This is a genomic window from Geminicoccaceae bacterium (assembly GCA_020638465.1).
GTDB lineage: Bacteria > Pseudomonadota > Alphaproteobacteria > Geminicoccales > Geminicoccaceae > JAGREO01.
Genome location: JACKIM010000001.1, coordinates 1,682,501 through 1,913,186 on the forward strand (window position 1 = coordinate 1,682,501; position 230,686 = coordinate 1,913,186).

A 230,686-nucleotide genomic window follows, 5' to 3' on the forward strand; every position below is an offset into this window, starting at 1 on the left:
AAATACCACCCTTGCGGCACTTGGTATCTAACCGCGGCCCGTTATCCGGGTCCGGGACCCTGTATGGTGGGTAGTTTGACTGGGGCGGTCGCCTCCCAAAGAGTAACGGAGGCGCGCGAAGGTTGGCTCAGACTGGTCGGAAACCAGTCGTCGCGTGCAAGAGCAAAAGCCAGCCTGACTGCGAGGCCGACGGGCCGAGCAGAGACGAAAGTCGGCTCTAGTGATCCGGTGGTCCCGCGTGGAAGGGCCATCGCTCAACGGATAAAAGGTACGCCGGGGATAACAGGCTGATACTACCCAAGAGTCCCCATCGACGGTAGTGTTTGGCACCTCGATGTCGGCTCATCACATCCTGGGGCTGAAGCAGGTCCCAAGGGTTCGGCTGTTCGCCGATTAAAGTGGTACGTGAGCTGGGTTTAGAACGTCGTGAGACAGTTCGGTCCCTATCTGCCGTGGGTGTTCGAGACTTGCGAGGATCTGCCCTTAGTACGAGAGGACCGGGGTGGACGTACCTCTGGTGGACCAGTTGTCGTGCCAACGGCACAGCTGGGTAGCTATGTACGGAAGGGATAACCGCTGAAAGCATCTAAGCGGGAAACCCACCTCAAAACCAGGTCTCGCTATCAGGGCCGTGGAAGACCACCACGTCGATAGGTCGGGTGTGGAAGTGCAGCAATGCATGGAGCTTACCGATCCTAATAGCCCGAGCGAACTCACCCCCCTCCAGCAGACATGCTGGACGTCCCAGCCTTCATACCTGTGTCCAGTAACCAGACAATTTGCGTGATCCGCTTGGAGGGCCTGGTGGCCATAGCGAGAGTGAACCACCCGAACCCATTCCGAACTCGGACGTGAAACCTCTCAGCGCCCATGGTACTGCGTCTCAAGGCGTGGGAGAGTCGGTCGCCGCCAGGCCCTCCAAACGGATCACCAGCAAACATGCCTCCTCACGAAATCCACCACCAACGCGGGGTGGAGCAGCCCGGTAGCTCGTCAGGCTCATAACCTGAAGGTCGTAGGTTCAAATCCTGCCCCCGCAACCAACGATAATTGCGAAACCTCCGTAGGCCCCGCCGCGGAGGTTTTTGCTTTTCCTGGCCCATGAACTAGGGTGAGGTGATCTCTTTGTAGAGTCGTGGCAGGGCGTTGGGCAGCTGACCGATATGGCTGACCATCGCATAGCCACCGCGACCGAAAATGTAGGGGACGTAGCTCTCTGCCCGGCGATCGACCGTTACCGCGAAGCTCCGGATTCCGGCGAGGCGAGCTTCGATCACGGCCTTGCGGGTGTCTTCGATCGCGTAGCGACCTTCGTAGTGATCGCTGTCATTGGGCTTGCCGTCGCTCACCAGCAGAATGAGGCGGTGGCTCTCACCGCGATCCTTGAGGATGGCTGTCTGATGCCGGAGGGCGGCTCCCATGCGGGTGTAGTTACCAGGGCTGAGCGCGACGATCCGTTGACGGACTTTGGTCGTGAAACCCTCTTCGAATGCTTTGATGAGCCCGATGCGCACATCGTGGCGGCGTCGCGAGGTAAAGCTGTGGATGGCAAAATGGTCGCCGCAGGCATCGATGCCGAAAGCCAGTGCCATCAGAGCTTCCTTTTCGACATCAAGCACACGACGATTTTCGATATAAGAATCCGTTGAAAGGGAGGCGTCCATAAGCACGGCCACGGCGAGGTCGCGAGCGACGGCGTGAGATGCCGTATAGATGCGATCGCTGCCGTTCGTTCCCGACGCGAGATCGGTGTTGCGGCGGACTAGGGCATCAATGTCGAGCTCGTTGCCGTCGATCTGCTGGCGCAGCGTCAGACGTTTTGGGCGCAATACCTCGAACTGTCGCCGGACGAGGCGAATGCGCCGTCGAGCGGCTTCATCAGGGCACCAATCGTCGCCGGACGGCTGCACCGGTTCGACCATGATCCGGCAGTAATCCGGCATATAGCGGCGTTTTCGATCGTTCCATTCGGGATAGCGGAAGGTACCGCTTCGGGCCGCATGTGTTTGCATTTCGCGGTGGCCGGTCTCCAGCGCAAGCGAAATGCGGCTTGAGGTCGAGCGGCTGCGTCGTCCGAGCTGGATAGTTTCGAAATCGTCGGCGGCCTTTTTGGCAAAATCCGGATCACTGTCGTCATCCGGTCGGTTGATATCGCCCATCTGGTCGGCGAGCAGCATCCATTCGCCCTTGACGATCATGGTCAGGGGATCAGGCCGTTCGCTATTGTCGAAATCCCGCTGTTCCACGAAATGTTTTTTTTCAGCAGCCTGTCGGCGTTGCGGATCAGGGCCGTTCAGGGCGTCTGAAGAATCCTCATCGTCTGTAGCATACCATGCAGCCTCGCTGCGGCCCCAGATCGGACTTGGCAGAAAGGGGCGGTAGGATGGCTTGGGCGCCTGCCGGCTCAACGCCTGCAATAGACCAGCGACGTTCTGCCTTCGATGGAGATGATCGATGACCATCTCGATGGCGGCTTCCTGCGCGTTGAGTGAACGCCTTGGGCGCGCCAGCCAGCTTGCTTGTGCAAGACGGTCAAAGCGTTCGCACAAGCCCGGAAAGCGGTCCAGTGTGCGCTCCTGCGCCTGCTGGATGCGCGCAAGGCGCCGGATATCGCCCAAAAAGCCGGGTTCGGGCTCAGGGTCCCGGAGCTGGGCCATGAACGCCGCAAGCCACCAGTAGAGATCGCGGTTGAGTGCCGGGTCGGAAAAGAGATCCATGCGCTCGGGGAGGAGGAGGCTGTTGCCGGTGAACGTCGCGCAGGCGAGGCGTTCCTCGCTCATGACGATACGTTGCAATCGCGTCAGACGATGGCTCGAAGAGCGTTCGAGCACGGCATCGATTTCTGCCGCAGCATCGCCGCCCATGGCTCGAAAGAAGGTGGCCAGCGGTGCCTTTATGGCAGCGAGTTCCACGGCCGCTTGCGGGTAATGCCGATAGCTTGGCTGATGGCCGACCAGCCGGTGCCAGAGCTTGCCAAACTGTTCTTCATATTCAATCCATGCGAGGCTCATGCCTTCAGCCGCCAAAACTGGCTCTCACGACCTCGCGCAGCCCCGCCTTGACATCGCTGTCATCAGAAAGGGGTTCGATCAGCGCGGCCTCGATCGCTTCCGGCGGTGACAATCCCTCGCGGATCAAGCTGGCCGCATAGACCAGAAGGCGGGTCGAGCAGGCTTCCTCGAGATCGACACCCTTGAGGTCACGCAAGCGTGTCGCGAGGTTGATGAGCGGGCGCACACTCTCCGGCGCCAATCCGGATTCGTTTGCCACGATGTCCAGTTCCCGCGCCGGCTCGGGAAAGTCGAACTCGATCGCGAGAAAACGCTGGCGCGTGCTCGGCTTGAGGGACTTGAGTATGTTCTGGTAGCCCGGATTGTAGGATACCACGAGCATGAAGTCGGGTGATGCCGCCAGTTCCTCGCCGGTGCGCTCCAGCGGCAGGATGCGGCGATCGTCGGTCAGCGGATGGAGGACAACGGTGACGTCCTTTCTGGCCTCGACGATCTCGTCGAGATAGCAGATGCCGCCCTCGCGCACCGCACGGGTCAGCGGACCATCGGTCCAGACGGTTTCACCGCCCTTGAGCAGGTGACGGCCGGTGAGATCGGCGGCCGTGAGATCATCGTGACAGCTGACCGTGAACAGCTTTCGACCCAGCTTTGATGCCATATGGGCGACAAAGCGTGTCTTGCCGCAGCCGGTGGGCCCCTTGACGAGAAGCGGCAGGCCGAGCCTCGCGGCAGTTTCGAACACGCGCTCCTCATTGCCCTGCGGCCGATAAAAGGGCGGGTGTCCCGTTTCGGCCGCAGGGGAGCGGATATGCGCCATGGCTTCCAATGGCTTCACTCCGCCGGCTGCAGGGCGATGTCGCTTTCGGTCAGCTGTTCTTTGACCGGTCCAAAGACGGCGTAGATATAGAGCAGTGCGCCGATCACGAAGACAATGCCGGAGCCGAGCCGCATCCAGTAGAACAGCGACAGCTGATCTTGAATGGTCATGAAGTCGAGCTCACCCTGTACGCGCTGAAGATGGGTCTGGACGACGCCCGCGAATGTGAGGGTGAAGGTCATGAACGCCATGGCCCCGGTCATCAGCCAGAAGCTCCACATGTTCATGACCTGATTGTAGGGCTGCAAACCGCGCAGGGATGGCATCGCATAGGTAATGATGCCAAGATTGAGCATGACATAGGCGCCGTAGAAGGCGAGATGGCCATGGGCGGCGGTCACCTGCGTGCCGTGGGTGTAGTAGTTCATCGGTGCCAGTGTGTGCATGAAGCCCCACACACCGCCACCGAAGAATGCCACCAGCGGGCAGCCGAGCGCCCAGAGCAGCGCCGCCTTGTTGGGATGGTTCCGCCCGCCCTTGTAGACCATGGTGAATGCCCAAACGACCATGGCGAAGAAGGGGGCGACTTCCAGCGTCGAGAAGATGGAGCCGACCCATTGCCAGTATCCCGGCGTGCCGATCCAGTAATAGTGATGGCCGGTGCCAAGCAGTCCGGAGAACAGCGCCAGACCGACGACAATGTAGAGCCATTTCTCGACCACCTCGCGATCGACACCCGTCACCTTGATGAGCAGATAGGCGAGGATGGCCGCCATGATGAGTTCCCAGACACCTTCGACCCAGATATGGACGACCCACCACCAGTAAAGCTTGTCGAGCACGAGGTTGCCTGGATTGTAGAAGGCGAAGAAGAAAAACAAACCCGCACCCCAGAGACCAAGTAAAAGAACTGAGGATACGGAAGTCTTTCGGCCCTTGAGTACAGTGAGACTGATATTGACCAGAAAGAGGACCACACCGATGGCAAGTGCGATTTTCACATAGATCGGTTGTTCAAGAAATTCCCGGCCCTCATGAATACCGAAGAGGTAACCGACCACGGCAACAGCGGCGGCAAGAAAGATGATCCAGAATTGCAGATGGGCGATCAGCGGCGATACGATCTCGCGTTCGGCCTCTTCCGGCAGCAGATAGTAAGTAGCACCAAAGAAGCCAAGCAGCAGCCACACGATCAGCGCATTGATGTGAATCATGCGGATGATGTTGAACGGCAGGATCTCGGAAAACAGATTCGGCATCACATAGATCAGGCCGGCGAGGACGCCGACCAGGACCTGGGCGGCGAACAAAAAGATCGCGCCGGCGAAATAGGGGTAGGCGAGCTTTTGCGTTTCGTAGCGCATGATGGCGTTTCCCTTGATCAACCGTTGTCGAACGGCGGCCAGTTCTGGGTATTGATCTTGCTGACCCACTCAAGAAAATGGGCGAGATCGTCCAGTTGCTGGTCGTTCAGGTTGAATTGCGGCATCTGCCGGCGTCCCTCGATGCCGCTTGGTTGTGCCTGCATCCAGGCCTTGATCATGTCGCGCGCACCCTCGGGATCGTCGCGGCCACCCCAGCGCACGAAGACGTTTCCGACCTCCGGCGCGAAATAGGCACCTTCACCGAGAATCGTGTGACAGTCGATGCAGGCATTCTCTTCCCAGACCCGCTTGCCGGCGACCACCTGATCGGTGAAGCCCTCGACATCGATGGCCTCGTTCATCGCATAGAAGTGGCTGTGTGCCACCAGTCCAGCAAAGACGAGAAAGAAGAACAACGAACCCGCATAAAAGATGTTGCGCGCGGCAGCCTTGGTCAGACCGTCACCCATGGCCGGGCGTCCCCTGTTATATGGCACCAACGTTGATTGAAATATGGTCTACGTCCGGGGTGAGCCTTGATCGCGGTCAAGGATCTCCCGCGCTCTCGTCGCAAAATGGCGACGATCGCTCGAATCAGGCAGGACGGCTGTCATGAATGCGCAGTTTACCGAGTTCGTCCGGGCCGTTGCGCGCGGCAGAAGGTTGGGGCGGAGCCTCGATATCGGGGAAGCCGAGCGGGCGATGGGTATGATCATGGACGGGGAGGCCACACCGGAACAGGTTGGCGCGTTCCTCATGGTCCTGCGCTACCGCGTCGAGACGTCAAAGGAAATCGCCGGTTTCGTGCGCGCTGCCCGCAAGCGGATGGCTATCCAGACGTTGCTCGATGTCGACCTCGACTGGCCCTCCTATGCCGATCATCACCGCCAGCTTCCCTGGTTTGTGCTCGCGGCGCGGCTGCTGGCTGAAAACGGCGTGCGCATCGTCATGCACGGTATCGAGGGTGCGGGCACGGCCACGACCCGTGCGGCCCTGCGCGCCATGGATGTTCCGGTCGCCAGGGATGGGGAGGTTCTTCGAAAGGCGCTCGATCGCGGGCTCGTCTATGTGCCACTGGAGGATCTTTGTCCGCTGATGCAGCGGTTATTCGACCTGAAGCGGCTGTTCGGCCTGCGCTCCTGCGTCCACACGATGGCCCGCGAACTCAATCCCTTCGGGGCCCCGGCGCAGATTCAGGGTGTGTTTCATCCCGATTATCTCGAACTGCATCGCGGTATCCAGAGATGGCTCGACCAGCCGGCCGCGATCACGTTCAAGGGCGGGGGCGGCGAGGGGCAGCGCAACCCCTGCAAGCCTTGCGACGTTCGCGTCCTCCGGCATGGCGAGAGCTTTGACGAGAGCTGGAGCAGCCTTACGGAAGGCGAGGGATACCCTTGGCGGGAGGAGCCGCTCGATGTGCGGCGGCTGCGTGCATTGTGGCAGGGGGAGTGGTCGGCTGAAGCACCGCGCCGGGCAGTCACCGGTACGGCCGCCATGTGCCTGTGGCTCACACGGCGGGTGGCAACGCCGGCGGCAGCGGAAAGCATGGCGGAGGCAATGTGGCTGAAGCGGGCGCCGCTTGCCGTCGCAGCCTGATCCCCCGAATTCCGGTTTTCACGATGCCGCGGAAATGCCGCCTGCAACAGGTTCTGCAAGGCTCTCGACCAGTTCCGCCAGCAAGGGAACCATCTGTCTGCTCATGCCGATCGGCCCGCTGTAGCGCATATCGGCGCCAAGATTGGCCAGACCGGCTATGACGTCGTCGATGCCATGCGGACCCGGATCGATGAAATAGCCGATGGCGACGGTGGGGCGTCTTGTGAGCCTCGCTGTGACATCCGCGAGAAAGGGCGGCGCATCGAGGAAGGCCATTGCGACCTGCGCAAATGACCACGTCCGTGCGATTCCCGCATGCTCCAGCACGATCCTGTCGGCTCCTTGATGTCTGGTCGTGCCGTGCCCGATCAGGAGCAGGTTGCTCTGCGTCTGGGAGCCGGCCAGCGTCAACGCCCGGTCGCGGACGATCTGTGGCAGACGCGGATGTTCGCCAAGAGGTCGCGTCATGTGCGTCTGCAGCGCTGGTGGCAGTCGCGAGCGGATGGCGTCGTGAATATAGCCGCGCGCCATGAGGACCGGGACGACGACATCATGTTCATCGAACCCGCAAGTTGCCTCCTCGATGCCGGGTGTGCCGCGCAGACAGCCAACGCGAATCTCACGGTCCGGAAATTCGCCGCGCAACGCCTCGGCGTGCTGGCCCGCGACCCCCGGCCCGCCATGGACGCCATGACTGAGAAGGGCGATGCGGTTAATGGCTCGTGCCCTCCTCGTTGGAGATCTTGTTCCCGACATTGTATTTGCCAACAGGTTTGTTCGCCGGGATGCGGCGGACTTCTGTGAGGCTTTCGGCGTCATAGACTACGACGGCACCGTCCTCTTCCCAGATGCTCAACAAGGCATAGCGGCCGTCGCGGGTGAATTCGACATGGGCGGCGGTCTTGCCCGGTGCGGGGACCAGCGTTTCCACAATCTCCAGCGTGCGCTTGTCGATCACGTGCACCTGATCCCGGTTGGGTCCGAAAAAGACATCGGCCCAGGCGTAAGGGGTGTTGGCGTGACTGCGCATGAAAAAGCCTGGCCCGCCGGTCTCGATCTTTTTGATCAGCTTCCAGTCGCTCATGTCGATGATGCTGATGGCGGCCTCTTTGAGGTGCGGGCTCGCCATGACGCGGTGGCCTTCATGATCGAAGGTGATGCCCGAGCCCAGATGCGGCATACCGGCGATGGGCAGATCGGCGATCTCGGCGCGGACGTCGAGATTGACAACCTTGCCGCCCTGGCCGTCACGCGAGGTGCCCATGACGTGGCGATAGGACTGGTCGAAGAAAAAATCGTCGAGGGGTTCGCTCAAGGGTGTGACGCGCACCGGCAGGTATTCAGGGAGGGCCTCGACCATGCCCTTTTCATGGCTGTGCACAAAGGCGCCGCCGAAGCCGGGTGGTGGCGTGTCGCTGTAATTGATCTCCCACAATTCGGGAATGTCCTTCATGGCCACGATGAAGCTCGACCGCAGGGCCGCCTGATAGACGGCGGACACCCGGCTTTGAGTGTCGAAGATTCGAACGGGCTGGAGGCTCGTGGCGTCGAGGATGACCAGATTGTGCGGAAGATAGTTGGCAACGGCGAGGTAGCGTCCGTCATGGCTGATGGCAATGTTGCGGGTGTTGATGCCGGCGCGCACTTCGGCCACCGGCTGCAGTGACCAGAGATCGTAGACCATCACCCAGCCATCACGCGAGGCGAGGTAGGTATAGCGACCATCGGGCGAGAATTTGGCACCACCATGCAGGGCATAATGCGAGGGAAATCGCGCCAGTCGCTCGAATGTGTCACCGTCGAGGATCGAGACGTGATGATCGCCTGCCTCGACCAGTACGAACAGATTAAGCGGATCGGCGTCGAAGACGGGTTGATCGGCGAAATTCTTGCCGAGCGGATTGATCGAAGCGCGGATGGAGGTCTCGTCCCATGTCGGCATTACCTCAAGCGGCTGGTAGATCAGGTCGACAAGCGTCTGGATGTTTGCATCGCCTAGAGTGTCACCGAAAGCGGGCATTTGGGTGGCCGGACGACCGTTGCGGATTACTTCTGCTGCTTTTTCCGGGCGCAGGCGGGAGAGACTTTCTGGGAGAAGTGCGGGGCCCATTCCGCCGAGCCGGTCGCTGCCATGACAGCTTGCACAGTTCTCCATATAGAGCGCTTCGGCGAGGGCTGGCTGGCTGGAAGCGAGCAGGGCGAACGCGAATGCCACACTGTCAGGCCGCAACATGCGCCACATCGCCAATCTCCTCGTCGGTCAGGTAACAGGCGGGATCCTCGGCGAACGCATCTCCGAACACGCGAAGAGCGCGAACGCGGGTATTGCCGTTGCAGATCGCGAACTGTCGGCAACGTCCGCAGCGACCGGTGATCTCGCGCGGATGCTTTTTCAACCCGGCCATGACCGGATCAGAGGTATCCTGCCAAATCTTTGAAAACGGCCGGTCGCGGACATTGCCAAGATTGTGGTGCCACCAGAAGGTGTCGGGATGCACGTGGCCGAGATTGTCGATGTTGGCAACGTTGCGGCCCGAAGCGTTTCCGCCCCAGGCTTCGAGTTTTGCGCGGATGTGATCTGCCCGGTCGGGAAAATGGCGCTGGACCCATTGAAGAAAATAGACCCCGTCAGCATCATTGTTGCCGGTGACATATTCAACCCGGTCACCCGCCGAGATCCGCGCCCATGCCCGTTTGAACAGAAGATCCATTGCCGCGCGCGTGGTGCGATGGACCGCATCATCGCCGCGATGACGGTTGCCGCGGCCGGAATAGACCAGATGGCTCAGATAGAACTTGTCGATGCCCTCGGCGTCCATCAGATCGAGCATGTCGGGCAGGCTCACGACGTTGCGCTCGGTGATGGTAAACCGCATGCCGACCTTGATCCCGCGCGCCATCAGGTGGTGCATTCCGGCGATGGACTTGTCGAAGCAGCCTTGCTGCCGGCGGAAGGCGTCGTGCACCGCACCGATGCCATCGAGGCTCACACCGACATAGTCATAGCCGATTGCAGCGATCTGATCGGCAGTCGCCGCATCGATGAGCGCTCCGTTGGAGGAGAGGCCGACATAAAAGCCCATGGCCTTTGCTCGCGCGCTGATCTTGAAGATGTCCGGGCGCAGGAGCGGCTCACCGCCCGAGAGGATCAGGACGGGCACCCGGAAGGCTCTGAGATCGTCCATAACCGCGAAGATTTCGTCGGTTGAGAGCTCGCCCTTGAAATCGACATCGGCCGAGAGCGAGTAGCAATGAATGCAGTTGAGATTGCAGCGGCGGATCAGGTTCCAGATCACGACTGGTCCCGGTGGCTCACGCCGCCGGACGGGGGTCGGGGTGATGAGTTCCTGCATGTATTGGCCGAGCCGGAACATGGAGTGCCTTCCCGTAGGTTTCAGGTGGTGGGCCGGCGGGATGCCGGTCTGCTAGCATCCGGATCGGATGGGCTCGACCGGGGATCGCGTCCGCTCAGGCGAAGCCCGGTCTTTTTGAGAATTCTGCGACTGAAGAGGACGTCATGAGCGTACGCAAACGGCCCGAGAACATCGGCGATCCGGGCAACGCCGCGAGCGACTTCGTCTTTGGTCCGCCCATGTACCATGGCGAACAGGTTGAAGCGCCAGCGGCCCTCGATCCGCGGCCGGCGATAACAATGGCTGACACAGTCGAGAGCGCCGATCTTGGGGCCAAGGTCGCCGATCCGCTCATCATCGACGTCCCAGACGCTCATGCCGTTGGCGCTGTAGCCGAGCTTGTAGTGATTGGGCACAGCGCCGATGCGGCGGATGACGCCGCGTTCCTGCATCGCCTGCAAGCGTGCCATGACCTCTTCGATCGTCAATTCGAGCCGCAGGGCGATGGCGTGATAGGGCTGCGGGGTCAAAGGCAGTCCGCACTGGGTCGCCTCGATGATAGCGCGATCGGTCGAATCGATGCTCATGCGACGAGCCGCAATTCGAGGAAATATTCATCGAGCTTGGGCAGATCGAGCACTTGCAAGCCTGTATCCGCCTCGATTGCTTCGATCGTCTGCGGTATCTGTTCGGGCGTTTCGGTCGCGAGCACAAACCACATGTTGAGCTCATGGTCGCGCTCGTAATTGTGGGCGACCTCATCCCGTGCATTGACGAGCTCGGTCACCTCGTCGAAGCGTTCACAGGGCACGCTCATGGCACAAAGCGTGAACGCGCCGCCCAGAGCCTTGGCGTCGTACATGGGTCCGAAGCGGCTGAGGACGCCGCTGGCGCGCAAGGCGGCGATCCGGCGGATCAGATTGGCTTCGGCCATTCCAAATTCCGCGGCGACCTCCAGGAACGGTGATTCGACAAGCGGAAAACCGCCCTGCAGGCGATTGATGATGCAGCGGTCCGTTTCATCCATCATGCAAACCTCGCACCCTGCTGTTTGAATCGCTTCTTGGAAAAGAGCACGGCACGCGGCAGATTTTCGAGACCAGCGGCCAGGGTGGCCGTCTCGATCTGTCGTTCGACCTCGTTTCGGTCGGTTCCGTGAATCATGGCAAAGAGATTGTAGGGCCAGATGGGCAATCGCCGAGGTCGCCGGTAACACAGGGTTACAAACGGCAGGGTACTGAGCTGTTCGCCAGCGGTTCGGGCTTGGGCGTCCGGCACGTCCCAGACGGTCATCGCATTGGCGCGATAGCCGAATTCGTGATGGCGCAGAACGAGGCCCATACGCTTGATGATGCCGCGGCCCTGCATCGCTTCCAGCCGTGCGATGACCTCGGCCGCACTCAGGCCGAGCGGTTCTCCAATGGCAGCAAAGGGTTCCGCAACCAGCGGCAGGCCGTCCTGCATGGCGGCGAGAATGCGACGGTCGATCAGTTCCATCGGATCGCGAAACCCGTATCGAGATGATAGGCTTCCTCCAGCGGCAGACGGATGACGGTTCGCCCGGTAGCGGTCTTGATGCGTTCGATCGCTGCATCGAGCTGTGTCGCATCGGCGGCGGTCACGACGAACCACAGGTTCAATTCATGCTCGCGTTCGTAATTGTGGTTGACCTCGGGCACCGCACTAATGCGCGCGGCGACATCCTCCAGCTCGTCCTCGTCCACGGCCATCGCCGCAAGCGTGCTCGCACCTGCGGTATGCGGTTCGACGATGGCACCGACGCGGCTGAGCTTGCCCGCATGCCGGAGATCATCCAGCGCGGCGATGATTTGCTCCTCCTCGACGTCGAGCACTTCGGCCATGGCCGCGAATGGCCGGGGTACAAGCGGCAGTCCGCGCTGGTAGCGGTCGATCAGCCGGCGCTGGAGTTCGGTGATCAAAGCCCGATCCTCCCGGCGCGTGCGGCAAGGAAGATGCCGGAGGGTTTGTCCACGTTGAGTTCGCCGAGCGGCTGGAGCGTGGCGGTATTGTAGACGACGACCTTGTCGTCATCGCGTACCGATAGCCACAATTGCTCGCCGCGCGGGGTGAATTCCATGTGCAGCGCCGCCTTTCCGGGCTCCAGTGTTTCGATGATCGTGAGGCTCGGCACGTCGATGATCTGGATGCGGTCATTGTCGGGCGTGGCGAAATTCACCCAGACCTGACGTCCATCAGGGCGGGCCACAGCGAAGACCGGTTGTCCCGCCACCTCGATCCGTCCGACTTCCGCGAACGAGCGGCGATCGACGACGAGGACCTCATGACGGCCGACGGCGGGCAGGAAAAACAGATCGCCCGCCGCGGCCCAGCCTTCAAGATGCGGCATCTTGTAGACCGGAAGCGGTTCCTCACCACGGCCATAGCCCTCGAGAATACGGGTCACACCTTTTTCAGGATACCACAGATCGAGCATGGAAAGACCGTCCTCGCCGAAAAGTCCGGCGATGTAGTAGCGGCCGTCGGGGGTGATGAGTGCATCGTAGGGCTGGTGACCAATACCCGTAAATCGCGTGATCTCGGCCGTCTCGCCGTTCATCTCCACCATCCAGATCTCGTCCTTGTCCCAGAGTGAGAAGATGAAGCGCTGTCCAGGCGCATCGACAAGGCCGACGGTCTTTGATCCGGTGGGGATGTCGGCGACCGGTTCCAGCGTGTCCGCATCGAATATTCGCACGCCACCCGGCTCGTAGTTGGAAACGGCGACAAGTCTGCCGTCCTGCGAGATTGCTCCACCAATACTGTTGCCGGCCTGCAGGACACGCTTGGCAATGTTTCCTTGAAGAAGATCGACCTTGGTCAATCCACCGTCGCGACCGAACACATAGGCAAAGCGTTCGTCGCGGCTGTAGACCGCCGATGCGTGGCTCAGATCGCCAAGGCCGTCAATGCGGGCGAGGGCACTCATGCCCGTGGTTTCGATGACCTGCACCGCACCCTGCGCCCGTTCAACCACGATGCCGAGATCGCCGGTGCCACGCAACTCGCCGGCTGCTGCCGGGGTGGCAAGCGCGATCAGGAGGGCCAGTGCCAAATGTCTCAAAATCCGCCCTCCTGCAGGGTCTTCACGATCCAGGTTGCTTCGGCTTTGTTGAGCCACGGACGCCAGGGCGGCATGGGTGTGCTTGTGATGCCGTCGAGGACGATGTCGACAAGGGTACTGCGATCCTTGCCGGCAAGCGCTTCCGGGCGAAGAGGCGGGCCGAGGCCGCCCTTGAGAGTCATGCCGTGGCAGGCGCCGCAATCATGCAGGACGAGATGACGAAGCTCGGCTTCGCGCACCGGACCGGCCAAGGCCGGGACAGCCATGAGGAGCACGGCTGTCATGGCTGCAAAGCTACGCATGGCCGGCAATCGGATGCATCAGCGCCGCAAGCTCGTTCGGCAGGGCGGGGCGGAAGTCGGCGATGGCGTCGACGATCGGACCGATGATGAACAGCGTCGGCGAGGGGAGGGCGTGAATTCGCGAATCGGCTCCCACAGTTAGAAGGCGGCTGCGTATCAGTTCCTGTTTGGTCGTCGTGCCCTTGCTGATGGCGGCAACGGCGGTCAGCGGCGGGAGCCCGTGCAGCACGAGCTGACGGGCAATTTCGCCGATCCGGGCAAGCCCCATATAGAAGACCAGCGTCGTTTGCGGGTCGGCGAGGCTCACCCAGTCGAAATCCAGAGGCAGATCGGCACGGCAGTGACCGGTGACGAAGCGAACCGATGTCGCAACGCCTCTGTGGGTCAGTGGCAAACCGAGCGCAGCCGCGCAGCCGGAAGCAGCGGTGATGCCCGGAATGATCTGCACATCGATCCCGCGTTTGAGAAGGAAAGCCGCTTCCTCGCCGCCGCGGCCGAAGATCAGGGGATCGCCGCCCTTGAGCCGGACGACGATCCGATCGGGGCGCGCGAGGGAGGCCAAAAGTTCATTGATGCCGTCTTGTGTGATCCTGTGCCTGCCGGGGGTCTTGCCGACATCGTGCATCGCGCAGCGTTCCTGCGCGAGCGATAGGACGCCGTCGCCGACGAGGCGGTCATGAACGATCACATCAGCAAGCTGGATGAGCCTTGCGGCCTTGAGCGTCAGGAGTTCGGGGTCGCCCGGGCCGGCGCCGACGAGGTGAATCCTTGGAGTTTGCATGTCCGCTCCCCCGCAAAGTGGCGGCCCGGATGCTGTTCGGGCAGGTCCAGGCCGCACGGGCGATCAGTAGACGTCGTTTCGGGTGTTGAAGACGTTGAACTTGCCGGTGGGGGTGATCAGGCGGGGGTCCTTGATGACATGCTTGAGCTGGCGGGTCTTGTCGTCGACGATGACGATCGCACTGGGCTGATCCTGTGCGTTCCAGACCGAAAACCAGACTTCCGTTCCCTGCTTGTTGAACTCGCCTTGAACAACGCGTCGCTGGCCTTCATCGATCCCGGACCATTCGCCGATCGGCAGAACCTCGTAAGGCGCATCGAGATTGTCGAGATCGAAGACCGCCACCGAGGCCGCAAGCTCGGGCTCGGGGTTGAGCGTGGTGTCGACATAGAGGTTGCGGCTCTCGGGATGGGTCTTGATGAACAGGGAACCACCCCCCTGGCCCTCAAGAGTCTTCACGACCTTCCAGGCCTGATCGGGGTGGCCATCCGGGTCGGTGCCGACAAGCGAGATGATCTCGTCACCCAGATGCGAGGTCGCCCAGACGGGGCCGTATTCCGGATGCACGAAATTGGCGCCTCGTCCGGGGTGAGGCTTGATGCCCTCGGTATCGAACACGCCGACGAGCTTGTCCTCTTTCGTATCGACGACCGCCAGTCTGTCGCGTGCATTGGCGGCGATGAGAAAATAGCGCCCGGTGGAATCGAAGCCTCCATCGTGGAGGAAGCGCTCGGCTTCGATGTCGGTGATCTTGAGGTTCTTCAGATCGGTGTAATCGACCAGCTGGATGTGCCCGGTTTCCTTGATGTTGACAACGAATTCGGGCCGGTAGTGAGAGGCGACAATCGCAGCAACGCGCGGCTCGGGGTGATATTCCTGACTGTCATAGGTCATGCCGCGGGTGGAGACGATCTTCAGCGGTTCGAGTGTGGCACCGTCCATGATGACATATTGCGGCGGCCAGTAGGAACCGGCGATGGCGTATTTGTCCTCCCAGCCCTCGAACTTGGAGGTTTCCACCGAGCGTGCCTCGATGCCGATATCCAGGGTTGCGACGGTCTGCGGCGGATCCATGTAGAGATCGACGAGATTGATGCGTGCGTCGCGGCCGATGGTGAAAAGATAGCGCCCCGAGGCCGACATGCGCGAAATGTGGACGGCGTAGCCGCTCTCCAGAATTTCCTTGATTTCGTAAGTGTTACCGTCGATCAGCGCCACTTGGCCCGAATCACGCAGCGTGACCGAGAACAGATTGTCGATGTCCCAGTCATTCATCTTTTCTTTCGGGCGATCCTCGACCGGAACGATCACCTTCCAGGTCTCGCGCATGGCCTCCATCGGAAATTCCGGCGGAGCCACCGGATCCTGCAGCACATAGCGGGTCATCAGATCGATATCTTCGGGTGGCAGGTCGCCGGATGTGCCCCAGTTCGGCATGCCGCCGGGCGAGCCGTATTGGATGAAGGCATTGATGTAATCGTAGCCGAGCTCACGGGTGATATCCGGCGTCAGTGCCTTGCCGGTCGCACCCTTGCGCAAGGTGCCATGACAGCCGGCGCAGCGCTCGAAATAGATGGTCGAGGCGCGGTCGAATTCCGCCTGTGTCATCGACGGAACACCCTCTTTCGAGCCAGGCATTTCAAGCGAGGTTTCGCCCATGACATCCAGTGACGGCTCGTATTGTCCGCCGGGTGAGGTATCGTGTTTCTTGAGGTCACTCTCGCTTTGAGCCAACGCGAGGGTGGGCAGGGCTGCGAGCATCAGGATCGCACTTGACGTCTTGAGCAGGTGCTGAAGTCGCGGAAGACCTTGATGCATGACTGTTCCTCGGATCGTTTCATTATTCCTGCAAAATGAAAGAACCGTCTGTCCGATGGAACCTTGACCATGGTCAAGGGAAGTTGGCGACAGGACCGGAAAAACTTGAGCAACCCTGATGAGGAGGGCTGATGCACCGGGTAATAATCGTTCTTGCGGCTCTGGTACTCGTCTGGCCGGGGAAAGCGGTGTATGCTGGTGATCCTTGGCTTCGGGTCCTGCCCGGCGCCGACCGGCTTGCCGAACCTTCGGGCGTGCCGCCGGTGCGCGAGGCATTCAGGGGCGATATGTCTCTGGGTTTTGTCTTCTCAAGTGCACAGGTCGCCTCCACCACCGGCTATGGTGGCAAGCCACTTGACATTCTCATCGGCATTGACCGCGAGATGCGGATTACCGGTGTCGAGATTCTTGAAGAGAATGAGCCTATTCTCTCCACCGGCCGCACACGCGAGGATCTCGATGCGTTCGTCGGGCAATTTGCCGGTCGTGACGTGCGTGCTGGCATCGACCTTGTCAGCGAAGATGGCGAGGCTGTGCAGCCGGGCTTGGACGCGATCAGCGGCGCAACCATCACCTCATTGATCCTTGCTGACGCCATCCTGTCGACAAGCCGCGAGGTCGCGCGCAGCGTCGGTCTCATGAGCAGTGAAGGTATTGATCTCGACAGTTTCGAGGCGCTGGGCTGGAGTGACCTTCTGGATCGGGGGCTGGTCGTCTGGCGGCAGATCGATGTGGGCGAGGTGCAAAAGGCTCTGGAGCTGGAGGGCGGGCGGCTGTTTCCACCAGCCATGGGCGAAATCGACCCGACATCGCGGCTGATCGATCTGTTTGCGGCATTGGCCACACCGGCCATGACCGGTCGTAACCTTCTCGGCAGCGAGCGTCATGACCGTTGGCGTGCCGCGCATTCGGCCGGAGCACAGGCGATATGGATCGGCGGTGCAGGGCGCTATTCCTTCAAGGGTACATCATGGCGCCGCGACGGTGTTTTCAATCGCCTGAAGATCGTTCAGGACGGCCGGATGTTCCCGCTCAACGCCTCAATGCATGAAGCACTTGCCGACACCGAGGCTCCCGACCTGCGTGAGCAGGCATTGTTTACGCTTCCGGCCAAAAGCGGCTTCCGGCCGGATCGGCCCTTTGCCGTCGAGCTTGTCGTTGCCGATATCTCAGATCCCAAGATCGAAGTGAGCTTCACCCTGCCCGTGGCCTTGCCCGAAGACTTCATTCTTGGCGAGCTAACCAGCATGCCGGTCTGGCTACGCGTCTGGTCCGAGCGCTGGCTGGATATCGCTGTCCTTGTTACGGCCCTGCTGCTGCTCACGACCATGCTGGTGTTCGAGGATGTGATCGCGCGCCGACCAGGGATCTGGCGGGGCGTGCGCGCGTGCTTTCTGATCTTCACGCTCGTCTGGCTTGGCGGTTATGCGGCTGCGCAGCTCTCGATCGTGCATGTCCTCACATTCGCCAACGCGCTGCGCGGTAATTTTTTCTGGGAACAATTCCTGATCGAACCGCTGATCTTCATTCTTTGGTCGTTCGTCGCGGTTGCCCTCGTTCTTTGGGGGCGCGGTGTCTTTTGCGGATGGCTCTGCCCTTTCGGAGCCTTGCAGGAACTGCTTTGGGCCGTGGCGCGCAAGCTCCGGTTGCCGAGTGTCACCATACCCTTTGCCATCCACGAACGCCTGCGGGCGATCAAGTTTCTCGTCTTTTTGGGATTGCTTGCAGTCTCGCTTGGTTCGATGACGCAAGCCTACGAACTCGCGGAAGTCGAGCCGTTCAAGACCGTTATCGTGCTCCGCTTCGATCACGCCACGATGTTTGTGGTCTACGCGCTTTTGATCCTGACCGTCTCGCTTTTCATCCAGCGCGTCTTCTGCCGCTATCTCTGTCCGCTTGGTGCATCGCTCGCCCTTCCTGCAAGGCTCAAGCAATTCGACTGGCTCAAACGCCGCTGGCAGTGTGGTCAGCGCTGCCATACCTGTGCCGTCACCTGTCCCGTTCAGGCGATCCAGACCTCCGGCGAGATTCACCCAGGCGAGTGCATCTACTGCCTGCGTTGCCAGATCAATTATTTCGACGACGGGGTCTGTCCTCCTCTCATCGAACGCCGCCGCCGCGCTGAAGCCCGCGAGGCCGCTGCTGACCGGGCAAGGGGGAATATCCCGGCACACTGAGGTTCAGCGGTGGGTTCTTCCTTCCAGGCCGGTGATTCAGGTATTCGCCAGCGCTGTCTCCACGCATTCAAGCTGCAGGCGGGCCGTCAGTTTGGCGCGTGACGCTGGATCGAGTATGGCGCAGGCCGTGGAGACCGCATCGGCGAGGGTGGCGTTGCCGGCAATGATGCTGATCTGGGTGTTTTGCCGTGCGGGATGCCCGGTTTGCGGATCGATGAGGTGGTGACGGCCCGGGATGGCAGCGAACAGGGTGCCATCGGGAGAGGAGGTGGCAATCGCTGCGTTCCGCAAATTGCAAACGGTCTCCGTTCGGTCGATTCCAACCTTCCACGGCCGGCCATCGGCCCTGAGCCCGTGAGCGCGGATCTCGCCCATATTGACAAGAATGTCGTTGAGGCCGTGCACCATCAGCCGGTCGCTGATCTGATCGGTGATGTAACCCTGGGCGATGCCGTTGAGGGTGACAGCCATGCCGGGCCTTGCGAACCGGATCTCCCGGCTGGAGATGTCGACATTGCGGTAATTGACGAGAGCACGCGCACGGTCGAGCGCGCGCTCGTCGGGTTGCGCTGCTAGATGTCGTGCATGCAGCTGCCAGAGCGGCTGGATCGTGCAGTCGAAGGTGCCGGCGGTGGTCTCGCTGATGCCGCTGGCGCGATCCAAAAGTTCGATCAACTCCATGGGCGGGTTTTCGAGGCGTCCGGCACGATTGAGGCGGGAGAGGGCCGAATGTGTGCGATAGAGGCTGAATATATCCTCAAGGCGGTCGATCTCGCGTGCGAGGTCGAAAAGGATGCGCCGCGCATTGGCCTCGTTGTCATGCGCGATCTGCATGGACGCCTCGGCACCCAGCGCCGAACCACGCCAGCGCCAGATACGCCGTCCGCTGGCATTATATCGCCTTGCTGGAGAATCCGGCCACGGCATGCCGGACATGGCTGCGGCCGTAGCGACGATTGCCAAAAATCTCCGGCGTTTCATCCTGTTTCTCCAAAGATCCAGTCCTGACCGATCTCCTCCATGTGAAGGATGCGGCCGCCATGACGTGCCCTGAACGCCTCGGCATCGTCTCGCTCGGCGAACGGTACGGCCTCGCTCGCGTTCATGCCGCCCGTGAGATCGGAATCGACGACATAGAGTGCCTTGTCGGCGGCGATCCAGCGCGTCGGATCGATTGTTTCAAAGCTCGGCGCGGCGGCGGTATCGCTGACATAAAGCGCAATGATGTCGCCGCTTTCACCGGGCAATATGCGGAAGGTGAGCAGATCGCGGACCGATGGAAACCAGACGGGGCCGCTTTGGCCGGCGATGAACGCCTGACCCTTGGGGCCGGGATGCTCGGCGATGTTCATCATGCAAAAATACCCAGTCGCGGTCTCATCAAGGACAGCGGGCTCGGGAGGTGGCTTGCCGTTCTCGCTGTCACAGGCACCAAGCAGCAACAGTATGACCGGCAGAACCAGGCGTATGGTCCCTGCGATGCGAGGCTTGTCAGGCGTCGGATAAATCGTTTGGATCATGCCTGCCGCCTTTGCAGAATCGTGCCGGCGAGCGCGCCGCCGGCGAGGAACCAGCCTGTTAGTACCGCCCACAAGCCGGATGCCGGAAGCGGCAGATCCGGAAGTGCTGCTGCCAGTCCGCTTGCGATCTCCACTGACGGGATGCCACCAAGATTGATGAGCCTGAAGGCATCGCACGGGTTGATTACAAGCATCCACGGGAAGGTGGCATCGAGCCAGCCAAGGCCGAGCAGGACGAGCAGCAGGAGATCATAGAGCACGACGGTGACCAGCCATAGCGAGAAGGCCATCGCCATGGCTGCACCGCGATCGCGCGCGATGCCGCTGACAACATAGCCCAGCACAAGATAGATGGCCGCGAACAGGACGGTACTGAGTGCCAACCTGATAAGAAGATGCCAGTCCTCCGCGGATGGCGTGCCGTGGGTCAGCAGGACGAGTGTGGCCGTGGCGAGCCCGATCCCGAGTGCTGTCATGAGGATGAGCAGATGCCCGACAAACTTGCCCGCCAGCAGACCCGCGCGGGGCAGGGGATAGGTCAGCAGCAGGATCAGCGTGCCACGCTCGCTTTCCCCCGCGATGGCGTCTTGAGCCAGAAGCAGCGCGAGCAGCGGGATGAGGTAGACAAAGAGCGTGGTCAGGCTGACCGTGGCGACGGCCACCGGACTGGCTTTGACCGAGCCCGCCGGTGCCGAGCCGAGCAAAGTGAGAATAAGCGCGAAGAGTGCGAGTGCGATGCCGGAAATCAACACCCAGCGGCTGCGCCGCCCGACGCGCCATTCACTCACCGCCAGCGTCAGGATTGCGCTCATGCGGTAGCCCCCTCGCCGGGCTTGTCGAAATGGGCATAGAGGTCGTCGAGCCCGGGTTGGCCCCATTCGAGATCGTCGATATCGACGGGAAGCTCGGTCAGGCGCCGCAGAAAGGCGATGCGATCCTCGTGGTGGCATGTGAGTTCGATGGCGTGACCATTGAGTCGGCGACCGCCAAATTCACCGTGTATGCGATCGATGGCGGAGGATCGCAGCCGCACGCGAATGGGCAGGGCGGCGGCCCGGCGCAGTTCGGCCAGCTCGCCCTCGGCCACCAGCCGCCCCGCCCGCAGAATGGCGACCCGGTCGGTATGGGCTTCGAGTTCGGTAAGTATATGGCTGGAGAGCAGCACCGCCGCTCCGTCGCTCTTCAACTCGTCGATGATGGCGAAAAAAGCGCGTCTGAGTGTCGGGTCGAGGCCGGTCGTGGGCTCGTCGAGAATGAGCAGTTGCGGCTTGCCGATAAGCGCCTGGGCGAGACCGAGACGCTGACGCATGCCTTTGGAATAGCTGCCGACATGGCGGTCGGCTGAATCCTCCAGCCCGACCCGTGCGAGAAGCCGACGGGCGGCGCCGGCCGCACCCTTGCCGGCGCGCTTGAGACCGAGGCAGGTCATCAGCGTCTCGCGCCCGGTGAGCAACGGCTGAAAGGCTATGTTTTCCGGCAGGAAACCGATTGCCCGTCGTACTTCGTTCCGCCCGGGTGCGCCACCGAGGACCTCGATCTTGCCATGATCGGCGGCGATCAGTCCGAGCACCAGTTTCATCAGCGTCGTCTTGCCGGCGCCATTGTGGCCAAGCAGGGCGAGGCATTGCCCGCTTTCAAGCTCGAGGTCGATCCCTTCCAGAGCCGGACGGCCGGCAAAGCTCTTGCCGACACCGCGAAGTGTCATCATGCGGGACCTCCCGCCGCAGCGGCGTTCATCAGCGGATGCCGGTCGATGACGCCGCCCGGCATCAGTCCCGGAAAGCGCGATTGCGCCCAGCGCAGCAATTGGACCGCCGGGCTGTTGAGCAGCAGGGCTGCGAGTGGCTGCCGCCAGACGAGATGATCGACCAGATCGTTGGGGCGATAGGGCTGGTCGGCGCGGCCGTCACCGTCGAGGTCGATACCGGCATTATCGCTCCAGTAGTTGCCCGTACCGTCCTTCGACCAGTCGAGCCAGCGCGAGCCCACATATTTCACCTGATGCGCATTGCCGATGAAGGCATTGGCCCAGATCTCGTTGCGCTCGGAACCGGCGGTGAAATGCACACCGATGTCGCAGCCCGCGAAGCGATTGTGGCTGAAGCTGTTCTTGTTGGAATTGTATATGAAGACGCACTTTTCGGGGCCGTCCGCGGTGCTGCTGCCCTCGACGATGTTGCCAAGAATGGTCGAACTGTTGGTGTAGTTGAGCATGATGCCATGGTCTCGATCGCCGATGGAGCGATTGTTCAAGACCTCGACGAATTTTGAATACATGAGCGCGAAGCCGATGTGATTGCCGATGGAGACATTGCCGGCGACCGTGCTTTTGTTGGTGTACATGTAGTGGACGGCAAAACGCAGATTCTCGAAGCGGTTGCCGCGAAAAATGTTCTTGCGCGAGGTATTGGCGAAAATGCCGTCGCGGCCGTGGCGAATGGTGTTACCGGCGACGACTGAACCCGGCGTATTCCAGACATAGACGCCATTGCCGCGCTCGTTCATGCGCAGATCGCGTCGACCCTCGATCAGATTGTTCTCAACGAGCGCGTCGTTCGGTCCTTCGAGGTGGACGCCGATCAGATTGTTGAGGATGCGACTGTCGCGGATCACGCCACGGTCACCGTCTGCAGTGATGCGCACACCGGCATCCATGCTCTCCAGCGACAGGCCGGACCCGGTGATCTCCAGATTTTCGAGAATGACATCGGTTGCGGCGATCGTGACCACGGAGCCGGTTCCGTCGCCCTCGATGCGGCCATTGCGCAGGGTCAGCGGCCGGTCGATGATGATCGGGCCGGCGAGGGAACGGCCATCGAGATCGATGACCGCGCCCGCCGGCGCGTCGGTGATCCGCGCCATGAGTTCGGCCGCCTCCGCTTCGATGCCGGAGATCAAAAGCATCAGGGTCAGGATACGGCCGAACATCATGCGATTACGCGGCTCTCGGTTCGACCAGCATGCGCCCGCGCATCTCCATATGCAGGGCATGACAGAACCACTGGCAATAGAACCAGTGAACGCCCGGTCGGTCGGCGGTGAAGGTCACCGACGCTGTGGCCTGCGGGCCGACCTCGAACGCGATACCGTAATTGGCGAGTGTGAAACCGTGGGTCAGGTCGTCGATGTCATCCATGTTGGTGATATAGATCGTTACCTCGTCACCCTGCTTGACCGTGAACTTCTCAAGACTGAAGGTCGGCGCCACCGAGTGCATGTAGACCCGGACCTTGTTGCCGTCGCGGATCACATCCTCACCCCAGTCGAGATCGACACCATCGGCCTCGGCCTGCGCGCGCGCATCTTCCCACATGACGTCATCGCGCTTGTAGATGCTCTCGGGATTGACGATGTCGGCGCGGACGATGATGCAGTCGTGTGGTTCGGCGAAGGTCGGGCCGTCATGCACCACCACCGGCCGGTCCTGAGTAATGTCGATGAGCTGCTCGTTTTCCGGCTTCAGGGGGCCGACATTGATGTAGCGGTCCTTGGAAAACTTGTTCAGTGACACCAGCCACCGGCCGTCGGCTTCCTTGGTTTCACCCATGGAAGTGTGGTTGTGTCCGGGCTGGTACTGGACATCGGTTTTGGCCAGGATCGGGTTGACGTCCTCGCCATTGTACTGGCGGATGGCCGTTTCCAGGTTCCATTTCGCCATCTGGCTGTCGAGGAAGAGGGTCGTATAGCCATTGCCCTTGCCGTCGAATGCTGTGTGCAGCGGGCCGAGGCCGAGTTCCGGTTCGGCGACCACGCAGGAGCGGGGATCGGCGCCATCCTCGAAAAGGGCGTCGATCTTGGTCACATCAAGCACCGTGACTGTCGGCGACAGCTTGCCGTTGATGACCACATGCTTGCCGTCCGGCGCCGTATTGCAGCCATGCGGGCTGTTGGAGACAGGGACATAGGCGGTGAGCGGCGAGCCCTTGCGGCCATCGAGAACGCGAACGCCATTGAGCATCTCGCCTTTGCCATCGGCGACGGCTTCCTCGATCCGCTTGATGTTGAAGATCACCGCCCAGTCCTGTTCGGAGGCGGTCATCTCGGCGAGCGTGACGCCGCCCTCGGAATTGTAACATGTGGAAAAGGCATACTTGCCTTGATAATCGGCATCACAATTGTCGAGATTGCCGTCGACGATGACCTGCCAGGCGACTTTCATTGAATCGCCGTCGATGGCGGTGAAGATGGCGCGGTACTTGTCCGGTTCGTCGAGAATGTCGCCATTGTTGGGGATCGGCACGCGATGTTCGCCATTGGCGAAGACATAGCCGGTGCGTGGAAACTTCTGCGGGCGCAGGCCGTGAATGTCGGAGGCATTGGGGATCTCGATGATCCTGTCGCATTTCATGATGTCGCAGCGGATACGGGCGACCCTTGTGTTGGCCTTGTCGTTCATGAACAGATAGCGGCCGTCATAGGTGCCGTCGGTGAACGACATGTGCGGATGATGCAGATCACCATTGGTGTAGACACCACCGCGGCTTGCGAGAAACGCCTTCGTCTCGTCGGTCAGGCCTTCGGTGAGGATCTTGCGGCTTTCATTGGTGCAGCCCCAGCCCGTTGCACTGCAGCGGTTGAAGACCGGAATACGCATCAGTTCGCGCATCGACGGTACGCCGAGGATCCGGAGTTCGCCGGCCTGGCCCGATGACCAGAAACCGTAATAATCGTCGAGTTCGCCCGGGGCAAGGGCGGCACCGCCTTCGGCTTTCGATGACGACGGGGTGAAGCCGATGGCACCTGCCGCCACACCGGTTCCGGCGAGCATGGCCGCTCTGGCCGAGCCACCCATGAGATCACGACGATTGAGTTTTGCCATGGTCGGGATTTCCCTCACTTGATCTGGTGCCCGAAGAGGGCACGGGATTGGAGCCGGCCGCCGCTCGGGCATCAAGGCGCGCGCGTCGCAGGCGGGCTTTTACGCAAACGGGGCATTTGTGATCGTCGACATAGACGACCTGACAATGCAGACAGTAGAGGCACTCGTTGGGATTGATGTGGCCTTCGGGATGGATGGCCTGGACCATGCATTCATTGGCGCATACATGGCAGGGATTGCCGCAGTCGCGATAACGTTTGAGCCACTCGAACATGCGTAGCCGACCGGGGATCGCGAGTGCTGCACCAAGCGGGCAAAGGTAGCGACAATAGAAGCGCTCGACGAAGAGACCAACGACAAGAAGGCCGGCAGCGAAGACAACAAACGGCCAGTCGCGCACGAATTTGAGAATGATCGCGGTCTTGAACGGTTCGATCTCGGCAAGTTTTTCGGCTGTATCGAGAGAGTACAGCGAGACGCCGAAGAGAACTAAAAAGATCATGTATTTGAGCGGCCAGAGCCGTTCATGGAGACCCCACGGCAGTTGCCATTGCGGGATGCGCAGGAACTTCGCGAAGCGATTGGTGAGTTCCTGCAGGGCGCCGAACGGACACAGCCAGCCGCAATAGGCACCGCGTCCCCAGAAGATCAGCGAAGCGGCGACCGCAAACCAGAGCATGAAGATCAGCGGATCCATCAGGAAATAATCCCAGGAGAAACCGCTCAGCAGCGAACCGGTGAAGGCCATGACATTGACCACCGAAAGCTGCGCATTCGCCCACCAGCCGAGCCAGCCGAGCGTGAACGTCAAAAACGCGATCCGCCCCCAGAAAACCAGCCGCGGGTAGCGGGCGATCTGCATCTGGAAGAAGAATCCGCCGGTGAGAATGACGAGTGCTGCGGCGAGAATGGCAATGTCGACCCGGCGGTTCTGCCAGATGCTCTTCCACAAGGGATTATGCCCTTTCTCGCCCAAGGTCGCCTCGCTGGCTGCGGGCGGGTTTTCGGCTTCGACCGGCAATGGCTCGACGGTTTCGAGATATTTTGCCGGCGGCACGAAATCGAGATCGAAGGTGAGAAATGCCTTGGTCGTCGGTCCAGTCATCCGGTTCACCAGAAGCTGGATGCGCCAGGGACGGCTGGGATCAAAGCCGCTTTCAGCCGGAATCACGAAGAGATCGAATTCATCGAACGCGGGTGCCCCATCCGCCTGGACCTGCCCGAGCCGTTTGTGCTGGCGGTCGCGAAAGCGGATCGAAATATCGCCCTGAATGAGGTGGATGCGGTCGAAGATACCACCGCGGACATAGCCCGAACCCTTGAACGAATAGCGTCCCCGCGCCGCCAGCAGGATTGCGTTGTCACCCTTGGCGAGACGCTTTTCCATGTTGGCATACTCATTCGGGCCCATGACGTTGCGCCCGATTGTCGGGATCGTCGCCAATCCGACATACAGGTCGATGAAGGTGTCGCTATCGGCCCCCGGCTCGGGGAACTCGGTTGCACGGGCGTCGCCATGTTCGGCAAAGGCGCGGTTGATCGTGCCGATATCGAGGCTCAGCCAGCGAAGCGAACCGTCGCCAACCAGTTCCGACCACGAACGATCCTCGTCAATGGTCTTGTCGATGCGCTTTAATGGCCCCTGCTTTTGAGACTTGCCGGCGATGAGACCGACCGTTTGTGCGACCTTGATCGCCGAACGGATGATACTGTCGTCGATCACCATGATGGTCACGGTTGCACCGGAAACGATGTCGAGTTCGTGGCCGCTGCCGCTCTCAAGCTCTTCGGCTACATCAATGCCGCGATAATGGTCGATCACCGCATCGATGGCGCTTTCAGGAATACCGACGAGAACGATCGGCTCGTAGTGCTTGACCAGCTTTGCACCGCTGATTCGACCTTCACGGTCGAGGCCGACCATGATGTGAATGGGTTTGCCTGAATAACCGACGGCTGTAGCAAAATCGGAATTCAAGAAGGCCCAGCCGACCGGTTCGTCGCCGTGCAGCAATTCGATGATGGAAGCGTCGGCTGTCATCTCGCCGAAGCGGTCGGCCTGCGGGTGCAATTCCTCCGGCGCGATATCGTCCAGAAAACGCGACAGCGACGGCTCAGCTGCCAGTGCCGGCGAAAAAGCGATCAAGGCCAAGAAAACGAGCAGAATTCTGTGCATGCGACCGATGCTCGGCCTGTTGACGATTCCTGGCCTTGACCACGGTCAAAGTGTCGATCCCGGCGGAAAAAAACGGGCCAAGCGCCGGCGTGAAAGTGGGCCAGCATTCCAATCAATCGAAAAACGCTTGCGTCTGGACGGGCATGACGCCAGAGGCAAGGCGTCCAGACAAAACCCATTATTTCACTGTAGAATAGACTCGCGCAAAGGCGTCAGGGGATGCCGGAGAGCGATTTTCCGAACACGGGGTGGGGTTTGCACACCGGCAGCGGCCGCCTCGCTGGCACGGGCGGCACGGGCGGTGGCGGCAGGTCGGGGAAATCGCCGGGCGGGAGCGCGCGGATGAGGCGCAGCTCGTCGGGCGCGAAGATGGCAAACGCACCCGCCTGCGGGGTCGTCATCATCGCGTCGAGGATATGCTCGTGGAGACTTTTGAGCAGGCGGGACCGTCCCCTTGCGCGGAGCCTTTCCTCCTCGCTGCGGGATTTCCTCGTTCTTGCGGGTTTCGCCGCCCCGGGAGTGTCCTCCGTGAGCGACCATGGCACCGGGCAGACATCCGGCACATCGATCCCTCTGGCCACCGACTTCAGCAGCGAGGTGATGACATTCCCCATTCCCCTGCGTCCGGCACGATCCAGCCATGCCCTTTCGGCACCATCCGCCGAGGCGACGGATTGCGCCAGGGAGTTGTCCTGCAACTGGCGGAACCAGTCGCGGGAGTGGAACAGCAGCAGGCGGTGGAGGATCGCCCGGAGGCCATGACCGCCATGTGGGGACAGTCCCGCCCGCATCGCCGACAGGACACCCGCCACATGCGGCAGATGTTCCAGCCCGTCGACCTCCGCCATATCAAGCCGGACCTGCGGCCCGGCCAGCACCCCGCGCCGCCCGGTCACCACCAGCCAGCACACCTTCAGGAAACGAGGCGCGCCCCAGCGAAAGACCCGGCCGGCGAGTTTGCGCGGCAATATGGGGGGTGTGGGAGAAGTGTGGGACATGGGGGGAGGTTATGATACGGGAGAGGGATGAGAGTCAAGGAATATTTTCCGATTCGTCACAACAGACTGTCATCCCACCATGAGTTCCCATATCCCTTCTTCGGACGCCTTTCAGTAGACAATATCCCCGTGCAGTGACATGGTATGTCAGAAGCCTCGTCAGGCAGGAAAGAATCATGCACCGCAGAATCACACCATATCGACCGCGCGAGCTTGCCGGGTTTTCGTCAGTGGAGCATGTTTCATGAGTAATGCACCATGACTGTAACAAGTAGACATCCAATAGAATTAAAGAATTATTGACTGTATATCACAAATGAAGATTTAGTGTTCGATTAATTATAGTGGATCCTCTTGTATGGGGAATGATATTTATGAGAATTATAAAGTATGTCCCGAGTTGAAGCCGGGGCAAATTTGTGTCGTTGTCGAGAAATATGAACCAAATCCAAAATCAGTGGATTTGTTTGTGCGAAAATTTCACTACCACATCCCAGCTCACCGTATCAGTGTTGACGACCAAATATCGCTTCTTCGATCTTTAATCTGCCATTTTGAACAATGTGGTCCAGAAAAGATTGTTGGATATCACTTGAACAACAGGAAAGGGGGAGAGTCAAAAATACCCCTGAAATCTTATGTAAGTTATCCAGAAAAAGGCGTAATACGACGATATTTTGGTGCCAACACTAAAGCATGGACGGATAGCGTAATTAGAGAATCTGATTTTCGTGTGCGTTAACGGATATTATCGCAAGTTTGCGATGTGCACCGGATTCTTCCTCCAGTCCCGGTCGGTTCCGTTGTCGTCGACCGGGACGCGTGCGAAGGGTGGCCAGTTGCAATCGCCCTTCGCCATTTTTCCGTTCCGTTGATGATCCGGTCCGTCAGGTGGCGGCCTTGGCCTCGGCGCGGCGGCGGTGGAGGACGGGTTCGGTGTAGCCGTTGGGCTGGGCCGCACCCTCGAAGACGAGGTCGCAGGCGGCACGGAAGGCGATGCTGCCTTCGAAATCGCCCGCCATCGGGCGATAGGCCGGATCGCCCGCATTCTGGGCGTCGACGACGCGGGCCATGCGCTTCATGGTCTCCTCGACCTGTTCGGCGGTGCAGATGCCGTGGCGCAACCAGTTGGCGATATGCTGGCTGGAGATGCGCAGGGTGGCGCGGTCCTCCATCAGTCCGACATCGTTGATGTCGGGAACCTTCGAGCAGCCCACGCCCTGGTCGACCCAGCGGACCACGTAGCCCAGGATGCCCTGCGCGTTGTTGTCGAGCTCGGCCTGGATCTGCTCCGGCGTCCAGTTCGGCCGTTCGGCCAGCGGGATCGAGAGAATGTCGTCGAGGCTGGCGCGTCCGCGGCCCTTCAGCTCCTGCTGGCGGGCGGCGACGTCGACATTGTGATAGTGCAGCGCGTGCAGGACGGCCGCGGTGGGCGAGGGGACCCAGGCGGTATTCGCGCCTGCCCGGGGATGAGCGATCTTCTGCTCCAGCATGGCGGCCATCAGGTCGGGCATGGCCCACATGCCCTTGCCGATCTGCGCATGGCCCGGCAGCCCGCATTCGATGCCGACATCGACGTTCCAGTCCTCGTAGGCCCGGATCCAGGCGGCATCCTTCATGTCCGCCTTGCGGATCATGGGGCCGGCCTCCATGGCGGTGTGGATCTCGTCGCCGGTGCGGTCGAGAAAGCCGGTATTGATGAAGCAGACGCGCTCGCGGGCCGCGCGGATGCATTCCTTGAGGTTGACCGTGGTCCGGCGCTCCTCGTCCATGATGCCCATCTTCATCGTGTTGCGCGGCAGGCCCAGCGCGTCCTCGGTGCGCGCGAACAGCTCGTCGGCGAAGGCCACCTCCTCCGGCCCGTGCATCTTCGGCTTGACGATGTAGATCGAGCCGGTGACGGAGTTGGCATGGCGGCCATCCGGCATGAAATCGTGCATGCCGATGAGCGTCGTCACCAGCGCGTCGAGGATGCCCTCGGGCACTTCGTTGCCTTCACGATCGAGGATGGCGGGCGTGGTCATCAGGTGCCCGACATTGCGCACCAGCATCAAGGACCGCCCCTTGAGCGTCAGCGTGCCGCCATCCGGTGCGGTGTAGTGGCGGTCCCCGTTCAGCCTGCGGGTCAGGATGCGGCCGCCCTTGGTGAACGAGGCTTCGAGCGTGCCCTGCATGAGACCCAGCCAGTTGCGGTAGGCCAGCACCTTGTCCTCGGCGTCGACGGCGGCGATCGAGTCCTCGAGGTCCATGATCGCGGTCACCGCCGCCTCGACCACGACATCGGCCATGTGGGCCCTGTCGGTCCGGCCAATGGGGTGATCGGCATCGATGACGATCTCCAGGTGCAGGCCGTGACGCCTGAGCAGGATCGAGGAAGGGGTGGCGGCATCGCCGCGATAGCCCGCGAACTGCGAGGGATCGAGCAACCCGGTGCTGTCGCCCGCGGTGGCCACCAGCAGCTGCCCGTTCTCAACGCGATAGGAGCGGGCTTCGAGATGGGAGGCGCCATCGAGGGGCGCGGCTTCGTCGAGGGCTTCCCGGGCAAGGGCGATGACCTTTTCGCCGCGCAGGGGGTTGTAGTGGTCGCCGCGGGTAGCACCGCCGCGGTCGCTGATCGCATCCGTTCCGTAGAGGGCGTCGTAGAGGCTCCCGAAGCGGGCATTGGCGGCATTCAGCGCGTAGCGGGCATTGGTGACGGGGACGACGAGCTGGGGCCCGGCGATCAGGGCGATCTCGGGATCGACATGGGCGGTCGTGACGGAAAAGTCCCCACCCTCGGGAACGAGATAGCCGATCTCGCCGAGGAAGGCCCTGTAGGCGGACACGTCGAACCCGTTCTCGCGGTGCCACCGGTCGATGGAAGCCTGCATCGTATCGCGCCTGTCCAGCAATTCGCGGTTGCGCGGAGCGAGGTCGTGGATGATGGCGCTGGTCTGCTCCCAGAAGCGTGCCGCGTCGATCCCCGTACCGGGGAGAGCCTCCTGTTCGATGAACTGCTGCAACCCGGCTGCAACCTGAAGACCATATCGCTCGACACGCTCGACCATCCTCGCAGGCTCCCTCATATTGTTCGAATGGGCACGGTAGTCCTTGTCCAACGCGATGTAGGCCGCGCGGTGCAGGGGTTGAAGCCGTCAGATCCAATCTTTCTGCCATATGGAATGCGCTCTCATGGCGGCGCGGACCAGCATGATGTCAACAGGCCGGTACCGCACCGGAATGTGATTGGATGGCGGTCGGATCGCAGGGTATGCCAAGGGTAGCGGGCCTTGCATGGCCAAGCCACGGAGGGGAAACATGAAACGGATGAAGGCAAGCGACTTTTCGCAAGAACTGCTGGACCTGTATGACGGTTATGCGCACGGCAGGGTGACCAAGCGCGAATTCCTCGATCGGGCATCGCGATATGCCGTGGGCGGGCTCACCGCGGCGGCCATTCTCGACCAGTTGCGCCCGAACTATGCGCTGGCCAGCCAGGTGGCGCCCGATGATCCCGACATTTCCACAGACCATGTCATGTATGATTCTCCCGAAGGGCATGGCTCGATCAGGGCCTACATGGTCCGGCCGGCCGCAGCCGAGGGACCGCTTCCGGCAGTGCTGGTGGTGCACGAGAACCGCGGGCTCAATCCCTATATCGAGGATGTCACGAGACGGGTGGCGAAGGCGGGGTTCATCGGTTTCGCACCCGACGGACTGACTCCGCTCGGGGGCTATCCCGGCAATGACGACGAGGGCCGCGAGATGCAGAGGCAGCTCGACGGGGCAAAGCTGATGGAGGACTTCTTCGCCGGATACGAGCATTTGCGCGGCCGGGACGACGTGGGCGGCAAGGTGGGGGCCGTCGGCTTCTGCTATGGCGGCGGCGTGTGCAATGCCCTTGCGGTTGCCTATGCGGACCTTTCCGCTTCGGTACCATTCTACGGTCGCCAGGCCGATGCGGCCGATGTCCCGAAGATTCAGGCACCGCTGATGCTGCACTATGCGGGGCTGGACGAGCGCATCAATGCGGGTTGGCCGGCATATGAGGCGGCATTGAAGGAGAACGGCAAGTCCTACACCGCCTACATCTATCCCGACGTCAATCACGGTTTCCACAACGATACCACTCCGCGTTACGACGAGGCTGCGGCAAGGCTCGCCTGGGAGCGGACCATCGCCTTTTTCAACGAAAATCTCGCCTGACGCCCATCGATGGCCCGTGTGGTGCATGCATCGGAAGGGGATGGGCGAGACGCCGATCCCTTTCCCATGCGATATTGCGTGGAATAATTAACCGGCCCTTCAGTGTTTTATCCTATCGATATTCCGGAATTATCGAATGACGCCGAAGCGCGACAATCGTTAATCCTGGAGTTTTTATGAAACTACCCTTCTTTTTCAAGGCCATGGCCAGGAATCCAGGCGGTGCGGGCGAAGCACATGCCGTTGCCGGCCAGCACCATGGCAACAGCGGCATCGAACTGATCGAACGGGATCTGTCACGCAGCATCGCGTCGCTGGCGGAAGGGACCGGTGCGGGGCGCGATGCCGTCGAAGCGACCTCCGGCGAACTCGACAGGGCAGCCCGTCTGGCCCGTGAAATTGCCGATGACGCCAATGGCGGACACAGGGCCGCCATGGAGATTGCCGCGGCCATCGGGAAAATGGCGAAGACCTCTGCGGGGATAGGCGAACAGGCGGTTTCCACCTGCCGCGGCGTCGAACGGCTTTGCAGCACGGCCGTGGCGGCACGCAGCGATGCGACGCTGCTGACTGAAGAGATCATGCGCATCACCATGATTTCCGAGGCCATCGAACAGATTGCCGATCGCATCAACATGCTTGCCCTGAATGCCACGATCGAGGCCGCACGTGCCGGCGATGCCGGTCGAGGTTTCAGCGTCGTCGCCACCGAGGTCAAGGCCCTCGCCCGCCAGACCCACAAGCTCACCGGTGACATCGCTACCCAGATCGGTGCGGTCACGGGAGCGGCGACCCGCACCGAAGAGGCGGTTGCCATGATCGAGGCGCAGGCCGCCGACCTGAACGGGATCGCACGTTCCTCGGCACGGGCCGCCGAAGAGCAGGCAGATACCAGTCAGGCCATCGACCGCTCCGCCACTCGCCTCACGGAACTCACCCGGGCCATCGACGAGCGGGGGCAGAAGATCGCCGACGCCTCGCAGCGGGCGCGGCAGACAGGCGATGTCGCCCTCGAACGGGCCCATGCCTGTTCCGGGCATGTTATCGATCTCGGCCGGATGATCCGCGTCGCCCTGCGGACCACCGCGAGCGGCGACCGTCGTACCGACGACCGGCTGCCCAAGGAACTGGCCGTGACGATTCCGGCCGGGGGGCATACCCGGACGATCGATATCAGTGCCGGCGGCACCCTGATCGCATCCTGTCCGGCGATGGATCGCATGGCCGTCGGCAGCGACTTCCGTGTCAGGATCGACCGTATCGGCGAGGTCGGGGTCAAGGTTGTCACCCGCAGCGATCTGGGGCTGCATTGTACATGGACCGACATGGACAACGAGGTTCGTGAACGGCTGGACGGTGTATTGGCCGATATCCGCGCGGAGGATGCGCAGTTTGCCGAACAGGCAAGAACCATCGCAGACAGGGTGGAGGAGGCGCTTCACGACCTCGTCGAAACGGGACGTCTGTCGCTGGATGATCTTTTCGACGACGAGTACATTTCCATACCCGGCACCAATCCCCGGCAGCACCGTACCCGGTATCTCGAGTCGCTGGAGAAGGTGCTGCCGCCGATCCTTGAGGAGCCCCTGTCCCGAAGCCGGGATGTGGTCTTCTGCGCAGCGGTCGATCGCAACGGCTACCTGCCTGTCCACAATCGCAGATATTCGCACGAACCCGGAAATGATCCGGCCTGGAATGCTGCCCATTGTCGTAACAGGCGGATCTTCAACGACCGGGCGGGTTTCGCTGCCGCCCGCAATACACGTCCGCAACTCGTGCAGGCCTATGCCCGCGACATGGGGAACGGCAACACGGTCATGCTCAAGGAGATCGATGTACCCCTGACCATTGCCGAACGCCACTGGGGTGCCCTACGCTTCTGCTTCAGGCTTTGAAGGTCCCCTTTTGGCACCTTGTTGATTCTTGCGAAACACCGCCGGGTCGGGGAGGGTGACCCGACGGTGATCGTTCGCTCAGCGAATGGCGCGACCGGAGTCGTCGAACCGGTAGATCTTGTCGGGCTGGGGTGTAAGATGGACCTGATCGCCATGGGTCACGCCGAATTCCCCATCGGCACGGGCGACGATCTGGCCGACGTCATCGACATCGACGTAGAGGAACGTATCCGATCCCAGGTGTTCGGAGACCTTCACCTTGCCGTGCCATTCGCCATCCGTGGTCGACAAATCGAAATGCTCGGGACGAACGCCAATGGTCGCGGCACCATGCTTGCGTGCGACGGCACCCTCCAGAAGATTCATCTTCGGTGAGCCGATGAAGCCGGCAACGAACAGGTTGTCCGGTCGGGAATAGAGTTCCAGCGGCGATCCGACCTGGGCGACGTTGCCGGCATTCAGCACGACGATCTTGTCGGCCATGGTCATGGCCTCGACCTGATCGTGGGTGACATAGATCATCGTGGTCTTGAGCGTGTTGTGGAGCTCGCTGATCTCGATCCGCATGTTGACGCGCAGGGCGGCGTCGAGATTCGACAGCGGCTCGTCGAACAGGAAGGCCGATGGTTCGCGCACGATGGCCCGGCCGATGGCGACGCGCTGGCGCTGGCCGCCTGAAAGCTGGCCGGGGCGCCGGTCGAGATAGTCGGTGAGGTTGAGCACCTGAGCTGCTGCCTGCACCTTCTTGTCGATGGTCGCCTTGTCCTGCTCCGCCATTTTCAGCGGGAAGGCGATGTTGTTGTACACCGTCATGTGCGGATAAAGGGCGTAGGACTGGAACACCATCGCCAGGCCACGTCTGGCGGGTGGCATGTCGGTGGCATCATTGCCGTCGATGAGGATCCTGCCGCCTGTCGTATCTTCCAGACCGGCAATGAGACGCAGAAGGGTCGATTTTCCACAACCGGACGGTCCCACGAAGACAACGAACTCGCCGTCCTGAATATCAAGGTCGACGCCTGGAATGACGTTGACATTGCCAAAGGACTTTTTGACCTTTTCCAACCGGATGCTACCCACGGGCGTTCTCCATGATATTATTTTCTGGCCGCATGCTGGCGGTCATTTGACCGCGCCAAAGGTGAGGCCACGGACCAGTTGCTTCTGGCTGAACCAGCCGATGATCAGGATCGGTGCAATGGCCATGGTCGAAGCGGCCGAGAGTTTGGCGTAAAACAGGCCTTCCGGGCTCGAAAAGCTGGCGATGAAGGCCGTGAGCGGGGCGGCGTTCGCTGCCGTGAGGTTGAGTGTCCAGAATGCCTCGTTCCAGCTGAGGATCACGTTGAGCAGCAATGTCGAGGCGATCCCGGGCACGGCCATCGGCGTGAGCACATGGATGATCTCGTTCTTCAGGCTGGCGCCGTCCATTCTCGCCGCTTCGAGAATTTCACCCGGGATTTCCCGGAAATAAGTGAACAGCATCCAGATGATGATCGGCAGATTGATCAGGGTGAGGATAATCACCAGTCCGGTTCTGGTGTCGAGCAATCCCGTATCCCGGAAGATGAGATAGATCGGAACCAGCACGCCGACCGGCGGCATCATCTTGGTGGACAGCATCCACATCAGCACGTCCTTGGTCCGCCTGCCCGGGACGAATGCCATGGCCCATGCGGCGGGGATCGCGATCAGCAGGCCCAGAAGGGTCGAGCCGAGCGAGATCGTCACCGAATTCCAGAAATGCCTGAAATAGTCCGACCGTTCGTTGACGGCCTCGTAGGCCAGCAGGTTCCAGTCGAAGAACAGGAATTTCGGTGGCGATGCGATGGCCTCGGCTTCCGTCTTGAAGCTCGTCAGGAACGTCCAGAGGATCGGAAAGAAGATCGCCAGGCCGATGGTCCATGCCAGGGCGGTGTTGAAGGTCTTGCGACGTGATGAAACTGCGCGGGCCATGGCTCATGCATCCAGATTCTTGCCGATCATCCTCATCAGGAAGATCGCAACGATATTGGCGAGAATGATCGCGACCACGCCACCGGCCGAACCGGCGCCGACATCGAACTGCAGCAGCGACTGCACGTAGACCAGATAGGTGAGGTTGGTGGTTGCCGTGCCCGGACCGCCATTGGTGGTCACGAGGATCTCGGCGAACACCGAAAGCAGGAAGATGGTCTGGATCAGGATCACCACCGTGATCGCGCGGGCAAGATGGGGCAGGACGATGTGGAAGAACCGGCTCATGGGCGGAGCGCCGTCCATCTCGGCGGCTTCGAGCTGGTCGCTGTCCAGTGACTGTAGTGCCGTCAAAAGGATAAGGGTGGCGAAGGGCAACCATTGCCAACTAACGATCAAGACGATCGAGAACATCGGCGCATGGGCAAGGAAGTCGAGGGGAGGAAGTCCCAGGGCGTGGGCAATGAAGGCGAAAAGACCGTTCACGGGGTTCATGAACATGTTCTTCCACACCAGCGCGGAGACTGTCGGCATGACGAAGAAGGGCGCGATCACGAGGATGCGCACGATTCCCTGTCCCCACATCGGCTGGTCGAGCAGCAGTGCCAGCAACACACCGCCGACGATGGTAATGCAGAGGACTCCCAGAACCAGAACGAGCGTGTTGCGGATGGCATCCCAGAAACTCGGATCGGTGACGAAATAATAATAGTTCGACCACCCGGTCCAGCTTTCCATGCCCGGCATCAGCAGATTGTATCGCAGGAATGAAAAGTAGAGAGTGAGGCTGAGTGGGATAATCATCCAGCCGAGCAGCAAAAGGACCGCTGGCGAAATCATCAGCCTGGCTGCCGCGCGTGAATGCTGCGTGGCCATGGCTCCTCCCCCAATGATTGATGTTCGTTATTCGACAAATCAAAGGCAAGTGAACCGGAGGCGGACGGACAGGGCCCGCCTCCGGGTTCAAGATGTCGTCCGGCCTACTTGATGTAGCCGGCCTTGGTCATCTCCCGCTCGGCAAAGGCCTGGGAATTCTCAAGCGCCTGCTGGACGGTCTGCGAACCCGCCAGGGCCGCGGAGATCTGCTGGCCGACAAAGGTCCCGATACCCTGGAATTCGGGGATCGCGACATACTGGATGCCCGTGTAGGGAACCGGCTCAAGCGTTGCGTCCGCCGGATTGGCCGCGAGGATCGATTCTTCCACCGTCTTCGCGAAAGGAGCGGCGGCGATGTAGTCCTGGTTGGCATAGGTGGACTTGCGCGTGCCCGGAGGTGCGGAGACCCAGCCCTCGGTCTCGCCGACGAGGGTGATGTAGTCCTTCGATGTCGACCACTTCAGGAAGTCCTTGGCAATGTCAGCCTTCTGGGAGCTGCTCGGAATGGCCAGCGCCCATGCCCAGAACCAGCCGGCTCCCTTGTCTGTGACCTCCATGGGAGCGGCGCTGAAGGCGGTCTTGTCCGCCACCGTGGACTCGTTGGGGTTGTAGATGAAGCCCGCTGCCGAGGTGGCATCGACCCAGGTGGCGCACTTGCCGTCGGCAAACAGCGCGCGGTTTTCGTTGTGGCCGTTGGCGGAGGCGCCCGGCGGTCCGTACTTGGTCATCAGGTCGACATAATAGGTGACGGCCTTGACCCACGGCTCGCTCGTGAGCTGGGGCTTCCAGTCCATGTCGAACCAGCGTCCGCCGAAGGTGTTCACCATCGGACCGACGAAAGCCATGTTCTCGCCCCAGCCGGCCTTGCCGCGCTGGCAGGTGCCGTAGACGCCGTTGTCGGGGTCGTTCAGCTTGGCGGCGAATTCGGCCAGCTGGTCGTAGGTCATCTGCTCGGGCATCTCGATGCCGGCAGCGTCGAACAGGTCCTTGCGATAGAAGGTGAACGAGCTTTCGGCGTAGAACGGTACCGCGAACAGCTTGCCGTCGTTCGACAGGCCATTGCGTACCGAATCGAAGATATCGTCGTAGTCGTAATCGTCACCGAGGTCGTCGAGCGTGTTGAGCCAGCCCTGGGCACCCCAGATCGGGGCCTCGTAGGAGCCGATGGTCACCACATCGAACTGGCCGCCATTGGTGGCGATGTCGGTGGTCACGCGCTGTCTCAGCACGTTCTCTTCCAGAACCACCCAGTTCAGCTTGTTGCCGGTCGCCTCTTCCCACTTGGAAGAAAGCTTCTGCATGTTGATCATGTCGGAGTTGTTGACGGTTGCGATCGTCAGTTCCTCGGCCTGCGTGAGGCTGGTCGAGGCCAACAGCGCAATGCCGGCGAGGGCGAGATGCCTCGAAAGTGACATTGAAGGTCTCCCTGCTTGTTTAGATGATGCACTGCTCGCATGGGGGCAGCCAGCTGTCAAGCAAACATCGCGCTGGCGGGCAAATGTTCGGTGCATCATGGAACAGATGTCGTTCCGGGGAGGGCATCGTTGTGCGGAGCAAGGGTGTCTGTGACCCGGATCCAGCCGATGCAGCGCTTGCCAGGTTCACCCGGAACACATTCGAGCGACACCGTGCCGACTGTCGCCTTTGACAGCAATTGCCATTGGAAATACTAATTGCTCAGTCTCAGCGAGAGGACATGACATGACGGGGCCGGATGCTTTGTCCCATCCGAAAGGTGCGATCGACCGTCGCCGTGATGATGCGGCAAGGGCGGCCTGGCTCTATTTCGTGGCCGGACGGACCCAGGACGACATTGCGCGCCAGCTCAACGTATCCCGGCAGGCTGCCCAGCGGCTGGTCGCCCAGGCGGTCTCCGAACGCCTGGTCAATTTCCGCATCGACCATCCGATTGCATGGTGCGCCGAACTTGCCGAGCGTCTGGTCGAACGCTACAGCCTCGAATTCTGCGACGTCGTGCCGACCGACCTTGCCGAGCCGTCTTCGATCCGGACGATTGCCGTGGCGACCGCCGGAAGGCTCAACCGGATCATCGCGTCGAAGGCGCCGGTCATCCTGTGTGTCGGCACCGGCCGCACGCTTCGCGCGTCGGTCGACCATCTCGAGGAGATGGACCGGCCGCAACACAAGGTCCTTTCGCTGGTCGGCAACATGGCCAATGACGGTCGTGCCAGCCCCTACGAGGTGGCGATGCGCATCGCGGACCGCATCGGTGCGCAGCGTTATCCCCTGGCGGCTCCGGTGATTGCGGCATCGGCCGAGGAATGTGCGATCCTGCAGGGACTTCCCACCTATCAGGCTGTCAGCAGGCTCTACACGGAGGCCAATGTCAGCTTCCTCGGCGTGAGCGAGGTCGCCTGGCAGTCGCCGCTCCATCGTGACGGTTTCGCCAGCGATCTCGACATCGCCGACCTGCTCAATCACGGGGCCGTCGGCGAACTGGTCGGCCGGTCGTTCGACGTCGCGGGCAAGATCGTCGACTGCCCGACCAACCGCAAGGTCGCAAGCCTGCCGCTGCCCGTTCCGCCAAGGCATCTCACGGTCATTTCCGGCGGTGGCCCGAAGAAGTCCCTGCCCATCCGTGCGGCGCTCGAAGGGCGGTTTGCCAACGCGCTCATCACCGATGAACAGACGGCGGCGATGATCCTGGATGCTGTCCAGCCGGAGCTGTTGAGTGCGGAATGACGGTCCGGGAACTGTATTTCGATCATGACACCAAACGACAGGCGGCATGCGGAGATACCGGGTCGCCTCCGGGGAAGGGGCAACATGGCGGACAGGTACGATTATATCATCATTGGTGGAGGATCGGCCGGCTGCGTGGCTGCGGCCCGGCTGGTGCGGGACAAGGGTGCGCGTGTCCTGATCCTCGAACGCGGTCCGGCCGGTCCGGCCGGTCTCGGCCGGTTCATGCAGTGGATGCCCGCAGCGTGGATGAAGGGCATCGGCGGCAGCCCGACGGTGGAAATGCACGAGCCCGTGCCGCAAAGGCATCTTGACGGCCGCGCGCCGGCGGTCGGGCAGGCCAATGTGCTCGGCGGCGGCTCGCTGGTGAATGCCATGGTCTATACCCGCGGGCAGCATGCCGACTATGACCGCTGGGACGAATTTCTCGGAGGCGGGAAGGGCTGGAGCTTCGCCGACATGCTTCCGCACTTTCGCGGCATGGAGTACAACCATGCGTTCAATGACGAATGGCATGGCGTCGAAGGTCCGCTGCATGTCTCCAATGTCGGCAATATCTGCCAGATCACGGAAGACTACATCCTGGCAGCGCAGGGGCTGGGTATTCCCTTCAATCCCGATTTCAACGGTGCGCGACAGCATGGTGTCGGCACCATGCAGTATACCACCCGGAACAACCGCCGGTGCGATGCGGTCCAGGCATTTCTCCAACCGTTGGAAGGTGACGATCGGTTGCATGTCCGCACGGACGTGACCGTATCGAGGATACTCGTCGAAAAGGGACATGCGACAGGTGTCGCCATTGGCTGGCATGGACGTGAAGAACTCGTTCACACCGATGGCGAAGTTCTCGTTGCGGCAGGTGCCTACAACACGCCGAAGCTGCTGATGCTCTCAGGCATTGGCCCTTCGGAGCATCTCGCCGAACATGGAATAGCAACAATCGTGGATCTTCCCGGCGTGGGCGAAAACCTGCAGGATCACCACGAGGTCCCGGTCGTCTGTTCCACACCGGACCACCTGGGCTATTTCGGCGAGGACCGCGGCTTCCGCGCACTCCGCAACGGCCTGCAATACCTGCTGTTCCGCAGCGGCCCGGTGGCCAGCGTCGGCGTCGAGGCCTGCGCCTATGTCGATCCGGAGCACCCCGCCGATCCGGGCCAGAGCCCCATCATCAAGATGTACTGCATTCCCACGGTCTATCTCGACAAGGACATCCGCAATATCCAGCCTCAGGATGGCGTCACGCTGAACGCCTGCCTGCTGCGCCCGGCTTCGCGCGGCACGGTGCGCCTGCGTTCTGCCAATGTCGGCGATCGTCCCGTGGTCGACAACAACTACCTGGCCGAGCCGGAGGATCTGCGCCTCGAAATCGCGGGCCTGCGGCTCGCGCGCGAGATCCTCAAGTCGCAGCCGCTGGCCGGCAGGGTCGATGCCGAGCTCCTGCCGGGCGCCTCCATCACCGATGACGGCGCGCTGGCGGAGCATTGCCGGCGCACGGTCAAGACCAACTGGCATCCCGTCGGCACCTGCCGCATGGGCCCGGCGGGCGACCCGCTCGCCGTTCTCGACGACCGGTTGCGTGTCAGGGGTGTCGAGGGACTCCGTGTCATCGACGCATCGGCCATGCCCTTCGTGCCCTCCGGCAATACCAACGCGCCGACCATGGCCCTGGCCGACCGGGCCGTCGCCCTCATGGACCAGCCCTGAAGACGACCGCTTGCGGCACCATTGGGGCGGTAAAGGCCACCGGTTCGGACTGTCGGGATATCAGGCCGATCTGAGATAGACCTCGATGGTGGCCTCCGTCCCGTCCCGCCAGATGGCCTGCAGCCAGGTCGAGAACGGTTCGGCAAAGCGCGGATCGCGGCCGACTTCACCGTAGATGTCGGCCATCGCCAGCCAGACCTGCGGGCTCTCCTTCGCCGCCCGGGCCTGTTCGTTCAGCCGCGGCCAGATCGGATCGTTGGCCTCGATCGGCCTGCCGCTTTCGCTTGCCCCGGCACAATGCCGGCACCACAAGGCCGATTCCAGAGCCAGGCCCGTCACCGAACGGCCGGCGGCGAGCTGGTCGCGTATGGGCGGCAGGATGAATTTCGGCTGGCGGCTGGAGCCGTCGAAGGCCAGCCGGACATTGGTGTCGCCGATCTTCGGATTGGCGAAGCGCCGCTGGATCAGCCTGAAATAATCCGGAATCTCCACGTTTGGCACCGGTAATACCGTGGGGATGATCTCGTCATGCTCGACTTTGGCCAGGAAGGCACCGATCAGCGGATGCTCCATGGCTTCATGCACGAAATGCACATCCAGCAGGCGGGCAGGGTAGGCAATCGTGGCGTGGCCGCCGTTGAGGATGCGGATCTTCATGAACTCGAACGGGGTGACGTCGTCGACGAACTGCACGCCTGCCTCTTCCAGCGCAGGCCGGCCCTGAACGAATTCACCGGAGATGACCCACTGGATGTAGTCCTCGCAGAACACCGGCCAGTTGTCGCCGATGCCGAAATCTTCGGCGAGCATCCGTCGCTCCCGGTCGGTGGTGGCCGGGACGATGCGGTCGACCATGGCATTGGGAAAGGTGGCGTTGTCTTCGATCCAGCGTGCCAGATCGCCATCATGCAGTCGTGCCAGGCCCGCCACCGCATTGCGCGCGACCACGCCATTATGCGGAATGTTGTCGCAGGACATCACCGTGAAGGCCGGCATCCTGGCGGCGCGACGTCGGGAAAGGGCGAGGCCGATCAATCCGAAGGCCGTCGATGGCGCCCGGGGATTGGCGGCGTCGCGCAGGATCTCCGGATCATCGGGGTTGAACTCGCCGGTGCCGGGATTGATGAAATATCCCCCTTCGGTGACGGTCATCGAAACGATGCGGATAGCGGGGTCCATCATCCACGCCAGCAGCGCCGCGCGGTCGTCCGGCGGGACGAAATCGATCATCGAGCCCGTCACCCTGGCATGGCTCGATCCCGCCTCCTGTTCGACAACGGTGGTGAGCCAGTCCTGCGTCCGCAGGGCTTCGCGCATGGTGCCGTCGGCCGCCCGCACGCCGGCACCGACAATGGCCCAGTCACGATCGTGTCCGGCATTGAACAGGCGGTCCATGTAGATGGCCTGATGGCCGCGATGGAAATTTCCGGTTCCGATATGGAGGATGCCGCCCGTCAGCGCGTCGCGGCTGTAACGGGGGCGGTCGACGGCCCTAGGCAGGTCATCGAGCGACGCAAGCGAGAGTTTTACCGGCATGATCCGACCTTCCCTGACGGTGAGACGAGAGACCGTTTGCGAAGCAGGTTTCCAGTCTTCCCGCCCCTTCCACACGCTGATATCGCGAAATGCCCGGTTGCGCGACAGATGACAGCAGGTGCGGGCAGTCCCGATTGGGGGGGGCATCAACGAATGGGCATCATTCTAGACCGAACGGGTCAGGGATCCGTCGACGCGGATGTTCTGACCCGTGATGTAGCCCGCACCATCGCCGACCAGGAATGCCACCGTCTCGGCAATTTCCTCGGGTGTGCCATACCGTCCCATGGGAATGGTCGCCGTGCGTTCGGCCTTCTCCGGAAGGCTGGAGATGAACCCCGGCATGACATTGTTGATGCGGATGCCGGATTTCGCATAGCGGTCGGCGTAAAGCTTGGTGAAGGCGGCCAGACCGGCGCGGGCGACGCCCGATGTCGGAAAGACGGGGTCGGGCTCGAAGGTGGCAAAGGTGGTGATGTTGACGATGGAACCGTGCTGCTGCCGCTCCATGATCGGCGTGACGAGACGGGCCATGCGGATCATCGGCATGAGGTAGACATCGAATCCCTGGTACCAATCGTCATCGCTGAGTGAGAGAAGGTCGCCCTTGGGGCCATGTCCCGCACTGTTGACCAGTGCGTCGATGCGGCCAAAGCGATCCATGGTCGTCTCGACCAGTCGTTGCAGGTCGTCGGCATTCCGGTTGCTGCCGGTGATCCCGATACCGCCCAGTTCCCCGGCGAGCTTTTCGCCCTTGCCGGAGGAGGAGAGGATCGCCACCCGATATCCGCGCCCTGCCAGCAGGCGGGCACAGGCCGCCCCCATACCCGATCCTGCTGCCGTCAGGATTGCCGTTCTGCCCGTCTCCGTCATGATGCGTCCTCCTTGCTGTGACCGTTTGCCGGAGGGAAGACGAGCCGCTGCCGGGGGTCAAGCTCTCGATGATGACGAGGCAACGCGCGAGGGCTTGACGGATGGCAGGCCCTGTGGCCCATGAAGCGCGCTTTACCATCCATCGCTCAACAATTGGCAAGACTCCCATGAACGGCCGTATCTTTTCGGGCATCCAGCCCACCCATGGCATCCAGCTCGGCAACTATCTGGGAGCAATCCGCAATTGGGTAAAGTTGCAGGATGATTATGAGTGCATCTATTGCATCGTCGACCTGCATGCGCTCATCACTGTCCAGGATGCCGACGCCATGGTCGCCAATACGCGCGAAATGGCGGCAGCGCTGCTGGCGTGCGGCATAGACCCGAAGCAGTCGACCCTTTTCGTGCAGAGCCATGTCGACGCCCATGCCAAGCTCGCCTGGGTGCTCAACTGCGTGACCCCCTTGGGATGGCTCAACCGCATGACCCAGTTCAAGGAAAAGGCGGGCAAGAATCGTGAAAAGGCGCCGGCCGGCCTTTATGTCTACCCGGTCCTGCAGGCGGCGGACATTCTGGTATACAAGGCCACGCATGTGCCGGTGGGCGAGGATCAGAAGCAGCACCTGGAGTTGAGCCGGGATATCGCCGGATCCTTCAACAACCGGTTTGCGGAGGATTTCTTCCCGTTGCCCGAGCCCATGATCCTCGGCGAGGCCACCCGGGTCATGTCGCTGCGCGACGGTACGAAGAAGATGAGCAAGTCCGATCCTTCGGACATGAGCCGCATCAACCTCACCGATGACGCCGACACCATCGCCAACAAGGTGAAGAAGGCGAAGTCGGACCCGCAGATCGGGCTGACCTATGATCCGGAGGAGCGGCCGGAGGCCTCGAACCTGCTGACCATCTTCGCCGCCCTGTCCGACCGCACGCGAGCCGACGTCGCAGCGGAGTATGCCCAGGCATCGTTTGCTGCGTTCAAGTCCGACCTCGCCGACCTGATGGTCGAGAAACTGGCGCCGATCACCAGCGAGATGCGCCGGCTCATGAAGGACATCGCCTATATCGACAGCGTCCTTGCCGAAGGAGCCGGGAAGGCCGACGCCATCGCATCGAAGGTGGTCGAGGATGCCTATCGGGCCGTCGGCTTCCGTCCCTGATCCGCGCCCGTTCCCGGAGGCCGGAGATTCTCAGAACTCCCGGGTGACGCCCAGAACGAATCGCGCCCTCTGGTAGTCGTACAGGTCGATGTTGGACAGGCGTTTTTCCAGGTCGATGCCGATCAGGGGGGTGAAGCCGAAGAGATCGAGCTTGCGGTTGCGAAGATTGAGGGAAAGGCGGGGGGTCACGTCTTCACGGCGTTTGCCGAAGGCGGTCCCCTCCTTGTCGAAACGCCGCAGTTGCACGCCCGGCTCGGCGTAGACGCCGAAGCCGGCCGGCAGTTCGACATAGTAGCCGAGCGCGGCGAACAGGCCCCAATTGCTTTCCGTGGCAGCATCCGCGGTCTCGCGGTCGAGGGCCATCACCCCGCGCAGGTAGCTCTGCGGGGTCAGCGCCCAGATCGCCTGGCTGGAAAGCTGGTAACGCGGTCCGTCGAGATACCGGGCTTCATCGTGGTCGGCGTAGAGGTACTGCAGGCCGATCGCAGCCTCGACCCGCGGGTTGATCCGTTGCCTGACATCGACCCGTGTTCCCAGCGAGCGGCTGTAGCCGTGACTTTCGTACCATCGGCGGCCAAGCAGGATCGAGGTCTGCACTTCGCGACCCGGTTGGCGCCATAGCGGCCCCGCCTGCATGTAGAGGCTCGTATCGTCGTAATCCGCGCCTGAATATTCCAGTATGCGGAGGAAAGCCGCCTGACGGATCAGCAGGTTGTCCGTGACCGGGACGTCGAATCGACCCGATGTTTGCAATTCGAGGCCGATATCGCTCTTTTCCCGGGCCTTTTCGTCGAGCTGGAACGGCAGGCCCAGGATATCGACGGAGCGCGTGTTGGGTGCTGCGTTGACGTTGGTGTCGGGAGCGACGGCGATGTTCAGCGACAGTGCCCAAAGGCGGCGCGCCCGGATGCGGTCGAGAAAGGCCAGGACATTGTCCTTGACGGGCTCGGGCAGGTCGCCTGCCAGGGCATAGCGGAATTGCAATTCGGCCTTGGCATCGTCGTCCAGCAGGTAGTAGACGCGACCGAGTTCGAGCCGGACGCGCAGCGCATCGGGCCTGTCCACCAGAATCGCGCGATAGAGTTTCTCCGCTTCCTTCAGGTCGCCGCGGGTCTGTGCAAGGAAGGCGCGGGCGAAGCGGACCGAATCGACATCGGCACCATAGGATTCGGCCTTGTCGAGCAACAGTTCGGCCTCGTCGGGCAACCCTCGGGTCAAAAGCTCCGTGGCGGCATTGACCAACTGGTCGGGATTGGCCTTTGCCGCCTCCTCATTGTCGATGATGACCTCCTGCGCACGGACTGTCGCGGGCGGGAGCGGAGGAAGAAGGACGAGACCCAGCAGGAGAGCGAGCCTTGCACTGACATTGAACGCGGCCATCATGGAGATATGATCTACCGACGGTTGAATTCAACCGTAACGGTAAATGGCTATAGGTAGAATTTCAACCATGATATCGGGCTGCCCGGATGATCCGACCTGGCTTTCCATACCGGGAAATACCCGGCTGTTCAGGGTGCTGCCGGCGGTTCCTTGTCCGTGCGGATGCCGGCCAGATGGCGATAGAGGGCGACCGCCCGGTTGATATGCGATGCCTTGCCGGGCATCAGCCAGTCCGGAAACGTGAACTGCATGCTGGTAAGCGAAAGCAGGCGGATGCCGTTCCGGCCGTCCGGCTCGGCGGCCAGCACCGTCTTCAGGTCTCCCGTCGGAAGGACAGTCATGCCAAGAACCGTACCCGCGTTGACATTCTCGAAATGCATGAGGAGTCCGTCACCGCCGCGATGGTTCACATCGACACGTGTGACCAGTGCGCTCATCGGGTCTTCATCATCCTGGAGAACGTAGAATATGGCTCCGTCGACGAACTCGGCCGGTGTCGGGTCGGGGCGTGGCGTATCCGGGTCAGCGCTCCGGAGCGTCTGGACCTTGCTTGCGAGCGGGCGCCACTCCTTGCGGGTCGTCGACCAGTAGAGGATATCCTCGATGGTGGAGAATGCGGCGATGCGATCGATCAGCCGCTCCATCGTCATTTCCCCGATATGTCCGGCCAGCACGACAAGGTTCGTCGTATCGGCGCCCGCGGCGAAATCCAGGCAGCCGGGCACGACGAACGAAGCGATCGCCGAAGGTTCGTCCAGCACGGTCACCTCGGGCGGCGCACCCGCGGCGGGAAAGCTCGGCACGGCGATCTGGTCGAGGCAACCGGCCCAGGCCGGAACGGCAAGTCCTGTCGTCAGCAACAGGGTCGGGATGAACAGCCGGACTGGTCTCAATTCCGTTACTCCGCTGCGGCGGCCGGTGCCGCTCCTTGGCTCGTCCCGCGCGACGTTCCCGCATCGAGGTGCGAAGGCACAGGATGGGGTTGGGTGACCGGAGGTTTGCGCCAGGGCTCACGCTTGTACCAGCTGACGATATACGCCACGGCGATGACACTCGCCAGTCCGGCGATGTTGACCACCGCCCAGGTCCATTGCGTCCGGCCCCACTGGTCGAGGACCACTCCCATGACCCGGGCAAGCGCCATCGAGAACATGAAGGTCGCCAGCGCCTGCTGGCCCACCTTCTCGACCATGGTCAGCGGCCAGCGCTTGAGCCAGTGTTCACGCCCCTGGACCGCCCAGACGGCGACATAGGTGATCGCCATAAGATGCATCCAGCGCAGCGGATGCTCATCGGTCTTGAACACGCCACCGGGCTCGGCGCCCTTCATCCACAGCGTGTCGTGGATGGATTCGAGGACCGGGTAGTGGATGAAGATCTGCCATCGGCTGACCGGAATCATCGCCAGAATGAAGATGAGGCAGGGAATTCCGATCCGCCATGTGATCGGCGGCGGCCTGATCCAGCCGCGGCTGAGCATGAAGCCGGTAAAGAACAGGACCTGCCAGCCCAGCGGATTGAAGAACCACATCCGTTCCGACCACGGTTCCGCCGGAAAACCCAGACGAAAGAACCAGGTGGCAGCATAGAGGATGAGGCAGAAGGCGATGGCAACTCCCGTATGGATCCGTTGCAGGGCGACGACCAGCGGGACCATCAGCAGGATGACGAAATACATCGGAAGGATGTCGAAATAGTTCGGCACCCACGTGAATGTCAGCAACGCCACGAGCATCGTCTCGGTCTGCTCGAAGAACCACAGGATGTTCAGTTCGATCATGTAGTTCTTGATGTCCTCGCCGACATACCATGTCGACAGTACGGAGATCATCGCGATAACGAGAAAGAGGCCGATATGCGCCCAGTAGATCTGCCAGCAGCGGAACATGATGCGCCGTGTCCCCATCCACCATCCATGTCGGGCGAAGGTGCCGCCGAATGCGATGGCGGCGGCAAAACCCGAGCAGAACACGAACATCTCCGCCGCGTCCGAAGGACCGAACCGGGCAGGGATGTAGTTGGCCCAGATATTGGAAGGAATGTGGGCGACCATGATGATGAGCATGGCAAAGCCCCGCCAGACGTCGAGACGCGGATCGCGCGGTGTGCGGCCGGTCGCCACCGGGGGAATGTTGACTTGTGACATGATCCGATCTGGCATAGTTGATGGCGCCGGTGTCTTGGCAAGCATCGAGCGCCGGCGCAAGTCCTGCACGTCTTCCACCACCCGATAGTGAGACTCCGTGACCATGCAAATCTATCTGTTCCGCCATGGCGAGACCGTGTGGAACCGCCAGCGGCGCATGCAGGGCCGGCTCGATTCACCGCTTACCGGGCGCGGTGTCGACCAGGCGCGGGCGTATGGACGTACGCTTTCGGGCATTCTCGACGATCCCCATGCGTTCGACCTGCTGGCAAGCCCCCTCGGCCGGGCGTGGCAGTCGGCGGTGCTCCTGTGCGAGGGCGTGGGGCGCGATCCGGACAACATCGTTCACGATCCGCTGCTTGTCGAAATGACATGGGGGGACTGGGACGGCATGACGGCCGCCGAGATCGAGGCGCGCGACCCCGAGCTCTGGCAGGCCCGCATCGACGACCGTTTCAATGTCGCTCCGCCCGGCGGTGGCGAAACCCAGGCCGACATCCTTCGCCGGGCTGCCCGCTGGCTCGAATCGGTCAGGCATCGCCAGAGGCTTATCGCCGTCTGTCACGGTGCCCTCGGCCGCGCCATCCGCTGCGCCTATCTGGGCGAACCGCCCGAGCGCATGCTGGAAATGACCGAACCCCAGGACGCCTTCCACCTGCTGAGCGATGGCGCGATACGACAAATCGAATGTTCAGGCACCGCAACTGGCTGAATTCATTGAAGTTGTCGACTCCTGCTCCGATATGGTCCGCATCCTTCGTGCTTGGGTTGCCCTGTGACATTCGTCGGGGTGATTGCAGAACGGGATGCGCGTGTGAAACATTCCTTTCCGTCACCCGCTTTCGCCGGCCCCTACACTTCCAGATCGACCGTTACCGGGACGTGGTCCGATGGCTGCTCCCAGCCGCGGGCCTCGCGGGTGACCTGGGCGTGGCGGAGCCCCGGCGCGAGGGCAGGCGAGAGCCACACATGGTCGAGACGGCGCCCGCGATCGGAGGTTGACCAGTCGCGCGAACGGTAGCTCCACCAGCTGTAGACCTTTTCGCTCGTGGGGATGATCTCTCGTACGGCGTCCACAAAGCCATGACTTTGCTGGAATGCGGTCAGTTTCTCGACTTCGATCGGCGTGTGCGATACCACCTTCAGCAGCTGCCGGTGACTCCACACATCATTCTCGTGCGGGGCGATGTTGAGGTCGCCGAGCACGACGATCCGTCGATTGTCGTCGCGATGGCGCGCAAACCAGCCGGTCAGTTCGTCGAGCATTGCGAGCTTGTGCCTGAACTTCGGGTTCTGTTCTGCATCGGGAATGTCGCCGCCGGCTGGAATGTAGAGATTGTGCAGTTCCGCTCCGCCCGGCAGCCGGCATTCGAGATGCCGCGCCTCGTCGATACCGCACCATGTATGCGTCTGCATGCCGTCCAGAGCCATCTTCGACAGCACCGCCACACCATGGTAGCTCTTCTGTCCGTGGATCAGCATGTGCTGGTAGCCCAGCGCCTCGATCATTTCGCGCGGAAACTTCTCGGTCTCGACCTTGATTTCCTGCAGGCAGAGAATGTCCGGGTCGAGTTCGTCCCTGATGCGCTCCAGCATCGGCTGACGCAGGCGGACGGAGTTGGCGTTCCAGCTTGTGATGCGCAGGCTCAAGGCGTTCTCCCGGTCGAGGCTTGATGATGCGCTCCGTGATTGCCAGCATGGCGCCCGTATCGCAAGCGCACATGAGGAGAGTGCCGTGACCCGACGTTTGCTCATTCTGGCTCATGTTCCCTCGCCGAATACCCGGGGATTGCGAGATGCGGCGGCGCGCGGTGCGATGTCGCCGGATGTCGATGGCGTCGACGTGGATGTGCGCGGACCTTTCGAGACCGGGCCCGATGACGTGTTCGCAGCCGATGCGCTGCTGCTCGGGACGACGGAGAATCTGGGCTACATGGCTGGTGCAGTGAAGGACTTCTTCGATCGGTGTTATTATCCATGCATGGACAAGACCGAAGCGTTGCCTTTCTCCTATTACGTACGGGCCGGCATGGATGGCACCGGTACCCGCCGTGCCATCGAGAGCATCACCACCGGCCTGCGCTGGAAGCTCGTGCACGAACCCGTCACCTGCAAGGGGGCATGGAACGAGAAATTCCTTGCAGACATCGAGGAGCTGGGGCTTTTCATGGCAGCGGGGCTTGAGGCGGGAATTTTCTGAACCGCCTGCCTTGCAATTCTCGGGGAGGGACATGGCATGCTGAGCAAGAGCGACATCGAGTTTTATCGTGAGAATGGCTACCTGCTGGTCGAGGACGTCGTCGATCCCGCCCTGCTGGACGAGATGAACCGGGTCACCGCGGAGCTGATCGAGGCTTCGCGCGAGGTCGCCGAAAGCAACGACATCTACGATCTCGACGAGGGACACAGCCGGGAACGGCCGAAGCTCACCCGCATCAAGTTACCGACGAAGCAGCACCCCGTCTTTGCCCGGGCACTGAAGGAAAGCCGCATTCCGGACGTCCTGCGCGACCTCATGGGTCCCGATGTGGCCCTCCAGACCAGCAAGCTCAATACCAAGGCGCCGGGGGGTGGCGCTGCGGTGGAGTGGCATCAGGACTGGGCCTTTTATCCCTACACCAATGACAACCTTCTCGCCTGCGGGCTGATGCTCGAGGATGTCGGTCTGGAGAACGGCCCGCTCATGGTCATTCCCGGCAGTCACAGGGGACCGATCCTCAGCCATCACAACGGCGACGGCCTGTTCTGCGGCGCCATCGACCCGGACGATCCCGACTTCCACATGGACCGGGCGGTGACGCTGACCGGTCGTGCCGGTTCCATGACCGTCCATCATGTCCGCGCGCTGCATGGCTCCGCACCCAACATGAGCGACCGTGCGCGCAAGATCCTGTTCTACGAATGCCATGCCGCCGACGCCTGGCCTCTCATGGGTTCGGGCAGCTACATCCAGACCCAGGGGCAGGAGAAAATCTGGGCTGATTTCCTCGAACGCATGATCATCGGCAATCCCACCATCACTCCGCGCATCGAATCTGCACCCGTCCGCCTGCCGCTGCCACCCGCACCCGTGGGTGGCTCCATCTTCAAGACCCAGAAATCCGGAGGAGCCCGCAGTGCCTTCGCAGCCTGAAAGCGTCACATCTGACCGTTCCGGTCTCCTCGACCGCCCGGTCGAGGTCGTCAATATCGGCCTCGAACTCTTCGCCGACGAACTCAGGGCCGCCGGTATTCCCGTCACCCATGTCGAATGGACCCCGCCCGCCGGTGGCGATCCCCAACTCGCCGCATTGCTGGCCAGACTGGGCGTCTGAAGCGGAGGGGAGAGCAAGTGAGAAAGGCAAGGGAAATCACGTTTCCCTTGTCCTTCCGTCGGAAGGACGGCGATGTTCTCGCTGATGGAACGCTCTTTCCGTTCGGTCTTCAATGTGGAATGAATGCTCCCGGATGGATGGCAATGGTGGTGCACGGGTGCAGACGGGAGTTGGGCGCAGGCAGGGGCCGCCTGAACGGTTCGAGGAGCTGGAGGCGCTGATCGGTGCGCGTTACGCGCAGATGAGCAGGCGGTTGAGGGATATCGCCGAATTCGTGCTGGGACAGCCGAACACGGTGGCACTGGAAACGGTCGCGGTGGCGGCCGGGCAGGCGGGGGTTCCCCCGTCCGCATTGGTGCGGTTTGCGCAGGCGCTTGGCTTCGATGGCTACAGCGACATGCAGAAGCTGTTCCGCGTACGACTGACGGAGTCGGCGGAATCCTCTGCCGAGCGGTTGCGGGCAGTACATCCGTCGGGTTCCGCGCACGATCTGCTGGGCGAGGTCGGCGAAGAGACGATGCGCGCGCTGCAGGACATGGCGTCGCGGACAGATCCGGCGACTGTGGAGGAGGCGGCACGGCTGCTGCATGAGGCGAGATCGGTGCACGTGATCGGCCAGCGGCGGGCCTTCGCGGTGGCAGCCCATCTGCATTATGCACTGATGAGCCTGGGCAGGCCCGTGGATCTGCTCGACGGGATCGCCGGGATGAACGGGCAGCGCATTGATCTGGTCGCGCCGGGCGGACTGTTGATAGCGGTGAGCTACAAGCCCTATGCGATCGAAACGATCGAGGCGGTGAAACGTGCGCGCTCCCGGTCGCTCGACGTGCTGGCAGTGACGGATTCGCCGTTGAGCCCGCTGGCGCCGCTGGCAAGCTGCCTGTTGCAGGTGCGCGATCCGGAGGTCCGACAGGTGCGCTCGCTGGCGGCGAGCATGAGTCTGGCGATGTTGCTGGTGCTGGCTACCGGCAGGCGAATGGTGAGTGCGGGAAACGGTTGAAAGACACCGCGTTTTCGACCATCTAAAAATCAACTTCAGATAGAAAATTTGGTTGACATCGATCGTTTGCAAAAAGCATTCTGGCGGTCGGTCTGCACTTTCCCGGGAGTGAACGTGATGCGATCCGTTCCGTGCTGGATGTTGATTCTGGTCGTGTTCCTTGCGGCCCCCGCGGGCGTGGTGGTTGCGCAGGCGCCTGTCCTCGATCACAAGGGCGGGCTCAACAAGCTGGGCTGTCACGTCGACAGGAAAACGGGCCAGTGTCACTGCCACCGCGAAGTCGAGAAGCCCGCCTGCTGACCGAGAGCCCTGTCGGTGTGGGCAGGTTCCGATTGACTGGACGCGGTCAGCCCGTCCCCTGACCACTGTCCTGCTTCGACAACGAGCTTGGGGTTGTCCTTGTCCTTGCGGAAGGGCACGATACGCCGCCAAGGTGCGTTCAGCCGGACTGACGCCTGCGGACGGCCTCGCGGTAGAATACGAACAGGCCGCTGCCGACGATGATGATGCAGCCGATTATCATCCAGATATCGGGAATATCACCAAACAGGAAGTAGCCGAACAGCAGCGCCCATATGATCTGGGTGTAGGCGAAGGGCGACAGCACGACGGCACTGGCCATGCCGAGGGCACGGATCAGGATCAGATGACCGGCTATCGACAATGCGCCCATGCCGGTCAGGCCGATCCAGCCGACGAGCGGTATCGGCTGCCAGGTAAAGGCGACCAGAACCGATTGGGCGGCTGCCCCGACAACGGCGATGTGAAACAGCATCGACAGTGGCCGTTCCGTGGGCAGGCCGCTGATCATGCGGGTGAGCACCTGATACAGCGCAAAGCAGGCTGCCGTGATCATCGGCAGCAACAACAGCGGATCGAACCCGGAAAGGCCAGGACGGATGACCACCAGCACGCCGATGAAGCCGATGGCGATGGCACTCCAGCGCAGCCGGCCCACGCGTTCGCCGAGCAGCGGGATCGACAGGATGGTGACAAAGAACGGAGACGTGAAGTTGATGGCATAGGCATCCGCGAGCGGCACCGTGGCGAGGGCCATGAACAGGCAGAGCGTTCCCACCGCCAGCAGGAGACCGCGGGCAATCTGCGTTCCGGGCCGCGCGGTCGCAACCAGACCGCGCCAGCCGAGCCACGGGAACGCTAGCAGCAACAGCGCGAACTGGAAGAAATAGCGGCCCCAGACGACCTGTGTCACGGGGATATGCTGCGCCAGGACCTTGCCGAGCGTATCCATGCCGCAAAGGATGAACATGGCCAGGACCATCATGCCGATGGCGGCAAGGGTGCGGGTACCGTTTTCCTGCGGGTCGGTAATGATGGCGGTGGCAAGCGGCATGATCAGTCACGTACGCGATTAGAGAGACCGGCGGCCTTCTGCACCATGTCGAGCGGGCCGTCCCAGTCGAAATTGCGATAGACTGCGGCCAGATGGGCAAAGGGCGGGCTTTGGGCGAAAAGCTGGAAGGTCAGCCGATGTCCCGCATAGTCCGAATTGAGCAGGTCGCGGGCAAAGGCCAGCAATTTGCGACGATCGTCGGCGATCCAGCTGTCGTTGATCGTGTAGAACTTGTCCATCCAGGGTTTCGTTCCCGGGGCACGGAAGGCAGCGGCGTCGGGTGTGACGCAGATCTGGCCGCCGCAGAGCTCGCGGGCGATGTGCATAATCTCGTGCAGCTGCGAACAGGCCAGCACGCGGCCCGTGTAGAGCAGCGACTGGTTGGGCATGAGCAGCCCGGCGGGGCTCCTTTCCGCCATGGCGACGGCGGCGGTCAGGTGAGCGTTGATGCCCTCGCGATAGACGGCCAGTCGTGCAAGCTTCTCCTGAACCGCCTGTTGCTTGTCGAGGCCGGTCTGGCGGGCGTTGAAGAGGGCTGCGCCAATCATGAAGTCGGCGACCCGCAGGTTGCGCTGGACGAAGGCGAAGGCGGAATAGCGGTGCAGCGTCGCACGGATGAAGGTGGCTGCGCGCGTATGCCGGTAGAACAGCACATTCTCCCACGGGATCAGCACATCGTCGAAGATGACCAGTGTATCCACCTCGTCGAAGCGGTTGGACAGGGGATAGTCTTCAATGGGCGCGCGACCGGCAAAGCCCGTGCGGCAGATGAATTTCAGATTCGGCGAGCCGAGGTCGCAGATGAAGCCCACGGCATAGTCCGAAAGTGCGGCATTTCCCCAATTGGCGATGGTCGGTTTGGTGAATGCCTGATTGGCGTAGGCGGCCGCCGTTTCGTATTTCGCCCCGCGCACGACGATACCGGCATCGGTCTCCCTGGCCACATGCAGCAGCATGTCGGGGTCCTGCTCCTGCGGTGGCTTGGAGCGGTCGCCCTTGGGGTCGGTATTGGCCGAGACGTGAAACGGGTCCTGGTGCAGAACATCGAGGATGTGCCGTTCGATGTTCTTCGCAAACTGAGGATCAACCTCGTTGAGCACATCCTGTCCGTCGTGGAGCGACCACATCTCACCCACGGTCTCGTCGCCGACGCGGGTGACGACACCGCCCACATCGTCGAGGACGCAATCGGTCGCGCGGCGTTTGCGGTGCCAGTCATCCTGCGTGCGGGGCAGCGCATTGCCCACGGCGTTGACCTCGCCATCCTGTTCGACCGTCATGATCGCACGGGTCGCGGGATCATGCTGCATGTCGTAGATGCGCGCCCGGATGTCGACCAGTGGTCTGAACATCGGGTGCCGGGTGACGTCATCGACGCGTTCGCCGTTCATGTAGACTTCACGGCCGTCGCGGATCGAATCCCGGTATTGCGCGCCGTTGCGGATCATCCCCCGTTCTCCCCTTGAGGTCACGTCCGCATCAAAGACCCGGCCGCCGGCGAAGAAAAGAGATGTTTTGACGAAAGGCCGCGCTTCGATAGTCTCAATGAGACAATCCCCTGGAGAGGATGCGATGTCAGGTAAGCTGCTGATCCTGCTGGGTACCGCAAAAGGTGTCTTTGTCCTGCGTGGTGATCGTGCCCGTCGACACTTCGAGATCGAGGGGCCCTTTTGCGAGACGCTGCCGGTCAACCACGTCATCGGCGATCCCGTCAGCGGAGCCCTGTATGCCGGCGGTGGCAATGGTTGGCGCGGACCGTCCATCTGGCGTTCGGACGATGGCGGCCGCAACTGGATGATCATCGAGCAGTCGTTCGGGCCGGGGCTGGCGGAAGGTGGACCCAGGGCCATCTGGTCGCTGGCGATACAGGACGGACGGCTGCTGGCCGGCGGCGACCAGGCGATCCTCTTTGCCAGTGATGATGGCGGGAGAGGTTTCGCGCCGCTGGGAGGCTTGCGGGATCACCCCTCCCGCGAACATTGGCATGGGGGAGGGGCTGGCCTCATCCTGCATTCGATCGTGCCGCATCCCGGGGATCCACGGCAGTTCTGGGTGGCAATCTCGGCCGCCGGTGTTTTTCACACGATGGATGGCGGCCAGTCTTTCACACCCCGCAATCGTGGAACGCGTGCCGATTTCATGCCCGAAGACCAGCGTTATCCGGAATACGGTCAATGCGTGCACGGACTGGCGATGGCCGCGGGAAATCCTGGGCGGCTGTACCAACAAAACCACTGTGGAATGTATCGCAGCGACGATGGTGGCCAGAACTGGACCAGTATCGAAAAGGGACTGCCATCGAGTTTCGGCTTTCCTGTCGTGGCACATCCGCGCGATTCGGACACGCTCTTCCTCGTTCCGCTCAATGGCGACATGGCGGGCAGGTTCGTCCCCGATGCGGCGGCGGCCGTATGGTGCAGCCGGGATGCCGGCGAGAACTGGCAGGCGATGCGGCAGGGTCTTCCGCAAGCGCACTGTTATTTCTGCGTGTTGCGCCAGGCGATGGCCGTTGATCCGCTGGAGCCGGCAGGCCTTTATTTCGGTTCCAGCAGCGGCTCGCTCTATGCGAGCTTCGATGAAGGTGAAAGCTTTACGGCTCTGGCGACGCACCTGCCGGTCATTCAATCGGTCGAGACGTTTCTCGTCGATTGATGTCCGCCCATTATCAATCGACGATAGGCGGTGTCGTTCCCAGGTCATGGAACAATCCGGTCATGATACCGAGGGCCTCGCGTGTGGCGGAGGCCAGGATGTGCTCATCCGGACCATGCTGCTTGCAACCGCCATAGGAATGCGGGATCCAGATCACCGGCAGGTCCAGATTGCGGGCGAACACCTCGCTGGGAAGACTGCCGGATGAATTGGGCATCAGATTGGCCGGTCTGCCCAATGTGCGTTCCAGTGACTGCAGGCAGAAGTCGACCCATGGATCGTCGGGATCGGTCCGCCATGCCTTGAAGAAGTTGCGAGTGGCCGGGATGATCTCGACTTGTGGAAATCCGTGTCTGTCGAGATGTTCGCGCAATGCAGGCAGGAAACGGTCCGCATCGACATCGGCGGTATAGCGGATCTGGCAGTGCGCGCGGGCATCGGGCTGCACGCCGTTGACAGGCGCTTCCGGCCGGCCGGTGAGGAAGGCCAGCACGATGAAGCTGGTCCAGCCATAGACCTTTTCCGCCCGGTTCAGTCCGGGTTCGCCCCAGTCTTCGGGAATCGCCAGCGTCGGGTCGCCTGGATCGATGACGGCCTTCCTCAGCGATTCCGTGACACGGGCGGGCACCGATTTCGGCAGCCATTCCTCGACGAGAATCTTGCCGCGCGGCGTGGTGATGGTGGAGAGGGCATGGGCCAGCGTGATTCCCGGGTCTTCGAGCAGGCCGCCGTAATGCCCGGAGTGCAGGCTGCCCTTGCGCAGGTTGACCTGAAGATCGAAGGCGATGCCGCCGCGATTGCCCAGCTTGACATCGGCCGTGTCGGGTTTGATCCGCGGGCCGTCGCTGGCGATGAGCACGTCGGCCGCGAGCAGGTCGCGATGCTGGGCGCAGAACTCGTCCAGCCCGGGCGAACCGATCTCCTCGCTGGTCTCGATCAGGATCTTGACATTGAAGCCGAGCCGTTTGCGTTGTTCGATGAGCGTGGCGAGCGCCGCCATGATGATGGAATGCTGCCCCTTGTTGTCGGCCGTGCCGCGCCCGTACCAGCGGTTGCCCTCGATGGTAATCGTCCACGGATCAAGACCTTCGCGCCATTGCTTCCTGATCCCGCGTACCACGTCGCCGTGACCGTAGGTGAGCAGTGTCGGCAGTCCTTCGCCTTCGTGGCGCGTTCCGACCAGCAACGGGCCGCCGCGCTCGTCGGGGTTGTCGAAGATCCGGCTTTCGAATCCCATCGCCGTGAGTGACGGGGCGATCTCCTCGGCCAGATAACGGTACAGGTCGTCGCGGCGGGACGGATCCTGGCTTTCGGATGGAATGGCGACACGGCGGCGCAGGTCCGCAAGGAAACCGCCATTGTCAAAATGAGCCCGAACCCGCTCGATCGCCGCTTGGCGGCCTTCGTCAATCATTTCTCTTTCCTCCCCGTCGAAAATCGCGTGAACGATCCAATCCGCCGCCAGAGCTGTCAAGGAGAACCGGGAAGTAGCGCCTGGATGATGACGAGGGCTTCGGCCATCGGCGGTTCGTCGGTGAGTGTGAGTTCGATCCGTGCCTCCAGACCGGGCGGCGTGATTGCGTTCAGGCGGTCGAGGGCACCACCGGCAAGAGCGAGTGTCGGCTTGCCCGAAGGCAGGTTGATCACGCCGATATCGCGCCAGAACACGCTCTGACGGAAGCCCGTGCCGAGGGCCTTGGTGCAAGCCTCCTTCGCGGCATAGCGCTTGGCATAGGTATCCGCGCGGTTGTAGCGGCGGTCGGCTTTCGCCCGTTCGAGTTCGGTGAAACAGCGATGGGTGAAGCGGTCGCCGAAGCGTTCCAGCGTGCGCGCAATGCGGCGGATGTCGATGAGATCGCTGCCGATGCCGATGATCATGGACCGGAGACCTTCCCGCCTATCGGCCCGCGCGCGCTTCGTCCATCAGTCGCCGCATTTCCCGAATTGCTGGGATAAATCCGACGAAGATGGCCTCGCCAATGAGAAAATGACCGATGTTGAGTTCCATCATGTTGGGAATGGCTGCCACGGGCTTGACCGTCCTGTAGTCGAGACCGTGCCCCGCATGGCATTCGATGCCGAGTTGTTCGCAGGCGCGTGCCGCGTCGACGATGCGCCGCAGTTCCGATTCCCGTCCCGTTCCCCGGGCCTCGCAATAGGTGCCCGTGTGCAGTTCCACGACCGGCGCACCAATGCGCGCGGCGGCTTCCACCGATGCCGGCGACGGGTCGATGAAGAGCGACACCCGGCATCCGGCGTCGAGGAGTCGGGCCGTCTTGTCCTTGAGTTCGTCCTCCAGGCGGACAACATCCAGTCCGTGTTCCGTCGTACGCTCCTCGCGGCGCTCGGGAACGAGACAGGTCGCGTGCGGGCGCAACCTTGTCGCGATGGCGATCATCTCCTCGGTGGCAGCCATCTCGAAATTGAGCGGAAGTTCGCACTCCGCGCGGATCCGTTCGACGTCACGATCGGTGATGTGCCGGCGATCCTCGCGCAGATGGGCGGTGATGCCGTCACCTCCGGCCTCCGCGACCATCCTGGCAGCCCGGACCGGGCATGGATTATCGCCACCACGAGCATTCCGCACAGTGGCAACATGATCAACATTGATGCCCAATCTGAGCGCGTCCATGGCCGGTTCTCCGAATGGCTGGTCTTTCGTGCAATGTGGACATTGCCGGACGATTGACCAGTACCAATCCGCATCGACCCGCTCACGCCACCGGCCTTGCCCGCCGGTCGCAGTTCATGCCCGGGCAACCTTGTGGCGCAGGCTGACGGCTTCCGCGATGTGAACCCGCTTGATGGTATCGCAGCCGTCAAGGTCTGCCACCGTGCGGGCAACCTTGATGACCCGGTGATAGCCACGGGCCGACAGGCGGAGTTTCTCGATGGACCGGTCGAGGATGACGTGGGCGTCATGGTCGATCGGGCACAGCGCGTAGAGGATTTCGCCTTCCATCATTGCGTTGCAGCGCAGATCGGCCCGATTGCTGGCGGCAAATCGCTCGCGCTGGACCTTTCGGGCCGCCGCGACGCGTGCGGCCACGTTCTTGCTGTCCTCGCCGGGGACGGGCAGCGACAGGTCCCTCGGACTCACGGCCGGGACATCGACATGCAGGTCGATACGGTCAAACAATGGGCCGGAGATGCGTTTTTGGTAATCGCGACCGCATTGCGGGGCCTTCGAGCAGGCAAGTCCGGGGTCACCCATGTGACCGCAGCGGCACGGATTCATCGCCGCAACCAGCAGGACACGGGCAGGGTAGGTGACATGGCAACGGGCGCGCGACACGGTGACCACTCCCGTCTCCAGCGGTTGTCGCAGGGCTTCGAGTACCTGGCGACCGAATTCGGGCAGCTCGTCGAGGAACAGCACACCGTTGTGGGCCAGGGAAATCTCGCCGGGTCGGGCGTGACTGCCGCCACCGACCATGGCGGCCATCGAAGCAGCATGATGCGGGCTGCGATAGGGCGGCAGCCGGGACAGCCTGCGTTCGGCAAGCCGGCCGCCGACGCTGGCGATCAGGGCCACTTCGAGCATTTCGGTGCTGGTGAGACGTGGCAGCAGGCCGTTGATGCGGGCGGCCAGCATCGACTTGCCCGAACCCGGCGGCCCGCTCATGAGCAGGTTGTGACCGCCTGCGGCCGCAATTTCGAGTGCCCGCTTGGCCGATTCCTGTCCCTTGATGTCGCGCAGGTCGCGAAAGTCGGACTCGTCGCGGATTTCGTCGGCGACGGGTTGCGGCAGGACGATTTCGCCGCGCAGGTGCTGGATGAGGGTGAGCAGGTCGGCTGCGGCGATGATATTCAGATCGGTGCCGATCAGAGCCGCTTCGCTGGCGGAGCCCTGCGGGCAGATCAAGGACATGTTGCGACCCGAGGCGTCGATGGCGGCGGCCAGGATGCCGGGAACCGGGCGAATGGAGGCGTCGAGGCCGAGCTCGCCCATGACAATCGCGCCTTCACAGAGATCGGAAGGTACGATGCGCATCAGCGCCAGCAGGCCGAGCGCGATGGGCAGGTCGTAGTGACTGCCTTCCTTGAGCAGGTCGCCCGGTGCCAGGTTGACGGTAATGCGCTTCGACGGAAGGGCGAGCTGCAGGCTGGACAGTGCAGCGCGGACCCGTTCGCGGCTCTCGGCCACCGCCTTGTCCGGCAGGCCGACGATGGTGAAGGATGGCATGCCGGAACTGAGCTGCAATTCGACATCGACTGCGGCCGGCTCAAGCCCGATCAGCGCGATACTGCTTACCCTGGCGCTTATGGCAGTCGGCAACTCTTGCGACATGTGACGATCCAGCCCGAACAGGTGAAACCGTCATTCTATAATCAATTGTCCTGGACGAATTCAATCATAATAAAATGCAATGAATGATAAGATTGTCATTAGATATATCATTTCAATATAATCAAATGTTTTGTTGTGTCAGTCTTCTCAAGACTGAATACGTTCAACCCCGACGACGATTGCACTTGCCCGCAGGGCCGCCTGGGTACGCAGCAATTGTTCGAGGTCACTCACCTCGACATCGAGGATCATCTCGTAGAGATCCCGTGCCCGGCGGCCTACGCGAACATCCGTGATGTTGGCATCCTGCTTGCCAATGATGGTCGAGATCGTGCCGAGGGCTCCAGGCTTGTTGAGGACCATGACCGACAACCGCGACGGTGTCAGGGCATCCTGGTCGATTTCACCCCAGCCGACATCGATGAAGCGGCTTGTAGCCGGATCCATCCGGGCGACATTGCGGCATTCGGCAAGGTGGACACTCACTGGCCGGCCGGTGCGCACGACACCGACGATGGCATCGCCCGGCACCGGGCGACAGCATCCGGCCAGTTGGAAAGCGATGCCCGCGGGCAAGCCTTCCAATGATGAGTGGGCGTCCCGATCCTGGCCTCGCCCGTCGCCACGCGGGCGCTTGAGCGGCAGCGGCGAGCCCGGCTGCATCCGCGCGATCTCTTCATCGACGACCGGCGCGGATGTGCCCTGCTGCTTGAACTGCTCGATCACGAGCCGTGGCGAGAGATTGCCTTCGCCAATGGCCACCAGCATGTCGTCGGCCGATTTCTGCTGGAGGAACGAGGCGGCTTTCTCAAGCTGCCTTTCGGTGAGCTTGAGAACCCCGTCGCGCTGTGCCCGCTGGAGGGCCTCGCGACCGCGTTGCACCAGATCCTCGCGGCGTTTGGTCTTGAGGTAGCGGCGGATCCGGGCGCGGGCCTTGCCCGTGGCGACAAAGCGCTCCCATGCTGCCGACGGCCAGGCATTGCGACTGGTGATGATCTCGACCTGATCGCCATTCTCCAGTTCGGTACGAAGTTGCACCATCCGTCCGTCGACACGAGCGCCGACGCAATGATCGCCGACCTCGCTGTGGACGGCATAGGCAAAATCGACCGGCGTCGAACCGCGGGGCAGGGCGATCAGGTCGCCCCGCGGAGTGAAGCAGAACACCTGGTCCTGAAAAATCTCCAACTTGGTATGTTCGAGGAAATCCTCGGGGCTGGCGGCATGTTCGAGAATGTCGAGCAGTTCGCGGATCCAGCGATAGCGCTTGCCATCGGTGACGGCGTTGTCCTGCTGCTTGTAGGCCCAGTGGGCGGCAACTCCCAGTTCGGCGACCTCGTGCATCTGCCGGGTGCGGATCTGAACCTCGATCTTGCGCCGTTCCGGGCCGATGATGGTGGTGTGCAGCGATCGGTAGCCGTTGGGTTTCGGAGTGCTGATGAAGTCCTTGAAACGGCCCGGAAGCATGGAATATTCGGCGTGAATGCACCCCAATGCGGCATAGCATTCCCCGACGCTGTCGACGAGCACGCGAAAGGCCATGATATCGGCCAACTGTTCGAAGCTGATGTTCTTGCGCTGCATCTTGCGCCAGATCGAGACCGGCGACTTCTCGCGGCCGCTGATATCGGCCTCGATGCCGTCCCGGCTCAGCGTTTCCTGCACGCCCGCCACGATCCGGGCTATGAGCCCGGTATCGTCCCGGCGCAGTTGTTGCAAGCGGTGCTGGATGCTGTCGTAGGCATCCGGCCACTGCTCCTTGAAGGCGAGATCCTCAAGCTCGGCCTTGAGTTTCTCCATGCCGATACGTGCGGCAAGCGGCGCATAGATCTCGGCTGTTTCGGTTGCGATGCGTCGGCGCTTCTCGGGCTTGCCGATGAAATGCAGGGTGCGCATGTTGTGCAGGCGGTCCGCGAGCTTGACCAGCAACACCCGGATGTCCTCGGACATCGCCAGCAGGAGCTTGCGGAAATTTTCAGCCTGTGCGGCCTGTGCCGACTGCAGGTGGATCTTGTTGAGCTTGGTTACGCCATCGACGAGGCGGGCAACGGTGTCGCCGAACAGGCTGCGGATTTCGTCCAGCGTGACGCCCGTGTCCTCGACCGTATCGTGCAACAGGCCCGTCGCGATCGAAGCGCTGTCGAGCTTGTAGCCGGCAAGGATACCGGCCACTTCGACGGGATGGTGAAAGTACGGGTCCCCCGAAGCCCGCAACTGCGTCCCGTGCGCCTTCATGGCGAAGACATAGGCCCGATTGAGGAGGTTTTCGTCGGCGTTGGGATCGTAGGACTTGACGAGTTCGACAAGGTCATATTGACGCATGACCCGCTTGCGCGGTGCCTGAACAGCTTCACTCCCGCCATTCAAGGCCCGGGAACCGCTGCCATCCGTGACAAGCGGCCTCGCCGGTGCGGGCTGTCGAACGCTTTCCCCGCCGCCGACAACCTCCGGCGGGGCGCGCAATCTGTCTAGGCGGTCAGGCGGCGAGCGTTCCGTTTCAGTCCTCCTCCTCCACGTCCATGTCGCCGTAGCTCAGTCCCTCGGGCATCTCGTCGCCTTCGGCGCCAACCATCGGACGGCTGGGCATCAGCGCCTCGAGTTCCTGCGCCAGATCCTCCGGCTCTTCTTCGTCGCCTTCCACATGACGGCGCAGGCCATGGATCAATTCGTAACGAAGATGGTCGAGGTCGACGGTCTCGTCGGCGATCTCGCGCAGCGCCACGACCGGATTCTTGTCGTTATCGCGATCGATCGTGAGAGCGGCTCCGGCAGACACGTCGCGTGCACGCTGCGACGCAAGCATGACCAGCTCGAAACGGCTGGGAACGCGCTCGACGCAATCCTCGACAGTGATGCGCGCCATGGCGGAATGACTCCATTGTAAATCGGTTACAGCAAGCTGAGCATGCTCTTAGCCCAATGTCGGTGCCGACGCAAACCCACTGTGTAGCATGAAACGGCGCGTTCGGATAAGATGGATCTTTCACAAGAGGTGGATTATACACGGCAAGCGTGATTGGAGGAGCGTTGTCTCGCATATATTACGGTTTCCCGGAATGGAACGCATCGAAGCGTTGCCGGACCGACGGGCATGTTTCAATGCGCGGCCGGAAACTTCCGCGGCTGCGCTCTTGGTTACGCATAATGACAACGTGCCGAAAAAATGGAGATTAACATGGCACGGCTAACAGCCCTCAGACATATCCGCGAAGAAGACCGTGTGGCTCTCTTCATCGACGGCGCCAATCTGTTCCAGGCCGCACGTGCTCTCGACTTCGATATCGACTACAAGCGCCTGCTGGATGTTTTTGCCAGTCGCTCGAGGTTGATCCGAGCTTACTACTATACGGCCCTGCTTGATGAGCAGGAATACTCCCCGATCCGTCCGCTGGTCGACTGGCTCGACTACAACGGCTTTACCATGGTGACGAAGCCGCTCAAGGAATTCACGCAGTCCACCGGCCGCAGGAAATTCAAGGGAAACATGGATGTCGAAATCGCCGTGCAGGCGATGGAGATCGCCCCGTTTGTCGACCATGTCATCCTCATGTCCGGCGACGGCGACTTTCGCGTGCTTGTCGAGGCGTTGCAGCGGCGTGGTGTCAGGGTGACGGTTGTCAGCACGATTCGTCCGCAGCCGCCGATGATCGCCGACGAATTGCGCCGTCAGGCAGATTTTTTCGTGGATCTCGCCCAGTTCGAGGATCTCATCGCCCGGGAACATACGGGTGGCCGGGACGATCAGCGTCGCGATTTCGATGACCATGACGATGATCGCGGAGACCTCGAGGAGGACGACGAAGAGTTCTATGACGAGTGAGAATTCGATGGTGGCGTGGACCGTCCGGTCTGCGCCACCGCCCGACTGCCGCCGCTGTTCCCGACTTGCCGGTTTCCTCGATGAGCAGCGCCGTCGGCAGCCGGCCTGGCACAATCGGCCGGTGCCCGCCTTTGGCGCACGCGATGCCCAGCTCCTCATTGTCGGCCTGGCTCCGGGCCTGTCGGGAGCCAATCGGACGGGGCGGCCATTTACCGGTGATTTTGCCGGGGAAGTGCTGTATGCGGCGCTGGCCCGGCATGGATGGTCGAAGGGCGAGTTCGACGCACGGCCCGACGATGGGCTGCAATTGATCGATTGCAGGATTGTCAATGCCGTGCGTTGCGTGCCTCCGGCGAACAAGCCGACAACCGGAGAAATCAATAATTGTCGGGAATTTCTGCTGGACGAGATCAATCAGACACCGCGTCCTGGCATCCTGTTCGCTCTTGGCCGCATTGCCCATGGGACCCTCCTGCGGGCCCTTGAGATCAGGACCAGCGAAGTTCCCTTTCGTCATGGCCAGGTGACCAGGCTTGCCGATGGCCGTCATCTCGTGTCGAGTTATCACTGTTCGCGATATAACGTGAATACCGGACGACTTACCGTGGAAATGTTCGACAAAGTCATGACCGCCATCGATCGCCTGCGTAGCTGACGCCCCTGTCTGTCTACCCGCAGGGTGCGGACCTCGAATTACCAACCGTGTTTGCGGAGTGACCCGGTGCCGTCCGGGCCATAGGCTGCATGCGTTGGATGCAGTGTGCATTCGACGGCATGCGGGAGATGGCGGGTGTTTGATCGAAGTCTGGAAAACGGGAAGGAGCGGGAGGTGAACCGTGTCGGCGAGACGCTCGATGACCTGCGCTGGCGCATCATCCATGGCGGTGAGGCCGGCAGGAACATGGATCGCTCATTCTTCTATGCCGTGCGCACGACCGGAATTTACTGCCGCCCGGATTGCCGCTCGAAACGGCCGCGACGTGAGAACACGCTGTTCTTCGATGATCCCCGCGACGCTGAAATGGCCGGCTTTCGTCCGTGTCTGCGCTGCCGGCCCCGCGGTGACGATGAAGACAGTCGGAAGCTGATCCAGATTTGTGAGTTGATCGACGCCAGTGACGATGTACCCGTGCTGGCCGATCTTGCCGCGGCTGCCGGGATCGGTGGCGAGCGATTGCGCAAGATGTTCCGCCTTCGGCTTGGCATCACACCGCAGGTCTTTGCCCAGGCGAGGCGACGTCAGCGTCTGCGTGACTTGTTACCGGGGGCGGATAGCGTCACCGGTGCATTTTATGACGCGGGCTATGGCGGGAGCAGTCGTTTCTATGAAAAGGATGGTCAACGACTTGGCATGAAGCCCAAATGCTACCGCCGTGGCGGCGTTGGCGAACGCATCTCGTTCATGACGGCCGATTGCCCGCTTGGCCGCATGCTTGTCGCCCGTACGGCGGCGGGGATCTGTACCATCGAAATAGGCGATGACGATCAAGCGCTCGAAGCGGCCCTGCGCAAGCGCTTCGACAGGGCATGTCTGACACCGGAACCGAGTGATGGTGACTGGAAGCGGATTGTCATGACCGTCATTGACCTGATCGAGGAGCCGCAGCGGAGCCATGACCTGCCATTGGACATCCGCGGTACCGCCTTTCAGGAGCGGGTATGGCAAGGTCTGATGACGATTCCCTGTGGCGAGACATGGTCCTATGCGCAGGTGGCGCGGGCGATTGGTGCGCCGACGGCCGTTCGTGCCGTTGCGAGTGCCTGCGCCCGCAATCCGCTGCTGCTGGCCATCCCGTGTCACAGGGTCGTTCGTGAAGATGGATCGATTGGTGGATATCGGGCTGGAACGGACCGCAAGCGGCATATTCTCGAAAACGAGAGATCGAAGATCAAAAAAAACGATACCGCTTAACCGTTTCTTCACCACGAGGCATTCATTATCCGCTTGAATGGATGTTGCCGGAGATCCCTTGGATGTTTTCGTCGAAACTGCAGCTGTGTCGTACCGGATTGGTAGCAACCGCGCTGGTTCTGACCCTTGCCGGTTGCCAGATGGGTCCGGGCGATGCGCCCCGTACCCCCGGCGCACGTGCGGAACTGGGCGAACTGGGCCCCGCCGCCCAGGCGGAGCGATTGCTGCGCATGGCCAGGGATGCCCAGGGTTCGGGTGATCTGGCAACGGCGGCGGCGCTCTATGACCATGTCCTGGCGCGCGAGCCGAAAAACCTCGACGCCCTGCGGTCGTTGGGGGGTGTTCTCGACAAGCTGGGCCGCCCGCAGGAGGCCAGCGAGGCCTATTCCGCTGCACTGGCAGTCTCGACCGATGATATCGAATCCACACTCGGCTATGCCAGGTCCATGATCGCGCTGGGGCGTCCCGAAGCCGCTGCCGCGCATGTTGACCCCGTCCTCGAAAAACATCCCGATGATCTGCATATCATCAACATGGCGGCCGTGATCTACGACATGCAGGCAGAGCATGCCAGGGCCGCGGAACTCTACCGACGCGGACTGTACTATGATCCGTCGTCAATTTCGCTTCAGAACAATCTGGGTCTGTCGCTGGCTCTTTCCGGTGATACCGAAGGAGCGATCGGCGTTCTGAAGCCTTTGGCCGAGAGCGGTGATTCTACACCTCGCATTCGTCAGAATCTCGCACTCGCCTACGGTCTGAACGGCGACATTCTCGCGGCGAGGAGGATTGCAAGCCTCGATCTCGATGCTGCGGCCGTGGACAACAATCTTGCCTACTATTCCGGCCTGCAGGCCATGCAGCCCAGTCAGACGAGGGCGGCGGTGTTGCGCCCGGATATAACGGCGTTGCCGCTGGGCCAGTCCCGGGAACTCGGGACCAACGTGGTTGTCGGAATTGGGCTGGGCGGAGAAGATCTCTCGGTCGGGGGAGGGCCGGTCGAGAGCTGGTTCCTTGACCTTGGCGAATATGGCACGGCGGAGGCCGCGATTGCGCGCTGGTCCGTCTTGCAGACCCGCTTTGCAGACCTGACGCGCGGCCTGCAGCCCTTGGCCCAGGATGGAACAGGAAACGAACCGCTCCTCGTCGGCCCGGTGGCGACCGCGGCGGAGGCCACCCGCCTATGCCGCGTCCTGAGCGCACAATCAGCTTCGTGTACACCGGTTCAACTGTAAGGAACCCCTGACCCTTTCCCCGCTGGTCCGGATATCATCCGCAATGTAGGCCAGCATGCCTTCCTCAGCCCTGTCCACCAGTGTGAAGAGCTTCGGTAGCTTGGGGTGCATCTGGTCGGCATGGGCATCTGGTCGGCAACCTGACGCCACTGTGCCCTGGCAGCCGCATGGTCGGGTTGGGCGAACGCCGTGGCGATGAAGGCCGAGACAGCCTGGTGGCTGTTTTCCCGGCATGTACCAAGGCATTGTCTCACGGGCCGGCCTGCCATTTGCCCGGTCCTGATGAAAAGGGCTTGAGCGCCCGGATATTCGCCAGCACAAGAAGGTTCATTCCATCGCTTCAGGTGTCGAACACCGAGGCCATCGTCGGTACGGACCCATGACTCGCCTCAATGCCTATCTTCAATCGCTCGGTCGCCGCAGTCTTTCGACCTTCTGGGAAATGGCGCGGATCATGGTGCCCATCATGATCCTGATACGCATTGCCGAGCATTACGACGTGATCGCCCGCATCAGTCCCGTCTTCGTGCCGGCAATGGAGCTGGTGAACCTGCCGGGTGCGGCGGCCATTGTCGTCCTGACCTCGATACTGGCCAGTCCTTACGGTGCCATTGCGACGCTGCCGCTGCTTCTGGGCCTCGACATCACCGTTGCCCAGCTCACCGCCATTTGTGCCATGATGCTGTTTGCCCATGCCATTCCTGTCGAACAGGCGATTGTCGCCCGGGCGGGTGGATCGTTCTGGGGCACGACGGCCGTGCGCCTGCTGGCCGCTGTCATCGCTGCCTGGCTCATCGACATCGTCAGCCGGACGACCGGCTATCTGGCGCAGCCAGCCAATCTTTCCCACTTTGCCGGCCTGGCCCGTCCGGAATCCACGCTCGGCGAATGGGCATGGGCCAGTATTTCGGGCATGGGACTGCTGGCCGCGATACTCTTTGCCCTGCTGCTCCTGTTCGACATCTTCGATGCCACCGGTTTCACCCGCATCCTCAACGGCATGCTGGCGCCACTCATGCGACTGGCGGGCCTGGATTCCTCTGTTACCTCGATCACCACGGCCGGAGCCCTGCTCGGCCTCGCCTTCGGCGGCGGGCTCATCATCGCTCGCGGCAGGGACCCATCGATCAGCCGTCGTGCGCGTACCGATGCGCTCATCTGGCTGTCCCTCTGTCACGGGTTGATCGAGGACACCGCGGTCATGGTCGCCATCGGCGGCGACTTCTGGACACTGTTCGCAGGCCGTATCCTGCTGTCGCTGGTCATCATCCGCACATGGATCCTGTTCGACAGGCGAGGCAAGGGATGCGAAACTGCTGCGGCCTGAGATGCGACAGAATCAGGCCATGAGCAGCCGCACCGGAACGTTAAGGTCTCCCGTCGACGGTCATTCGCGTCCGTCACGTGTCGGGAATCGGCGGACGGCGATGCGGGCGGCTTCGAGGGCCGTTCTGACCGAACGGGCGATGTCCACCGCTTCTGGACTGTCCCCATGAACGCAGACGGTGTCGATACGGGTGGGGATGCGCTTGCCGGATGCGGCGATGATCGCACCCTCCTTCACCATTTCGACGATTCGTCCGGCGGCTTGTTGTGCATCGTGGATCACGGCACCGGGCAGGCTGCGATTGACGAGCGACGCGTCGTCATTATATGCGCGGTCTGCGAAGATTTCCGCTGCCCAGGCGCACCCCAGTTCACGGGCGGCCGCTTCCATCGGTGTGGCCGCCAGAACCAGAATGGTGATGTCGGGCGCGATGTCGAGGGCGGCCTCATAGCAGGCCCGGGCCATCGCCTTGTCGTTGGTGACCATGTTGGAGAGGGCGCCATGCAGCTTGAAGTGCCGGACTTGGCTGCCCGCCGCCCTGGCCATCGCCTGGGAGGCGCCGAGCTGGTAGCGGATCATGTTCTGCAGGTTTTCCCGGCCGGTGGGGATCGGACGGCGTCCGAAGCCGCGCAGGTCGTCCAGCCCCGGGTGGCAGCCGATGCCAACACCCTTTTCAGTGGCCAGCCGCATGGTCGTGGCCATGACATCGGGGTCGCCCGCGTGGAAACCGCAGGCAATATTCGCCGATGTGACAATATCGAGAATCTGCTCGTCATGGCCCATGACCCATGGGCCGAAGGACTCGCCGCAGTCGGCATTCAGGTCGATACGGTCCATGTGACAGTCTTTCCTTGGTAATGTTGACGGAAGGTTGCCGCTGCCTTCAGCGGCGGGTTGGCAGGTTCAGTTGATCGCGTAACTTTGAAAATCCCTCAATCCTGACTTTCTCCCGTTCAAGAATGGAAAGAAACTTTCGATCCACCGCAAGGCGATATTCGTCGGTCCGACAATGAGCGAGGTTGGGGCAGATCACCTCGATATCGCCCGGAGCGTTGGGGTGCAGGGAAAAGAAGGTCGTCTCGACCCGAAGGCTTTCAATCATCTGGCTGTATCTGGCGAAGGCGGCATCGCTTGCGACCCAGGGGGTCATGATGAAGCGGTCGACGAAGGTTGCCCCTTCGGCTTCCAACCCGGCATGACGCTCGCGATAGAAAGCCGGGTCCACGGGGCCGATATCGAGAACGTCAAGATAGCTCTCGATTGTCCGCGGGAACAGCAGCGGCAGGTGATAGTCCCGGGCAATGGCAATGGTGATGTCGATCAGCTCTGGAACCATCGCCGCACCCATATGAGTGTCGATATGGGTTGGCCTCATCCCGCGTCCGATGAAACGTTCAACTTGTGCGCGCATTTCGTCGTCTGCTGCGATTGGATCGAGGGTCGCGCGAAGTTCGGGAACCCGGTGGGGAAAGCAGCCCTCATTGTCGATCAGGCCCGATTTCTTTGACCGAGTGGAAATGGGTCCCCAGCGGTAATGTCGCCACTCGCTGGTCAATGTCAGGTGAACGCCAAGATCGGCATCATCCCGACCGCCAGCCCACTCCGCGATTTCACCGAACCACGGGCAGGGAACCATGACCGAACCCGTCGTCACGAAGCCCCGGCCGGCAATCTCCATGTATGCGCGGTTGGCGCCATGGCACATGCCGACATCATCGGCATGTGGAATGACGATCCGTTCACCGGCCACGGGACTTGCGATGTTGTCGCTCATGATGATGTCAACAGCATGACGGGTTCTTTCAATATCCGGTTCTGGTTGCGGAAATAGAGCCTGACCTCGACACGCTCGGACATGCCCACACCGGGCTTGTCCGCAACCAGCACCAGGGCATGGCGGTCGTGGGCAGCAAAGCGGAAGCGTCCATCCCCGCCGGTGAGCGTCTCGGCGATGGGCGACAGGCTCGTGATCGTGCGTTCATTGAGAACCACTCTGGCTCCCGCGACAGGTCTGCCATTCGCGTCGATCACCACGCCTTCGAGAATACCGTCATCATGGGCGGAGACATGGAGATTCCAGCCGATGATGATTGCGGCAAGCAGGGCGAACGTGATCACGACCCGATTGAACAGCCATTCGCGGGCAAACTTCATGGGGTCAGCCCTTCCGCGCGCCGGAGGTCAGACCGGCGATGAACTGCCTTTGTGCCAGCAGGAAGACCAGCAGGCCGGGCGCGAGGACCATCACGCAAAAGGCGTAAAGTGCGCCGGTCGTGTCCTCGAAATAGGCCAGGAATGTGGAAAGTCCCAAGGGCAGCGTCTGCATGTCGACATCGCGGACGATGATCAGGGGCCAGAGGAAGTCGTTCCAGGACCAGATGAACGACAGGATGATGTTGGTGGCGACCGCGGGCTTGGCCAGGGGCAGCATGATCTTGAGCAGGATCTGCCATTCCGGCACGCCGTCGATCTTGGCCGCCTGGATGAGCGACGGCGGGATCGCGTCGAAGCTCGCCTTGAAGAGGAAGATGCAGATGATGTGCGAGAAGGCCGGCAGCGCCAGGCCGAGATGGGTGTTCAAGAGGCCGAGCTGGGCCGTGATCAGGTAGGCCGGGATGATCGTCGCGTGGAACGGGATCATCATGCAGGCGAGCAGGAGGAGGATCATCCAGCGCTTGCCCGGGAAGCTCTTGGTCAGGGCGAAGCCGGCCGCCGCGTTGATGATCAGGTTGGCGACGATCGCCATGCCGGCGACGATCACGCTGTTGAGGAAGAAGCGCGGGAAGGGGATCGCGTACCAGGCATCGACGTAGAAGAAGGGCTGCGGATCGACCGGCCAGAGCGACGGCGGGTAATTGAAGATGTTCTCGCCGGTGATGCTCGTCTTGATGACCCAGTAGAAGGGCACGAGCATGACGAACGAGACGATCACCAGGATCAGGTGGATCGGCCAGCGGGGATAGCGATGCATCGACTTGCTCCCCTAGTCCGCGATGTCGACGCGGCCGGCATCGCCGCCGGCGAGCAGGTTGCCGATGAGCGCAATGCCGACGAAGAGCAGGAACATGACGATGGTCAACGCCCCGGCATAGTCGAACTGGGTCAGCGTGAAAGCCGTCTTGTAGACATAAGTGATAAGCAGCTCGGTGGCATGGCCGGGTCCGCCGCCGGTCATCACGTAGATCAGGTCGAAGCTGGTGAAGGACGCGATGATGCCGATCACGAAGCAGAGGAAAAGCGAGGGCCGGAGCAGCGGCAGGGTGATCCGCCAGAACTGGCTCCAGCGGCTGGCCCCGTCGATCGAGGCGGCCTCGTAGAGGTTCTGCGGGATGCTCTGCAGCCCGGTGAGCAGAATGATCATGAAGAAGCCGACGATCTGCCAGATGGCGGCGGCGATCACCGAGGGGAGCGCCGTGGCGAAGCTCTCGAGGAAGGCGATGGGCTCGTCGATCAGGCCGAACGAGCGCAGGCTGAAGTTGATCAGGCCGACCCGCTGGTCGAAGAGCCAGCGCCAGATGATGCCGACCGCCACGACCATGAGCGGGTAGCTGAGGAAGATAATGGTGCGGTAGATGCCGCGGCCCCTGATCCGGCTGTTGACGAGCAGCGCCAGCAGCAAGGCGAGGATGATCGCGATGGGCGCCGTCAGCATGTACTTGAAGGTGTTGACCAGCGCTTCCCAGAAGACGTCGTCGTAGAGGAACATCTCCTCGTAGTGATAGAGGCCGGCGAACTCCGCGGGCTTGGTCGGCGACCAGAACTGGAACGAGAGCACGCCGTTCCAGAGCAGCGGGATGATGCGGAACAGCATGAAGATGGCGAGCGCCGGCAGCAGCATCAGCCACACCAGCAGGTACTCGCGATGGCTCTTCCTGGCGAACACGCAGTCGTTCCCGAAGCGAGCGAGGGAGGCGCCGCCGGCGGCGACGCCTCCCGCTGGTCTCAGCCGCGCCGGAGCACGCGGTTGACCTTGTTCTCGGCGTCGGCGATCGCCTCGGCCGGGTCGCGCTGGCCGAGGAGAGCTGCCTGGATGTCGGGCCAGAAGGCGTCCTTGATCCGGGCGTCGAGGGGCGTCACCCAGTTGCCGGTCTGCTTGTCCATGTTGGCGAGCGAGAGCTCGAGCGTCGCCGCCTTGAGCGGGTCGTCGAGCCCGGCGATGAGCGCCTCGTCGACCGAGTTGTTCAGCGTCAGGATGGTGAAGTTGTCCGCCATGATCGTCTGCCACTTGTCGTTCAGGGCGATCTGGATGAAGTCGAAGGCCTCGTCCGGATGCTCGGTCGAGGCCGAGATGCCGAGGCCGTGCGCGTTCGGGACACCCCAGCCGCCCGGCCACTCCACCACGCCGAGCGTGTCGGCATTGGCCCAGTCGGCCTGGCCCATGATCCAGAAGAGTGCCGCGCCGTGGCCCTGGTACATGCCGATGTCGCCGGCGGCGAAGGCATTGTTGGGCTCGACCCAGCGGCCGGTCCAGGAGATCGGGTTGATCGCCCCGTCGGTCGTCGCCTTCGCGAGGCGGGTCACGACGTCGACCATCTCGGGGGTGTTGAACGCGGCTTCGGTCATATCGGCATTCAACAGTTCGATGCCGTTCATCGCCATGATCGACCAGTACAACCAGTCGAAATTCAGCGTGATGAAACCGGTGCGTCCATCACCGCTGTCCTTGATCCTGTAGGCGGCATCCAACAACTCGTCGAAGTTCGAAGGTGGAGTAGAAATTCCCGCTTCTTCGAAGAGCTTCTTGTTATAGACCATCAATGTCTTGGAATAGTAATAAGGCAGCATATACTGGTGATTGTTATAGTTCCACAGTTGCATGCCATCCTTGTTGTAGCGGGCTGCAACGTCGGGTTCCTTTTCGAGATAGGGATCTAGTGGCACCAGTCCATCGTTGGCGGCATACTCCGCCCAGAGCATTCCCTGCACGTCGATGATATCCGGCGCCGTCCCGGCGGCGAGCTGGGTCTGGTAGAAGGCACCGAACTCGGTTCCCTTCTTGTCCAGCCATTCGACCGTGAAATCGGGATGCAATTGCTGGAAGTCGGCAATCCACCCGCGGAACTTTTCCTCGTAGATGGGAAGGTTCCAGGTGAGCAGCGTGAGTTTCTTCTCTTGCGCCTGCGCCGCACCGCCGAAGGTTGCCGCCAGCGCGACGGATGCGGCGACCGTGGAATGAAACTGTCGTCTTTGCATGGTCTCATCCTTTCCAGAGGATCGGTGGCGACGGGAGTGTCACGCAATCCGATCCTTCCTCCCAATCAAGGATTTTCGATCCGAAACAAATGTTTCACAGATCGTTCATGTAAACTTCAGTGCGATCTCCCTTCGCTCGACCACCGAACGTTCGGCTTCGAGGCAGACGACGACGGCCTTGCGGCCTTCGCGTACATCAATGAGCGGTTGCCCGTGATCGAATTTCTCGACGGTGAGACGGATCTGTTCGGCGAGTTCGAATACTTCTCCGGATTTTCCCTCAAGATTGATTTTCTCGGGCGCTGTCATGCCAACAGGGCCGACGAAAAGATCGAAGACCGGTTCGGTGCTGGCCGCATCGTTTGCCGACCATGTTGCACGTATGGCGCCTTCGCTGCCGCTGACCTCGACGACAAGGTAGTGGCCGAAACCTGACAGCGTCTGGGCGACGCAGGCCAGTCCCCCGCCGGAAAACCGGATGGTGGAAGCAAGGTTGTCGATCATCTTGTCAGCCGCTTCGCTCAACGTTCCGTGGGCGTTGACGCTGAGCGGGTCGCCGAGGCTTTCGAGATACCACATGGCAAGGTCATAGAAATGGACCGGCTCTTCGAGGATCCATGAACCGACGGCGGAGGAATCGTGCCGCCATCCGCCCGCGCCCGACCGATAGGGGTGACGGAACAATGTCACGTTGACGAAACGCGGGCGACCGATACGGCCCTCATCAATGAGCGACTTGATTCGCCGCCATTGTACCGACAAGCGCAGTTCGAAGCCGACCGACAGCAGTTTCCCGGTCCGGTCGACGGTTTCAACCAGCCGGTCACAATCGGACAGCGTTGTTGCCAGCGGCTTTTCGACGAGCACGTGATGGCCATTTTCAAGGGCGGCGATGGCCATCTCCGCGTGCCGGGCGTTGGGAGAGACAACATCGACGACATCAAGGTCCGGCGTGGCGACCAGCCTGTGCCAGTCGGTCGTGATCTCCGCATGGGGATAAGCAGCTTTCGCCTCCATGGCAGACCGTTCACTGGCAACGGCGATGGTCGCCAGTTCGGCACCCGGCGCCCGCGCGATCGATTCCGCGTGCAGTTTGCCAAAGCGGCCGAAACCGATCAGGCCCCATTTCTGTGTCATGTGCCTCTCATCGCAATCCACGCATCATCGCAAGGTGGCTTCCGGCAATTGGGCAACCTCGTCGGTCACCAGCACCCGGCAATCGTTGTGCTCCTGCAACAATGACGCGGGTACGGCGGCAGTCTTCGGGCCATGCAGCAGACGGCGGGCGATCGCACTTTGCCAGGGACGGTTGAGATAGAGCCGCACCCGGCGTGCCTCGATGATTTCCTTCATGCCGACGGTTACGGCATGACGGGGAATGCGCTGGATGTTGCCTCGAACGGCAGTGACGCTGTTGATGACCCGGGTTTCGACGGAAAGCTCGACCACCCGGCTCGGCCATGCCGCAAAGGCATCATCGCTGATGGCATCATTCTCGTTCGGTGGATCGTTGAACGCCACGTGACCGGTGATGCCGACCCCGCCATAGCAGACATCGACCCCGCCGAATTTCTCGATGGCACGGGACACATTCGCCGGATCGGCCGGATCGGGAAAGATGCGCTGGTCTTCAGGTGGGGAAAGCGCCGGATCGAGGCGTTGCCAGAAATGGCGCTCCATGTGGCCGCGAAAGCTCAGCGGGTCGGCAATATCAATGAAGTTTCGACCATCTTCGGTCAGGTACTCATCCATGTTGATGACAACCAGATCGCGAAGACTGATGCCGTCGCGATTGCAGTCCTCGGCGACCAGATCAAGCGCGCCAACCGGGCCGACCGGAACGATGTACACGACCTTTTCACGTCCGGCCGCCCTGGCATCGCGGAAGTCGGAGAGCATGTCGTCGGCCATGCGCCGGATGAGTGCTGGCGCATCGGCTATCTTCTCGAACCGGAAACGGGTGTCGCGTCCGAGCGCTTCGGGCGAAATGGCCAGAGCCCTTGCGGTCAGCTCATCCATGCAATGGTACTCCCCGGGCTACAGCCTTGCCGGTTGCAGCATCGAACAGGTGAAGGTGTTCAGGTGAGAAACGTAGCCGCAGCGTTTTGTTCGACAGGTCGATCATGCGTGGCGGCAGCCGGGCAACGAGCTCCGTGCCGGCCAGCGAGAAGAATACCAGCGTATCGCTGCCCAGAGACTCGCTGACATCCGGAGTCACCTCAATGGAGGGGCCGGGGCCCGGATCGGCGTGAAATTCTTCAGGTCGCAACCCCACGAGAAGCCGTGTACTTTCGGCAAGCCCGCTCCAGGACTGCGGCATGGGGCCGATATCGACATGACGGCCATCGGCCAGCCGAAGCACTCCGGCGTCGCCGTTGCGGACGAACCCGGCCGGAAACAGGTTCATCGTCGGTGCGCCGATGAAGCCCGCGACATAGCTGGTGGCCGGATGATTATAGACCTCGTCGGGCGTGCCGACCTGTTCGATGATGCCGTCACGCATGATGACGATACGATCGGCGAGTGTCATTGCCTCGACCTGGTCATGCGTGACATAGACGACCGTCGTCGAAACCCTCAGATGCAGGCGCTTGATTTCCGTGCGCATCTGCACCCGCAGCTTGGCGTCGAGGTTGGACAGGGGCTCGTCGAACAGGAATACCTGCGGATCCCGGACGATCGCCCGGCCCATGGCGACGCGCTGGCGCTGACCGCCCGACAATTGCTTGGGCCGTCGATCGAGCAGCGGTTCGATTTCGAGGATCCTGCTGGCTTCCCGGACGCGGCGATGGATCTCGTCCTTCGAGTAGTTCCTGTAGCGCAGGCCGAATGCCATGTTTTCGAAAACGGACATGTGCGGATACAGGGCATAGTCCTGAAACACCATCGCGATGTCGCGCTCTTTCGGAGGCAGCTCATTGACGACCCGATCACCGATGCGGATCGTCCCCGAACTGATTTCCTCCAGACCGGATATCATGCGCAAGGTTGTACTCTTGCCGCATCCGGAAGGGCCTACAAGGACGATGAATTCCCGGTCGGCGACATCAAGACTGATCCGATCGACGGCCATGACATTGTCGTAGTGCTTGCTGACCTCGTCGATCCGGACGGTGGCCATCAGATGTCGCCCAACATCTTGCGTCTGGCACACCAGATCGACAGGCCGGAACCATCATGCATGGCCATTTCTCCCCAAAGGGAAGATTTCACAAGCGCATTTATAATTCAAGCCCGCAGGCTCGGCTCCGGTCGGCGATCATTGTCCTGATGATATCTGCGGGCAGGCTGGAACCATGAAATGCCCTCAAGTGAACCTTGTCAGGTAATTTTCGCCGAGTTCCGCGGAAATTCTGGCAAATTCGGGTGCCAGGGCCTGAGGTTCCGGCGCTTCCATGTGGCTGCCGATCCAGCCCAGGAGGGCGAGGCGGCGCAACATGACGAATGTCTCCATTTCACGTTCTTCGTTGATCGGCAGAGGTCTCAGGCGGCGATAGCCGTCGGCCCATGCCTGCCGGAGCGCGGGAACTTGCGGACTGTCCTCCATGAAACTGATCGCTGCCGCGAAATCGTACAGGAACCAACCAAAGCCACAGTCGTCGAAATCAATGAGATGGGTTGTTTCTCCGTCGATCAGGAGATTGGCCAGCCGCATGTCGGCATGAATCAGGCCGTAACGGTCGCTGCGTTCGCCGAAGCGGCGCAGGCGGCCGATGACTGTTTCCTCGACCCGTTCGAGAATGACACGGATCGTGCCTGTCACCCCGGGACCGTCACGCCAGTTCCCCCACGTGGGATATTCACCGAATATGGTGTCAAGGTTCCACTTCAGGCGTTCGAACAATTGCGGCCTGCGCCAACTCATGCTGTGGAGATGGGTGCGGGCTGCAATTTCGCCAAGCGAGTGGAATGCCGCCGCAAGTTCCTGGTCTTCACTTGGTTGCAGTCCGTCGACATGTTCGAACAGAACCATGAAGCGGGGGTGCGCCAGTCCGTCGATACCGGCCTGCTGGATGGCTTCGCCATCCTTTCCCGGAATGAAGGCCGGCGTGGCGACGGTTCCCTCGGTCCGCAGCGCGCCGGACCATGCCAGTTCGCATTCTATGGCTCTTTTCGTGTGATATCCCTCGCGGTGGACGCGCAGGACCCATCGCTGCGAACCAGCCTCGACCAGGAAGGTGACATTTTCAGAAACGTTGATGAGTCGCGTGGTCGACTCCGGTGGAAGGTCCCACAGCGACAGGGCATGGTTGGCCAGCATTTCAACATGGCCGAGAACGGAATCGAACGCCATGACATCCATCGATAGGCAGTTGTCGGGGACTAGTGCTCAGACGCATTCACTTCGTTCATTCACCCGAGTACCAGTTTCTTGTTTTTGCATCAATTTATCCAGTCAGATCAGTATGATCTGTCTGGATCGATGCACTAGAGAATTTCTTCAGGATGCTGGAAACCGCCAACTCTCGGAGCCGGAGGAGCGGATGCATGGTCGTCGAGCGCTTCGGTGAGATTGAGCATCATCGCCTGAGCCAGCAGGGGGGTCGCAGCCTCAAGGTGCACCGCATCGTCCAATTGCCAGGCGGCCCGTCCCGTCCAGCGCCGTTCCATCAACGGGAAGAGGTCCTTGACGGCAGCCTCATCGGAGACTGATGGCCAGGCTTCCAGCATCTGTGCCGCCTCGCTGCGGGCCTGCACCTCGGCATTGGCCGCAGCCTCCTCGATCATGAGTATGAAATGGGCAAGCCCGGCACCGCCCACATGCACGAAACCGCCATCGCCTGCGCAGCGTTCGAGGATGGGCCCGGCACGTTCGACAGCCCGGTCGTCTCCCGAGACCAGCAGTCTTGATCGACCATGTCGTTCAATCCAGGCAATATCGATGTAAAATATCGAACGGTGGCGCATCCTGCGGTAGCGGCGCATGGTATCGCACCAATAACTACCCGAAGGATCGAGCACAATATCACCTGGCTCCATGTGGACGTAGGTGCTGTCGATGCAGTTGTCGACGGCTTGTCCCAGTTCGATATCGAGGACATAGGAGCGCGGATGTTCAATGACCTCGAAATAATCGACCATGGCCGGGACCGTCGCCACTCCCGCCTTTTCGAACTGTCGGGTCTCCTGTTCGTCGCGGGCGAGAGCGATCACCTCGATCCCGGCCGCCCGCAGGCTCCGGTAGAGACCGGTTGCGCAGCCCAATACAGCCACTTTCATGCTTATCTCCCGACCGTTCTTCGCAAGGTTACGCCGAACGGTCGGGTACAGGAACGCGACCGACTAACTCAGATTGTCGACAAGATGCCGCCGGACACTTCAGGTGGGCCGGCATCGTCGCCACCATCATTTTCCCACCGGGCGAACGGGGTTTCGCGGGACGTTGTTTTCGGGGTAAGGATTGGCGCCGGTTGTGGGGAGGAGACGGGGCGGTGATGAACCAGCGTTTCATGATGGTCTATTGCGGCCTGCTCATGGCCATTTCGGCGTTCTCGACCGATATGATCCTGCCGGCCATGGGGTTGATGCGCGACGCATTCGCGACCTCCATGGAGACGGTGCAGATGGCGGTGCCGACCTACATGATCGGTGTGGGCGCGGGACAGCTCATGTTCGGGCCGGCCTCGGACCGGTTCGGGCGGCGCATGACGGTACTGGCGGCGCTGCTGCTGTATCTGGCAGGGACGGTGATGTGTCTCGGTGCGTCGTCGTCCGGGTGGTTGCTGGCCGGCCGGCTGGTCCAGGGACTCGGCGGCGGTGCGGTGCAGGTGATCGCCCGGGCCATCGTGCGTGACGGATCGGCTGGCAGCGAACTCGCGCAGAACATGGCGATGATTTCGGCGATCTTCGCCATCGGTCCCATCATCGCTCCCCTGGTGGGATATGTGGTGACGGCAAGCGGTCACTGGCAGGGAGCGTTCATTGCGCTGCTGGGGCTGGCGGTCATCCTGACCACCCTGGCGCTGATGTCGCGCGAGACATTGCAGATGCCGGTGCCCGATGCGTTGTCGCCGGCAGCCCTGATACGCAGGTCGGTGCGGGTGCTGCGGCATCCGCAGTCACGGCGGTTCGTGCTGTTCAGTGCGCTGGCGATGACCGCGCTGTTGTCCTACCTCACCAATTCCCAGCGGATGTTCGTGGAAACGCTGGGGACCACGCCGTTGGCTTTCGTGTTGCTGTTCGGTTTCTCGTCGACCGGCATCGTCGCCGGACAGTTCGCCAACCGGCAGCTCATACGGCGACTCGGGACGGTTGCGGCGTCGACCATCGGTGCATCGGTGCTGTGCGGCAGTTCGGCGATGATCGCATTGATCGATCTCGCCGGATATTCCACGCCGTGGAGCCTGTGCCTGTGCATGCTGGCGTTCAATACATCCTATCTGGTGGTGTTCGCCAATTCCATCAGCCTCGTTCTCGATCCACATGGCGACATTGCGGGTTTCACCGCCTCCTTCAGCGGCTTTTTCAGTGCGACGGTCGCCAGCCTGCTGGCAGCCGTCATCACGTGGCTTGCCGATGGCGCAATCCTGCTATGGGCATTTTGCATGTTGACCGTGGCGACCTTGTGCCTCGTGATGTTGCTCGACTGGCAGCGACGGACGCCGCCAATCTTGCGCTAGGCGGAGTTCGCGCCTATCAGCGCTGAAAATCCACCGACGGAGGAAGCCATGGACATTCGGATCAAGGGTATGGTCGCATTCGCCGCCCTGCTTGCCGGACCGGTCGCCGCCCATGCCACCGAGGATATCGTCTTCGGCACGAACTGGAAGGCGGAGGCGGAACATGGCGGCTTCTATCAGGCGGTGGCGGAGGGCATCTACGAACGCCACGGCCTCCACGTCACGATTCGCCAGGGTGGCCCGCAGGTGAACCATGCGGCTCTCGTCGCCGCGGGCAAACTCGATTTCTACATGGGCGGCAATCTGTTCGGACAGTTCAACTTCACGCAGGGCGGCGTACCGGTAACGACCGTCGCGGCCTTCTTCCAGAAGGAGCCGCAGGTTCTGCTGGTCCATCCGGATGCGGGGATCGACAGTTTCGAGGATCTCAAGGACAAGACGCTATTGATCGGCAATGACGGCAGGCTGACCTTCTTCTTGTGGATGCAACAGGAATTCGGCCTGTCGGAAGACCAGATCAAGCCCTACACCTTCAACCCTGCGCCGTTCATCGCCGATCCGGACAGCGCGCAGCAGGGCTACATTACCTCGGAGCCGTTCGCGGTGGAACAGCAGGCGGGCTGGAAGCCGGGGCTGCTGGTCATGGCCGACGCCGGCTATGACACCTATTCCACGACCATCGTCGCCCAGAACGCGCTCATCGATGGCGAGCCCGATGTCGTGCAGGCGTTCATCGATGCTTCCATCGAGGGGTGGATCTCGTACCTCTATGGCGACCCGTCGCCTGGCAACAAGCTCATCAAGGCCGACAATCCGGACATGACCGACGAGCAGATCGCCTATTCGATCGCGGCCATGAAGGAGCACGGTATCGTCGACAGCGGCGACAGCCTGGAGATGGGCATCGGAGCGATGACCGACGAGCGCTGGAAAAGCTTCTTCGACAAGGCCGTCAGCTGGGGGGTCTATCCCGCCGATCTCGACTACATGTCCGGCTATACCCTGAAGTTCGTCAACAAGGGGGTCGGTCTCGAACAGAAGAAGAAGCTCCTGGGGCATTGATCACCGGTCGCGGCAATTCCGTCGTCCGCCTGGAACAGGTTGCCAAGACGTTCTCCAACGGTACGACAGCACTGGCCGGCCTCGATCTCGCGGTCGGCCGCCACGAGTTTCTCTCCCTCCTGGGACCTTCGGGCTGCGGAAAGAGCACCGCACTCAGGCTTGTTGCGGGGCTTGGTGCTCCCAGTGGCGGCCGGATCGTGTGGCCAGACGATGGCAGTGCAGGTGACAGGGTCGGCTTCGTGTTCCAGGAGCCGACATTGATGCCGTGGGCGACCGTGCTCGACAATGTCTATCTCCCGCTGCGCATCCGGGGCCAAGGCCGCCGCAGCGTCGAACCGGAATTGCTCGAAGCGCTGGCGATGGTCGGCCTGTCGGGCTTTGAACGGGCCTTCCCGCGCGAGCTTTCGGGCGGCATGAAAATGCGCGTCTCCATTGCCCGTGCCCTGGTCACCAGGCCGAAGCTGCTGCTGATGGACGAACCTTTTGCGGCACTCGATGAAATTACCCGACTCAGGCTGAACAACGATCTTTTGAACCTGTGGCAACGGCAGAATCTGACCGTCGTATTCGTTACCCACTCGGTCTATGAATCTGTCTATCTCTCCTCGCGCGTTGCGGTGATGGCTGCACGTCCGGGCCGCATGACCGCCGAACTCGACATCGACGCACCTTATCCCCGTGACGAAGCCTTCAGGACATCGGAAACCTACAACCGCCACTGCCGGCTGGTATCGAAGGCCCTGCGCGAGGCAATGGGCGATTAGATTGGAGGGCACCGCAAAGCATGGGGGCAGTTGCTGTTGGTGGGGTTTGATGCGACGGTGGCGATATCGCGGGTGAAATGCCGGTAAACGGATCAAGAAGGAACTTCACAAGTTTACAGCAACTTGAACGGCGGGCGTCGGAGGTTGACCAGATTTAGAGTCCCCGATAGGGGATCCGAAAACTCCACGACTTTCACAGAGGTTGAGAAAAGTAATGATTTCACGTATCGGAAATGTTATATATTGGGCTTGCTTAGGTGCTTCTGGAATATTGTTAATATTATCTATAATGGCATTTTTATTTTCTATAATAGAATTTTGGCCTCATGTGTTATACTATACAGACGTTCACGATTATTCGAATGAGCATACCAAGAATATGAGCGTTTTTGATAGGGCTAGAGGCCATTCAAGGCAGCTTGCCCACCAAGATGCTTACTATAGCTTTGTTCGGATATTGAAAGGCGAAGTGGTACTGTTGGCAGTCATCGCGGCAATATTTTTCCTGATCGGAAGATCCGCCAGATACATACTATCCAATAAGTAATCCGACAGCATACCGGCGCTTCTCAGGATCAATGTCATTGTATTCCAAAATGGTCAGTATGAAAATGTTGTATGCACTTTCGCTCAAGTTCGCCATCGCAAGGCTTTAAAGGTTTTTCATGACGGCTCAGTTCCCATTAGTGCACTGACGCATTCTTAAGATTCATATTTTTAGGCTCAGTTCCCATTAGCTGTTGTTCATGCTATGTTCTCCATGAATTTGGGAGAACCGACTGATGCGCAATGAGGAATTCGAACTATTTCTTTCGATGGTTGCTCGCCTTGACGTTGAGCAGAAACAACGGCTCGAAGCGGCGCTTGCCGGTGGCGGGGACGAGGCGGTGGTGATCGAGCTTCTGGAAGCTCGCCTTGGCCCGGAGCCGGCCTGCCCGCATTGCCGGGCGGAAGGTTCGCGGCCGTGGGGCAGGAGTCACGGGTTGCGGCGTTTTCGGTGTGCGACCTGCGGCCGGACGTTCAACGCGCTGACCGGCACACCGCTGGCGCGCCTGCGCAGGAAGGCGCAATGGTTGAGCTTCACCGCCTGTCTTTCCCGAAGTGACACTGTTCGCAAGGCAGCGAAGATCTGCCGGGTGGCGGTGGCGACGAGCTTTCGCTGGCGGCATCGCTTTCTTCGGGCGGGCGTGGCCGATGCCGAGGCGCTTTCGGGTATCGTCGAAGCCGACGAGACCTTCTTCCGGCGTTCGTTCAAGGGGTCGCGGTGCTGGCGAAAGCAGGCTGATCCGCCGCCGCGACCGCCCAAAAGACGCGCCACACCGGCCCGCAAGCGCGGCTTGAGCGACGAGCAGGTACCTGTGCTGGTCGCCCGCGACCGCACCGGATCGACACGCACGGCGGTTCTGACTGACCACAGTGCGGATGCCATTGACGCCGTCGAGCTGTCTGAAGAACGGGGACCAACTCACAGCCAAATTGTTGCGCCCCTCTTTCACAGTTTGGTGCAACACTGGTGCAATGGATTTCAGGTGAATCAGCTAAATCATTGAAAATGATGGTGCCCAGGGGCGGATTCGAACCACCGACACGCGGATTTTCAGTCCGCTGCTCTACCAACTGAGCTACCTAGGCAAATAAAGTGAGAGCGATATATCGGGAGCTTGGCCTGGAGTCCAGACGCTTCAGACGCAAGGTGCTCATATTTGCGTGAAAGCGATATTCCGGTGGGCTGGTCCCGGTTCATCAGGTCCATCCAGGCAACCTCAAGAACCCCGGACATCCGCGCCAACGGCGCCAACGTCAAACTTGACCGGACGAGATGAACGCAGGACCTTCATGAATTATTCGGGCACACACGAATTGGTTGTTCTTGTTTTTTGGGCGGTAGACTCAGGCCCTCTCGCGCACTGCCGTGAACCTGATCTTCGGGAAATCGTCCTGGGCGCGGCCAAGATCCCAGTGATTTCTCGCCATGAAGACGGGGTTGCCATCGCGATCATCGGCGAGGCTGGCCTTCTTCTGTTGCTCGAATTTCGTCAGTTCGGAATGGTCGTCGGCGTCACACCATCTCGCCGTGACAAAAGGAGCGGATTCAAGGTCGATCGGCAGGTTGTATTCTGCCGCCAGCCGTGTCTTGAGCACATCAAGCTGAAGTTGCCCCACCACGCCGACGATCCAGTCGGCGCCGATGCGTGGTCGGAAAACCTGCGTGACGCCCTCTTCAGCCATGTCTTCCAGGGCCTTTTTCAGGTGCTTGGCCCGCATCGGATCGCCCAGCCGCACGCGCATGAGAATTTCCGGTGCGAAGCTGGGAATACCGGTAAAACGCAGATCCTCGCCACTTGTCAGAGCGTCGCCGACACGAAGTTGGCCGTGATTGGGGACACCGATGATGTCGCCCGGCCATGCTTCCTCGGCAAGCCCCCGGTCATGGGCGAAAAACATGATGGGGTTGGAGACCGAGATGGTCTTTCCATGACGGACCATCTTCAGCTTCATGCCACGCTCGAACCGGCCGGAGCACAGGCGCACGAAGGCGACCCGGTCCCGGTGCTTGGGGTCCATGTTGGCCTGGACCTTGAAGACGAAGCCGCTCACCTCATCTTCGTCGGGGTGGATCGTGCGTTCGATGCTCGGCTGCGGGCGAGGCGGTGGTGCATGGTCGACCAGCCCGTCGAGGAGGCTGCGCACCCCGAAGGTCTTGAGGGCGCTGCCAAAGAAGACCGGCGTGAGATGTCCCTCAAGGTAGGATTCGAGATCCATCCCGGGCAGGGCACCGCGCACGAGTTCGAGCTCTCCCTCGGTTTCACTCATCTGTTTTTGTGAAACCCGTGTCGCCAGATGATTGCTCGTGCGACTTACGATGTCTTCGGCAATGGCTCCCTTGCTCTCGTCGAGCAGGATCACCCGGTCGCTGCCCAACTCCATCACTCCACGAAAATTCTGCCCCATGCCGATCGGCCAGTTCGCGGGCGAGACATCCAGCGCAAGCTTGTCGGAAATCTCGTCAAGCACTTCGAGGGGATCGCGGGCTTCTCTGTCCATTTTGTTGACGAATGTCATGATGGGAATATCGCGAAGTCGACATACTTCGAACAGTTTGAGCGTCTGGGCCTCGATGCCCTTGGCCGCGTCAATCACCATCACGGCACTGTCGACAGCCGTCAGCGTTCGATAGGTATCCTCGGAAAAATCCTCATGGCCGGGCGTATCGAGCAGGTTGAAGGTACAACCGCGATAGTCGAAGGTCATGACCGAGGTCGAAACCGAAATGCCGCGTTTCTGTTCGATCTCCATCCAGTCGGATTGCGTGCGGCGACGCTCGCCGCGTGCCCGCACCTCACCGGCCAGATGGATGGCTCCGCCCATAAGCAGGAGTTTTTCAGTGAGCGTGGTCTTGCCGGCGTCAGGATGCGAAATGATCGCGAACGTACGGCGACGAGACGCCGCTTCGCCGGTGGTAAGCTGTTCGGCCACGGAATCGGATGCTCCAGTTTGGTTGCGCGAACCAGTTCAAGACGCAGGAGGGCGGTAGCGCCGCCGGCACGACTGGTCAACCATGCTTGCCCGATCCAATATCTTGGCCTGCCGGAGGAACTTCGCAAGACCTTGATACCGACAGCGGGCGGGGTCGTCCGCAATGATCTTTCTGCATCGATCGCGCTCGGGAGGGGCAGGCTTGAGGTTGTCGGTCGCCTTTGACGAACCGTGCAATGCGTCTCATTCCTTCCTTGACCCGTGAGCCACAGTCTGTTTCGACTGCGGCCGTCGCTCACTCCGGATCGCTCGTTGCGAGTGATTTCCGTACAACCCTTATGTGTGAGATCGCTCGATGCTGCGTACTCTCGCCTTTCTTGGAGCCCTGTTTTTCGCCATGACGAGTTCAGCCAACGCTGCCGATCCTGAAAATACACTTTACATCGACACCGACCACGGCCGGATCACGGTCATGATGATGCCGGATCTGGCGCCGAACCATGTTGCCCGCATCAAGGAACTGGCACGTGAGGGGTTCTATGACGGTGTGGTGTTCCACCGCGTGATCCCCGGATTCATGGCCCAGACCGGCGATCCCACCGGAACCGGAACCGGCGGTTCGGACAAGCCCGATCTGCGTGCCGAGTTCAGCCGGACGGCAAAGTTCGAGCGCGGTACAATCGGCATGGCGCGCACCCAGAATCCGAACAGCGCCAACAGCCAGTTCTTCATCATGTTTGCGCCTGCACCCCACCTCAATGGCCAGTACACCATCTGGGGACAGGTGATCGATGGCATGGATGCCGTCGACAAGATTGCAAAAGGGGAACCGCCAGCCCATCCCGACAAGATGAACAAGGTCAGCGTCGCCGCCGACGTCGACTAGAGAGACTCCCGTTCAGGCGGACTGGCCTGAACGGTCCCGAGCCGGAAAAAGGGCCCCGATCTGTCGTGACCGGGCCCTTGATCCCTTCTGGTCCGGAAAGCTTCAGGCGCTGCGCTGGTTGTGCTTGCGGGCCATGATCGACTTTGCGGTCTCGACGGCCACAGCCGCATCCCGGCAATAGGAATCGGCGCCGACCGCTTCCGCAAACTGCTCGTTGAGGGGAGCTCCGCCGACAAGTACGGTGTAGTCGTTGCGGATGCCCTGTTCGACCATCGTGTCGATCACGACTTTCATGTATGGCATGGTTGTCGTGAGCAGTGCCGACATGCCGAAAATGTCCGGCTTGTGTTCCTCAAGGGCAGCCAGGTACTTGTCGACGTCGCAATTGATCCCGAGGTCGATCACATCGAAGCCTGCGCCCTCCATCATCATCGACACGAGATTCTTGCCGATGTCATGGATATCGCCCTTGACGGTGCCGATGACCATTTTGCCCACCGGCGGGGCACCGGTCTCGGCCAGCAGCGGGCGAAGGATGGCCATGCCACCCTTCATCGCATTGGCAGCGAGCAGCACCTCGGGCACGAACAGGATGCCGTCACGGAAGTCGACGCCGACAATGGTCATGCCTCCGACGAGGGCTTCGGTCAGGACATTGTAGGGCTCCCAGCCACGCTCCAGGAGGATCTCCACGCCCTCGCAGACTTCGTCCTTGAGGCCGTCATAGAGGTCATCCTGGATCTGCTTGACCAGTTCGTCGTCATCAAGCTCGCGCAGGTCGAGATCACCTTCGTCATCGCTCATCTGTCAGCTCCCGAAAAACCCTTGCGTTCATCCTGAAGCGTTCTTCAGGCTTGTTCCATGCCCACGGTAGCAGTGCCAGCCGTCAGATCGAACCGCATTCTACCCGGCTTTCGATCTACTCTTCGGCAGGTTGCGCTGCTTTCGGCGTCACGACCTCACGGAACGCGAAAGCGACACGGGCAATTGGCACCTCATAATCATACAGGTTTATTTTCCTTGATCAATGAAAAATGGCAGCGCCTTCAATTCTTGTTAACGATCCCTATGCTAGACTGTTACGGTCGATAGAAAGGGAAAAGCCTTGTCGGTTGTCTCGGCACCTTCGGATGCCGTAGGGGTGCGCACGCGGGCCGTATGGCTCGCGTGCGCAGTTCTGTCGGTTAATATGCTCATCATCGCCTCATTCATTTTTCTTCGGTTGGCGATGATGGCTGGCTGGTGGGACCGGGCACGCGGGTTGAGCGTGTCGGTGCGAGATCTTGCACAGTGGGCTTTCGCGTTGGAGTTGGGGCTTGCGGGCCTTCTCTCCCTTTGTTGCCTGGGCCTGTGGCGATCCTTGCCGGCGGGTCTGATTGCCCTGTCAATGAGCGCCCTTGCCGTTATCGAACTGTCCGGTCTGCATTACGCTGTCGAGGCGGCGCTCAACGTCCATCTGATGCATGTGGGCCTGACCGGTGATCTCGTGCACAGACTGGGTAAACTCGGGGTGTATGTCATGATCGGCCTTCTCGCCGCGGCCCCGGCCATGCTCGCCATGCAGTTCTCCGGTGAGCGCAGCGAACTCGTTCTCGTGAAGCGTTTTTTATTGATCCTGCTGGCCTTGGCGGTCGGGTCCGGTTTGACCGATACATTGGGTGGCTTCGTCAAGCCGTTGATCAGTGGCGGGAGGGGTTCGCTGGTCCTGCTGGAGATGACCGGCGAACTGCTGTCGGCGGCGTTTGCCGTCTGGCTGCTGGCCGACCAGCTTGACAGTGGACGGCACGCGAGCGGGCTGTTGCCCGCCAGCGGGCTCGTCAATCCGTCAAAGTGGTTCCAGACGCTCGCGGCAGCGCACGTGCCAGCCATCGGAAAGTCTCGATGGAAATTCGCCTCCGGTTGTCATGATCGGCACCGGAATACTCCATGACGAGGCAGGAAACCCCGCGAGAAGGAAAATGCGGCAAAACATCGGCCTGGATGGAATTTCCGATGACAGTCGAACGTAAAATGCCTGATACATGATGTCATCGTGGAAGAGACAAAGCTGACCGCCGGGTGTCTGCAGGACAGATATGGGGTTGCCGGTGGTCGATGCGGGCTGGAGTTGTGGGTGGCGTGTCGGCGATCAGGGCCATATTGTTTGACAAGGACGGAACGCTCATCGATTTCCGTTCGACTTGGCTTGCCGCCTATCGCGGAGCTGCGGCCGAACTGGAGGAATTATCGGGTCGTGCCGGACTAGGCTGCCTGCTGCTGCTGCGCAGTGGCTATGACGAGGTGAGTGACCGGTTTACGCCGGAGAGCCCGTTATTGTGGGCGACCAATCGCGAGATCGCTGCGAGGTGGGCGGAAAGCCCGGAGCTTGCGGGCATCGATGATACGGCACAGCGGATCCAGCGTCACTTTTCCGACAGCGAACGATATCCGCCACAGGCAACCGGTGATCTTCCGGTATTGTTCAACCGGCTGGAAGCATCTGGACTGGTTCTCGGAATTGCAACCATGGACAGCGAGACGAAGGGGCGGTCCACGGCGGCAGCACTGGGTATCGACCGGCACGTTCGGTTCATTGCCGGTGCCGATAGCGGTTACGGCGAAAAGCCGGGTCCGGGTATGGCGCAGGCGTTCTGTTCGGCCGTCGGGGTCGACCCGGCACAGGTGATGGTCGTGGGCGACACCCATGCCGATCTGCACATGGCTCGAAATGCGGGTTGCGCGCTCGCAGTTGCGGTGCTCACGGGGGGCGCGGGGCGTGACGTGCTGGCTCCGCTTGCCGATCATGTCCTCGCCAGTGTCATGGAGGTCGAGACGCTATTGTGAGTATGACCCAACATGCGAAATCCTCGCCGATGCCCATGCTGAGGCTGGCCGGTTGGCTGTTCGCATTCATTGTTGCCGCCTGGATCGTTCTCATGATTCCCATACTCTCGGCGGCCAGACTGCCTCCCGGCGAGAGCGGCAAGATGCTCGTGGCCTTCTGGCCCGGTGCGGACCACGACGAAGTCTTCCGCAAGATTGTCGACGCTGGTGGTCTGCCGATCCGTCCCGTTGGCTCGACGAGCAGCCTGTGGGTCGTCGAGGCTAATAACCCGGGATTTGTCGCCGCCATTGAGGACAAGGGCGCCTTCGGAGCCTATCGCGATCTGCCCGCGAGTGTCGTGCTGGCAGGGTGCAGCGGCATCTCTGCCCCTCGCAGCATGCCGGCGGCGGTTGTCGATCCGTGAATGCGTCGGCTTCCGCCACTCAGACGGGTAGGCGGGCGGTGCTGGAAGTCGCGTTCACACGCGCTTCAATGGCATCCCAGATCATGGCTTCGAGTGAGGTGCCATCGAAGCGGCCGATCTCCTGCAGACCGGTCGGCGAGGTGACATTGATCTCGGTAAGGTAGTCGCCAATCACGTCGATGCCGACGAAGATCAGTCCTTTCTCGGACAGCGTCGGTCCCAGTGCCTCGCAGATTTCCATTTCACGCCGCGTGAGCGCGGTTTTTTCCGCGCGACCGCCGACATGAAGATTGGCGCGGGTCTCGGATGCCGCCGGCACGCGATTGACACCACCCGCCGCCTTGCCGTCCACGAGAATGATGCGCTTGTCGCCCTTGCGGATCTCGGGGATGTAGCGCTGGATCATCAAGGGTTCGTTGAGGAAGCCCCGGAACGTTTCCATCAGGCTGGCGAGATTGGGATCGTCGCGCTTCAGCAGAAAGATTCCTGCACCTCCGTTGCCGTAGAGCGGTTTGACGATGATATCGCCGTGTTCCTTGCGGAATGCGCGCACCTCATCGGTGTCATAAGTGATCAGTGTGGGGGGCATGAAGTCCGGGAACTGCGTGACGAACAGCTTTTCAGGTGCGTTGCGTACCGATGCCGGATCGTTGACGACGAGCGTCTGCGGATGAATGCGTTCGAGCAGGTGGGTAGCCGTGATATAGGCAAGGTTGAAGGGCGGATCCTGTCGCATCAGAACGACATCTATCGTCGCCAGGTCAATGGCTTCCGGCGTGCCGGCGGTGAAGTGACTGCCCTTTTCGCGACGAACCTCGAACGGGCGCGCCCTGGCGACGACCCCCCCCTCCCGGTAGCTCAGGTCCTGCGGCAGATAGTGATACAGTCCATGACCGCGCTGCTGTGCTTCCAGGGCCAGGACGAAGGTACTGTCGGCATCGATATTGATGCTTTCGAGCGGATCCATCTGAATGGCTACGGCAAGCGACATCGGGTGCTCCCTGCGGAAATCGACGAGCAGCATTTGACAGGCGACCGGCCGCTTGACAAGAGCAAGGCTGATTGACGTTCCCATTCATGGAGAGGCTCATGACCAGTCGTTCGGGCAATCTTCCCTCATATGATGACAGCAACATCTTTGCCCGCATCCTGCGTGGCGAGATCCCCTGCAAGAAGGTCTATGAGGACGAGTATGCGCTCGCCTTCCACGATATCCAGCCGCAGGCTCCCGTGCATGTGCTGGTCATCCCCAAGGCGCCCTACGTGTCGATGGCGGACTTTTCAGCCGGAGCGGACGACGCCCAGGTGGCCGGATTCTTCCGGGCAGTCGGCAAGGTGGCGTCCATGCTGGAGATCGAGGCGGATGGCTACCGGATGCTGGCCAACCATGGCCGCAACGCCAACCAGGAGGTGCCGCATTTCCACGTCCACCTGTTCGGTGGCCGCCCGCTGGGCGGCATGATCAGGCAGCCCGGATGAACGCTGCTTCCACCATCATGAAGCAGAGGACGGCCGATCAGTCCTTGTGTTTGTAGGTGCTGGCGAAGAACGGCTCCTTGACGTCGTTGCCTGCCGGCAGCTGCAGGCTGCAGGCGGAAAGGCCGAGAACGGAAACGGCTAGGACTATGGCCAGAATGCGCATGGGCACGAAACCTCGGTCTGCGTTGACGACGGTTCATCCTTAGGTGGCGATCCCGCCCACGGTCAATGTGCTTCGTGGGCGGAACGGACATTGTGAGGAGCAGTGTCGCTTTGCCGCCCGGCAATCCCGGCCGGTTATTCTTCCAGAATCCGGACAATTCCCTCTTCGGGCAGGAGTTCCAGCATGGTGTGATTGGCGATCAATGAGGTGATATCACCTTCGAACCTGTCCATCAGGACGATTCCGCCGAAAGCCGCGCCCTGGGCCATGACCGGATTCGCGTGATTGAGCAGCAGGGCGGCGGGAGCCATGCCGCGTGCCTGCATCTCGTGGAACATCCACGCGGTGGCGACACCGCCCTTGGCCTGGTCGAGAACGAGGATGCGGCCGACATAGTTCTCGCCGTAGAGCTTGTGGGTCGGTCGCGAGAAGGTCCCCTTGAGGCGATCGAGATCGTATCGGGCGGAAAAGCCGTCGCTGGCGACCAGGGCGCGGGCCTTCAACGGTGCACCCATGCCGGGATGGCAGCGGATCTCCGTCATGCGAGCCTCCCGGCAATCGCCGCCTCGATACAACGGGTCGTGGGTTGCAGCACCGGCTCGTAGCCATAGCCCTGGATGATGTTGGCGAGCTTCGCCGAATTGGTCAGAAGCCGTTTCCAGCCCATCATTTCGCCCATTTCACGAGCATACATCTGGTAAAAGCATACCCCTTCGAGGATCCGCGCACCTGCGGCCTCGATCACTGCCCGCAGCCCCATGCGTTCAGCCGCACGAACGACTTCGGGTGGCGCGGTGAGCAGGACGGCGACATGCTCTTTGACCTTGCGGCCCTCAAGCAGTCCGGCGACGAGTTGCATTTCGTAGAGCGAAAGTTGCGGGGCGGCGAATACCACCACATCAACATGATCGCCGTCCTTGCGAAAACTGTCATAGAAGGCGTCAAGGTCGGACCGGCGCAGATGTTCGGCCTCGACTGGCCGCCCGCCGGTCGCCTGATCGAGGGTCGCGGCATCGGGCGTGATGCCCTCGATATGGAACATCGGTGTCGATCCATAGCTGGCCAGCGCCGCACCGAAATGCTTGAGCGCATCGGATCCGGGGGTAGGGCCCGCGCCGGATATCAGCGGCACTTCGAAGTAGTTGCGCATCCTGCGGCCAATAAGACCGCCAAGCGCTCCCCAGTCAGCAAGGTCCTCCAGACGGAAACCTTCTTCCAGCCGGAAGTGTCGCGTGGCCAGCCGTCGTTGCGAAAGGTGCATCCCGTAGCGCGGCACCCGCCCGGTTAGCCCGGCCCAGAATGCCGCGACGCCGCCCTCGAAGTTAGAGCGCGCACCCAATACGCCGTTGCAGTAGATCGTCGAACCCGTATCCCCCATAGCGAGATGTTCGCCACGCGTCGGTGGAATCACGACCTGATAATTGATGCAGGTGTTGGTGAGCAGCACGCCCATGGCTTCGAACGCGCGGACGATACGGCCCTCCCGCTCGGGCGCGTGTTCCGGCTGGTCAAGCCAGCTGCACGCCGACGGATCGACACCGCGCGGATCGGTGATCGTCGGGATCATGACTTTGCGATGTCCGGGCGATGCCGCGGCGCAACGTTCCAGCATCTGAACGCCGGCTTCGCCCACCGCCTCGCCATCGGCCATGACATGGGCCTGGGTGACCGGCACGAAATCGCTGGCGTCGAAGAACCGGCCCACTGTCACCTGTTGTTCGAGTGCCAGTCGCCGGGGTTCCCCGAATTCGCCGTCGATCATGCGCTTTTCGAGATCATTCAGTTGCATACCCGTCCTCCCCCCTTCGGATACCCGCCCATTTCAGAGTGCTGGCGGTTGAAGTCAAGCCCGGGTAGCCGCTAAACCGGGTTCATCCCTTCGTTCCATCATTCAACAGCCATACGGATGCCGATTTGACCCATCGCGAACCCCTTGAGGTGCTCAGGGAAATTTTCGGCTATCCGTCTTTTCGCGGCCAGCAGGCGGAGATCATCGATCATGTGCTCGCGGGTGGTGACGCATTGGTATTGATGCCCACCGGCGGGGGCAAGTCATTGTGCTATCAGGTTCCGGCCCTCTGCCGTGACGGTACGGTGCTGGTCGTGACACCGCTCATCGCGCTGATGCAGGATCAGGTGATGGCGATGCAGCAGCTGGGCGTGCATGCCGAGGCGCTCAATTCGGTCATGCCGTTCGCGGAACAGCGGCGCGTCGAGCGCAGTCTCCTCGCTGGCGAACTGGATCTCGTCTATGTCGCCCCCGAACGTGTCACCGCTACGGGTTTCCTTGACCTTCTGGCCCGTGCGCCGATACGGCTGTTTGCCATCGACGAAGCCCACTGCGTCAGTCAGTGGGGACACAATTTCCGTCCCGACTATCTTGAGCTTGCACGCCTGCACCAGAGCCTGCCCGGCATCCCGCGCCTGGCACTGACGGCCACCGCTGACGTGCCGACCCGCAACGAGATCGTCGAGCGCCTCGATCTGGGTGATGGGCGCGTGTTCGTGTCCGGCTTCGACAGGCCCAATATCCGCTATCTCATCCGCATCAAGGACAATCCGCGGCGGCAGCTGCTTTCCTTCATCGAAGCCCGTCACAAGGGTGACGCCGGCATCGTCTACTGCCTCAGCCGGGCGAAGGTCGAGGAGACGGCGCGCTGGCTGAACGAACAGGGGGTCCGGGCGCTGCCGTATCACGCCGGACTGCCCCCCGAGGCGCGGGCGCACAACCAGCGGTGCTTCATTTCCGAGGAGGGGTTGGTCGTCGTGGCGACCATCGCCTTCGGCATGGGTATCGACAAGCCCAATGTCCGTTTCGTCGCCCACCTCGACCTGCCGAAAAGCATCGAGGCCTATTACCAGGAGACCGGGCGGGCCGGACGGGACGGTCTCCCGGCGACTGCCTGGCTGGCCTATGGCATGGAGGATATCGGCAAGCTCCAGTCCCTTCTGGCCCGCTCGCAGGGGGACGAACGGCAAAAACGCCTGGAACGGCAGAAACTCGATGCCATGCTCGGCTATGTCGAAACCACCCGTTGCCGGCGACAGGTGCTGCTGTCCTATTTCGGCGAAGACGGACACGAGCCCTGCGGCAATTGTGACAGCTGTCTTGAGCCGGCTGCGACCTTTGACGCCACCGAACCGGTCCAGCTTGCGCTTTCGGCCATCTACCGTACCGGCCAGCGCTTCGGCGCCGGCCATGTCATCGACGTGCTGCGCGGGGTCGACAACGACCGGGCCGTGCAGTTCGGCCATGACCGGCTGCAGTTGTTCGGCCGTGGCCGCCGGTTTTCGGCCCGGGAGTGGAAGGGAATCATGCGGCAACTGGCCGCGCTTGGACTCGTGGCCGTCGACATGGAAGGACACGGCGGGCTGATGCTCGCGGGCGACGTGCGACCGGTACTCAAGGGGGAGCGCAAGGTCATGCTTCGGCAGTTGCCCAAGACCTCGAAAACACGTGAGAAGGGGGGACGGGCATCGGGAGGGGCCGACTCGCTGACCGATCGCGCTGACCGCGCCCTGTTCGAACGCCTGCGCCATCGGCGGCTCGAACTGGCCCGCGAACAGGGAGTTCCTCCCTATGTCATCATGCACGACTCGACGCTTGTCGCCATTGCCGAGCGGCGTCCGGGGGATCTTGCCGCCCTGTCACTCATCCCCGGAATGGGGGCGAGAAAGATCGAGCGCTACGGAGCGGAAATGCTCGCCATCGTCGAAACCGCCGATGAGGCAGCCTGATCCGATTCGGTAAAATCTGTCACTGCAGAATTTCCGTAGTCGGACCTGTCCCGCCCATTGCCGCGTCTGACGCCATTCGGGTGTATTTTCGAACAGGTCGCCGGGTCCGTATCGTCGTGCCGGGAAATGCGGTGCTTCGAAATTTCATTGGGGGATACTCTCCTTCATCAATCGTTGGTAGATTGCCGTCGTGACGACGGATGAGCAACAGGAGGTTCGGGAGTTCGGGATGTTGGCGTTTGCGGATCAGCACCTGTCAGAACTGGCGCAGGGCTGGAGAACCTGGCTGTTCAAGGAGCGGCGTCTGGCATCGCGGACCCTTGCGGCCTACGAGCAGGATCTTGCTGCCTTCATCACCTTCCTTTCCGGCCACCATGGCGGGGAGGTGACGGTGCCCGTGCTTCTCGGCATGCGGCCTGCCGATTTCCGTGCCTGGCTCGCGTGGCGGCATGGCGAGGACTATGCGCGTAGTTCGACGGCGAGGGCGATGGCAGGTGTGCGCAGTTTCTTCGCCTTCATCGACCGGCGCCACGGGCTGCATAATCCGTCCCTGCGGGCGATGCGCACGCCGGGCTTTAACAAGACACTGCCGAGGCCGCTGTCGACAGGCCAGATCGATGTATTGCGCGCGGCGGCAATGAACCGCCATGGTGAGCCCTGGGTGGCCACGCGCGATCTGGCGGTGCTGCTGTTGCTCTATGGCGCTGGGCTGCGCATCGGTGAGGCGACGGGTCTCGCCCGCAGCGACCTGCATGAAGGTGCATCCGAACTCCGGGTGACGGGAAAGGGCGGCAAGGAGCGAGTGGTGCCGCTTCTGCGGATCGTGAGCGAAGCGCTGGAAGCCTATCTGAGGGCCTGTCCGTTCACGCTTGACGGACCGGGTCCACTCTTCGTCGGATTGCGTGGCAAACGCCTCCAGGCCTCGATCATCCAGGCACGGGTGCGGGAGTTGCGACAATTGTTCGGCCTGCCGGAAACGGCAACTCCGCATGCGCTTCGCCACAGTTTTGCCACCCATCTCTTGTCCAGCGGCGCTGACCTTCGCGCAATCCAGGAGTTGTTGGGGCATGCCAGCCTTTCCACGACGCAACGATATACGGCTGTTGACAGTACCCAGCTCATGGAAATCTACACGCGTGCCCATCCGCGGGCGTAGAATTTTGTCAACATGCCGAGGATAGTCGGGCGAGCCGAGGCCGGAGCAGGGACTTGCGCAAAATCATAGCCGCTTTTGGACTTCTGGCAGCTTTCGCTGCGGCGGTACTTGTGGCTCTTCCGATCCTGATCGATCAGGAGGCTGTTCAGCGCAAGTTGCGCGAGCAGGTAGCGGAGATCAGTGGCCAGCGGCTGACCATAAACGGACAGTTCGGCGTGAAGCTGTTGCCGAGCCCGTCGATCACGATCAGCAAGGCAACGATCAGGAACATCGATGTCGACGGTCTGGGACCGCAGGGGGATGTCGATCGTATCGACCTGCAGGTCGACCTGCCGGGCTTGCTCGCCGGCAAGCCCGTGATCCGCGAGATGCGATTGATTCGTCCCGCGATACGGGTCGTGGTCGACGGCAGGGACGTGGCAGGCTGGCTCAACCTGCCACTCAGGGAGTATGTCGACCCTGTGTTCGAGCGGCTGAGCGTGGTCAACGCTCGTGTCGATCTGGTGTCTGCGGATGGCCGGCAACAGCGCGTCGATGCGCTGGAAGGTCAATTCGCCATCGATGCGCAGAGCGGCCGCCGGAAGGTCGAACTCGCGGGCATGCTGGCGGGGCGATCGGTCGTTCTGGACATGGACATGAGCGAGCCCCACGCCGGACGCAGGTCGAGCATCGATATCGCGTTGCAGGCGGATGACAGCCAACTGATCCTGCGCGGCCAGGTACAGGCCGGAGAGAGATTGCCGCTTTTCGCCGGGGAATTCGAGGGAACGCCGCGACTTCTCGTCGATCTGGCGACATTCTTCACCACCAGACCTGCGTGGATGCCTCCGGTCGATCCCGCAACGACTTTTTCCGGACATCTCCAGGTTGCCACTGACTATCTCAAGGTTGAACGCGGGATCGTCCGGCACGGCAATCAGGAGGTCATGGTCGATCTGTCCGCGGCTCTGCGGGGACGTCCCGAGGTCCAGGCAGCGGTGACGATCGACGATCTGGAGCTTGGGTACGACATCGATCCCGTCTCGTTCGTACCCCTTCTGTTCAGCTCCAGACTGGCAGCCGCACTGCCCGTCGACCTGTCAGCAATGCTGAGAGTGGACATTGGCCGTCTGGGACTGGCCGGCGAAGATCTGCGGCGAATAGACGGGCAGATTTCACTCGACGGCGGGGGAGCAGGGCGGATCAACGCATTCAACGCGATCCTGCCGGGCAGTGGCGAGTTGTCACTGGAGGGCGATTTGCGAGTCGCTGCCCATGGCCTGGAGCTCGATGGCCATCTGCGGATGGCAAGCGAGGACGTGCCGGGGCTTCGCGACATGTTGGGGCTGGGGCTGGCCGGGCTGCGTCACGATGCGATCACCGGCATGAATCTCGATTCGAATATCGGTATGGGTCCGCACCGGTTCGAGCTTCGCGACATGAAGCTGCGGCTTGATGGCACGAAGGTCGAAGGAGGGCTGGCTCTGGTTGATGGGGCGCAACCGCAAGTTGCAGCGAAGCTGCGGGTCGATCGGCTGGATCTCGACATGCTGGCCGTATCGGGCGGAGATGGCAATCCACTTGAAAGCGATGATGAAGCGGGGTGGGGGGATCGCTTGTCCCACCTGAGGCAATGGCTTGCCGGTTTCGATCATGCGCTCGACCTGATCGTCGATCGCGCCAGTCTGGGCCCGTTGCGGCTGCAGGGGCTCAGCCTGAAAAGCCGGATGCGCGATGGCGAAATGGTGATCGAGGAACTGGCGATCGGCGATGCGCTCGATGCCACGGCGCGGTTCGCAGGGGTGATGGACCTCGATCTGTCCGTCATGGATCTTGAAGGTTCGGTTGACATATCGTCTCCGGCCCGCGTCCTTCGCGAACTGGGTTACGAGGCACCATTGGTCATGTCACTGCTGGGACCCGTGCGGGTCGAGACGGGGCTGGAGGGCGCGGCTAGTTCGTCCAGATTGACGGTGAAACTGGACGGAGGGGACCTTAAAGGTGACCTGAGTGCTGCAGGAACGCCGGACGCGTTTGATCTCCACGGTTCCCTGGCGGCTGACGGCAGCGGCGATCTGGTGCGCCGGCTGGCGGCACTGGTGCTCGATGCGCCGCTATCCGGCAGTGAAGCCCGTGTCGATATCGACTGGAACGGGCGCAAGGCAGATAGGCCGTCTGGCACGGCAAGGTTGAAATTTGGCCAGGTCCAGGTCGATGCGTCACTGGCGGTCGACGATTCCGACAGCGCGAGCGGGCAGGTCGTCGCGCGCAATGTCACTCCTTCCATGGGCTCACCGCTCTATGACGGGCTGTCGTTGTTGCTGGGGCTGGAACCGGGGCCGGTCGCCCGCTGGGTCGGTGCCTGGCCAAAACGGTCGTGGCACTGGACATGGCCGTTCAGCCGGCATGTGACTGTGGATCTCGAAGCGCTGGATGGCGATGGTGCGCCAATCGTTCAGGGCCGGATGACGATGGGGGCGGATGCCATCGGTTTCACGCCGATGAGAATGGAAATAGGCAATGGCTCCCTGACGCTCGATTCTCGATACAAGCAGACGGGACTCGATCTGAACGTTGAACTGGACGGGGTCGAAGTCGCGACCGTCCTGGACTGGCTGGGCATCGGCGACGGCCTCTCCGGCCGAATGGACATGGCGCTCGACATGCGGGCTGTGGGCGAAAATCTGTGGCGACTGCTGTCGACGCTGGCGGGAGAGGGGCATTTCGAGATTTCTGGCGGTAGCATGATGTTGCCGGGTGGGGTTGTCGAACGGCAGGCGTTCGACGCCATCGAGGGAGATCTTGGGGTCGAGCATGGCATCCTTGAGGTTCGCCACGGCCGCATCGTTCATGATGCGCCTGCTACGGGCGATCAGCCGGGGGTGGGCGGTCCTGGGCAAATACCGTTCGAGGCGCGGCTCGACCTGCCCGCGTGGATGCTGGATGCACTGCTGGCCGGCACTGCTCCGGTTCATGTCATCGGTCCACCGGGAAGGCTGGCCATTCGCCCTTGATCGGCGATAGATTGCAGCTATGGCGCCGACGAACGGGGGGTGCCCCGGACGTGAATGGCAGGAAGAGCGTTTTCGGTCGGCAGGCAGCATCAAGGGAATCGACAAGGTGGCCAATCACCTCTTTTCACCCATCCGGCTTCGGTCGCTGAAGCTGGAAAACAGGATCATGGTGGCGCCGATGTGCCAGTACAGCGCGCAGGATGGCGTGCCCAACGACTGGCATCTGGTGCATCTGGGTTCGCTGGCGCTGGGTGGATTCGGCCTCGTCATGGTTGAAGCTACGGCGGTTTCGCCCGTTGGCCGCATCACGCATAACTGCCTGGGGCTCTATACTGACGCGCAGGAGGAGGGTTTCGCCCGCATCCTGAGCTTCTGCCGTGAACACGGCACCGCAGCCATGGCCATCCAGCTCGGCCATGCGGGTCGCAAGGCGTCCACGCAGACACCTGCCAACGGGGGAGCGCCGCTGGGTCCATCGGAGCATCCCTGGGAAACGCTGGCTCCTTCGGCCCTGGCCTATGACACGGGCTGGCATACACCGCGCGCGATCGACGGGCCGGGACTCATGCGGATCAAGTCCGAGATGGTGGAAAGTGCCATTCGCGCCAACCGGTTGGGCTTCGAACTCATCGAGTTGCACATGGCGCATGGCTACCTGATGCACCAGTTTCTCTCGCCACTCTCGAATCATCGCACAGACGCCTATGGCGGTGACTTGCAGGGGCGGATGCGCTTTCCGCTGGAGTGCTTTGCCGCCGTACGCGCCGCATTGCCGGAGAGCAGGCCGCTTGGTGTGCGGATCTCGGCCACCGATTGGATTGAGGGTGGCTGGGATATCGAGCAGACGGTAGTGCTGGCGAGGGAGCTGGAAAGGCTGGGCTGCGATTTCATCGATGTCAGCTCCGCAGGTGTCGACCCCCGGCAGAAGATCAAACTCGAGCCCGGATATCAGGTGCCATTCGCGGAACGTGTCAAACGGGAAACCGGCATGACGGTGATCGCGGTGGGACTTATCACCGGTGCCCATCAGGCCGAAGCGATCGTTGCCGATGGCCGTGCCGACATGGTTGCCCTTGCGCGCGGGGCGATGGACGACCCGCACTGGGGCTGGCACGCGGCAATGGCACTGAATGAGGAAATTCGCTATCCCGAGATCTATGCCCGCGCCGCACCGAAGGCATGGCCGGGAGCGAAGGCGATGCGGCAGGCGTGATGCGGCAGGTGCGCTTCAACCTGTTTGGCATGCCGGCCGTGTTGTTCTGGATATTCTGCATGAACAACACGGAAATTCAGCGGCGGTAACGGGGCGTATCGGGAACCTCAATCGAGCGGTTGACGGCTTCTCGCCAGATCATGAAAAGCCCGGAGCCGGTGATCAGGGCAATGCCGGCAAGGCTCGTCATGTCGGGCCATTCGCCGAATACGGCAAAGCCCCAGAACACCGCCAGCGGCAGGGCGGCGTATTCGAAAGGGGCGACGAGAGCTGCTTCGGCGACACGATAGGCCTGACTGATGAAAAAGCCGCCAAATGCGGAGGTCAACCCCAGCGCGAACAGGATCAACCAGTCGCGTTGATCAGGCATGGTCCACTGCCGAAAGAAGAAATCCAGCGAGACATTGCCGGTTCCGGCATAGCGGCCATCTCCGACGGCAAGGCCGATTGTCGATGACAGGAGAATGAACGTTATCTGGATGTAAAAGGACATCGCAAGTGTACTTTCCGTGCGTCCGATGTGCCGGGTCAGCATGTGGAGCGACGCGTAGCCCACGGCTGCGACCATCGGCAGCAGTGCGGCGGGCTGGAACAGGCCCGTGCCGGGCCGCAGCATGACCAGTACACCGGCAAGGCCGATGACGATGGCCGCCCAGCGTCTCGGGCCGACTTTCTCCTTGAGGAAGATCATGGAAAACACGGTGATGACCAGTGGCGAGATGAAGAAGACGGCAACCCCTTCGGCAAGTGGCAGGGCCGCCAGTCCCAGAAAGAACGTCATGTTGGCGAAGACCACGCAAAGGCCGCGCAGCATATGCATGCCGAACCGGTGGGTTTGAAGGGCGGCCAGCCCACCGGAAAAGGGCAGCAACACGGTGAGGAGAATGGTTATGCCGATCAGTGCGCGGATGAAGACGACCTGATGCAGGGCATATCCGCCTGACAGGAATTTTATCGCCATATCGTTGATGGAGAAGCAGAATACGGCAATCAGGGCGGAAAGTGCCCCAAGTCGGTTCGAATGCTGCAATTATGATTTCTCCCCCCGGGCCATTCGGCTTGGCGGCATCATCCGTCAATCCAGCTCGATACTCAATTCGCAAAGGTCATCCGCAACCGCTCACCTGCGCGGCTTTGACGGATACTGGAGCGTTTGTCATCGCTTTGTTGAATAGATGATTTTCGAGCCGGATCCGATGTCAGGATCATGGCAAGACAAGCGTCCAATCAACCAAATGGTGTCAAATACAAAATCATTCATTTTATGGGATACCAATACGCAATATATTGCATGTGAAGATACGGAGAATTCCTTATCCATGTTTGACATGGGCATTCTCGCGGCTATTGTTCCTCCAGAAATCAATCACACCAACCAGTTGAGTCAGAGGCGCATAGGGGGCGGTGGTGTCTTCGAGGTGTTGTATCCTGGGCGTCGTTTCCTGTCTGGCGGGTATTCTTTCCGCGTGTTTCGATGCGGACACCTTCGTGGTGACTGCACGGGCTCAGAGCACGCCGGTGGAGACGGTGGCAGGGATCGATTTTGTCGCCATGCCGCAGGGTTGCTTCGAAATGGGTGGCATCGATGTGGGCGAAGTCGGTCGGGTCTGCCTGGATGCTTTCGAGATCGGACGCTACGAAGTCACCAACGGTCAGTACCGGCGCTATCGGCCCGACCATCATAGCGGTTCGCTCTACGGTGAAAGTCTGGATGGCGATGACCAGCCCGTCGTCGATGTGAGCTGGACCGATGCCGTGGCTTTCAGCAACTGGCTGAGCGACACCGCGGGCCGCCGGTTCCGGCTGCCGACGGAAGCCGAATGGGAATATGCGGCAAGAGCCGGGACCCGCACCGCGCGGTTCTGGGGGACATCCGACGAGCGAGCCTACCAGTATGCCAATCTCAAGGACCGCGTCGAGGACTACCGGCTGCCGGACGGTTACAAGGTGACGGCCCCGGTCGGTCATTTCAGCCCCAACCCCGCTGGATTGCACGACATGATCGGAAATGCGTCCGAATGGGTCATGGACGGTTTCGTCAAGGGGGAAGACCGGTATGGCGGGCGCCTGACCAATCCGCTTGTGCCACCGGAAGGGCCATTGCGTGTCCGTCGGGGAGGCAGCTTTGACGATCCGGTGCGCATTGTACGGGTCTGGTCCCGTGATTTCTATGCAGCGGATTTCTCCGTGCCGCAAACCGGTTTCCGTCTCGTTCTCGAGGAGTGACCTTCATGCTCAAGAGTGCTCGTGCGCTGCTCGCATCCCTTGGCGTATTCCTGGCGTTGGAGGGGGTGGCGCTGTCGGTTGCGGCCCAGGACGAAGGTTGGGTCGCATCCGACCGTAGCGAGCGGATTCCTCGCGGAGAGCTGATGAGGACGTACAGCGTGGCGGCGACGGCCCTCAATCTGCGGGGTGATCCGTCCGTGGCGAATTCTCCGGTCGGAACCCTGCGCGAAGGCCAGCCGGTGCTTGAAGTGGAGCGCAGCCTCAATACGGTGGAGAATCGTGAATGGAGCCGGGTCCGGACAAGCGATGGCGGCGAAGGCTGGGCGGCTTCGGCCTATCTTGAGCCGTTGTCAGGTCCGCTGGAAACGGTCGAACGGGCGCTGTCGATGCTGACGGCCCTTGGACAGACGATCGCCTTCGGCGATGCGAAGCCCAAGCAGCTGCCGCTGCGTCCTGCCGTCGGGACCATTCGCGCGGGCTTCATCTATCCGGCACCGGTCAGCGATGCCGGCTGGACCTATTCGCACGACCTCGGACGCAGGGCCATCGAGAAGCTGCCATTTGTCGAAAAGACGAGTTATATCGAAAGTATTCCTGACGATCCGGCATTGATCGCGAATGCTATCGACGAACTGGTGGCTGATGGCGCCAACCTGATCTTCACGACGAGTTTCGGCTTCATGGATCCGACCCTGGAGGCGGCCCGCCGCTATCCCCAGGTGACTTTCATGCACTGTTCGGGGTTCAAGACCTCCGACAATGTCGGAACGTATTTCGGCCGGATGTACGAGGCCCGCTACCTTGCTGGCATGGTCGCTGGCGGCTCCACGTCGTCGGGCATCATCGGCTATGTCGCCGCCATGCCGATTGCCGAGGTATTGCGCGGCATCAATGCCTTCACTCTCGGTGCGCAATCGGTCAATCCCGATGTCGAGGTCCGTGTCCTGTGGACAGGTACCTGGTACGGGCCGGGCATCGAACGCGAATCGGCCGACCGGTTGATCGACTACGGGGCGGACGTTCTCACCATGCATCAGGATTCAACAGCAACGGTGCAGGCGGCTGAGCAACGTGACCGGTATGCCATAGGCTATCACAGCGACATGAGCCTGTTCGCCCCCACGGCCAGCCTCACGGCCGCAGTCTGGAATTGGGAACCGGTCTATCTCGATATCGTGAACTCACTGCATGACGGCACGTGGAAGCCGGAACAGATGTGGTGGGGGCTCGAACAGGGAGCCGTGGCGCTGGCGCCGTTGAACAAGAACCTGCCTGACGGGTTGCAGCAGCGTGTGCTCAAGACCCGCGATGACATCGCTGCAGGCAAGCTGCGGATTTTCGAGGGAACGATCCGCGACCAGTCGGGCGTTGTGCGGGTGCCGTCGGGACGTGTATTGACCGACGCCGAGATGTTGTCGATGGATTACCTCGTATTGGGCGTCAAGGGCGATCTTCCGACGTCCGAACCCACGAGCGGACCCGATAACTGACCGTGGCCGCTGCAATCGGCAAGCGCCGAGCATTTTCTACAGTTGTTTCGGTGTTGTCGCCGCGTGCAGTCGGGGATTTGTCCCGGTAGCGGGCAATCATCGAGATCGGTTTTCGGCGGATGGGTGACACTTCACCATCAGCCTGATACTCCCACCAGCAACTCCATGGCACGAGGCATCAATGGTCATGTCGGGTATCGGTTGCGATTTATTCCAACTTTTAAGTGTCATAAATTAGCCGATTAGGTGATGCGAAGCGGCTATGAATACGCTATCCTGCGTATCTGAGCGTAGGGGGAGTTTCGTGAACCCGTATCCAGATCGGACCTGCAATTGAATAGAATCTCAGCAATGAACGGCGCCCGCCGGGCGTTCGCATGTCTCGTTTTCGTGCTCATTCCGTGGGCGGGCGTACAGGCGCAGGAGCGCTCGCCCTATGTGCCCGATGGATATGAGCTTGAGCTGTCGGATGAAATGAACGGCCGGGATCTCAACAAGCTCCTTTGGTCCACTCATTTCATGACCTGGAATGTTCGTCATCTCGAGGGCAACCGGGATCTCGGTTTCAAGGTTGCCGATGACGAGGTCTTCGGTCGCAAGAGGCGGACGGTACGGCAGTACCTGCGCGCGGCGACCGGGCTTCCCGGTCCCTTCATGCACGATGTCTCGAACGGCACCTTGAAGATGCGCACCTACAGGTTGCCGAAGAGACTGCGCAAGGTCTTCGACGGTTTCCCCTATCTGGCGTCGATGATCTCCATGGAACACAGCCATGCCCAGCGCTACGGCTATTGGGAAGTAAAGTTGCGCCTCAACCGGTTCGGCAAGGGGCACCACCTGGCATTCTGGATGCTGCCGAGCAACGGTAGCTGGCCCCCCGAGGTCGACATGCTGGAGGTGATTGGCGGTGACAACAACCTCTATACCAATCTCCACATGCCCGAGGGCGTCAATGTTCCACCTTTCAGTTACATTGACGGAAAGGGAACGATCAACGACTGGATGACCATCGGTTTCGAGTGGACTCCGGAAATCATGCGCTGGACCGTCAATGGCAAGGTGATGCGGGAGCATGCGGCGCCCGCAATCGACCAGCCCATGTACTTCCTCGCGAGCTGGGAAGTGGGGAGCAACTGGCCGGGCAGCCCCGACCGGACCACGCCCTGGCCTTGCGAGGTCGAGATCGACCACGTGCGGATCTACGGTCAGAAATCCATCCAGCAAGCTGGCCTTGCTCCGTGATGATCTTGACACGCCCGTTGCCGGGCGCCTAAACACCGGCGCTGCGACTGAAGTCGCCGATCGCCTTTTTCGAGGAATATCCGGGTCTCGGTCCGATTTTTCGCGGTCCGGGACCCTTTCGTCGTGATGTGAGATGTTCGAGAGTCTTACCAACCGTCTGAACGGAGTGCTCGACCGCCTGAAGCGGCGCGGAGCCTTGTCCGAGAGCGATGTCGCCGAGGCGATGCGGGAGATCCGTGTCGCCTTGCTGGAGGCTGATGTCGCGCTGCCGGTGGTCAAGAATTTCGTCACGCGGGTCAAGGAACGGGCGGTTGGCCAGGAGGTCGTCCGCTCGGTCACGCCGGGGCAGATGGTCGTCAAGATCGTCCATGACGAGTTGGTCGCCCTGCTCGGCGGTTCCAGTGAGGAGGTGACACTCGGCGGTCCGCCCGGTGTGATCCTGATGACCGGATTGCAGGGGTCCGGCAAGACGACGACATCCGCGAAGCTGGCCCGGCGCTTCCACGACAAGGAGCGCAAGAAGGTCATCCTGGCATCACTCGATGTGCAGCGTCCCGCGGCGCAGCGGCAGCTGGAGGTGCTTGCCCAGCAGGTGGGCGTTGCCAGCCTGCCGATCATCATGGGCCAGAAGCCCACGCAGATTGCCCAGCGTGCGATGGAGACGGCGCGCCGTGAGGGGTTCGATGTCGTTATCCTCGACACGGCGGGGCGCCTGCATGTCGACGATGAGCTCATGGTCGAGCTCAGGCAGGTGCGTGACATTTCCTGCCCGCATGAGACGCTGCTGGTGGCTGACAGTCTCACCGGTCAGGATGCTGTCAACGTTGCCCGCGAATTCAACGAGAGAATTGGTGTCACGGGCATCGTTCTCACCCGTATGGATGGCGACGCGCGTGGCGGTGCCGCACTGTCGATGCGCGAAGTCACCGGTGCACCCATCAAGCTGTGCGGCACCGGTGAAAAGATGGATGCGCTCGAGGCGTTCCATCCCGAGCGAATGGCCAGCCGCATTCTCGACATGGGTGATGTCCTTTCGCTGGTCGAGCAGGCCGCTGCCGTGGTCGACAAGGATGAGGCCGCCAAGGTCGCCAGGAAGCTGCAGAAGGGCAAGTTCGATCTGGCTGACATGCGCATGCAGTTGAGCCAGGTGACAAAGATGGGCGGGCTTGGCGGGCTGATGGGCATGCTGCCGGGGGTCGGCAAGATCAAGCAACAGATGGCCGAAGCCAAGCTCGACGAGAAGGTCGTCACGCGCCAGTGCGCCATCATCGATTCGATGACGCCACAGGAGCGGCGCAATCCCCAGGTGATTCACGCCTCGAGACGCAAGCGCATCGCCGTGGGGTCGGGCACCTCCGTCCAGGATGTCAACAAGCTTCTCAAGCAGCATCGCCAGATGCAGGACATGATGAAGAAGATGAAAAAAGCGGGCGGCGTGAAGCAGTTCCTCCAGCGGAATATGCCACCGGGCATGATGCCTGGCGGTGGGTTTTAGGTTTCTCAATCGGGTTTGGGAGTAACATGACGGTTCGTATCAGGCTTGCTCGCGGGGGCACGAAGAAGCGCCCCTATTACCGCATTGTCGCCGCGGATTCGCGCAACGCGCGTGATGGTCGTTTCATCGAGAAGGTCGGAAGCTACAATCCGCTGCTGCCCGATGACAACGAGCAGCGCATCGTTCTCGATGAAGAACGTATTCGTCATTATCTGGGCCATGGCGCGCAGGTCAGTGATCGCGTGGCGCGCTTCCTTGACAAGGCCGGCATCCTCCCGGGTGCGACTCGCCAGCGTGGCACGGGCAAGCGGGCTGCGGCCATCGCCGCGGCCAAGGCCAAGGCTGAAGCCGAGGCCGCCCAAGGGTAATCCCCGGGGCTGATTGGGTGCGGGTGACCGGTCATGAAACGTGTTCCAGCCACAGATCTCGTCCGTCTGGCTACCGTGGCCACAGCGCATGGGGTTCGGGGCGCGCTGAAACTGCGTTGCTATACCGATGATCCAAGGAACGTCGCGGATTACGGCCCTGTCTTCGATGAGTCCGGCAAACGCCTGTTCGAACTGCGTGTCGATGGGGTCGTCAAGGGCGGGGTGATTGTTCAGGCTGACGGGATCGCGGATCGCAATGCCGCGGAACTGTTGCGCGGCAAGGATCTGTTCGTGCCGCGTGGCCGGTTGCCCGAAGCCGACGATGACGAATTCTATCCCGATGACCTTGTCGGTCTCGATGTGATCGGACCCGATGGTGTACGGGTGGGGACCGTCACCGCGGTGCATGATTTCGGCGCCGGCGATGTTCTTGCGTTCGAGGATGATGATGGTCGCGAGTACATGCTGCCTTTTATCGAGCAGTATGTCCCGGCCATCGACCTGGATATGCGCCAGGTATCCATTGCCGAGGCTTTCATGGTGGAACCAGCGTGAACGCCCCCTGGTCTGCAACGGTTCTGACCATCTTCCCCGAGATGTTTCCGGGGCCGCTCGGTTCTGCGCTCTCGGGCAAGGCCCTGAACGAGGGGCGATGGTCGCTCGACGCGGTGAGTTTGCGCGATTTCACCCGCGACCGTCACAAGAGCGTGGATGATACCCCGTTCGGCGGCGGTGCAGGAATGATCATGCGGCCCGATGTGATCGGGGCGGCTACCGACTTTGCCCATCCGGCCGGTGATTTGCGCCCGCTGATTTATTTGACCCCGCGCGGTCGCAGGCTCGACCAGTCGATGGTGGAGGAGTTCGCGGTTGCTCCCGGCATCGTGGCCCTTTGCGGACGCTATGAAGGGGTGGACCAGCGAGCAATCGAGGCCAAGGGTTTCCTTGAGGTATCGGTTGGCGATTTTGTCCTGTCAGGGGGCGAAATCGCGGCGATGATCCTGCTCGATGCGATCGTGCGGCTGCTTCCGGGTGTCGTGGGTCGCCGAGAATCTGTCATCGAGGAGAGCTTCAGCTCTGGTCTTCTGGAATATCCCCAGTATACAAGACCCCAGCTCTGGGATGGTCGAGAAGTACCCGAGGTGTTGCTCTCCGGCAATCACGCCAGGATACGGGCGTGGCGCATGGAGATGGCGCTTCAGTCGACGCGTGAGCGGCGGCCGGATCTCCTGAAGAATGCTAGTTGAAACCGAGCCCGGCTGGCGCGGCCCGAATGCCTTGCGTCGTCGGCATCGCTGAAGTGAGGATGCGATGAACATCATTGAAAAGATCGAGCAGCAGCAGATCGACCAGCTGACATCCGAGCGCGCCGTCCCCGAGTTCCGCCCCGGCGATACCCTGCGCGTCAACGTTCGCGTGATCGAGGGTAACCGCGAGCGGGTCCAGGCCTTCGAAGGGGTCTGTATCGCTCGCCGCAACCGCGGCATGAACAGCTCGTTCACGGTACGCAAGATTTCCTATGGCGAGGGCGTGGAGCGCGTGTTCCCCCTGTACAGCCCGCGGATCGACAGCATCGAGGTCGTACGCAAGGGCAAGGTTCGCCGGGCGAAGCTGTATTATCTGCGTGAACTGCGAGGCAAGGCAGCACGCATCACCGAGCGTCGTGACGACCGTGTCGGTCCCAAGGGCGCGGCCAACGATGCTTCTTCGGCCGGCGACAGTGCTTCGCGAGCCTGATGATTTTTGAATTCGATCGGGATTTGCCTCAAGGGAAATGAACAAGATGGCCAAGACCCTTTTCGACAAGATCTGGGAAGCACATCTGGTTGATCGTCAGGATGACGGCACCTGCCTCATCTATATCGATCGCCATCTTGTTCACGAGGTGACCAGTCCGCAGGCTTTCGAAGGCCTGCGTCAGACTGGCCGCAAGGTGCGTCGTCCCGAGGCAACACTGGCTGTGGTCGACCACAACGTCCCGACGGATCCTGACCGTACCAAGGGGATCAAGGACGAAATATCCCGCATTCAGGTCGAGGCGTTGCAGAAGAATGCCGCTGAATTCGGCATCGAATGCTACGATCATTTCGATATTCGTCAGGGAGTGGTTCATATCATCGGCCCGGAGCAGGGGTTCACGCTTCCGGGCATGACCATTGTCTGTGGCGACAGTCACACGGCGACCCATGGGGCCTTTGGAGCGCTGGCCTTTGGAATTGGCACGTCCGAAGTCGAGCATGTGCTCGCCACCCAGACGTTGATCCAGTCGCGGCCCAGGAACATGCTGATAACCGTCGAGGGGCAACTGGGAAGGGGCGTGACGGCCAAGGACGTGATCCTGGCCATCATCGGCAAGATCGGGACTGCCGGCGGAACGGGGTATGTCATCGAATATGCCGGCAATGTGGTGCGGGAAATGTCGATGGAGGGTCGCATGACCATCTGCAACATGTCCATCGAAGCGGGCGCCAGGGCCGGCCTGATTGCACCGGATGATATTACGTTCGAGTACATCAAGGGGCGGCCCAAGGCCCCCAAGGCCGGAGCCTATGAACAGGCTGTGGCCTACTGGAAAACCCTGCCATCGGACGAAGGTGCCACCTATGACAAGGAAGTCCACCTGCGGGCCGAGGATATCGAACCACAGGTGACCTGGGGGACGTCTCCTCAGGATGTCGCCGGCATCTCCGCTGCCGTTCCCGATCCGAAGACCGTGAAGGATGAGGGACGCCGCAAGGCCATGGAGCGTGCTCTGGCTTATATGGGGCTCGACCCCGGAACGCCTTTGGCGGAAGTCGCGATAGATCGTGTGTTTCTCGGTTCCTGCACCAATGGTCGAATTGAGGACCTTCGCGCTGCGGCAAAGGTTCTCGAAGGTAAGCATATTGCACCGAGTGTCCGTGCGATGGTCGTACCGGGTTCCGGACTGGTGAAGGCCCAGGCCGAAGAGGAAGGTCTCGACAAGATCTTCAAAGATGCCGGTTTCGAGTGGCGCGAAGCAGGCTGTTCGATGTGCCTGGGGATGAATCCGGACCAGCTTGCACCCGAGGAGCGCTGTGCGTCGACCTCGAACCGCAATTTTGAAGGTCGTCAGGGGCGTCTTGGTCGAACCCACCTGGTCAGTCCTGAGATGGCTGCGGCAGCGGCGCTTACAGGGAAGCTGACGGACGTTCGCACGCTCTGAAGCCGGTCTGCGCGGGTGAATCGCCCGTATCAGGGGACATGGAAAGCAACAGGCCCGCTCAATCGGTCCAATTTCGGAAATGGATACTGTTTGGGCCGTCGTTGACTGACCCATTGAGGAGGCCGTTCCATGGCTGCGATCATCTTCGATCTGGACGGAACCCTGATCGACAGCGCGCCGGACATCCGTGCTGCTGCCAATGCCACGCTTGAGGAGTCCGGGCGCGACAGATTGACGCTTGAACAGGTGGTCTCCTTCATCGGTCATGGATCGGCCAGGTTCGTTGATCGTTGTCTGGATGCAACAGGCGGGCGAGGCGATACGGCTTTCGAGGACGGGTTTCGCGCCCGCTTCAAGCGCCACTACGCCGCTGGACCAACGGGGTTGACCACGATCTATCCGGGCGCGATCCGCGCCCTGGGGCAGCTGCGTGATGGTGGTCATCTCCTGGGGATCTGTACCAACAAGCCACATGATCTGGCCGTCGACGCTGTTCGAACCTGCGGGCTCGACAGTTTGGTGACGGTTGTCGTCGGCGGTGGACTGGTCGGTGAACTCAAGCCCGACCCCCGCGGCCTGTTTCATTGCCTGGAGCTGCTGAACGGTTCCCGCGACGACGTCGTGTATATCGGCGATAGTGAAACTGATGAGGCAACCGCTCTTGCGGCCGAAGTTCCGTTCGGCTTTTTCACGCGTGGTTACCGGAAAAAACAGGTCGAAGACTTCACGGCCCGTTTCCGTTTCGACCATTTCGATGAGCTTGTCGATCGTGTGGCGGAGCTGGCCTGACCGTCGGTTCAGGCTGTGCAGGTCGTCCGAACGATCGTTTTCATTTGACCGAATTCTGCCGATTGTTAAAGACGAGTCGCCCGTATTCGGGGTTCTTTCTTTATTGGAAACTTCATAGATGAACGCGAATCCTGATCGCCGCTACGATGCCAGTGTCCTGCGTACGGCACGTTGGAGCATCTCCGCGATCTTCCTCATCAATGGAACGGCCTTGGGAAGTTGGGCATCCAACCTGCCGTTGATCAAGGAAAGACTGGGCATTGACGAAGCGCAGCTGGGTTTTTCGTTGCTCACCATGGCGTTGGGCGCGGTGCTGGCGATGTTGCTCGTGGGGCCGCTCAATGACCGGCATGGCAGCCGGGGCCTTTGCCTTGCCAGTGGTTTTCTCGTAGCCGTATTGCTGCCATTTCCGGCAATCGTACCGTCCTATGCAACCCTGCTGATGGCATCCTTCGCGTTGGGTATTGCCAACGGCACCATGGATGTCTCGATGAATGCCCACGGGGTTGCCGTGGAAAAGACGCTCGCCCGGCCGATCATGTCTTCACTTCACGCCTTTTTCAGCATCGGTGGGATCGTTGCGGCCCTGACGGCGAGCGGCGGGCTGGCGCTTGGTCTGGGGCTGTTCAACAACCTGTTCTTCGCGGCCGTGCTGTTGTTTGTCGCGATGATTTTCTGCGGGCGGGGACTGTTGCCAAGCGAGGCGGATGCGGTATCGACCGGCGTGGGCGGAACAAAGCTCGCACTACCGGTCGGGCCGTTGGCACCGGTTGGCATGATGGCGTTGATCGCCTTCCTTGCCGAAGGCTCGATGATCGACTGGGCAGCTGTCTATCTGCGCGAAGGGCTCGCCACCAGCAGCTCAGTGGCCGCGCTCGGTTTTGGCGTGTTCGCCGGCGCAATGGCGTTGGGGCGCCTCACCGGTGATGCGATCATCAGCAGGTTCGGCCGCCTCGACGTGCTCCGGGTGAGTGCCGTCATGGCGATCGCCGGTTTCGCGCTGGCACTGATACCGCAGGAGGTAACGCTTACTCTGGCGGGATATGCCCTGATCGGGTTGGGTGTTGCCAATGTCGTGCCGATCATGTTCTCGGTCGGTGGATCCATGCCGGGGGTGGGGAGTGGCACCGGCATTGCCGCCATTGCCACCGCAGGTTATGGGGGTGCGCTGATCGGCCCTGCACTGATCGGCTTTATCGCCCATGCGACGAGCCTGCGCATGGCACTGGGGCTTGGTGCGGTCCTGCTCGTCGTCATTCCGCTGTTCAGCGGGCGGATACTCCATGCACAACGTCGCGGGGTGGCATCGGTCGCGCCCTGACATCCGGCCCGTTGCGGGGTCGGTCGGGTGTCTGACAGCGATCATCGAACTGTAACCTTTCGCTGCCAGCCTTGCCTTGCAAGACGGATATGGCAATCATCGGCTCATGAGATCGGGACGTACTGCGGGGCCCACGGAAGGCGGACGGATCGTCGCTGTCCTGGGGCCGACGAATACGGGCAAGACCCACCTCGCGGTGGAGCGGATGCTGGCGCATGAGAGCGGCATGATGGGCTTTCCGCTGCGTCTTCTGGCTCGCGAGATCTATGACCGGATTGTGGCGATCAAGGGCGAGGGAGCGGTAGCACTGCGGACCGGCGAGGAGAAGATCGGTTCCGACATGGCTCGCTATGTAATTGCCACGGTCGAGGCGATGCCCATGAGCCGTCAGGTGGCCTTTCTCGCGGTCGACGAGATCCAGCTTTGTGCGGATTACGAACGTGGCCATGTCTTTACGGATCGATTGATGCATGCACGTGGTTATGCCGAGACAATGTTTCTCGGTTCGGACACCATACGCCGCGTACTGAAGACGCTGGTACCATCTGCTGAACTCGTCACCCGTCCGCGCTTTTCGATTCTCAGCCATGCGGGACAGTTCAAGCTGAACAGGCTGCCGAGACGCAGTGCCGTGGTCGCGTTCACGGCTGGCGACGTCTACAGCCTGGCCGAAGTGCTGCGTCGTCAAAAAGGAGGTGCAGCGGTCGTACTGGGCGCACTGAGTCCGCGAACGCGCAATGCACAGGTGGCTCTCTATCAGTCGGGTGAAGTCGACCACCTGGTCGCGACCGATGCCATTGGCATGGGGCTGAACATGGATCTCGCGCATGTGACATTCGCCCAGCTGCACAAGTTCGATGGCCGCGAGCAGCGTCGCCTGCATGCGCACGAGATTGCGCAGATCGCCGGCCGGGCAGGGCGCCATATGGCTGATGGCACCTTCGGTACGCTGACCCGTGCCGGCGCGATGGACGAGCGGATGGTGGAGGCGGTCGAGACCCACAGTTTTGCGCCGATCAAGGCCTTGCGCTGGCGGGCTTCGGATCTCGATTTCCGCAGCATCGAACGGTTGCTGGCAAGCCTTGACCGGCCGCCTCCGGCAAAAGGCATGATCAAGGTGCGCGACGCTCTCGACGACCGGAGCCTCGCCATCCTCGCCCGGAGCCCGGAAGTACGGGAACGGGCGATCGGTACCGAGCGGGTCCGGCTGCTTTGGCAGGTATGTCAGATCCCCGACTTTCGCAAGACGTTGACCGATGCCCACATCCAGATGCTGGCGCATGTCTATGATTATCTGACCGGGCCGGACGGGGTTTTGCCCAGTGACTGGGTAGGCCGGATGATTGCGCGTCTGGACAGGACGGACGGCGACATCGACACGCTGGTCAACCGGATTGCCCATATCCGCACATGGACTTATCTCTCTCATCGGGATGACTGGCTGCGCGATCCCCTGCATTGGCAGGCTTGTGCCCGTGAGGTCGAGGATCGACTGTCCGATGCGTTGCACGAGCGCCTCACGCAGAAATTCGTCGATCGACGGACAGCCGCTCTCATGCGTTCGCTGAGGGAGCGGGGCGACCTGACCGGAACAGTCGGCGATGATGGGGAAATCAGTGTCGACGGTCACCGTGTCGGACGTATCGACGGTTTCCGTTTCTCCCTGGCGGAAGTGGGCGAGGATGCCGAGCGGCGGGTGCTGATGGCAGCGGCCCGCAAGGCCATGGTCCGTGAGCTGGGGCGGCGGGCGCGGGCTCTTGTCGAAGCCGAAGATGGAGCGTTCAGTCTAAGCGGCCATGATTTGCAGTGGTCGGGAGAGGTCGTGGCGCAGTTGCGGCCGAGTGGCAAGTCGCTTGACCTCGACTTCGATTTTTGGGGCAGTGACGCGTTGTCGGGGCAGGAGATTGAAGCCGTTCGCGGGCGATTGCGCCGATGGCTCGACAACTGGCTCGAAGAGCGTATAGGCCCGTTGCAGGCGCTCGAACGGGCATCGCGTGGCGATGAACTCAGCGGGTCCGCACGGGGGCTTGCCTTTCGCCTCGTCGAAGTGCTTGGCGTGATGCCTGTCGAAGAGGCCAGCGAACAGGTATCATCCCTGAACGCTGTCGACCGCAAGATTCTGGCAAGGCTGGGTTTGCGCTTTGGCGTGCTCAATGTCTATCTGCCGGCGCTTATCCGGCCTTCTTCGGTCGAGGCGCTCGCACGGTTGCAGGGGCTGGCTCGCGGCGAGGTCCTGATGCCGCCGCCGGCTGGCCGGGTCAATCTCAGGGGAGGGGAGATCCCGCAATCGCCACTAAGTTTCGGCTACATGCAGGTCGGCGACATCGCCCTGCGGGTCGATATGGCGGAAAGGCTGGCAGCCAGGCTGCGCGCGGCAGCGCGTCATGCCGAGCGGTTTGTCATCGATGCGGAGATGATGTCGATCAGCGGTCTGTCATGCCCGGAATTGGCACAAGTGCTGCCGGCGCTCGGATTTCGCGTCGTCATGGTCGATGACCAGCCCATGGTTGCTCGCCGGCGACGTCGCAGCCAACCCCGTTCACAACGGCCCGAACGCAAGCACAAGGCGATGCGCGGCCCGTCCGATTCCCCGTTTGCCGCACTGGCTCAACTGAAAGCCATGCAGACGTGAGTAGCGATACCGGCACCGGTGGCGACAATCCGTCAGGCGGGATCGGTCTGCGTCTCGACAAGTGGCTGTTTCATGCCCGTTTCATCAAGCATCGCCAACTCGCCGGCGATCTGGTCAGGAAAAGACGCATTCGGCTAAACAGCCAGATCGTTACCAAATCGCATCAGTTGGTGCGTGTGGGCGATGTCGCCACACTGATACATGGCAACGCGATCCTGGTCGTCCGGGTTCGGGCGCTCGGAACGCGCCGAGGACCTGCGAGCGAGGCGCAGGCCCTCTACGACGTTATCGACCGGGCGTGACCGGCGACCATGGTGGCCCCTGTCGCAAGGGTCGATGTCGACCTATTGCATCGACTGGAGGTAGGCGATGACGTCGGCGCGGTCCTGTTCCTTCTTCAGACCCGGAAAGGCCATGCGGTTGCCCGGAATGAAACCCTTGGTATCGGCAAGGTACTTGTCGATGGTCTCGGGGTCCCAGGTCAGGTCGGCATTGGCCATGGCGTCGGAATACTTGAAACCTTCGACCGTTCCCGAGGGGCGTCCAATCACGCCCTTGAGATAGGGGCCGACCTTGTTCTTCTGTTCCTCCACATCGTGACAGGCCTTGCACTTGCGAAAGACCTTCTCACCCTTGGCGGCATCTCCTTCAGCTTGTGCAACCCCGAAGGAGATCGACAGTACTGCGATTGACATCGCGACTTTCTTGAACATTTTTTTCTCCAACAACCCTCAAGCAACGAAAACGGGCCACCAATACGGTATTGCGTCGCACCGACCAAGGGGCATGACCGCGACCTGTTCGCGCAAGCAGCATGATTTTGCAACTGCCATGCGATTTAGATGACCGGGCGGAGCAACCCGACGCACTCATCGCAAGGGTGGCGCACCAAGCTGTCAGTTCCTGGGCGGGCGGGCTCCGAAAATGGCGCTCCCGACCCGCACCATGGTCGAACCGAAGCGGATCGCCGTTTCGAAATCGTCGCTCATGCCGATACTGCGCACTTTCAGACCATTGCGCTCCGCTATCTTGCAGAGAAATGCCGCGTGCAGGGCCATGTCTTCGTCAACGGGCGGGATGGCCATGACCCCGTCAACGGGCAGGTCGAATTCTACACGACACTGGCGTATGAAGGCATCCGCCTGCATGGGCAAGACGCCTGCCTTCTGGGGCTCCTCGCCGGTATTGACCTGGACCAGCAGGCGCGGTCGGCGTCCCGTCCTGCTCATCGTTCTGGCCAGCGCCGTTGCGAGTTTCGGGCGGTCGAGCGTCTGGATGACATCGAACAGGGCCACCGCCTGCTCGACCTTGTTGGATTGCAACGGTCCGATCATGTGGAGTTCGACATCGTCGAAGCGCTCGCGCAGAGCCGGCCATGCAGCTTGCGCAGCCTGCACGTAGTTCTCTCCGAAACGGCGATGGCCAGCCATGAGTGCGGTTTCGACCCGCTCGACCGGTTGCTGCTTGCTCACTGCCACGAGGTCGACAGATCGGGGATCACGGCGGGCAGACTGTGCCGCTTGCGTCACCCGTGAATGGATATCAGCCAGATTGTCCGTGATGCTGACAGCTTCGGCTGCGACATTTTCATCCTGTTCGCTCAAATCCGGCTCCTGCCATGGTCCGAAAACATCCCGGATGCTAGATCAAGGGGTGGGAGCGAGACAAGTCAAGCGGGATGGATCGGACAATGACATTTGACGACATCATGGCGCCTCTGGGTGGTGTCGCCTTCATGAAGGAATATTTGCACAAAAAACCCATTCATCTCGAAGGCGGTGCCGACAAGTTCGCCAATGTCATGAACTGGAATATTCTCGACCGGTTGCTCGGTGCGAACACGATATGGTCAACGGCTTCGCTGTTGTTGATGCTCGATAAGGAGCCTGTTCCGGCCCAGGCCTATTCCGAAGTCGCTTTCGGACGCGACGGAGGCCAGGTGCTCAGGCCGGACCCCGCCAAGGTGAAAGGTTATCTTCGCCAGGGCGCCACACTGGTCGCCAACGACATCGACCAGTTGACCCCGGAGCTCAGCAGTTTCTGCGCCGAGCTCGAACGCATGCTCGGTGGCAAGGTGCAGGCCAATCTCTACCTGTCGTCCAGGCGGCGACAGGGCTTCAAGGTCCACTACGATACCCATGACGTCTTTGCAGTGCATGTCGAGGGTGAGAAGGTCTGGAACGTTTTCGAAGGGCGGGAAGATGCGCCCATCGCCCATGAAATGTTCAAGAGCCAGCCACAATCGTATCATGAGGAAAAGAAGGGCGATCTGTGGCGCGAGGTGCGGTTGAAGCCCGGTCATCTGCTCTATCTGCCGCGCGGGCAGTACCACTACGCTTTGGCGGATGATGGCGGCTGCATCCATATCGCCTTCGGGGTGACCTATCCCATCGGGCTCGACGTGGTGAGCGCGATGTATCAGCAGATGATTGCCGAGGTCCTGTCGCGGCGAAATCTGCCGCAGGGTGATGATGAGGCCCTGCGTGCGCATCTTGCCGGACTGGGTGACCGTGCGAAGGCGGTGCTGACTTCTGACGCAATGCTGGAGATGGTCCGGCGATTCCAGCGTGATTTCCACTACCAGCGCGAAGTCTACAATCTGCGGGGATTGCTCGACAGCGGTAATTTCTCCTACGAGGTCAGAGCTGCCAATGTCCGGCTGGTGGAGCAGGCGGGGCGATACGGACTGGTCAGGACGGGCGACAACAGGGCCGTGGAGGTGCCGGCGGATGTTGCCGATCTGGTCGCATGGGTCCTTGAGCGGCGGAACTTTGGTCGCTGTGACATCGACGAGGCATTCTCCGCCAGGGAGAAACCACAGATTGATCGCTTCCTTGAGGACATGCAACGTATGGCACTCGTGTGCCCCTCATAAATCTTCATTACAGATTTATTACAAAGATCATGGGGTTAAACGGATTTTTTCGTGTAGCATGTGACATTTGCTTGCTGTTCTTTGTGTCTTGCCAGACACAGTGGCATCTCAATGACTTCGCTCGCATTTCGTCATGCTTGCTTCGCCTCGATCAAATCCGGATAACCCTGAGCGGTCGATGGGGCGTCTCGATCCGGTGATCGTGCTCCGGCCAGGAGCGGAAGTTCTGTTCCCGCTCCCAGTGAACCCTGAAAGGCGCCCCAAAAAAAACGGGTGTTGAGGAGAGAAAGAGGATGAACTTTAGAAAGGTCCTGTTGGGTACCAGCGCCATCGTCGGTGCAACTGCCCTGGTTTCGCCGGCCAATGCCGGAGACCTTGATGTCGGCATCTCGGGCTTCATCAAGACGCTGGCTGCTTTCGGCGAGCTCGACAACGAGTCCGGTGTTGACAAGTCGCACAGTCACTACTTCCGGAATGACACCGAGGTTCACGTCAAGGCGAATTCGACCGATGACGAGACCGGCCTGAAATACGGCATGACGGTGGAATTCGAGGCTGACACCAGCAGCTCCCTCAACTCCGACGAAACCTGGATGTACATTTCGGGTGGCTTCGGCGAGCTTCGTTTCGGCGACGAGGACGGTGCTTCGGACAACATGAAGATCACCGCGGGATCGATCGCCGCCGGTACGGGCGGTATCGACGGTGCGGGCGAAGTGGCCTCCACCCGTCTGGCGCTGTCGAATTCCAGCGACGCCACCAAGGTCATCTACTACAGCCCGGTTGTCAGCGGTTTCCAGGTCGGCGTGTCCTACACCCCGGATGCCGGTCATAACGGTGCCACGGAAAATCCCACCACCGATGGTGCCAACGACTATCAGGACATGGTCGAGGCCGGTGCGACCTACATGGGCAGCTTCGGCGGGCTTGACCTCAAGGGGTCGGTTGTCGGCTTCCACGCCAAGAACGAGAGCGGCGGAAACAACGATTCCGGCCTTGGCGGTGGCGCATCGGTCGGCTTCTCCGGGTTCACGGTCGCCGGTGGCTATTTCCATCAGGATGATGCCGACGTCTGGAATGCCGGTGTCCGTGCCGCGCTTGGCCCGGCCAATGTTTCGTTCAACTATGGCTCGCAGGATGTGGACGGTACCAACGCCGATCCCACGAACTACGTGATCAGTGCCGATATCGGCATTCTTCCCGGCCTTGCGCTCGAAGGCGACGTTTCGTTCTTTGATCGCGATACCGGCAACGGGAACGATGACGGTGTGACGGGCGTGACGCGACTTTCACTGGCGTTCTGATCCGACCCCTGTCGGCTTGATCTGATATGTGCGGGCGGCAGGATGTTTCCTTGTCGCCCGCATCTGTCTCGGATCCGGCCGGTGTTCTTGGTGTGTTTGCATGTCTTTGGAACTTCGGTCATGTTCGATTAACCTGAAGGTTCCATAATGATGAGAATACACCGCTTGTCGGTGCTCATTGTGGTCTTGAATTGACTCGCGCGGTGCGCGATAAGTATGGCGTTGGGTATCGGGATTTCTGCATGTTGAGAAGACTGGCCATCGTAGCCTGCGTGGTTCTCGGAGTTGCGGCTTCGGGGCCGGCTTCGGTTCGTGCCATGGAAATGGTGGCCGGTGGTTTCGGCAGCGATCCCTCCGAATTCTTCGTGCCGCCTAGTGCCGGTCTGCATAGCCGGTTCGTCGAAGGTGCCTCTCGCTCGGCTATCGGGGTCGGGGAGTTCACCCCGCGCGGTTCCATCCTCGGGACCGGTGGCGGGGCATCCCGGGGGAATGATTTCGGTTTGTCCCTGGGGATTGACACGAGTTGGCTCGATCGCCTTCAGAGGCCTCTGGCATCAGCGCCCACGACGGGGCTCTATGGCGTCGGAAGCATGCTCGTCGGAGGCGGGCTCAAGGTCTCCGACATCGGGGTCATGGGCGGCTTCGGCCGTACCAGACTGTTCGGCGCAACGACTGATATGGTGGCTGCCGGCCTGAGTTACGGGCGGGTCAATGCTCGCGTGGCGTTCGGCCAGCCGGGTGCGGCCTCCGCCGGCGATGGCAGCGTCCGGGACGTCATGATGTTCAGCACCGATCTCGCGGCGTGGTCCTGGTTGACGCTCGAAGGCGATGTCGCTGTTGGAACGGTCGCTGAAGATGGCGATCAGGCGGTTGGCCGTGTCGGGGTCCGCTTGCAGTTCTGATCGCATGGGGTTCGTCACCGGGTCGTGAATTTCGCCTTGCAGTCATGGGGCGGTCCATCGTTCTTTCTCACCTTGGCGCCGACTTCAACGACGACTGGAAATTGGTGACAACCGTGCTATCCTGCGCACGCGTTGGTGGTTCGCATCGGCACCAATCCCGGGCCGTTGCTGCCTGACGGGCCTTCCGGATGATTTGATCCGGCTGGCCCGGGATGTCGGGCGGAGCGTACCTGTCCTTTTTTTCAGCCGTGAGTGGAAGAGGCGTCGTGGGTCGATCGTCCGTGAAATTTGCCGTGGCGGCCATTATGGTGATGCTGCTGGCGGCTTGTGAGGGGGCCGACATCCAGCCGGCGCCGCACAGCATCTATGATCCCAAGGACCAGGCAAGGCGGGACCGGTATGGCACCGTTCTCGGGTCTGACGGTATTACCCTTTCGACAGGCGACAATGCGGACGAGCAGTCCGGAGCGGGCGGCGGGGGCATCGGTGTCAACGCCTATCTCTGGCGCGGTACGCTCGATACCATCGACTTCATACCGCTGGCTTCTGCCGATCCGTTCGGTGGTCTCATCATTACCGACTGGTACCAGCCGGCGGGGACTCCCGGAGAGCGGTTCAAGCTGAACATCCTCATCAAGGATGCCGTTCTGCGCGCGGACGGTCTCAAGGTTTCGCTGTTTCGGCAGGTGTCGGACGGGCAGGGGGGCTGGCTGGACACGCCGGTGGACAAGGCCACCGAGCGCGCGCTCGAAGACAAGATTCTCACCAAGGCTCGCGAATTGCGCATCGCCGAGATCGGTGAAACGGGCTGAAAACGCATTGATGCGACAAGCGGCGGCGTTGTCCGCCATGACGCCGACCTGACGAAAAAGAGAGATTTCGATGTCGCGATACCCCTTTCGCGCCAATGAGGCCAAGTGGCAGAAAATCTGGGAAGAAAAGGCCTGTTTCCGTGCCGTGGCCGACCCCTCCAGACCAAAATATTATGTGCTTGAAATGTTTCCCTATCCGTCGGGGCGGATTCATATGGGACATGTGCGCAACTACACCATGGGCGATGTGGTGGCGCGCTGGCGGCGGGCACAGGGCTACAACGTCATGCACCCGATGGGGTGGGATGCCTTCGGTCTGCCGGCGGAGAATGCCGCCATGCAAAAGAAGGTGCATCCGGCGAAGTGGACCTATGCCAACATCGCCGAAATGCGCGAGCAGTTCAGGACGATTGGCCTGTCGCTCGACTGGGAGCGCGAGATCGCGACATGCGATCCGGAATATTACCAGCATGAACAGGCGATGTTCCTCGACATGCTCGAACGGGACCTGGTCTATCGCAAGGAGAGCTGGGTCAACTGGGATCCTGTCGACCACACGGTGCTGGCCAACGAGCAGGTGATCGACGGTTGCGGCTGGCGTTCCGGCGCACCCGTCGAACGGCGCAAGTTGTCACAGTGGTTCTTCCGGATCACCGCCTACGCCGAGGAACTTCTCGATGCCATAGGTCAGCTGGATCGCTGGCCCGACAAGGTTCGGCTGATGCAGGCCAACTGGATCGGCCGCAGCGAAGGGGCGAAGGTCAGGTTCCCGCTGACGGGGCGTGACGACGATCTCGTGGTGTTCACCACACGGCCGGATACGCTGTGGGGTGCATCCTTCATGGCGATTGCAGCGGATCATCCGCTGGCCCGTGAAGTTGCGCAAACCAACCCGGAACTGGCCGCGTTCATCCAGGAATGTCTCAAGAGCGGCACCAGCGAGGAAGCTCTCGAAAAGGCGGAGAAGAAGGGCTTCGATACCGGTCTGCGCTGTCGGCATCCCCTCGGTGTCACCGATGATCTGCCGGTATTCGTCGCCAATTTCGTACTCATGGACTATGGGACGGGGGCCATTTTCGGCTGTCCGGGGCACGATCAGCGCGATCTCGACTTCGCCCGAAAATATGACTGTCCGGTCACTCCGGTCGTGTTGCCGCCAAATGCCGATCCGGCAACCTTCACCATCGGGAACGAGGCCTATGTCGGTGATGGCACGCTGTTCAATTCCGGCTTCCTCGACGGGCTGGAGGTGGCCGAAGCCAAGGTGCGGATCATTGACCATCTTGAGGAGAAGGGTGTCGGCGAGCGACAGGTGACATGGCGGTTGCGGGACTGGGGCGTGTCTCGCCAGCGTTACTGGGGCTGCCCGATTCCTGTGATTCATTGCGGCGATTGTGGTGTCGTGCCGGTGCCACGCAAAGATCTCCCCGTACGACTCCCCGAAGATGTCGATTTCGACAAACCCGGCAATCCTCTCGACCGTCATGAGGGATTTCGTTCTTGTAGTTGTCCGAAGTGCGGCAGACCCGCACGTCGCGAGACCGACACCTTCGACACATTTACCGAAAGCAGTTGGTATTTCGCGCGATTCTGTTCTCCGAACTATGAGGAGGGGCCCTACAGGCGTGACGAGGTCGATTACTGGTTGCCGGTCGACCAGTATATCGGCGGCGTCGAACATGCCGTGCTGCACCTGCTGTATTCGCGCTTCTTCATGCGGGCGATGAGTGATTGCGGTTATGCCGATCTCGCGGAGCCATTTGCCGGTCTGTTCACGCAAGGCATGGTCACGCATCTGACGTTCCGTGGCGGGGATGGAAGCTGGCTGCAACCGGACGAGGTCCGGCGTGCCGACGGTGATCGCTGGGTAACCGTCGAGGGTGACAGGCCAGTCGTTACCGGCCGTGTCGAGAAGATGAGCAAGTCCAAGCGCAATACGGTGGATCCGACGGCCATTATCGAAGCCTACGGTGCCGATACGGCGCGCCTGTTCATGCTCTCCGACAGTCCGCCGGAACGTGACTTGGAATGGACGGACCAGGGCATTGACGGTGCGTGGCGCTACCTGAATCGCCTCTGGCGCCTTGTCGACGAGCGGCTCGCCCGTCTGGATGATGATGCGGGTGAGGAGGACAAGGCGGATACAAATCTCAGGCGCCTGGTGCACAGGACCATTGATGGCGTCACCGGCGAACTGGAACGGTTGCACTTCAACAAGGCGGTTGCGCTGGTTCGCGAACTTTCCAATGCCATCGAGAACCATTCCGGCAACGGGCCGGTGGTGCGCGAAGCGCTGGAGGCGCTGGTGTTGCTGGTCAATCCGATGATGCCGCATCTGGCCGAGGAGTTGTGGTCGAAGCTCGGGCATGCGACCATCTTGGCCGAAAGCCCGTGGCCGGTTGCCGATGAACGCTGGCTGGTGGCCGATACGGTGACAGTGGCGGTGCAGGTCAATGGCAAGCGTCGTGGCGAGATCGAACTCGGGCGCGGCGCCGATAACGGCGAAGCCGAAGCGGCCGCGCTCGAACTCGATGCGGTGAAGAGGGTTCTCGACGGTAGGGCACCCCGACGGGTTATCGTCGTACCGGACCGGATCGTGAATGTCGTGGCGTAATGCGGCCATTCTGCTGCTGGCGTTGCTGGTGGCCGGTTGCGGTTTGCGGCCGCTGCACATGGCACCGCGTGGCGATGCCATTCATGCCGAGCTCGCGGCAATCGAGATCGATGCACCGCGTTCGCGGCTCGGCTCGGAGCTGGCCGACCAGCTGCGTTCCGATCTCAACCCGGCCGGACTGACCGTCGATAGCCGTTACCGGCTCGACATCACCCTGCAGCTGACCCGAACATCGCTGGCCATTCAGCTTGACGACCGGGTGACGCGCTACGATCTGTCTCTGGCGGCATTCTTCAGCCTCAGCGACCGGTCGAACGACAGGACGATCTACCGCTCGGCCGTGCGCCGGGTGGCCTCCTACAACGTCCAGCGTGATCCTTTTGCCACGCTGGCAGCCGAGCAGGATGCCGAGCGCAGGGCCGCCGTCGAGGTCAGTCATCAGATTCGCACCCTTCTCGCCCTGAAGATGGCTGACAATTCACCATGAAGATCAAGGCGAATGAAGCCGACCGGTTTCTCGCCAGACTCGACCCGGGCGTCCCGTCAATGCTGCTCTACGGTCCCGATCAGGGGCAGGTGAGCGAACTGGCGCTCAAGGCCGTTCGCCAGGTGGTCGACGATCCCGCCGATCCGTTCAATGTCGCCAGTATCGGCGGCGACGAGTTGCGGGGCAATCCGGGCTGGCTGATCGAGGAAGCCCAGGCCTTTTCGCTGATGGGCGGGCGCCGGGTGGTCCGGGTGAGGCTGGCCAGCGACGGTATCACCGAGATCGTCAAGCGACTGCTCAAGCTCGAACGACAGGAGGCGCTCGTCATCATCGAGGCCGGCGATCTGGCTGCCCGTTCATCATTGCGCAAGCTGTTCGAGACCGCGAAGAATGCAGCGGCCTTGCCCTGCTATCTCGATGAGGCCCGTGACATCGGGACACTGGTCCGCCAAATGCTGGGCGAGGCGGGATTCGACATCGACCGGGATGCGCTGGCCTATCTGACGGGTCGTCTCGGTGCCAATCGTGAAGTCACCCGCCGCGAGATTGAAAAGCTGGCGCTCTACATGGAATCCGCTTCCGACCGCACGGTGCGGCTGGGGGATGCCGAAGCATCGGTGGGCGACAGTTCGGCTATCGGTGTGGACGATCTTGTTCATGCGGCACTGCTTGGCCATTCGGGGCGGGCGGCACGCCTGCTCGAACGCCTTCTGGCCGAAAACGAGGCTCCCGTACGGCTCACGCGGGTCATCGGTTCCACGCTGATGCGGTTGATCGGCATGAGGGTGGAGATGCATCGCGGCCGATCGGCCGCCCAGGCCATTGAGAGTGCCCGCCCGCCGATCTTCTTCAGGGTCAAGCCAGCGATGGAGCAGATCCTCCAGCAATGGCCGCTTGTTGCCTTGCAGGGGGCGCTGGCGGCAACGGTCGCCGCCGAGACGGCCGGCAAGACCACCGGAATGCCCGACCGGCTGCTGCTGGCGAGACTTGTGCAGGATCTGGCACGCAAGGCTGCGGCCGGTCGTGAGCAAAGGGGTGGCGCTGCCCGCATCAACCGGTAGGATGGCGTCGGGAGCCATTGGACGATCCTGGTCATGGACAAGGCGTCCCGGAACGAGAGGGGGCTGATCCATGCTGCGATATGTCGTGCACCGCTTGCTGGTCATGGTGCCGACGCTTATCGCCATCAGCCTGTTTACCTTCATCATCATACAGTTGCCGCCGGGTGACTATCTCAGCAACCAGATCGCTGAACTTCAGTCTCAGGGAGAAGGTATCGCACGGGCGAAGATCGAGTTCCTGCGACATCAATACGGTCTCGACCTCCCATGGTGGCAGCAATACCTGAACTGGGTATGGGGTGTGGTGCATGGCGATTTCGGCTGGTCATTCGAATATGAACGGCCGGTTACGGAGGTCATCGGCGACCGATTCTTCATGACGCTCGTGCTCGCTGTGGCCACGACCCTGTTCACGTGGATCGTCGCCTTTCCGATCGGAATATACGGAGCGACCCATAAATACAGCTGGGGCGACCACGGGCTGACACTACTGGGTTACCTCGGGCTGGCGACGCCCAATTTCCTGCTGGCGTTGGTCACAGTCTATTATGCCAAGCTCTGGTTCGGCATCTCCATTGGCGGGCTGGTCGATCCGCAATATCTCGACCAGCCGATGAGTTGGGCGAAGTTCGTCTCGGTATTGCAGCACATATGGATTCCCGTGGTCATCATCGGTACCTCGGGCACGGCCGGCATGATCCGCCGGCTGCGAGCCAATCTCATGGACGAACTGCAGAAACCCTATGTCGTCACCGCCCGGGCCAAGGGCCTGCCGCCGAGGCGCGCCCTGGTCAAGTACCCGCTGCGCATGGCGCTCAATCCGTTCATCTCCGATATCGGCAACCTGTTGCCCGAGTTGATCTCGGGCTCCGTGCTGGTATCGGTGGTCCTGTCGCTGCCGACCAATGGTCCGGTCCTGGTCCATGCCCTGCAAAGCCAGGACATGTACCTGGCTGGAGCTTTCCTGATGCTGGAGGCCATTCTCGTGGTCGTCGGGGTGCTGGTCTCGGATCTGGCGCTGGCATGGCTCGACCCGCGGATACGCTTCGGTGGAGGGCAGGGACGATGAGCCGTCACTGGATCGATGACGAGCCTTTCGATGTCGCGGAGACGGCGGCACTCACTCCCGAACAGGAGAAGTTCTACACAGCCTCGCAATGGCAGCTCATGTGGTGGCGCTTCCGCCGGCACAGGCTGGCGATGTGGTCCTTGTGGATTCTCGGGATTCTCTACGCCTCAACACTGGTGACCGAAGTCATCGCTCCCTACAGCCAGCATACCCGCAATCCGCAGGAGATCTATATCGCCCCGCAAGGCATTCACATCTTCAGGGATGGTGCCCTGCAATGGCCATTCACCTATGGCAGCAAGATGACGCTCGACATGAAGACACTCCAGCGGGTCTATGTCGTCGACGAGAGCAAGGTTCACCCGTTGCGCTTCTTCTGCCGCGGCGACCGCTACCGGTTCTGGAGCCTCGTCAAGGGCGACTTCCATCTTGTCTGTCCTGGCGAGGGCGGTTCTCTGCACCTGCTGGGCACGGACAGGCTGGGGCGAGACCTGCTGTCGCGTATCCTCTATGGTGCGAGAGTATCGCTCACCGTAGGCATTCTGGGTGTGGCGGTGAGCTTCGTGCTCGGAATAGCACTGGGCGGCATCTCCGGCTACTATGGGGGATGGGTGGATGGTGTCATCCAGCGTGTCATCGAGGTCATCCGCAGCTTTCCGATGATCCCCTTGTGGCTGTCATTGTCGGCTGCCATGCCGCCGACATGGGACCCGCTATGGGTCTATTTCGGCATCACCCTGATCATGGGGCTGATCGACTGGACCGGGCTTGCCCGTGCGGTGCGCTCGAAGGTGCTGGCCCTGCGCGAGGAGGAATTCGCCCAGGCGGCGCGAATGATGGGGGCTTCACCTGCGCGGATCATCGGTCGCCACATGATCCCCTCCTTCATGAGCCACCTGATCGCTTCCGCCACCCTTTCCATACCGAGCATGATTCTCGGGGAGACGGCGCTCTCCTATCTGGGACTGGGCGTGCGCGCGCCGATGACCAGCTGGGGGGTGCTGCTCAACGATGCGCAAAATATCAATGTCGTCACCCTCTATCCCTGGTTGATGTTGCCGGTCCTGCCGGTCGTGATCGTCGTACTTGCCTACAACTTTCTCGGCGACGGCCTGCGCGATGCCGCCGACCCCTACGGCTGACGCTTGCGCTGTTTGACGAGGAGGTCGTCGGCGCGAATATCGCAGCCCAGGAAATGCCGGCCGGCGCGCCTGGCCGACTCCAGTACGGTATAATCGCCCGCGGCCGGATCGAGCACGGTGTCGCCCTCATGTGTGACCGCCTCGATCAGGGTGCGTTGCAGTTCGTAGGGCTTGGTGTGTCCCGACATGCTGGGGGCCTTTTCGCTCCAGACATCGGGGATGTCGTGCCTCAGCCATACCCCCTTGGCCCGTAGCGGTGTCTTTTGCAGCACCATGCAATATTCCGATGCGCGGCGGGTGCGATAGCCCATGCCAATGCGCATCTTGTGCCAGGTCACCAGATCGACGACCTGAAGCGAAGTGCCTGAAAACCAAAGCGTTTCCACACCTGTGCACAGGTGGTACTTGTCGATCCACAAGAACAGGTGGCCTGACGGCATCAGGACACGGTCGATGGCCTCGATGAAGGCGCGAATCGTGTCTTCGTCCATCTGCGGCAGGACAGCCCGGTCCTTTTGCCGGGATCCCTCATTGCCGTATTTCTGCCGGTCCATCACGCCGCGATATTGCGGATCGAAGAAACAGGCCGGATAGCCTGCCGGTTCCAGAGCACTCAGGAATTCAACGCCGTCGGCACGATTGCGGCCGTCGAGAACATAGCCATCGGGGAGCGTGACCTCGGGCTGGACCAGCAGCCTCTCCTTGCCGAACACCGACGAGCGGGGCTTCTTGTCCGGCTTCAGCGGGGGCATGCTGTCGTTCATGACCATCCTGACATTGGGCGGGGGGCGCTCCTCCCCGCCTTCTAACAGCTCCTGAATGGCCTGACGACCGGCCTGATGAAGCGTGTCGGAATTTCCGGATGATGGGAAGGCTTGAAGAGCGCCATTGAATGCCCGTCGGCCGTTGCCCATCTCCGGGTTAACCAATGACTGAAGGATGAGGAAATCCATGGCCACGACCGAAACCCAACTGTACATTGACGGCAAGTGGACGCCGGCTGTCGCTGGCGGGATGATCGATATCATCGACCCGGCGACCGAGGAGTTGGTGACCCGTGCGGCGCAAGCCGAACGTGACGATGTCAACGCCGCCATCGATGCCGCGCACAAGGCATTCCTGAGCTGGCGCAAGGTGGCTCCGTGGGAACGTTCGAAGGTCCTGCGCAAGGCAGCCCAACTCGTGGCCGAACGCTCCGATGCGATTGCCCGCCAGCTGACGCTGGAGACCGGCAAGCCGCTCGGCCAGGCCAAGGGCGAGCTGGCGTCCACGGTCGAGCTGATCGACTGGTTTGCCGACGAGGCGCGCCGCATCTTCGGCCAGACGCTTTCCGGCCGCAGCAGCAACAACCGCTTCATGACGGTCTATGAGCCGGTCGGCGTCGTCGCCGGCTTCACCGCGTGGAATTTCCCGGTCGTCCTGCAGGCGCGCAAGATCGCTCCGGCCCTCGCGGCCGGCTGCACCATCGTCACGCGCCCCGCCGAGGAGGGGACCGGTGCGGTGGTCGAGCTGATCAAGTGCTTCATCGATGCCGGTGCACCGGCGGGCACGATCAATCTCGTTACCGGCACGCCGCAGGTGATCTCCGAGACCTGCATGGACAGCGACCTGGTCCGCAAGGTCTCGTTCACCGGCTCCATTCCGGTCGGACAGCATCTCATGCGTCGCGCCGCCGATACGGTCAAGCGCATGTCGATGGAGCTTGGCGGCCACGGTCCGGTGATCATCCACGAGGATGTCGACCCGGTGAAGGTGGCAAGGACGGCTGCCATGGGCAAGTCGCGCAACAACGGCCAGGTCTGCGTATCGCCGACGCGCTTTTATGTACACAAGAAGCACGAGAAGGTGTTCACCGAGGAATTCGCGGGTGCGCTCGCGAAGATGAAGATCGGCCATGGCCTCGAACCCGATACCGAGATCGGCCCGTTGATCAACAGGAAGCGTCTCGACTTCATCGAGCAGTTCGTCGAACAGACCCGCGAGGAGGGTGCCAACGTCGTCACCGGCGGCAAGCGTCCGGCGGACAGGAACAAGGGCTTTTTCTACGAGCCCACCGTGTTCAACGGCGTTACCGACGATATGCGGGTCATGAATGACGAGCCGTTCGGCCCGATCGCGCCTGTGACCACGTTCGAGAGCTTCGACGAGGTGATCACGCGGGCCAACAGCCTCTCCTACGGTCTCGCCGGCTATGTGTTCACCAACAGCCAGGATCTGGCGATGAGGACCATGGAGGAGCTGCGCACCGGTATCGTCGGCGTCAACAATTTCGTTGCGGCGACAGCCGAGATGCCGTTCGGCGGCGTGAACCATTCGGGCTTCGGACGTGAGAACGGCCCGAACGGCCTGCACGATTACATGGACGTCAAGTTCGCCAACATCATGATGGGCTGACCTCCACATCTGATGAGGGGCGGGAGTCGGTGCAGCCGGTTTCCGCCCCTTTTTCATGTCCGGTTCAGATCGATGCCAGATAGCCACCATCGACATAGATCACCTGTCCGGTAATGTAGGCGGCTGCGGGGGAGGCGAGAAATACGCATGAACCGACAAGGTCCTCCAGCTGGCCGAACCGCCGCATGGGGATCTTTGCCAGCATGGCATCCTGCCAGCTCCGATCGGCGTAGAACGCCTCGGTGAGTTCGGTGCGAAAATAGCCCGGGCCTATGCCGTTGACGCGGATTCCGGCTTGTGCCCACTCTGCCGCCAGTGCGCGGGTCATGCCGAGCAGGCCGCTCTTGGATGCCGTATAGGGCGTCGCGGTGGGGACGCCGATCTCGCTGGTGAGCGAGCAGAGATTGATGATTGCACCGGTTCTGCCTTCTGCCAGCAGCGGTCGGGCGAAGTTGCGGGCGACGAGGAAGGCGCCGCGCAGATTGGTCCCGAGGATGCGGTCGAACAGGTCCGAACTGACATCGACCGATGGGCAGACCTTCTCCATTCCCGCATTGTTGACGAGGATATCGGGTCTCATCCCGGCATCATTCATGGCGGAAAACGCCGTGTCGATGGCGGCTTCGTCCAGCACATCCATGGCCAGCGGCAGCGCCTTGCGACCGTGGCCGCGAACGACCTCGCACAGCGCGTCGAGGCCCGCCCGCGAGCGCGCGGTCACCACCACGTCCGCTCCGGCCCGTGCCAATCCTGCCGCCAGCGCCTCGCCGATGCCTCGTGACGCCCCGCTCACCAGCGCCGTCCGGTCAGTCAGATCAAACATTTTCGCTCCCGCCTCCTGCATTCTCCTGCCATTCGGCCCGTATTCCCTGTGCGAGTTTGCCGGACGGGACGGACATGGGGCAATGTCCCATTTTCCCTCTCCTTCCACGTGCAATGATCATTGACCTTTCCCGCCTGCGCGGGTTGAACTGTTCGCGGTTGCAGCATTCGGGGGAGGGATGGCGGCTTGGACTCGTCGATGGTCGATGTGCGGGCGGTGACATGCCGATTCAACGGCATGACGGCCGTGGATCGCGCCAGCCTGTCGCTGGAGCGCGGCGGTTTCCTGACCATCCTGGGTCCTTCGGGTTGCGGCAAGACCACGCTTCTGCGGATGATCGCGGGCTTCCTCCGGCCCGACGAGGGTGAAATCTTCGTCCACGGGCAGGCGGTGTCGCGCGTACCGGCGTGGCGGCGTTCGATCGGGATGGTATTCCAGAAACTGGCACTGTTCCCGCATATGACAGCAGCCGGAAACGTCGCCTATCCGTTGAAGATGCGCGGATTCGACAGGGCGGAAATTTCCGACCGTGTGCAGCGTTACCTGTCGATCGTGAGGCTCGACGGACTGGACTCCAGACGCCCGCATGAACTGTCGGGCGGGCAGCAGCAGCGAGTTGCGATAGCACGCGCTCTCGTGTTCGAACCGGATCTGCTGCTGCTCGATGAGCCGCTGTCGGCCCTGGACCGCAAGCTGCGCGAGGAAATGCAGCTGGAGTTCCGTCGTATCCAGCGCGAGCTCGGGGTGACCACGATCAACGTCACTCATGACCAGCGCGAGGCACTGGTCATGAGTGACCGTGTGGTGGTCATGAACGACGGCGTGATCCAGCAGAGCGGGGATCCGGTGACGCTGTACCGCCAGCCGTCGAACCGCTTCGTCGCCGGCTTCATCGGTCTCACCTCGTTCCTGCGCGGACGGGCGGTGGCAGGAGGGATTGAAGTGGCGGGAGTGATGCTGCGGGCGAAGGTCGCCGATGGTGTTTCAAGCGGCATGCCCGCCGAAGGAGCGCTGCGCGCGGAGCGGGTGCGGATCGGTACGGGCGGCGAAGCCATGGCGAACAGGCTCGACGCGGTGGTGCGACAGTGCATCTTCGAGGGGGATCGCTTCGTCTATGAGCTTGCGGTTCCAGCTCTCGGCGATGCCATCGTCTATGCTTTCGATACCGATCCCACCCGTGCGGTGCGCCACGAGGCCGGTTCGACGCTGGCGATCGGCTGGAACGAATCCGACATGCCGGTGTTTGCGGCATGACGCCTGCAAGAATTGCAACAGGAGGAATATCGACCATGAGCAGGTTTCTCACCACGCGTCGAACGTTGCTGGCCTCGTCGGCTGCAACGGCAGCCGTCGTTGCGGCGCCGGGCGTGCTGCGTGCTGCCGAGCCGGACAAGCCCGCGGAACTGATCGTGCGTGCCTGGGGTGGTGCCTGGGGCGATGCGTTGCAGGCGGGGGTAGCCGATGGCTTCACGGCTGCGACCGGCATTCCGGTACGCCTCGACTTCACCGAGGACAACGAGATCAAGCCGAAGATCTGGGCGGCGGTGGATCAAGGGCGGGTACCGCCGATCCATGTCAACTGGGATACCACCACCAATGCCTCGATCTCCGCCCTGCGCGGCGTGACGGTCGATCTCTCCGACCTGTCCAATCTGGAAGGCTTGTTGCCGCTGGCGAAACCCATCGGCCTGGATGGCTACCCGCTGGTCAACACCTATGCCTATGTCTATGTCTGCGCCTACCGGCCACAGGCGTTCCCCGATGGACCGCCGGCGAGCTGGAAGGTCCTGCTCGATCCGAAGTTCAAGCGGCGCATCGCCCTTTATGACGATGGTATCGGATTTCACCCGGTGGCAGTCATCGCCGGTGGCGGAACGCTTGCCGACATTCCGGACAACATGGAGCCAGGCTGGGAATTCTGCCGCAAGCTGAAGGTCAACGAACCGCTGCTGGGGGAGGATCCGGACTTCACGACATGGTTCCAGAATGGTGAGATCGATATCGCCTGCACTATCTCGGTCAATGCGAGGGCGGCCAAGGAGACCGGTATCGACGTCGCCTGGACCGTTCCCGAGGAGGGGTGCAAGATCGACACCGATGGCCTCTGGGTACCAAAGGGCCTGCCCGAGAACGAGGAATACTGGGCAAAGCAGTTCGTCAACCACGCCCTGTCGAAGGATGCACAGGAGAAATGGTGCGGCGCGCTCGGTCTGCCTCCGGTCTATCCCGGCATCACGCCGCCGGCGGATCTGGTGGGAGATCCGTCGTATCCGACCAAACCCGAGGATTTCGACAAGCTGATACGCGTGCCCAGCAACGTGCTGGTCGAGCACGAACCGCAGTGGTTCCAGACCTTCAACGAGATCATGCAGGGATGACCGCAAGGCCGGCGGGAGCGATGGTATCGCGGTTGCTGCTGCTGCCGGCCCTCCTGCTCGTTGGCCTGCTGGTCTGGGCGCTTGTTCTCATCGGCGAGGACAGCCTGCACAAGCTGAACATCGCCACCTACCGTCTCGACGAGGCCTACAGCGCTCACAACTATCTGCTGGTCTTGGCGAGGCCGGTCTACCAGACCGTGTTGTTGCGCAGTCTGGGCGCATCGGTGCTGGTGACCGTGTCGACCCTCGTCCTCGCCTTTCCCTATGCCTACGTGATGGTGCGGACACCTTCGAAGCTGTTGCGCAAGCTGCTTTTGGTGAGTCTCTTCCTGCCGTTCTTCATCGGCCAGGTTGTGCGCGCCTATGGTTGGCTGATCATCCTGGGCCAGCAGGGGATCATCAATCAGGCGCTGGCCGTGGCGGGGCTGGCTCCGGTGGAGCTGATCTACAACTATCCCGCCGTATTGTTCGGACTGGTGCAGTACATGCTGCCCTTTGCCGTGCTGATGCTGGCGCCCGCCATCACAGCCATTCCCGAAGAGGTGGAACTGGCATCGGAGAGCCTCGGCGCGCGCTGGATCTCGACATTCCGGCATGTGGTGCTGCCCATGGCACGGCCGGGCCTGATCGGTGCGTCGGTGGTGGTCTTCACCCTCACGCTGACCGACTTCGCCACGCCCGAGATTCTCGGCGGAGGCGGTAACGATTTCATCGCCAATGCGATCTACGACAGCTTCTTCCAGCTCAACGATCCGGGATTGGGGGCAGCCCTGGCGATGTTGCTTGTGTCTATTGGCAGCATTCTCGTTGCGGTGATCTTCCGCATGTTTGGTGCAGGCACGCTCGGCTTCGAGCGGCAGACCACATGAGCAAGCGTGCGGCGCTGGCCGCCTTCGTCCTCTTCGACCTGGTCATTCTTGGTCTGCCGACCCTCATCATTCTGGGAGCGTCCTTCACCTCGGGCGACATCGTCACCTTCCCACCCGAAGGTCTCTCGCTGCGCTGGTATGCCGAACTGTGGCGACATGCGGATTTCACTCATGCCTTCTGGCGTTCGGCCTGGATCTCTCTGGTCTGTACCGTTGTCAGTCTGCCTGCGGGAACGCTGGCCGCACTGGCCCTGGTGCGCTACGGCGCCGGCCGGAACACCGCGTTGCAGGTCTATCTGCTCCTGCCTTTCACCATACCACTGGTCGTATCCGGTATCGGATTGATGCTGGTGTTCGGCTGGCTGCGCATCCTGGGCTCGCTGTGGCCCATCGGTATCGCGCTTGCGGTCATCAACCTGCCTTTCATGATCTGGGCCGTGGCAGCCTCGGCCAACCAGCTGTCGGGGGATCTTGAAGACGCGGCGGCCAATTGCGGCGCATCGCCGTTGCGCTGCTTCTTCACCATCACCCTGCCGGCTGTGATGCCCGGCATCATCACCGGGTCGCTTTTGATGTTCATCCTCGCCTTCAATGAGTTCCTCGTGAGCCTCTTTCTTGTCGATGCGCGTATCGTCACCCTGCCGGTTTCGATCTACAATTCGATCCGGAGCCTGATCACGCCGGATCTGGCAGCGGTGAGCGTGGTCTATATTCTCGTGGCCGGTATTGCCATCGCCGCGCTCGACCGACTGGTCGGTCTCGACCTGTTCCTCAAGTCCCGCTGAAACCGGCTACCCCGAACCAACCTTATGAGTCCTGCCATGTCCCGATCTGTCGCCCTTCACGAACTCGCCAGACTTGATGCCGATGCCCGTGTCCGCCTCCTGCAGCGTGTCGAGGACGATCTGGCACCGTTCATGGAAAAGGTCGCGCCGATCATCGAGGCCGTACGGGTCGAGGGTGACGAGGCCATCGCCCGGTTCATCCGCCAGTTCGACAAGGTCGAAGTGGATCCCGGTGACTTGCGCGCGAGCGAGGCGGATTTCGACGAGGCGTTCGACCGTCTCGACCCGGAGTTCATCGCCACGCTGGAATATTCGGCTGACAACATCCGCCGCTACCACCAGGACCAGATGCCCGGCGACCTGTGGATGAAGGAAATCCGCCCGGGCGTACTGGTGGGCGAACGTTTCACACCCGTGGACAGTGCGGCCCTCTATTCACCGCGTGGCAAGGGGAGCTTCCCGTCGGTCACGCTGATGACCGCCATTCCCGCGGTTGTTGCGGGCGTGCCGCTGCCCATCATCCTCACGCCACCGGCACCGGATGGCAAGGTCGACCCCGCCACGCTGGTGGCGGCACGGATCGCCGGTGTAGGCCATGTCTACAAGGCAGGCGGGCCGCTGGCCGTGGCGGCTGCCGCATTCGGTACGGCCACGATTCCCCGCTGCGACAAGCTGGAAGGTCCGGGTAGCCCGTGGTTCGTCGCGGCCAAGCGGCTGCTGGCCGACCGGATTGCCTCGCGGCTGCCTGCCGGTCCATCGGAGAGCATCATTCTTGCCGACGAGACCGCCGATCCGGCCATTGCAGGCCTCGATCTGATCATCGAGAGCGAGCATGGGCCGGACAGTTCATCCTTTCTCGTCACTTGGTCGCGGGATGTCGCCGAAGGGGCGATGGCGGCCATTCCGGGATATTGGGCCAGGATGGGCGAACAGCGGGTGGAGTATTCCTCCACGGTGCTTTCCGGTGCGCGTGGAGGCGTGATTCTGGCCTCCTCGGCGCAGGAAGCCTACGATTTCGTCAACGCCTATGCGCCGGAGCACTGCCAGATCGTCTCGAAGAAGCCGTTCGAGCACCTGCATGCCATCCGCCATGCCTCGGAGATCCTGCTGGGTGAACATGCGGCAGGTTCAATTGCCAACTACATGATGGGCCCCAATTGCGTGCTGCCGACATCGGGTGCTGCCCGCACGCATTCGCCTCTGGGCGTGCACGACTTCCTCAAGAGCTGTTCGGTGGGGCACATGACCGCGCGCGGCTTTGCCGAAATGGCACCACACACCCACCGCTTTGCCACGTACGAGGGCTTCGACGCGCATGCCAATGCCGTCTCGGATCTGCGCAGGGTCAAGGAATAGACCAGGCAATCCGCATGAGTTGGGGAGGGCGGTCGGTGCACATCGACCGCCCCTGCTGCAGCAACTCTCCCTTCCCGTCCGGGGCATTCCCATCCTCTTGTTCTCTCAATGAATTCTGCGGGCATCCGGAGTGAGGTCGTTCGGTGTCCATCCACTTGTCGGCAACAGGGTTGTCGGCCAAAAAGGGCCGGCCCTTTGCCTGATCGGCAATCTTCTTTTGAAACCTCGCCCGGCTGCCCGCGCAGACAGATGTCCGTTTGTCATGACAAGGTCATTATAGGAATAAATTCTAAATTTGCAAGCCAAAATCAGGCCGCGTGGGTGAGCGGCGGGCAGGTCTGGCAACTTGCGAGGACGTGTTCCTCCAACCGGTCGACGAGACAGCCTGCGGCGTGGGGGGAGCGTAGCAGGGTGATGCCGACCTCCGGCAGGGACGGGAAGCCATCGGCTTCGGTGAGGATGCGCAGACCTGTCTTGATGTTGGTGCGCATGACCGTGCCGACTGCCAGACCGGTTTCAACGGCTGCCAGAATACCCGAAAGGCTCACCGAACTGTAGGCGATCCGGAACGGCCGCCCGGCACGGATCAGTGTTTCGGTGGCATAGCGACGAAAGCAACAACCGGTCTCGAATGCGGCCAGCGGCACGGGATCCTCGTCGTGAACGCAATGCAGGGCCGAAGTGACCCAGACCAGCTGCTGCCGGCTGATCACCACACCGCCGGTTTCTCCGCTGCCCTCGCTGACCAGTCCCATGTCGACATCCCCTGCCGCCAGCATCTCCACGAGGCGGGTCGAGCGGTCGACGACCATTTCGACATGCACATGCGGATGGGTGCGGGCGAAACGGGCGAGGATCCCCGGCAGGAAGGTGCTGGCGTAGTCGTCGGGAGAGCCGAAACGGACATGGCCGCTCACGGCCTGACTGTCGAAGGCGGCGATGGCTTCAAGATGGGCACGAAGTATGCGCCGCGCATGGTCGAGCAGCATCTCGCCCTGCGGGGTCAGCGTGATGCTGCGCCCGTCACGCTCGAACAACGGCTGCCCCAGCGTTTCCTCCAGCCGCTTGATCTGCATGCTCACCGCCGATTGGGTGCGGTGAACCCGCTCGGCTGCACGTGTGAAACCGCCGGTCTCGGCTATCGCGACAAAGCTGCGCAGCAGTTCGGGGTCGAGGGTGAGCGGCATGGGCAACCTCCGGTAACACTACCATTCATCAAAAATAGTGATCGATAACATAAAATCAATTCGTTGGATTGATCAACCCTGAAAGGGCACCATCCTGTCATCGAGGCCGTGGGCCGCATTTCCGGTCATCCCGGCGAATAACCCATCGAGGAGATGACGTCATGACCCGTTCATGTGATATGGCCGACATCACGTCGGCATACGGGGATGTCGAAGGTTTCATCCGGTTGCCTGTCCGGCTTCGGGGAATTGCGACATCGATTGTCCGGCGGATGGCGATGTTGCGGACCCGGCGGGCGTTGCTCGGGCTGAATGACCTGCAACTCCGCGATATCGGACTGGAACGGGAAGATCTTCAGGCTGGCGGCGTCTCCTCCGGGCAATCATTCGATCCCGGACGTCTGGAAAACCTGCGCCACAGGGCGCTCAACCACCCCCTCAGCAGGGAGGCCCTGTAATGGCGCCGGGTATCATCATGGCGCGCAGCGTGAATGCCGCCACGAGAATGGCCGACTCGTTCGACGTGAGCCGCTGGGCCTATCGCTTCATCTGCTGGATCGAGAGCCTGCTCCAGCGCAAATAGTGCCGGTCGGGAAAGGATGCCACCGCAATCGGCAGATCATTCCGCTTCCCGCATGAGGGCATCCCTCAGGGGCTGCGGCAAGAGAAGGGCTCGAATGTGCTGAGGATGGTCCGGGTCGTGACCCGACCAGACCCGGGTCTCCATCGCCTCGATGGCCAGATGGCCGCCCTTGGTCACCTTGTGCCCGATGTCGAAGCTCGAATGGCGAATGTCGACCACGCGTGTCTCTATGGTGATGCGGTCATCGTAGCGGGAAGGAATGAAGAACCGGGCGCGGGTATCGACCATGGGCCAGCCGATGGTCCCGTAGCTGCGAAGGATGTCGAAGGTGGTCATGCCTGTGGCCGCCTCGAACATCAGGCCGGTGGACTGGTTGAAAATGGCGAAATATCTCGGATAGAAGACGATTCCGGCGGGATCGCAATCCCCCCACTCGATCACCACCTCGCGTCGATTGACAAACATGCCTACGCGGCGTCCCTGTGCTCGAAATAGACGATAATCGAGTCTGCTACCTTGCCGATATCGGCATCGCCAATGTCGAGATGGACGACGAGGCGGGAGCGCGGGGCACGGATTGAGGCAAGGATGCCGTTGCGGAAGAGTGCCCGGTGCAGCGGTTCGGCATCGGCCGGTTCGATGTCGAGAAAGACCATGTTGGTCTGCACCAGTGCCAGTGGCACCTTCAGGCCACCGATGCCCTGCAGCCGGTCGGCAAGAAGCCGGGCACGACGATGGTCTTCTGCCAGACGGGCGATATGATGCTCCAGCGCGTGGATGCCGCATGCGGCGAGCACGCCTGCCTGGCGCATGGCTCCTCCCAGCATCTTGCGCATCCTGTGTGCCCGCGCGATCAGTTCCTTGGGGCCGCACAGGACCGTACCGGCCGGTGCGCCGAGTCCCTTCGACAGACAGACCGAAACCGTATCCGCATAGGCTGCTGCCCGTGCCGGGGTGATGTTCTGCGCCACGGTGGCATTGAGGATGCGGGCACCGTCGAGATGCACGTGCAGGCCGAACTCGCGCGCCGCGCTGGCCGCGGCCACCATCCGGCTCAACGGGATGGACAGCCCGGAAACCGTGTTCTCAAGGCAGAGGAGGCGCGTTCGGGCGAAATGCGGGTCATCGGTCTTGACCGCTTCCCTGATGTCGTCGGGTGACACGGCTCCGTCCGCGGCAGTCGGAAGCGGGCAGGGCAGGACGCTGCCGAGTACAGCCGTTCCGCCAGCCTCGTGGCACAGGATGTGATATCGATCACCGATGAGATACTCGTCACCCCGGTCGCAATGTGCCATGACGGCGGCAAGATTGCTTTGGGTGCCGGTTGGCAGGAACAGTGCGGTTTCCTTGTTGAACAGCGCAGCCGCGCGTTCCTGCAACTCGATGACGGTCGGATCGTCGCCATAGACATCGTCGCCTACCTCCGCACGAGCCATGACCTCGCGCATCGCCGGGGTCGGGCGGGTGACGGTATCGCTGCGAAGGTCGATCATGGGGAACTTTCGGCATGTGTGGGGTGGTCGGGGTGTGAGCACCGCCACCATTGGCGTGGCGGGGCCCGCGCGAACGGGATGATAGCGGCTCTCCGTGGCCGTGGTCGAGAGCCTGCGTCGGGATATCGCGCCCGCGCGAGGTTTGCCTGGCGCTCCGGCTGCGCATCGGCAGATTTCAGCATGGAACCATCTACGCGATGCGTTGTTGTGGCAGAAAACGAAACGGGAAGGATGCCCCGATCATGTTTGGGAAATGGCTGTGGATGACCGCTGCGGCGATGACGATCACTTCGTGTTCAGCTCTGAGTGGCGACGATTCGTTTTGGGTGGACAGCTTCAAGGTGCCGTGCGCCGGTGTCGGCAAGATGCAGTGCCTGCAGGTCCAGGAGAACGAGATCATCGATCCGGAGGCCTGGCAGTTGTTCTACGACCCGATTGACGGCTTCGAGTTCGAGACCGGAACCTTCCAGAGAATTCGCGTGGAGAAGGAGGTTCTCGATCCGGCAACCGTTCCCGCTGACGCATCCTCGATCCGCTACAAGCTGGTCGAGGTGCTGGATCGTCAGCACGATCCGCGCATCGCGATCAATGACATCTGGGTATTGAGGTCGCTCGATGGCGCTGAAGCCACTGCTGATGACTTCAGCGAGGCGCCGGTGCTTGAATTCAGCCTGACCGAGATGACCGTGCGTGGTCACGACGGCTGCAACCAGCTCCATGGCAGGATCGAGGAACTGACCGCTGTGGAGATCCGGTTGGGGCCGGTGGCCGCCACGCGTCGTGCCTGCATCAAGGGCGAGGGGCCGGCCCGCTTCGATCAGGCATTGTCAAAGGTCCGCGCCTATACGCTCAAGGAGAGGACACTCACCCTGAGCGATGAGGATGGTGGTCATCAATTGGTGCTCACCAAGGTCGATTGACGGGTCGCCACAGCTGTCGTCATGCTGTCGCGGCCCTGCTAGAAATGATCCCCATCTGGCGAAATGAGGGAAGGCGGGGCAAGCGTGCGTTCTTCGGCGGATGTAATCGTCATCGGTGGCGGGCTCGTGGGCATGGCCATCGCCTGGGGCCTGCAGAAACGCGGGCTTGTGGTTCTGGTGCTCGACGAGGGCGATGTTGCACACCGTGCCAGCCGTGGAAATTTCGGGCTCGTCTGGGTCCAGGGCAAGGGGGCGGGCATGCCTGCCTACGCTGCGTGGACCCGACGGTCGGCGGATCGCTGGCAGGGGCTCGCCGACAGGCTCAGGCAGGAAACCGGCCTGGATGTCGGTTATCGCAAGGTGGGCGGACTCGATATCGCGTTGAGTGAGGACGAGCTGTCGGAGCGTCGCGCAAAGCTCGAAGCCATCCGGGATGCCGCCGATGCCGATACGCGTGTCGATTTCGAGATGCTCGACCGCCGGCAGGTTGCCGAGCTGTTCCCCGACATCGGCCCGGATGTAGCGGGTGGCTCGTGGACCGCACATGATGGCCACGCCAGCCCGCTGCTGCTGCTGCGGGCCCTGTTGGCAGCCTTCCGGTCTGCGGGAGGTATCTACCGGCCGGAGACCGCGGTTCATCGGATTGAACCGGGCTTTGTCGTTCACGGCGGCCGGGAACAATACAGCTCTGGCCGTGTGGTTATAGCCGCCGGTCTCGGCTCCGCCCGGCTCGCGCCGATGGTCGGGCTCGACGTGGCGGTGCGACCGCAGCGCGGTCAGGTACTCGTCACCGAACGCCTGTCGCCCCGACTGGGCTATCCGACAGTCTGCGTCAGGCAGACGGTGGAAGGCACGATACAGATCGGTGACAGCCACGAGGAGGTTGGTTCCGATGACCGCACGACACCTTTCGTGCTGCGCGATATAGCCCGCCGTGCTGTCCGGACCTTTCCGTTTCTCGGACAGGCCCGTATCGTGCGCAGCTGGGGAGCGCTGCGGGTGATGAGCCCCGACGGATTCCCGATCTACCAGCAATCCCCTGACCTGCCCGGGGCCTTCAGTGCCAGTTGTCACAGTGGTGTCACGCTGGCTGCAGCCCATGCCGACCTCATCGCCCCGATGATCGAGGCTGGTCGCCTTGAAGCCGATGTGGCGCCGTTCAGTGGCCAGCGATTTGCCCGGCGGAATCCGGATTTCGCCTGATCATGTCGCGACAGTCGCCACGACGGCGAGGCAGTCGCCGGACTTGACCAGGCCGGGGTAGTGGCGCGAGGCGAGGATTCCGCTTCGGCGGGCCATACATGGGACCGGCGGCAGGCCCGTGCGGTCGACGGGCCATATGCGGGCGACCGGCTGTCCGCTGGCCACGGGTTCACCCAGATCGATCATGGGCTCGATCAGCCCGTCATGTTCGCTGAAGAGGAAACAGTCATCGTCCTCCATGGCAAGCTCGACGGAAGGCTTGCGTTCGACCGCCCCCTGCATGATCCCGACATGGCGCAACACGTTGGTGATACCCTTGCGGGCGATGCGGATCGAACGCGCCGTTGCCGTACCGCCGCCGCCGAGTTCGGTGGTGACGAAGACCTTGCCCATGTCCTCGATTGCCCTGTCGAACATTCCGGCACTGTCGATTTCGCGCATCATCATGGAATACGGGGCGTTGAAGGCACGCATGGCAGCCTCGCATGCCGCCTGCTGGTCCTGATCGTCGAGGATGTGAGCCGACGCAAAGGGAACGAAGTCCAGCGTACGACCACCCGAATGGAAGTCGAGAACAATGTCGGCAAGGGGGACGAGAGCTGTCAGGACGTAATCGGCAATCTTCTCGGTGACGGTACCGTCAGGTTTTCCGGGAAATGTGCGGTTGAGGTTGCGCTGGTCGATGGGCGAGCAGCGCAGGCCTGCCCGAAAGGCCGGATAGTTGAAGAATGGCAGGATGATGACCCGGCCGTTGATGGCAGTTGGATCGAGCTCGTGAGTGAGGCTCTGCAGGGCCACTGGCCCCTCATATTCGTCGCCGTGATTGGCGCCGGTGAGCAGGGCCGTGGGGCCATCGCCATGGTTGATCACGCTGATCGGGATCATCACCGAACCCCATGCCGAATCGTCGCGGCTGTAGGGCAGGCGCAGGAAGCCGTGGCTGGCACCCTGCGCATCGAGTGGAATGGTCGGGGAAATGGGGTTCCGTGCCATTGTCGTCAGTCGATCACGATGAGTTGTCGTGGTACATTCGCGAGCAATTCCGGGCCCTTCTCACCGATGACGATGCTTTCGGTGATCTCCAGTCCCCAATTGTCCATCCACAGGCCGGTCATGAAGTGAAATGTCATGCCCGCCTCCAGCACGGTCTTGTCGCCCGGGCGTAGCGAGCAGGTGCGCTCGCCCCAGTCGGGTGGATAGGAAAGCCCTATAGGATAACCGGTACGGTTGTCCTTGACGATCCCGTACTTGTTGAGAACGGCGAAAAAGGCGTTGGCGATGTCCTCGGTCAGATTGCCGGTCCGGGCTTTTTCCAGACCCGCTTCCATGCCTTCCAGAACGGCCTTTTCGGCATCGAGAATATCCTCCGCCGGCCTCCCAAGGAAAATGGTCCGTGACAATGGGCAGTGATAACGGCGATAGGCCCCTGCGATCTCGAAGAAAGTACCCTCGCCGAGACTCATGGGCTGGTCATCCCAGGTTAGGTGAGGTGCGGAGGCATCCCTGCCGGACGGCAACAACGGCACGATCGCCGGATAATCGCCGCCGAAGCCGCGTTCATCGTCAAAACGCAGACCGGCGTCGTAGATTTCGGCCACCAGATCGCATTTGCGCATGCCGGGCCGAATGGTCTCGGCGATCCGCGCGTGCATACGCTCGACGATGCGCGCGGCATTGCGCATATAGTCGAGTTCCAGCGGTGACTTCACTCCGCGCTGCCAGTTGACCAGACCGGTAGCATCGATGAAGCGCGCGTTGGGCAGGTGCTGTTGCAATGAGGCATAGGCCTTGGCCGAAAACCAGTAGTTGTCCATCTCGACGCCGATGGTCAATCCATCCCATCCTCGATCCCTGATCTGGTCCGAGACATAATCCATTGGATGGCAAACTTCGGATTGCACATAGTGATCGGGGTACCCGATCAGGCAATTCTCATCGCCCATGTAACAGGTGCGCCGCGCTCCATTGGCATCCTGCCCGCGACCGAACCATACGGGCATGCCATCCAGTGCCACAAGTACACCCTGATGGACGTAGAACGACCAGCCATCATAGCCGGTCAGCCACGCCATGTTGGACGGATCGGATACCAGCAGCAGCTCGATGCCCTTCCGGGCCATTGCCTTGCGTGTCTTCGCAAGGCGATCCTCGTATTCGGCCGTCTCGAAACTGGGTTGGGCAGGGTAGGGAGCGGTTGCCGCCGTTGCGAGCATGGCCGTGATCTTTCCTTGCGTTAGTTGCGGAAGTCGATGCCGGCGTCGAGCATCGCGGCTCGCCTGCGGGCAAAGGTCGCTATGGCCGTGTCCTGAATACCGGTACCGGTGAGGTCGGCAATGGTAATCGCCCCGGCATTGTCCCGGCCACGTGCCCTGCCGACGATCACGGCTCCCAGTTCAATGCGGTCTGCGGTTTTCGGAGCGGTACCGGAGGCAAGTGCCGAACGGAGTTCGCCGAGCCTTTCCGTCTGGTTCAGACAGTCAGCCACGTAGAGCGAGGCAAGGGTGAAGCAGTCCGGGTCGAGTTCGTTCTTGTTGTCCTGGTCCGAGCCCATGGCGGTGATGTGCTGGCCGGGCTTGAGCCATGTCGCGCGCACTACCGGCTCAGTGGCGGGCGTGGTGGTCACGATGACATCGGCTGCACCGACAGCCTCGGCCGGATCCTCCACTGCCTTCACGTCGATGTTCAACTCCTGACTGAGATCAGTAGCCATTGTGTGGGCTTTCCCGGCGTCACGCGCCCAGACCAGAGCACGAGTGATCGGGCGGACGAGGCACAGGGCTTCGAGCTGGAGACGGGCCTGCGTCCCCGCACCGATGATGCAGGCCGTGGACGCGTCGTCGCGGGCCAGGTGGCGGGCGGCAACGGCACCGGCCGCAGCCGTGCGCACATCGGTGAGATAGCCGTTATCCAGCAGGACGGCCTCCACCATACCCGTCTTCGCGGAGAACAGGACCATGAGGCCGGAGGTGCTGGGCAGGCCCAGCGTCGGGTTGTCGAAGAAACCCGGCGAGATCTTGATGGCGAAACTCTCGATACCCGGGACGTAGGCGGTCTTGACATCGACTTCGCCGTGTGCCTCCAGGATCGCCATCGACAGGATCGGCGGCATGATGACGCCACCGTGAGCCAGCGCACGGAATGCCTGCTCGACGCAATCGATGGCGTCAAGATCGAGGTGGACCGCCTTGCGCAGGTCGCGTTCGGCCAGAATACGGATGTCAGGCATGACCTGCCGGCCCCCTCGTCACCCGGTCGCTCTCGCAGGTGATGATGCGAAGATGATCGTTCATGTCGATATTTCCACCGCTGAGAATAACGACAAGTGGCCCATCGCTACGGATTTTTCCGGCCAGAAGGGCAGCGATGCCGACGGCTCCGGAGCCCTCGACAATTTGCCTTTCCTTCCAGTAGGCATGCGAGATGGCCAAGGCGATTTCGGTTTCACTCACCAGGATGATGTCGTCGACCAGATCGCGGACCATGGTGAAGGTGTAGCGATTGTCGAGGCCGATGCCACCGCCGAGCGAATCGGCCAGCGTCGGAAGTTCCTCGACCATCACGGGCCTGCCGGCCTGCTGGGATGCGTACATCGCCGCGCCGCGCTCCATGGTAACGCCGATGATCCGGACATGGGGGCGTTTTGCCTTGATCGCGGCGGCCACCCCCGAAATCAGGCCGCCGCCCGAAAGAGGCACGAGCACGGTGCGCAGCTCCGGAACCTGTTCGATCAGTTCGAGCCCCAGCGTACCCTGCCCGGCAATGACCTTGGGGTGATCGAAAGGCGGGATCAGGGTCATGCCCTCCTCTTCGACCAGCTTGCGGACCTCCTCTTCGGCGTCGTCCTGCGAACGGCCGGCAATACGCACCTCGGCACCATGTGCGCGGATTCCGTCGATCTTCACCTGTGGAACGAGTTCGGACATGCAAACGATGCAGCGTACACCTGCCTCGCGAGCTGCCAACGCCAGACCGCGCCCGTGATTGCCGGTGGAAACACCTACCACGCCTTTGGCCTTCTCCTCGTCGGAGAGCGAGAGTACGGCATGGGTCGCACCGCGATATTTGAAGCTGCCGGTGATCTGGTGATGTTCAAGCTTGAGCCAAACCGGCAGCCCTGCAAGTTCGCTCAGGATCGGTGACACCTGTATCGGTGTAGGGCGCAGCCGGTCGGCAATGGCCGCGCGGGCCCGTTCGATCTCGTCGAGTCCGACTGCCGTATCGTTGCGCATCAGACCTCGCTTTCCCATTGTTCGGTCGTCAGTTCCACATCGAGAAGGCTTCCATAGCCGCGAGGACGATCGCTTTCCAGCCCGCCCAGACGTGCCATGGCCCAGCCGCTGGCCTGATTCGAGGTGATCACTGGCTTTCCGGCCTGCCGTTCGATCTCGGCAATGACCGGCAGGGCAGGCAGGGCCGTGCAGGAGAAGAACAGGGCTTCGGCATCAGGGCTGTCGGCGGCGAGAGCCGCCTCGATGATCGTCTGGCCGGCGATCCGTGCCATTTGGCGATCATCGTCCAGACCCAGATATTGCAGTCCGACGATCTCGATGCCATGGCGGATGAAATAGCCGGCCATCGTGGTGCTGGTGGCAAGATTGTAGGGCGTGACCACGGCGATGCGCTTCACGCGCAAGGCCCTGCACGCCACCCGTACGGCTTTTGCCGGTGTTACCACCGGTATTCCCGGACGTATGGAGCGGACCGTATGTTCGACGACGGCATCGCCGATCACCACCGAAGCCGCCGTGCAACTGTAGGCGATCGCCGCCAGCCGAACACCTGGCACCAGCAACGCCGTCGCCGCTGCCAGATGGGGCAGCATGGCGGCGAGACTGTCCGGCGTGGTCGGGTTGGCAAATGGTACCCGGGAGACATGAATGGCTGTGCGGGATGAACCCAGCAACATGCCGAGGTCGCCCTCGCTGGTCAGGTCGGTGGAAAGAGCGAGCAGCCCGAAGCGGATGATCGATTGCGGATCGAGCAGGCGGGGACGGACCGCCGAGCGCTCGATCGGTAATGCCCCCGGCGGTAGGGTGGTCATGGTTTCAGACCACCATGACGGGGCATCCGGCGAGGCTCGTCACCTTGTGCGAGACACTGCCGAGCAGATAGCCTTCGAGATCGCCCAGGCCGCGGCTGCCGACCACGATCAGGTCGCAATCGTGCTCCTTGGCGAAGGCGACAACGGTACGCGCCGGCTGGCCTCCCTTGACGAATGCGCGAAACCTGTCGCTACCGGCGTCGGTGGCGATCGACTTTCCCTGCTCGGCCACCTCGCGCGCATGGTCGCGCATCGCATCGTCGATCGTGCCTGGATCCTCCGGACGAACCATCGACATCGAGGCTTCGAGCAGGCTGTGATGCCGGTAGACGGTGAGCACGAGCAGTTCCGCACCGCTCAGCTTCTGAAGGCATGCTGCGTGGCGCAGGGCCCGTTCGGCTCCCTTCGAGCCGTCGAAGGCGGCAAGGATGCGCTTGTACATGGTGGCGGATCTCCTCAGCGGAATGCCAGATCACGCAGGAACAGGGCGATATCCGGGAAAAAGATGAGCAGGGCGGAGACCAGCAACAGGATCGCCGTGAACGGGAAGATCCCGCGGATGACCTCGATATAGGGCCGTTTGAAGATCGCTATGGCGGTAAAGATATCGCAGCCGAAAGGCGGTGTCGCCGATCCTATCGCGACCTGGAGGGTAATGATCGTGCCGACCAGCACCGGGTCGAGACCGACGCTCTTGACTACGGGAGCGAAGATCGGGACCAGTACCAAGATGACAACGATCGGGTCGACGAACATGCAACCGATGAAGAATGCGACCGAAATCACGGCCAGCACGCCTTTGGGGCCCATGTCGTCGATGCCGACGGCTCCCAGGATGGCCTGCGGGACCTGGGCGAAGGAGATGATGTAGGAAAACGCGGCACCGCATCCGACAAGGATGAACACGACCGCGGTGATCAGCCCCGTTGATTTGGCGATGCGATAGATGTCGCTGGTCCGCAGCGAGCGGAACACGAGGAATTCGAGGATCAGCGCATAAAGGACACAGGCTGCTGCTGCCTCGGTGGGACTGAAGATGCCACCATAGATGCCGCCGACAATGATAACCGGAAAGCCGAGCGGCCAGACTGCCCGCCTGATCGCTTCCCTGCGCTCGCTCCAGCTTGCTCGGGGCTCCGTGGGTACGCCCTTCACGGTCGCGTAGGCCATCGAATAGGCGGAGAAAAGGATCAGCAGCAGCAGGCCCGGACCGATGCCGGCGATGAACAGTTCGGAGATCGACGTCGAGGAAATGACGCCATAGATGATCATGCCGATTGATGGCGGGATGAGAAAGGCGATGTCGCTGGCATTGATGATGAGCGCCAGCACGAAACTGTCCTTGTAGCCTGCCTTGAGCATGCGCGGACGCAGGGGCGAACCGACGGCCACCACCGTGGCCTGGGTGGAACCCGAGACCGCGCCGAACAGGGTGCATGCCGTCGCCGTGCTGACTGCAAGACCGCCCCTGATGTGCCCGACGAATTTCATGACCATGTCGATCAGGCGCCCCGCGGATTCGCCACGGGTCATGATGTCGGCGGCAAGGATGAACATGGGCACGGCGATCAGCGAGGCCGGACGGATGCCTGCCAGGATCTGCTGGACCATGAAGTCGATCTGGCCCAGCCCGCCGAACAGCGTGACGAAGCCGACGAAGGCCGCCATGATGAGCGGAATCATCATGGGGAAGCCCATCAGCAGGAGGACGACCATGATGGCGGAGAGTGACCAGGCCATGGTTCAGATCTCCATCTCGTCGTTGTCATATCCCTCCAGCACGGTGGTCGAGAGATAGATATCCTTCTCGTGAAGGTTGCGCACGGCGGTAAGTGCATACTGGATGCCGGTGAAGAGAAAGCCCACCGGGACCCACAGATAGATCCAGTAGACGGGGATCTGCATGGATGGCAGGACACGTCCGGACTTGGCGACCTGGACAATGTAGGACGCGGAAAACCATGCCAGAGCCAGCATGGTCAGTGCCGTGAACGCGGCGATCAGGATCATCATCGCCTTGCGCGGTCCATGTGGCAGGGTGTCGAAGATCGCCGACATGCGGATGTGACGACCCTGCCGCGCGGCATAGGATATTCCGGCGAAGGTAATCAGGACAATCAGGATGCGATTGACCTCTTCGGTGAAGAATAGGGAGTGCTGGAACACGAATCGTCCCATGACATTGGCAACGGTGTTTGCCGCCATCAACAGCACGCCCAGCGCCAGCATGACCGATTCGAGCCGGCTCACGGTGCTGTCGATAGTGCCCAGCACACCTGGCAGAGCCGATTCATGTTCCGGCCGCTTCTCGCTCTGTTCCATGCGGGTGTCCTCCCCTGGACCATGCCCATCGTTCCACCCGCGCCATGGAACAATGGCCTTGCGGCCCGGCGAGGAAGCGCCGGGCCAGCAACTCGATGCGCTTGCGGACCCTTATTTCTCGGCTTCGGCGAGATCGGCCTTCATCTGGTCGAGGATGGCCTTTCCGCTGTCACCGGTCATCTCGATGAACTTGGCCTCGACCTTGGCCGCGGCCTCCTTGAACGGTGTGCGCTGTTCTTCGGTGAGGACATTGACCTGCATGTCGGGCTTGGCTGCCTTGATCTTTTCAATCGCGCTTTCCTCAAGGCCCTTCTGGTAGTCGAGAATGTATTCGAAAGCCGTATTGCTGGCACTCTGGATGATGTCCTTGTCCTCATCCGAAAGCCCGTCATAGAACGATTTGTTGGCCATCACCGCGGTGGTGAAGTTGTTGTGACCGGCAAAGGTGATGACATCGGTGACTTCGTAGATCTTGCTCGACTCCACGAAGGAGGTCGGGTTTTCCTGACCCTGGATGATGTTAGTCTGGAGGCCGCCATAGACCTCGCCCCAGGGTAGCGGGGTAGGAGTGGCGCCAAACGCGGCATAGGATTCGACCAGAAGGGGATTGGTCATCACCCGGAACTTGACCTCGGAAAGCGACTGCGGTCCGGTGACGGGTTCCTTGGTGGTCATCACCACCTCACCTTCCGGAAACATCGTCAGCAATTCGAGGCCCTGCTGAGCGTAGAGTTCCTTGAAGTTCTCGTGAATGGCCTTCGAATTGCGGAAGAACTTGTTGAGCTTGTCGGTGTCGGTGGGCAGCAGGTAGGGAACGAAGAAGACCTGCGCCTCGGGGATGAGCGAGCCGGTGAAGCCCGGCGACTGGTCGACGAACTGGAGCAGCCCTGCCTGGGCCTGTTCCATGATGTCGGCGGATTCGCCCAGTGTCCCGAACGGGAAGAGCTGGATCTCGTGATCGGAATTGGCCTCGACCTCTTCCTTGAACTTCTGGGCATACATGCCCTGGACTTCCTGCAGCGCTTCCTCGAAGGCGTAACGCCAGGTGTCGGCGCTGGCGCCGACGGACTGGGCGATCAGTGCCAGGGCCGCAACGCCGCCAAGTGAAAGAGTCCTGAGTTTCATGGTGAACATGCCTCCTTGACAGATAGATCCAGAAACCCCGCCATGATCGTTGCCGTTTCACGGCAGGGGAACGGCTGCACAGATGGAAGGCATCCGGATCCGGCGCTCTCCCATGTCATCCGTTGATTTGTTCTGTCCGGGAGCATTAAACTGACACAATTCAGTGTCAATTGTATAATAATATCATGACAATTTTCAAATATCTGCGCGCATGCGAATGTATCGAATCAATCAGATGGTGAGTAGTGCGGGTTCGGGCACGCTGCGGGCGAGGCGGGCAATGATGTCGAGGCCGCGCGCCAGGGCCTCCCTGTCCGGAGGTCCAAGACAGATCCGCACGCCCTGATTCATGTCGGCATGATCGAGCATGAAGGCGGAACCGGGGGCAATCGCCAGTCCGTGCAGCCTTGCGTGGGCGACGAATCCGGTTTCGGTCCAGCCCGCGGGCAATGGCAGCCAGACATGCATGCCGGTGGTTGTCCCGCGAAAGGGCAGGCCCTTGAGGATCCGTGCGGCCAGTTTGTTCCGTTCGCCGAGTGCCCCGATCTGCCATCGCACGAGGCTTTCGATGGTCGAATCGGCAAGCCAGCGACCGGCGATCTCCGCCATGAGCGGGGTCGCCATCCACTGGGTGACGAGGTGCCGGTTGGCGGCGGCCGTGACCAGCCGCTCGGGCATGACCAGACAGCCCAGTCGGAGCCCCGGCATGACGCACTTGCTGAAGCCGGTGAAGTAGAGGGTGCGTTCGGGAGCGATTGCGCCGATGGGTGCCGGCCGGCCGGGATGCAGCGGGCCCCATGCATCGCTCTCGATGATCAGCAGATCGTGCTTGCGGGCCAGCGCGACCAGATCGTGCCGTCTTTCGCTGCTCATCATCGCGGCTGTGGGCGAAAGGCCGCTTGGCATGACGAACAGGGCCCGCGCGGGGTGGCGATCGCAGGTCCTTGCCAGATCGTCCGGCAGGATACCTTCATCGTCCTGGGACAATCCCTTGAGGCGCATGCCGAGATAGCCGGTCAGTGCCTTGAGCGTGTGGTGACCGATATTCTCCGTCAGCACCAGTTCGCCGGGATTGATTGCCGTCATCAGGGCCACGGTCATGGCGGCCGTGCTGCCGTTGGTCAGCACGATCCGTTCGGGGTCGGTCTCGAGATCGCAGCGGGAAAGCCAGGCGCAGACAGGTTGGCGGTATTTGTCGAGTGCTGCAGAGGGCCGGAACGAGGAAAATGTCGATTCGGGAAGGTCGCGCGACAGGCTCGCCAGGACGTCGCGCATCGCGTCGCGGTGGATGCTGTCGACCACCGGCTTGAGCAGCGAGCAATCGATCAAAGCGTTGCCCTGTTTTTCCGGCAGGAACGGAGTGTTATGCGGGCCGTTGGTTGCCCGGACGAAGGTGCCGCGGCCGACCTCGCCGCCGATCAGTCCGCGCCGTGTCAGTTCGTCATAGGCACGACTCACCGTCTGGACGCTCAGGCCGAGCTGGTCCGCGAGGATGCGGTGGGGCGGTAGCTGGTAGCCCGGCTCCAGCTCGCCGGCCTCGATTGCCCGTGTCAGCCGTTCCGCCAGCGACCGGTAGGCAGGTCGGCGCAATTCGCCGGGACGGGGAGGCCAGGTTGTCATGAATGTTTCATGACGCTTGTCATGACAATTGACAAGGGGGTGTGGCAGGCGGCATCTGACCCGTCATGACGATGATCAAGCTCGACAGCCGCGATGTCGCGATCCTCGCCATCCTCGCCCGCGAGGGGCGGGTATCCAAGACCGAGCTGGCGCGCCGCGTCAATCTGAGTGCCACGCCCTGCTGGGAGCGGCTCAGGCGGCTGCAACAGGCCGGCGTTGTCACAGGCTACCATGCACAGATTGCCCTCAAGTCGATAACGGCGCATGTCGAGCTGTTCGTGATTGTCGAACTCGAGCACCATCGGGCCGAGGCATTCGCGATGTTCGAACGTGCGGTGCTTGCCGTCGACGAGATAACCGGCTGTTGGGCGTTGGGCGGAGGCTTTGACTACCTGCTGCGCGTCATCACCCGCGACATCGACGCATACCAGCGGCTTATCGACGACCTGCTCGGGCAGAAGATCGGGCTTGCCCGCTATTTTACCTACATCGTCACGAAATCTGTCAAGTCGGGACCACCACCACTGGGGGCGCTGTTGCAGGCGGGCGAATAGTTTCTCCTCGATGACGGTGAAAAACAGAGAAATCCCCTGTGTCGGGTCCAGGCTTTGGCGACAATTTCTTCGTGTGGCGCCCTATACCATGGCCAGTTCATCCTCTGACATCGCAGGTCACCGCCATGAGCGATCTTTCTCCCATGGGTCCGTCCCGACAGCCCGATCTTGACGATCCCGGTCTCTGGCGATGCTTTGCCTATATCGGCGGCTGTTGGTCCGTGGCCGCCAATGGTGCGATGTTCGCCGTTACCGATCCGTTCGACGGCTCGTTTCTGGGAGAGGTTGCCAGTCTGGATGGCGATGACGCCCGCAGGGCGGTGGACGCGGCCCAATCCGCCTTCGACGGCTGGTCGTCGATCCTGCCGCAGCAGCGTTCTGCGATCCTGCGGCGATGGTACGATCACATTGTCACCCATCGCGAGGACCTGGCGCGGATCATGGTGGCCGAGCAGGGCAAGCCTGTCTCCGAGGCCCGTGGCGAGATCGACTATGCCGCCTCGTTCGTGGAATTCTACGCCGAGGAGACCCGGCGGCCGAACATCGAGAGCGTGACATCGCATCTGCCGGATGCGGAGATGGAGGTGTGGCGCGAACCCGTCGGCGTGTCGGCCTTGGTCACTCCGTGGAATTTCCCCAGTGCGATGATAACGCGCAAGGCGGCGGCAGCCCTTGCCGCGGGCTGTACGGTGGTAATCCATCCCAGTATCGAAACGCCATTCTCCGCGCTCGCCCTGGCCAAGCTCGCCGAGCGGGCGGGAATGCCGCAAGGTGTCTTCAACGTCGTGACCGGCGATGCCGCCACCATTGTCGGCGCATGGATGGATGATCCGCGCGTTCGTGCGGTATCTTTCACCGGATCCACCGAAATCGGCAGGCTCCTCTATCGCCAGGCGGCTTCCACGGTAAAAAGGCTGGTCATGGAGCTGGGTGGTCATGCGCCCTTCATCCTGTTCGCCGATGGCGATGTCGATCAGGCTGTCGATGAGGCGATCAAGGCGAAGTTCGCAACGTCGGGACAGGACTGCCTTGCTGCCAACAGGATCTTCGTTGAGCGCCCGCACTATGACGCGTTCTGCAATGCGTTCGCGCGGCGTGTCGAGGCACTGACCATGGGCGATGGCCGCGACGATCCCGATATCGGCCCGCTGATGCACGAGAGGGCGGTGGCCAGACAAGAGGCCCATGTCGCCGATGCGCTCCGCCGTGGTGCGCGATTGCTCTGTGGTGGAAAACGGCGCGGGAATACCCTGTTCTTCGAACCGACCGTACTTGCTGATGTCCCCGATGATGCGCTTGTCATGCGCGAGGAGACCTTCGGTCCAGTTGCGGCGATCACCCCGTTCGACAGTGAGGAGGATGTGATTGCCCGCGCCAATGCCAGCGAGCACGGTCTGGTCGCCTACCTCCACAGCCAGGATCCACGCCGCATCTTCCGTGTCAGCCGTGCGCTGCAATTCGGCATGGTTGCGGTCAATCGCACCAAGGTGACCGGCGCTCCCATTCCGTTTGGCGGCATGAAGCAGTCGGGAATCGGTCGTGAAGGCTCGCGGCTGGGAATGGAAGCCTTCACCGAAGTCAAATATATCTGCCGCGACTGGGCCTGACATTCGTCAATATGACAATAACGAAAGGGAAAGAACATGCTCCGCAATGACCGGCTCGATCAGTGGGATCGCGAGAACTTCTTCCACCCGTCCACGCATCTGGCCCAGTTCGCGCGTGGCGAGGCGCCCAACCGCGTCATTACCGGCGGCCGGGGGTGTTACATCCGTGATCGCGACGATGTCGAGCTGCTCGATGCCTTCGCTGGCCTCTATTGCGTGAATGTCGGCTACGGCCGTCAGGAGATCGCCGAGGCGATTGCGAAGCAGGCGCGCGAGCTTGCCTACTATCACGCCTATGTTGGCCATGGCACCGAGGCATCGATCACGCTGGCGAAGATGGTGCTCGACCGGGCGCCGGAAGGCATGAGCAAGGTGTATTTCGGCCAGTCCGGCTCGGATGCCAACGAGACCAACATCAAGCTCGTCTGGTATTACAACAACATTCTCGGCCGGCCACGGAAGAAGAAGATCATCTCGCGCTGGCGGGGCTATCATGGCTCGGGTCTCATGACAGGATCGCTCACCGGGCTAAAATTGTTTCATGACAAGTTCGACCTGCCACTGGCCAATGTCTTGCATACTGCGGCCCCGTACCATTACCGCCGCGATGACCTTTCCATGAGCGAGAGCGAGTTCACCGCCCACTGCGCGCGCGAGCTGGAAAGTCTGATCGAGGAGGAAGGTGCCGATACGATCGCAGCGTTCATCGGCGAGCCGGTCCTCGGTACGGGAGGCATCGTGCCGCCGCCCGCAGGGTACTGGGCTGCCATTCAGGATGTGTTGCGGCGCCATGACATCCTTCTCATCGTCGACGAGGTAGTGACGGGCTTCGGTCGTCTTGGCAGCATGATGGGCTCGACGCACTACGGTCTGAAGCCCGACCTCATCACCATCGCCAAGGGGCTGACATCGGCCTATGCGCCGCTGTCAGGATCCATCGTCGGTGACAGGATGTGGAAGGTCCTCGAACAGGGAACCGATGAACTGGGTCCCATCGGCCATGGCTGGACCTATTCCGCACATCCCATCGGGGCCGCGGCCGGCGTCGCCAATCTCCAACTGATCGATCGGCTCGGTCTCGTCGACAATGCCCGTGAGACGGGCGCCTATCTCAACAGGGCTCTGCGCGACGCGCTGGCCGACCACAGCCACGTCGGCGATGTGCGGGGCGAGGGGCTGATGGCGGCGGTCGAACTGGTCGATGACAAGGCGGAACGCCGTTTCTTCGATCCCTCGAAAAAGGTGGGAGCATCGATTTCCGCTGCCATGGCCCGGCGCAAGGTCATCGCCCGGGCCATGCCGCAGGGTGACATCATCGGTTTCGCACCGCCCCTGTGTCTCACGCGCGAGGAAGTCGATCGCATCGTCGAGGTGACGAGGATCGCTGTCGAGGAAGTGCTGGGTACGGCATGATTTCTGCGGTAAATGCGGTTCGCCGATACTGAGCAAGGTGGAAGCGATGCCTCAGATCGATTTTATCAAGGCGGGTACTCTCGACGACACGTCATGGTTGAGGCCGACGACCGAGTTGTGGTGTGAAACCCGCCAGGCTTGGCTCGCCGAGCCCTACAGACGGGACGAACTTCCCCGCAACCCGCCGGCTTGACGTCGGCCTTGTCTTGCAGGCATGGGGTCGTTGCACATTCGCCAGCATGATGCCCATCGCGAGGCCTGTCGTTTGCTTTTTCTGAAACGGGTCCGGTTTTGGTAATCATGCCCTTCACGCGGGAGGTTTTGCAGCTGCGCCGCGCGTTTGGTCCTTCGTGTATCCGGGGTGAGCCCGCCAGCTGTCGTCGGCGGGCTCGTTTCCGGGATCAGTCGCTGTCCGGGCGCAGTTTTGCAACCTCCTCATCCGAAGGCAGAAAGTCCGCACCGTCGGCATAGTGCCAGTCGCGCATGGTTCCGCGGTCATCCTCGACCGTGGTGTAGCCGACATAGGCGCCCATGGTCGATTGGTGGTCGATGGCCCGATAACTGACCTCGCCAAAGGGGCTATCGAAGGTCAGGCCCTTCATCGCATCGACCATGGCTTCGGTATCGGTGCTGCCGCCGGTTTTTTCGAGCATTGCGGCAATACCCATCATGGTATTGTAGCCGACGACCGAACCGATACGGGGATGGTCGTCATATTTGGACATGTAGGCATCGAGGAACGCCTTGTGCTCGGGCGTGTCGATCTTGTCCCACGGATAGCCCGTGACCAGCCAGCCCTCCGGCGCTTCATCCCCGAGCGGATCGAGATATTCTGGCTCGCCGGTGAGCAGGGAAGTCACGAACCGGTCCTCGAACAGGCCGCGGTCCGTGCCTTCGCGCACGAGCTTGGCAAGATCGCTGCCGAAAGTAACGTTGTAGATGGCATCGGGTTCGGCTGCTGCGAGCGCCTGGACTTCGGGACCTGCCTCGATCTTGAAAAGAGCGGGCCACTGTTCGGCGACCCATTCGATGTCGGGCTGCAATTCGTTCATCGCTTCCTTGAACGCGTTCACTGCATCCTTGCCATAGGCATAGTTGGGCGCAATCGTCGCCCAGCGCTTCAATCCCTTCTTTGCCGCGACCTCGGCCAGCATGTGCGCCTGCATGTAGGTATTGGGACGCAAACGGTAGGTGTAGCGGTTCCCATCCTGCCATGTGAGTGAGTCCGCGAGAGGTTCGGAGGCGATGTAGAGCACCTTCTTCTCGCCGGCATAGGAGGCCAGTGCGAGGCCGACATGGCTGAACAGCGATCCGGAGATCAGGGCGACACCGTCCCGGCTGAAGAGTTCCTCGGCCGCCTTGACTGCTTCGCCGGGCTCGCCCTTGTCGTCGCGGCTCACCAGTTCGAGCAGTTTGCCACCTGCGCCGCCACGGTCGTTGATCTGCTCGACTGCGAGTTCGGCACCCTTGCGGTAGGGTTCGGTGTGGGCCGGCAGACCGGTGTATGAATTGATATCGCCGATCTTGACGATATCCTGGGCGCGGACAGCCGTTGTCGATGCCAACAGGCAGAGGGTGATGGCGCCGAACGTTCGACGACTGATCTTCATGCGGGCCTCCAGCTTGCTTGGGTCATTCCATCAGATCATGGGGCGGCCGGCTCCCGGTGGCAAGTTCCTCCGATGTGGTGGCGGAGGACCTGTCGCCGGATGGAATGTGGAACGATGCAGTACGGTATGGCATGATCCCTTGCATGAAGGATACCGGACGCTCATCTAAAGGGAGATGCCCGATGTCGTCGGGCAACCGGTAATCACGGGACGAACAGGACGAATCATGCCTAGGGCAATCGTGTCGATGACTGCAGCAGCGCGCAGCCGTGCGCGTTATCTTCTCGATACCCAGGGTCAGGGTGCCGAGGGTATCAAGCTGTCGGTCAGGTCGACGGGCTGTTCCGGTTATTCGTACATGATGGATTTTGCCCGCACGATCGGACCCGGCGACGAAGTTGTCGAGATCGACGATGTCAAGCTGGTGGTCGACCCCATGGCGGTGATGTATGTGCTCGGCACGGAGATCGACTTCAGGGAAGACCGTCTCGGTGCGCAATTCACCTTCAGCAATCCGAATGAAAAAAGCCGCTGCGGCTGCGGTGAGAGCTTTTCCGTCTGAAATGCCATCGGTTTCTTTTGAACTGCCGGACGGAAGCTTGCGCAAAATTGATGTCGAGCGTGGCGTGAGTGTGTTGGAAGCTGCACGTCTGGCCGACGTTCCCATCGAGGGGGCATGCGGCGGGTCGATGGCCTGTGCGACGTGCCACGTGCATGTTGACGCCGAGCAGTTCGGCGAACTTCCGGAGCCGTCCTTCGAGGAGGATGACATGCTCGACCTGGCGGCTGATCTGTCGGTGACGTCGAGGCTGGGATGCCAGATTCGCGTGGAGCGTGACCTCAAGGTGCACGTCCCCGGCTCCAGCATGCTGGGTTGACCGGTATGGATCCTGCTATCGAATCGGGTGCGCGGGTGGTCGTGGCCATGTCGGGAGGTGTCGACAGCTCTGTGACCGCGGCTCTGCTGGCGGAGTCGGGGTTCGACGTCATCGGCATCACGCTACAGCTCTACGACCATGGTTCAGCGACCGGGCGCAAGGGGGCATGTTGTGCCGGGCAGGATATACGCGATGCCCGCGCGGTATGTGACCAGTTGGGAATTCCCCATTATGTGCTCGATATGGAGGAACGTTTCCGCGAGGCGGTTATCGATGATTTTGTCGAAACCTATGGCAATGGCCAGACACCGGTGCCCTGCATCCGTTGCAATCAGTCGGTCAAGTTCACCGACCTGTTGCAGACCGCCCGCGAACTCGGAGCTTCTGCGTTGGCAACCGGTCACTATGTGAGACGGGTGCCTGACGTTGGCGGTGTTCGGATGTATCGTGCCCGCGACAAGGCGAAGGACCAGAGCTATTTCCTGTTTGCCACAACGCGGGAACAGCTTGACTATTGCCGTTTTCCGCTTGGCGATCTCGAAAAGAACGAGACGCGGGCGCATGCCGAAAGGCTCGCCCTGCCGGTGGCGCGCAAGCCTGAAAGCCAGGACATCTGTTTCGTCCCGCAGGGGCACTATAGTTCATTGCTGCGAAAGCTGCGACCGGATGCGATGCAGCAGGGCGATATCGTTCACGTCGATGGCAAGGTACTGGGCCGGCACCAGGGTGTCGGACACTACACTGTGGGCCAGCGGCGCGGGCTCGAAGTCAGCACCGGCGAGCGGCTCTATGTCGTTGAGATCGACCGGGGGCGTCACCGTATTCTCGTCGGGCCCCGCAAGGCGACCTTGAGCCGAAGCATGGAGTTACGGAATCTGAATCTGCTGGCGGAAATGCCAGATGTTCTCGGGGTGAGCGCAAAGCACCGCTACAACGAGCCCGCCGTAGCCGCTCGATTCCACCATGCCCAGGGTATCCTCGAATTCGCGGAGCCGCAGAGCGGGATCGCAAAGGGGCAGGCCGCCGTGCTGTATGACGGAGACCGCGTTCTGGGCGGCGGCTGGATCCATGCAGCCCATCCGTGCTGAGGGGACTTACGGCTTCACGCGTTCGACCATTCACCAACCCGGACCGGCCGGGCCGGGTTGGCGGTCTTGTGGATCAGGCAGTGAGTTCACCCAGCTGAATATTGTCGTGGGGGCGGGACGGTTTGCCGGTGTCGTCGTTTTCGGCAATGTGGCACCAGCTCGCGCGCATCTCCCGCAGGCGCTCGACGAGTTCGCTGCAGATCGACGGGTCGTTCTTGATGTTGACCTCCGTCAGTCGGTGGAGAATATACGAATAGTATTGGTCGAGCAGCTTGGCGATTTCACCACCGGCCTCGAAATCAAGGTGGCAATGGAGGCCGTTGATGATGTTGTAGGCTCGGGTGATCGAATGATACCGATCCTCGATGCGCTTTTCCTCAATGGCCTTGCGGGCATCGAGAATGCGCCTGATGGCGCCATCATAGAGCATCACGATTGCCTGGGCCGCAGTCACGTTCTCGGACGCAGTCTGGTAAGCCTGAGCGGCACGATACTGGTTCTGCACGGTTGGATACATTAAGCATTGGCCTCCGACATTGAGATGCGCGATCAGTTGCTTGACGTCATGGCATCCACTTGGGTGCGAATCTGGTTGAGAATGGTGTTGGCGATGCTCAGGGCCGCTTCCATGTTGGCAAAGCGCTCGATCAGCTTGTCACGTGCCCGTGCAGCCCGATCTTCGATCTGCGCGATGTTTGTCTGGTAGTCATCATTGACATCCTCGATGTTCTTCACTGCCGAGGCCAGCGCTCCGCCGTAGGGGTCGAGAACTTCATCGAGATAGTTGTAGAACTTGTCTGCGATGCCCTGGCTTGCGTGAACGTCGATTGTCGTCGAGCCGCTTCCTGCCCATAGCAGTTCCAGGCCAGCAAAGTCCGAGCCTTCGGGCCCGCGGATCGTCGATCCGTCGAACTCGGCCTCCACGCCGCCGATCATGACCTTCTCCGGGACACCGTCATTGTCGGCATCGGTAATTTCAACGCTGAAATCGGTAGCCGCGAGGTCATTGGTGCGGTTGAAGACACGCAAATCATTGGATGATGACTGGAAGTCGAATTCGAATACGTTGCGAACTTCATCAAGCCGGGTCAGCAGGGCATTGTCGAGCTTGCTGTCATCGACTTCGAGCATGTTGGCTTCGTTCATGGTGATGCCGATGCCGCGCAGGGTCGACAGGGCATCATCGGACAGCCCCGCGACATCGCCACCTGCCAGACTGCTCAACCCCTGCATGGCATCGCGCATGGTACGGTCGCCATAAAGGAACGCTTCCTCGGCGACATCACCCGTAGCCGAAATGGTCGACTGGTTGTCCACGAACGTCCGGAAATTGTTGTAGGCTTCGACAAACGCGCCGATCTGCTCCTTCACGTTGGCCAGTGAAGACTCGACCGACACACCGATCTTCGTACCGGGCTCGGCCTTGAACAGGTTGATGGTCAGTCCGCCTGCCAGATCATCGATCTGGTTGGATTCGCGGACGACGGTGACACCGTCGATCTCGATCTCGGCCATTCCGGCAGCCTGCAGTTCGGTCGTATTGAATCCGCCGGTGATACCGCTTGAATCATTGAGCGTGATCGCCTTGCCGGTATCGGTTGCAGTCAGCACCATGCGATAGTCGGTATCGGAGACCTTCAGCATGCTGGCACGAACGCCGGTGGTGGATGTCTGAGCATTGATGGCATCCGCCAGATCTGCAAGGTCCATCGTGCCATCGACGTTGATCGACGCCGTGGAGCCACCCGCAACACCGAGTTCGATCGTGCCGGAAAAGGCCGTGCCGCCGTTCCAGGCATCGGCCAGCGTCTGGTCGACCGCCGATGTGCTCATGCTGGAAATCTTGTTGGCGGTGGCGAGCTTGTTGACGGTGATCTCGAACGAACCGATCTGGGCGCTATTGTCGGCCGAGACACCGAGAATGTCGGTCGGGCTGGTCGAACTGCTCGAGGTGAAGAACGCCGCCTTCTGCTCGAACATGTTATCCTTGAGACCGAGTAGACCGGGAGGATTTCGAAGGGGAGCCACTGTCGCCTTGAGGTTTTCGAGCAGCGACTTCATCTCGCCGAAGGCGGTAAGCTTGGCCTCGTTCTTGGTGATCTTCGTTTCAAGCCTCACCGCGCCGATACGCTTGGCCTCGTAGGCCGCTGAAACCAGCGCCTCGGTGTCCAGCTTGGAAGACGTGCCGGAAAGGCGGGTAGAGCCATTGGTCGTAGTCAGTGATCCAAAGCTGAGCGAATCCATCGGCTTGCTCCTTCAGAGCGGTGACCTCGAGAGGCCTAGGCTTCGAGGTGGACGATCGGCCCCGGATTTCCCTCGCGGGCACTGGCAAAGAAACGGAGCAGTTCTTCGGGCGGACTCTCGTGAATGACCTGGCCGCTGTTCTTGTCGGCGACCCGGTAGACAAAGCGCCCGCTGGGTTCATCCTTGAAGCTCTCGACCTTGATCTCGCGTCCCGGAAACATCTTTGTCGCCGCCTTTTCCGCTACGCTGTCGAGAGTCGTGTTCGCATCGGCGACGGTTGATGCGATGTCCGTATTTCCGGTCGGGATTGAAGCGGGTTGCGCTACGGCATTCCGTTCGACCTCGGTCGATCTCGGTTCAAACCTACCCACGGGAGGTGGGGGTGTGTGTGATGGGACGATACCCGAAAGATCTTTCAACATCGTTCAATATCCGACTGGCATTTGCCCGCTTGCCGGGTCGCAGCATTCATCTGCGACCCGGCTGCGCAATGGCCTAGTTCAGCAACCTGAGGAGCTGCTGGGGCATCTGGTTGGCCTGCGCGAGCATGGCGACAGATGCCTGCATCATGACCTGCTTGGACGAGAAGTTGCTCATCTCGCTGGCCATGTCGACGTCCATCAGCGTGGATCGGGCGGCATCGAGGTTCTCGATCGAGGTCGCCAGATTGGCCGATGCGAAGTCGAAGCGGGAAATGGCGGCGCCGATATTGGCCCGGTCCTCGTTGATCTGGGCAATCGCGTTGTCGAGGATATCGCCCGCCTTGATGGCGCCTTCGCGGGTGCGGATGTTGGCCTTGCCGGTTCCCGCGCCGGCACCGTCGGCATCGGCGAGGGTGCCGGTGCTGACATTGCCGAGCGCCGTCGAGCGGATATCATCGAGCCCGACCTCGATCGTGTCGGTCGATGATACGCCGACCTGGAAGGAGACGTCGTTGCTGGTGATGTCGAGATCGGTGGCGGTGACGGCAGTGGTTCCGTCGAACTTGTCCAGGGACAGGCTGATGCCCGTGCCCTCGAACACCACCGCACCGCTGTAGGCCGTCTTGTCATCCGCGGATGCGGTGACGGTCGCGGTGAAGGCCGTGCCGGCCTGATCGGTATAGGTGAACGTCATCGCCTGCTTGGCGTCGGCCGTCGTGCCGGTGGCCGCCGTCGCCATGCTGAGGGTGGCGGTGCCGTCGCCGGTCACGACGTCGGCGGTGCCGCTGATGTGCACCCCGGCAATATCCGTGGCGCCGGCGACGGTCACGCCGGTATCGCCGTTCAACAGCGTCATGCCGTTGAACTTGGTCTGCTCGGCGATGTCGTCGATCTGGGAGACCAGTGCGGTGAATTCCTTGTCGAGGAAGTTCCGTTCATTGTCGGAGACCGAGCCCGACTGGGACTGCACCGAAAGGGCCTTCAGGCGCATGAGGATATCGGAAGTCTGCGACAGGGCGCCATCGGCGACCTGCAGCATGCTCGAAGCCTGCCCGGTGTTGACCTGGGCCTGCTTGAGTGCTGTGACGTCCGCACGGATCTTGGTTCCGACAGCCAGCGAGGCCGCGTCATCGGAAGCCTTCACGATCCGCGATCCGCTCGACAGCTTGGCAAGAGAGCTCGATGCGAGCGAGTTGTTCTGGGTCAGGTAACGCAGAGCGGTGTTGGCGGAAGTGTTGGTGGTTCCTGAGAGTGCCATGAGCGTTTCCTTCTACATGAAGTCTGGGCGGATGCCCGGGTTGCGGAGGGCTTCTTGCCTTCCGGCGCCGATTCCTTCAGCGCCTTCGCAGGTTACGTTCCGCGCGTTAACAAAACGTAAATGGCGGTGTCATTTCCCTTGAAAAATGTGATCGATGCCCGCCGGATCCTGTCGATCAGGTGACCGGTCGGGGAAAAGGGAAATGTGACGTAGCAAACGGACTTTGTCGCGTCTGTCGGGTGAATGTGCTTGCATCGGCCGGTCCATGTGACGAACGTGGCGCGGGGGCGGACCCGGACGTATGGGAAGGGGAAGCACATGGCGCACGGATATGAGACGGACAGGCTGGACCTGCCATTCGTCGGGCACTGCACCTTCGGCAAGCGACCGCCGGTTACCGACTGGGGGCAGATCGATGCCGATGTCGCGGTGCTCGGCATACCTTGCGACATGGGCACCCAATGGCGTTCCGGCGCGCGTTTCGATCCGTCGATCGCACCGGGCACGGGAACTCCCAGCCATGGCGGATTTCTCCACTACGAGGTGATGGAGATCCTCCAGGGGCTGTCACGACGGGGATCACATCCGTCCTCGCGGCGCAGGTCCTCATGAACTTCCTCGGATATATCTTCGAAGCACGGAGGATCTGAACTGGTCGATATCGAGCAACTCGAGAAGGTGTTGCTGCGGCGTGCACTTGAGCGCCGGAGTGTCACCTATGGCGAGTTGCTGGCCTTCTTCGAGCGGCGGGTGACCCGGATCACGGTCGCCGCGCTTTGCAGGGATCTGGGCAAGGTGAGCGAGCGCAACGATGCGAACGGTGGTCCCGACCTTGCCTGTCTCGTTGTCAGGAAGAGCGACAGGCTTCCGGGCGAAGGGTATTTCCATGCCCTTCGCGAGGAAGGTAGCTATGAAGGCCCCAGCACCGGCCCTGACGCCGAAGCCGAGATCCGCAGGCGACAGGAGGCCGTCTTCGCGCAGGTGGAAAGGCTGGCCGTCGCAGAAGATGTCGAAGACGATACGACGCGTTCCCCGTGACCATGAAAAAAGGGCCGCCCGCAGACGGCCCTTCCGTGGATCTGGCTTGCATCCAGCCAACGACCGTTCATGACGGCCGTTTCGCTGCTACATCGGCGATGAAGGCTGCTCCATTGCCGATTCCACACGCGAAGGCTGCCTGCACAGGGCCTTACCACTCGACATTGGATCACCTCCTTTCTGATGGTTGCACTGACAGGATGATGGTGATGGTGATGCGCCGGCCTGTCAAGCGTTCCTCATGGCCAGCCATGCGACAGTAGAGGGCATTCTCTTGTCGTGACGTCGGACACGGCTGCCGCTAGGTTCCATGGCGGGAAACGGTCAGATTGAGCCCGGGAGGTAGGTCAATGAGTGATGGTGGTTATGATCTCGTGGTGATCGGCGGCGGCCCCGGTGGCTATGTCTGTGCCATCAAGGCGGCGCAACTCGGGCTCAAGGTGGCGTGTATAGAAAAGCGCGGTACGCTGGGTGGCACCTGCCTCAATGTCGGCTGCATGCCATCCAAGGCACTGCTGCATTCCTCCCACCTCTATCACGAGGCCAAACACGGCATGAGCGGCCATGGCATCACCACCGGCGATGTCAGTTTCGATCTGGATGCCATGCTGGAGAACAAGGACAAGATCGTCGACGGCCTGACCAGGGGCATCGAGGGGCTCTTCAAGAAGAACAAGGTCGACTATGTCAAGGCTACAGGGACCATTCTCGCGCCGGGCAAAGTCAGGGCCGGCGATCAGGAACTCGCCACCCGTGCCATCGTCATTGCCACCGGGTCGGAAAGCACGCCGCTGCCGGGCGTGGAGACGGACGAGAAGCGGATCGTCACGTCGACAGGTGCCCTCGACCTGGATGCAGTGCCCGGTCACCTGCTGGTCGTTGGCGCCGGTGTCATAGGTCTCGAACTCGGTTCCGTCTGGGGGCGGCTGGGTGCCGAAGTGACCGTGGTCGAATTCCTCGACCACATCACCCCCGGCATGGATGCGGAGGTGTCGAAGAACCTGCAACGCATCCTCAAAAAGCAGGGCATGGAGTTCAGGCTGTCGACCAAGGTGACGGGCATCGACAGTTCGGGAGACCGGCTGAAGGTGACGCTGGAGCCCGCGGCAGGCGGTGAGGGCGAGGTCGTTGGATGCGACACGGTCCTCGTTGCCATCGGGCGCCGCCCCTACACCGAAGGGCTCGGGTTGGGGAATGTCGGCATCGAGACCGACCGGCGCGGCATGATCGAGGTCGACGATCACTTCCAGACGAAGGTAGCCGGGATCTACGCCATCGGAGATGTCATTCGCGGGCCGATGCTGGCGCACAAGGCCGAAGAGGAAGGCGTTGCGGTGGCGGAGCTGCTGGCCGGACAGAAGCCGCACGTCAATTACGATGCCATTCCGGGTGTGATCTACACTGCGCCGGAGGTGGCTGCGGTCGGTCAGACCGAAGAGCAATTGAAGGCCGAGGGCATTTCCTACAAGGTGGGGAAATTCCCGTTCCTCGCCAACAGTCGCGCGCGGGCTTCCGGTCTGACCGAGGGCTTTGTCAAGATCCTAGCCGATGCGGACACGGATCGGGTGCTGGGTTGCCACATCGTCGGTGCCGAGGCCGGGACCATGATCGCCGAGGTCGCGCTGGCAATGGAATACGGTGCCAGTTCGGAGGATATCGCCCGTACGTGCCATGCCCACCCCACACTCGAAGAATCCATCAAGGAAGCGGCGCTCGCCGCTTTTGCCAAACCCATTCACATATGAAATGATGGAAAAACTCATGAGATCAGGTCGTACCCTTCTGGCGTTGTCGCTTTCTCTGGCCATGTTCTCCACCTCTGTCCTTGCCGCGGACATGACGGGGACATGGAAGCTCGACAAGGACGAGTTCATTGCCAGTGCCAGGGTCATGATGCAGTCGCAGCTCCAGGATGTGTCCGAGGACATGCGTTCGCAGATGACGCAGATGATGGATGGCATGCTCGATTCGCTCGCCTCGAAATTGTCCGGAACCGCCGTGTTCAATGCCGATGGCACGGTGATGGTCACGGGTGAGGACGGCAAGACGGAAACGGGCCGCTGGGAAGACAAGGGCGATACGGTCATTCTCTACACCGAGGACAGCGATCCGGTGGAAGCGAAGGTCGACGGCGATCGCATGATCTTTTCCATGCAGGACGACGAGATGCAGCAGCCTTTCGAGATGGTGTGGAAACGTCAGTGATTTCTCTTGGGATACCGCCATCGCTCGAAGATCTGCGTCGCCGGGTTGTCGCTTTCGTCGAAAGCGAAATTCTCCCCTTGGAGAATGATCCTGCGAGTTTCGGTGAAGGCGAGAACATATCCGAAAATGCACTGTCGATCCTGCGCGAACGTGTTCGTGCGGAAGGATTGTGGTGCCCGCAGATGCCGGTCGAGCGCGGCGGGCTGGGGCAGGGCATTGTCGGCATGTCGGTGCTCTACGAGGAGATGGCGCGGTCGCGTTTCGGTCCCGTGGCCTTCAATTGCGCCGCGCCCGACGACGGGAACATGGTCTGTCTTGAACGTTGTGCCAGCGATGCACAGAAGGACCGGTGGTTGCAGCCCGTCATCGACGGAACGGTACGTTCGGCCATCGTCATGACCGAACCGGCTCCGGGCTCGGGCTCGGATCCGGCTGGCATGATGCAGACACGGGCGGAACGCCGCGGCGACCGCTATGTCATCGAGGGGCGCAAATGGTTCATTACCGGGGCGGAGGTCGCTGCTCACTTCATCCTGCTTGCCCGAACCTCCGATGACCCGCGTCGCGGACTGACGGCCATGCTGTTCCACCGCGATCAGCCGGGGTGGGACATCGTTCGCCGCATCCCGATCATGGGTCCGGAAGAGCATGGCGGGCACTGTGAACTGCGCTTCGACGGGCTGGAGATCCCGGTCGAAAATGTCCTGATGGGCGAAGGTCTCGGCATGAAGGTGACACAGATCCGTCTGGGTATTGCCCGGTTGACGCATTGCATGCGCTGGCTGGGCATGGCCCGGCGCGCGCTTGAAATCTGCATGCCCTATGTCCGCGAACGCAGGGCGTTCGGGCAAAGACTGTCCGACAAGGAGTCGGTGCAGCAGATGCTGGGCGAGGCTGCGATGCAGATCGAGATCGGTCGGCTGCTCACCTTGCGCGCCGCAATCAAGCTGGATGCCGGAGACCGGGCACGCAAGGAGGTGTCCATGGCGAAGGTGCAGGTCGCCGATGCGCTGCACAAGGCGGTGGATACGGCCATTCAGCTCATGGGGGCTCAGGGATATTCCAGGGATACCCCCCTTGAGTGGATGTACCGCTATGCGCGGCAGGCACGTCTGGTGGATGGGGCTTCCGAGGTTCACAAGATGGTAATTGCCGGCCAACTCATCGCCGACAGGGATCGTTCATTCTTCTCCTGGCCCTGATCGCCCGGATGCGGGCGTGACCGCCTTGCCGCAGGCGATCATGTCCGGGCGGGGCGACAGGACATGTCCGTTGTCGATCCAGTCGACGATGTCCTTCCAGACGGTTCGACGCTGGAGGTCACGCAGGAGAAGATGCCAGCCGTCAGGATAGCTCAGACCGATACAGTTCTTGGGATGGAGGCTTGCCACAAAGGACAGGTAGGCTTCCGGCGGGATGATCTCGTCCCTTGCTCCACCGAGAACGAGCCGTGGGAGCTGCAGGGCAGGGCCGTCATTGCGCGCGTCGCGCATCAGGCCGACCACGCCCTCTATGGCGTCGATCCGCGTATCCTTGATATAGAGCGAATCGTCCCGGAGTGCCCGCAGCATGTCGATATTGTCTGATGCGAGTTTTCCCAGCCCCTGACCGCTAAGCTTCCAGCCGGGCGCGATACGGGCGGCAAACCAGAGCACGGCCCGGTAGAAGGGGTTCATCGCATCCCCGCCCCAGACGGCAGGAGCCGACAGGATGACGCCCTCGACGGGAAGATCGGGATGTTCCGCGAGTGTCACGATACTCACGGCACCGCCCATGCTCTCCCCGAGAAGGTAGAGCGGCAGGTCGGGACGCTCCGCGTGGGCCGTTTCCAGTCTGTCGACCAGATCCTCGACGAGTCGTTCCCGGCCGGGCCACAGCCCGAGATTGGCACTCTCGCCAAAGCCCTGCTGATCATAGGCCATCACCCGGATGCCGCGATCGGCGGCATAGGCGGCAAAGCCCGCGAATGCCGTCCTGTGGTCGTTGAAGCCGTGAACGGCCATGATCTGCGCCTTCGCCGGCCCCGGGGGGGCGGCGATGAGCATGGGTGTCGGCAGCGCGGACGGGGCAAGGGTCGATGTGCAGGAGGCAAACAGCAACAGACCGGCAAGGACGCCGGAGATGTGGCCTGCTCCGCTCAAGCGACTGGCTTCGGGCCACCAAGGCCGAGCAGACGCCACACATCGGCCGGTGTCTTGCCGATATCCCTCATGTGGCGCAGGGTGACGGCCCGGTTGCGTTTCGCGAGCCTTGTTCCACCACTGTCGGCAACCAGATTGTGGTGATAATAGCGAGGCGTATCCAGTCCGAGCAGGGCCTGTAACAGGCGGTGGACATGTGTCGCATGAAAGAGGTCTTCACCGCGGGTGATCAGCGTAACGCCCTGGACATGATCATCCAGCGTCACCGACAGGTGATAGCTCGTCGGCGAATCCTTGCGTCCCACCACAACATCACCGAGCAGGTCGGGCCGGGCCGTCACCCATCCGGCACGGCAGTCGTACCAGAACAGCGGTCCGGCTAGGTCCATCGCTCGGGTGGTGTCGAGACGCCATGCATAGGGCTCGCCGTGCGCCATCCGGTACCTGCGATCGCTTGCCGTCAGATGGCGGCAGATCCCCGGATAGAGGAGTTCCCCACTTGGCCCATGCGGCGCCCTGCTGGCCTCCTCGACTTCGGCACGGATCTGCCTGCGCGTGCAGAAACAGGGATAGATCAGTTCGGCCCCGGCAAGTGCGTCGATCGCCTCCTGGTAAAGGCCGACATGATCGGACTGCCTCCGGACATCGCCTTCCCACTCCAGACCGAGCCAGCTCAGATCGTCCAGTGTGGCCTGCTCGAACTCGTTGCGACAGCGCTGCGCGTCGATGTTCTCGAGCCGGACGACAAAGCGCCCTCCCGATTGTCTGGCCGCCTCATAGGCGAACAGTGCGGAATAGGCGTGGCCAATATGGAGGTAACCTGTCGGGCTTGGTGCGAACCGTGTGTGGTTCGGGCCTTCGCCATCCTGCGGCAATGGCAGCACGTCGCTACCTCGCAGCGGGTATAGGGTATGGTCGCTTGTTGCTGTCACATTCCGATGCCTGTCTCGGGCGCCATGGATCTTGTCGTTATTTCTTATCCGACCAGCCGGTGAGGAAAACAGGCTGTTGCCGCAACACTACGATACCTCAACCTTTTGTTGCGAAAATGGCACGTCGGGAACCGGTGGGTCGCCATCCCCGCAGGTCGAACGTCGCGGGCTGGCGGCATTGGCCGGATGGTACCTTGCCCGATTGACAAGGTATCGCCCCTTGACCACAACCCGACAGAAGATCCAGCACATCGAATACGGGAACCATGAGCAGCCTTCTGGAATTCGAGAAGCCGATTGCCGAGCTTGAAGGCAAGGTCAAGGAGCTGCGACATCTGGCCGACGGCAGTGATCTCGATCTGGGTGACGAGATCGCCCGCCTCGAGGGCCGGGCGGCCAAGCTGCTGTCGCAGACCTACGGGAAACTCACCGCCTGGCAGAAGACCCAGGTGGCGCGACATGCCGACCGGCCGCACATGTGCGACTATGTCGACACTTTGATGAAGGACTTTTCGCCGCTGGCTGGCGACAGGTGCTTTGGCGACGATCACGCGATCACCGGTGGGCTCGGGCGGTTGCGCGGTATCTCGGTCATGCTGATCGGGCACGAAAAGGGGGCGGACACCGAGGAACGTGTCAAGCACAATTTCGGCATGGCCCGCCCGGAAGGCTACCGCAAGGCCATCCGGCTCATGCGCCTTGCCGAGCGCTTCGGACTGCCGGTGGTGACGCTTGTCGACACGCCCGGTGCCCATCCGGGCATTCGTGCAGAGGAACGCGGTCAGGCGGAAGCCATTGCCCGCAGCATCGAGACCTGCCTTACCCTCAAGGTGCCAATCATCAGCGTGATCGTCGGCGAGGGAGGATCGGGCGGTGCCATTGCCCTTGCCAGTGCGGATCGCGTGCTCATGCTCGAACATTCGATCTACTCGGTAATTTCTCCCGAAGGCTGTGCTGCCATCCTCTGGCGGAAGGCCGAGCAGGCGGAGGCTGCTGCGGAGGCATTGAAGCTGACGGCCCAGGACCTCAAGGAGCTGGGTCTCATCGACGAGATCATCGAGGAGCCCCTGGGAGGGGCCCATCGCGGGCGCACGACGACCATCGAGACGGTGGGGGACACCATCGCGCGCCATCTGCGGGAGCTCCTGCCGTTGTCATCCGCCGAACTCCGTCGCAACCGGCAGAACAAGTTCCTCGAAATGGGACGTGAACCCGTCGCCTGAAGTGGCCATGTCGGGATGGCATGCCTCCGGACGACGAACGGCCGGAGGCGGGTCGCGTTCATTGGCCGTCGTGCAATGCGGTCTTTCTGGGGATCATGACCCAGTAGTCGAGATCGAGCAGCACGTCGGGCAGATAGGCTCCCTTGTCATCCCGTAGCGGGAAATCATGGGCATTCCTGTTCTTCAGGGCCACCAGCCGCATCCGCAACGCGCCGGCATCCTCCGACAGCTCTGCCTTGTCGAGCACCTCGGACCAGGCATAGACCGTATCGCCGCCGGTGCAGGGGTTGACATGGCTGCCTCCATTGATGCCGAGCAGGTGAAACGCGTTGGCGAGACCGTTGAAGGACAGGGCGCGGGCGAGGCTGATGACGACGCCGCCATAGACGATCACACCGCCCAGTCTGCCATCCTTCTCCACATGGTCATTGAAATGGACGCGGGCGGTGTTCTGGTAGAGGCGGGTCGCGAGGCGATGTTCGGACTGCATCACCCCCATTCCATCCGGATGGTCGATCTTCTCGCCGATCTCATAGTCCTCGAACCCGAAAGGCGAACCCGATAGTCGGGTGTCGACCGAAAGCGGGCCGAGCCCGGCGGGCAGTCGCAGTTCGCTGGCTGGAATTCCGGGCCGGGTCGACGGCACCTGTGCGAGTTCGGACCGTATGTCGACATTGCGTTTCTTGACCATCACCCAGCGGATGAAGTCGATGGCCGTGCTGCCGTCTTCCCTGGTGCCTATGGTGTGGACGTAGACGATTCCGGCCTTGCCGCTGGATATTTCCTTCTTGCCGATGACCTTCGAGGCGGATGTCAGCGTGTCGCCCGGATAGATGAGCTGATGGAAGTGCACATCGGCGTAGCCGAGATTGGCCACCGCATTGAGCGAGATGTCCGGCACCGACTTTCCGAAGACGATATGGAACGCGAGAAGTTCATCAATCGGACAGCGTTCCAGACCGTTGGCCTTCGCGAAGGGCAGCGAACATTGCTCTGCGAAACGGGAACCCGTAAGCGCCAGGTACAGGGTTGCATCGGCCTCGGTCATCGTTCGCGGCGTGGCGTGATGAATGGTCTCGTCGATCGTGAAGTCTTCGTAGAACCGGCCGCTCTGACTCTTGCTGCTCATGCCTGAAGCTCCTCGATCGCCGAGCCCAGGGCCAGAAGGCGTCGGGCCTCGGTGATATGCAGGTTTTCCACCAGGCGGCCGTCGACGAGGACCACGCCCTTGCCTTCGCTGCGGGCCGTTTCCCATGCCGTGATGATCTTTTTCGACCAGGCGAGATCTTCAGCACTCGGGGCAAAGGCTTTGTTGGCAGCCTCGATCTGTTTGGGATGAATGAGGGTCTTTCCGTCGAAACCCAGCTCGCGTCCCTGCCGACAGGAGGTGGCGTGGCCCTCAAGGTCGCCGAGGTCGAGATGTACACCGTCGAGCACGGCAATTCCGGAGGCGCGTGCGGCGAGCAGGCACAGACCCAGCGATGGCAGCATCGGAAGGCGCGCGGGCGTGTGCAGCGAGCGCATGTCCTTGGTCAGGTCGGACGTGCCGAGGACGAGGCAGGTAACTCTCGGATGATCGGCGATTTCCTCGACATGAAGAATGCCGCGTGGGGTCTCCATCATGCACCAGATGGGAAGGTTGTCCGGTGCACCGGCTTCGCCGAGGATGGTGGCGGCGTCGTCCACCATTGCCCCACGTTCGACCTTCGGCAGCAGGATCGCGTCGGCACCCGACCTTGCCATGGAAACGAGATCGTCGCGTCCCCATTCCGTATCGAGGCCATTCGTCCGGACGATGATTTCGCGGCGGCCGTAAGATCCCCTTGCGCCCAGGGCGTCGATGATGCTGGCGCGCGCGCCCACCTTGGCGTCGGGGGCCACGGCATCCTCGAGGTCGAAGATCAGGGCATCGGCGCCGATTTCGCGCCCCTTGGCCAGCGCGCGGGGATTGGAGCCCGGCATGTACAGCACGCTGCGCCTCGGGCGATTGTCGTTGTGCATCGCAATATCTCCTTTTGGCGATGCTTTAGCCGATCGTCGGTCCGGAGGATAGCCGCACTCCGCCGGCGGACTGTCGCATGAAGCGGGCGCAGTCGCGAATCGTTCAAAAGACCCCGAATTCATCCCTGACGTCGAGTTGATGAGTGGCCCCTCTCCAGTTGGGCCGCTGCAATCCCGAGCGGATGGCCGAGATGCGTACCGGTTGCATGGAGAGGCAGCCGCTGACTGTATCGAGACCGTCGTCGTGGCGATTTCCGGTCGGTGACCAGTCCTGCATCTCGTCGATCAGCGGGGAATCGAGCACACGGCGGTGAACATGCAGATGGCCTGCGGCCAGCAATGGGTCGAAGGCCTCGAGGATGCGCGTGGATTTCGATCGGGTTGACCGATGCTCATTCACGCTCAGCCACTCGCCCTGGCGCGTTGCCTCCCGGCGTAGCAGGCTCGGCAGGAACTGGCCGATGCCATTGTTCTCGACCGTGACAGAATACTGCTCGTTGCGCCGGGCGAAAACCACGACCTGCCGGCAAAGCTGGCTGGCTTCGTCGACCTCGTCGACCAGGGTCTCGTCGAAGGTCAGATAGGCCATGTCGTGCAGCCAGTAATGTCCCTCGCAGTCCGTGAATACGCAGGCAACCACACTGGAATCGCCACTCTCCGGACGGCCGAACGAAGGGTCCCACCAGCAACAGGTGCCCTGCATCCGGCGTTTGCCCAGCCGCAGTTCGATGCGCTCTCCCACCTGGCTGACCTCGATCTCGTCGTCATAGACTTGCAGTTTCTGCGGATCGAGACGGCAGTCCTCGATAGCCTCGGGCATCAGCATCATCTGGCTGCGAAAGCGCGCCGGACCGGTTTCCCTTTGCATGTCGGCGAGGATTTCGAGCGGAAACCTTTCAGGCCAGGCACTGTGGCCGCATTCGTCGATGACTGGTATTTCGATCCGGTCGAACGTCGCTAGGAATGGCGTGTTCCCGCGATCTTCCGATGCGGTCCGGCGCCAGCGGATACTGCGCGGATCGAGATAGATCGAGTCCTGGCAGTGCGGAGTGCCGATATAGAGACGCGTTCCGCCGGGAACGAGGATGAAGCGAAGTTCGCCGAGCTTGCGGCGCAGCTCCATTCGCGCTTGCGCCGTACCCGCGGTGTTGGGTACCTCGACATCGTCGCAGATGATGAGATCCGCACGTGATCCAGTGAGATTGCCGTTGATGCCGCGGCCCCACACCGACGGGTCGCGCAGGGTCGACGGGCGGGCGATGGTGAACCGGTCGGCCGCCCATTCGCTCCTCGCGCTGACGGCCACATGGCTTGCCAACGGATGCCGCTCCAGTATGGAGCGGATATTGCGGGTCATCCGGGTGGCGAGCTGCTGCTCCGCGGCGACGACGAGGATGCGCAGATCGGGTGCATGACACAGGCGCCAGGCACAATAGAGACCGACCAGCGTCGATTTTCCCGCATCACGGAAAACCATCATCAGTTGGTCGGTGCGATGTTCCCGCAGGCCCTTTTCCAGCCAGTCCGCCAACGTCCGGTGCAGGATCGGGGTTTCGAGATGCTGGGTGTCATTCCAGGATATGATGAACTTGCGAAAGCTGCCCGCTGGCGGAATATTCGTGGCGGGTCCGTGGCGAGACGTTTCCTCGGTCATTGTTCAATCCAGTAGCGATCGCTTGCGCATGCCGGAGGAAGATGACGGGAATCCGGGAAGGACGCTTGCGAGGCCGAGCAGGCCGCCTTGTTTCGACTTCTGAGACGATTGCGAGAGCCTGGCGACCTGCCGGTTGCGTTCACCGATCAGCCCGCTGATCTGCTGTTCGCTGTCCCGTTCCAGTCCGCGCACGAGAGCGTCGATGGCACCGCCGGTCGCACCGGTTCCGGATGCGCCCGCCCGTGCGCGTGCAGCGGCGACGCGTGCGGCGAGGCTGTCGAGTTCGTCGGCCTGGGCCTGGGCTGTCTTCCGGTCGAGTTCGGCGATCTTCTGCTTGCGGACCTTACGCTCTTCGCGTTGCCGCTTGCGCTGGGCTTCCTGCGTCATCGCCATGTTGAGGCCGATCGCAGCCAGATTGTTCATTCCACCCATTATTCCGGTACCTTGAGTTCGATGGTTGCAGACAGCAGCACGAAGGGCAATGGGTCGCGCTGCGCGATGATCCAGGGATGTCCGGCATAGCCGCGTCGCCAGCCCAACGCTCTCATGCTCACGTCCCCCGTGAGCGGTTCCGACTCCGTCGGTCGTTGCAGGATGTGTTCCGGCCCGCGGCCCGCATCGACGGTGAGCGATCTCGTTTCCTGAACGCGGAAGCTCAGGCGGACTGGCCGGTAGAGAGGATCGGTGCTCGGTCCGGCGCCCGAGATGCCGGCGAGCGGCATCGGTTTGATGCAGTGCTCGAACGGCAGCCCGATGACCACCTGCGAAGCTGCCGCACCGATGTCGAGACTGTCAGTCTCAAGAATGGCGGTGGTGGCGACTACGTCGTCGGCGATGGCAACGACCTCCCGGCCGACAAGGTCTCCAAGTCCGCCGATGACGTTGCAGGGCGGATCGTTGTCCGCGACGATGCAGCCATCAAGCTGGAGATTGTCATCGAAGGCTTCGAGCCATGTGTCCGTTCCGCGCTTTACCAGCGCCGTCAGGCAATCCTCATGGACCGCAACGCCCAGGTAGGAACCTTCGGTTTCCTGAAGGCACCAGGCGACGATGTTGGCATTCCGATCGATGCTGACGGTCGCCAGCTTTCCATCGGCGCGGACAATCGCCAGAAGGCGTCGGGACGGGTCGAATTCCATGTCGACCGGGTCGAGAAGCAGATGGCGCGACAGCATGGCGATATCGGGCGCCTGAAACGCCTGTTCGCTGCTGGTGTAGAGAAATTCGCGAAGGTCGCGCAGCGAGGCGCCGATGAAGTGCGTCACGCCGTCAATGCCGATCGCGCGGATCTGCCGGTCGACGGGCGAGCCCACATGGGTCTGCTGGCTGACCTGAACCGTGGCAGGGGTAAGCGGCGAGCCGGTGACCACCCATTCGCCCGCATCGGTGAAAACCTGAAGGCGGCGGCCGGAGGAGAGCTGGCGGATGCGATGCAGCTGGTCTCCCCGCAGGGTGAACGTGATGGCTTCATCATCAAGCCCGGTCCCCGGATCGAAGTTGAACGGACGCCCGGTTCGCGAGAACACGATGCGATCGGGTGCGCTGCGATTGCCGGCGAGGACGAGGCGATCCTGATGCTGGGTGACGGCAACCGGCCAGCCGCGCGGTGTACTGAAGGTCTGTTCGTCCCAGTCGCGCGTCGGCTTGCCGTTGACGAGGGCTCGTCGCGGTGTCGCGAACGCCTTGCGCGCATTTTCCACCGACTGGACCAGCACCTCGCGCCCCTGGATGCGTAAGATGCATCCCTGATGAGCGAAGGAGAACACGTCGGCGGATGCTTCGAGACGGATCAGCGTGGATGCGGGAATGGCGTCGTTCGAAGATCTCTGGACTTGCAGGTCGGTGGCCTGGAGGGTGACCAGGCTGTCGGCATATCGGCAGTAGGGTTGCAGGATCGGCGGGTTCGCACTGTCGTCATCGAGAGTTTCGAACGACCATGGCGACAGGCTCCATGTGCCGCTGGCGGATCGCTCCAGCCGGCGCGGCTGGATTTCGGGATGACAGAAAAGGAGGGTGTCACCGATCCGTGTCCATGTCAGCTGGCCGATCATCCCGGCCGTCCACGGCGTGGCAATGTCGTCTTGAAGGATCGTTCCATCCGCCGTGATCGTGAGACGTCCGGGCGACAGCACGAGGATGACCGATTGTACCGAAGCGGTGAACGATATGAGACGGCGGGCATCGGGCACCCGGATGATCCTGCGACTGCCCGGTCGCCGTGCGACGCCGCCGCTGCGCCGGACGATGACATTGCGCAGCATGGCGGCCCCCTCATCCCACGCCTGGATGTCGATCCTGCCGGCAAGGGCGGGGTCGATCTCGCCCGAGGTGAAGCTGGTCGAGGTCCTGTTGATGAGGGTCATCGCGATCTCACTGACAACAGGGGGAAGTCCTCGACGATGGTCGGTGCCGCGTGCTGGCTGTCGATGAGCCGCGCATGACGCAGCTCGGCCTGCGCCAGACTCTGCAGGGCCTGCGATCTCGACGTCGATTCGGTGAGCGGAATGCACAACTCGGCTGCGATCCGCGCGACCAGCGCCTGGACGAAATGGGGCGGATACAGGTCTGCCGGAATCCTCCGTTGATAGACGAGGGTGACATCGCCGCGATCGCAGAGCAGTCGCAATCCGCTGACCTTGAAGACGGTACCGCGCGGATGTCCCGGAGGTCCGGCCGTCAGGCTGCGGAGAAGGTCGGCAGGGAGGCGGAAGGCGAAGGCGAAACCGCCCTCGGCAGGGTCGGGGTCGGTTTCGAGCCGGCTTTCGGCCAGACTGAACTCCCAGGGATGCGAGACCAGCACGGCATCCCGGAGCGAAGGATAGAGGCTTGCCGCCAGCTCCGCTTCCACCGAACTGTCGTCGAAACTCTGGATCGGTGATGCGCCGAGCTTGAGCAGTGCCATCGAGCAGATTTCAACATCGGTCATGGTCGCATCCATTCACCGTTGCGGGTCGGCCTTGACCTGCGTCGGCAAAAAGCGCGGACGTGCAGGCGGGACCCTTGCTTCAGAGGCCAGGGAAGGCGGGGCGGGGATGAGGCGGTGATCCGCGGACCGGGAAAGCCATGCCCTCCCGGTCCACGGGGAACCGTTCCGTTCCGGTCAGCCGCCGCTGGTACTGCCGAAAGCGACGATATCGGATACGTCGACCGAGGCGTTGTCATTGGCGACGACGACAACCATGCCGTGGCTGGGAGCGGTGTTCACATTCGCATTGACGAAGATGAAATCGCCGGTCCGCAACATGCTGGCTGCCGTGTTGAAATAGCCGGCATCATCGACCTGGGTCATGCCGTCGGGGGTACGGTAGTGCCAGAGAGTGAAGCCGTTGGTATAGGAAAGGGCGCTCAACGCCTTGGGTTCGCAGGTCATGATCAGGCCTCCAGACAGGGGAGCATGATGACGCCGGGCTCGTCGATGAGCACGGCACCTTGTGACATGGAATTGGAAACGAAGTGGGCCGCGCGGTCGCCGTGCCAGGTGATGTCGGTCATGACGTCCTGTCCGACGGCATGGCCGATGGCGCTGCGGTGGTACCAGAAGCAGGTCCGCGTGCTTGCGACCTTCGGCAGGCCCGAATGCGGGATCCAGTAGGTGCCGAGCCACATCTTGGCCTGGGCGGCCTGCCAGGGCAGCTTGTCCTGACCGACATAATCCGCCGAGGCGAATTCCGGCAGGCCGAGAAGCTCGGACCATTGCTTCCAGCCGACGACCGCGTAGCGTTCACCGTCGTCGGGGACGTCCTCCGCGCCCAGCATCTCGAAGGCCGCGAGGAGCTTCTCCCGGGTGAGTCCGACGGTGGCGTCGCCGGCGGACCGGGTCGCGGTATTCATCGCGGCGATGATGAGGTCGTCGGTCTTGCGGCCGAGGGCGAAGGCGCCGGCGTTGGCCAGCACCTGGCGCTCGTCGATGTTGGTCTTGAGCTCGTCGAGACTGTCGACCCACTCTCCGGCATAGTAGTCGACGAGCTGCGCCTCGACGGAGCTGAAGTCGACATTCATGACCGGTACCATGCCATGCCGCGCCTTGGTCGATGCTGCACCCTTGCCGACCTTCTGGAAGACCGTGGAGCTGCCGCGAACGTCGTTCTTGACGCGGACGGTGCCGCGAAGGCGGGAACCCTGCCGCTGGTAGGATTCGTGGACTTCGCGCTCGAACTGCTTGACGAAAGCCTGATCAATCGTCGTGGACATGGAATCACTCACTCATGAGAATGATGTGTGCATTATGGGCGGCCGCTTGTCCGTTTTCGGGGCGGCCGTGATCCCGGTGATGGGCGAGGCGGCGGGGCCCTGGTGCAGGGTTCTCCCGGGATCGCCCGCAGCGCGCGTCAGCTTCCGTAGATACGCTTGTATCCCTGGGTGACGCGCGCGATGAACTCGGGTTCGCGATCCCGCCAGTAGCGCGGGTCACGGATAAGCGAACGGAGCTCGCTTTCGCTGACGCCGGTTTCGCCCGACCGGCCGTCGCGTGCCAGCGCCGGTTCCTGCCTGCGCATCATTTCGGCCATGGCGATGACGCCATCGAAGCTTTTCGACAACGCCTCGAAAGTCTGGTCGTCGAGCTTGCTCTGGCCCCAGTTGCGCAGTTGTGCCGACAGGGTGCGCCAGCGTTCCTCGCCGCCGAAATGATTCGCCAGTCTTTTGCGCTGGCGGTTCGCCTCGACTTCGGCCATGGCGTGCTCGATGGCCGGTGCCAGCCGCTCGCAGGCGAGTCGATAGACGAGTTCCGCCTGTCGCTGGGAGAAGCCTGCCTCGTGGAGGAGGCGGTTGACTTCCGCATCCGACTCGATCAGCGGATGTCCGGATTCGATCCGATAGTCGTCCGGGCTTTCGGGCCTGCCTGTTGCTTCATAGAGGCGGTCCCAGCCTTCGCGGTCATCCTCGTCCGGGATCGGAACCGAGCGACCGAGCCGGCGTTCCAGTTCCAGATAGGACTTGAGCAGGGCCTCGCTGCGCAATGTGCCGACCTCGGCATTCCAGAATTTTTCCGGCAGTTCGGGCGGGCGCTCGCTGCGTGGTCTGGGACCGGCGCTTGCGACCGTCGTGTCGATGTCCGCTTCGTCGAGGATGTCCAGGAGCATGTCGTCGGACGCTCCGAAGTCGTCGCTGGTCAATGGTGTTCTCCTGATGAATGTACCCGCTGCGGGGCGGCGTATCCGGCCGGTCCGGCCAGTCGCTCGATATAGGCAATGGCGGCGCGGGAGCCTTCGAGATGGCGAAGCTCTTCATTGCTGGCCGAAGGAGACAGCCTTCGTTCGAGGAAGGTCCGGCGCAGATGGGCGAGCACGGCGGTGCCCGATGGAGTCCTGAACGTCGCTTCGAAGAGATCCCGCAGGCGATCGTCGTCGCCCGGAACCTCGTCAATGGTCGAGAACCACAGCCAGCCGTGCCGTTCGGGGAGAGGTCTGCTCATTCGTCACGTCCCGCATCGAGCATGTCGGCAAGGCCGGCCATGGAAATGTCGGGCAGGGTGACATCGGGCATGTACGTGTCGCGCTTGGCGTCCACGGGCCGGGGCGGCACCTTCGTGCTCAGCAGTTCGCGTGGCACTCCGAGTTGTTCTGCCAGCCACCGGATTGTTGCCTGACTGTCGATGATCCCATCGCCGGCCGCAGCCAGTTTGGAGGCGGAGTCGAGCCAGACCATGACATTGCGCATTTCCTCGCGCGCGTGAATCCGTGCCAGGGGAGAACGGTACTGCAGTTCGATGGTGGCGCCATCGATGACGATGGGCGGAATCTCCCCCCGGCGGACAAGAATGGCGATAGCTCGATTGACCAGCGGCGTGAGCAGTTCGGCCTGCAGGCGGCCGTAGATAGCGCCCAGCAACCGGGCGGTCTCGGCACTGCGCTCTAGCACTTCGGTTGCGGTCATGCGCGCTCCGGCGAGCGGTGCCAGTCGGTCCGTGAGCAGTGTGTGGCGGATGTTCGATCTCAGGTCTTCCAGCACGAGCTCGGATACATCGAGTCGTCCGGGAGCCTGCAAGGGCGTCAGTCCTGACGATCCCGGTGCTTTGGGAATGATGGTTCCCGGCACGAGGCGTATGTTTGCAGGGTTGAGAACGCCGTCATCCTCGGCAAGCCATATTCCGGTCACGGCGATCGACGCGTTCTTGAGGATGAGCTCGACCACCTTGTTGGCGGTCTTGATGTCCGGCAGCGCGCTCATGACGGGTGCCCGTCCATAGAGTTCGCCCGTACCCTTGAGCCAGCGGAAGGTGATGAAGGGCGATCCCTCGAACCGTCCTTCCTCGAGCAGTACCGGTGCGGTACTGCCCTGCTGCGAGTCGGCGAACGCGAGATAGGCGGTATTGCCGTCGTGACGGTAGACAGCTTCCACCAGCCGGATCGGTTCGTCGTCATCGTCATCGTGACCACGCGTCGATGGCCAGCTGTCCTGCAGTTCGGGGAAGCGGTGGTACATGACATGGCGCGACACCACGGTCTCGCGGAACTGGCGGCTGATGGAGCCTCCCTGGTCGCCGTCGATGAACATCTCCGAAACGGGCACGGCCGTAAACGAGAAGGCGGAAGATTCACCGATGGCGGCTTCCTCGAACTGGAGTGTGGAAGTGCCGATCGTGACCAGATCGAGGAAGCACTGGTGGATTTCGACAGCGAAATTGGAACGGTCGAGATGCCCCTGGATGCTCCGCGTGGCGCGGTCCAGTATGATGGCCAGATCATCGCGTTCGTCACCCTCGACCTCGGAGCCTGGAACCAGTCCGAACCAGCGCGACCAGGGGGGAGTCAGTTCGGCGACGAGGCTGGCCGCCAGTTGCTGGACGCCATCGATGGCTGTTGAATCGAACATGTCGACAATGGAGCCTCGCGACGGGATGTTCGTGCCGTTGATGGCCTGAATCCGGGTTGGTTGGGCGTAGTGAAAGCAATCGCGCCATAGGGGCTCCCAGGCCGCACGGCGGGCGCGGGCTCTGACAAAGCCGTCGCGCGCTGTTTGCAGGTCCATGACGCTCTCCAGGTGAGGGATGGGTGAATATATAAAGAATATAATCCTATTTTTTGTTACAAGTCAAGTCCTTTCTGCTCGTCATCAGCAATCTGAACAGTTGATGAGGCGTAATGATCGAATGTTTGCGAATGTGGAGAATATGCTTTACCCACTCAACGCACGTGAAAATACGAAGGCACGGTTTCGTGGCAGCCCATCCCGTGAATTCAATCCGCACGGTTGAGACACCTGCAGCGGCCAGACCGGCCATAAGTCTTGTCGTATGCGACAAATTTAATTTATGATAAGCTAAAGGTGACGATATGGGATCAAAGACATGCCATATGCCATCTTGCAGGCAGACAACATAACAGTGGCGAAATCCGGGTCTGAGCCAGGAAAGAACAGGCGTTTCGTTGCGGTTCTCGAAGGCTACCAACATGGCGGGATCTTCTTTAGGGATGGGTTTGAGGAGATCGGGCAGGGTCACTCTGGGACGCTGCTTCAGGGGAGAATGATATCATAAGAAAATTATCCTATCAACTTTTCTGAACTGATGTTCTCCAAGGAGGCACATAATGCTGACCCATGAGCAGGTTTGGCGTGGCATCGACCGATTGGCTCTGCGCCATGAACTGACCCCTTCCGGCCTTGCCAAGAGAGCCGGTCTCGATCCAACCACATTCAACAAGAGCAAGCGGATAACCAAGGAAGGCAAGCTCCGTTGGCCAAGCACCGAGAGCATTGCGAAGATCCTTGATGCGACGCATTCCACCATGCAGGAATTTGTCCGCCTGATTGATGGCAATGGCGGGTCGACCGAGGTCGTTGCCACGGGCGAGAAGATGAATTTCCGGCGTCTGTCGGACCTTGAGGAGGATGGTCTTACGGATGCGTCGGGTTTTCCCGTCGGTTCCGATTGGGAGGAGATTGAATTTCCTCTCATTGAGGATCGGAATGCCTACATCGTCGAGATCGACCGCGACATTGCTTTGCCGACGCATCGTTCGGGTGACGTCATGGTCGTGTCACCTTCAAGTGGTATTCGACGTGGCGACCGGATCCTGCTGCGCATGCGCGATGGCGAACTCATCATAGGCTCGCTCGTTCGCCGGACGACACAGAAGGTGACAATGGTTCCTGTCAACCATGTCAATGAGGAAATCGTGATCGAGACTCGCCGGGTCTCGTGGCTCGCGCGTATCATCTGGTTAAGCCAGTAAAAAAAGGGCCATCGATTTCTCGATGGCCCAGTCAACAGGGAGGCATCACAACGTCAGGGAGGACAGCAGAGCTGCGAGGGAGCCACCATTTGGGCACGCCATCGCGTCTCTGCTGATGAGAAAGCTATCAAAAAGTTGCTAACGAAGAGTTAAGGTCGCTTCCCGAACAACGAATTTTCCCGGAATTATGCTGGAAAGCGAAAAGGCCCCGTATCCGATACGGGGCCTTTTGCAGTCGGAGGAGGTGGGAACCGGCCGACTGGTGTCGGCCGGTCCGTATATCCTGTCACTCTTCTCCGGCGAAGCGGATTTCCACGCGCCGGTTCTGCGGCTCGCGGACATTGTCGCCGGTGACAACGCGTGGCTGGGTCTCGCCGAACCATTCGACATCGATCATGTCGCTGCTTACGCCACGGCTCTCCAGCACCTTGGCAACCGCGAGAGCGCGGCGCTCCGACAGGCCGTTATTGTAGCTGGCCGGGCCGGACGTATCGGTATGGCCGGCCAGGATGACACGGACAATGTCGCCCTTCGACAGGTCGGACATGATGTCTTCGATAATCTTCTGTCCGACAGGGGTAATCTCCGACTTGTCCCATGCGAAGAAGATCACATAGGTGTTGTCGATATCGCTGGCGAGCGCCTCGTCGATCTGTGCCATGGCCGATTCGAATTCGGCCTTGCACTGCGCGATACCGTCGAGGTCGTTCTCTTCCTGATTTTCGAGCCAGCAGTCGAAAGCGACCTGTGCGCGCGCGGATGCAAGAGGTGCCTTGCGCCGGGCCTCATCGCCGAACGACGCCATCATGCGGGCTCGGGCCGCCGTCAGCTCATCGACATGCTCATTCGAAAGCTTGCGCAGGGATACCATGTCAGGCTGGACATTCATGCCACGCGCGGACTGGACGGCCTTGCGGGCAAAGTGGCCGGAATCCGACCAGTCCATCGACCCGTCTTCCTCATCATACAACTTGAGGTAGCCTTCCCGCAGGCCCTGGGAGAAGGCCGAGCCCTGCGGGGCCATGTTGCGAACCGCAGGCAGATCCCACTTGTAGAGATCATGGTCGTCCATCAGCGCGGGATTCACGCCGGCGCAGCTCGCCAGCATGCCGCACAGTGCTCCGGTCATCAACAGTCTTGCGCGTTTCCGCATTGCGAACTTCCTTCGATCTCCAACGTGGCATGCCATTGACGACCAGTCGCCTCGAGCGAGTTATGCAAATCGTCGGGAACGGTCCTCAAAACGCAGCGGATATCAGGCGAAATCTTCCTGCGAATCAAGGGATTTCTCCAAAGGAGGGGGTTAATTACCGTCACCTGTGCCACAACTTCAACGTTAATTTGAGCCTAAACAGGTGAATGCTCGCCGATCGATTTTTCGGCTATGATTCGTGATATTCCATGAACAAGTGACGGATGCGCTGGAGTCCCTGTTCGATCTCCTGCAGCAACTCGGCATTCGCTTCCGAGTATTCTGCCTTTTTTGCAAACTCTTGCATCTGTGCCATGCCGAGATTGGCGCTCGCACCCTTGAGGGCATGTGCGGGACCCGACCAGTCGCCGCGCCTTTCGAGGATGGTCGCCATTTCGGAAATGTATTTTTGTGCAGTCGTAAGGTACAGGTCAGCCAGTTCGAGTTCGAGGTCGCGATCGCCGCCGGTCACCTCGTCGAACCTCTTGCGATCCAGAATTTCGCGCTGAGTCATGAGCTGTCCACATGTGCTGTTCAATTCACTCGTTCGTTGAACCTATCCAGCAAGTCGGAATTTCATCAAGTTAATAAACCGTGAGTTGTTTCAATTCTTCGCCTTCGTTGTATGTGCGGCCATGGCGATGCGGGCCGCCAGGCGGGCGTTGGCCACGACCAGTGCCTTGTTGAGTGCCACGGACCGGCCTTTCGTCCCTTCGGCGATGCAGGCGAGGAGGTAGGGGGTGATGGCCGGCCCCTCGATCCGCTGACGTGCGGCTTCCGCCAGCGCCGTGTCGAGCAGCGCCTCGAATTCCCGCGTGTGCATGGCGAGATCGGCCGGTGGCGGATTGGCGATGACGATCGACCCCGGCCAGCCGATGGCGGCATGGGCGGTAATCATGTCGCGGACATCATCCACCGATGTCAGGCCAGGCACGCTGATGGCCGTTCTCGCCACGTAGAAACCCGGCAGATGATCGGTTTTAAACCCGTACAGGGCGACGCCATGACTCTCCAGCGCTTCGACGGTGCGTGGCAGGTCGAGTATGGCCTTTGCTCCGCTGCAGACCGTGACGGTCGCCGAACGGGCCAGCTCGCCGATGTCGGCTGATATGTCCATGCTCGACTCGCCGCCGCGGTGAACCCCTCCCAGGCCACCGGTTGCCATGAAACGGATGCCTGCGCGATGGGCTATGTAGATGGTGGCGGCTACCGTCGTCGCGCCCGGGCGTCGCCGGGCAAGGACCAATGCGAGATCGCGGGTCGAGCACTTCATCACATCCGCATCGCCAGCGAGGCGCTCGATGTCGTCGCGAGAGAGACCGACCTTGATCCTGCCATCGAGGATGCCGATTGTCGCCGGTACCGCTCCCTCGTCCCGCACCGCCTGTTCGATCTCGAACGCCGCAGCAAGGTTGTCGGGGCGGGGAAGGCCATGGCAGATGAGAGTCGTTTCCAGAGCCACGACTTCCTGCCCGCTGCCGATGGCTTCCTCTATCTCCGGCGAGAGCTCGATCATTCAGTCTCCGTAGGTCGGCTGAAGGTGTCGTTTTGCGTATAAACCGCTATGCTAGGCTCGACCGTGTGACGAGTCATCAAGGGAACAACATGCGAAAGACTCTCGATCCTCATGCCGCCCTCATCTACACGATGGTTCTTGTATCCGTCGCCGAAGGACAGATCAGCGATGTCGAACTGGAGACGATGGGACGTCTCGTTCAGACATTGCCCGTGTTTGAAACATTCGACAAATCCCGTATTGTCGCTATTGGCGATGAATGCCGGGAGCTTCTCGGCGATGTCGATGGAATCGACCTCGCCATCGAGAGGATCGCCGGGGCGCTGACGACCGGACTGTGCGAAACGGCCTATGTTCTCGCGTGCGACATTGTCGCCGCCGACGGAAAGGCTGCGCAGGATGAACTGCGACTGCTCGAGTTGTTGCGCAATGGTCTCGGTATCGACCGTCTGGCGGCTGCGGCCATCGAGCGTGCCGCCCAGGCCCGGCATCGCGTGAGCTGAGATCCCGTGACTGTCAGCACCCGGCAATTCCCGGTTGTCGAACTTCTTGCCAACGAGACCGCAGCAGCGGTGGACAGGGCGGCCATCGAGGGCGGCATCCCGGGTATCGAGTTGATGGAAAATGCAGGACGCGGTATCGTTCGAGCCGTTCTGCGCCGGTATGCACCGCGCCGTTGCGTCGTGCTCTGCGGTCCCGGCAACAACGGGGGCGATGGTTATGTCGTCGCGCGCAGGCTCGCTGCCGCCGGTGTGCGGGTCATGACCGCTTCGACCGGAAGTCGCGACGCCCTTGTCGGCGATGCCGCGATCGCATCATCGCGCTGGACCGGTCGGCATGAACCGGTGGCCGGTCTTGTGCCTCAAGCAGATGACATCGTTATCGATGCGGTATTCGGTTCGGGATTGACGCGGGATTTCGATGGTGACGCTGCCGCGATGTTGCGGCAGGCACAATCCATCGGTGCCAGGATCATCGCCGTCGATGTTCCATCCGGTGTCAACGGGACGACAGGTGCCGTGCAGGGATGGGCGCCGACGGCGGAAATGACCGTCACCTTCAACAGGTTCAAGCTCGGTCATGTCCTACAGCCAGGGAGGTCCCATTGTGGCGATGTCCTGTGCGTTGATATCGGCATTCCCGACGGATGCCAGCCCGCCGGCCCGGATGTTCCCCGATTGAATACCCCGGGGCTCTGGCTCGATCATATGCCACCTGCCGATCCCGCTCACAGCAAATATGACCGTGGCCACCTGGCCATGCTGGGAGGCGGCGCGCTCATGACAGGAGCGACCATCATGGCCGCGCGCTCGGGTGAGGCCGCAGGTGCCGGTCTGGTGACGGTGATGTGTGATGCCGTTGCGGCGCCGGTCTACGCATCGCATTTCGTTTCGCCGATGACCCGACTGGTGGAGAGGGCAGACGAACTCGCGTCGTTCGTCCACGACAGGCGCGTGCGGGCCATCGTGGCTGGCCCGGGGATGGGGCTCGGGGCGGATCGTTCGGACATGCTTGAAGCGGCCCTCCGTTCGCAGCGGCCCTGCGTACTCGATGCCGATGCCATCACCCTTGTTGCCGGGGACACCACGCGTTTCCTGCCGCTCGTGCATGGACACTGCGTGCTGACACCGCACGAAGGCGAGTTCGGTCGCCTGCACCACGAACCGGGACCCAAACTCGTCCGTGCTGGACAGCTTGCCGTGAGGCTGGGTTGTGTCGTCCTCCTCAAGGGCTCCGACACGATCGTGGCCTCGCCCTGTGGCCGCGCGGTCGTCAATGCCTGCGGACCCGTCACCCTTGCCCGCGCGGGCTCGGGTGACATCCTGGCAGGTATCGTCGGAGGATTGCTCGCTCGCGGCATGCCGCCATATGAGGCGGCACTGGCTGCATGCTGGATTCATGCCATGGCCGCCTTGCGCCTCGGCTCCCTGTCCTCGCCCGAGCAGTTGACCGATCCCATTGCGGCGATCATGCGCGATCTGCAGTCTTTCGCCCGTACAGAGCAGGCATGTTCGGTCTGATGTCACCGGCTGGCAACTTCCCCCTGTCGGGCGCTCTCATCGGTCTGGACATTTCCCGTCTGCGCATGGGTGTGGCGGCATGCGATTCCGGCTGGAAACTTGTCACGCCACTGGTCACCATTTGTCGGCGATCATGGCGTGACGATATCGACATTCTAGGACGCATCTGCCATGAGCGCGAGGTGAGCGGCCTGGTCATCGGCTATCCGCTCAATCTCGACGGCAGTTCCGGACCGGCGGCCCAGTCGCGCCGCGACACTGCGCGTCGATTGGGAGAAAGTCTTCACCTGCCATTTCATCTTCAGGACGAGAGCCTCACCAGTGAGGCTGTGAAGGATGCACAGCGGGAGGGACGCCTGCCGCCGGCCCGGCGCAATGAACCCGACGATCATTTCGCTGCCGCGATTATCCTTGAGGACGCTCTTGCACATTTCCGCAGCCGATCCGCTTCGAAGCGTGCCGACTGAGCGCAACCGGGGTGGTCGGATGGCTTGTTGCTTTCGCTCGACGATGACAAACTGTCCCGTGAGGACTACCCAGTGATCGCAATCTGGTCGAGAGGCTGCCAAGGAAAGGGTTTGCGTTGCGAAAGTTGAAAGTCGGTATCGGTGGCCTCGGAGCGGTAGGTTACACCGTGGCAAGGGCTCTTGACCGGTCCATTCCCGGGTTGGTCCTGGCTGCCGTGAGCGCGCGCGATACCGGGCGGGCACAGCAGCGGATCGCCACGCTGGAGCGGCAGGTTCCGGTCGTGTCGCTCGCCGAACTGGCACCGATGGCCGATGTGGTGGTGGAGTGCCTGCCAGCCTCCGAATTCCGCAACATCGCCGTGCCGGCGGTTTCGCTTGGCCGGATCTTCATGCCGCTCAGTATCGGTCAGCTGCTGGTCCATGACGACGTCCTCGAGATTGCACGGTCGGCGGGCGGGCGGGTGATCGCACCGACCGGCGCGTTGCTGGGGCTGGATGCCGTTCGCGCCGCTGCCGAAGGCGAGATTGTTTCCGTGCGGATGGTGACGCGCAAGCCGCCGGCCGGTCTTCAGGGGGCTCCCTATCTGGAGCAGAACGGTATCGACGTGCTGAAGGTCGCCGAGCCGACGAAGATCTTCGAAGGCAGTGCACGGGAAGGGGCCAAGGGCTTTCCCGCGAACGTCAATGTCGCCGCAGCGCTCAGCCTTGCCGGAGTCGGGCCGGATCGTACCGGACTGGAAATATGGGCCGATCCGACAGTGGACCGCAATGTCCACAGCATCACAGTCGAGGCGGATAGCGCGCGGTTCGAGATGAAGATCGAGAACGTCCCCAGCAAGGAGAATCCGCGAACAGGCAAGATTACCGCGCTGAGCACGATTGCGGCCCTGCGCGGTCTCGTCTCGACGCTCCGGGCGGGCAGCTAGCGCCGTTTCGATCGGGCGCGATTGCCTGATCGATCGGAATGGACCTCGCCTGAGGACCCGATGGTGTCTGATTGCGGTACTGTCTGGCCAGACGAGGCGAACATTCGTACATAGACATGGCGGTGTCATCGAAGCGAAGCTGCATCCGGCCGCGTGTCATGAGCCGCGAAAGGTTGAAAGAGATGCTCAATTTCCTTCTCGTTGTGGCGATGCTGGCCACGGTCGTCGTTCTGGTGCTTGGGCTGGTGAGCTTCTTCAAGGGCGGTGAGTTCAACGACAAGTATGGCAATCTTCTGATGCGGGCGCGGGTCGGTTTCCAGTTCCTCGCACTCCTTGTCGTTCTGGCATTGATCGCTTCGAGCTGAATGTCGTCCGATGGTGACATTAACAAAGATCTATACACGCGGCGGCGATGAGGGCCGTACATCGCTTGGCGACAGCCGTCGGGTCGCCAAGCATTCGGCGCGGGTCGAGGCTTACGGGACGGTCGACGAACTGAATGCCGTGGTCGGCGTTGTCCGCCTTCATGTCGATGAGGGTGCCGATGCTATATTGTCGCGCGTCCAGAACGACTTGTTCGATCTGGGTGCCGATCTCTGCCGTCGGGGGAACGATGACGGTTGCTTGCGGATCGCCGACGCGCAGGTCGAACGGCTCGAGGGTGAGATCGATGCCATGAATGGGGAATTGGCACCGCTCAACTCGTTCGTCTTGCCGGGAGGTTCTCCGGCGGCCGCCCATCTTCATGTTGCACGGACTGTCTGTCGTCGAGCCGAACGTCTGGTCAGCCGGCTGGGTGAGGACGAAACTGTCAATCCGGTCGCCTTGCGCTATTTGAACCGCCTTTCCGACCATTTTTTCGTCATGGCGCGCTATCTCAATGACCGCGGCTCGCGCGATGTCCTGTGGATCCCCGGCGCCAATCGTTGACCGGAGGTCTTGCAGATTATCGGCATTGGCAGCAATTTCCCAACGCAATGCCGCAGCTGCCATCGTTGACAATCTTCGGGTCGACGAATATTTCTCGCTTGCTGCGTTGCACAAACGGGCTCCATTGAGAAGCCTGCTACCTCGACCGACCAAGAGAGAAGGCTGCAGTCATGAAGGTTGTCGTGCCCGTCAAGCGGGTCGTGGATTATAATGTCAAGATCAGGGTCAAGGCCGACGGCAGCGGTGTCGACACGGCCAATGTCAAGATGTCGATGAATCCGTTTGACGAGATTGCCAACGAGCAGGCCATTCGTCTCAAGGAAGCCGGTATCGCCAGCGAGATCGTCGCCGTCAGCATGGGGCCGGCCAAGTGTCAGGAGACCTTGCGTACCGCTCTGGCGATGGGGGCCGATCGCGCCATCCATGTTCAGACCGACGAGGAACTTCAGCCGCTGGCAGTCGCCAAGCTGCTGAAGAAGATCGCTGAAAAGGAAGAGCCGGGCCTGTTCCTGCTCGGCAAGCAGGCGATCGATGACGACAGCAACCAGACGGGCCAGATGCTGGCGGCATTGCTGGGATGGCCTCAGGCGACTTTCGTTTCCAGACTGGAGATTGCCGACGGCAGTGCGACGGTCGGGCGGGAGGTTGATGAAGGTATCGAGACCCTCAGGCTTAGGCTTCCGGCTGTTCTGACGGTCGATCTTCGCCTCAACGAGCCCCGTTACGCGAGCCTGCCCAACATCATGAAGGCGAAGAAGAAGCCTGTCGATACACTGTCACCCGAGGATCTCGGTGTCGATATCACACCCCGCCTCGCGTATTCGAATTTCGAGGAGCCGCCGAAACGGAAGGCCGGCGTGCGTGTGGAATCCGTGGCCGAGCTGGTTGACAAGCTCAAGAACGAAGCGGGAGTGGTTTGATCATGACGGTACTGGTTCTTGCCCAGCATGATGACGACCATCTCGACCCGGGAGTTCTCCACGCGGTGACCGCCGCTTCGCGAATGGGGGGTGATGTCCATCTTCTCGTCGCGGGTAACGGTGCCGATGCCGTTGCGGCCGAGGCGGCGAAAATCGCCGGAGTGGCGAGGGTGTTGCAAGTCGACCATGAGGCTTATGCTAACCCGACGGCCGAGGATCTCGCACCGCTGCTCGTTTCGGTTGCGTCCGACTACAGCCATCTGGTCGCCGCCTCGACGACGTTCGGCCGTAACGTCATGCCGCGGGTGGCAGCCCTCGTCGACAGTGCGCAGATCAGTGATATCGTCGATGTTCTCTCCTCGGATACCTACAAGCGCTACATCTATGCCGGCAACGCCCTGACCACGGTTCAGAGCAAGGACAGCAAGCAGGTCATCACCGTGCGCACCACGGCCTTCGACGCGGCGGCAGGCGAGGGGGGCAACGCCCCGGTCGACAAGGTTGCCGCCGTCGACCCCGCAGGTCTTTCCACCTTTGTCGGCCGCGACGTGCAGAGTTCGGACCGTCCGGATCTCACCTCGGCCCGGATCGTCGTTTCCGGTGGACGTGGTATTGGCAGTGCGGAGAACTTCGCCATCCTCGAAGCGCTGGCCGACAAGCTCGGAGCCGCCGTCGGTGCCAGCCGTGCCGCCGTCGATGCGGGGTATGCGCCCAATGACTGGCAGGTCGGCCAGACCGGCAAGATCGTGGCACCCGACCTCTATGTCGCCGCCGGCATCTCTGGCGCCATCCAGCACCTTGCCGGCATGAAGGACAGCAAGGTCATTGTTGCTATCAACAAGGATGAGGAGGCGCCGATCTTTCAGGTCGCCGACTACGGTATCGTCGGAGACCTGTTCAAGATCGTGCCGGAACTGACCGAAGCCCTCGATTGAAAATCCCGCCGCTATGACGACAACAACCGGAGCCCTGGATAAATGACGTATCGCTTTGACAAGGACTATCCGCCGCTCCCGGAATTTCGGCGCATAGGTGTCATCGGCGCTGGTCAGATGGGTGCCGGTATCGCCCAGGTCGCTGCGACCTCGGGATTGAATGTCACCATGATGGATGTGTCGGCCGAACAATTGTCCGCTGCCCGAGAACGGATGGGCAAGCTGCTGGGGCGGCAGGTCACCAAGGGAGCCATGTCCGAGGTCGAGAAGGGCGAGGCGCTCGGGCGGATCGAGACCTGCAGCGACCTTTCCGGCCTGAAGGCTTGCGATCTGGTCATTGAGGCTGCGACCGAGAACGAGGAACTCAAGCGCAAGATCTTTACCGATCTGCTGCCGCACCTAAAGTCCGATGCGGTCATTGCTTCCAATACCTCTTCGATCTCGATCACCCGTCTGGGAGCGATTACCGATCGTCCCGGTCGTTTCATCGGCATGCACTTCATGAACCCGGTCCCGGCCATGAAGCTTGTCGAGATCATTCGTGGCATTGCCACGGATGAGGACACCTATCAGGCGGTTCGCGATCTCTCGATCAAGATGGGAAAGACTCCGGTCACCGCGGAAGACTTCCCGGCCTTCATCGTCAACCGTATCCTGCTGCCGATGATCAATGAGGCGGTCTATACCCTCTATGAGGGTGTCGGCACGGTGGAGAGCATCGACACGGCGATGAAGCTCGGTGCGAACCACCCGATGGGACCTCTTGAGCTCGCCGATTTCATTGGGCTCGATACCTGTCTCTCGGTGATGCAGGTCCTCTATGAGGGGCTGGCTGACAGCAAGTATCGTCCCTGTCCGCTGCTGGTCAAATATGTCGAGGCGGGATGGCTGGGACGCAAGGTCAGTCGCGGTTTCTACGACTATCGGGGACCGGAGCCGGTCCCGACGCGCTGACCTTCCCGTCAGGGTGGTCGTCATCAAAGTGCGGTGATGAAAAAAACGGCGGAACATCCCGGTTCCGCCGTTTTTCCGTTTCAGGTGACCACTGTCATGATCTTCCCGGCCACACCTGATGAAAAGGTGCGGCCGGGAGAGGATCACCGACCGTTCAGGCAGCCTTCGACACGATCTGCCAGACCTTCTGCGGGGTCGCCGGCATGTCGACATGCTCAACGCCCAGGGCGTCGACGACAGCGTTGATGATCGCGGCGCATGATCCGACGGAACCGGCCTCGCCACAGCCTTTCACGCCCATGGCATTGTTCTTGCATGGCACTTCGATGGTCGAGAACTTGAAGCTCGGCAAAATGTCGGCGCGAGGCATGGTGTAATCCATGAACGAACCCGACAGAAGTTGCCCGCTGGCATCATAGACCACGTGCTCCATGAGTGCCTGACCGATGCCCTGAACGACGCCGCCATGAACCTGACCTTCGACGAGCAGCGGATTCACGATGGTGCCGAAATCGTCGACAATCTGGTAATTGACCACTTCGGTGGTTCCGGTCACGGGGTCGATTTCGACCTCGGCAATATGGCAGCCGTTTGGGAAGGTCCATGCGTCGAGAACAGTCGTCGCCTCGGCGTCAAGGCCATCGCCTTCCATCCCTTCCACGACCATGGAACGTGCCTTGTCGGCAAGCTCCATGATATCGATCCTGCGGTCGGTACCGGCAACGCTGAACGTGCCCTCGTGGAACTGGATGTCGGCGGTGGCCGCCTCGAAATGCTGGGCGGCAAACGCCTTGCCGCGCTCTATGATGACGTCGGAGGCGTCATTGATCGCCATGCCCTGCGCGGTAAGGGAGCGTGAGCCACCGGTGCCACCGCCACCCCTGATCCGGTCGGTATCACCCTGTACGATGCGAATGTTCTCGAAGGGCACATGCAGGCGGGAGTGCAGAACCTGGGCATAGGCCGTCTCGTGACCCTGGCCATTGGACTGGGTACCTACAAGCACCGAAACGGTACCATCGGCACCGAACTCGACCTTGGCCGTTTCCGAAGGGTCGCCCATCGTCGACTCGATATAGTAGCACATGCCGATACCGCGCTTCTTGCCGCGTGCCTCGGCCTCGCTCCTGCGCTGGGACAAGCTGCCATATCCGGACTTTTCCATGCACGCATCCATCACCCGAGCGAATTCTCCCGAGTCGTATACTTCGCCAACCGAGGTGCGATAGGGCATCTGGTCGGGCTTGATGAAATTGATCCGCCGCAGTTCGCTCGGGTCCATGCCCATCTCGCGGGCGGCCTTGTCGATCAGGCGCTCCACGCAATAGATCGACTCGGGACGCCCGGCCCCACGATAGGCGTCGACAGGCACCGTATTGGTGAAGACACCAAGTACCGTATAGCTGATCTTGGGAATGTCATAGACACCGGGCAGGACCTTGGCCGCGGCACCCGTCGGGATGAACGGGGCGAAGAAGTAGTAATAGGCACCCATGTTGGCCGTTGTGTGCACCCGCATGCCGGTGATGCGCTTGTTCGCATCGAAGGCAAGCTCGGCTACGGTGACATGGTCCCGCCCCATCGTGTCGGAGAGGAAGCCCTCCGAACGTTCGGCCGTCCAGCGTACCGCACGTCCGAGTCTCTTTGCGGCGTAGGCTGCCATGGTATATTCGGCGTAGAACATGGCCTTCATGCCGAACCCGCCGCCGACATCCGGCGTCAGAACCCGGACATTCTCGCTTTCCATGCCGAGATTGTCGGCCAGTGCATCCTTGAACGCCCAGCCGCCCTGGGTGCAGGTATGGACCGTGAGCTTGCCGGATTTCGCATCGAACTCCGCGACGGCTGCACGAGGTTCCATCGCATTGCAGATCAGCCGGTTGTTGATGAGTTCGACCTTCGTTACATGGCTTGCGGAGCTGAACGCCGCATCCGTTTCGTCCTTGTTGCCGATGTGCCAGTTGAAGGCGACATTGCCGGGGGCGGAGTCGTGAACCTGGGGCTGACCGCTATCGGCTGCATCGTGGGTGTTCACGACAGCCGGCAACTCATCAAAATCGACTTCGATCAACTCGGCTGCATCGCGGGCCTGTGCCAGTGTTTCCGCGACCACGAAAGCGATGTTGTCACCAACATAGCACACCTTGTCGCGGCAGAGCACCGGATGCGGTGCATCGTTGCGTGCAACTCCCGTCTTGGGGTTGTTCTCGATCAGGCACGGGACCTGTGCATCGAGGTCCTGGCCCGTGTAAATGCCCAGCACTCCCGGTTGGGCTAGAGCAGTCGACGTGTCAATGGAACGGATACGCGCATGAGCGACCGGTGAGCGAAGGACGAAACCATGCGCCTGGCCGGGCATGCTGATATCATCCGTATAACGACCGTGGCCCGTTACCAGTCGTATATCTTCGACACGACGAATGGGTTGACCGACACCGAATTTCGACATTGAGTTGCTCCCCTGCATAGCCGGCGCCATGGCGCATGCGGCCGTATGGAACCGACAGTTTGACTGCTCGGCTGGATACTAATGCCACAACCGGCAAGCACAACCACCTCATGACCTGCAAATCGCGGGAATATGGTCTTGGGCAATTTTTTCGTCGAGCGATGTTCCGGGTAAGGGGAGCGTCCGCTTCCGGGGAAACGACGGTTGGTTCGCTCGACCGTTTCCGTGCATGGGGATACTGGATAGGGAAGGAATTCGCTTTTGCGCGAACAGCCGTCTTGATCTCCACCTCTGTTTCGGGCTTTGTGCATCTCGAAGGGATATGTTGTCAGTGAATCCCATCCCTTTCGTTCGAATTGTGCGTTTTACCACTGCCGAGCGCTGTAAATGAGAGGTGATACCATCGTTACCGGCGGATGGATCCCCGGTTCGGAGATCAGGCGTTCCGCCCACGCCCTTCGACATCGGGAACCCCGCTGGCACCAATACTCCCGTTGGGTGCGCAGGGCGTCGTGACAGTTATTTGTCCGGATCGTTTTGCCTGCCAACGAGCAGACAGGGGGCTCATTTGAGCTCGCCGGTCGAACGTGTCTCCGTTCGAAGAGGACGGGCGGGATCCGGTCAGCGTTTCGAGTTCCGGTTCTGGGGCGTCCGTGGAACCATTCCCTGCCCGGGGCCGGAAACGCTTCGATATGGCGGGAATACACCGTGCATCGAGGTCTTGTGTGGATCGAGGCGCCTGATCTTCGATGCCGGGACAGGTATTCGCGAACTGGGTAAGCACTACGCGCGGGAGGGGGGCAGGATCGATGCCCATATCTTCCTCACCCATACCCACTTCGATCACGTCAACGGGTTGCCCTTCTTCCGTCCGGCCTATGGTCGCGAGAACTGCTTTTCGCTCTGGGCGGGGCACCTGAAGGCGAAAGGCCAGACGATCAAACCTGTCCTCAGCCAGATGATGGCTCCTCCATTCTTCCCGATTCCCCTTACCGGCCTTCGGGCGTGCTGGCATTTTCATGACTTCCATGCCGGGGAAGTCCTTCAGCCGTTCGAGGGCATCACGCTCTCGACCATGCCCTTGAACCATCCCGGTGGAGCGACGGCCTATCGCATCGAGTTCGATGACCGAGCGGCGGCCATTGTGACCGATACCGAGCATGTCCCGGGCAAGCTTGATGGCGGGATCGTCGAGTTTATCAAGGGGTGCGAGTTCATGGTCTATGATTGCACCTACACCGATGAGAATTTTGATAGTTTCATCGGGTGGGGGCATTCGACATGGCAGGAAGGCATTCGCTTGTGCGAGGCTGCGTCGGTGAAACGTCTTGTGACCTTTCACCATGAACCCGACAATGATGATGCACGACTCGATGAAATTGCAACCGGGCTTGAAAAGAGCCTGCCCGGCTCGTTCGTTGCACGCGAAGGTTTGATTCTCGAACTTTAGATCTCCGTCGGTGCGGACATGATTCGTCGACCGCGGTGAGGGGGAACGGGCGATCGGCCGGAGCAGGTTGCCGGGCGCAACTGGATTTCAAACGCCATGGTGGATCTATCGACAATGAAAGCGCCGACGGAAAGGACACTGCGCCGGCTTTGGCTGGGGATGCAAACCCTTTCAGGCATCGCCGAGCGTGGGATTTTCATTCCCTATCGCCATGCCGACACCATTCGATCGATCGATTATCCCGCATTTGCGAATCTGTTCAACCTCCATGGGAACGCAATGGAGGGCATCCTCCACGCGATTGAAGGTCATGCTGAGGACTTCTCCCGATTCGGCGGGGATGCGCCGGCGCCGCGCTTCGAGCAGGACTGGTTCCCGCGCCTTGATCTGGCTGCGGCCTATGCAGTCATTCGCCGGTACCGCCCCGATCGGATCGTCGAGATTGGGTCAGGGCATTCGACCCGCGCCATGGTCCGGGCGATTGCCGATGGAAATCTGGATTGCGAGTTGATCTGTATCGACCCGGCACCGCGTGCCGTGATTGAAGCATTGCCCGTTACTCATCATCGCGCGCTGTTGTCGGAGGCTCCCCGGGAGATATTCTCCGATCTGGGAGAAGGGCAGGTGTTGTTCATCGACAGCAGCCACGTGGCGGTGCCCGGCAGCGATGTCGACATTCTTTTCAATACGATACTGCCGGCATTGGGAGCTGGCTGTCTTATCCACGTGCATGACATTTTCCTGCCTTGGGCCTATCCCGAAAAATGGACCTGGCGTGGCTACAACGAGCAGCTCCTGCTGGCAGCCTTGTTGCAGTCCGGCGCCTATGAACCACTGTTTGCCAGCCAGTTCGTGTCACGCAATCCCAGGCTCATGGCCCTGGCACCGGTACTTGGACGCCTGCCGTTCCCGCAAGGTGCATTTGAGGCCAGTTTCTGGATGAGGAAATGTGCTGACTCGGTGATGTAAGCTGGCGATACCGTTTCCCAGTCTGGTATCAGTTCGATATCCAGAATGTGTCGGGACGATAAACGCCTATCTGGGCATGCGGCTCCCAGTTGTAGACGCCTTCTTCTGGCACATTGTGAATGGTGTCGCGCACGGCTATCGGTTGCAGGACATTGGCCACCAGGCCAATGGTGTAGCACTGGGAAGAATAGGTCTGGAGGATCTGTTCCCAGACCTGCTTTTGTGCATCCGGCCCCGTCGCTTCCTCCCATTCGTGAAACAGTTCGAGCAGCTTTTTCGCCTCGGGCAGGTCGGGTGCTTCGCCGGCGCTGCCCTTCGTTTCGTAATATTGCCCCCATTTCGGCCATTGCGGCTGGTCGTACTGATTGATCGGCACGAATTCCTTGGGGCTCTGTTCGGCTGTCGGAACGCCGTTCTCTATTCCATACCAGATCGTCATCAGGGCTTCGCCGGAGAAGACACGGTTGCGAAGGACTTCCCGTTCGGACGGCTTGGTGTGGATGCGAAAGCCGATTGCGGCCCAGTTGCCACGCACCAGTTCCAGCACATCGGATTGCTCGTTGTCCTCGCCGGCGGTCTCGACAATCAGCTCCAGCGGCCGGCCATCCGGTAGCAGTCGCACGTCGTCGTCGTTGCGCTTGTCGAGCCCAAGCTCATCGAGAAGGGCATTGGCCTTGTCGATGTCATGGCCGAGACATGCCTCGCCTATCTGCTGCGTGTAAAGCGGGCTGTCAGGCAGGACCGTGTTGTTGGCCGGAGTCGCGAGGCCGAAATACAGGTATTGGCTGATGGCATCGCGATCGATCCCGATTGACAGGGCCTCACGGAAGCGCTTGTCGCGAAACAGCTTGCGCCAGGTATCGTCGGCCGCGTTCAGGTTGGGATAGAGAGCCAGATGAGCGCCGCGCGCCTCAGGCCACAGGCGAATGTTCAGGTGGCTGCGTTCCTCGTTCTGCTTGAGAAATGTAGCATCCTGAAATGACAATCCCCGACTCTGCAGATCGGTCTCGCCTTCACCGGTCTTTACCGCAATGAGCTTGCTGTCGACCACGTCGAGGATGAGCCTGTCGACATAGGGCAGTTGTTGTCCATCGCTGTCGACCCGGTGATAATAGGGATTGCGCACGGCTATGAACCGGTCGGCCGGTGGAGTGGTCGTCAGCATCCAGGGCTGGAGGGTCGGCAGGTCGGGATTGTCGAACTTGTTCATGCGGTCGCGGCGCATGAACAGCTGCACCCAGTCTCGCGCATTGTCCCGTTTGACGAGTTCGCCCAGCTTCGCTTCATCCACATATTTCTTGTGAAACTGCTTGAGATAGTGGGCCGGCGCATAAATGAACAAGGGCGAGGCGGCCGCCAGTTGGGAAAGGAAATACGGATTGGGCCTTGACCAGGTGTAGCGGAAGGTCTCGTCGTCAATCACCTCGAACTGGGGCGTTTCTCCATCCACCACGAGCTCGATGGGCAGACCGGTGGGCGACAGCTCCGGATCGCCGGCGATATCCTCGAAGTAGAAGCGAAAATCTTCTGACGTCAGAGGTTGACCGTCGGACCACTTGTGTCCCTTGCGCAGGCGAAAGGTGAAGATGCGGCCTTCCTCGACCTTGTATTCCGCCGCGATGTCGGGGACCAGTTCGAGTTTCGGATTGTATCCGACGACACGCGCATGGCCATAGACATAGAGCAGCCGGACATCCTTTTCGCGGTTGATCAGCGTACGGATCTGGCCGCCCGGCTTGCCGATCTCCGGCATGTCGTCGATCACCATCGGCTCGGCAGGCGGCTCCGCACGTGACGATGCGCCCGGCAGACCGACGCCCAGCACGGAGATGATGACGAGTCCACTCAGATACCGCTTGTTCATGATTCAATCCTGACCCAATGGTGTCCGCCCACTTGCTCCAGCTTCCCCGAACCGTCATGCAAGGTAAAGGGTGCCGGCCACGTGGAAGGTTGTGAGGTCTGATCCTCGGCGACACGGTCGAAATCGAGCAGATTGTTCAGGTCGGGTTCCGGTACCGCGGCGAGGAGCGTCTTGGTGTAGGGATGTCTCGGGTTGGCGAACAGCTCCCCGGTTCGCGCGATCTCCACCATCCGTCCGCGGCACATGACACCCACCGTCTGGGCAAGATACCGGACAACGGCCAGATTGTGCGAGACAAAGAGATAAGTCAGGCCAAGCTCGCGCTGCAGGTCCTTCAACAGGTTGAGGATTTGCGCCTGCACCGATACGTCGAGTGCCGATACCGGCTCGTCGCAGATCAGCAACTCGGGCTGCAGGGCCAGCGCCCTGGCAATGCCAATCCTCTGTCTCTGGCCGCCCGAGAAACTGTGCGGGTAACGGCGCAGATGGCGGGCGTCAAGGCCGACTGCGGCCATCAGGTCCATGGCACGTTCGACCCGTTCCTCCGGTGTTCCGATGTTATGGATGACCAGCGGTTCGGTAACGATGTCCAGGATTGTCATTCGCGGATTGAGCGAGCCGAACGGATCCTGGAACATGTACTGGATCGAGCGGCGGAAGGGCAGGAGCTGGCTTTCGCTCAGGGCGAGCACGTCGATCTCGCCATCGGCACCATGGAAGCAGATGCTGCCGCCGTCCGCCTTGAGACCGCGCATGATCAGCTTGCTCACCGTGGTCTTGCCCGATCCGCTCTCGCCGACGATGGCAAAGCACTCGCCGCGCTCGATGGTGAACGAGACATCGTCGACGGCCTTGAAATGTTCCGCCGTGCCACGGAGACCGTGGCGCAGCGTGAAGATCTTCGTCAGTCCGCGAACTTCGAGAATGGGGCCGCCTGTGGCGATGTTGGGCCGGCAATCCGCGAGGCTCGCCGGGACGTCCGGAGTGGGCCTCAAAGTCGTCAACCGCTCGTTCGGGTCCATGTGGAGGGTCGGGACCGCGTGCATGAGCGCTTTGACATAGGGATGCCCCGGCGATGCCAGCACGTCGGCCGTGGAGCCCGTTTCCATCAACCGGCCCCGGTACATGACGATGACGTCGTCAGCGATGTTGGCAACCACGCCGAGATCGTGCGTGATGAACAGGATCGACATGCCGAGCCCGGCCTTCAGGTCCTGCAGCAGCTTGAGGATCTGTGCCTGGACGGTGACATCCAGTGCCGTGGTAGGCTCATCGGCGATCAGCAATGCGGGACGGCAGATCAGTGCCATGGCGATCATTGCCCGTTGGCGAAGACCGCCTGAGAGCTCGAACGGGTAGGTCGAAAAGGCCCGCTGGGGATCGGGGAAGCCGACCCGTTCGAGCATGGCCACCGTTTCGACCCGGGCCTTCTCGGGGCTGGGATCGATATGCAGGCGGAATGCTTCGCCGATCTGGTCGCCGATGGTATGCAAGGGTGACAGCGAACTCATCGGCTCCTGGAAGATGATCGAGATCCGGCCACCCCGGATGGAGCGCCGGCGGGGATCGTCGTCGGGAATGCCGGCAAGATCGATGGCGGGGCGATCGGTCGCCGGATCGTCGAACAGGATCTGGCCATTGCCGATTCTGGCGTTCCTTGGCAGGATCCCCAAAATGGCGTGGGAGATCACGGTCTTGCCCGAGCCGCTTTCACCAACCAGGGCAACCGTGCGGTTGCGGCCCACATCGAAGCTGACACCGCGCACGGCAGCCACCGTGCCCTCATCTGCCGCGAAATCCACTTCGAGATCGCGCAGGGAGAGGATGGGGGGCGACGTGTTCACGGTTTCACCGTGAACATTTCGGCCGGGTGCAGCCATTCCACCTTTGTGTGCCTCCTGAGTGCGCCGACAACCATCGTCAACGTCTCGAATGCAGCTTCGCCCATGTCCAGATGATGCGTCAACATCCCGATCGGCGCGCCGGCGGCCGTGCGGATGGCTTCGGTGAGTTTGACGATCAGGGCTGCGGGGGTATCGAATGATCGGTCGTCACGCCAGGCGATCGGGTCGACATGGGTATTGATGTGGACCAGTCCGAAGGGCTTCCCGCGCTGATCATCGGCAAACGTCGATAATCCGCAAAAGCCGAGTTCAGTCAGTTGCGGAATGACATCGTCGTCGATCCTGTTCCACGGTGGGACAAGAACCGGGACGAGCCGATCCGGCATTCGATGTTCCAGTACCGAGCGGCCATCGGCAAGGAGCCCGATCACCTTGTCCGCCGTGAGCATGCCGCCCAGCTCGATCTTCTTCCGGCCCGGCATTGCGTTGCTCGTGTGGCTGAAACCGTGCTGCATGACGGTGACGAACGGATAGGGGCGAAGTTCAACGGCCAGCGATGGTTCCAGCTTTGCAGGAATCACGGCGAGGGCCACGGGCACCTGCGCATTCCGGCAGATGTCGAGAAGGCTGGCGAGCGGCAATGTCATGCCACCGGCATCGTCATCCCTGATCCATATCCGTACGGGTGCCGATGATATCTCGATGCAGTCGTCCAGCCTTTGCATCGCTTCGTCGAGCGTCGGGGGTCTCACCGTGCCAGCCATTCCATGATGCGCCGGGCGCCGCGTTGTGCGCCATCGGTCCGGGGCGGGGGGGAATCCGGTCGCAACCGGCGGGCACGTTCGACTGCCTCGGCGAAGGTGGTTGCAGTGAGATCCGCTTCGCGCAGGACGACGCCGAAGCCGGCGCGTTCGACTGCCATTGCGCGGCGAAGCTGTTCATCCTCGCTTTCCGTTTCGAACGGCACGAGAAGCATTGGTGTCCGCAGGGATATCGTCTCCGCAATGGTATTGTAGCCAGCTTGGGAAATGGAGAGTACGGCGCGCCCGATCCGCTTGGGCAGGTCCTGGACATGGCGCTTGATGGTGACATGGGCGGGGGCTTGCCGGCGCCAGCCATCGAGGCGTTGCGGTTCGACGCGATGGCCCGCGATCAGCGTCCAGGGGCCGTTCACCGGGCCTGTGTCCATGGCATGGCCGAGTGCGGTTTCGATCAGTGACGCTCCGACCGCACCACCGCCTGCCGAGACGATCACGCCTTTGCGCCCGTTCGGTTGGCGATCCATGGGCTGGGCAATGTAACCGGTGTGGAACAGACGATCGGCAATTTCGCCTGAAAGCGGGAAACTTTCCGCAAAGGCGATAAACTCCGGGTCGCCATGAACCAGCACGTCATCATAGTGAGCGTGGATCCATTCCACGCACCAGCGATATCGTTCGACATCATTCTTGCTGACGAGAATGTCGCGCACTGATGCCAGAACCCGCACGTTCGGCCTGATGCGCCGGGCAACCGTCAGCATTGCCTCGATTTCCCGTCGGAACGCCTTTCGTCCGAAGGGGAACATCTCGGTAATGATGAGATCGGCCGGTCGCTTGTTCAGCAGTGCGGCGATCCTTGTTGCCCGCTCCTGCCAAATAGCCTCAGATGCTGGATGTCCCGTGGTGTCGAGCAGTTCGCTGAATGCTGTGTCGCTTGTCTGCAACGCTGGCAGTTGCTCCACGGCAACATTGTGACAGGGCTCGACCGGGAGGGCCGGTCCGCCGCTCATGACCGTGACGTGTGGCCCCTGATCGGCGATGGCACTGGCGAGCCGCAGACTGCGGTGCAGATGGCCGGTGCCGAGCAGGTGTTGTGTCCATATGAGAACCTGGGCGGGCGTCATCGCATTGCCATCGGACTGGCCGACAGGAACGTGGCGGTATGGGGACGGATGTCGAGCACAAGGGCATCGTCATCGCCGAGCCTGACGGGCGGTTTGCCGAGCATGTCCCAGCCTGTGGCCAAGGCCAGGGCGGCACGGCGAACTCCCTTGTGTGTAACCAGAACGCGATCCTTGGGCAATTGGCAGAATTCCTTGATGAGGGCATGAAACCGTGTGGCAACTTCCCTCGGGCTTTCACCACCCGGCGGACGGAAATCCAGCCCGCGTGCCTCGTTGCGGACCATCTCCTCACCGAGTTCGTTGCGCAGGTCTCGAAGGTTCCGGCCTTCAAACATTCCCCAGTCCATCTCGATCAGCGCAGGATGGTTGACCGATTGCGTATATCCCAGAATTCTGGCTGTCTCCACCGCGCGACGTAGCGGGCTGGTGAGACAGTCCTGTTGCAGGACATCCGACGGAAGTCTCCATGTCGTGACCTCCTTGCGTCCCCTCTCATCCAGCGCCCGGTCCTGCCGTCCCTGCAACAGCCGCAGGCGGTTCCAGTCGGTGGGGCCGTGTCGCAGCATGACGAGCCTCATCGCTTCGCCACCGTCGCCAGAACTCCGGCAAGGCGCGAGGCCGCCACCGTTGCATCATGGACATCGAACGCCCGTTTGCGTGCGGTTTTGGCAAACATCTCGCGACGTGCATGATCAACCAGCAGTGACTCTGCAGCTTCAGCAAGTTGTGCCGGATCGCGACCCTTGACCAGAAATCCGGTTTCGCCATGGCTGACCACATCGCCGACACCGCCCTCATCGCAGGCCACCACCGGCAGGCCCGCGGCTTGGGCTTCGAGCAGCGCCATGCCATAGGCTTCGCGCAGGGCTGGCCACAACATCAGGTCGCAGGATGCCAGCAGGGTTGCGACCTCGTCGGGCTCCTGCTCTCCGAGGAAATGTACCCGGTCGCCGATATGTACGAACATCTGCTCGATCTCTGCGCGGGCAATGCCGTCACCGACCAGCAGTAGCTGCACGTTGTCATTCTCAAGTCGTGCAAAGGTCTCCGCCAGCAACTCGAACGACTGGCGCTTCACGTCGTCGCGCATCATCGCCACGGCGATGAGCCACTGTTTGTCCGGGTCGATGGTGTGGATTGCGGCCAGGCGCCGGCGGTCAGCTGCGAGATGATATCGTCGTGCATCGAGGAATGGTGGGAATAGTGTCGCTGGCACATCCGGCAGATGATGTTCGAGTCCGGCGAGATCGACACGGGTCATGGCCAGCAGATGGCTTGCATGGGTGAGCCCCTCCAGCGTCGCCGCATGACCCGACGCCCATGGCCCGCCCGCCTGCTTGCCGGCAATGGATGCCTCGGCAACGACATAGGGAATGCCCATCGCCCGTGTCACGCCCGGCCCGATCCAGTCGGGGGCCTTGTGATAGGCATGATAGGTGAACCAGAGGTCGGGGCGAAACGCCGAATCCTCGATCATTCGCCGTGCCTCGGCGAGGGCGGCATCGCGGATTTCGATCTGGCGCGCATGGTCGCCTTCCCGCTCGAAACTGCGAAATGGTGTTGCCAGTTCGACCTCGTGCCCCAGATCGCGCAGCAGCTTCATGAAGGCCCGGGCCATGCGGCGGTCGCCGGAGGGGACCGGATGATTGGGCGACTTCATCGGCGCATGGAAGGCGATACGGATGGGCATCACCTGTCCTCGCGCAACAAGCGGGCGATCCTGTCAATGCCGGCCTGGGCGGAAAAATGTCGGTCGACCCTTTGCCGACCGGCTTGCCCGAAGCGTGTGCGTTCCTCCGGTTGACGAACCATATGTTCCAGTACCTTGCCGAGTTCATCACCTGTCGGGGATGATATGATGATACCGTTTTCCCCGTGTTCGATCAGTTCGCCGATGCCTCCGACATCGGTCGTGACGACGGCCAGTTCCTGCGAAAGCGCTTCGAGCAGGACGTTCGGCAGGCCGTCCCGGTCACCGTCGCCGGCAATGCGTGCGGGCAGGCAGAAGATGTCCGCCTCCTGCATCGCGGCCATGACCTCGCCGCGTGATCGCGCACCTCGCCAGTCGATCCGGTCGGCAAGGTCGAGTTGCCCGGCCCGCGCCTTCAGTCGTTCAAGGTCATTGCCGCCCCCGATATGGATGAATTTCCAGTGAATACGCGGGGGAAGGGCGGTCAGCCCGTCAAGCAGGATGTCGATTCCCTTCTTCTCCACCGCCCGGGCGACGCAAAGGATGATGCAGGGATCGTTTTCGTCGTGACCATCGCGATGATGCGTGCGTTCGATGGCCGGCACATCCGCCGGATCGAGCCCGTGATAGACCAGTTCGACATGAGCGGCGGGTGCAAGCTGCCGCAGATGTTCGGTATTGATCGCCGTGCAGCATACCGTCCATTGTGCATCTGTCAGCTTTTCGCGAATTTCCCGGTCGGGAATGGTCCAGATGTCCTTGGCATGGGCGGAAAGACTGAAGGGGAGCCGTCGCAGCATGGCGGCATATCGCGCCACCGAGCCGGGCGTGTGCAGGAAGTGCGCATGGATGCGGCCGGTTCCCGGCCGCATCTCGGTGGCCATCACCAGCGCCTGCCCGATCCGGCGCAGGCGGTTGCGGGTGGGATCGTGTCGCCAGTCGTTCCACCATAGAGGAAGCAGCGACCAGAACCGTGGACGAGACATCTGGCAGAGGAGTGCCCTGACGACGCGCAGGGGCTCCTCATGCAGATATTCGGGCAGGTAGAGCACGCCCGCCTCGATCCGCTCGTGGATGGCATGGCGGACAGGATCGGTGGGATGCCGCAGGGAGATGATCTCGATGTCGAAACCGGCGCGTTCGAGACCGTGAATCTCCTGGGCGATGAAGGTCTCGGACAGCCGCGGATAACCCTTGAGGACAATGGCGACCCGCGGTTCATCGTTGGTTCCGCTGCTAGGCACCTGCACGGGCACGTCGTGGCTCGGTGAAGGATTCGTCAAGCCATCGGGCGCTCAGGTGCGAAATTGTGTCGAGACCGGAGAGCATGGTATCGAGGCGCTGCGGATTCAGCGGACGCTGGCGCCCCAGGCCCCGGATCGCTTCGGCCATCATCGCTGCATCGCGGATCCCGTCATCCTCAAGGCAGGTCACCAGTCCCAGCATCGATGCACGCCTGGCGCGCAGCAACTGCTCCTGGCGCGGCACGGTGCGAGGTACGATCAGGCTCGGCTTGCCGAAGGACAGGATCTCGCAGAACGTGTTGTAGCCCCCCATCGAGACGACACCGAGGGCACGTTCGTACAGTTCCTCGACCTGCGATTCGAAGGTGGTCGAGTGGACATTGCGCAGCCGGTTCACCCGCTCCTGGAACGCCAGCCTGTCGTCGAGCTGCATGAACGGGCCGAACAGCATCAATGCCGGGTATGGCGGCGGATGACCGCTCTCATAGGCACGGAGCACCCAGTCGATGAGTACCTCACCGTCGCCTCCGCCACCTGCGGTGACAAGGATGAAGGGCTCCTGCGGCAGGCTGTAATCGGCCGACAGGTGGGCATGATCGGAGACGCTGCGGCGGATGTAGCCGGTGAAGCTGAGTTTGGGCGACAAATGTGTCATTCCGGGGATTTCCCTGATCGGATCAAAGATTTCCGGAAGTCCGTAGACCCATATGTCATCGTAGAGATTCTCCAGAGCGGGAAAGACATCCTTGCGCTCCCACTCCGCCAGCAGGCTCCTCGGCTCGTCCATGACGTCGCGCAGGCCAAGAACGCATCGCGTTCCCCTGCTGCGCAGCATTCTCAGCGTTTCCTCGACCTCGCCCTGAAGTCCCAGAGGTTCCTTGTCGACCAGAAACATGTGTGGCTCGAAGATTTCTGCCGTATGGTGAATGATCGACGCGCGCATCGCCAGCGTCCGCTCGGTATCAATATGCAGTTTCAGGGATGTATATTCGCCATTGCGCAGCTTTATGACGCCCGGTACCCGGATGAAATCGACGCGTGCGCGAAAATCGAAGCTGCCGATGATCGGCGAGCCCGACAGGATGAGCACCGACAGACCGCGAAACTTGTTCACGAGGTCATGAGCGATGGCGCGGCAGCGCCGCAGATGGCCCAGGCCGAAGCTGTCATGACTGTAGATGAGGAGGCGGCGTCCTTCCTGCATTGTCCTTCTTCCGACCGTTCACGTCCCGCTCCGGCCATCTGATACGAGATCGTTCAGGGTGCCGAGTCAAGCATACGCCATCAACGGTGCTTCAGGCCAGTGGCACGCTTCGACGCAGGTTGACCGAGTCATGCCAGATTTGTCTTGACCGCAGTCTGATTTCTATGATTTAAGAATAAATTCCTTTTATTATCCTTCGGAGACACTCATGAGCATGCTGCTCCCGCATGACGACAATGGCACGGCGGTCCAGATCCTGGGATTCGCCCGTCAGGCCACTCAGGCCGTCGTCGTCACATCGACCAGCAGTCGCAACTCATCGCCCATCAGGGGCGACATCGAGGTATTGACGATCATTGCCACCGAGGCTTGCCATTTCGATGTCGGCGATGCCGCGGTGACTGCCGAGATCGGCGCCAGCCCGTTCCTCTATCCCGGGGTTTACGTCGATATCCCGCTGCGCAAGGGCGAAACCCATGTCGCCTTCATTGCTGCCGGAGCCGACGGCACGGCCTATATCATGGGGAGGAGCTGATATGTCGCTCCCGCTTGGAATCGGCCTTGGCCGTCTTCGCCTGACGCCGGGCACGCGCAGGCGTACGAATGTCGTCATTCCGCCACCGCCGGTCACCTCCGAATTCCTGGTTGCCGACAATGGTGATCAGCTTGTCAGCGATACCGGCGAACAGATTCTGGTGGGAGGCCGTTGATGGGCAGCAGGCAGATTCACGAACTGCAGGCCGCGGCGGTGCTCGATCCCGACGACCGGATGATTGTTTCCAAAAGTGGCACGCATCAGGCCCGCAATGGCCGGCTTGGCGATCTTCCCTACCGACGCTCCGGTCATCTGCGGACCATGACGGCCAAACTCGACGAGATTGTCTCGGTGCGGGACTATGGTGCCATTGGCGATGGCGTCGCCGATGATGCACCTGCCTTCCAGGAAGCACTTGATTCCCACGCGTCGGTCATGGTGCCTGCCGGCCTCTGGCGGCTCGCCTCGGTTGTATCGGTCAAGCCACGCCGCCATATCCTTGGCGTCGGCCGCGATGGAACCACCATCCTTGCGGAGGGCAGCCAGGCTTTCCGTTTCGAGCGCAACGAAGCGGGCAACCGCGTCGATCCGACCGCCGATGCCAACTGGAACCGTTCGTCGCTGGAACATGTGACAATCCGGATGGCGCATGGCGGCATCCGGGTCATGGGTCACGAATTCCGCGGGCGCGATCTGTGCTTCTTCGGGGGATCGGCATCCGGTGAGGACGATCCCGATGGCTGGTGCATCGACATGGTCGATGCCAATGAATGTGCGTTCGAGGGGATCAATGCCGGTTATGGCGGCGGCAGCGGACATGCCCTCAAGGCCAATGGCATCCGCTGGCGCGCCCAGATGGACGGCGTGAATTTCGGCGACAGTACCCTTGCCGAGATATCCATCAAGCTGGCAGGAGCCAGCACCACGGCCATACTCCTCGACGGGCGCGCACCCAATGAAAGCGCCCATGTTTGCAATAACATGACTCTGCGGCGTATCCAGGTGAATGCTCCCGAAGGGGGCGGCGGGCTCACGGCCCTTCCCGGAAGTTATGGCATTCGCCTGGTGAACGCCGCCCGGATCTGTCTCATCGACTGCAATATCGAGGTGGTGGAAACTGCCTACGAGGAATATTCGCGGAGTGCCGGAGGTGTGGCCGGGGCCTGTGTGGCCAATACCTTCATCGGCTGCATCGTCCACAATTGTCCCACGGCCTATCGCGACAGCAATGCCACCTTTCCAGGCTCGGTGATCCAGAGGAACTTCATCGGCTGCGACAATCTCGGGCCGTTGCCGGTGGGCCGGATCAGTGGCGACGGCTCGCGCGCGCAGGATGGCGATGCCTTCTTCCAAGGGGCATGGATCGCGGCTTCCGACGGCCAGCCGTCGATCCAGTTACGCTCGCGCAACCGCGACAGCCTGTTCGTCACCGGCAATTTCCGTGGCGCGGCACAAACCGATGCCGATGGCCATCTTCGCCAGGACGCACCGTATCATGGACTGCGGATCGATCTGGGGTCGATGGAGACGACCCGCCTGACGCGTACCGTCGCCAACGGGACCGTCCATCCCGACGACCCGGCGCGGCAACTTGAGGATGTCCGCCTCGAACTCGGCAATGGCACGGATGCCCCTGAGGGCGAGCTCGCCCGTGTGCAGGTCAATGATCCGCTGATGTTGCCGGCGCGCACGACCGTTCCGCCACGCCCCGTGGACGGGCTCATCCATCATGCGGCCTCGGCGTCGGCCATGCCGTCCGCCGGTGACTGGTATCTGGGGCCGGGGCTCTATGCCCGCATCAACGGCGGGGAATATCCGGCGATCGCTGCTCCCCGCGGAGCCGTGGCGGAGCGCGAACGCAATATCAGCTTCACGCTGGGCACGGCCGATTTCGGCAAGGTCATACGCGTCAATCATGCCAGCGACCGGGTCGTTACCATTCCTTCGGGACTGGTTCCCGCCGGTGCCGGTGCGCGGCGGCTGTGGATCATCCGCCAGGGAACGGGGAGGGTGACCTTCGCCGCCAGCGGGGTGAACCTGCGTTCCACCAACGGCGAGCTTTCCATCTCGAAGCAGTTCCAGATGGTCGAGCTTCTCCTGTGCGGCAACGATGACGTTTATATCAGCCATATCCTTCCGGACGCCATCGAGCCTCACGCGGAACGGCTGCACTGGACGGCGGGCAACGTGGTGGTGCCGCAGGGTTATCTGGGCAAGCTGGTGCGGGTCAGCAGCGGCAGCGCGGCGCCGGTCTTCGTCACCATCCCCGCGGGTCTCGTTCCGGTCGGCATGGAGGCGACCAGCCTGCGGGTGATGAAGGCCGGATTGGCCGATGTCGAGATCCGTGCGGATTCCGGCATGAATCTCGCGGCGCCGGGGGGGAATCCCTATGTGATAACCCAGGCCAACAAGGTCGTGACCGTGATTGTCAGCGGGCCGGCCGGCAATCAGGCGAACACCGTGTATATCCAGGATTGAGGCCGAAACGCGGACTGGAGCTTTTCAAGGACGCCGATCTCTGGTGCATTGCCCGTTATCGAAAATCCCGATGACGAGCAGGAGATGTCATGATCCGGCCGCGTTTCCTCCATCCCGACACGCTGGCGCTGCATGCGGGAGGTGGCCCCGATCCGTCGACCGGCGCCCGGGCGGTACCGATCTACCAGACGACCTCCTTCTGCTTCGAAAGCACGGACGAGGCGGCGGCCCTGTTCGACCTCGAAACGCCGGGACACATCTATTCGCGGATTTCCAACCCGACGGTTTCGGCCTTCGAGGAACGCATGGCGGCGTTGGAAAACGGTGTTGCGGCAGTGGCCACGGCCAGCGGCCAGGCGGCACTGCATCTGGCGATCGCCACTCTGCTGGGGGCCGGGGACCGCATCGTCGCCTCGCGCCATATCTACGGTGGCAGCGCCAACCTCCTCAAATTGACACTTCCGCGTTTCGGCATTGAAACCCGGTTTGTCGACGTTCGCGATCATGAGGCCATCGACAGGGCGATGGAGGGCCGTGTCAGGCTGCTGTTGGTGGAGACGCTCGGCAACCCCGGACTGGAGGTCGCGGACATTCCCGCGCTGGCAGCCATTGCCCATCGTCATGATGTGCCGTTGCTGGTGGACAACACCTTCGCCACACCCTGCCTGATGAAGCCTATCGACCATGGTGCGGATATCGTCATGCACTCGGCCACCAAGTGGATCGGAGGCCATGGCGTAGCGATCGGCGGCGTGCTGGTCGATGGCGGCCGGTTCGACTGGCGTGCCAGCGGCCGGTTTCCCACCTTGAGCGAGCCATGTCCCGGCTATGGCCATCTCGTCTTCGCTGACACCTTCGGCCCTTCGGCCTTCGCGGCGCGCGCACGGGCCGAAGGACTGCGCGACTTCGGCGCCTGTATGTCGCCGCAGAACGCCTTCTACCTGCTTCAGGGGCTTGAAACCTTGCCGTTGAGAATGTCCCGACATGTCGCCAATACCGATGCCGTGCTCGATTTTCTCGGGCAACACGGAAATGTCGCCTACGTTCTCCATCCCCGACGTGAAGACCATCACGATCATGATCTGGCCCGGCACCTGCTGCCCCGGGGGGCGGGATCGGTGGTGAGTTTCGGGATCGTGGGGGGACGCGAGGCCGGTGCGCGTTTCATCGAGCGCTGCCGACTGGCCTCGCATCTCGCCAATGTGGGCGATGCCCGTACACTCGTCATCCACCCGGCCTCCACGACGCACGCCCAGCTTGGTCCCGAAGCGCTGGCAGCGGCCGGCGTGCGCGAGGACATGGTCCGCATTTCGGTGGGACTTGAGGATCCCGGCGACATCATCGCCGACCTCCGGCAAGCGCTTGATGCGGTGACAGGAGACTGACCATGGCCGTCTCGACTTTCCTCAACAACTTTGGTCGCGACCCCGGAACCGGCAGCGACCCGGTCATTTTCATTCACGGCGCCGGCATGGATTCGAGCGTGTGGGCCCTGCAGGCGCGCTTCCTGGCCGCCCGTGGCCTGCCGGTGATCGCTCCCGACCTGCCCGGTCACGGCAGGAGCGGCGGCGAGGCTCTGACGACGATCGACGGACTCGCGGGCTGGATCGTGCGGATCCTCGGCCTGCTTGACGCACGGCGCTCCACGCTGGTCGGTCATTCCATGGGAGCACTCATCGCCATACGCGCGGCGGCGATGCTGGGCGAACGGGCTGATGGCCTCGTCGTGCTGGGAGCAGCCGGACGCATGCCAGTCCATCCCGATCTCATCGCTGCTGCCCGTGACGATCTTCCCGCCGCCGCCGCCCTGGTCGGCGACTGGGCGGTTGCCAGTGGCATGGAGCAGCGCGCGCAGCCGGTGCCAGGCACCTCGGTGATCTGGCAGGTCCGCCGTCTGCTGGAAGCATCGAGACCGGGTGTGCTGGCCACGGACCTCGAAGCCTGCAACACCTTTCGCCTCGATCCCGGATGGCTCCGGCAGATCTTGTGTCCTGCGCTGGTTGTCGCTGGCGCGCGCGACCGGATGGCACCCGCAAGGAAATGTGTCGAGCTGGCGACTGTGCTCGGTGGCGAGGCCGTGACCATGGCCGGTTCCGGTCACATGATGATGATCGAGGAGGCGGCGGCCCTGCGCCGTCTGCTGTTCAGCCGTCTTGGCGATTGGCGATCTCGCGCAGCGTGAATTTCTGCACCTTGCCCGTGGAGGTCTTGGGCAGCGGGCCGAATACCACGTGGCGGGGTACCTTGAAGCGGGCCAGATGCTGGCGGCACCATTCGATGATATCGTCGGCCTCGACCTTGCGGGCGTCAGCCTTGAGCGTGACGAAGGCGCAGGGTGTCTCGCCCCACTTCTCGTCGTCCTTTGCCACGACGGCGGCTTCCATGACGTCGGGATGACGATAGAGAACGTCTTCTATTTCTAAAGATGAGATGTTCTCGCCACCAGAAATGATGACGTCCTTGGAACGATCCTTGACCTCGACGTAGCCGTCGGCGTGCACGACCGCGAGGTCGCCGGTGTGGAACCAGCCGTCGCTCAGGGCCTTTTCCGTCGCCTGCGGGTTCTTCAGGTAGCCCTTCATGACCGTGTGGCCGCGCAGCAGCAATTCACCCATGGTCAGGCCGTCAGCCGGCACGTCCTTTCCCGTGGTGATGTCCATGACCCGCGATTCGCCCAGCGTCGGATAGCGTACGCCCTGCCGCGCCACCCGAGCGGCCTGGTCGCCCGGTGACAGTCCCTCCCATTCCGCCTGAGGCACGCAGATGGTCGAGGGGCCGTAGGTTTCGGTGAGCCCATAGAGATGGGTGACGTGGAAGCCCATGGTCTCCATCGCTTCGAGGACCGCCCGCGGTGGCGCGGCGCCGCCGGTGGCCACCTCGACGCGGTGCGGCAGCGGGCGCTTTTCATGTTCCGGCGCGTGGATGAGCATGTTGAGGACGATGGGTGCGCCGCACAGATGCGTCACGCCTTCCTCCCCGATCAGGCGAAAGACGTCAGCCGGGCGCATCTGCGGCAGGCAGACATGGGTCCCGCCGGCGGCGGTAACGCCCCAGGTGTATGTCCATCCATTGCAGTGGAACATCGGCAGCGTCCACAGATAGACGGAACGTGAATTGAGCCCGAAGGCGAAGGCATTGCCGAGCGCGTTCAGATACGCTCCACGATGGTGGTAGACGACCCCTTTGGGATTGCCGGTGGTGCCTGAAGTGTAGCAAAGGGAGATGGCCTCCCATTCATCGTCGGGCAGCCGCCAGGGGTGATCCGGATCTCCTCCGGCGAGGAATTCCTCGTAGTCGAGATCGCCGATTGTCGTGTTCGTTCTGCTGTCGATGCCGATTACCAGTGGGCGGTTCTTCGTCATCCGGAGAGCTTCGCCCACCACCTCGGCAAATGTCGAATCCACCAACAGCACCCGGCTTTCCGCATGTTCGAGGATGAACGCGATGCTGGCGGCATCGAGACGGAAGTTCAGCGCGTTGATCACGGCACCGCTCATGGGGATGCCGTAATGGGCCTCCAGCATTTCCGCGCGGTTGGCGGCGATGATCGAGACCGTGTCGCCGCGGCCTGTTCCGCGCTGTTGCAGGGCACTGGCGAGACGGCGGCAGCGTTGCGCCATTTCTCCATAGGTGAACCGTCGCTTGCCGTCGATTACGGCCAGACGAGAACCAAACACGTCGGTCGACCAGCGAAGATGGTCGACCGGACTCAGGGGGCGATGATTGGCTCTCTGCCTGTCGAGGTTCAGGTCATAGATGGAAGGTTCGGACCGGCCCGGCATGCGCTGCTCCCCAACTGGTTCTTGTCATGATCGGGCGAAACTACCAGTCGTGATCGTATCGGGCGAGGGGTGTCAGGATCCACGCAGAGCATCGCCAGGACCAGCATCATCATGGTGCTGTTGTAGATCATGTTGAAATGGTTCTGCAAAAGGCTCTGCGCGATCATGTCGGCAGTCAGGAGCAGAACGAAGGCGCGCTCGCGCGGGTCGGTGGTCCGGGCGGCCTTGTGCAGCGCTCGTCGTGTCATTCCGCCGATGAGCAGAACGACGAGTGCGAGGCCGGGGAACCCCGCCTCGACGTGGAATCGCACGAATTCGTTGTGCGGCCACTCAAGCAACCGACCATCGGCAATCCAGGGACGACCGTCCTGCATGATGTCGCGCACGGTACCGATACCATGGCCGAGTGGCGTGTCGCCTGCAAGCGTCAGCCAGTAGGCCAGGCTGTGAAGGCGGCCTGAACTGTAGTCGTCATCGTAGGCGCCGGTGAGACGCAGGAAATAGGTATCGCTGATGAACAGTGTATGCAGGCCGAACGCGAGGGTCAGCACCAGTGCCGCACCGAGGACGATGCGTATCTGCCGGTGCCGGTCCGGACCGGCGATAATCGATAGTGCGGCCATGACCAGCAGGGTCATGATGGCCGTCCGTGTTCCGCTCAGCATGACCTGTAGCAGGGCGAGTGTGGCGATGCCCATATCGGCTGTCCTTGGCAGTCCACGCTTGGCACGGGCTTCGCCTGCGGCCAGCATGAAGGTGATGGTTCCAAGGCTGGCCTGGGCGACCACCGACCCTGTCAGGTCGAGCCGCGACGAGAGGGTATCGTCATCGGCGGACGTGAGATCACCTGCATGGAGGATCGTCAGCACGAGTGTATGCAAGGCGAGCAGCACATAGATCAGACGGCGAAGATCGACGCCTATCATGACGTGACGCAGGCTCGGCGCAGCGGCGATGGCAAGGATCGGCAGCAGGATCTTGTAGTCGAGCGGGTCGAAACTGCCATCCATGTCCATGAAGGCCATGATCGACACGAGCCAGAAAAGCACGACGGGCAGATCCTGTTCGCAACGACGAAAGCGCGGCCTTGCGGCGACAGCTGCTGCGATCAATGCCATGAATACCATTGAAAATCCGAACATCCTCCACGACTGAAGATCGTAGAGGGCGGCCGTGGAGGACGACACGAACAGGAATGCCGTGGCTAGAATGAAGAGCAGTCGGATCATCATCGCTCTGAAATCTGGACGGGTGTGCATCGCCGCTCATACTAGCATCAGACTTGACTGAAAATTCAACTAATGATTGAATAAACCGCAATGAATTTTGCGTGTGATGTCATGCACCCCAAGGTCAAGACCTTCCCTTTGATCGATCCGGATGGGTCGCTGGCGTGGCTCGGAAGTTCCTGCGCGTTCATCCTGGCCGCGAACTGGTGGTTGCAGGGGGTGCGCGGGATGGATCGCAAGGAGTGGCTGTTCCGCTTTTCGCTCGAAGCGCTGGCGGCCGTCATCCTGGCGGGCGGAATGCTTCACGATGGTGCCTCGCCATTCACCGCGTGGCTCGTGGGCCTCATTGTCGCCCACAACCTGAATTTCTCGTTCAACGGCCAGTTCTGGGTCTGCGCCCGGTACTGCCGCTTCTATCGACGGCCACCTGCGGTCGTGGCCGCCTGGCGGGATCGCTGCTTTGCCGAAATCGCGGCATTGCCGTGGCTCGACGAGGCGGTATGCATCGGCTCGCAGGCCCGTGGCGGCAATATGCCAACACCGCGCTCGGACATCGACCTTCGAGTGTTTTTCGCCGGAGGATTCGTGAACTGGCTCCGGGTCAACGGACTGCTCCTGCGCCTGCGCGCCACAGCCTTTGTCGGCGGTATTCCGCTCGATCTCTATGCCTATGAACGTCCGGACGCCCTTGGTCGCTTCGATTTGTGCGAACCGGTCGCCATCATCGTCGACCGCCGAGGCCGACTTGCCGGCCTGCTCGGCAGGCGCGGATACAGGGCTTTTCCATGATGCTTCTCACCGAGCATCGCCGGACCTGTTTCGCCTGTTCACCGGGCGGTCATCGCGCGGAACTCTTGCGGGCGGTTGACGGTATCGAGTTCACCGATCGTTTTGACGCGACCTTCAGGAGCGATCACGATGACAACAGTGGCACCGCGCCGGCACCAGCCCGCATCTGGTACCTGTGCCACCCGCGCCGCTCACCCTTGCGTCTGCTTCTCAACATTCTGCAGACACTCGTCATGATCTGCCGCGAGCGGCCGCATCTCATCATTTCGACAGGTGCCGATGTTGCCCTGGCAACGGTGGTTTTCGGCAGACTGTTCGGCGCGAAGGTGATCTTCATCGAGAGTGCGGGCAGTTTCGGTCCGACATTGTCCGGTCGGCTGGCCTATCCCTTCGCCCATCTGTTCATCATTCCATGGCCCGAGCAACGGATTGCCTATCCGCGGGCGGTGATTGCCCGGGGATTGCTCTTTTGATCGTTGTGGCCGTCGGCACATTCATCCACGGGTATGACGAACTGGTGCAGGCTGCCGATCACGCGGCTGCCGCGCTGGCCCTCGATGCTTTCGCCCAGATCGGTCATTCGAGTGTCCTTCCCCGGCACATGCAATGGGAACGTTTCCTGCCGCGCATGGCGCTGCTCGAACGGTTGCACGGTTGCGAGTTGTTGATCGCCCATGCAGGTGTCGGACTGGTCCGCGATGCCGTCGAGGCGCGATGCCGGCTGCTGCTGGTACCGCGCAGGGGACCGAACACGCCTGGCCATCCGATCAACGATCAACGACCGTTCGCGCGCAAGCTCGCCTGCCATCTGCCTGTCACCGTCTGCGAGCAGCCGGCCGATCTTGTCGATTGGGTAAAAGTTGCCCTGTCGAGACCGGCACCAGATGTCGAACTGCCTGCATTCGAAGCTCCGCGAATCATCGCCGACTATCTGATGAAGACCTGAAGGGCAGGCATTCCACTTGACCGGTTCCATCGTGCATCGCACATAGCAGCCATGGTCGAGCAAGCTGCCTATCGCACCGACCAGGCGGAGGAGCTTGGTGGTGCGACACTGATCCGTAACTATCTTCGCACCCTGCCGAGCGGGCCCGGTGTCTACCGGATGTTCGACGGCAAGGGGCAGTTGCTCTATGTCGGCAAGGCCAAGTCCCTGAAAAAGCGCGTGGCCTCCTACACCAAGCCGCAGGCGCTCACGGTCAGGTTGCAGCGCATGGTCGCGCTGACCCGGTCGATGGAGTTCGTCACCACCACGAGCGAGGTCGAGGCTCTGCTGCTGGAATCCAACCTGATCAAGCGGCACCGTCCATCCTTCAATATTGTCCTGCGCGACGACAAGAGTTTCCCCTATATCGCCCTGCGGCTCGACCATGATTTCCCGATGATTTCCAAGCATCGTGGCGCCAAGCGCGACAGGACCGAATATTTCGGTCCGTTTGCGTCGGCGACCGCCGTCAATGATACCCTGAACGCGCTCTTGCGGGCCTTTCCGCTCCGCAACTGTTCGGATGCGATCTTTTCCAGTCGGACACGGCCCTGTCTGCAATATCAGATCAAGCGCTGTTCCGCGCCGTGCGTGGATCGGATCTCGCAGGACGATTACGGTGAACTGGTCAAGGAGGTCCGCGGTTTTCTCAAGGGGAGCACGCGCGAGGTCCAGGAACGGTTGCAGGCGGACATGCACGCGGCAGCGGAAAATCTCGACTTCGAGAAGGCCGCCATGTTGCGCGATCGGCTGCGGGGGATCGCCCATGTTGCCAGTCGTCAGGGGATCAATACCACTTCGGTGGAAGACGCCGACATCATCGCCCTGCACAGCGAGGGAGGAGAAGCCTGCGTGCAGGTTTTCTTCTATCGGGGAGGGCGCAATTACGGCAATCGCGCGTATTTTCCTGCCCATACCCGCGATTCCGACGATGCCGACATCCTTTCGGCCTTCGCGGCGCAATTCTATGCGGAACGGACAGCGCCGCGCGAGGTCCTGCTCGGATCAGCCGTCAGCGATCAGGAACTGCTCGCCGAAGCGCTGTCCAGCCGTGGCGGGCATCGTGTCCACCTGCACATTCCCCAGCGTGGGGAAAAGAAGCAATTGGTCGACATCGCCCGTCACAACGCCCAGCAGGCGCTGGCGCGGCGCATGGCCGAGCAGGCGTCTCAGGCAGCGGTGCTGGCCCAGCTGGCGGAACGCTTCGATCTGGCCGGACCGCCCGGACGTATCGAGGTTTACGATAACAGCCACATCCAGGGCCGCCACGCGGTCGGAGCTTTCATCGTCGCCGGCCGTGATGGCTTTGACCGCAAGTCCTATCGTACATTCACCATCAAGGATGCCGATGTCGAACCAGGTGACGATTACGGCATGATGCGCGAGGTGCTGCGCCGCCGTTTCAGCCGGCTGCTCCGCGACGACCCGGACCGCGAGCATGGGACATGGCCCGATCTGGTGCTGATCGACGGCGGGGCCGGGCAGCTGTCCTCGGTGGAAGGCGTGATGAACGAACTCGGTATCGTGGACCAGGCCATCATCGGCGTGGCCAAGGGCCCCAATCGCGATGCCGGCGAGGAACGCTTCTTCATGAAGGGGCATGAGCCACGCAGTCTCAACGCACGTGATCCGGTGCTCTACTATTTGCAAAGGTTGCGCGATGAGGCGCATCGTTTCGTCATCAACACCCACCGCGGCAAGCGCGGCAAGGCCATGGCCGTGTCGGCTCTGGACCAGATCGCCGGCATCGGCGGCAAGCGCAAGAAGGCGCTGCTGAGCCATTTCGGCTCGGTACGCGAGATCCAGGGTGCATCGCTGCACGATCTCGAACAGGTGCCGGGCATCAACAAGGCTGTCGCTCGTGCCATTCATGATCATTTCCACGAACAGGGCTGATCAAGAAAGGGGGGATTTCTCATGAAGATTCGTTATTTCGCCTGGCTGCGGCAGCGCACCGGTTGTTCGCAGGAGGAAGTCGAGCTGCCGCAGGATGTGGCGACGGTGGCCGATCTTATGGCCTGGGTCGGCGAGCGCCACCCGCGCTTCTCCGAGGCCTGCGAGGCGAAGGGGGTGGTGCGCTGTGCGCTCAATCAGGAATATGTCGAGCGCGACGCACCGGTGTCGGATGGTGACGAAATCGCCTTCTTCCCGCCCGTGACCGGAGGCTGAAATGACCGTGCGCGTGCAGGAGGCGCCGTTCGACGCCGGGGTCGAGATCAACGGTTTCTGCGCCGGTGATCATGGCATTGGCGGGGTCGCAACCTTCATCGGTCTTGTCCGCGACATGCATGGTGAATCGGCTGTGCATGCGATAACGCTCGAACACTATCCGGGCATGACGGAGCGGCAGCTTGAATCGATCGAGACCGAAGCCCGCGAGCGCTGGCCACTCAGCCGCAGTCTCATCATCCATCGCCATGGCCGCATGTTGCCGGGCGAACCCATCGTGCTGGTGGCGACGGCTTCGGCCCATCGCGCTGCCGCACTCGACGCCTGCGCCTTCCTCATCGACTGGCTGAAGACGAAGGCGCCATTCTGGAAGCTGGAGGAGGGGCCCGACGGCGAACGCTGGGTCGATGCCCGGGAGAGCGACGAAGAGGCGGCTGCCCGCTGGTCCTAGATTGTTTGTTCAATAAATCGATAGAAGTGGAACAAATATTCCGGAATTCGGGTTCACGCTCCTGTTGCTTGGCGCTATATAAGGAGCAATTGCGGGAGAGGGAGGAACGCATGAGCACCGTACGTTTGACGATGGCCCAGGCCTTGGTGAAATTCCTGATGGCCCAGCGCACCATTATCGATGGTCGGGAAGAGCCGCTGTTCCCGGGAGTTTTCGCCATCTTCGGCCATGGCAACGTCACCTGCCTCTCCGAGGCGCTGGAAGCCGTCAAGGAGGATTTCCCCACCTGGCGCGGCCAGAACGAGCAATCCATGGCGCTGGCCGCCATCGGCTTCGCCAAGGCCAAGAAGCGCCGCCAGGTCATGGTGGCCACCAGTTCGATCGGACCCGGTGCGCTCAACATGGTGACCGCTGCCGGCGTTGCCCATTCTAACCGGCTACCCGTCCTGATCATCTCCGGTGATACCTTTGCCAGCCGCTTCCCCGACCCGGTGCTCCAGCAGGTCGAGCATTTCGGCGATCCGACGATCACCGTCAACGACGCGTTCAAGGCCGTGACCCGCTACTGGGACCGGATCGTCCGTCCCGAGCAGATCCTGCAAAGCCTGCCGCAGGCCGTGGCAACCCTGCTTGACCCCGCCGATTGCGGACCTGTCTTCCTCGGATTGGCGCAGGACACGCAGGGCGAGGCGTTCGACTACCCGACACGCTTCTTCGAAAGGGTCGTTCACAAGGCACCGCGCCCGCGGCCCGATCTCGATCAGGTGCAGGCGGCCGTCGAAAGGCTCAAGACCGCGAAGAAGCCGTTGATCGTCGCCGGTGGCGGTGTCCGCTACAGCGAGGCCGAGACCGAGGTGGCAGCCTTCGCGAAAAGGCATCGCATTCCGGTTGTCGAAACGATCGCTGGTCGCACCGTTCTTCTCCATGACGATCCCGTGAATTGCGGCCCCATCGGGGGCCTGGGCTCGTCCAGTGCCAACAGGCTGGCCGCCGAAGCGGATGTCGTCGTCGCCATCGGTAGCCGCTTGCAGGATTTCACCACCGGATCATGGTCACTTTTCGCGCCGGATTCGCAGTTCATCGGCGTCAATGCCGCCCGTTTCGATGCGCTCAAGCACAAGTCGCTGCCGGTCGTCGGCGATGCGAGGACCTGTGTCGCCGACCTCGATGCGGGTCTGGGCGACTGGCAGGCGCCACAGGCGTGGATGGATCACGGCAAGGCGCTTTATGGCGAATGGAATGCCTTCGTCGATGATCGTATCCGCCTCACCAATGCCGAGGTTGGCAGCTATGCGCAGGTGGTCGGCTCGGTGAACCGACTCAGTGGAGACCACGACCTGGCGCTCACGGCGGCTGGTGGGTTGCCTGGCGAACTGTGCATGAACTGGCGGGCGCGGGCGAGCAGCACGTTCGACTGCGAGTTCGGCTTTTCCTGCATGGGCTACGAGGTTGCCGGTGGCTGGGGGGCGAAGATGGCCGACCCGAACCGCGAGGTTGTCGTCATGGTCGGAGATGGCAGCTACATGATGATGAATTCCGATATCTACAGTTCGGTACTGACCGGTCACAAACTCATCGTCGTGGTCTGTGACAACGGTGGGTTTGCGGTCATCGACCGGTTGCAGCGGGCCAAGGGAACGCCCAGCTTCAACAACCTGCTGGCCGATTGCAAGGCCGACGGTGGGGTCGTTCCGATCGATTTTGCCAAGCATGCAGAAGCGATGGGGGCGGTCGGTATCAGCGTCAAATCGCTCGGCGAGTTCGAGGGTGCCTTCAAGGAGGCGCAGGCTGCCGACCGGACCGCTGTCATTCATGTCAGGGTGCAGGCGCGCGACTGGACCGAAGGTAACGGATCGTGGTGGGAATGCGGCACGCCCGAAATCAGCCAGCGACAGAGCGTGCAGGACGCCTACAAGGAGTATCTCGAAGGCAAGTCGCGTCAGCGCCTGGGTGTCTGAAGTACCTTCCGTTCAGCCAAGAATCGCCATGGCACATCCGTTCGGGCGTGCCGTGGAGATATTCCCCGGGTGGGTGGAATCGCGGGCTTCGATTCCTTCGGCCCTTTGCGTGACCAGGGCTTTTGCCTGGGGGAACTGCGAGAGAGCGCTTTGGCCGTGACATTTTTTTCGTTCTACTCGCGAAGGAAAGGTTCTAGACCGTCGCTCGAAGGTGGGGAGAACGATCATGTCCATCAAGCTGGGCATTGCGCCAATCGGCTGGTCCAACGATGATCTTCCGGAACTCGGCGCGGACAACACTCTTGAGAAATGTCTGAGCGAGGCGAAGAAAGCCGGCTATAGCGGCGTGGAGAAGGGCGGCAAGTTCCCGATGAATGCCGCCGAGCTGGGGCCTGTGCTTGACGGTCACGGTCTCCTGCTGGCCTCGGGCTGGTTTTCCGGCGGACTGCTGGACCTGACCATTGACGAGGAGAAGAAGCGCATCCAGCCCCAGCTGGAGCTTTATCAGGAACTGGGCGTTCCGGTGATGGTCTATGCCGAGACGACGGGCACCGTGCAGAACCGCATCGAGATTCCCGTTTCCCGGCGCCCCAGGCTCAAGGCCGATCACGTCCGCCGCTATGGCGAGAAGCTGACGGATTTTGCCGAATGGCTCGAAGCCGAGCAGTGCCCGATGACCTACCATCACCACATGGGTACGGTGATCGAGACCGAGGAAGAAATCGATCTTCTCATGGAGAACAGTGACGATGCTGTCGGGTTGTTGCTCGACACGGGTCATCTGACCTTCGCCGGTGGCGACGTGTCGGCCACGACCCGCCGCTGGGGGCATCGTATCAATCACGTTCACGTCAAGGATATCCGTGCCGATGTGCTGGAGAAGCTCAGGGCGGAGGATTGGAGCTTCCTGAAGGGTGTTCTCGAAGGTGTGTTCACCGTTCCCGGCGATGGTTCGATCGACTTCCGTTCCTTCATGAAGGATCTCGATGCGATCGGTTATTCGGGCTGGGTGATCGTCGAGGCCGAGCAGGACCCAGCCAAGGCCAACCCGTTGGAGATGGCGGAAATCGGCATGGCCGAACTGCGTGCTGCTGCTGCCGCCGCCGGGATCGAGATCGCGGGCTGAGTTCGATCCGGGGCGCGTCGGAACATTGCCTCAAATTCCACGGACCATCACCGTTTGAAGGAGGCCGGGACCGCATCGATGAAATGACAGTACCGTGTCAGGCGTCGGCGTCGCGTGGCAGCCGGGAGAATTTCGTCATTGCACTGCTAGCCTTCGGCCAGAACCTTTATGCAGTTGGAGCCCATCAGCATTTTAAGAATTTCGCCCGATATGCCGTGAGCCCGCGCACGAGAGATCGGTACCAGCAGGTACTGGTCATGTGCGCTCTCGTCGCCGACAGCCAGACGCTCTGCCCGGTAGTCTCCGGCTGGAAGACTGACTGCCATTCCGTTGACATCGGCGATGACGCTCCGGGTAATTCTCACAAGCGAGTGGGATTCAAGAGGGGGCATTCATTTCATCCTGTTGTTTTTATCCAGCAACTTACAATAGAATATCACACCAAAAAAGAATCGCCTAATCAGATATACAGGCGGTGGCGCGCCAATCTGGCTGCTTTGTTGAAATTCGATAAATTGCAAATGTTTACGCGATGAGCGAGGTGATCCGTCTAGCGCTGGTTGCCGGTGAGGCGTCCGGTGACTACCTGGGCGGCGAATTCGCCCGATCGGTGATCGAGCAGGCGCCAATGGGAGTCGAGATTCGCGGCGTGGCCGGGCCGGAGATGATCGCCGCTGGTGTCGATCCGATCTTCACCATTGACGAACTCGGCGTCATGGGCTTCGGCGACGTCATCATGGCGCTGCCTCGTCTCATCGGTTGTTTCAATCGTCTTGCGGCTGTTCTCGAAGTGTGGCGGCCGCATGCGTTGGTGACGATCGACAATCAGGAATTTTCCCTTCGTTTGCATGAGCGACTGGCTGGCACGGAGTGTCGTCACATCCACTATGTCGCGCCGCAAGCCTGGGCATGGCGGCCGTGGCGGGCCCGGCGGCTGGCTCGGTCGGTGGACCGGCTGCTGACGCTGTTTCCCTTCGAACCGGCGTTTTTCGAGCCCCATGGCCTTGCCTGTGACCATGTCGGCCATCCGGCCGTCGACCGCGCCTGTGCCATGATCCCGGTCCTGCGCGGACCTGCGGAGCCGTCGCCGGAGCGGCTGTGCCTGATGCCCGGCAGCCGGACTGCCGAAATCCGCCGTCATCTTCCGCTGATGCTCGAAGCCGCTCGCTCCTTGAGACGGAAGGTGGTGGCGCTGGAGGTTGTCCTTCCCGTCGTGCCGACGATGCGCAACGTTGTCTCATCGCTGCTTTCGGGAAGCGATCTGGATTGCAGAATTCTCGATAGCGATGACAGACGTTGGGAAATCTTCGCGAATTCGCGTGTTGCCGTGGCCTGTCTGGGGACGGCAACGCTTGAATTGGCGTTAAGTGGTTGTCCAATGGTGGCGATCTATCGCACTGATGCGCTTTCTGCGATGATTGCCAGGCACCTTGTCCGCACTCCATATCTGTCCCTTCCAAATATCCTTCTCGATATGCCGATTGTTCCTGAAATGGTGCAGGACGGGCTGGATTGTGAAACCCTGCAGCGTACACTCGATTTACTGTGGTTCGATGATCACGCACGTGGTCGACAGATCGGGAATTTCGCAAGATTGCGCTCAATCATGCAACCGCCCCACGGGCAGACAGCCGCGCGGACCGCTGCCCATGCGGTACTGAAGGAGATCGTCTGAAGCCTGCGCCAGAGCACGTGCCGATTACCAAACCCGGCGCCCAGGAACAGCGATCTTCTTGGTCAAATCCATGCACATGGGCCAACCGGGATCACGGAACAGGAAATATGCCGTTCAGGCCATGGCCTCAGGTATTCTGGTCAATGGTCCGATCATGGCCTACATGAATTCATGTGGGGCTGGCCATGGGGACGAGAGATGCGTTTTGGAATGATTTCGGTCGATGATGCGGCGGATGCCATTCTGGCGCATAGCCGGAAGCTCGAAGGCAGGCGCTTGGGCAAGGGCAAGCGACTTGTTCAGAGTGATATTGAAGCGCTCCGCGCTGCCGGGGTTTCCGAGATCATGGCCGTCGTCCTGGAACCGGGTGACATCCACGAGGACGAGGCCGCCACCCGCCTGACCCGGGCATTGCGCATATCAGGGATCGAGGCTCGTCCTGCGTTCGCGGGGCGGGTCAATCTCTTTGCCGTTCGGGCCGGAGTGCTGCAGGTCGATCCGTCGGTCATCGATGCCATCAATGCCGTGGATGAAAGTCTCACTTTGGCAACGATCGATAATTGGTCCGTTGTCGAACCCGGGCAGATGGTGGCAACGGTCAAGGTCATCCCCTTTTCAACAAGTACGCAGGTGCTGGAACAGGCGGTCGCGGCCGCAGGTGGTGGCAGCCGTGGTTCCGTCCTCGAAGTTCATGCCTTCCGAGGACTCGATGTAACACTGGTGCAGACCGTCCTGCCGGAGCTGGCCGACAAGGTGCTCGACAAGACGCGCCGGACCACGCAGGAGCGCATCGAGGCAACCGGCGGTCGCTTGATTGACGAACGGCGCTGCGCACATGAGATCGATGCGCTGGCCGCGACCATCGCTGAAACATCAGGGGACCTGCTGGTGATTGCCGGTGCCTCCGCGATCACGGATCGCCGGGACGTCCTCCCGGCCGGGATCGAGGCGGCCGGTGGCCGGGTATGCCATTTTGGCATGCCGGTCGATCCGGGCAATCTGCTGTTGTTGGCCGAGATTGGCGACAGGCCCGTACTGGGATTGCCGGGGTGCGCGCGTTCGCCGAAACTCAACGGCTTCGATTGGGTACTTCGCCGCGTGGCCGCCGGTATTGCCGTCACGTCGCACGATGTCATGGGCATGGGAGTAGGCGGTCTGCTCACCGAGATACCTACGCGGCCGCAGCCGCGCGCGGCCAGAGTACCGCCGAAATCGACCCGTCTGGCAGCAATCGTTCTGGCAGCCGGCCAGTCGCGGCGCATGGGGTCGCGCAACAAGCTCCTGATTGAGGTCGATGGTGTGCCGATGCTGCGTCATGCCGTCGACGCAGCTATTGGTGCAAGGTTCGATCCCGTGATCGTGGTGACGGGGCATGATCAGGTACTGATCGAGCATCTGCTGACGGCGCTGCCGGTGACGATCGTGCACAATCCGGACTATGCAGCCGGGCTGAGCACATCGCTCAAGGCAGGATTGGCAGCGCTACCGGCCAATATCGACGGTGTACTTGTGGCTTTGGGGGATATGCCGCGGGTGAACGCGACGCTCGTCCAGCGGCTGGCGGCGGCGTTCGATCCGGTGGAGGGGCGCTCGATCATCGTGCCGACCTTCAATGGCAAACGCGGCAATCCCGTGTTGTGGGCAGGTGACATGATTCCTGCCATGCAGGGTGTGGAAGGCGATGCCGGTGCGAAGCACCTGATCGGCCAGTTCGAAGAGGCGGTACACGAGGTGGAGATGAATGACGCCGCGGTGCTGCTTGATATCGACACACCACAGGCTCTTGCAGCCCTTGCCGGAGAGACGTCTTGATGCTTGCGCCCGGACGTGCCGTGCGCACGCATTTTCCCATCTTCTCGAATGTGGAAGAACCGTTCCACTATCTGGACAACGGAGCCACCGGCCAGATCGTCGATGAGGCCGCTGATGCGCTCTTGTACTTCGAGACAGGCGCGCGAGCCAATGTCAAGCGGGGGGTCTATCCGCTTGCGGATGCCGCGACCAACGCCTTCGATGCTGCCCGAGACACGATGGCGCGCTACCTTGGTGCCGGTGCAGCCGACGAGGTGGTCTTCACCAGTGGTACGACGATGGCCATCAACATCGTTGCCCATGCGCTCGCCGAAGGGCTTGCGCCCGGTGACGAGATCCTGGTGAGCGGATTGGAACACCACAGCAATATCGTTCCCTGGCAACTCGTTGCCGGCCGGAGTGGGGCCGTGTTGTGCGTCATTCCGGTAACCGGGGAAGGGCGACTCGACCTCGATGCGCTGGACGTTCTCGTCAGTGAACGTACCCGCGTTGTCAGTGTTACTCATGTATCGAATGTTACGGGTGCGATAACGGATCTGACCCGTATCCGTGCGGCGGCACCGCATGCGACGATGGTCGTGGATGGCGCGCAGAGGGCACCGCACGGGTCGCTCGATGTCCAGTCGATCGGCTGTGATTTCTATGCGCTCTCGTCGCACAAGATGTTCGGGCCTACCGGTGCCGGAGTGCTTTGGGGGCGTGAGGCGTTGCTCGAACGACTGCCGCCGTTCCTCGGCGGTGGCGAGATGATCCGGCATGTGTCATTCGACGGGACCAGTTTTGCAGCCCCCCCTCATCGTTTCGAGGCTGGAACGCCGGCGATCGGACCCGTGCTCGGCATGGCTGCGGCCGCCCGGTGGATGATGCAGCAGGACTGGCAGGCCTGGGCCCTGCATGAAAAGCTGTTGACTGAACGCCTGCTGCGCGGGCTTGAAACGATCGACTGCATACGTGTCGTCGGGCCCGTTGGCCTGCAGGAACGGCTGGGCATCGTTGCCTTCGAGGTTGACGGCGTGCATGCCCATGACGTCTGTCAGGTACTTGGCAGCCGTGGCGTTTGTCTGCGCGGCGGCCATCATTGCGCACAACCGCTGATGGACGTCCTTGATCTTGCTGCCACGGCCAGGGCCAGTCTGGCGCCTTACAATGATAGCGATGACGTCGATGCCCTGCTTGAGGGACTGTCCGAGGTCATCAGGAGGCTTCGATGAGCGACGATCTCTATCAGGAAGCGTTGGTGGCGCTGGCGAAAAGCGGAGCCGGGGCCGGACGTCTCGATTCGCCCGACGGAACGGCCACGGCCGACAATCCGCTGTGCGGTGATCGGGTGTCGGTCGATGTGAAGCTTGACGGTGACCGCATTGATTCTCTGGCGCACAAGACCCGAGGCTGCCTGTTGACTCGTGCTGCCGCATCGCTGGTGGCAGAAGCGACTGGGCAGGTGACAGTGGAAGCCGCAAGCCGCTGGCATGCTGCCGCGGCCGCCTGGTTGCGTGGCGAGGGGGAACTTCCCGCGGGGCTCGAACACCTGGAGGCGATGGCCCCCGTGCGTGCGGTGAAAAGCCGGCATGACTGTGTGCTCATTGCCTTTGAGGCCCTGCACGACGCACTTGCGGCAGCGGCAGCGCGTGACTGAACGGTCATCGGCATAGTCACATCCATGGGCAAGGTTCCTACTTCAGGATATTCTCGATACGGCGATTCAGCTCCTGCAATTCCTCGGGCGTCGGAGCCGAGACAATGAAGCGCAGGTCGATGCGGCGATTGCGTTCATGTGCGATATCGCTGTCACCGGCGGCAACCGGTCGACGGGCTTCATAGCCGGCCACGCCGAGCAAGGCTTCATCTCGCTGGTTGCGCAGGCTGTCGAGCCCGTTTTCGATTGCGATGAGAGCCTTGAATGTGTTGACACCGCGAGCCGCCGACAAGCTCCAGTTGTCTTCGTAAGGGGCACGATTGAGCGGTACACTGTCCGTATGCCCTTCGACGAGCACGGTCTCCAGAATGGGCTGAATGTCACCGCCGCAGGCCTCTCTCATGATGTCGGCAGCCAGGGCATAGCAGGGGAGCCGCCTTCGCAGGACATGTGCCAGGACGGTCAGGGCTTCGGTGCCGCGCTCCGTGAGGCGTGCCGAGCCCGACGGGAACAGAAGGTCGACAGGGAGGCGGAGGATACCCAAGGCGGGATCAACGGCCACGTCAATGTTCCGTGCGGCCAGGTCGCCCTGAAGTTCGCGAAGCAGGTTGGCGCGCAGGGCGTCCTTGTCGACCAGACGGGTGGTCAAAGAGCGCAGCATGTCGCGCTGGTCGATCAACTGGTCGCGTTCCTGTTCGAGCCGGTCATGGTCGCGGGCGATGCGGTCGCGTTCCTGCCGGAGTTCGTTGAGCGTATGCTGCGCCGTCTGTTCGGCTTGGCGATAGTTGAGACCGAAGGCCATGAGGATGATGATGAACAGGAAGACAAGGCCGAGCATCAGATCGGTGAACGAGATGAAGCTGCTTTCTTCGGCTGCTTCGTGGTCCGGCACCGGACCTCTCATCGTTCAGCGTTCCTCGTCGAGGGTTGCGGTTGCCTCGCGCAGGGCCTTGCGGGTGGCGCGCAACTCGCCATCGAGTGTCCCCAGGGCTCTACGTAGTGCTCCACTGCCGGTTGCCTCATGTTCGAGCAGGGCATTGAGCGAGTTCCGCGAGTCGCGGATGCGGTCGTGGGTCTGCTGTAGCAGGTCGATCATCTCGCCATGCCGCCTGCGCATCGAGCGACTGCCCTGCAGGCGATCGATGCCATCGCCGAGCAATTCCGCAATCCAGGCGAGACGGTGATCAAGCAACCGGCGCAGCTCCTTCGAGCGTGAATCGGGCGGCAGCGGATCGGCTACGGACGAAGGAGTATGGGCCGTCGATACCGGTTCGACTTGGTGTTGTTCCTGATTCGGTGAATTTCCGGCAGCAGGGATCGGAGACGATCCGGCCGAGGGACCAGGCAAGGCAGCAAGGTCCGGCAGCGTCTGCGACCATGTCTCCAGATTTCCGGCCGCCTGCCGGACCGCCTGACGCAGGCGCTCGATCGGCTGATCGAGTTGTTCGGCGAGTCGTTCCTCGACGGTCTGGGGCACCCGGATGAAAACCGATTGGCTCAACCGTCGGATCTGCTGGTTGGCCTGTCTCATTTCAGCCAGTTGCGCGGCGAGCAGACTTTCGGTGGTCACGGGCCGCATGCGTGCTTCGAGCAGGGCGCACAGGCGCTGCATACGCCGTTGCAATTGGTAGAGTCCTGCCTTCTCGCGCCAGGAGAAGACCAGGGAGGCGCCGAGGCCGGTGATCGAGGTGGCAAACTTGAATGTTGCGGCCTCAAGAAGATCTCCCAGGGCGGATTGGGCCTCGGCGACATTCCGTGCTGCCACGCCGGCACTGGCAAAATGCAGGGCCGCCACAAGTCCCAGGAAGCTGAACAGCAGGCCGGCGCTGACCAGAAAGTTGGGGATCGAGCCATAGAAGCGCAGATTGATGCCTGCGGCGGCGATCAGTCCTTCGTTGAATGCTTCCTTGGGACGCCGGGTATATCCGATGGCCTCCTCGTTGCCCGACGCGGAGTTCAGTGTGGCGGCATAGCTGCGCCAGGTCTCGCCTATCACCGGGTTTTCGGCGAGTTTCTGGAAGATGACGGGAAAGCGGTTCTTGAAAGCCGTCTGGCCGTCAACCTCGCTGATCGTGCCGATCGCGCCGTCGAGGGCATGACTGAGTGCCGCTGCCCTGCGGCTGAAGCTCATCCACAGGAGCAGGGCCGCGATCACGATTGTGGCCGACAGCAGCCATGGCATCCATTCGGCAGCCGCGAATGTGAAGATCGTGTTCATGAGCCCAGACAAACGCGACTCCGTCCTTGCTGTCCGCGACCGGTGAATGTTCTGTCGGTGTCCGCGATCCTAGTTGTAAAATATAAATTGGGCATCCCATTAAGCCACCAAATGGTTGATTTTTCGATAACAACTCTTCGATTGCAGGACGTGAGGTTGAAAAGATCTGGTTGGTTTCACCCGGAGCTTGTATGTTGCCAACATCCTGCCTATCATGCCCTTTGCAGCATCACACATGCAAAAATTATGGATTGTTGTTCATCGAGACCGGATATTCACGGAGCGAGGGACACGGGCCCATTCGTGAAGACGTTTGGCACGAGCGGCCAACGTGAGGTTTCATGGCTAAAATAGTTGTCATCGATGATCGAGTCACCAACCGCAATATTCTCACGCGGTTGGCACTTTCGGTCGAGGAAGGTCTCCAGGTTCAGTCATTCTCCAGTCCGGTAGATGCGCTGAGCAGGCTGCATGGCCAGAACATTCCCGACCTGATCATCACCGACTATAACATGCCTGAGATGGATGGTGCGGCGTTCATTGCGACGTTGCGAGAAAATCCCGACTTTGCGGATATCCCCATTGTCGTCGTGACAGTCTATGAGGACCGCGAGTTCTGTTACCGTGCCCTGGAGGCCGGTGCCACCGACTTCCTGCTGAGTCCGGTCGATCACCTTGAATTTCGCGCCCGTGCGCGCAACCTTCTCACCATCCGGCGG

General features: G+C 61.6%; 216 protein-coding genes, 2 tRNA genes, 2 rRNA genes and 2 pseudogenes (2 of these 222 cut by a window edge). 109 read left to right on the forward strand and 113 right to left on the reverse strand.

Going from position 1 to position 230,686, the window contains the following annotated elements; all coding sequences use genetic code 11:
• The 3 genes from H6851_08025 to H6851_08035 form a co-directional block, all read left to right on the forward strand.
• Positions 1-714: ribosomal RNA gene (locus H6851_08025) — 23S ribosomal RNA — on the forward strand; it begins 2,040 nt to the left of the window's first position.
• Positions 715-800: 86 nt separating this feature from the next.
• Positions 801-915: ribosomal RNA gene (gene rrf, locus H6851_08030) — 5S ribosomal RNA — on the forward strand.
• A gap of 51 nt (positions 916-966) precedes the next feature.
• Positions 967-1,043: transfer RNA gene (locus H6851_08035), tRNA-Met, on the forward strand.
• A 63-nt stretch (positions 1,044-1,106) separates the two neighbouring features.
• Here H6851_08035 and H6851_08040 read toward each other — a convergent pair.
• The 4 genes from H6851_08040 to H6851_08055 are packed head-to-tail and all read right to left on the reverse strand — an operon-like array spanning position 1,107 to position 5,662.
• A complete protein-coding gene (locus H6851_08040; GenBank protein MCB9943551.1) occupies positions 1,107-3,011 on the reverse strand; it encodes a VWA domain-containing protein in 1,905 nt (634 codons plus the stop codon).
• 4 nt (positions 3,012-3,015) lie between these two features.
• Positions 3,016-3,828 carry a CbbQ/NirQ/NorQ/GpvN family protein gene (locus H6851_08045; protein MCB9943552.1) on the reverse strand — a complete coding sequence of 271 codons (813 nt, stop codon included), beginning with the start codon at positions 3,826-3,828 and terminating at the stop codon, positions 3,016-3,018.
• Between the two features lie 14 nt (positions 3,829-3,842).
• Positions 3,843-5,192: a cbb3-type cytochrome c oxidase subunit I gene (locus tag H6851_08050; GenBank protein MCB9943553.1), complete on the reverse strand. Its 1,350-nt coding sequence runs from the start codon at positions 5,190-5,192 to the stop codon at positions 3,843-3,845.
• Positions 5,193-5,209: 17 nt separating this feature from the next.
• On the reverse strand, positions 5,210-5,662 hold the full coding sequence (locus H6851_08055) for a cytochrome c (GenBank protein MCB9943554.1): 453 nt from the start codon (positions 5,660-5,662) through the stop codon (positions 5,210-5,212).
• Between the two features lie 142 nt (positions 5,663-5,804).
• Here H6851_08055 and H6851_08060 point away from each other — a divergent pair, with 142 nt between their 5' ends.
• Entirely contained in the window at positions 5,805-6,788 is a 984-nt protein-coding gene (locus H6851_08060; GenBank protein ID MCB9943555.1) for a glycosyl transferase family protein, read from the forward strand.
• Positions 6,789-6,806: 18 nt separating this feature from the next.
• Here the strand turns inward: H6851_08060 and H6851_08065 are convergent, their stop codons facing one another.
• The 11 genes from H6851_08065 to H6851_08115 all read right to left on the reverse strand — a co-directional run bounded on the left by H6851_08065 (position 6,807) and on the right by H6851_08115 (position 16,067).
• The gene (locus tag H6851_08065; GenBank protein MCB9943556.1) at positions 6,807-7,544 is read right to left on the reverse strand and encodes a hypothetical protein; all 738 of its coding nucleotides are present in this window, start codon (positions 7,542-7,544) and stop codon (positions 6,807-6,809) included.
• The gene (locus H6851_08070) at positions 7,501-9,021 is read right to left on the reverse strand and encodes a c-type cytochrome (protein MCB9943557.1); all 1,521 of its coding nucleotides are present in this window, start codon (positions 9,019-9,021) and stop codon (positions 7,501-7,503) included. Before H6851_08070 ends, H6851_08065 begins: the two co-directional genes overlap by 44 nt.
• Positions 9,008-10,162 (reverse strand): heme d1 biosynthesis radical SAM protein NirJ, encoded by a 1,155-nt coding sequence (gene nirJ / locus H6851_08075; protein MCB9943558.1) that lies wholly within the window; start codon positions 10,160-10,162, stop codon positions 9,008-9,010. The genes H6851_08070 and nirJ overlap by 14 nt, the downstream gene beginning before the upstream one ends.
• Before the next feature lie 20 nt (positions 10,163-10,182).
• A complete protein-coding gene (locus tag H6851_08080; GenBank protein MCB9943559.1) occupies positions 10,183-10,728 on the reverse strand; it encodes an Lrp/AsnC family transcriptional regulator in 546 nt (181 codons plus the stop codon).
• Positions 10,725-11,168, reverse strand: a complete 444-nt coding sequence (locus H6851_08085; protein ID MCB9943560.1) for an Lrp/AsnC family transcriptional regulator — start codon at positions 11,166-11,168, stop codon at positions 10,725-10,727. The genes H6851_08080 and H6851_08085 overlap by 4 nt, the downstream gene beginning before the upstream one ends.
• The gene (locus H6851_08090; GenBank protein MCB9943561.1) at positions 11,168-11,638 is read right to left on the reverse strand and encodes an Lrp/AsnC family transcriptional regulator; all 471 of its coding nucleotides are present in this window, start codon (positions 11,636-11,638) and stop codon (positions 11,168-11,170) included. Before H6851_08090 ends, H6851_08085 begins: the two co-directional genes overlap by 1 nt.
• Positions 11,629-12,003 carry an Lrp/AsnC family transcriptional regulator gene (locus H6851_08095; protein ID MCB9943562.1) on the reverse strand — a complete coding sequence of 125 codons (375 nt, stop codon included), beginning with the start codon at positions 12,001-12,003 and terminating at the stop codon, positions 11,629-11,631. Before H6851_08095 ends, H6851_08090 begins: the two co-directional genes overlap by 10 nt.
• A 74-nt stretch (positions 12,004-12,077) precedes the next feature.
• Positions 12,078-13,223: a protein nirF gene (locus H6851_08100; protein ID MCB9943563.1), complete on the reverse strand. Its 1,146-nt coding sequence runs from the start codon at positions 13,221-13,223 to the stop codon at positions 12,078-12,080.
• A complete protein-coding gene (locus H6851_08105; GenBank protein ID MCB9943564.1) occupies positions 13,220-13,525 on the reverse strand; it encodes a cytochrome c in 306 nt (101 codons plus the stop codon). Before H6851_08105 ends, H6851_08100 begins: the two co-directional genes overlap by 4 nt.
• Positions 13,518-14,306: a uroporphyrinogen-III C-methyltransferase gene (cobA, locus tag H6851_08110; protein MCB9943565.1), complete on the reverse strand. Its 789-nt coding sequence runs from the start codon at positions 14,304-14,306 to the stop codon at positions 13,518-13,520. The genes H6851_08105 and cobA overlap by 8 nt, the downstream gene beginning before the upstream one ends.
• A gap of 63 nt (positions 14,307-14,369) precedes the next feature.
• Positions 14,370-16,067, reverse strand: coding sequence for a c-type cytochrome (locus H6851_08115; protein MCB9943566.1), 1,698 nt, complete (start codon positions 16,065-16,067; stop codon positions 14,370-14,372).
• Positions 16,068-16,255: 188 nt separating this feature from the next.
• Here H6851_08115 and H6851_08120 point away from each other — a divergent pair, with 188 nt between their 5' ends.
• A complete protein-coding gene (locus tag H6851_08120) occupies positions 16,256-18,301 on the forward strand; it encodes a 4Fe-4S binding protein (GenBank protein ID MCB9943567.1) in 2,046 nt (681 codons plus the stop codon).
• 36 nt (positions 18,302-18,337) lie between these two features.
• Here H6851_08120 and H6851_08125 read toward each other — a convergent pair whose 3' ends face one another.
• The 9 genes from H6851_08125 to H6851_08165 form a co-directional block, all read right to left on the reverse strand.
• Complete coding sequence (locus H6851_08125; GenBank protein ID MCB9943568.1) at positions 18,338-19,282, reverse strand: FAD:protein FMN transferase; 945 nt, start codon at positions 19,280-19,282, stop codon at positions 18,338-18,340.
• Entirely contained in the window at positions 19,279-19,821 is a 543-nt protein-coding gene (locus H6851_08130) for a nitrous oxide reductase accessory protein NosL (protein ID MCB9943569.1), read from the reverse strand. The genes H6851_08125 and H6851_08130 overlap by 4 nt, the downstream gene beginning before the upstream one ends.
• Positions 19,818-20,633: an ABC transporter permease gene (locus tag H6851_08135; GenBank protein ID MCB9943570.1), complete on the reverse strand. Its 816-nt coding sequence runs from the start codon at positions 20,631-20,633 to the stop codon at positions 19,818-19,820. The genes H6851_08130 and H6851_08135 overlap by 4 nt, the downstream gene beginning before the upstream one ends.
• Positions 20,630-21,529, reverse strand: a complete 900-nt coding sequence (locus H6851_08140; protein MCB9943571.1) for an ABC transporter ATP-binding protein — start codon at positions 21,527-21,529, stop codon at positions 20,630-20,632. The genes H6851_08135 and H6851_08140 overlap by 4 nt, the downstream gene beginning before the upstream one ends.
• Positions 21,526-22,752 carry a nitrous oxide reductase family maturation protein NosD gene (locus H6851_08145; protein ID MCB9943572.1) on the reverse strand — a complete coding sequence of 409 codons (1,227 nt, stop codon included), beginning with the start codon at positions 22,750-22,752 and terminating at the stop codon, positions 21,526-21,528. Before H6851_08145 ends, H6851_08140 begins: the two co-directional genes overlap by 4 nt.
• A gap of 4 nt (positions 22,753-22,756) precedes the next feature.
• The gene (gene nosZ, locus H6851_08150; protein ID MCB9943573.1) at positions 22,757-24,640 is read right to left on the reverse strand and encodes a TAT-dependent nitrous-oxide reductase; all 1,884 of its coding nucleotides are present in this window, start codon (positions 24,638-24,640) and stop codon (positions 22,757-22,759) included.
• Positions 24,618-26,816 carry a regulatory protein NosR gene (locus tag H6851_08155; protein MCB9943574.1) on the reverse strand — a complete coding sequence of 733 codons (2,199 nt, stop codon included), beginning with the start codon at positions 26,814-26,816 and terminating at the stop codon, positions 24,618-24,620. The genes nosZ and H6851_08155 overlap by 23 nt, the downstream gene beginning before the upstream one ends.
• 212 nt (positions 26,817-27,028) lie before the next feature.
• Positions 27,029-27,814 (reverse strand): hypothetical protein, encoded by a 786-nt coding sequence (locus tag H6851_08160; GenBank protein ID MCB9943575.1) that lies wholly within the window; start codon positions 27,812-27,814, stop codon positions 27,029-27,031.
• An 887-nt stretch (positions 27,815-28,701) separates the two neighbouring features.
• Positions 28,702-30,861: a malate synthase G gene (locus tag H6851_08165; protein MCB9943576.1), complete on the reverse strand. Its 2,160-nt coding sequence runs from the start codon at positions 30,859-30,861 to the stop codon at positions 28,702-28,704.
• A gap of 250 nt (positions 30,862-31,111) precedes the next feature.
• Here H6851_08165 and H6851_08170 point away from each other — a divergent pair, with 250 nt between their 5' ends.
• Together H6851_08170 and H6851_08175 are read left to right on the forward strand one after the other, a co-directional pair.
• Positions 31,112-31,999 (forward strand): dienelactone hydrolase family protein, encoded by an 888-nt coding sequence (locus H6851_08170; GenBank protein MCB9943577.1) that lies wholly within the window; start codon positions 31,112-31,114, stop codon positions 31,997-31,999.
• Positions 32,000-32,175: 176 nt separating this feature from the next.
• Entirely contained in the window at positions 32,176-33,894 is a 1,719-nt protein-coding gene (locus tag H6851_08175; protein ID MCB9943578.1) for a methyl-accepting chemotaxis protein, read from the forward strand.
• A gap of 78 nt (positions 33,895-33,972) precedes the next feature.
• Here the strand turns inward: H6851_08175 and H6851_08180 are convergent, their stop codons facing one another.
• From H6851_08180 to H6851_08195, 4 genes are all read right to left on the reverse strand, one after another.
• Positions 33,973-34,974 (reverse strand): ABC transporter ATP-binding protein, encoded by a 1,002-nt coding sequence (locus H6851_08180; protein MCB9943579.1) that lies wholly within the window; start codon positions 34,972-34,974, stop codon positions 33,973-33,975.
• A 42-nt stretch (positions 34,975-35,016) separates the two neighbouring features.
• Positions 35,017-35,847 carry a carbohydrate ABC transporter permease gene (locus H6851_08185; protein ID MCB9943580.1) on the reverse strand — a complete coding sequence of 277 codons (831 nt, stop codon included), beginning with the start codon at positions 35,845-35,847 and terminating at the stop codon, positions 35,017-35,019.
• Positions 35,848-35,850: 3 nt separating this feature from the next.
• Positions 35,851-36,723: a sugar ABC transporter permease gene (locus H6851_08190; GenBank protein MCB9943581.1), complete on the reverse strand. Its 873-nt coding sequence runs from the start codon at positions 36,721-36,723 to the stop codon at positions 35,851-35,853.
• A gap of 104 nt (positions 36,724-36,827) precedes the next feature.
• Positions 36,828-38,138: a sugar ABC transporter substrate-binding protein gene (locus H6851_08195; protein MCB9943582.1), complete on the reverse strand. Its 1,311-nt coding sequence runs from the start codon at positions 38,136-38,138 to the stop codon at positions 36,828-36,830.
• A gap of 286 nt (positions 38,139-38,424) precedes the next feature.
• Between H6851_08195 and H6851_08200 the strand changes: the two genes are divergently transcribed.
• The gene (locus H6851_08200; protein ID MCB9943583.1) at positions 38,425-39,426 is read left to right on the forward strand and encodes a sugar-binding transcriptional regulator; all 1,002 of its coding nucleotides are present in this window, start codon (positions 38,425-38,427) and stop codon (positions 39,424-39,426) included.
• 84 nt (positions 39,427-39,510) lie between these two features.
• Positions 39,511-41,136, forward strand: a complete 1,626-nt coding sequence (locus H6851_08205) for a GMC family oxidoreductase N-terminal domain-containing protein (protein MCB9943584.1) — start codon at positions 39,511-39,513, stop codon at positions 41,134-41,136.
• A 60-nt stretch (positions 41,137-41,196) separates the two neighbouring features.
• On the opposite strand, the gene H6851_08210 is transcribed toward H6851_08205, so the two are convergent.
• Positions 41,197-42,672, reverse strand: a complete 1,476-nt coding sequence (locus H6851_08210; protein ID MCB9943585.1) for a mannitol dehydrogenase family protein — start codon at positions 42,670-42,672, stop codon at positions 41,197-41,199.
• Positions 42,673-42,837: 165 nt separating this feature from the next.
• Positions 42,838-43,545, reverse strand: a complete 708-nt coding sequence (locus tag H6851_08215; protein ID MCB9943586.1) for an SDR family oxidoreductase — start codon at positions 43,543-43,545, stop codon at positions 42,838-42,840.
• Between the two features lie 167 nt (positions 43,546-43,712).
• On the opposite strand from H6851_08215, the gene trpS reads away from it, so the two are divergent.
• On the forward strand, positions 43,713-44,705 hold the full coding sequence (gene trpS, locus H6851_08220) for a tryptophan--tRNA ligase (GenBank protein ID MCB9943587.1): 993 nt from the start codon (positions 43,713-43,715) through the stop codon (positions 44,703-44,705).
• A gap of 30 nt (positions 44,706-44,735) precedes the next feature.
• Here the strand turns inward: trpS and H6851_08225 are convergent, their stop codons facing one another.
• The 3 genes from H6851_08225 to H6851_08235 form a co-directional block, all read right to left on the reverse strand.
• Entirely contained in the window at positions 44,736-46,088 is a 1,353-nt protein-coding gene (locus tag H6851_08225) for a DUF560 domain-containing protein (protein ID MCB9943588.1), read from the reverse strand.
• 128 nt (positions 46,089-46,216) lie between these two features.
• Positions 46,217-46,981: a hypothetical protein gene (locus H6851_08230; protein MCB9943589.1), complete on the reverse strand. Its 765-nt coding sequence runs from the start codon at positions 46,979-46,981 to the stop codon at positions 46,217-46,219.
• 5 nt (positions 46,982-46,986) lie between these two features.
• A complete protein-coding gene (locus H6851_08235; GenBank protein MCB9943590.1) occupies positions 46,987-48,234 on the reverse strand; it encodes an OpgC domain-containing protein in 1,248 nt (415 codons plus the stop codon).
• A gap of 103 nt (positions 48,235-48,337) precedes the next feature.
• On the opposite strand from H6851_08235, the gene H6851_08240 reads away from it, so the two are divergent.
• Positions 48,338-48,946 (forward strand): histidine phosphatase family protein, encoded by a 609-nt coding sequence (locus H6851_08240; protein MCB9943591.1) that lies wholly within the window; start codon positions 48,338-48,340, stop codon positions 48,944-48,946.
• A 140-nt stretch (positions 48,947-49,086) separates the two neighbouring features.
• Here H6851_08240 and xth read toward each other — a convergent pair whose 3' ends face one another.
• Positions 49,087-49,878 (reverse strand): exodeoxyribonuclease III, encoded by a 792-nt coding sequence (gene xth, locus H6851_08245; GenBank protein ID MCB9943592.1) that lies wholly within the window; start codon positions 49,876-49,878, stop codon positions 49,087-49,089.
• A 91-nt stretch (positions 49,879-49,969) separates the two neighbouring features.
• On the opposite strand from xth, the gene H6851_08250 reads away from it, so the two are divergent.
• The 5 genes from H6851_08250 to H6851_08270 all read left to right on the forward strand — a co-directional run bounded on the left by H6851_08250 (position 49,970) and on the right by H6851_08270 (position 52,848).
• Positions 49,970-50,434, forward strand: coding sequence for a flavodoxin family protein (locus tag H6851_08250; protein MCB9943593.1), 465 nt, complete (start codon positions 49,970-49,972; stop codon positions 50,432-50,434).
• Between the two features lie 36 nt (positions 50,435-50,470).
• A complete protein-coding gene (locus tag H6851_08255; protein ID MCB9943594.1) occupies positions 50,471-51,367 on the forward strand; it encodes a phytanoyl-CoA dioxygenase family protein in 897 nt (298 codons plus the stop codon).
• Complete coding sequence (locus H6851_08260) at positions 51,351-51,548, forward strand: hypothetical protein (protein ID MCB9943595.1); 198 nt, start codon at positions 51,351-51,353, stop codon at positions 51,546-51,548. The genes H6851_08255 and H6851_08260 overlap by 17 nt, the downstream gene beginning before the upstream one ends.
• 133 nt (positions 51,549-51,681) lie before the next feature.
• A complete protein-coding gene (locus H6851_08265; protein ID MCB9943596.1) occupies positions 51,682-52,548 on the forward strand; it encodes a MurR/RpiR family transcriptional regulator in 867 nt (288 codons plus the stop codon).
• 114 nt (positions 52,549-52,662) lie between these two features.
• Complete coding sequence (locus H6851_08270; protein ID MCB9943597.1) at positions 52,663-52,848, forward strand: hypothetical protein; 186 nt, start codon at positions 52,663-52,665, stop codon at positions 52,846-52,848.
• A gap of 139 nt (positions 52,849-52,987) precedes the next feature.
• Here H6851_08270 and H6851_08275 read toward each other — a convergent pair whose 3' ends face one another.
• Both H6851_08275 and H6851_08280 read right to left on the reverse strand, forming a co-directional pair.
• On the reverse strand, positions 52,988-53,902 hold the full coding sequence (locus tag H6851_08275) for a DMT family transporter (GenBank protein MCB9943598.1): 915 nt from the start codon (positions 53,900-53,902) through the stop codon (positions 52,988-52,990).
• 2 nt (positions 53,903-53,904) lie between these two features.
• Positions 53,905-55,350 (reverse strand): 4-hydroxyphenylacetate 3-hydroxylase family protein, encoded by a 1,446-nt coding sequence (locus H6851_08280; protein ID MCB9943599.1) that lies wholly within the window; start codon positions 55,348-55,350, stop codon positions 53,905-53,907.
• 124 nt (positions 55,351-55,474) lie between these two features.
• Between H6851_08280 and H6851_08285 the strand changes: the two genes are divergently transcribed.
• Positions 55,475-56,554: an exo-alpha-sialidase gene (locus H6851_08285; protein ID MCB9943600.1), complete on the forward strand. Its 1,080-nt coding sequence runs from the start codon at positions 55,475-55,477 to the stop codon at positions 56,552-56,554.
• A gap of 13 nt (positions 56,555-56,567) precedes the next feature.
• Here H6851_08285 and H6851_08290 read toward each other — a convergent pair whose 3' ends face one another.
• From H6851_08290 to H6851_08315, 6 genes are all read right to left on the reverse strand, one after another.
• Complete coding sequence (locus tag H6851_08290) at positions 56,568-57,968, reverse strand: M20 family metallopeptidase (protein MCB9943601.1); 1,401 nt, start codon at positions 57,966-57,968, stop codon at positions 56,568-56,570.
• A gap of 56 nt (positions 57,969-58,024) precedes the next feature.
• Positions 58,025-58,432, reverse strand: a complete 408-nt coding sequence (locus tag H6851_08295; GenBank protein MCB9943602.1) for a holo-ACP synthase — start codon at positions 58,430-58,432, stop codon at positions 58,025-58,027.
• A gap of 19 nt (positions 58,433-58,451) precedes the next feature.
• A complete protein-coding gene (locus H6851_08300; GenBank protein MCB9943603.1) occupies positions 58,452-59,186 on the reverse strand; it encodes a pyridoxine 5'-phosphate synthase in 735 nt (244 codons plus the stop codon).
• 114 nt (positions 59,187-59,300) lie between these two features.
• Complete coding sequence (locus H6851_08305) at positions 59,301-60,821, reverse strand: YifB family Mg chelatase-like AAA ATPase (GenBank protein ID MCB9943604.1); 1,521 nt, start codon at positions 60,819-60,821, stop codon at positions 59,301-59,303.
• 171 nt (positions 60,822-60,992) lie between these two features.
• Positions 60,993-63,167: a bifunctional (p)ppGpp synthetase/guanosine-3',5'-bis(diphosphate) 3'-pyrophosphohydrolase gene (locus tag H6851_08310; GenBank protein ID MCB9943605.1), complete on the reverse strand. Its 2,175-nt coding sequence runs from the start codon at positions 63,165-63,167 to the stop codon at positions 60,993-60,995.
• Positions 63,168-63,342: 175 nt separating this feature from the next.
• Positions 63,343-63,708, reverse strand: coding sequence for a DNA-directed RNA polymerase subunit omega (locus H6851_08315; GenBank protein MCB9943606.1), 366 nt, complete (start codon positions 63,706-63,708; stop codon positions 63,343-63,345).
• A 312-nt stretch (positions 63,709-64,020) separates the two neighbouring features.
• Here H6851_08315 and H6851_08320 point away from each other — a divergent pair, with 312 nt between their 5' ends.
• From H6851_08320 to H6851_08335, 4 genes are all read left to right on the forward strand, one after another.
• The gene (locus tag H6851_08320) at positions 64,021-64,665 is read left to right on the forward strand and encodes an NYN domain-containing protein (GenBank protein ID MCB9943607.1); all 645 of its coding nucleotides are present in this window, start codon (positions 64,021-64,023) and stop codon (positions 64,663-64,665) included.
• On the forward strand, positions 64,604-65,320 hold the full coding sequence (locus H6851_08325) for a uracil-DNA glycosylase (GenBank protein MCB9943608.1): 717 nt from the start codon (positions 64,604-64,606) through the stop codon (positions 65,318-65,320). The genes H6851_08320 and H6851_08325 overlap by 62 nt, the downstream gene beginning before the upstream one ends.
• Before the next feature lie 135 nt (positions 65,321-65,455).
• Entirely contained in the window at positions 65,456-66,577 is a 1,122-nt protein-coding gene (gene ada / locus H6851_08330) for a bifunctional DNA-binding transcriptional regulator/O6-methylguanine-DNA methyltransferase Ada (protein MCB9943609.1), read from the forward strand.
• Positions 66,578-66,639: 62 nt separating this feature from the next.
• On the forward strand, positions 66,640-67,812 hold the full coding sequence (locus tag H6851_08335) for a tetratricopeptide repeat protein (GenBank protein ID MCB9943610.1): 1,173 nt from the start codon (positions 66,640-66,642) through the stop codon (positions 67,810-67,812).
• A gap of 42 nt (positions 67,813-67,854) precedes the next feature.
• Here the strand turns inward: H6851_08335 and H6851_08340 are convergent.
• Positions 67,855-68,059, reverse strand: a pseudogene (locus H6851_08340) (IS256 family transposase).
• 132 nt (positions 68,060-68,191) lie between these two features.
• Between H6851_08340 and H6851_08345 the strand changes: the two are divergent.
• Positions 68,192-69,139: a nucleoside recognition domain-containing protein gene (locus H6851_08345; GenBank protein MCB9943611.1), complete on the forward strand. Its 948-nt coding sequence runs from the start codon at positions 68,192-68,194 to the stop codon at positions 69,137-69,139.
• Positions 69,140-69,199: 60 nt separating this feature from the next.
• Here the strand turns inward: H6851_08345 and H6851_08350 are convergent, their stop codons facing one another.
• The 11 genes from H6851_08350 to H6851_08400 all read right to left on the reverse strand — a co-directional run bounded on the left by H6851_08350 (position 69,200) and on the right by H6851_08400 (position 79,552).
• Entirely contained in the window at positions 69,200-69,976 is a 777-nt protein-coding gene (locus tag H6851_08350; protein ID MCB9943612.1) for a 5-oxoprolinase subunit PxpA, read from the reverse strand.
• A gap of 46 nt (positions 69,977-70,022) precedes the next feature.
• Positions 70,023-70,913, reverse strand: coding sequence for a polysaccharide deacetylase family protein (locus tag H6851_08355; protein MCB9943613.1), 891 nt, complete (start codon positions 70,911-70,913; stop codon positions 70,023-70,025).
• Positions 70,910-71,293: a carboxypeptidase regulatory-like domain-containing protein gene (locus H6851_08360; protein ID MCB9943614.1), complete on the reverse strand. Its 384-nt coding sequence runs from the start codon at positions 71,291-71,293 to the stop codon at positions 70,910-70,912. The genes H6851_08355 and H6851_08360 overlap by 4 nt, the downstream gene beginning before the upstream one ends.
• Before the next feature lie 4 nt (positions 71,294-71,297).
• Positions 71,298-72,110: a carbohydrate ABC transporter permease gene (locus tag H6851_08365; GenBank protein MCB9943615.1), complete on the reverse strand. Its 813-nt coding sequence runs from the start codon at positions 72,108-72,110 to the stop codon at positions 71,298-71,300.
• Between the two features lie 12 nt (positions 72,111-72,122).
• A complete protein-coding gene (locus H6851_08370; protein ID MCB9943616.1) occupies positions 72,123-73,022 on the reverse strand; it encodes a sugar ABC transporter permease in 900 nt (299 codons plus the stop codon).
• 59 nt (positions 73,023-73,081) lie between these two features.
• A complete protein-coding gene (locus H6851_08375) occupies positions 73,082-74,332 on the reverse strand; it encodes a sugar ABC transporter substrate-binding protein (GenBank protein ID MCB9943617.1) in 1,251 nt (416 codons plus the stop codon).
• 105 nt (positions 74,333-74,437) lie between these two features.
• On the reverse strand, positions 74,438-75,469 hold the full coding sequence (locus H6851_08380; protein ID MCB9943618.1) for a Gfo/Idh/MocA family oxidoreductase: 1,032 nt from the start codon (positions 75,467-75,469) through the stop codon (positions 74,438-74,440).
• Positions 75,470-75,493: 24 nt separating this feature from the next.
• The gene (locus tag H6851_08385; GenBank protein ID MCB9943619.1) at positions 75,494-76,351 is read right to left on the reverse strand and encodes a glucosamine-6-phosphate isomerase; all 858 of its coding nucleotides are present in this window, start codon (positions 76,349-76,351) and stop codon (positions 75,494-75,496) included.
• Positions 76,344-77,453: a sn-glycerol-3-phosphate ABC transporter ATP-binding protein UgpC gene (gene ugpC, locus H6851_08390; protein ID MCB9943620.1), complete on the reverse strand. Its 1,110-nt coding sequence runs from the start codon at positions 77,451-77,453 to the stop codon at positions 76,344-76,346. Before ugpC ends, H6851_08385 begins: the two co-directional genes overlap by 8 nt.
• 186 nt (positions 77,454-77,639) lie before the next feature.
• Entirely contained in the window at positions 77,640-78,626 is a 987-nt protein-coding gene (locus H6851_08395; protein MCB9943621.1) for a phosphotransferase, read from the reverse strand.
• A 134-nt stretch (positions 78,627-78,760) separates the two neighbouring features.
• A complete protein-coding gene (locus H6851_08400; protein MCB9943622.1) occupies positions 78,761-79,552 on the reverse strand; it encodes a hypothetical protein in 792 nt (263 codons plus the stop codon).
• A gap of 215 nt (positions 79,553-79,767) precedes the next feature.
• Here H6851_08400 and H6851_08405 point away from each other — a divergent pair, with 215 nt between their 5' ends.
• From H6851_08405 to H6851_08420, 4 genes are all read left to right on the forward strand, one after another.
• Positions 79,768-80,952 carry an MFS transporter gene (locus H6851_08405; protein ID MCB9943623.1) on the forward strand — a complete coding sequence of 395 codons (1,185 nt, stop codon included), beginning with the start codon at positions 79,768-79,770 and terminating at the stop codon, positions 80,950-80,952.
• Positions 80,953-81,000: 48 nt separating this feature from the next.
• On the forward strand, positions 81,001-82,014 hold the full coding sequence (locus H6851_08410) for an ABC transporter substrate-binding protein (protein MCB9943624.1): 1,014 nt from the start codon (positions 81,001-81,003) through the stop codon (positions 82,012-82,014).
• Complete coding sequence (locus H6851_08415; protein ID MCB9943625.1) at positions 82,011-82,778, forward strand: ABC transporter ATP-binding protein; 768 nt, start codon at positions 82,011-82,013, stop codon at positions 82,776-82,778. The genes H6851_08410 and H6851_08415 overlap by 4 nt, the downstream gene beginning before the upstream one ends.
• Before the next feature lie 782 nt (positions 82,779-83,560).
• On the forward strand, positions 83,561-84,328 hold the full coding sequence (locus H6851_08420) for an IS1595 family transposase (GenBank protein MCB9943626.1): 768 nt from the start codon (positions 83,561-83,563) through the stop codon (positions 84,326-84,328).
• Between the two features lie 6 nt (positions 84,329-84,334).
• Here H6851_08420 and H6851_08425 read toward each other — a convergent pair.
• Both H6851_08425 and H6851_08430 read right to left on the reverse strand, forming a co-directional pair.
• Positions 84,335-84,410, reverse strand: a tRNA-Phe gene (locus tag H6851_08425).
• 258 nt (positions 84,411-84,668) lie between these two features.
• Positions 84,669-86,255 (reverse strand): peptide chain release factor 3, encoded by a 1,587-nt coding sequence (locus tag H6851_08430; GenBank protein ID MCB9943627.1) that lies wholly within the window; start codon positions 86,253-86,255, stop codon positions 84,669-84,671.
• A 355-nt stretch (positions 86,256-86,610) separates the two neighbouring features.
• Between H6851_08430 and H6851_08435 the strand changes: the two genes are divergently transcribed.
• On the forward strand, positions 86,611-87,141 hold the full coding sequence (locus H6851_08435; protein ID MCB9943628.1) for a peptidylprolyl isomerase: 531 nt from the start codon (positions 86,611-86,613) through the stop codon (positions 87,139-87,141).
• Positions 87,142-87,243: 102 nt separating this feature from the next.
• Here H6851_08435 and H6851_08440 read toward each other — a convergent pair whose 3' ends face one another.
• Complete coding sequence (locus H6851_08440; GenBank protein MCB9943629.1) at positions 87,244-87,945, reverse strand: corrinoid protein; 702 nt, start codon at positions 87,943-87,945, stop codon at positions 87,244-87,246.
• 337 nt (positions 87,946-88,282) lie between these two features.
• On the opposite strand from H6851_08440, the gene H6851_08445 reads away from it, so the two are divergent.
• The 3 genes from H6851_08445 (at position 88,283) to H6851_08455 (ending at position 90,368) form a co-directional block, all read left to right on the forward strand.
• The gene (locus H6851_08445) at positions 88,283-89,071 is read left to right on the forward strand and encodes a hypothetical protein (protein MCB9943630.1); all 789 of its coding nucleotides are present in this window, start codon (positions 88,283-88,285) and stop codon (positions 89,069-89,071) included.
• Positions 89,072-89,259: 188 nt separating this feature from the next.
• Positions 89,260-89,964 (forward strand): HAD family hydrolase, encoded by a 705-nt coding sequence (locus tag H6851_08450; protein MCB9943631.1) that lies wholly within the window; start codon positions 89,260-89,262, stop codon positions 89,962-89,964.
• 29 nt (positions 89,965-89,993) lie between these two features.
• Positions 89,994-90,368 carry a hypothetical protein gene (locus H6851_08455; GenBank protein ID MCB9943632.1) on the forward strand — a complete coding sequence of 125 codons (375 nt, stop codon included), beginning with the start codon at positions 89,994-89,996 and terminating at the stop codon, positions 90,366-90,368.
• Between the two features lie 19 nt (positions 90,369-90,387).
• Here the strand turns inward: H6851_08455 and gshB are convergent, their stop codons facing one another.
• Positions 90,388-91,359 carry a glutathione synthase gene (gshB, locus tag H6851_08460; GenBank protein MCB9943633.1) on the reverse strand — a complete coding sequence of 324 codons (972 nt, stop codon included), beginning with the start codon at positions 91,357-91,359 and terminating at the stop codon, positions 90,388-90,390.
• Between the two features lie 98 nt (positions 91,360-91,457).
• Here gshB and H6851_08465 point away from each other — a divergent pair, with 98 nt between their 5' ends.
• Positions 91,458-91,847: a histidine triad nucleotide-binding protein gene (locus H6851_08465; GenBank protein ID MCB9943634.1), complete on the forward strand. Its 390-nt coding sequence runs from the start codon at positions 91,458-91,460 to the stop codon at positions 91,845-91,847.
• A 297-nt stretch (positions 91,848-92,144) separates the two neighbouring features.
• Here the strand turns inward: H6851_08465 and H6851_08470 are convergent, their stop codons facing one another.
• Both H6851_08470 and H6851_08475 read right to left on the reverse strand, forming a co-directional pair.
• Positions 92,145-92,552 (reverse strand): DUF126 domain-containing protein, encoded by a 408-nt coding sequence (locus H6851_08470; protein ID MCB9943635.1) that lies wholly within the window; start codon positions 92,550-92,552, stop codon positions 92,145-92,147.
• On the reverse strand, positions 92,549-93,799 hold the full coding sequence (locus H6851_08475; GenBank protein MCB9943636.1) for an aconitase X catalytic domain-containing protein: 1,251 nt from the start codon (positions 93,797-93,799) through the stop codon (positions 92,549-92,551). Before H6851_08475 ends, H6851_08470 begins: the two co-directional genes overlap by 4 nt.
• 125 nt (positions 93,800-93,924) lie before the next feature.
• On the opposite strand from H6851_08475, the gene recQ reads away from it, so the two are divergent.
• The 4 genes from recQ (at position 93,925) to H6851_08495 (ending at position 101,110) form a co-directional block, all read left to right on the forward strand.
• Positions 93,925-95,748, forward strand: a complete 1,824-nt coding sequence (recQ, locus tag H6851_08480) for a DNA helicase RecQ (GenBank protein ID MCB9943637.1) — start codon at positions 93,925-93,927, stop codon at positions 95,746-95,748.
• Between the two features lie 229 nt (positions 95,749-95,977).
• Entirely contained in the window at positions 95,978-96,904 is a 927-nt protein-coding gene (locus tag H6851_08485; protein ID MCB9943638.1) for a tyrosine recombinase XerC, read from the forward strand.
• 53 nt (positions 96,905-96,957) lie between these two features.
• Complete coding sequence (locus H6851_08490) at positions 96,958-99,897, forward strand: AsmA family protein (protein MCB9943639.1); 2,940 nt, start codon at positions 96,958-96,960, stop codon at positions 99,895-99,897.
• Between the two features lie 19 nt (positions 99,898-99,916).
• The gene (locus tag H6851_08495) at positions 99,917-101,110 is read left to right on the forward strand and encodes an NADH:flavin oxidoreductase/NADH oxidase (protein MCB9943640.1); all 1,194 of its coding nucleotides are present in this window, start codon (positions 99,917-99,919) and stop codon (positions 101,108-101,110) included.
• 76 nt (positions 101,111-101,186) lie between these two features.
• Here H6851_08495 and H6851_08500 read toward each other — a convergent pair.
• Positions 101,187-102,164 (reverse strand): annotated as a pseudogene (locus tag H6851_08500) (DMT family transporter).
• A 437-nt stretch (positions 102,165-102,601) separates the two neighbouring features.
• Between H6851_08500 and H6851_08505 the strand changes: the two are divergent.
• From H6851_08505 to H6851_08565, 13 genes are all read left to right on the forward strand, one after another.
• A complete protein-coding gene (locus H6851_08505) occupies positions 102,602-103,336 on the forward strand; it encodes a formylglycine-generating enzyme family protein (protein MCB9943641.1) in 735 nt (244 codons plus the stop codon).
• Positions 103,337-103,341: 5 nt separating this feature from the next.
• Entirely contained in the window at positions 103,342-104,826 is a 1,485-nt protein-coding gene (locus H6851_08510; GenBank protein MCB9943642.1) for a BMP family ABC transporter substrate-binding protein, read from the forward strand.
• Positions 104,827-105,177: 351 nt separating this feature from the next.
• Positions 105,178-106,068: a glycoside hydrolase family 16 protein gene (locus H6851_08515; GenBank protein ID MCB9943643.1), complete on the forward strand. Its 891-nt coding sequence runs from the start codon at positions 105,178-105,180 to the stop codon at positions 106,066-106,068.
• A gap of 133 nt (positions 106,069-106,201) precedes the next feature.
• Positions 106,202-107,563 carry a signal recognition particle protein gene (ffh, locus tag H6851_08520; protein MCB9943644.1) on the forward strand — a complete coding sequence of 454 codons (1,362 nt, stop codon included), beginning with the start codon at positions 106,202-106,204 and terminating at the stop codon, positions 107,561-107,563.
• A gap of 26 nt (positions 107,564-107,589) precedes the next feature.
• On the forward strand, positions 107,590-107,931 hold the full coding sequence (rpsP, locus tag H6851_08525; protein MCB9943645.1) for a 30S ribosomal protein S16: 342 nt from the start codon (positions 107,590-107,592) through the stop codon (positions 107,929-107,931).
• A gap of 33 nt (positions 107,932-107,964) precedes the next feature.
• A complete protein-coding gene (rimM, locus tag H6851_08530; protein ID MCB9943646.1) occupies positions 107,965-108,486 on the forward strand; it encodes a 16S rRNA processing protein RimM in 522 nt (173 codons plus the stop codon).
• Positions 108,483-109,178: a tRNA (guanosine(37)-N1)-methyltransferase TrmD gene (gene trmD, locus H6851_08535; GenBank protein ID MCB9943647.1), complete on the forward strand. Its 696-nt coding sequence runs from the start codon at positions 108,483-108,485 to the stop codon at positions 109,176-109,178. The genes rimM and trmD overlap by 4 nt, the downstream gene beginning before the upstream one ends.
• A 64-nt stretch (positions 109,179-109,242) precedes the next feature.
• Complete coding sequence (rplS, locus tag H6851_08540; GenBank protein MCB9943648.1) at positions 109,243-109,668, forward strand: 50S ribosomal protein L19; 426 nt, start codon at positions 109,243-109,245, stop codon at positions 109,666-109,668.
• Positions 109,669-109,705: 37 nt separating this feature from the next.
• The gene (gene leuC / locus H6851_08545) at positions 109,706-111,115 is read left to right on the forward strand and encodes a 3-isopropylmalate dehydratase large subunit (protein ID MCB9943649.1); all 1,410 of its coding nucleotides are present in this window, start codon (positions 109,706-109,708) and stop codon (positions 111,113-111,115) included.
• Between the two features lie 129 nt (positions 111,116-111,244).
• Positions 111,245-111,904 carry a phosphoglycolate phosphatase gene (gene gph, locus H6851_08550; protein ID MCB9943650.1) on the forward strand — a complete coding sequence of 220 codons (660 nt, stop codon included), beginning with the start codon at positions 111,245-111,247 and terminating at the stop codon, positions 111,902-111,904.
• Positions 111,905-112,022: 118 nt separating this feature from the next.
• On the forward strand, positions 112,023-113,225 hold the full coding sequence (locus tag H6851_08555; protein MCB9943651.1) for an MFS transporter: 1,203 nt from the start codon (positions 112,023-112,025) through the stop codon (positions 113,223-113,225).
• Between the two features lie 106 nt (positions 113,226-113,331).
• A complete protein-coding gene (locus H6851_08560) occupies positions 113,332-115,857 on the forward strand; it encodes a disulfide oxidoreductase (GenBank protein MCB9943652.1) in 2,526 nt (841 codons plus the stop codon).
• A 41-nt stretch (positions 115,858-115,898) separates the two neighbouring features.
• Entirely contained in the window at positions 115,899-116,159 is a 261-nt protein-coding gene (locus H6851_08565) for an RNA-binding S4 domain-containing protein (protein MCB9943653.1), read from the forward strand.
• 42 nt (positions 116,160-116,201) lie between these two features.
• On the opposite strand, the gene H6851_08570 is transcribed toward H6851_08565, so the two are convergent.
• The gene (locus H6851_08570) at positions 116,202-116,570 is read right to left on the reverse strand and encodes a cytochrome c family protein (GenBank protein ID MCB9943654.1); all 369 of its coding nucleotides are present in this window, start codon (positions 116,568-116,570) and stop codon (positions 116,202-116,204) included.
• 183 nt (positions 116,571-116,753) lie between these two features.
• Entirely contained in the window at positions 116,754-117,419 is a 666-nt protein-coding gene (locus tag H6851_08575; GenBank protein ID MCB9943655.1) for a YggS family pyridoxal phosphate-dependent enzyme, read from the reverse strand.
• A gap of 128 nt (positions 117,420-117,547) precedes the next feature.
• Here H6851_08575 and H6851_08580 point away from each other — a divergent pair, with 128 nt between their 5' ends.
• The 9 genes from H6851_08580 to H6851_08620 all read left to right on the forward strand — a co-directional run bounded on the left by H6851_08580 (position 117,548) and on the right by H6851_08620 (position 128,123).
• Entirely contained in the window at positions 117,548-118,732 is a 1,185-nt protein-coding gene (locus H6851_08580; protein ID MCB9943656.1) for a hypothetical protein, read from the forward strand.
• 293 nt (positions 118,733-119,025) lie between these two features.
• Entirely contained in the window at positions 119,026-120,036 is a 1,011-nt protein-coding gene (locus H6851_08585; GenBank protein ID MCB9943657.1) for a porin, read from the forward strand.
• A gap of 242 nt (positions 120,037-120,278) precedes the next feature.
• Entirely contained in the window at positions 120,279-120,938 is a 660-nt protein-coding gene (locus tag H6851_08590) for a hypothetical protein (GenBank protein ID MCB9943658.1), read from the forward strand.
• Positions 120,939-121,243: 305 nt separating this feature from the next.
• Complete coding sequence (locus H6851_08595) at positions 121,244-121,750, forward strand: DUF3576 domain-containing protein (GenBank protein MCB9943659.1); 507 nt, start codon at positions 121,244-121,246, stop codon at positions 121,748-121,750.
• Between the two features lie 70 nt (positions 121,751-121,820).
• A complete protein-coding gene (locus H6851_08600; protein MCB9943660.1) occupies positions 121,821-124,364 on the forward strand; it encodes a leucine--tRNA ligase in 2,544 nt (847 codons plus the stop codon).
• Positions 124,351-124,851 (forward strand): hypothetical protein, encoded by a 501-nt coding sequence (locus H6851_08605; protein ID MCB9943661.1) that lies wholly within the window; start codon positions 124,351-124,353, stop codon positions 124,849-124,851. Before H6851_08600 ends, H6851_08605 begins: the two co-directional genes overlap by 14 nt.
• On the forward strand, positions 124,848-125,912 hold the full coding sequence (locus tag H6851_08610) for a DNA polymerase III subunit delta (GenBank protein MCB9943662.1): 1,065 nt from the start codon (positions 124,848-124,850) through the stop codon (positions 125,910-125,912). Before H6851_08605 ends, H6851_08610 begins: the two co-directional genes overlap by 4 nt.
• 70 nt (positions 125,913-125,982) lie before the next feature.
• Positions 125,983-126,981: an ABC transporter permease gene (locus H6851_08615; GenBank protein ID MCB9943663.1), complete on the forward strand. Its 999-nt coding sequence runs from the start codon at positions 125,983-125,985 to the stop codon at positions 126,979-126,981.
• Entirely contained in the window at positions 126,936-128,123 is a 1,188-nt protein-coding gene (locus tag H6851_08620; protein MCB9943664.1) for an ABC transporter permease, read from the forward strand. The genes H6851_08615 and H6851_08620 overlap by 46 nt, the downstream gene beginning before the upstream one ends.
• Here the strand turns inward: H6851_08620 and H6851_08625 are convergent.
• Complete coding sequence (locus H6851_08625) at positions 128,114-128,875, reverse strand: site-specific DNA-methyltransferase (GenBank protein MCB9943665.1); 762 nt, start codon at positions 128,873-128,875, stop codon at positions 128,114-128,116. The two genes, H6851_08620 and H6851_08625, sit on opposite strands and share 10 nt — an antisense overlap.
• A 199-nt stretch (positions 128,876-129,074) precedes the next feature.
• Here H6851_08625 and H6851_08630 point away from each other — a divergent pair, with 199 nt between their 5' ends.
• Positions 129,075-130,517 carry an NAD-dependent succinate-semialdehyde dehydrogenase gene (locus tag H6851_08630; GenBank protein ID MCB9943666.1) on the forward strand — a complete coding sequence of 481 codons (1,443 nt, stop codon included), beginning with the start codon at positions 129,075-129,077 and terminating at the stop codon, positions 130,515-130,517.
• A gap of 64 nt (positions 130,518-130,581) precedes the next feature.
• On the opposite strand, the gene H6851_08635 is transcribed toward H6851_08630, so the two are convergent.
• A complete protein-coding gene (locus H6851_08635; protein MCB9943667.1) occupies positions 130,582-131,361 on the reverse strand; it encodes an SDR family oxidoreductase in 780 nt (259 codons plus the stop codon).
• A 177-nt stretch (positions 131,362-131,538) separates the two neighbouring features.
• Between H6851_08635 and H6851_08640 the strand changes: the two genes are divergently transcribed.
• Genes H6851_08640 through hisD form a run of 5 tightly spaced genes read left to right on the forward strand, consistent with a single transcriptional unit; the run spans position 131,539 to position 136,728 of the window.
• Positions 131,539-132,594 carry an ABC transporter ATP-binding protein gene (locus H6851_08640; protein MCB9943668.1) on the forward strand — a complete coding sequence of 352 codons (1,056 nt, stop codon included), beginning with the start codon at positions 131,539-131,541 and terminating at the stop codon, positions 132,592-132,594.
• Positions 132,595-132,629: 35 nt separating this feature from the next.
• On the forward strand, positions 132,630-133,718 hold the full coding sequence (locus H6851_08645) for an extracellular solute-binding protein (GenBank protein MCB9943669.1): 1,089 nt from the start codon (positions 132,630-132,632) through the stop codon (positions 133,716-133,718).
• The gene (locus H6851_08650; protein MCB9943670.1) at positions 133,715-134,587 is read left to right on the forward strand and encodes an ABC transporter permease; all 873 of its coding nucleotides are present in this window, start codon (positions 133,715-133,717) and stop codon (positions 134,585-134,587) included. The genes H6851_08645 and H6851_08650 overlap by 4 nt, the downstream gene beginning before the upstream one ends.
• On the forward strand, positions 134,584-135,372 hold the full coding sequence (locus tag H6851_08655) for an ABC transporter permease (protein ID MCB9943671.1): 789 nt from the start codon (positions 134,584-134,586) through the stop codon (positions 135,370-135,372). Before H6851_08650 ends, H6851_08655 begins: the two co-directional genes overlap by 4 nt.
• Before the next feature lie 36 nt (positions 135,373-135,408).
• Positions 135,409-136,728: a histidinol dehydrogenase gene (hisD, locus tag H6851_08660; GenBank protein MCB9943672.1), complete on the forward strand. Its 1,320-nt coding sequence runs from the start codon at positions 135,409-135,411 to the stop codon at positions 136,726-136,728.
• A gap of 308 nt (positions 136,729-137,036) precedes the next feature.
• Here hisD and H6851_08665 read toward each other — a convergent pair whose 3' ends face one another.
• Positions 137,037-137,915 (reverse strand): LysR family transcriptional regulator, encoded by an 879-nt coding sequence (locus H6851_08665; GenBank protein ID MCB9943673.1) that lies wholly within the window; start codon positions 137,913-137,915, stop codon positions 137,037-137,039.
• Positions 137,916-138,076: 161 nt separating this feature from the next.
• Here H6851_08665 and H6851_08670 point away from each other — a divergent pair, with 161 nt between their 5' ends.
• Positions 138,077-138,373 (forward strand): DUF1127 domain-containing protein, encoded by a 297-nt coding sequence (locus H6851_08670; GenBank protein ID MCB9943674.1) that lies wholly within the window; start codon positions 138,077-138,079, stop codon positions 138,371-138,373.
• A 161-nt stretch (positions 138,374-138,534) separates the two neighbouring features.
• Here the strand turns inward: H6851_08670 and H6851_08675 are convergent, their stop codons facing one another.
• Positions 138,535-138,963 carry an acyl-CoA thioesterase gene (locus H6851_08675; protein ID MCB9943675.1) on the reverse strand — a complete coding sequence of 143 codons (429 nt, stop codon included), beginning with the start codon at positions 138,961-138,963 and terminating at the stop codon, positions 138,535-138,537.
• Between the two features lie 2 nt (positions 138,964-138,965).
• The gene (ltaE, locus tag H6851_08680; protein MCB9943676.1) at positions 138,966-139,991 is read right to left on the reverse strand and encodes a low-specificity L-threonine aldolase; all 1,026 of its coding nucleotides are present in this window, start codon (positions 139,989-139,991) and stop codon (positions 138,966-138,968) included.
• Between the two features lie 242 nt (positions 139,992-140,233).
• Between ltaE and H6851_08685 the strand changes: the two genes are divergently transcribed.
• Positions 140,234-140,911 (forward strand): DUF4377 domain-containing protein, encoded by a 678-nt coding sequence (locus H6851_08685; protein MCB9943677.1) that lies wholly within the window; start codon positions 140,234-140,236, stop codon positions 140,909-140,911.
• Between the two features lie 63 nt (positions 140,912-140,974).
• Positions 140,975-142,114, forward strand: coding sequence for an FAD-binding oxidoreductase (locus tag H6851_08690; protein MCB9943678.1), 1,140 nt, complete (start codon positions 140,975-140,977; stop codon positions 142,112-142,114).
• On the opposite strand, the gene doeB is transcribed toward H6851_08690, so the two are convergent.
• From doeB to H6851_08740, 10 genes are all read right to left on the reverse strand, one after another.
• Entirely contained in the window at positions 142,115-143,107 is a 993-nt protein-coding gene (doeB, locus tag H6851_08695; GenBank protein MCB9943679.1) for an N-alpha-acetyl diaminobutyric acid deacetylase DoeB, read from the reverse strand.
• Between the two features lie 5 nt (positions 143,108-143,112).
• Positions 143,113-144,327: an ectoine hydrolase DoeA gene (doeA, locus tag H6851_08700; protein ID MCB9943680.1), complete on the reverse strand. Its 1,215-nt coding sequence runs from the start codon at positions 144,325-144,327 to the stop codon at positions 143,113-143,115.
• 20 nt (positions 144,328-144,347) lie between these two features.
• On the reverse strand, positions 144,348-145,340 hold the full coding sequence (locus H6851_08705) for a cyclodeaminase (protein MCB9943681.1): 993 nt from the start codon (positions 145,338-145,340) through the stop codon (positions 144,348-144,350).
• Positions 145,333-146,343, reverse strand: coding sequence for a hydroxyectoine utilization dehydratase EutB (eutB, locus tag H6851_08710; GenBank protein ID MCB9943682.1), 1,011 nt, complete (start codon positions 146,341-146,343; stop codon positions 145,333-145,335). Before eutB ends, H6851_08705 begins: the two co-directional genes overlap by 8 nt.
• Positions 146,343-147,155, reverse strand: coding sequence for an ectoine utilization protein EutA (locus H6851_08715; GenBank protein MCB9943683.1), 813 nt, complete (start codon positions 147,153-147,155; stop codon positions 146,343-146,345). Before H6851_08715 ends, eutB begins: the two co-directional genes overlap by 1 nt.
• A 4-nt stretch (positions 147,156-147,159) precedes the next feature.
• The gene (locus H6851_08720) at positions 147,160-147,597 is read right to left on the reverse strand and encodes a universal stress protein (GenBank protein MCB9943684.1); all 438 of its coding nucleotides are present in this window, start codon (positions 147,595-147,597) and stop codon (positions 147,160-147,162) included.
• Between the two features lie 14 nt (positions 147,598-147,611).
• Positions 147,612-148,895: a TRAP transporter large permease gene (locus tag H6851_08725; protein MCB9943685.1), complete on the reverse strand. Its 1,284-nt coding sequence runs from the start codon at positions 148,893-148,895 to the stop codon at positions 147,612-147,614.
• 3 nt (positions 148,896-148,898) lie between these two features.
• Complete coding sequence (locus tag H6851_08730; GenBank protein ID MCB9943686.1) at positions 148,899-149,477, reverse strand: TRAP transporter small permease; 579 nt, start codon at positions 149,475-149,477, stop codon at positions 148,899-148,901.
• Positions 149,478-149,588: 111 nt separating this feature from the next.
• Positions 149,589-150,602: a TRAP transporter substrate-binding protein DctP gene (gene dctP / locus H6851_08735; GenBank protein ID MCB9943687.1), complete on the reverse strand. Its 1,014-nt coding sequence runs from the start codon at positions 150,600-150,602 to the stop codon at positions 149,589-149,591.
• 231 nt (positions 150,603-150,833) lie between these two features.
• Positions 150,834-152,222 (reverse strand): PLP-dependent aminotransferase family protein, encoded by a 1,389-nt coding sequence (locus H6851_08740; GenBank protein MCB9943688.1) that lies wholly within the window; start codon positions 152,220-152,222, stop codon positions 150,834-150,836.
• Positions 152,223-152,287: 65 nt separating this feature from the next.
• Here H6851_08740 and H6851_08745 point away from each other — a divergent pair, with 65 nt between their 5' ends.
• From H6851_08745 to H6851_08760, 4 genes are all read left to right on the forward strand, one after another.
• The gene (locus H6851_08745; GenBank protein MCB9943689.1) at positions 152,288-152,776 is read left to right on the forward strand and encodes an Lrp/AsnC family transcriptional regulator; all 489 of its coding nucleotides are present in this window, start codon (positions 152,288-152,290) and stop codon (positions 152,774-152,776) included.
• 125 nt (positions 152,777-152,901) lie between these two features.
• Positions 152,902-154,383, forward strand: a complete 1,482-nt coding sequence (locus tag H6851_08750) for an NAD-dependent succinate-semialdehyde dehydrogenase (GenBank protein ID MCB9943690.1) — start codon at positions 152,902-152,904, stop codon at positions 154,381-154,383.
• 36 nt (positions 154,384-154,419) lie between these two features.
• On the forward strand, positions 154,420-155,796 hold the full coding sequence (locus tag H6851_08755) for an aspartate aminotransferase family protein (GenBank protein ID MCB9943691.1): 1,377 nt from the start codon (positions 154,420-154,422) through the stop codon (positions 155,794-155,796).
• Positions 155,768-155,989, forward strand: a complete 222-nt coding sequence (locus H6851_08760; GenBank protein MCB9943692.1) for a GFA family protein — start codon at positions 155,768-155,770, stop codon at positions 155,987-155,989. Before H6851_08755 ends, H6851_08760 begins: the two co-directional genes overlap by 29 nt.
• A gap of 208 nt (positions 155,990-156,197) precedes the next feature.
• On the opposite strand, the gene H6851_08765 is transcribed toward H6851_08760, so the two are convergent.
• Positions 156,198-157,406 (reverse strand): ABC transporter substrate-binding protein, encoded by a 1,209-nt coding sequence (locus H6851_08765; protein MCB9943693.1) that lies wholly within the window; start codon positions 157,404-157,406, stop codon positions 156,198-156,200.
• A gap of 226 nt (positions 157,407-157,632) precedes the next feature.
• Between H6851_08765 and H6851_08770 the strand changes: the two genes are divergently transcribed.
• From H6851_08770 to mnmA, 3 genes are read left to right on the forward strand one after another with little or no spacing between them, the layout of a single operon-like run.
• Positions 157,633-157,968 carry an iron-sulfur cluster assembly accessory protein gene (locus tag H6851_08770; protein MCB9943694.1) on the forward strand — a complete coding sequence of 112 codons (336 nt, stop codon included), beginning with the start codon at positions 157,633-157,635 and terminating at the stop codon, positions 157,966-157,968.
• Between the two features lies 1 nt (position 157,969).
• The gene (locus tag H6851_08775) at positions 157,970-158,284 is read left to right on the forward strand and encodes a 2Fe-2S iron-sulfur cluster binding domain-containing protein (GenBank protein ID MCB9943695.1); all 315 of its coding nucleotides are present in this window, start codon (positions 157,970-157,972) and stop codon (positions 158,282-158,284) included.
• Between the two features lie 5 nt (positions 158,285-158,289).
• Complete coding sequence (mnmA, locus tag H6851_08780; protein MCB9943696.1) at positions 158,290-159,372, forward strand: tRNA 2-thiouridine(34) synthase MnmA; 1,083 nt, start codon at positions 158,290-158,292, stop codon at positions 159,370-159,372.
• Between the two features lie 73 nt (positions 159,373-159,445).
• Here mnmA and fliS read toward each other — a convergent pair whose 3' ends face one another.
• The 4 genes from fliS to H6851_08800 form a co-directional block, all read right to left on the reverse strand.
• Positions 159,446-159,889: a flagellar export chaperone FliS gene (gene fliS / locus H6851_08785; protein ID MCB9943697.1), complete on the reverse strand. Its 444-nt coding sequence runs from the start codon at positions 159,887-159,889 to the stop codon at positions 159,446-159,448.
• A 32-nt stretch (positions 159,890-159,921) separates the two neighbouring features.
• The gene (gene fliD, locus H6851_08790; GenBank protein MCB9943698.1) at positions 159,922-161,616 is read right to left on the reverse strand and encodes a flagellar filament capping protein FliD; all 1,695 of its coding nucleotides are present in this window, start codon (positions 161,614-161,616) and stop codon (positions 159,922-159,924) included.
• 35 nt (positions 161,617-161,651) lie between these two features.
• Positions 161,652-162,038: a flagellar protein FlaG gene (locus tag H6851_08795; protein MCB9943699.1), complete on the reverse strand. Its 387-nt coding sequence runs from the start codon at positions 162,036-162,038 to the stop codon at positions 161,652-161,654.
• 73 nt (positions 162,039-162,111) lie between these two features.
• Positions 162,112-163,296, reverse strand: coding sequence for a flagellin (locus H6851_08800; protein MCB9943700.1), 1,185 nt, complete (start codon positions 163,294-163,296; stop codon positions 162,112-162,114).
• A 318-nt stretch (positions 163,297-163,614) separates the two neighbouring features.
• Here H6851_08800 and H6851_08805 point away from each other — a divergent pair, with 318 nt between their 5' ends.
• The 5 genes from H6851_08805 (at position 163,615) to H6851_08825 (ending at position 167,741) form a co-directional block, all read left to right on the forward strand.
• Positions 163,615-163,908 carry an arginase family protein gene (locus tag H6851_08805; protein ID MCB9943701.1) on the forward strand — a complete coding sequence of 98 codons (294 nt, stop codon included), beginning with the start codon at positions 163,615-163,617 and terminating at the stop codon, positions 163,906-163,908.
• Positions 163,909-163,977: 69 nt separating this feature from the next.
• The gene (locus tag H6851_08810; protein ID MCB9943702.1) at positions 163,978-164,334 is read left to right on the forward strand and encodes a ribose-phosphate pyrophosphokinase; all 357 of its coding nucleotides are present in this window, start codon (positions 163,978-163,980) and stop codon (positions 164,332-164,334) included.
• 350 nt (positions 164,335-164,684) lie between these two features.
• Complete coding sequence (locus tag H6851_08815) at positions 164,685-166,079, forward strand: dihydrolipoyl dehydrogenase (protein ID MCB9943703.1); 1,395 nt, start codon at positions 164,685-164,687, stop codon at positions 166,077-166,079.
• A 16-nt stretch (positions 166,080-166,095) separates the two neighbouring features.
• Positions 166,096-166,539, forward strand: coding sequence for a hypothetical protein (locus H6851_08820; GenBank protein MCB9943704.1), 444 nt, complete (start codon positions 166,096-166,098; stop codon positions 166,537-166,539).
• Positions 166,539-167,741, forward strand: a complete 1,203-nt coding sequence (locus tag H6851_08825; protein ID MCB9943705.1) for an acyl-CoA dehydrogenase family protein — start codon at positions 166,539-166,541, stop codon at positions 167,739-167,741. The genes H6851_08820 and H6851_08825 overlap by 1 nt, the downstream gene beginning before the upstream one ends.
• On the opposite strand, the gene H6851_08830 is transcribed toward H6851_08825, so the two are convergent.
• Both H6851_08830 and gluQRS read right to left on the reverse strand, forming a co-directional pair.
• Positions 167,721-168,680: a lysophospholipase gene (locus tag H6851_08830; protein ID MCB9943706.1), complete on the reverse strand. Its 960-nt coding sequence runs from the start codon at positions 168,678-168,680 to the stop codon at positions 167,721-167,723. The two genes, H6851_08825 and H6851_08830, sit on opposite strands and share 21 nt — an antisense overlap.
• Positions 168,677-169,555: a tRNA glutamyl-Q(34) synthetase GluQRS gene (gluQRS, locus tag H6851_08835; protein MCB9943707.1), complete on the reverse strand. Its 879-nt coding sequence runs from the start codon at positions 169,553-169,555 to the stop codon at positions 168,677-168,679. Before gluQRS ends, H6851_08830 begins: the two co-directional genes overlap by 4 nt.
• Before the next feature lie 323 nt (positions 169,556-169,878).
• On the opposite strand from gluQRS, the gene H6851_08840 reads away from it, so the two are divergent.
• On the forward strand, positions 169,879-170,835 hold the full coding sequence (locus H6851_08840) for an acetyl-CoA carboxylase carboxyltransferase subunit alpha (GenBank protein ID MCB9943708.1): 957 nt from the start codon (positions 169,879-169,881) through the stop codon (positions 170,833-170,835).
• A gap of 58 nt (positions 170,836-170,893) precedes the next feature.
• Here the strand turns inward: H6851_08840 and H6851_08845 are convergent, their stop codons facing one another.
• The 11 genes from H6851_08845 to H6851_08895 form a co-directional block, all read right to left on the reverse strand.
• The gene (locus tag H6851_08845) at positions 170,894-171,964 is read right to left on the reverse strand and encodes a MaoC family dehydratase (protein ID MCB9943709.1); all 1,071 of its coding nucleotides are present in this window, start codon (positions 171,962-171,964) and stop codon (positions 170,894-170,896) included.
• Entirely contained in the window at positions 171,961-172,836 is an 876-nt protein-coding gene (locus H6851_08850) for a CoA ester lyase (protein ID MCB9943710.1), read from the reverse strand. Before H6851_08850 ends, H6851_08845 begins: the two co-directional genes overlap by 4 nt.
• Before the next feature lie 103 nt (positions 172,837-172,939).
• Complete coding sequence (gene terL / locus H6851_08855; GenBank protein MCB9943711.1) at positions 172,940-174,490, reverse strand: phage terminase large subunit; 1,551 nt, start codon at positions 174,488-174,490, stop codon at positions 172,940-172,942.
• A 3-nt stretch (positions 174,491-174,493) separates the two neighbouring features.
• Positions 174,494-174,913, reverse strand: coding sequence for a hypothetical protein (locus tag H6851_08860; protein ID MCB9943712.1), 420 nt, complete (start codon positions 174,911-174,913; stop codon positions 174,494-174,496).
• Positions 174,914-174,921: 8 nt separating this feature from the next.
• Complete coding sequence (locus H6851_08865) at positions 174,922-176,853, reverse strand: hypothetical protein (protein MCB9943713.1); 1,932 nt, start codon at positions 176,851-176,853, stop codon at positions 174,922-174,924.
• Positions 176,850-177,416, reverse strand: coding sequence for a hypothetical protein (locus H6851_08870; GenBank protein ID MCB9943714.1), 567 nt, complete (start codon positions 177,414-177,416; stop codon positions 176,850-176,852). The genes H6851_08865 and H6851_08870 overlap by 4 nt, the downstream gene beginning before the upstream one ends.
• A 174-nt stretch (positions 177,417-177,590) precedes the next feature.
• A complete protein-coding gene (locus H6851_08875) occupies positions 177,591-177,860 on the reverse strand; it encodes a hypothetical protein (protein MCB9943715.1) in 270 nt (89 codons plus the stop codon).
• Positions 177,861-177,862: 2 nt separating this feature from the next.
• The gene (locus tag H6851_08880) at positions 177,863-178,681 is read right to left on the reverse strand and encodes a hypothetical protein (protein ID MCB9943716.1); all 819 of its coding nucleotides are present in this window, start codon (positions 178,679-178,681) and stop codon (positions 177,863-177,865) included.
• 137 nt (positions 178,682-178,818) lie between these two features.
• The gene (locus H6851_08885) at positions 178,819-179,571 is read right to left on the reverse strand and encodes a hypothetical protein (protein MCB9943717.1); all 753 of its coding nucleotides are present in this window, start codon (positions 179,569-179,571) and stop codon (positions 178,819-178,821) included.
• 29 nt (positions 179,572-179,600) lie between these two features.
• Positions 179,601-179,903, reverse strand: coding sequence for a hypothetical protein (locus H6851_08890; GenBank protein ID MCB9943718.1), 303 nt, complete (start codon positions 179,901-179,903; stop codon positions 179,601-179,603).
• On the reverse strand, positions 179,900-181,459 hold the full coding sequence (locus H6851_08895; protein ID MCB9943719.1) for a head-tail connector protein: 1,560 nt from the start codon (positions 181,457-181,459) through the stop codon (positions 179,900-179,902). The genes H6851_08890 and H6851_08895 overlap by 4 nt, the downstream gene beginning before the upstream one ends.
• A 560-nt stretch (positions 181,460-182,019) precedes the next feature.
• On the opposite strand from H6851_08895, the gene H6851_08900 reads away from it, so the two are divergent.
• Complete coding sequence (locus tag H6851_08900; GenBank protein ID MCB9943720.1) at positions 182,020-182,664, forward strand: helix-turn-helix transcriptional regulator; 645 nt, start codon at positions 182,020-182,022, stop codon at positions 182,662-182,664.
• 286 nt (positions 182,665-182,950) lie between these two features.
• Here the strand turns inward: H6851_08900 and H6851_08905 are convergent, their stop codons facing one another.
• From H6851_08905 to H6851_08915, 3 genes are all read right to left on the reverse strand, one after another.
• Positions 182,951-183,817, reverse strand: a complete 867-nt coding sequence (locus H6851_08905) for an OmpA family protein (GenBank protein ID MCB9943721.1) — start codon at positions 183,815-183,817, stop codon at positions 182,951-182,953.
• Positions 183,818-184,046: 229 nt separating this feature from the next.
• On the reverse strand, positions 184,047-184,370 hold the full coding sequence (locus H6851_08910; GenBank protein MCB9943722.1) for an Hpt domain-containing protein: 324 nt from the start codon (positions 184,368-184,370) through the stop codon (positions 184,047-184,049).
• Between the two features lie 90 nt (positions 184,371-184,460).
• Positions 184,461-185,372, reverse strand: a complete 912-nt coding sequence (locus tag H6851_08915; GenBank protein ID MCB9943723.1) for a pseudouridine-5'-phosphate glycosidase — start codon at positions 185,370-185,372, stop codon at positions 184,461-184,463.
• 89 nt (positions 185,373-185,461) lie between these two features.
• On the opposite strand from H6851_08915, the gene H6851_08920 reads away from it, so the two are divergent.
• The 9 genes from H6851_08920 to H6851_08960 all read left to right on the forward strand — a co-directional run bounded on the left by H6851_08920 (position 185,462) and on the right by H6851_08960 (position 192,525).
• The gene (locus tag H6851_08920; GenBank protein ID MCB9943724.1) at positions 185,462-185,875 is read left to right on the forward strand and encodes a tellurite resistance TerB family protein; all 414 of its coding nucleotides are present in this window, start codon (positions 185,462-185,464) and stop codon (positions 185,873-185,875) included.
• A gap of 6 nt (positions 185,876-185,881) precedes the next feature.
• On the forward strand, positions 185,882-187,393 hold the full coding sequence (locus tag H6851_08925) for an NAD(P)H-hydrate dehydratase (GenBank protein ID MCB9943725.1): 1,512 nt from the start codon (positions 185,882-185,884) through the stop codon (positions 187,391-187,393).
• Positions 187,393-187,860 carry a Holliday junction resolvase RuvX gene (gene ruvX / locus H6851_08930; GenBank protein ID MCB9943726.1) on the forward strand — a complete coding sequence of 156 codons (468 nt, stop codon included), beginning with the start codon at positions 187,393-187,395 and terminating at the stop codon, positions 187,858-187,860. The genes H6851_08925 and ruvX overlap by 1 nt, the downstream gene beginning before the upstream one ends.
• Before the next feature lie 125 nt (positions 187,861-187,985).
• Positions 187,986-188,786 carry an aspartate dehydrogenase gene (locus H6851_08935; protein ID MCB9943727.1) on the forward strand — a complete coding sequence of 267 codons (801 nt, stop codon included), beginning with the start codon at positions 187,986-187,988 and terminating at the stop codon, positions 188,784-188,786.
• A 182-nt stretch (positions 188,787-188,968) separates the two neighbouring features.
• Entirely contained in the window at positions 188,969-189,151 is a 183-nt protein-coding gene (locus H6851_08940) for a twin transmembrane helix small protein (GenBank protein ID MCB9943728.1), read from the forward strand.
• A 10-nt stretch (positions 189,152-189,161) separates the two neighbouring features.
• Entirely contained in the window at positions 189,162-189,716 is a 555-nt protein-coding gene (locus tag H6851_08945; protein ID MCB9943729.1) for a cob(I)yrinic acid a,c-diamide adenosyltransferase, read from the forward strand.
• A gap of 170 nt (positions 189,717-189,886) precedes the next feature.
• Complete coding sequence (locus tag H6851_08950; GenBank protein ID MCB9943730.1) at positions 189,887-190,636, forward strand: electron transfer flavoprotein subunit beta/FixA family protein; 750 nt, start codon at positions 189,887-189,889, stop codon at positions 190,634-190,636.
• A 2-nt stretch (positions 190,637-190,638) separates the two neighbouring features.
• Entirely contained in the window at positions 190,639-191,571 is a 933-nt protein-coding gene (locus H6851_08955) for an electron transfer flavoprotein subunit alpha/FixB family protein (protein MCB9943731.1), read from the forward strand.
• A gap of 42 nt (positions 191,572-191,613) precedes the next feature.
• A complete protein-coding gene (locus H6851_08960) occupies positions 191,614-192,525 on the forward strand; it encodes a 3-hydroxybutyryl-CoA dehydrogenase (GenBank protein MCB9943732.1) in 912 nt (303 codons plus the stop codon).
• Between the two features lie 154 nt (positions 192,526-192,679).
• On the opposite strand, the gene H6851_08965 is transcribed toward H6851_08960, so the two are convergent.
• Entirely contained in the window at positions 192,680-194,974 is a 2,295-nt protein-coding gene (locus H6851_08965; GenBank protein ID MCB9943733.1) for a xanthine dehydrogenase family protein molybdopterin-binding subunit, read from the reverse strand.
• A 568-nt stretch (positions 194,975-195,542) separates the two neighbouring features.
• Between H6851_08965 and H6851_08970 the strand changes: the two genes are divergently transcribed.
• Entirely contained in the window at positions 195,543-196,424 is an 882-nt protein-coding gene (locus tag H6851_08970) for an MBL fold metallo-hydrolase (protein MCB9943734.1), read from the forward strand.
• 114 nt (positions 196,425-196,538) lie between these two features.
• On the forward strand, positions 196,539-197,393 hold the full coding sequence (locus H6851_08975) for a class I SAM-dependent methyltransferase (GenBank protein ID MCB9943735.1): 855 nt from the start codon (positions 196,539-196,541) through the stop codon (positions 197,391-197,393).
• 28 nt (positions 197,394-197,421) lie between these two features.
• On the opposite strand, the gene H6851_08980 is transcribed toward H6851_08975, so the two are convergent.
• Genes H6851_08980 through H6851_09015 form a run of 8 tightly spaced genes read right to left on the reverse strand, consistent with a single transcriptional unit; the run spans position 197,422 to position 207,124 of the window.
• Positions 197,422-199,257, reverse strand: a complete 1,836-nt coding sequence (locus H6851_08980; GenBank protein MCB9943736.1) for an ABC transporter substrate-binding protein — start codon at positions 199,255-199,257, stop codon at positions 197,422-197,424.
• Positions 199,254-201,137 carry an ABC transporter ATP-binding protein gene (locus H6851_08985; protein ID MCB9943737.1) on the reverse strand — a complete coding sequence of 628 codons (1,884 nt, stop codon included), beginning with the start codon at positions 201,135-201,137 and terminating at the stop codon, positions 199,254-199,256. Before H6851_08985 ends, H6851_08980 begins: the two co-directional genes overlap by 4 nt.
• Positions 201,098-201,853, reverse strand: coding sequence for a polysaccharide deacetylase family protein (locus tag H6851_08990; GenBank protein MCB9943738.1), 756 nt, complete (start codon positions 201,851-201,853; stop codon positions 201,098-201,100). The genes H6851_08985 and H6851_08990 overlap by 40 nt, the downstream gene beginning before the upstream one ends.
• The gene (locus tag H6851_08995) at positions 201,850-202,986 is read right to left on the reverse strand and encodes a hypothetical protein (GenBank protein MCB9943739.1); all 1,137 of its coding nucleotides are present in this window, start codon (positions 202,984-202,986) and stop codon (positions 201,850-201,852) included. The genes H6851_08990 and H6851_08995 overlap by 4 nt, the downstream gene beginning before the upstream one ends.
• Positions 202,983-203,552, reverse strand: coding sequence for a histidine phosphatase family protein (locus H6851_09000; GenBank protein MCB9943740.1), 570 nt, complete (start codon positions 203,550-203,552; stop codon positions 202,983-202,985). Before H6851_09000 ends, H6851_08995 begins: the two co-directional genes overlap by 4 nt.
• Positions 203,553-203,560: 8 nt before the next feature.
• On the reverse strand, positions 203,561-204,676 hold the full coding sequence (locus tag H6851_09005; GenBank protein ID MCB9943741.1) for a glycosyltransferase family 4 protein: 1,116 nt from the start codon (positions 204,674-204,676) through the stop codon (positions 203,561-203,563).
• Complete coding sequence (locus H6851_09010; GenBank protein ID MCB9943742.1) at positions 204,676-205,920, reverse strand: glycosyltransferase family 4 protein; 1,245 nt, start codon at positions 205,918-205,920, stop codon at positions 204,676-204,678. The genes H6851_09005 and H6851_09010 overlap by 1 nt, the downstream gene beginning before the upstream one ends.
• Positions 205,913-207,124 carry a hypothetical protein gene (locus H6851_09015; protein MCB9943743.1) on the reverse strand — a complete coding sequence of 404 codons (1,212 nt, stop codon included), beginning with the start codon at positions 207,122-207,124 and terminating at the stop codon, positions 205,913-205,915. Before H6851_09015 ends, H6851_09010 begins: the two co-directional genes overlap by 8 nt.
• Before the next feature lie 208 nt (positions 207,125-207,332).
• On the opposite strand from H6851_09015, the gene H6851_09020 reads away from it, so the two are divergent.
• The 5 genes from H6851_09020 to H6851_09040 all read left to right on the forward strand — a co-directional run bounded on the left by H6851_09020 (position 207,333) and on the right by H6851_09040 (position 212,319).
• The gene (locus H6851_09020; GenBank protein MCB9943744.1) at positions 207,333-207,659 is read left to right on the forward strand and encodes a hypothetical protein; all 327 of its coding nucleotides are present in this window, start codon (positions 207,333-207,335) and stop codon (positions 207,657-207,659) included.
• A gap of 1 nt (position 207,660) precedes the next feature.
• Positions 207,661-207,834, forward strand: a complete 174-nt coding sequence (locus tag H6851_09025) for a hypothetical protein (protein MCB9943745.1) — start codon at positions 207,661-207,663, stop codon at positions 207,832-207,834.
• A complete protein-coding gene (locus H6851_09030; protein MCB9943746.1) occupies positions 207,834-210,137 on the forward strand; it encodes a hypothetical protein in 2,304 nt (767 codons plus the stop codon). Before H6851_09025 ends, H6851_09030 begins: the two co-directional genes overlap by 1 nt.
• An 89-nt stretch (positions 210,138-210,226) precedes the next feature.
• Positions 210,227-211,522, forward strand: coding sequence for an O-acetylhomoserine aminocarboxypropyltransferase (locus H6851_09035; GenBank protein MCB9943747.1), 1,296 nt, complete (start codon positions 210,227-210,229; stop codon positions 211,520-211,522).
• 2 nt (positions 211,523-211,524) lie between these two features.
• Positions 211,525-212,319, forward strand: a complete 795-nt coding sequence (locus H6851_09040; protein ID MCB9943748.1) for an alpha/beta hydrolase — start codon at positions 211,525-211,527, stop codon at positions 212,317-212,319.
• Here the strand turns inward: H6851_09040 and H6851_09045 are convergent.
• A complete protein-coding gene (locus H6851_09045) occupies positions 212,282-213,919 on the reverse strand; it encodes an acyl-CoA synthetase (GenBank protein MCB9943749.1) in 1,638 nt (545 codons plus the stop codon). The genes H6851_09040 and H6851_09045 overlap by 38 nt on opposite strands.
• Positions 213,883-215,151: an O-antigen ligase family protein gene (locus tag H6851_09050; protein MCB9943750.1), complete on the reverse strand. Its 1,269-nt coding sequence runs from the start codon at positions 215,149-215,151 to the stop codon at positions 213,883-213,885. The genes H6851_09045 and H6851_09050 overlap by 37 nt, the downstream gene beginning before the upstream one ends.
• An 87-nt stretch (positions 215,152-215,238) precedes the next feature.
• On the opposite strand from H6851_09050, the gene H6851_09055 reads away from it, so the two are divergent.
• The 8 genes from H6851_09055 to iolE all read left to right on the forward strand — a co-directional run bounded on the left by H6851_09055 (position 215,239) and on the right by iolE (position 222,626).
• The gene (locus H6851_09055) at positions 215,239-215,937 is read left to right on the forward strand and encodes a hypothetical protein (GenBank protein ID MCB9943751.1); all 699 of its coding nucleotides are present in this window, start codon (positions 215,239-215,241) and stop codon (positions 215,935-215,937) included.
• Positions 215,934-216,410 carry a hypothetical protein gene (locus H6851_09060; protein ID MCB9943752.1) on the forward strand — a complete coding sequence of 159 codons (477 nt, stop codon included), beginning with the start codon at positions 215,934-215,936 and terminating at the stop codon, positions 216,408-216,410. The genes H6851_09055 and H6851_09060 overlap by 4 nt, the downstream gene beginning before the upstream one ends.
• Positions 216,407-216,883, forward strand: coding sequence for a hypothetical protein (locus H6851_09065; GenBank protein MCB9943753.1), 477 nt, complete (start codon positions 216,407-216,409; stop codon positions 216,881-216,883). The genes H6851_09060 and H6851_09065 overlap by 4 nt, the downstream gene beginning before the upstream one ends.
• 51 nt (positions 216,884-216,934) lie before the next feature.
• Positions 216,935-218,818 carry an excinuclease ABC subunit UvrC gene (uvrC, locus tag H6851_09070; GenBank protein MCB9943754.1) on the forward strand — a complete coding sequence of 628 codons (1,884 nt, stop codon included), beginning with the start codon at positions 216,935-216,937 and terminating at the stop codon, positions 218,816-218,818.
• 21 nt (positions 218,819-218,839) lie between these two features.
• Positions 218,840-219,091: a molybdopterin converting factor subunit 1 gene (moaD, locus tag H6851_09075; protein MCB9943755.1), complete on the forward strand. Its 252-nt coding sequence runs from the start codon at positions 218,840-218,842 to the stop codon at positions 219,089-219,091.
• 1 nt (position 219,092) lies between these two features.
• Entirely contained in the window at positions 219,093-219,542 is a 450-nt protein-coding gene (locus H6851_09080; GenBank protein MCB9943756.1) for a molybdenum cofactor biosynthesis protein MoaE, read from the forward strand.
• A 110-nt stretch (positions 219,543-219,652) separates the two neighbouring features.
• Positions 219,653-221,500, forward strand: a complete 1,848-nt coding sequence (gene iolD / locus H6851_09085; protein MCB9943757.1) for a 3D-(3,5/4)-trihydroxycyclohexane-1,2-dione acylhydrolase (decyclizing) — start codon at positions 219,653-219,655, stop codon at positions 221,498-221,500.
• A gap of 226 nt (positions 221,501-221,726) precedes the next feature.
• A complete protein-coding gene (gene iolE / locus H6851_09090; GenBank protein ID MCB9943758.1) occupies positions 221,727-222,626 on the forward strand; it encodes a myo-inosose-2 dehydratase in 900 nt (299 codons plus the stop codon).
• Between the two features lie 146 nt (positions 222,627-222,772).
• Here the strand turns inward: iolE and H6851_09095 are convergent, their stop codons facing one another.
• Positions 222,773-223,018 (reverse strand): hypothetical protein, encoded by a 246-nt coding sequence (locus H6851_09095; GenBank protein ID MCB9943759.1) that lies wholly within the window; start codon positions 223,016-223,018, stop codon positions 222,773-222,775.
• Positions 223,019-223,158: 140 nt separating this feature from the next.
• Between H6851_09095 and lpxB the strand changes: the two genes are divergently transcribed.
• The 4 genes from lpxB to H6851_09115 all read left to right on the forward strand — a co-directional run bounded on the left by lpxB (position 223,159) and on the right by H6851_09115 (position 227,749).
• Entirely contained in the window at positions 223,159-224,301 is a 1,143-nt protein-coding gene (lpxB, locus tag H6851_09100; protein ID MCB9943760.1) for a lipid-A-disaccharide synthase, read from the forward strand.
• A 198-nt stretch (positions 224,302-224,499) separates the two neighbouring features.
• Entirely contained in the window at positions 224,500-226,113 is a 1,614-nt protein-coding gene (locus H6851_09105; GenBank protein MCB9943761.1) for an NTP transferase domain-containing protein, read from the forward strand.
• Positions 226,113-227,324 (forward strand): aminotransferase class V-fold PLP-dependent enzyme, encoded by a 1,212-nt coding sequence (locus H6851_09110; GenBank protein ID MCB9943762.1) that lies wholly within the window; start codon positions 226,113-226,115, stop codon positions 227,322-227,324. The genes H6851_09105 and H6851_09110 overlap by 1 nt, the downstream gene beginning before the upstream one ends.
• A complete protein-coding gene (locus H6851_09115) occupies positions 227,321-227,749 on the forward strand; it encodes an iron-sulfur cluster assembly scaffold protein (GenBank protein ID MCB9943763.1) in 429 nt (142 codons plus the stop codon). Before H6851_09110 ends, H6851_09115 begins: the two co-directional genes overlap by 4 nt.
• Positions 227,750-227,786: 37 nt before the next feature.
• Here H6851_09115 and H6851_09120 read toward each other — a convergent pair whose 3' ends face one another.
• Both H6851_09120 and H6851_09125 read right to left on the reverse strand, forming a co-directional pair.
• Positions 227,787-228,653, reverse strand: coding sequence for an OmpA family protein (locus tag H6851_09120; GenBank protein ID MCB9943764.1), 867 nt, complete (start codon positions 228,651-228,653; stop codon positions 227,787-227,789).
• A 3-nt stretch (positions 228,654-228,656) separates the two neighbouring features.
• The gene (locus tag H6851_09125) at positions 228,657-229,979 is read right to left on the reverse strand and encodes a hypothetical protein (GenBank protein MCB9943765.1); all 1,323 of its coding nucleotides are present in this window, start codon (positions 229,977-229,979) and stop codon (positions 228,657-228,659) included.
• A gap of 329 nt (positions 229,980-230,308) precedes the next feature.
• Here H6851_09125 and H6851_09130 point away from each other — a divergent pair, with 329 nt between their 5' ends.
• Positions 230,309-230,686: the start of an EAL domain-containing protein gene (locus tag H6851_09130; protein ID MCB9943766.1), read on the forward strand. The gene runs 1,779 nt beyond the window's last position; only the first 378 of its 2,157 coding nucleotides appear in the window; it begins with the start codon at positions 230,309-230,311; the stop codon falls past the right edge of the window.

Excerpts from the sequence above, each read along its gene's own strand:
- H6851_08725 (MCB9943685.1), bottom strand. The coding sequence starts at position 148,895 with ATGGCCTGGTCACTCTCCGCCATCATGGTCGTCCTCCTGCTGATGGGC.
- H6851_08385 (MCB9943619.1), bottom strand. The coding sequence starts at position 76,351 with ATGGATGAGCTGACCGCAAGGGCTCTGGCCATTTCGCCCGAAGCGCTC.
- H6851_08495 (MCB9943640.1), top strand. The coding sequence starts at position 99,917 with ATGGCGCCGACGAACGGGGGGTGCCCCGGACGTGAATGGCAGGAAGAG.
- mnmA (MCB9943696.1), top strand. The coding sequence starts at position 158,290 with ATGGATCCTGCTATCGAATCGGGTGCGCGGGTGGTCGTGGCCATGTCG.
- H6851_08570 (MCB9943654.1), bottom strand. The coding sequence starts at position 116,570 with ATGTTCAAGAAAGTCGCGATGTCAATCGCAGTACTGTCGATCTCCTTC.
- H6851_08945 (MCB9943729.1), top strand. The coding sequence starts at position 189,162 with ATGGTGACATTAACAAAGATCTATACACGCGGCGGCGATGAGGGCCGT.
- H6851_08720 (MCB9943684.1), bottom strand. The coding sequence starts at position 147,597 with ATGTACAAGCGCATCCTTGCCGCCTTCGACGGCTCGAAGGGAGCCGAA.
- H6851_08815 (MCB9943703.1), top strand. The coding sequence starts at position 164,685 with ATGAGTGATGGTGGTTATGATCTCGTGGTGATCGGCGGCGGCCCCGGT.
- H6851_08465 (MCB9943634.1), top strand. The coding sequence starts at position 91,458 with ATGACCAGTCGTTCGGGCAATCTTCCCTCATATGATGACAGCAACATC.
- H6851_08475 (MCB9943636.1), bottom strand. The coding sequence starts at position 93,799 with ATGCAACTGAATGATCTCGAAAAGCGCATGATCGACGGCGAATTCGGG.
- H6851_08670 (MCB9943674.1), top strand. The coding sequence starts at position 138,077 with ATGACCCGTTCATGTGATATGGCCGACATCACGTCGGCATACGGGGAT.
- H6851_09060 (MCB9943752.1), top strand. The coding sequence starts at position 215,934 with ATGATGCTTCTCACCGAGCATCGCCGGACCTGTTTCGCCTGTTCACCG.
- H6851_09105 (MCB9943761.1), top strand. The coding sequence starts at position 224,500 with ATGCGTTTTGGAATGATTTCGGTCGATGATGCGGCGGATGCCATTCTG.
- H6851_08135 (MCB9943570.1), bottom strand. The coding sequence starts at position 20,633 with ATGAGCGCAATCCTGACGCTGGCGGTGAGTGAATGGCGCGTCGGGCGG.
- H6851_08365 (MCB9943615.1), bottom strand. The coding sequence starts at position 72,110 with ATGCATCGCTATCCCCGCTGGCCGATCCACCTGATCCTGGTGATCGTC.
- H6851_08380 (MCB9943618.1), bottom strand. The coding sequence starts at position 75,469 with ATGACACAGAAATGGGGCCTGATCGGTTTCGGCCGCTTTGGCAAACTG.
- H6851_08610 (MCB9943662.1), top strand. The coding sequence starts at position 124,848 with ATGAAGATCAAGGCGAATGAAGCCGACCGGTTTCTCGCCAGACTCGAC.
- H6851_08335 (MCB9943610.1), top strand. The coding sequence starts at position 66,640 with ATGTTTTCGTCGAAACTGCAGCTGTGTCGTACCGGATTGGTAGCAACC.
- H6851_08585 (MCB9943657.1), top strand. The coding sequence starts at position 119,026 with ATGAACTTTAGAAAGGTCCTGTTGGGTACCAGCGCCATCGTCGGTGCA.
- H6851_08560 (MCB9943652.1), top strand. The coding sequence starts at position 113,332 with ATGAGATCGGGACGTACTGCGGGGCCCACGGAAGGCGGACGGATCGTC.
- H6851_09095 (MCB9943759.1), bottom strand. The coding sequence starts at position 223,018 with ATGCCCCCTCTTGAATCCCACTCGCTTGTGAGAATTACCCGGAGCGTC.
- H6851_08325 (MCB9943608.1), top strand. The coding sequence starts at position 64,604 with ATGACCATGACGATGATCGCGGAGACCTCGAGGAGGACGACGAAGAGT.
- H6851_08615 (MCB9943663.1), top strand. The coding sequence starts at position 125,983 with ATGCTGCGATATGTCGTGCACCGCTTGCTGGTCATGGTGCCGACGCTT.
- H6851_08215 (MCB9943586.1), bottom strand. The coding sequence starts at position 43,545 with ATGACGGAGACGGGCAGAACGGCAATCCTGACGGCAGCAGGATCGGGT.
- H6851_08940 (MCB9943728.1), top strand. The coding sequence starts at position 188,969 with ATGCTCAATTTCCTTCTCGTTGTGGCGATGCTGGCCACGGTCGTCGTT.
- H6851_08745 (MCB9943689.1), top strand. The coding sequence starts at position 152,288 with ATGACGATGATCAAGCTCGACAGCCGCGATGTCGCGATCCTCGCCATC.
- H6851_08140 (MCB9943571.1), bottom strand. The coding sequence starts at position 21,529 with ATGATGACACTTCGCGGTGTCGGCAAGAGCTTTGCCGGCCGTCCGGCT.
- H6851_08600 (MCB9943660.1), top strand. The coding sequence starts at position 121,821 with ATGTCGCGATACCCCTTTCGCGCCAATGAGGCCAAGTGGCAGAAAATC.
- H6851_08200 (MCB9943583.1), top strand. The coding sequence starts at position 38,425 with ATGACGGGGCCGGATGCTTTGTCCCATCCGAAAGGTGCGATCGACCGT.
- uvrC (MCB9943754.1), top strand. The coding sequence starts at position 216,935 with ATGGTCGAGCAAGCTGCCTATCGCACCGACCAGGCGGAGGAGCTTGGT.
- H6851_09025 (MCB9943745.1), top strand. The coding sequence starts at position 207,661 with ATGTCGCTCCCGCTTGGAATCGGCCTTGGCCGTCTTCGCCTGACGCCG.
- H6851_08065 (MCB9943556.1), bottom strand. The coding sequence starts at position 7,544 with ATGTCGGGAACAAGATCTCCAACGAGGAGGGCACGAGCCATTAACCGC.
- H6851_08845 (MCB9943709.1), bottom strand. The coding sequence starts at position 171,964 with ATGAGCAGCAAGAGTCAGAGCGGCCGGTTCTACGAAGACTTCACGATC.
- H6851_08650 (MCB9943670.1), top strand. The coding sequence starts at position 133,715 with ATGACCGCAAGGCCGGCGGGAGCGATGGTATCGCGGTTGCTGCTGCTG.
- H6851_08915 (MCB9943723.1), bottom strand. The coding sequence starts at position 185,372 with ATGATCGAGCTCTCGCCGGAGATAGAGGAAGCCATCGGCAGCGGGCAG.
- H6851_08715 (MCB9943683.1), bottom strand. The coding sequence starts at position 147,155 with ATGACCACCCTACCGCCGGGGGCATTACCGATCGAGCGCTCGGCGGTC.
- H6851_08755 (MCB9943691.1), top strand. The coding sequence starts at position 154,420 with ATGCTCCGCAATGACCGGCTCGATCAGTGGGATCGCGAGAACTTCTTC.
- H6851_08315 (MCB9943606.1), bottom strand. The coding sequence starts at position 63,708 with ATGGCGCGCATCACTGTCGAGGATTGCGTCGAGCGCGTTCCCAGCCGT.
- H6851_08820 (MCB9943704.1), top strand. The coding sequence starts at position 166,096 with ATGAGATCAGGTCGTACCCTTCTGGCGTTGTCGCTTTCTCTGGCCATG.
- H6851_08295 (MCB9943602.1), bottom strand. The coding sequence starts at position 58,432 with ATGATCATCGGCATCGGCAGCGATCTCATCGACATCCGCCGCATTGCG.
- H6851_08185 (MCB9943580.1), bottom strand. The coding sequence starts at position 35,847 with ATGGCCCGCGCAGTTTCATCACGTCGCAAGACCTTCAACACCGCCCTG.
- H6851_09015 (MCB9943743.1), bottom strand. The coding sequence starts at position 207,124 with ATGCAGGAAGGACGCCGCCTCCTCATCTACAGTCATGACAGCTTCGGC.
- ltaE (MCB9943676.1), bottom strand. The coding sequence starts at position 139,991 with ATGATCGACCTTCGCAGCGATACCGTCACCCGCCCGACCCCGGCGATG.
- H6851_08195 (MCB9943582.1), bottom strand. The coding sequence starts at position 38,138 with ATGTCACTTTCGAGGCATCTCGCCCTCGCCGGCATTGCGCTGTTGGCC.
- leuC (MCB9943649.1), top strand. The coding sequence starts at position 109,706 with ATGAACAAGATGGCCAAGACCCTTTTCGACAAGATCTGGGAAGCACAT.
- H6851_08770 (MCB9943694.1), top strand. The coding sequence starts at position 157,633 with ATGCCTAGGGCAATCGTGTCGATGACTGCAGCAGCGCGCAGCCGTGCG.
- H6851_08070 (MCB9943557.1), bottom strand. The coding sequence starts at position 9,021 with ATGTTGCGGCCTGACAGTGTGGCATTCGCGTTCGCCCTGCTCGCTTCC.
- H6851_08455 (MCB9943632.1), top strand. The coding sequence starts at position 89,994 with ATGCCCATGCTGAGGCTGGCCGGTTGGCTGTTCGCATTCATTGTTGCC.
- H6851_08060 (MCB9943555.1), top strand. The coding sequence starts at position 5,805 with ATGAATGCGCAGTTTACCGAGTTCGTCCGGGCCGTTGCGCGCGGCAGA.
- H6851_08705 (MCB9943681.1), bottom strand. The coding sequence starts at position 145,340 with ATGCCTGACATCCGTATTCTGGCCGAACGCGACCTGCGCAAGGCGGTC.
- H6851_08995 (MCB9943739.1), bottom strand. The coding sequence starts at position 202,986 with ATGACGCCCGCCCAGGTTCTCATATGGACACAACACCTGCTCGGCACC.
- H6851_08805 (MCB9943701.1), top strand. The coding sequence starts at position 163,615 with ATGGCGCACGGATATGAGACGGACAGGCTGGACCTGCCATTCGTCGGG.
- fliD (MCB9943698.1), bottom strand. The coding sequence starts at position 161,616 with ATGGATTCGCTCAGCTTTGGATCACTGACTACGACCAATGGCTCTACC.
- H6851_08085 (MCB9943560.1), bottom strand. The coding sequence starts at position 11,168 with ATGGATGAAACGGACCGCTGCATCATCAATCGCCTGCAGGGCGGTTTT.
- terL (MCB9943711.1), bottom strand. The coding sequence starts at position 174,490 with ATGACCGAGGAAACGTCTCGCCACGGACCCGCCACGAATATTCCGCCA.
- H6851_08310 (MCB9943605.1), bottom strand. The coding sequence starts at position 63,167 with ATGCGTCAATATGACCTTGTCGAACTCGTCAAGTCCTACGATCCCAAC.
- iolE (MCB9943758.1), top strand. The coding sequence starts at position 221,727 with ATGTCCATCAAGCTGGGCATTGCGCCAATCGGCTGGTCCAACGATGAT.
- H6851_08120 (MCB9943567.1), top strand. The coding sequence starts at position 16,256 with ATGCACCGGGTAATAATCGTTCTTGCGGCTCTGGTACTCGTCTGGCCG.
- H6851_09050 (MCB9943750.1), bottom strand. The coding sequence starts at position 215,151 with ATGATGATCCGACTGCTCTTCATTCTAGCCACGGCATTCCTGTTCGTG.
- trpS (MCB9943587.1), top strand. The coding sequence starts at position 43,713 with ATGAACGGCCGTATCTTTTCGGGCATCCAGCCCACCCATGGCATCCAG.
- H6851_08155 (MCB9943574.1), bottom strand. The coding sequence starts at position 26,816 with ATGCACAGAATTCTGCTCGTTTTCTTGGCCTTGATCGCTTTTTCGCCG.
- H6851_08280 (MCB9943599.1), bottom strand. The coding sequence starts at position 55,350 with ATGATCCGCAACGGCGCGCAATACCGGGATTCGATCCGCGACGGCCGT.
- H6851_08395 (MCB9943621.1), bottom strand. The coding sequence starts at position 78,626 with ATGGCGTTCGATTCCGTTCTCGGCCATGTTGAAATGCTGGCCAACCAT.
- H6851_08375 (MCB9943617.1), bottom strand. The coding sequence starts at position 74,332 with ATGCAAAGACGACAGTTTCATTCCACGGTCGCCGCATCCGTCGCGCTG.
- H6851_08170 (MCB9943577.1), top strand. The coding sequence starts at position 31,112 with ATGAAACGGATGAAGGCAAGCGACTTTTCGCAAGAACTGCTGGACCTG.
- H6851_08675 (MCB9943675.1), bottom strand. The coding sequence starts at position 138,963 with ATGTTTGTCAATCGACGCGAGGTGGTGATCGAGTGGGGGGATTGCGAT.
- H6851_08470 (MCB9943635.1), bottom strand. The coding sequence starts at position 92,552 with ATGACGGAGATCCGCTGCCATCCCGGCATGGGTGCACCGTTGAAGGCC.
- H6851_08885 (MCB9943717.1), bottom strand. The coding sequence starts at position 179,571 with ATGCTCCTGGACATCCTCGACGAAGCGGACATCGACACGACGGTCGCA.
- H6851_08685 (MCB9943677.1), top strand. The coding sequence starts at position 140,234 with ATGTTTGGGAAATGGCTGTGGATGACCGCTGCGGCGATGACGATCACT.
- H6851_08975 (MCB9943735.1), top strand. The coding sequence starts at position 196,539 with ATGAAAGCGCCGACGGAAAGGACACTGCGCCGGCTTTGGCTGGGGATG.
- H6851_08300 (MCB9943603.1), bottom strand. The coding sequence starts at position 59,186 with ATGGACGCGCTCAGATTGGGCATCAATGTTGATCATGTTGCCACTGTG.
- H6851_08630 (MCB9943666.1), top strand. The coding sequence starts at position 129,075 with ATGGCCACGACCGAAACCCAACTGTACATTGACGGCAAGTGGACGCCG.
- H6851_09005 (MCB9943741.1), bottom strand. The coding sequence starts at position 204,676 with ATGCCCATCCGTATCGCCTTCCATGCGCCGATGAAGTCGCCCAATCAT.
- rplS (MCB9943648.1), top strand. The coding sequence starts at position 109,243 with ATGAACATCATTGAAAAGATCGAGCAGCAGCAGATCGACCAGCTGACA.
- rpsP (MCB9943645.1), top strand. The coding sequence starts at position 107,590 with ATGACGGTTCGTATCAGGCTTGCTCGCGGGGGCACGAAGAAGCGCCCC.
- H6851_08860 (MCB9943712.1), bottom strand. The coding sequence starts at position 174,913 with ATGAACAATCTGGCTGCGATCGGCCTCAACATGGCGATGACGCAGGAA.
- H6851_08880 (MCB9943716.1), bottom strand. The coding sequence starts at position 178,681 with ATGTCCACGACGATTGATCAGGCTTTCGTCAAGCAGTTCGAGCGCGAA.
- H6851_08595 (MCB9943659.1), top strand. The coding sequence starts at position 121,244 with ATGGTGATGCTGCTGGCGGCTTGTGAGGGGGCCGACATCCAGCCGGCG.
- H6851_08355 (MCB9943613.1), bottom strand. The coding sequence starts at position 70,913 with ATGAGCGACAACATCGCAAGTCCCGTGGCCGGTGAACGGATCGTCATT.
- H6851_08440 (MCB9943629.1), bottom strand. The coding sequence starts at position 87,945 with ATGAGCGATGACGAAGGTGATCTCGACCTGCGCGAGCTTGATGACGAC.
- H6851_08045 (MCB9943552.1), bottom strand. The coding sequence starts at position 3,828 with ATGGCGCATATCCGCTCCCCTGCGGCCGAAACGGGACACCCGCCCTTT.
- H6851_08165 (MCB9943576.1), bottom strand. The coding sequence starts at position 30,861 with ATGGTCGAGCGTGTCGAGCGATATGGTCTTCAGGTTGCAGCCGGGTTG.
- H6851_08410 (MCB9943624.1), top strand. The coding sequence starts at position 81,001 with ATGGACATTCGGATCAAGGGTATGGTCGCATTCGCCGCCCTGCTTGCC.
- H6851_08235 (MCB9943590.1), bottom strand. The coding sequence starts at position 48,234 with ATGTCACAAGTCAACATTCCCCCGGTGGCGACCGGCCGCACACCGCGC.
- dctP (MCB9943687.1), bottom strand. The coding sequence starts at position 150,602 with ATGAAACTCAGGACTCTTTCACTTGGCGGCGTTGCGGCCCTGGCACTG.
- H6851_08795 (MCB9943699.1), bottom strand. The coding sequence starts at position 162,038 with ATGTTGAAAGATCTTTCGGGTATCGTCCCATCACACACACCCCCACCT.
- H6851_09080 (MCB9943756.1), top strand. The coding sequence starts at position 219,093 with ATGACCGTGCGCGTGCAGGAGGCGCCGTTCGACGCCGGGGTCGAGATC.
- nirJ (MCB9943558.1), bottom strand. The coding sequence starts at position 10,162 with ATGTTCCGGCTCGGCCAATACATGCAGGAACTCATCACCCCGACCCCC.
- ugpC (MCB9943620.1), bottom strand. The coding sequence starts at position 77,453 with ATGGCCACCGTCCGGATCGACGAGGTCAGCAAGCACTACGACAATGTC.
- H6851_08690 (MCB9943678.1), top strand. The coding sequence starts at position 140,975 with ATGAGGGAAGGCGGGGCAAGCGTGCGTTCTTCGGCGGATGTAATCGTC.
- H6851_08400 (MCB9943622.1), bottom strand. The coding sequence starts at position 79,552 with ATGAAAGTGGCTGTATTGGGCTGCGCAACCGGTCTCTACCGGAGCCTG.
- H6851_08360 (MCB9943614.1), bottom strand. The coding sequence starts at position 71,293 with ATGAAGTTTGCCCGCGAATGGCTGTTCAATCGGGTCGTGATCACGTTC.
- gshB (MCB9943633.1), bottom strand. The coding sequence starts at position 91,359 with ATGTCGCTTGCCGTAGCCATTCAGATGGATCCGCTCGAAAGCATCAAT.
- H6851_09055 (MCB9943751.1), top strand. The coding sequence starts at position 215,239 with ATGAATTTTGCGTGTGATGTCATGCACCCCAAGGTCAAGACCTTCCCT.
- H6851_08640 (MCB9943668.1), top strand. The coding sequence starts at position 131,539 with ATGGTCGATGTGCGGGCGGTGACATGCCGATTCAACGGCATGACGGCC.
- H6851_08160 (MCB9943575.1), bottom strand. The coding sequence starts at position 27,814 with ATGTCCCACACTTCTCCCACACCCCCCATATTGCCGCGCAAACTCGCC.
- H6851_08800 (MCB9943700.1), bottom strand. The coding sequence starts at position 163,296 with ATGGCACTCTCAGGAACCACCAACACTTCCGCCAACACCGCTCTGCGT.
- H6851_08895 (MCB9943719.1), bottom strand. The coding sequence starts at position 181,459 with ATGGACCTGCAAACAGCGCGCGACGGCTTTGTCAGAGCCCGCGCCCGC.
- H6851_08055 (MCB9943554.1), bottom strand. The coding sequence starts at position 5,662 with ATGGGTGACGGTCTGACCAAGGCTGCCGCGCGCAACATCTTTTATGCG.
- H6851_08920 (MCB9943724.1), top strand. The coding sequence starts at position 185,462 with ATGCGAAAGACTCTCGATCCTCATGCCGCCCTCATCTACACGATGGTT.
- doeA (MCB9943680.1), bottom strand. The coding sequence starts at position 144,327 with ATGCTCGCAACGGCGGCAACCGCTCCCTACCCTGCCCAACCCAGTTTC.
- H6851_08485 (MCB9943638.1), top strand. The coding sequence starts at position 95,978 with ATGTTGGCGTTTGCGGATCAGCACCTGTCAGAACTGGCGCAGGGCTGG.
- H6851_08320 (MCB9943607.1), top strand. The coding sequence starts at position 64,021 with ATGGCACGGCTAACAGCCCTCAGACATATCCGCGAAGAAGACCGTGTG.
- H6851_08655 (MCB9943671.1), top strand. The coding sequence starts at position 134,584 with ATGAGCAAGCGTGCGGCGCTGGCCGCCTTCGTCCTCTTCGACCTGGTC.
- doeB (MCB9943679.1), bottom strand. The coding sequence starts at position 143,107 with ATGGCACGGAACCCCATTTCCCCGACCATTCCACTCGATGCGCAGGGT.
- rimM (MCB9943646.1), top strand. The coding sequence starts at position 107,965 with ATGAAACGTGTTCCAGCCACAGATCTCGTCCGTCTGGCTACCGTGGCC.
- moaD (MCB9943755.1), top strand. The coding sequence starts at position 218,840 with ATGAAGATTCGTTATTTCGCCTGGCTGCGGCAGCGCACCGGTTGTTCG.
- H6851_08145 (MCB9943572.1), bottom strand. The coding sequence starts at position 22,752 with ATGATGTTCGGCCGTATCCTGACCCTGATGCTTTTGATCTCCGGCATC.
- H6851_08840 (MCB9943708.1), top strand. The coding sequence starts at position 169,879 with ATGAGCAGCCTTCTGGAATTCGAGAAGCCGATTGCCGAGCTTGAAGGC.
- H6851_08890 (MCB9943718.1), bottom strand. The coding sequence starts at position 179,903 with ATGAGCAGACCTCTCCCCGAACGGCACGGCTGGCTGTGGTTCTCGACC.
- H6851_08985 (MCB9943737.1), bottom strand. The coding sequence starts at position 201,137 with ATGGCTGCACCCGGCCGAAATGTTCACGGTGAAACCGTGAACACGTCG.
- H6851_08405 (MCB9943623.1), top strand. The coding sequence starts at position 79,768 with ATGAACCAGCGTTTCATGATGGTCTATTGCGGCCTGCTCATGGCCATT.
- H6851_08625 (MCB9943665.1), bottom strand. The coding sequence starts at position 128,875 with ATGCCCCCGCTGAAGCCGGACAAGAAGCCCCGCTCGTCGGTGTTCGGC.
- H6851_08050 (MCB9943553.1), bottom strand. The coding sequence starts at position 5,192 with ATGCGCTACGAAACGCAAAAGCTCGCCTACCCCTATTTCGCCGGCGCG.
- H6851_08590 (MCB9943658.1), top strand. The coding sequence starts at position 120,279 with ATGTTGAGAAGACTGGCCATCGTAGCCTGCGTGGTTCTCGGAGTTGCG.
- H6851_08955 (MCB9943731.1), top strand. The coding sequence starts at position 190,639 with ATGACGGTACTGGTTCTTGCCCAGCATGATGACGACCATCTCGACCCG.
- lpxB (MCB9943760.1), top strand. The coding sequence starts at position 223,159 with ATGAGCGAGGTGATCCGTCTAGCGCTGGTTGCCGGTGAGGCGTCCGGT.
- H6851_08040 (MCB9943551.1), bottom strand. The coding sequence starts at position 3,011 with ATGAGCCTCGCATGGATTGAATATGAAGAACAGTTTGGCAAGCTCTGG.
- H6851_08730 (MCB9943686.1), bottom strand. The coding sequence starts at position 149,477 with ATGGAACAGAGCGAGAAGCGGCCGGAACATGAATCGGCTCTGCCAGGT.
- H6851_08115 (MCB9943566.1), bottom strand. The coding sequence starts at position 16,067 with ATGCTCGCAGCCCTGCCCACCCTCGCGTTGGCTCAAAGCGAGAGTGAC.
- H6851_08950 (MCB9943730.1), top strand. The coding sequence starts at position 189,887 with ATGAAGGTTGTCGTGCCCGTCAAGCGGGTCGTGGATTATAATGTCAAG.
- H6851_08080 (MCB9943559.1), bottom strand. The coding sequence starts at position 10,728 with ATGAGCATCGATTCGACCGATCGCGCTATCATCGAGGCGACCCAGTGC.
- H6851_09000 (MCB9943740.1), bottom strand. The coding sequence starts at position 203,552 with ATGCTGCGACACGGCCCCACCGACTGGAACCGCCTGCGGCTGTTGCAG.
- H6851_09020 (MCB9943744.1), top strand. The coding sequence starts at position 207,333 with ATGAGCATGCTGCTCCCGCATGACGACAATGGCACGGCGGTCCAGATC.
- H6851_08125 (MCB9943568.1), bottom strand. The coding sequence starts at position 19,282 with ATGAAACGCCGGAGATTTTTGGCAATCGTCGCTACGGCCGCAGCCATG.
- H6851_08980 (MCB9943736.1), bottom strand. The coding sequence starts at position 199,257 with ATGAACAAGCGGTATCTGAGTGGACTCGTCATCATCTCCGTGCTGGGC.
- H6851_08905 (MCB9943721.1), bottom strand. The coding sequence starts at position 183,817 with ATGCGGAAACGCGCAAGACTGTTGATGACCGGAGCACTGTGCGGCATG.
- H6851_08130 (MCB9943569.1), bottom strand. The coding sequence starts at position 19,821 with ATGATCCAAACGATTTATCCGACGCCTGACAAGCCTCGCATCGCAGGG.
- H6851_08275 (MCB9943598.1), bottom strand. The coding sequence starts at position 53,902 with ATGCCGCTTGCCACCGCCATCATTACCGACCCGCAGGAAAACGGTACC.
- H6851_08910 (MCB9943722.1), bottom strand. The coding sequence starts at position 184,370 with ATGACTCAGCGCGAAATTCTGGATCGCAAGAGGTTCGACGAGGTGACC.
- H6851_08435 (MCB9943628.1), top strand. The coding sequence starts at position 86,611 with ATGCTGCGTACTCTCGCCTTTCTTGGAGCCCTGTTTTTCGCCATGACG.
- H6851_08665 (MCB9943673.1), bottom strand. The coding sequence starts at position 137,915 with ATGCCGCTCACCCTCGACCCCGAACTGCTGCGCAGCTTTGTCGCGATA.
- H6851_08965 (MCB9943733.1), bottom strand. The coding sequence starts at position 194,974 with ATGTCGAAATTCGGTGTCGGTCAACCCATTCGTCGTGTCGAAGATATA.
- H6851_08605 (MCB9943661.1), top strand. The coding sequence starts at position 124,351 with ATGTCGTGGCGTAATGCGGCCATTCTGCTGCTGGCGTTGCTGGTGGCC.
- H6851_08645 (MCB9943669.1), top strand. The coding sequence starts at position 132,630 with ATGAGCAGGTTTCTCACCACGCGTCGAACGTTGCTGGCCTCGTCGGCT.
- H6851_08095 (MCB9943562.1), bottom strand. The coding sequence starts at position 12,003 with ATGGCCGAAGTGCTCGACGTCGAGGAGGAGCAAATCATCGCCGCGCTG.
- H6851_08850 (MCB9943710.1), bottom strand. The coding sequence starts at position 172,836 with ATGCACAACGACAATCGCCCGAGGCGCAGCGTGCTGTACATGCCGGGC.
- H6851_08255 (MCB9943594.1), top strand. The coding sequence starts at position 50,471 with ATGCTGAGCAAGAGCGACATCGAGTTTTATCGTGAGAATGGCTACCTG.
- H6851_08175 (MCB9943578.1), top strand. The coding sequence starts at position 32,176 with ATGAAACTACCCTTCTTTTTCAAGGCCATGGCCAGGAATCCAGGCGGT.
- ruvX (MCB9943726.1), top strand. The coding sequence starts at position 187,393 with ATGTCACCGGCTGGCAACTTCCCCCTGTCGGGCGCTCTCATCGGTCTG.
- fliS (MCB9943697.1), bottom strand. The coding sequence starts at position 159,889 with ATGTATCCAACCGTGCAGAACCAGTATCGTGCCGCTCAGGCTTACCAG.
- H6851_08620 (MCB9943664.1), top strand. The coding sequence starts at position 126,936 with ATGGCTCGACCCGCGGATACGCTTCGGTGGAGGGCAGGGACGATGAGC.
- H6851_09110 (MCB9943762.1), top strand. The coding sequence starts at position 226,113 with ATGCTTGCGCCCGGACGTGCCGTGCGCACGCATTTTCCCATCTTCTCG.
- H6851_08775 (MCB9943695.1), top strand. The coding sequence starts at position 157,970 with ATGCCATCGGTTTCTTTTGAACTGCCGGACGGAAGCTTGCGCAAAATT.
- H6851_08350 (MCB9943612.1), bottom strand. The coding sequence starts at position 69,976 with ATGGACCGTATCGACCTGAATGCCGACTGCGGCGAGTCCTTCGGCCCA.
- H6851_08210 (MCB9943585.1), bottom strand. The coding sequence starts at position 42,672 with ATGCCGGTAAAACTCTCGCTTGCGTCGCTCGATGACCTGCCTAGGGCC.
- H6851_08105 (MCB9943564.1), bottom strand. The coding sequence starts at position 13,525 with ATGCGTAGCTTTGCAGCCATGACAGCCGTGCTCCTCATGGCTGTCCCG.
- H6851_08875 (MCB9943715.1), bottom strand. The coding sequence starts at position 177,860 with ATGACCTGCGAACCCAAGGCGTTGAGCGCCCTTTCCTATACCAACGGC.
- H6851_09115 (MCB9943763.1), top strand. The coding sequence starts at position 227,321 with ATGAGCGACGATCTCTATCAGGAAGCGTTGGTGGCGCTGGCGAAAAGC.
- H6851_08345 (MCB9943611.1), top strand. The coding sequence starts at position 68,192 with ATGACTCGCCTCAATGCCTATCTTCAATCGCTCGGTCGCCGCAGTCTT.
- H6851_08750 (MCB9943690.1), top strand. The coding sequence starts at position 152,902 with ATGAGCGATCTTTCTCCCATGGGTCCGTCCCGACAGCCCGATCTTGAC.
- H6851_08960 (MCB9943732.1), top strand. The coding sequence starts at position 191,614 with ATGACGTATCGCTTTGACAAGGACTATCCGCCGCTCCCGGAATTTCGG.
- cobA (MCB9943565.1), bottom strand. The coding sequence starts at position 14,306 with ATGCAAACTCCAAGGATTCACCTCGTCGGCGCCGGCCCGGGCGACCCC.
- hisD (MCB9943672.1), top strand. The coding sequence starts at position 135,409 with ATGTCCCGATCTGTCGCCCTTCACGAACTCGCCAGACTTGATGCCGAT.
- H6851_08090 (MCB9943561.1), bottom strand. The coding sequence starts at position 11,638 with ATGGAACTGATCGACCGTCGCATTCTCGCCGCCATGCAGGACGGCCTG.
- H6851_08635 (MCB9943667.1), bottom strand. The coding sequence starts at position 131,361 with ATGCAGGAGGCGGGAGCGAAAATGTTTGATCTGACTGACCGGACGGCG.
- gph (MCB9943650.1), top strand. The coding sequence starts at position 111,245 with ATGGCTGCGATCATCTTCGATCTGGACGGAACCCTGATCGACAGCGCG.
- H6851_08265 (MCB9943596.1), top strand. The coding sequence starts at position 51,682 with ATGGATGGCAATGGTGGTGCACGGGTGCAGACGGGAGTTGGGCGCAGG.
- ffh (MCB9943644.1), top strand. The coding sequence starts at position 106,202 with ATGTTCGAGAGTCTTACCAACCGTCTGAACGGAGTGCTCGACCGCCTG.
- nosZ (MCB9943573.1), bottom strand. The coding sequence starts at position 24,640 with ATGGCAAAACTCAATCGTCGTGATCTCATGGGTGGCTCGGCCAGAGCG.
- H6851_08555 (MCB9943651.1), top strand. The coding sequence starts at position 112,023 with ATGAACGCGAATCCTGATCGCCGCTACGATGCCAGTGTCCTGCGTACG.
- iolD (MCB9943757.1), top strand. The coding sequence starts at position 219,653 with ATGAGCACCGTACGTTTGACGATGGCCCAGGCCTTGGTGAAATTCCTG.
- H6851_09045 (MCB9943749.1), bottom strand. The coding sequence starts at position 213,919 with ATGCCGGGCCGGTCCGAACCTTCCATCTATGACCTGAACCTCGACAGG.
- H6851_09030 (MCB9943746.1), top strand. The coding sequence starts at position 207,834 with ATGGGCAGCAGGCAGATTCACGAACTGCAGGCCGCGGCGGTGCTCGAT.
- H6851_08515 (MCB9943643.1), top strand. The coding sequence starts at position 105,178 with ATGAACGGCGCCCGCCGGGCGTTCGCATGTCTCGTTTTCGTGCTCATT.
- H6851_08190 (MCB9943581.1), bottom strand. The coding sequence starts at position 36,723 with ATGGCCACGCAGCATTCACGCGCGGCAGCCAGGCTGATGATTTCGCCA.
- H6851_08740 (MCB9943688.1), bottom strand. The coding sequence starts at position 152,222 with ATGACAACCTGGCCTCCCCGTCCCGGCGAATTGCGCCGACCTGCCTAC.
- H6851_08285 (MCB9943600.1), top strand. The coding sequence starts at position 55,475 with ATGTCAGGTAAGCTGCTGATCCTGCTGGGTACCGCAAAAGGTGTCTTT.
- H6851_08580 (MCB9943656.1), top strand. The coding sequence starts at position 117,548 with ATGACATTTGACGACATCATGGCGCCTCTGGGTGGTGTCGCCTTCATG.
- H6851_08510 (MCB9943642.1), top strand. The coding sequence starts at position 103,342 with ATGCTCAAGAGTGCTCGTGCGCTGCTCGCATCCCTTGGCGTATTCCTG.
- H6851_09035 (MCB9943747.1), top strand. The coding sequence starts at position 210,227 with ATGATCCGGCCGCGTTTCCTCCATCCCGACACGCTGGCGCTGCATGCG.
- H6851_08865 (MCB9943713.1), bottom strand. The coding sequence starts at position 176,853 with ATGACCCTCATCAACAGGACCTCGACCAGCTTCACCTCGGGCGAGATC.
- H6851_08870 (MCB9943714.1), bottom strand. The coding sequence starts at position 177,416 with ATGACCGATGTTGAAATCTGCTCGATGGCACTGCTCAAGCTCGGCGCA.
- eutB (MCB9943682.1), bottom strand. The coding sequence starts at position 146,343 with ATGCGCAACGATACGGCAGTCGGACTCGACGAGATCGAACGGGCCCGC.
- H6851_08205 (MCB9943584.1), top strand. The coding sequence starts at position 39,511 with ATGGCGGACAGGTACGATTATATCATCATTGGTGGAGGATCGGCCGGC.
- H6851_09040 (MCB9943748.1), top strand. The coding sequence starts at position 211,525 with ATGGCCGTCTCGACTTTCCTCAACAACTTTGGTCGCGACCCCGGAACC.
- H6851_08420 (MCB9943626.1), top strand. The coding sequence starts at position 83,561 with ATGCGCAATGAGGAATTCGAACTATTTCTTTCGATGGTTGCTCGCCTT.
- H6851_09120 (MCB9943764.1), bottom strand. The coding sequence starts at position 228,653 with ATGAGAGGTCCGGTGCCGGACCACGAAGCAGCCGAAGAAAGCAGCTTC.
- H6851_08290 (MCB9943601.1), bottom strand. The coding sequence starts at position 57,968 with ATGATTGACGAAGGCCGCCAAGCGGCGATCGAGCGGGTTCGGGCTCAT.
- H6851_08900 (MCB9943720.1), top strand. The coding sequence starts at position 182,020 with ATGCTGACCCATGAGCAGGTTTGGCGTGGCATCGACCGATTGGCTCTG.
- H6851_08765 (MCB9943693.1), bottom strand. The coding sequence starts at position 157,406 with ATGAAGATCAGTCGTCGAACGTTCGGCGCCATCACCCTCTGCCTGTTG.
- H6851_08240 (MCB9943591.1), top strand. The coding sequence starts at position 48,338 with ATGCAAATCTATCTGTTCCGCCATGGCGAGACCGTGTGGAACCGCCAG.
- H6851_08225 (MCB9943588.1), bottom strand. The coding sequence starts at position 46,088 with ATGATGGCCGCGTTCAATGTCAGTGCAAGGCTCGCTCTCCTGCTGGGT.